We start from the raw sequence: 221942 nt of genomic DNA, 5'->3' as shown, positions 1-221942 counted from the left end.
GCCGACTGGCGATCCATTTGATTGGAGGCGTACAAATGATCCGAAAGATCAGCCAGATGGGATTGATCTCCAGATAGATGAATCATGGCAGCGATGGCAGCACCACGGACCGAAGTCTTTTCATGGGCTGTGTGTACTGAAATAGTAGAAATTGCTGATTCAACAGAAAGCTTTGAGAGACTTTGAATTAAGACTCTTTGATTCTGGCTAGCATCATCTAACAAATCGATCATATGTTGGTGAACTTCAGGATCTTGACAGTTCAAACGAGACAATGCCCAAGCAGCATTCTCAACCATATACACATCAGAGCTACTTAAAAAACTTGCAATTTTGGACGTCGCCTCTGCAACCCCTAATCGCGCAAGAACTTCTACAGCTTTTCGTTGTGCAAGACCTACAGGTACATCCGCAGAACACTTATCTAGAAAAGCCAATAAGGCTTGACTGGTTTTCGAGCCTGGAAAATTAATTAAATGAGAAACAGCCATATAATAATCACTCTCACTTTCCAGAATACCAACTTCTTTAGACAAGATATCAATTGCTCCCTGTTGATCCAAGCCAGCATGAATATTATCGAAAAGACCAGTCATCAGTAATGGTCAATATTTACACGATTCTACTTGAGGTACGTAATTCAATGGGGCCTGTTGGAATAAGAAAGTAATAGCAAGCTTGCCATCAGACGATACCGGAGGCAAAATTCTTCTGAACCACTAAAAAAAATATGGGACCTTTCCCCGGACGATTGATCCATGTTTCCACTGGTGTGATGGACGGCTGCAGGCCCTCAACTTCCCACACAGTTTGCGTTGACACCCGGTTCATGGCGCAATGGATGAAATCCTTTAGAAGTTGCAATACACCGATAATATCTGTTGGCTGGTGCGCAGCAGATCAGCCTTCGATACCAGCACCTAAACAGCAACCGTCTACATCCAAGGTTCGGAAACTAGTAGAGAAATTAACACCCCAAAAAGAACCCACTCCTGACAAGAAAGAAAAAGCAGATTCTGACAAGCCAGAGGCCAACAAACGTAAAAGTACCTCTAGCCGCCGTAGGAATCGACGGAAACAAGCCTGATCAAGAACTATGAAGCTCTCGAAGAGACTTCAAAAATCGCATCTTCGGATCGGCCAGCTTTAAGTGCCTCCCAGTTGATTGCTTGAAGAAAAGTGGTTTCATCAGGCGTTTCAACCAAATCAACACCCCAATATCCCTCCTGGAGTGGAGCTCCAGGAGATGCTTGGGAGTCTTTCCTTCCACCAAGTGCCAGGACAACGTGGTTCATGTCGTGCCCGAGTTGACGACGGTGCTCAGACCAAGTTTGCACTAAATCAACAGCCATATCCTGCGGCGATAAATCAGTTGATATAGAGAGCTTCCAATGAGGATGATTAAGAACTGCTGTTGAAGAGATATTTTTCGAAAGAGATTTAAGTTCTTGAGCAAGCAGTTCAAAATTTAATGCAGGCACGAGATCTGATTGAACCTGCAAGTTATGGGATAGAACAAACGTCGTCATCAAAAAAATACACCTTGAGCCAATCTACTGGAATTTCAGCTTGTCTGTGATGGAATGATCAGTGGTCTTCCATCTTGCTGACACAAAAAAAAGGGGGGGAGCAACTGCTCCCCCCTTTCCCTAAAATCTTGAACAGATCAAGACAGTGCGTTAATTGCGTAGTCAAGATAGCTCTTGAACTCATTAAGAGCCTGAGGGCTCATATCGCGAGGGGCACAAGCACGATCGCGAGTGTAAGTCAAAGCTTCGATGTACGCGTTGGTGGGAAGACCCAAGGTGCGATACACCTCACGTGCTCCTGCAATACCCCACTCATCGAGAGGACCTGTACCACCCACGATGAGGCAGTAGTTGATCAAGCGCAGGTAGTGACCGAGGTCGCGGTAGCACTTGTCGACCTTCACTTGGCTATCACCGGCTTCACCGGGTTGCCGCAGATAGGCGTACTTATTGAAGCAAGCATCACCTGCTTCGCGGGTGACATTGTCCAGACCGGCGGCCAGCTTTTCGGCAGCTTCCAGACGAGCAGCTGCACGCTGGATGTTGCCCTGAACAGCTTCAAGATCGTTCTGGGAAGGGAAGCGACCGGCTGCATCAGCTGCGGTCACAACAGTGGTGACGACGGATTTCATTTGAGATCCTTAGGTGAAAGGTGCTGAGAAGGTAAGGAAAGAAGACTTGATCGTCCGTAGATCAGCTGATTGCGCCAATCACACGATCGAAGTAAGAACCTGCTTCAGCCACCAGTGCAGAGCAGTCGCCCTGAGTGGTTTCCATCTTGCGGTACTTAGCACCACCGCTGGCAGGAGAGTTGGTCTGACCAATCAGAGCCGTAGCAGCGGATTTCATGATCGCGACCGCACGGGCAGCAGACTGGGTAGGAACACCTAAAGCGATATAGGTTTCCTTGAGGCCATTCAAGCAACGGTCATCCAGCACGGAAGCGTCACCAGCCAGCAGTGCATAGCTGATATAGCGAAGCACAATCTCACCATCGCGAAGGCAAGCAGCCATGCGACGGGTGGGATAGCAGTTGCCGCCAGCCTGGATCAGACCTGTGTTTTCGCAGATCATGCCGGTGACTGCATCAGAGACGATGCAGTAGGCGTTGGAAGTAATGGCATTCACAGCGTCCAAACGCTTGTTGCCATCTTGCACGTAGGAGCGGAGGCTAGCGAGATCGCTACCACCAACAGGTGCAGTTTTGGCGTCAGCGCTGACGACTGTGCGGGAGAATGCGTCGAGCATTGGGGGCCAGACAGTTTTGGGGATGCAGTGCTTCGGAAACCGCCGGGTGAACAGGCCTTAAAAGCCCGAAGACCCAAGGGTGGTGGAAGCGCTGACCCAGGCTAAACTCAGTTGTCAGCAGGGTTCGTCAAACAGCCCCCTTTACGCAAAAGTTTGTCACCTTGGGGCAATTACCCCGGTTGGCACCCTAGGAATTAGGCAGATACGAGGGGAATCCCTCCTTTATTGACGCAAACCTGAGCAAAGGTTCACAAAAGCCTCTGGCAGGCATCGACCAGGCTTAAGATCTTTTGTCTCAATCAGAAGCTCATGGACAACGCAGCGTCCGATTTACCAAGCCTCGAAGAGTTGCAAGAGTCCATCGATGAATTAGCTGCCTATAGGGAAAGACTATTTCAAGATGTAGTTGGTTTGGGCAAAAAACTGCGCTTATCGCAGAAAAAGATTGACGCCACTGTTTCAGCACATCCAGAGCTTCAAAGACTCGACGAAGTGATGTCACAGCTGGTTGCACAGAGAAATGCACAGCAGGTCAAGTCTTGAATTGCCAAAAAAATCTACCGGTTCGCCTGTATTAATTAATTTTCTTCAACGCGCAAACCAATGGTGCAGACACTTTCCCCGCCGATGACGATGGCGGATTTCTTCGAAGCCAGCCGCGGGACTTGGTTAAACAGGCGCGCTGTTCATCACCACGACTATCAAGATGACGAAGCTGCGGATTCCAATCTAGTCATTGAACCATTCAATGCAGATGATCCAGTCGTCACCAAAATCTGCAATTCTTTGAATATTAAAATCCAAGACAGTTCGGGTGGGGCACGATTTTGGTGGGAAAGCAATATCAAGAAAGGCGTCCGCAATGATGATTACGCTGCAGTAGTCATCGACGTCCCTGACCATGAAGACCCCCGAAAGGGATTTCTACTTCGAGATGTTGGATATGTTGAAAAACAATCTGTTTTAAGCACTTACAGCTTCGCAGACGACGGCGTCGTGACGATCACGACGCGATACGACACCAATATTGGCATTGAACGCTGTTGGTTTGTGACCGATCAGATCAGAATGAGAGTGAGTTCTGTTCAGTGCTTGGATGGTGTTGCAATGACCACATATTGCACCGAGTTTCGGTGCCCTACTGATGCCGAAATTTCAGATATCACCCAGCGTGCACAACAACTAGCCATGGCATCTTCAACAGGTAACAACTGATCACCATGTTTGATCCATTTCTTGAGGAATTGCTTTCAGGAATCGAAGCACGGGGCGCAGTACCTGTTGAGGTTCCTCATGGACTTGAGCACAATCAATCATCCAAACGCTCTAGCACCATCAAGAGCTGGCTTTGGGACGTGCCTGGCTTTCGACGATGGCGCGTTACCCGGTTGGATGCTGGTGACAGCTTGCAAGTACTGAATTCCGTTGCCTATCCCGAATACACCTACGACCATCCGTTAATGGGAGTTGATCTGCTCTGGTTCGGTGCCAAGCAGAAGTTGGTTGCTGTTCTTGATTTCCAACCGCTTGTTCAAGACAAGGACTACTTGAAGCGCTACTTCGATGGGCTGAAGTCACTCAACGCTCAATTTCCGGATCTCAATGGTGAAGAGACCATGCGTTCCTTTGATCCAAATCAATACTTTTCCTCATGGCTGTTGTTCTGCCGGGGCGGAGCAGAACAAGCGACATCATCGCTACCCCCAGCTTTCAGCGCTTTTCTAAAAACCTACTGGGAATTACACGACGAGGCCGTTAAAACCCCCTCTTCCATTAACCCCATCGAAGTAGAAAAACTTCAGAAAAATTATGATATTTACAGTGCAGAGAGAGATCCTGCACACGGCCTATTTACCAGCCATTTCGGAAGTGAATGGTCTGATCGTTTCCTGCACGAATTTCTCTTCCCCGCCAGCCAACCCAAATGACCCTCCCTCTCCGCACGACGAGTCTTGATCCTGTCCAGATCCCCGGATGGCGCTGGCAGCCTTTTCTCGACACCGCCGTTGCGGCGCTGAGCTCTCTGCATCCGAATCCTTATCCAATTGCGGAACGATTTCTGCAGAAAGAGGGCAGCACAGGATCCAAGGCCAAACCAGTGCCAGTCAGCACTGCAACCTGGGCCTGTTCGACAGAAAAGCTGCGCCAAGTGCGCTGTGCCTGCGTTGAGGCTGGTGCGGCTGCATCGGTACTCAACTTCGTGATCAACCCCAGCAATCGTTTTGATCTTCCTTTCTTCGGAGCCGATCTGGTAACACTGCCCAATGGGCACCTGCTCGCACTGGATTTGCAGCCTGTCGACAAGGCAGATCCCGATCACACGGGCCCGGTTTGGCAGCGGCTAATGCCGCTATTCGAGCGCTGGCGCGCCGAACTCCCCGATGGGGGGCCCATTCCTGAGGAAGCACAGCCCTATTTCTCACCTGCTTTTCTCTGGACCAGGATCCCGCTTGGGGAGGAAGGCGATGCGCTGATTGACCGCGTGATCCGTCCGGCTTTTGCGGACTACCTCCAGCTCTACCTAGCGTTGGTGGAGGAAGCGCAGCCCGTTGACCATCAGCGTGCTGCACACCTGCTCTCAGGCCAGAAGCGCTACACGGCCTACCGCGCCGAGAAAGATCCAGCCCGCGGCATGTTGACGCGCTTTTACGGCAGTGAATGGACGGAGTCGTACATCCACGGCGTGCTGTTTGACCTCGAAGAATCCACCGCCACTTCCTTGTCGCCGCAAGGGAGTTAAGCATTATGAACAGCTTTCGGGACGCTCCCGAGCTGTTGGCCAGAATCGCAGGCGACGGGATGGAGGCAATAGCCTTCAACCATCCCTTTCAAGTCTGAGATTCCCGCTCCAGACGTAGTTCACAGGAACAACAACCATGTTCGACGCCTTCACCAAGGTTGTCGCCCAGGCCGATGCCCGGGGACAATTCATCAGCACCAGCGAGATCGACGCCCTCGCTGCCATGGTTTCCGACAGCAACAAGCGTCTGGATGCCGTTAACCGCATCTCCGGCAACGCCTCCAGCATCGTTGCTTCGGCCGCTCGTCAGCTGTTTGCACAACAGCCTTCTCTGATTTCCCCTGGCGGTAACGCTTATACCTCTCGTCGTATGGCTGCTTGCCTGCGCGACATGGAGATCATCCTGCGTTACGTCACCTACTCCGCTTTCACAGGTGATTCTTCCGTTATGGAAGACCGCTGCCTGAATGGCCTGCGCGAGACCTACCTGGCCCTTGGCACTCCCGGTGCTTCGGTTGCAGCTGGAGTCAACCTGATGAAGGAAGCCGCTCTAGCACTCGTCAACGACAAAGCTGGCATCTCAGCTGGTGACTGCGCCTCCCTGAGCAGCGAAATCGGCACCTACTTCGACAAAGCCGCAGCTTCCGTCGCCTGATCGACGCGTTGATTCGACGTCTTACTCCTCCTAACCAATGAAAACCCCTCTCACCGAAGCTGTTGCAGCAGCTGATTCTCAGGGACGTTTCCTGAGCAACACCGAGGTTCAAGCTGCCTCCGGTCGTTTCAATCGCGCCAAGGCCAGCCTCGAAGCTGCCAAGGCTCTCACCAGTAAGGCTGATTCCCTGGTGAACGGCGCTGCCCAGGCCGTGTACGCCAAGTTCCCCTACACCACCCAGATGGCTGGGCCGAACTATTCAGCCACCCCCGAAGGCAAAGCCAAGTGCTCCCGTGACGTGGGTTACTACCTGCGAATGATCACCTACTGCCTGGTCGCTGGTGGTACCGGGCCCATGGACGACTACCTGATCGCCGGTTTAGACGAGATCAACCGCACTTTCGAGCTCTCCCCCTCCTGGTATGTGGAAGCTCTGAAGCACATCAAGGCCAACCACGGCCTCAGCGGCGACGCTGCAACAGAAGCCAACAGCTACATCGACTACGCCATTAACGCCCTGATCTGATCAGTTGACGTTGTGTTCCAAGCCCCCCTCGGGGGGCTTTTTTTATTGTTCTTTTTCGGCCCCATCAGAGCGCTGTGATCACCCCCAACATTCGGCGTTTTCTCAACCTGCTCTGTGGCGAATTCAGCAACCAGCAGCAAGCCTTCGACAACCCTCCCCTGTATGCCCACATCTTTTTGAGGTATCGCCCGCTCATACAGCTACGTCCAGGATCAATCCTGCTCGAGCAGACCTATGCCGTTGATCCAAAGCATCCCTACCGGTTGCGCATGATCCGCGCTGAAGAGCAGGCCTCCGGCGCCATCAAGCTTTGGAATCACATCTTTCGTGACCCGGAACGCTTCGCCGGAGCCACGTTTGATCCGCAACTACGCCTCGCCATTCAGGAGAGAGACCTGATCAGCCTGAATCAGTGCCACTACCAAGTGCTCGAACAGCCAGACGGCTACCACGGCGCAATTGAACCCGGATGCAAGTGCATCGTGCAACGGAATGGCGAAGACACTGTGCTGGTGAGCAGCTTTCACTTAGAGGGTGACTCACTTTCGACCCTCGATCGCGGCCATGACCCCGACACAAATGAGCGCTGCTGGGGCTCGGTGGCAGGCCCATTCCGGTTCAAGCGAACCCAAAGCTGGACGGCCGACATGGCAGCGGCCTGGGTGTGATGGAACCACTGAGTGAAACGCAGGTAATCAAGAACCTCCGCCAAACGAAGGATCCTTCGACGCAGTACTACGCCGCCTGGTGGCTGGGGAAGATGCGCAGCCAGCACCCTGATGCCATCCCTCTTCTGCTTAGAGCTCTTGAGGCACTGAATGCCGCGCCGATTGATCCAGAACAACGCGGTATCGCACTCAACGCGATCCGTGCTCTAGGTCTGCTCAGGGATACGAGAGCAGAAAAACCTCTTCTGGCGCTGCTGCACTCCAACGACTACACCGTGCGGGAGGAGGTGGTCCGCACGCTTGGTGCCATGGGCAGCTGTGGGGCTATTGAGGGCATTCGCGCTTTGCTGGCCAGTGGATTGCAAGGGGCAGGAGCTGAGCAACCTTCATCCCCCTTGCTCAACGAACCCTGTGAAGCGTTGCTGGAAGCCCTCGGTGACATTGGTGATGGCAGCAGCAGCAATCTCGCCGTGATTCAGCCGTTCACGGAACACCCGCGGCCATTGATCCGTTCAGCGGCCTGCCGAGCATTGCTGCAGCTGACCGGTCTTGATCAGTGGGGTACGGAACTGAAAAAGCTGCTGAACCATCCAGAACCCCTGGTGCGCCGTGGCGCGCTGCTCGACCTCGGAGCCACCGGCTGGCTCGCCGCCGTGCCCTCGATCCGCTCGGCTGCGGTGGAACCCAGCCTCAAGCTGGTTGCACTCCGAGAGGTGGCGGAACGCAACGACGACCCCAATGACGTTCTCGACGCAATGGACGGACTGCTCTGATGACCAGCACAGCATTGGACCAGGCGCTTCAGACTCTCGAGCGGGCCACCAGCACCCCAGAGCTAGTCAAAGCCACGCAAGCCCTTTGTGCACTGAACGACCTTGAGGCCGCCAAACCGCTCGTGAAGGTGCTGGGGTTCAACAATCCAGCGGTGGCAGCCGCAGCAACACAGGGGCTGATTCAACTGGGACGGGACATCGTTCCCATCCTTCTGGTGAGCCTGGATGACCGCAATTACGGCGCAAGGGCCTGGGTGATAAAGGTGATTGCCGCCTTGCGGGATCCACGAGGTCTTGACCTCCTGGAGCATGCCCTTCAGGCCGACATCGCTCCGAGCGTGCGGCGCTCCGCAACCCGTGGCCTGGCGGACTTGGAGCTAAGTGAAGACTCAGCGCACGATCAGCTTGAGCGCTGTTTCGAGGGACTACTCAAAGCCGTGCGAGACGACGAGTGGGTGGTGCGTTACGCAGCGGCCTACGGACTCGAGCAACGCTTGAACAGCGCAGCTTTGTCAGCGCACCTGGCCGAACAGGGCCGGGCTGCACTGCACCAGCTCGCATCGGATGCGGAAGGTGTAAGGGTGGTGCAGCTGCGGGCCCTGAAAGCCCTCCAACGCCTTAACGCCGGATGACCCAGAAACTGTTGTTCGTCTGCCTCGGCAACATCTGCCGCTCACCAGCGGCCGAAGGCGTCTTCCTGCACCTGCTTGAAGAGCGTGGCCTCAGTGATCAGTTCGTGGTGGATTCCGCCGGAACGGGCGGATGGCATGTGGGCAATCCGGCGGACCGACGCATGCAGACTGCCGCGAACCGTCGCGGCATTGAGCTGCCCAGCCGCGCACGACAGATCAGCCTCGACGATTTCTCGAGTTTCGATCTGGTGCTGACCATGGACACCGACAATCTCACGGCCGTCCAAGGACTGGCTCGCGAAGCCGGGCCAAGAGCAACGGCAAGCATCAAGCCCATGCTCAGCTATGCACGGAGATTCTCCGAAACGGAGGTACCGGATCCCTATTACGGGGGCGAGGCGGGCTTCGAGCATGTGCTCGATCTGCTCGAGGATGCCTGCGCCAACCTGCTCAACGAACTCAGCCCGCCGGCGTAGGCCAGACCTCTTCAGCCACCCGAGACCGGAACTGCCCCACCAGGGCATCGATCACAGCCTCAATGCTCATGCCATCGGTCACGAGCTCCACGGCATCGTCCGCCTGCACCAGAGGAGCCTCCTCACGGGTGCTGTCGAGGTGATCCCGTTCGGCAATCTGTGCTTCGAGCTCAGATCGCTCAGGCACCGGGAAGCCCCGCTGCTCCATATCCAGAGCCCGGCGCCGGGCCCGTTCGCCCACCGTGGCCGTGAGGAATACCTTCAGGTCAGCATCCGGGAAAACAGCGGTGCCGATGTCGCGGCCTTCTGCCACCAAGCCACCCTTGGCACCCATCGCTTTCTGTTGAGCGGTCAGCGCTTGCCTGACGCAACGGTGGGCGGCCACTGCCGAAACTGACGCTGTGATTTCCGGCGAGCGAATCGCGTCACTCACGTCCTGCCCATTGACCAACACCTGCTGGCTGCCACCGGGCAAGGTCTTCAGCTGGAGGTCGAGGTCGTTCAACAGCGGTTCAATTGACGCCGCATCCTGGGGCTCCACACCGTTCTGTTGCACCAACCAGGTCACCGAGCGGTACATCGCGCCGGTGTCGAGGTAGACCAGCCCCATCCGCTCAGCAAAAGCGCGAGTAACGGTGCTTTTGCCAGCACCGGCAGGGCCATCGATGGCAACAAGGGGCTGGCGGGTCATCAGGAAGACGTGATCAATCAAACGGGTCGTCCCGCAACGCACTGCCGCGGCCAACAGTGAGGTGGCCGTTTCAGAGCCACAGGGCTGAAGGGTGAAGGGGTCGACCCTCTCTACATACTCCACTTCAAGCCCTGCTTCACCGAGGATCTGACGCACCGAAGTCTCGGGATCGCTGGGATCGGCACGACGCAGTGCCTCCGGCAGAGCAGCGGCTCGAGCCCGATCAGCGGAGGACAGGTATTGGTTGCGGGAACTCAAGGCCAGACCATCAGGTTCACGAATGGTGGGAACGCCCTGCACCGCCACGCCCAAATCAAGTTCGGCTACGAGCCGGCGCAGGATCACCAGCTGCTGCCAGTCCTTTTCACCCAACCAAAGGCAAGACGGCTCCACCAACTGCAGCAGCCGGGCCACGACCGTGACCACACCATCAAAGTGACCGGGACGGGAAGCTCCACAAAGATGGGTCTGCAGGTCTGCAGGTGCTGAGCGCGACACCGCTGACTGACACCCACTTGGATAGATGGCATCGACACTCGGAGCCCAAAGGGCATGGGCGCCAGAGCATTCGGCTAAAAGCCGATCCGCTTCTAGCGTTCGCGGGTAGCGATCAAAGTCTTCAGCTGGACCGAATTGGAGTGGGTTAACAAACACACTCACCAGCACAGGACCCCGTGCCGCAGCGAGGCGGATCAGCTCACCATGACCCTGGTGCAACCCACCCATGGTGGGCACGAATTGCAGAGGTCCACAAAGGTTGGCCAGGAAGCGTTCCAGCTCGGCCTGGGTGGAGAGAACGACGCAGCTCAGCGCAGCACCTCAAGCATGACCTGGGCAATTCCAGAGGCAGTCAGTCCCAGATCAGAGGCGGCGCCATGGCCCAGGTCAATCACCCGGTGATCTATGAAAGGTCCGCGATCGTTAATGCGGATCACGGCTGTACGCCCGTTCCAGAGGTTGGTGACGCGCACTTTGGTTCCAAAGGGAAGAGAGCGGTGGGCCGCCGTCATCGTGCCGGGCTTGTAGATCTCACCGTTGGCGGTGAGGTTGCCATAAAAACCGGGGCCATACCAACTGGCCTCACCAGTGATGACCTTCACAACTTCTGGAACGACCTTCAGCTTCGGCTTGGGGAGTTCAGGGGAAGGAGGTGCAAGAACCGATCTGACCTCCGCCGGAGAAAGTATTGCCTGCAGCTCAGGGGCTTGGGGCTCGACCACCAGATCCAGAGGGTCAAGGGGCTCTGCACCGTTGACAGAGCGGAAATCGCTGGCCACAACAGGCAGGATGGCCGCACTGCCTGAGATCGCTCCGGAGAGCGTGGCCAAAGTCAGGAGGACTCGCATGCAGAGCGGCGTGGCCAAGGTCTTGGAACTGAGCTCGCAGTTCTCGGCCGTTGGCAGGCCTCACAAAAAATTATTTATCTGAACTTAAAAAAGGTGCTCTTGGAAAGAAACTGGGCGCCATCACCGCGATCGGCACAGCCTCTCAAGCCCGCCTCTTCCGCTAAACCGCGTGCCGACTGGCATATCAACACCGGAAAGCAAGTCCGCGGGCATAAGCCGAGAGAAAACAATCGATAAGCACGGCCAATCGGATACTGTGCCGACGGGTCAATCAGCACAGGCTCCGCGGCATTGCAGGATCAATGCATCGGATTCGTTCCATGGATTACAAGAGCGCTGGAGTTGACGTTGAGGCCGGGCGCGCGTTCGTGCAGCGCATCAAGGCGTCTGTGGAAGCCACCCACCGACCGGAGGTCATCGGCGGCCTTGGCGGTTTTGGCGGGCTGATGCGTCTTCCAGCCGGATTGCGTAAGCCCCTGCTGGTCTCAGGCACCGATGGCGTCGGAACCAAACTGGAGCTAGCCCAGGAGCATGGCAGCCATCACGGCGTGGGCATCGACCTGGTGGCGATGTGCGTCAACGACGTGATCACCTCAGGAGCCGCGCCGCTCTTCTTCCTGGATTACATGGCCACTGGGGCCTTAGCGCCATCGGCAATGGCCGAGGTCGTTGAAGGAATCGCGGATGGCTGCAGGCAGAGCGGCTGCGCCCTACTCGGCGGCGAAACGGCCGAGATGCCGGGGTTTTACCCGAAGGGGCGCTACGACCTCGCCGGCTTTTGTGTGGCCGTCGTCGAAGAAGACGAGCTCATTGACGGCCAGCCCATCCAGCCTGGCGACAGCGTGATCGGTGTGGCCAGCAGCGGCGTGCACAGCAACGGCTTCAGCCTGGTACGCAAGGTGCTGGAGAAGGCCAACGCAAATGCGAACACTCTTTATGGCGACGACCAGCGCCCTCTAATCGGCGATCTGCTGGCGCCAACAACCCTGTATGCCGAACTGGTGCAGCACCTGCTGCAGAGCGGATGCGAGCTCCACGGTATGGCCCACATCACCGGCGGAGGACTCCCGGAAAACCTCCCGCGCTGCCTGCCGGACGGCTGCTCTGCGCGCATCGATGCCTCCAGCTGGACAAGGCCACCCCTGTTCCGATGGCTGCAGGAGGCCGGAGACATTCCCGAAAGGGACCTTTGGCACACGTTCAACCTTGGAATCGGTTTCTGCCTGGTGGTGCCGGCGGGAAGCGAGGCCGCTGTGATCGAGCATTGCCGCGGCAAGAACCATCGGGCTTGGGTGATTGGCAAAGTGACCTCCAACACCCCAGGCAGCGCCGCTGTTCTGGAAGGTGTTCCCACCTGATTGCGTCAGTTTCAGTAGTGTTTGATGCAGTCGAGCACTGGCCCAGAAGGGATCGAATAAGCTGCTTATAAGCACATTGGAAACCTTTCCGATAGCGGCGTCAATACATCTTTTTTTCAATGCCTTTTGATAAGCCCCAGCGCATTACGCGCCGTCGATCGTCTGCAGGTCCTGTTCCTCCAAGGCGTCCTTTGCCTTCAGGCCAGGACAGGCAACAGGGCTACAGGCAGGGTCCACGACCAACTTTTCTCACGCTCCGGGATCACGGCAAGGTGTTCGTGGCCGACATGCCCCACCTTTCGGATGGGCAACTGGCTCACATCGGCAAGGAAGCCCAGGAGGTTTTGGAAAGCCTCGAACGGCGGATTCAAGACATGGAGCAGGAGCTCAGTCACGGTCCTCAGGAGCGCGACACCCTGATCAAAGCGTCCACCAAGCGCGACGTAACGCGCAGGTTCATCCGCGCCATTCAGGACGAGCAGGAGCATCGCCAGAACAACCCCGCTCTGAGGAGCGCTGCTGGCGAATCGCTTCCGCGAACCTTTCTTGAGGTCGCCCGGCATCGACTACCTGGGGCAACCTTTGATTCCTTGCTGCAGGAAGCCCTCGCCGCCTGTGCCCAGCAACAGGACACTCCCCCAGCCCCCACTCGCCTGGACCCCTCGCAGGACAAAGTCGTTCCGATTCGCAATGACGGCGACAGCCTCCCGGTGGTGGTGAGTCCAGCCCCTGAATCCGCCTCGGAGGCCTGAGCACAACACTCAGCGGCTCTGGAAGGGATTGGCTGGCATCCGTTCGCTGCAATGGAGCCGGGCCTCATCCAACCGCTGAAACTCCTGCGGTGACAATGACCACTGCAGTGCAGCGGCGACATCCCTGGCCTGCTCTGGAGTTCGCAGCCCCGGAATCGGCGTTGTGCCAAGAGCTCTGCACCAGTTCAAAGCGACTTGAACCATCGATGCCCCGCGATCGATCGCGATGGCCTGCATCGCACTGCGCAACTCAAGACTTGCCGGAAGGAGGCGCTGGAACAGGCGTTGTCTCAACCAGGTGACAGGACGCCTCTCCTCAGACCCGGGGGCACAACCCAGCACGCCGAAAGCCAGAGGGCTGTAGGCCAACACCTCCACGCCAAGCTCCCTGCTGACGGCAATCAACTCGCGCATTTGATCATCCGCAGGTGCCAAGAGCGAACACTGCACCTGAACGCTGCGCAGGGAAACGCCCCTCTCCAACAGACGGCGATGGATCAACACCAGGCGTTGGGGGCCCAGGTTGGACAGGCCCAACTCCTCAACCCGGCCAGACAGAACGAGCTCAGCCAAGCCATCAAGAAGGCCTGTCTCCTGCCAGGGTGCGTAGCGCGCTGTGCTCCAGTGCAACTGCACCCGCCGAAGCTGCCCCTTGAGCCGCGTTTGACTGGCCTCAAAGGCGGCATCAAAGCCCCGACGCCCCCATCGCCAGGGGAATGGGGCCAACTTCGTGGCCACCATCAACTGAGATCGGCGCAGGGCTGGCAACTCGGCCATGAAGTCGCCAAGCAACGCTTCACTGCGTCCATTCAGGCTCCCCGTTCCATAGGAATCCGCCGTGTCGATCAAGTTGAGCCCAGAGCTGAGGGCCTGACGAAACGTGGCACGAAGTCGAGCGTCGTCGCGCAGGGCGTCGTATCCCCAAACCGCCTTGTTGCCCCATGCCCAGGTGCCGAAACCGATGCTGCTCAACAGGGCGATGCTGCTGCGAGCCATGATCGCCACCAGCTCGTCCCGTTGCGTCATGACCGCATCCCCCGCACAGGAACCTGCGAGATCGACCGATCAACCCGTGGAGAGATCGACTGCCGATGCGGAGCGCATCCTCTGCAACCACTGCCGCAGAACCGCCAGCAATGGCATTCGCTGCCTGGGCATGTGCGTTGCCGACAGCGATTACTGATGATTCATCTCTGGATGGCGCCACTGCTGCTTGTCGTGCCGGCAACGGTCAATCCAGCCCAGGCTTTTAACCGTCTGGAGCACAGGCCTGAGCATTGCCGCCTCGTCGTCGGTGGGCGTTCTTTGGCCTGCGAGCGCCTGAAGATCAGCGCGAACGGAAGCCGTGGACTGCGGCTTCGATTCATCGGAGACGATCAAAAAACGGGGGGCAGCTACCAGTTGAGCTTCGTCAGTCTTGATGGAGATCAAAGCAGTCCGCTCGGCTGCGACAACTCAGACTGCCGCGTGGATTCACGCCGCTTGAGTGCAACCCTGCTCAGCACATCATGGGTTCGCTTTGATGCCAGAGGCCTCCCCAAAGGCCTCCCTGCAACCCGCATAGCCCAGGGGCGTCGCTGGATTGATGCGGACACCATGAGCTGCGAGAGTCACTCACGCAACGTTGCCGGAATGAGCGCGGAGGCTCAACTGTGATGAGGATTCAAAGGCGGCACCCAGATTCGAACTGGGGATAAAGGATTTGCAATCCTCTGCCTTACCACTTGGCCATGCCGCCGCCCGGGAACAGCCGTCCCCATCGGGGGATCGTATCAGCCATGCCCCTGGCTCTCTGCTGTTTCTCTGCAACGGCCACGGCGAAGACCTGATCACCCTCCGGATCATCCAGGCCGTGCATCGGCGCGCACCTCGACGCCCCCTGACCGTGCTTCCTCTGGTGGGTGCCGGACGTGTGTTTGATGCTGCAGTTCAGCAGGGATGGCTGACACGCCTGGGGCCAAAAGCAGCCCTGCCCAGTGGTGGCTTCAGCAACCAAAGCCTGAGAGGACTTCTGGCAGACATCAGGGCTGGGCTCCCCAGTCTGAGCTGGAGTCAATGGCAGTTGGTACGCCGCCTGGGACATGAGCGCCAATCCATCGTTGCTGTGGGTGATTTGCTGCCACTGCTGATGGCCTGGAGCAGTGGCGCCCCCTTCGGCTTCATCGGCACTCCGAAAAGCGACTACACCTGGCTCAGCGGTCCCGGACGGGCCAAAAGCGACTGCTACCACCGGCTCAAAGGCAGTGAGTGGGATCCCTGGGAATGGCGCCTGATGCGCTCGCGCCGCTGTCAACTGGTGGCCATGCGTGATCGGCTCACGGCCCGAGGTTTGCAACGCAAGGGCGTGGGCGCCCTTGCGCCGGGCAATCCGATGATGGATGGCCTTCAAGTCCAACCGCTGCCATCGGCCCTGGAACGCTGCCGCCGAGTGCTCCTACTCTGCGGAAGTCGCATGCCAGAGGCCCAGCGCAACCTGCAGCGGTTAGTTCGTGGTGCCATGGCGCTGCCCGGCCGTGTGCCGACGGCACTGCTCGTGGCCGTGGGCGCCCAACCCGATGCAGAGGCCCTGAGCCACAGCCTTGAACAACTGGGGTTTCGACGCAGCCTTCCACCTTCGGACCAACTGGGTGCCGAAGCTTGCTGGGTGAAAGAAGCCTGCCTGGTGCTGATCGGGCGAGGTTGCTTTGACCAATGGGCCGGCTGGGCAGAAGCCGGCATCGCCACCGCCGGAACGGCGACGGAACAACTGGTGGGCCTGGGCATTCCGGCCCTGTCCCTACCGGGACCAGGACCGCAATTCAAGCCGGGCTTCGCCCGCCGTCAGAGCCGCCTGCTGGGGGGAGCGGTTCGTCCCTGCTCTGATGAATCCGAACTCACTAGACGGCTCGAAGTTCTCCTGGCTAACCCGGCACTCCGCTCCCACCTGGGACGGATCGGGTCGCAGCGGATGGGGCCAGCAGGGGGAAGTGATCAGCTGGCACAACTGATCCTGGATCGCTTCAACGGATACTAAAGATCCCCGGTTGGTTGCGATGGCCGCGATTCAAGACCCCACTCTCGTCAAACTTTGTGCCCAGTTGGCGAGTCGACTGAGCATCAGCCTTGCTAGTGCCCGACGCCAGGTGGAACAGGCCGCGGCCCGAGAAGGCCATCGCGATGTGGAGGGACGGCGAGCAATGGCTGAATCCATGCTGGCCGCCCTCGACAAGGACAACGGTGACCACGCCCGTCAGCTGGACGCGTTGCTCGAGAACAGCGAAGGCGACGGCAACTTCATGCTGGAAGACTGAGCTCCAGCCTCAGTGCTCAAAGATCTGGTGAAAGCGCAGCCGATCCAGCTCGGCAACCACCGGAACGCATTGAAAGCAGCGTTGTGCTAGATCCCAGCGTCCTTCCCGCCGCAACATCTTCTCCAGGCGCTCGCGGGCTGGAAGCAAGTAGCGCACATCGTTGGCGGCATAGGCCAGCTGAGCATCCGTGAGTTCGTCCACCCGGCCCCAGTCACTGCTCTGGGCGCCCTTGTCCAGCTCAACGCCGACCAATTCCATCACCAGATCCTTGAGGCCATGGCGGGGGGTGTATGTGCGGCCGAGCCGACTGCCGACCTTGGTGCAGAACACGGGGTTCACTTCGATCCCCAAACCGGCGGCAAGCGCAGCCACATCGAAACGGGCGAAGTGAAACACCTTCTCCACCGTGGGCGCCTCAAGCAGGCGCTTGAGATTCGGTGCCTCGGTCTGGCCCAGGCCAATGCGGACGCAGGCCACACGGTCCTCGGCGTCGGCGATCTGAACCAGGCAAAGCCGATCACGCCCATGGATCAGCCCCATCGCTTCGGTGTCAACAGCAAGCCGCGGGGACTGCAGGTAGCGCTCCGTCCAAGCTGCATCGAGATCGCGATCAAAGACGGCGAATTCCGCTGGGGATGACGACTTCTCAGCCATGACTTCAGGAAGGGATAGGGCCAGTGTGGCCAACCACCTCCACAGCAAGTCTCAAGACTCTCCTCTTGAATCTCGAAATTAGATCGCTTTTGATTGGTGAAGTCGTCCCGCGCCTGTGTTCTCTCGCAGAAAGCCTTCGCGCACCTGTCTGGCAGACATCGAGCAGTACTTCCATCAGCCGCCTCCGCAATTCCTCGACCTGGAGCTGGCTGTCTGCTGGATCCTCGAGTGCTTGCTCAAAAACGACAATTACCCCTCCGGACTCCTACAGAAACTGATCCGGGAGGAGCCTCAACTGCGGCTATCTGAAACCGTGCTGCAACAGGCCCTGGAGTTCCTTGAGCAACAGGGCTCGATCAGCAGCTACACCCAACGCTGCCCGAGTCGCGGACGGCCACGGCGCATGCTGCACCTTGAATCCGATGCACGCGGCGAAGCCGAGCGACTGATGCAGCCCTGGCGCAGCTGGCTGAACTCCCACCGGTTCGCCTTGAACTAAGCGATTCAGCCAGCGCAAGGCTTAAAAAGGTTGAACACCACCGGGATGCCATGCCTGCAGGATTCCAATCCACCCTCCTGCTGACTGTTCTGCTGGCGATTGGTCTGGTCTTCTTTCTGCGTGCAGCCAGCAAGGACCGAACCACGGTGGTGGACGTGATGTCCCCCCAACCCCCCATCACCGTGCTTAACGGGCTCAGCACTTGGCTGGAAGACCGCGGCTGGAGCCGGGATGGCGGCGATGCTGAGCGCCAGGTGCTCCGCTTCAAGGGAAAAGTGGCCTCCAGCCAACCCCTTGCGGTGTTGCTGTCAGTGCTGGCGGCCATTGGCTCCGCCTGCTTCGGTCTGGTCCTGCGTCAGCTGGCACCCCAACTGCACTGGTGGCCTCTGCTGCTGATCGGCCTCGGTCCTCTGGCGGGAGCTGTTTACACGCGGCGGGCCGCTCGCACAGAAGCACTTGAACTGCAACTCCTTCCTGCTCCCGAGGGAGACGGCAGCACAATTCGTCTGCGGGCTCATCGGGACGAATTGATCGCCATCGAACTGGAACTGGCCGAGACCCTGCAACTCGCCAGTGAGGGATCCCTGCTCTCCTCCCCCATCTGAACCATGCGTCTGCCGGTCTGGATGCGACGGCGTCGCTTTGCCTCAGGGCTTGCCATCACAGGCCTGTCACTGGCAACCCTGGCGATGACCAAGGCTGCGGAACAGCACAACTGGCTTGGCACAGCCGAGCCCAGCAAAAAAACAGCACCGAAACAGCCAGACCCCTGCCCCTCGCCAGACACCCCAGATCCCCTGCTAGGCCCACGCACAAAGAAACCCGGGAGCTGGGTCGGGAGAAGCCCTGTGCAAAGCAACCTGCCAATCGTCGTCATGGCAGGACATGCCGACTCTCAGGGCACCGCCAGTCCAGGAACCCCTGGATATGCCGTGGATCAGCAGAAGCGACCGCCGATGCAACCGAGCATTCGCGATGAGCTGTTCTGGAACCGCAAAGTTCAGACCGCTGTAGTGAGCCAAGGCCAGGCCCGTGGCTTGAACATCCGTGCCTACACCCCGCCGTCAATCAGCATCGCGAACGATGACGACCCCAGCACCAACTGGTCGAAGGCCAAGGTCTTTTCGGAGCGTGGTGAATACGTTCTGGAGATCCATTTCGATGCCTACCGGCCCCATGGCTTCGGCTCCGGCCTGATTCCGGTACTCCCAAATGTGCGTGAACTGAATGTCGTCGATGAAAGCCTGGCCCAGGCATTTGGGCGCTACCCACGCTTGTTCCGCGGAGGCCTTGGCGGTCCGCGGCGCGGCATCGGAATACTTGAAATCGCCATGCTTGAGCCCCCTCTCGAGACGAAACTGAGGGATCCACGCTCAAGGAAGCACACGTTGAATTGCCTGGCCGAGCGCGTGGTGAACGCGCTCTTTCAAAGCATCAGTTAATTGATCGCTCCATGGGGGCGGCAGCGCTCATCCAGCGAGGCATCACCGAGCCAGTCCTGCGGCTTGGTGAACAGTTCGGTCAGCAGGGCCTCCCGTGATCCAGCCTCGGCGGTGTAGCCGTACTCCCAACGCACCAGCGGGGGCAGAGACATCAGAATCGACTCCGTGCGTCCATTGGTCTGCAGGCCGAAGATCGTGCCGCGGTCCCAGACCAGGTTGAACTCCACATAACGGCCTCGGCGATAGAGCTGAAAGTCCCTTTCGCGATCGCCATAGGCCATCGGGTGGCGCTTCTCCACGATGGGGGCGTAGGCGGGCAAGAAGGCTCTGCCATTGGCCTGCCCCAAGGAGAACAGCTGCTCCCAGCTCAACGGCCGAGCTCCCAAACGAGCTGACACCTGAGCCGCAGGCCCGGAGGGATCCTGACCCTTGTAGAGGGTGCCGTTGGCGTCTTGGTAGTCGTAAAAGATGCCGCCAACGCCGCGGGTTTCACCACGGTGCTTCAAATAGAAATATTCATCGCACCAAGGCTTAAACACCTTGTGCAGATCCGGATGAACCGAATCACAGGCCGCCTGATGGGTGCGATGGAAAAGACGGGCATCGTCAAGGAACGGGTAGTAGGGCGTGAGGTCGGCACCGCCGCCGAACCACCACACCGGGCCAGCCTCGAAATAGCGGTAATTGAGGTGAACCGTCGGGATGTAGGGGTTGCGCGGATGCAGAACCATCGAGGTCCCCGTGGCGAACCAGGGATGCCCCTTCGCCTCAGGACGCTGCTTGAGGATCGACGGGGGCAGTTCTTCGCCTTGAACCTCGGAGAAATTCACGCCGCCCTGTTCAAAGACGCGGCCCTCACGCATCACCCGGGAGCGCCCCCCACCCCCTTCGGACCTGACCCAACTCTCTTCAGCGAAGAGACCTTCACCGTCGAGGGCTTCTAGGCCCGCACAGATTTCGTCCTGCAGCCCCATAACCATCGCCCGAGCCCGCTCTCTGGAATCGCTGGGGGGCAACTCAAGGGGAGCTTTGCTGACACCCACGTCCTGGCGTCCAAGGACGCGGCGAATCAGGGAGCGGACCATGTGTCAGAGACTGAAGACATCGAAACCTAACCAGGCCACCCCAGGCCTGGACAAGCATCCGTCAGGGACTGTCACGGGCGGCGCCCCTAGGATCCAGCTTGCCTTGATGAAACGGATGACCCCGGTCGAGCAGGCCAACCAAGCCCTCCAGCAAGTCAAAGATGCCGGCAGTGGCAAAACGGCCCTGGAGCTCGGCTGGATCGAACAGATCCGCATCACCCCGCCGCGGGCTGTGTTTCGCCTCAGCCTTCCTGGCTTCGCCCAAAGCCAGCGTGACCGAATCGTGGCCGAAGCACGGGGCGCTCTGATGGCGCTCGATGGCATTGACGACGTTCAGATCGAGATCGGCCAACCGCCAAGCCAAGGGGGCATTGGCCAGGCCGGCCATGGTCAGCCGGCGGAACGCCAGTCGATCCCCGGCGTCCGCCAGGTGATTGCAGTGAGCAGCGGCAAGGGCGGCGTCGGCAAGAGCACCGTCGCGGTCAATCTGGCCTGCGCCCTCGCCCAGACCGGGCTGCGGGTCGGACTTCTGGACGCCGATATCTACGGGCCGAACGCACCCACCATGCTGGGCGTCGCTGACCAAACACCTGAGGTGCAGGGCAGCGGCGATCAGCAGCGGATTGTCCCGATCGAGACCTGCGGCATCGCCATGGTGTCGATGGGTCTACTGATCGACGATCACCAACCTGTGATCTGGCGCGGTCCGATGCTCAACGGCATCATTCGGCAGTTCCTGTATCAGGCCGAATGGGGTAAGCGGGACATTCTCATCGTTGATCTGCCACCGGGCACCGGTGATGCACAGCTCTCCCTGGCCCAGGCGGTGCCGATGGCGGGCGTTGTGATCGTGACCACACCACAACAGGTGTCGCTGCAGGATGCGCGAAGGGGTCTCGCCATGTTCCGGCAGATGGGCATTCCCGTTCTGGGCGTGGTGGAGAACATGAGCGCCTTCATTCCTCCGGACCGTCCCGACTGCCGCTACGCCCTCTTCGGCAGTGGCGGCGGCGCCCAACTGGCCGCCGACTATGACGTTCCCCTGCTGGCTCAGATCCCCATGGAAATGCCCGTGCAGGAAGGCGGTGACACGGGACGACCGATCGTGATCAACCGCAGCGACTCCGCCAGCGCCGCCGAGTTCAAAGGCCTTGCTGAAGCGGTACTCAAGGCAGTCACCCAGCCCGTCTGACGATGTTCAGCCGACGTGACCGCCACAGATCGCACCGGGAGTGGGTGCTCTGGGGTGTTCCGCTCGGGATGATCGCCATCGCCGGGGTGCTGATCGCCAGCACCCAACGCCAGGCGGACTATGCCGACTGGTACCACCACTGGATCACCGCAGCCTTCGGAGTGCTGCTGGCGCTGGGACTGGAACGGCTGCCGCTGCAGCGTCTCCGGCCTCTTTTGGTTCCCGTTTACGTCCTCACGGTGATCAGCCTGGTGGCGGTGCGCGTTATTGGAACCACAGCGCTGGGCGCCCAACGCTGGATCAGCATTGGCGGGGTTCATGTTCAGCCATCGGAATTCGCCAAGATTGCGGCGATCCTGCTCGTGGCAGCAGTCTTGTCGCGACACCCGGTGGAACGACCGGTTGATCTGATGCGCCCTCTCGGGGTGATTGCAGTGCCTTGGCTGCTGGTGTTCATCCAGCCTGATCTCGGCACATCGCTTGTGTTCGGAGCCCTGATGCTCACGATGCTCTATTGGTCTGGGATGCCGGTCGAGTGGGTGATTCTGTGGTTGTCACCGCTGGTGACGGCCCTGCTCTCAGGCCTTCTCCCCTGGGCCATGGCCCTCTGGATCCCGCTGATGGGAGTTCTCGCGTACCGCTCCCTGCCCTGGAAACGTTTGGCAGCTACAGCAACCCTGGCCATCCACGGCGCCATGGCTGCTGTGACGCCATGGCTCTGGATACATGGTTTGAAGGACTATCAACGGGACCGTTTGGTGCTGTTCCTCGACCCCAGTCAGGATCCATTGGGCGGGGGCTATCACCTACTCCAGAGCACCGTTGGCATCGGTTCAGGCGGCGTCTTGGGCACAGGTCTTCTTCAAGGACAACTGACCAAGCTTCGTTTCATCCCTGAACAGCACACCGATTTCATCTTCAGCGCCCTGGGCGAGGAAACCGGTTTTATTGGCTGCCTTCTGGTGGTTCTTGGATTTGCCGCCTTGATGGCACGGTTGCTCCAGATCGCGCGCAATGCCCGCACCGACTTCGAATCACTAGTGGTGATCGGGATCGGCACGATGCTGATGTTCCAGGTGGTGGTAAACATCTTCATGACCATCGGCCTGGGCCCCGTCACAGGAATTCCCCTGCCCTTCCTCAGTTATGGGCGCTCAGCCATGGTGGTGAACTTCATCGCGCTCGGCCTCTGCCTGTCGGTGGTCCGGCAAAGCCGTCGCTCCTTGGCGCACCTCCGTTGACCGGCCCCTCCTTCACAGACCTGCGACAACGGCTGGCACAGGACGTGCCCCAGGGCCGCTGCGATGAGATTGGTGTCCGGCGGCTTTGGTGGGCTGCTCTGGAAACCCTGCAACAGGACCTGCTTGAGCGCGGCCTGGAACGCGGCATCTGGCTGGCTGCCCCCCTGCCAGCTCTCTACGAACCGGAGTTACTGAAACATCTGCAGGGATGGGTGTGGGCTCCAGATCAACTGGATCAACTGAGTCCGCATCCAACAGCACTGCCGGGACGGTCCAGCAGCAATGAGCCCGGTTACTTGCGGGGATTCCAACGCTTGTCCCTAGGCCCCGACGACGGGGATGACCCACTGCTGCTGGTGATCACACCCGAGGTCCAGGTGGCCCTTGCCCTACATGGACCGGCCCAGAAGCGTCAGTTGCTGATGCGATGCGACCCAGCAACGCTCAGTGATGTGCTGGTGCAGCTGGGGGGCCGGCTGGAGCACCAGTCACCAACGCAGGCCGAGCAGCTGCGCAAAGCGCTCGAATCGATCGGCTCCCTGCAGAGCAATGCAGCCTGGTCAGAACAGTTCTGGCCCCGTCTCACGGAGCGGCTCACCGGCACAGCCCCTGGGCTGATGCTGCAACCCATCCAGGCTGATCGCCCACCGGAAGTGCCCAGCCATGGAGATCTGAATTTGCTGGAAGCGATCACCCATGAGGTGCGAACCCCGCTGGCCACGATCCGAACATTGATTCGCTCTCTGCTACGGCGGAAGGATCTGGCTGATGTCGTTGTGAATCGCTTGCGGCAGATCGATGTGGAATGCAGCGAGCAGATCGATCGATTTGGCCTGATCTTCCATGCCGCTGAACTGCAACGGGAGCCCAACGAGGCCAATCTGGCCCGCACGGATTTGCAGGCCATGCTGAGCGCCCTTGCACCCAGCTGGACGGAACAGCTGGACCGTCGCGGAATCGCCCTGGAGCTGGATCTCAGCGCTGACCTGCCAGCGATCCTCAGTGACTCCCGGCGACTGGAACCGATGCTGGGGGGGCTGATCGACCGCAGCACCAGGGGGCTCCCCTCCGGCAGTCAGCTCACGCTTCACCTCCAGGCAGCGGGTCCGCGGGTGAAGCTTCAGCTGCATGTGGAGCATCCCTACAGAAGCCAGGCCGCGGAGGCCGGCAAGTCTCCCCAGCGCGAGGACGTAGGCACCGTCCTGAGCTGGGATCCCAGCACAGGAAGCCTGCAGTTAAGCCAGGATGCGACTCGCCAGATGATGGCCAGCCTGGGAGGCCGCTATCAGCCCAGGCGCGACCGCGACATCACCGTTTTTTTTCCGGTGCATACGCCCAGAGAGTGATGGGTTTGTTGACGGGTGTGAAGCTTGCTGTCGGAGCTCAAACCAGGCCGCAATGACGGTGCTACTTTCCAGCCATAACGGCTCTTGTGGATTCTTTCAGCCATGGCAGCAACGGCGTTGAACGGTCAACTTCCCCAGCACATCGCCAGCACTGGCGGCCTTCTGAATTCAGCGGAGACTGAAGAAAAATACGCAATCACCTGGACCAGCAAAACAGAGCAGGCTTTTGAGCTACCTACTGGTGGCGCCGCTCTGATGAATTCAGGCGAGAACCTGATGTATTTCGCTCGCAAGGAACAGTGCCTCGCCCTCGGCACTCAGCTGCGCACGAAATTCAAGCCCAGGATCGAGGACTACAAGATTTACCGGATCTACCCCGGTGGTGACACCGAGTTCCTGCATCCCAAGGATGGTGTGTTCTCCGAAAAGGTGAACGAAGGTCGTCCCATGGTGGGCCACAACCCCCGTCGCATTGGCCAGAACGTGAACCCGGCCAACATCAAGTTCAGCGGCCGGAACACCTTCGACGCCTGATCTCTCAAAACCGACGCCCGGAGGTCATGATCTCCGGGTCCCGGCTGCGATGATCAGGTCATGTTCAGTCCCGATCGCGACGCCTTTCATCAGGCTGTTTGCAGTGGTGCCAACCTGATTCCTCTGGCTCAGAGTTGGCCTGCAGATCTTGAAACACCCCTCACCACCTGGATCAAGGTGGGTGATGGAAGGCCTCCAGGCGTGCTGCTGGAGTCTGTAGAGGGTGGTGAAACCTTGGGGCGTTGGAGCGTGATCGCATGCGATCCGCTTTGGACGGCGTCAGCGCGCAATGATCGTCTGACGCGCACCTGGCGAGATGGTCGTGAAGAGAGCTTCAACGGCAATCCGTTCGCATCCCTGCGCGACATCCTCGAGCCTTACTCCTGCGTCAACCTGCCGGGCCTCCCTCCGCTTGGGCAGCTCTATGGCGTTTGGGGTTACGAATTGATCCAGTGGATCGAACCCACCGTCGCCGTTCATCCCCGCGCTGCTGCAGATCCCCCGGATGGGATCTGGATGTTGATGGACGCGATCCTGATCTTTGATCAGGTGAAACGACAGATCACCGCTGTCGCCTTCGGCGACCTCTCCAACGGAGCGGATGAGGAACAGGCCTGGCAAACCGCTATCGGACGTATTGAGGCCCTGCGCCAGCGAATGGACGCACCTCTGCCCGCCGTCAAACCACTGACCTGGGACGCGAGAAGCAAAGAGCTTCCCGCGGTGCGCTCCAACCGCAGCCGCGATGAATTCGAAGCCGCCGTCGACACCGCCAAAGAACACATCGCAGCCGGCGATGTGTTCCAACTGGTAATCAGTCAGCGCTTAGAAACCGAGGTGCCCCAATCGCCCCTGGAGCTGTACCGCAGTTTGCGGATGGTGAATCCTTCCCCGTATATGGCGTTCTTCGACTTTGGGGACTGGCAACTGATTGGCTCCAGTCCGGAGGTGATGGTTCAAGCCGAACCCGCTGCTGATGGCATCCACGCCAGCCTTCGCCCCATCGCCGGAACACGGCCCCGCGGCGCCACGCCCGTGGAAGACCGCGAACTGGAAGCTGACCTGCTGGCCGACCCGAAGGAAAGAGCTGAGCACGTGATGCTTGTTGATCTGGGCCGCAACGACCTCGGCAGGGTCTGTCAGCCCGGAAGCGTGGCAGTGCAAGACCTGATGGTGATCGAGCGCTATTCCCACGTGATGCACATCGTCAGCCAAGTCGAAGGACGCCTGGGGCCAACGCACGACGTGTGGGATCTGCTGATGGCGGCGTTCCCCGCCGGCACCGTCAGCGGCGCGCCGAAAATCCGGGCGATGCAACTCATCCACGAGCTTGAGCCCGATGCCCGTGGCCCCTATTCCGGGGTGTACGGATCCGTTGATCTGGCCGGGGCCCTCAACACGGCGATCACGATCCGAACTATGCTGGTACAACCCCGTGATAGCGGGGGATGCCGAGTGAAAGTACAGGCCGGAGCCGGCGTTGTGGCCGATTCACAACCGACGGCGGAGTTTGAGGAGACCCTCAACAAAGCCAGGGGAATGCTGACCGCACTGGCGTGCCTGAATCCACCGGGATGACAGCGCACCCCCTTCTGCTGAAAGGCTTCGAGGTTGAACTGTTCACCGGTCGAAGCAAAGGAACCAACGTGGGCGTCGCCCCCGACGTTGCCAGGGACCTCCCTGGCTTCGTGACGGAACCGGACCGTCGCAACCTCGAATACGTCACCGACCCGATCCGGGATTACGCCCAACTGCCCGAGGCGCTACTGGCTCCTCGGCGGACGCTGCGGCGGTGGCTGCAGAAGCGGGAGCTAACGCTTCTCCCCGGCAGCACCATGAGCCTGGGTGACAGCAGCCGCTTCGAACGCTCCGACCCGGAGAACGCGTATCACGCGCTGATTGAACAGCTGTATGGCACCAAGGTCGTGACAGCCAGCATCCATATCAACCTCGGGATCACCGATCTCAACTGGTTGTTTGCAGCGGTCCGGCTCGTGCGCTGCGAAGCGGCTCTGCTGCTTGCCCTGAGTGCAAGTTCCCCCTTCTTGGATGGGCGGAGCACCAGCCACCACTCCCAGCGATGGCATCAATTCCCGCTCACGCCGGCTGCGGTTCCTCTCTTTAGAGATCACAAGCACTACATCGAGTGGGTGGAGGAGCAGCTGGCCACGGGTGCCATGCGCAACGAACGCCACCTGTGGACATCGGTTCGGCCCAATGGTCCGCGGCGCCCCTACGACCTCAACCGGTTGGAATTAAGGATCTGTGATCTGGTCACCAATCCCGATCAGCTGCTGGCGATCACCTGTCTGCTGGAGCTGCGGCTGCTGGCCCTCAAAAACAACATCGAAATCCTCGATCCACTCAGCAGCAGTTCGCTGAGCGCCAGTGAACTGGTCCAGCTCGCCGAAAGCAACGATGCCGCCGTGGCCCGATCCAGCCTGAATGCTGAACTCCGGCATTGGCAGGATGGCCGTGCCATCAACTGCAAAGACTGGCTGCTGGAGCTGATTGGTCAGCTGACTCCCCTCGCCGAATCGCTCCAGCTCAGGTCCTGCTTGAAGCCCTTGGATTCCCTGCTTGTCCATGGCAATCAGGCCATGCTCTGGGAAGCGGCCCATAGACAGGGCCAATCCATCGAGAACCTACTTCAGGAAGGTATTCAGCGGATGGAGGAGGAGGAACGGATCTCCACCGGGGAAGCCTGTTTGGGATGATCATGTCGAGTTCGTCGCAGCGTGGAGACTTCATGCCCGAGTCCACCACCCCTGTCTCCGAGCAAGAGACTGCACGCTTGAGCGGTGGCGGATCCGGTGCAGGACAGCTTCTTCAGAACCGCCTGGACCTGATTGAAGACCTCTGGAAGTCGGTGCTGCGCAGCGAGTGCCCACCGGAGCAGAGCGAACGACTGCTGAGGCTCAAACAACTCAGCGACCCCGTCTCTTTAGAAGGGCGAGATGGCGACAGCACGAGCGAGGCGATCGTCGAGCTGATCAAGGCCATGGACCTTTCGGAGGCCATCTCCGCGGCCCGTGCCTTTTCGCTGTATTTCCAGCTCATCAACATCCTTGAGCAACGGATCGAGGAAGACAGCTATCTGGACAGCTTGAGACCCAATTCCAGTGCTGACGAAGCCCAACGGGACGCCTTTGATCCCTTCGCCCCGCCCCTCGCCAACCAGACCGATCCAGCCACCTTTGGAGAGGTGTTCGAGCGGCTGCGGCGGATGAATGTCCCCCCCGCTCAGGTGGAACAACTGCTGCGGGAACTAGACATCCGGCTGGTCTTCACCGCGCACCCCACGGAGATCGTGCGGCACACGGTGCGGCACAAGCAGAGGCGAGTGGCCAACTTGCTCCAGCAGCTTCAATCAGACGCCCCTCTGGCGCATCAGCTGCGTGAGGAATGCCGCGACCAACTGGAGGAGGAAATCCGCCTGTGGTGGCGAACCGATGAACTCCACCAGTTCAAGCCCACCGTGATCGATGAGGTGGATTCAACCTTGCACTATTTCCAGCAGGTGTTGTTTGACGCGATGCCGCAACTGCGCAGAAGGCTGATCTCCTCCCTGCATCGCCACTACCCCGATGTGCAGGTCCCCCAAGCGTCGTTCTGCACCTTCGGCTCCTGGGTGGGCTCCGATCGGGACGGCAATCCTTCAGTCACACCAGAGATCACCTGGCGCACGGCCTGTTATCAGCGTCAGTTGATGCTGGAGCTGTACATCAGTTCTGTGCAGTCGCTCCGGCAGCAGCTGAGCATCTCCATGCAATGGAGTCAGGTGGCTCCATCACTGCTGGAGTCGCTGGAGATGGATCGGCTCCGATTCCCGGAGATCTACGAGCGCAGAGCAGCGCGATACCGACTAGAGCCCTACCGGCTAAAGCTCTGCTACGTGCTCGAAAAACTGGAGCGCACCCTCGCCCGCAACAACCAACTGTCGGAAGCGGGCTGGCAGATGCCCTGTGAGGCTCTGACGGATCCCCAGGTCGGGCTTAGCGGAGCTGAGGTTCTCCACTACACCTCGGTGGACCAGTTCCGTAGTGACCTGGAGTTGGTGCGCAACAGCCTCGTCAGCACCGAACTGAGCTGCGAACAGCTCGACACCCTGCTGCACCAGGTGCACATCTTTGGGTTCTCACTGGCCAGCCTGGACATCCGTCAGGAGAGCACCCGCCACAGCGATGCCATCGATGAACTGACCCGCAGCCTTGAACTGCCCCAGGCCTATGGGGACATGAATGAGACGGAGCGGATGGCATGGCTCCTGCAGGAACTGCAGACCCGTCGGCCCCTGATCCCGCCTGCCGCCAGCTGGTCGGCAGCAACAGCCGAGACGCTGGCGGTGTTCCGAATGCTGCAGCGCCTCCAGGAGGAGTTCGGTCCGCGGATCTGCAACTCCTACGTGATCTCCATGAGCCACACGGCATCGGATCTCTTGGAGGTCCTGCTGCTGGCCAAGGAGGCGGGTCTTGTAGACCCGCCCAAGAAACGGGCCTCCCTGTTGGTGGTGCCGCTGTTCGAAACCGTGGAGGATCTCCAACGAGCCCCTGAGGTAATGGAGGGACTGTTCAAGACGCCGCTTTACCGCGAACTCCTCCCCGTTGTGGGGCAGCAAAAGCAGCCGCTACAGGAGCTGATGCTGGGCTACTCCGACAGCAACAAGGATTCCGGCTTCCTCTCCAGCAACTGGGAGATTCATCAGGCTCAGATCGCCCTTCAGGAACTCGCTAGCCGCCAGGATGTGGCGCTTCGCCTCTTCCACGGCCGCGGTGGATCCGTCAGTCGTGGTGGTGGGCCGGCCTACCAGGCAATCCTGGCTCAACCCAGCGGAACACTGCAGGGCCGGATCAAAATCACCGAACAGGGTGAAGTGCTGGCCTCGAAGTACAGCCTGCCCGAGTTGGCGCTCTACAACCTGGAGACCGTCACCACGGCCGTGGTGCAGAACAGCCTGGTGACCAACCAGCTTGATGCGACACCCAGCTGGAACCAGCTGATGAGTCGCCTTGCCACCCGCTCACGGGAGCATTACCGGGCTCTGGTTCACGACAATCCCGATCTGGTGGCGTTTTTCCAGCAGGTCACACCGATCGAGGAAATCAGCAAGCTGCAGATCTCCAGTCGTCCAGCCCGACGCAAAACCGGCGCCAAGGACCTCTCCAGCCTGCGGGCCATTCCCTGGGTCTTCGGCTGGACCCAGAGTCGGTTCCTTTTGCCGAGCTGGTTTGGCTTCGGCACGGCGCTGTCGGAAGAAGTGGGTGGCGACTCCGAACAACTCGACCTGCTGCGGCGCCTCCATCAACGTTGGCCGTTCTTCCGGATGCTCATTTCCAAGGTCGAAATGACCCTCTCCAAAGTGGATCTCGACCTGGCTCATCACTACATGAACAGCCTGGGGCACCCCGAACAGCGGGAAGCCTTTGAAGCGATCTTCCAGGTAATCGCCAAGGAATACGAACTCACCCGCCAATTGGTTCTTGAAATCACGGGGCAAAACCGACTGCTGGGCGCTGACCAAGGGCTTCAGCTGTCTGTTGATTTGCGCAACCGCACCATTGTTCCCCTTGGCTTCCTGCAGGTTGCGCTGCTGAGGCGGCTGCGGGATCAGAACCGGCAACCGCCCATGAGTGAGACGGCAGGCGCCCCCGAGGACACCCGCACCTACAGCCGCAGTGAACTGCTGCGGGGGGCCTTGCTCACCCTCAACGGCATTGCAGCTGGCATGCGCAACACCGGCTGATCCACAGTGCTGTCGTTCCTTCAACAACCCTCGATTCCACCCTTGCCCGAGGGAACGCGACTCGAAACATCAACCCCTCCCACCTCCCAGCAGCTCAACACGTTGCTGATGTCCTGCGGGGAATCAACCCACCCTGAGGAACGCTGGGAGCTCGCCCTTCAGCGCAGCCTTTGGCAGATCAGCATCCTGGAGGAATCAACAGGGGAACTGATCGGATTTGTGCGGGCCACCAGTGATCTGGCCCTCAACGCCAATCTTTGGAACCTGGCCGCCAAACCAGGGCCGAACCAAGGGGCCCTTTTCGCCGTTCTGGTGCACCGAGCCCTGCAGATTCTGCGCCGGGATCTGCCGGGCTGCAGCCTTTCAATCTCGGCCCCTGCGGATGCGCTGGAAGCTCTCAAACAGCAAGGTTTCCTGATTGATCCCAATGGAATTCGCGCCATGGGCCTCAGCCTGAGCTGAGACATTGAGTTCAAATACGAGCATGGAGGGACTCGAACCCCCGACCCTCAGAACCGGAATCTGATGCTCTATCCAACTGAGCTACATGCCCACTGATCGGCATTAAGCCGCAGTGATATCGAGCGTCAACCGTCCCGATACAGGTACCTTACTCACTGGTCGCCCCAGCACCCATCCGGCTCCACAGGCTCCAACTGCAGGGCTTCCGGAACCACACCGTTCTGCAGCTGGAACTGAGGCAGCCACGCCTTTTGGTGATCGGGCCCAATGGCATTGGCAAGTCCAACCTGCTCGAAGCGGTTGAGCTGCTGGGCAGCCTGCGCTCCCATCGCTGCAGTAACGATCGCGATCTGATCCAGTGGGACGCTCCAGAGGCCCTGATCCGGGCCGACGTGGGGGGTGGGGATCGTCTGGAACTGAAACTGCGCCGCCATGGAGGCCGTCAGGCCAAAAGGAACGGCAAGCTGCTCGATCGGCAGCTGGACCTGATTGGTCCACTGCGCTGCATTGGCTTCAGCGCCCTGGATCTTGATCTGGTGCGGGGCGAACCCGCCTTACGCCGCCAGTGGCTGGACCGCGTCGTGCTGCAGCTCGAACCGGTGTATGCCGATCTGATGGCGCGGCTGAACCGGTTGCTGCGGCAGCGCAGCCAGCTCTGGCGCCAGAGGCAGGTCTCCAGTGGCGAACGCCATGCGCTACTCGATGCCTTTGATGTTCAGATGGCGCTGGTGAGCACCCGAATTCACCGGCGACGGCAACGGGCCCTGCATCGGTTGGAACCGATCGCCCAACGCTGGCAGGCCCACCTCAGCGGGGGCACAGAAGCCTTGGAACTGCACTACAAACCCGGCAGCAAGCTCGACGGGGAGGATGCCGAAGAACCCTGGAGACTCGCCATCGAGGAGCAACTGCGCCAGCAGCGGGGAGAGGAGGAACGGCTCGGCAGCTGCCGCGTGGGCCCGCACCGCGATGAGATAGCCCTGCTGCTGGGGGGCAGCCCGGCACGACAGTTTGGCTCCGCAGGCCAGCAGCGGTCGCTGGTGCTGGGCCTGAAGCTCGCCGAACTGGAGCTGGTGACCCAGCTCTGCGGGGAGCCTCCTTTGCTGCTTCTTGATGATGTGCTCGCCGAACTGGATCCAACCCGTCAGCAGCTTCTGCTTGAGGCCGTGGGGGAATCGCATCAATGCCTGGTGAGTGCCACCCACCTCGAGGGCTTTGGCGGCGGATGGCAGCAGCAGGCCCAAATTCTCGGAGCAAGAGACCTGAGACCCGACCTGAAGATCAGATAAGGTGGCGGACCCTTTTTTCTCTCATCACCTGATGGAGCAGACCCTCTCTGAACTGCATCCCAACCCGGGATGGGGGGCACCTGAGATTCATGCCACCGACATGGTCGGCAAACACTGCATTCTCGAGCTCTACGACTGCGACCCGAGCCGGCTCGACGACGAAGCATTCATCCGCACAACGATCACCTCAGCAGCCAAAGGTGCTGGTGCGACGCTGCTGAACCTGATCACCCATCAATTTCAACCCCAGGGCGTCACAGGCCTGGCCCTGCTGGCGGAATCCCACATTTCCATCCACACCTGGCCGGAATCCGGCTACGCCGCTGTTGATGTTTTCACCTGTGGTGACCACACCATGCCGGAACAGGCCTGCGCCATTCTCTGCAGTGAGCTTCAAGCGAAACGGCACGCGCTGAAAAGCTTTCTTCGTGAAACACCTGCGGCCATTGCCACCGGGGTGAGAGAACCTGTGGAAACGCCAAGCCAGCGCCCTAACTGAACCGGCCCAGGCGAGATCAGCGGCGGTTCAATTTGCCGCTGACCAGACCTTCAAGATCCAGGTTGACGGAGGTGAAACCAAGGCAGCGAAAGGCCTCCACTAGAGGTTCACTCTCCGCAAGCAAGAGCACAGCGCGGATCTGCTCACGGGGAACCTCAATCCGTGCTGCCAACCCGTGTGACCGCACACGAACGGTGCTGAAGCCCCTAGCGATCAACCAGGCTTCCGCCTGACCCACCCGCTTCAACCGCTCGGCGCTGATACTTTCGCCATAGGGGAAGCGGGAGGCCAGGCAGGGCTGCGCCGGTTTATCCCACCAGGGAAAACCAAGGCCCCGCGACAAGGCACGGATGGCTGCTTTGTCGATTAACAGTTCGGCCAGGGGGGAGCGAACCCCCGCTTGTCGGGCCGCATTAATGCCGGGCCGGTGATCACCGAGGTCATCAAGATTGACCCCATCAATCACCAAGGCATCTCCCGCAGCCGCAGCAATGGGTTGAAGGTGCTGGTGCAGTTCACGCTTGCAGGCAAAGCAGCGATCCACGGGGTTGTTGCTGTAGTCCGGGTCGTTCAACTCGGCCGTTGCACACTCCCGATGCGGGATGCCGATCCAGGAAGCTTGATCACGCGCTTCCCGCAACAGATGCGGTGCCAGGGCCGGAGAGACCCCCGTTACCGCAAGGGCGGCATCGCCCTTGGCTTCGTAGGCCATCGCGGCAACAAGGGTGCTGTCGACTCCACCGGAATAGGCCACACACAGGGCAGATTGCCCCGCCATCCACTGCCGCAGGTCCGCCAGCAGCTGCTGCTCTCGATCCGCCAAAGGCTCCTGCAACCGAAACATCAGCGGGGAAAACCAGTTGAGCTAGGTAGGCTCCAACGGTAAGAGCTGTCCCCATGCCTCGAAGCATCGGCATTGTCACCGCAGCGGACAGCCGCGAGCGCAGCCACGGACAGCTGCACATCTATGACGGCGAGGGCAAGGGCAAAAGCCAGGCAGCCCTTGGTGTAGTGCTGCGCACCATCGGCCTCGGCATCTGCGAGCAACGACAGACCCGAGTGCTGCTGTTGCGCTTTCTCAAAGGCCCAGGCCGGGCCTACGACGAGGATGCGGCCATCGAGGCCTTGCAGCAGGGTTTCCCCCATCTGATCGACCACCTGCGCACCGGACGGGCCGATCACTTCACTGCCGACGAAGCCACGCGATTCGACCGGGATGAAGCCCAGCGGGGCTGGGTGATTGCCAAGGGCGCAATCGCCAGTGCCCTCTACTCGGTGGTGGTTCTGGACGAGCTGAATCCTGTGCTCGATCTCGGCCTGCTGGACCTAGAGGACGTGGTGCGCACCCTCAGCAACCGGCCGGAGGGGATGGAGATCATCGTCACCGGTCGCGCCGCACCGGCCCCCTTGGTGCGTGAGGCCGACCTCCACTCCGAGATGCGGGCCCATCGCCGTCCGGGCATGAACGACAACCGGGTGGTGCCTCTCAATGTGAGTAGCGGTATTGAGATCTACACCGGTGAAGGCAAAGGCAAATCAACCAGTGCGCTGGGCAAAGCGCTGCAGGCCATCGGGCGGGGCATCAGCCAGGACAAGAGCCATCGGGTCTTGATCCTGCAGTGGCTCAAAGGCGGCAGCGGTTACACCGAAGATGCAGCCATCGCCGCCCTACGCGAGAGCTATCCCCATTTGGTGGACCACCTCCGCTCCGGCCGCGATGCCATCGTCTGGCGGGGCCAGCAGGAGCCGATTGATTACGTGGAAGCCGAGCGGGCCTGGGAGATCGCACGGGCAGCCATCTCAAGCGGCCTCTACAAAACCGTGATCCTCGATGAGTTGAACCCCACAGTCGACTTGGAGCTGCTGCCCGTCGAACCGATCCTGCAAACCCTGCTGCGCAAACCGGCGGAAACCGAGGTGATCATCACGGGGCGCTGCAAAAACCAACCCGCTTACTTCGATTTGGCAAGCATCCATTCCGAAATGGTGTGCCACAAGCACTACGCCGAACAAGGAGTGGATCTCAAGCGTGGCGTGGACTATTGAGTTATAGACAAGGTTTGCACGAAGTTTGTATACCGATAAGTCTCAACACAATCCAAAGACAGATCGCACGTGACAGGCGCGTGATGGCATTGCATAAAGCCGCGACCTATGGAGAACCTGGGTCACCACCTATCCGCGATAGTCACCACACCACAGTCACACCAATCAATCTGAGGAGAAGTTTGCATGCACGAACTCGCTCGGATTGAACCAAGCCATGCAAAGCACTTTTGCTACGCCGTTAATTATCAGCATTGAACAAAGTGCATTTAATTTATGCTCAAATCAACACAGGCATATGCAGTAGAATGCTAACCAATCATTGAATTTTTCTGTTGAATCTTATTGGCAAGTAGAATTGATTAGAGTGAATTTTTCTTTTGACAGTCCTTACGCAATCTCTGGCTCAAGCGCTGATCGATGAGCAAGGGCTGGATATCGTGATTCCTAATACTTATGCTGTAATTGGTAAAAATGCATTCAGCGGAAAAGGCATCAAAAGTGTTGTTATCCCCGAAAGTATAACAGTCATAGGTCGTAATGCATTTTATGCAAATCAGCTTGTAAGCGTGTCAATACCGAGTAGCGTAAAGCATATTGATGGGTCTGCTTTTTATGCAAACGTTCTTACATCTGTAGAGTTTGCTGAGGGCTTGATTAGTATTGGCACAAACGCTTTTTATTCAAATTCTCTGCGAGAAATCAACATTCCAAATTCAGTTGTCTTCATTGATATGTATGCTTTCTATGAAAACAATGTAAAGAATATAAGTCTTCCGGATAGCTTGACTTCATTGCCTAATCATGTATTCCCCAGTGTTGCTTGGAGCTATGTAACCGAAGCACAAACTATTAATGTTCCTCAGAATCCATTATTTAATCTTCAAGCGCTTCCATATAATGCTCAAATTATTCATAGAACATCCACATCATCTTCAACTTTTGTTGACCGAATCCCTCCCACTGTCGTCACGTCTCTTGATATAGCGCCAAAGGTGCTAACCAAGGAGTTAGCCCAGTCGTTAATAGATGAGCTGGGATTAAATGTAGTAATACCTGAGATTTATACTTCAATAGCTGATAAAGCATTTTCTGGCAAGGGCTTAGTAAGCGTTAGTATTCCCGAAAGCATTACAATGATAGGCGAGTCCGCCTTTGAAAGTAATGATTTGTACACCGTAGACATTCCAAATAGCGTAACATCAATTGGAAGATTTGCGTTCAGCAATAATAATCTTTTCAGTGTAAAAATTCCTCATGGCATCACATCAATTCCCCAATATGCTTTTTCTGGCAATCCATTGATTAGCGTAAATATATCCAATACCGTTACCTCTATTGGATATGGTCCATTTTATGATACTAATCTAATCACAATAGATATTCCTGACAGCGTGACATCAATTGGAGACGATGCGTTTAGGTATAATGATAACTTGCATTCCATTAGTATTCCAGCTCAGTCAACATTTGATCTCTCTTGGCTTACCTCTGGTGCTCAAATAAACAAAAGAACTGTTAGTCCTGTTAGTAGGCTTCATAACACTTCTGAAGGCAAGCATTTGTTTTCGTCTAATCAGAATGAAATAGATATATTGACGAGCAGCGGATGGAAGAACGAAGGTACTGTCTACTACGAGCCTGGGGTAGCAACAGCTGATATCTTTCGTTTTTATGTATCTTCAGAAAATCGACACTTTTATACGGCTCTTTCGAGCGAAAGAGATCTTATTATCAACAACCAGGGACTAGTTGATGCAGGCTGGCAATATGAGGGAAAAGCTTTTACCGCTTATAATGCAATTGAATACATTGACAATGCGGTTGCTGTTGTTCGATATCTCAATCAAGGAACTGGTAGCCATCTTTACTCAACCAGTACTTACGAACAAAGCCTTTTGGATCAGGATACAAATTGGCTAAATGAAGGTATTGCTTGGTATGGCAATCCAATGACGTGACATTATTTTGATCAATGCTGAGATGATTGCCAAAGATCACGCAAGATCCTAACTGTCATCTAATTTAAATCAATAAAGATGTGGAAAGCTCATTCTGTTCCGCTCTAATCTATAGGCAACAACTGCATCACTCTCCTCCCTCAATAGTTGCGGAAATAGAACTTCTGCGGCTCGCACATTTAGGAGAAGACCACGCCTTTGCCGTTCAGGGCCTTGGCCTTCTCAGCGATTTTCGGCGCGACCAAGCTCCTGACGAACTGCCAGAAGACAAGTCAGAGTTTGTACTGAGTTTGTATTCAGTGTCACGATTAGCCTGAAAAGGCTGTCGTGGCTTAGCTCTACTGCTTACGCCGAACAGGGCATCGACCTGAAGCGAGGGGTGGATTACTAACCCTGGGTTTAGTAGCGAGGGATTGCAGGATCCACCTGCTGAGACCAGGCATCAATTCCACCGGTCATATTCGTTGCCGCGATGCCGTGCTGAGCCAACAGCTCAACGGCCCTGGCAGAGCGCCCCCCGAGCTTGCAGTGCACCAAAAGGCGCCGTCCCTCGGCCATTGCACGAACTCGATCGATCGCCTCTCCACTCTCCAGCGAGGCCAACGGAACCAAGTGGCTTCCTTCAATCGAAGCCACCTCTGCTTCAGCAGGATTGCGCACATCAACCAGCGCAATCTCGTCTGGAGCGGAGTCGAGCAGGGCCTTCAGCTCCATGACAGTGATGGATTCCATCTCCGATAACGCCGGACGGCAGTACTGGCGGTAGTCAATCAGTCTCTCGACCTTCGGTCGGTCGGGATCAACGCGGAGGGTGAGTTCGCGAAATCGCATCGCCAGGGCATCAACCACCAACAGCCGACCGTCCAGGCACTCACCAATGCCTGTAATCAGTTTGATCGCTTCGGTGGCCTGAAGCAGACCGATCAGTCCCGGCATCACACCCATTACCCCAGCCTCCGAGCAGGACGGAACAGCGTCCGGCGAAGGTGGTTCCGGCAGCAGATCTCGGTAATTGGGGCTCGTCGTCGTGCGGTTGAACACGCTCACCTGGCCGTCGAAGCGCTGCACGGAGCCATAGACGAGGGGCTTGCCAAGCAACACACAGGCGTCGTTGATCAGATACCGGCTGGGGAAGTTATCGGTGCCGTCACAGACCAGGTCGTAGTGAGCGATGAGGTCCAGGGCATTGCCCACATCAAGCATGTGTTCATGCACCTCCACCTGGCAGTGAGGGTTGAGGTCGTGGATCCGTGCTGCGGCTGAGCGGGCCTTGGAGCCGCCAACCCCGCTGGAGCTGTGGATCACCTGGCGCTGGAGATTGGAGAGCTCCACCACATCTCCATCCACGATTCCAATGCGGCCCACGCCTGCCGCGGCCAGGTACAGCAGCAGGGGAGATCCCAGCCCTCCACTGCCAACACACAGCACAGAAGCAGATCTCAACCGGAGCTGACCGGCCGGACCAACCTCAGGAAGAATCAGATGGCGGGCGTAACGCCCCCGCTCATCAGCACTCAGCATCGGTTGGTCATGCATCGTTGTGAGTGTCCCAGAGCTGAATCGGGATTTCATCCACGCTGCGGTCACCATGCAGCCACCAGGCCCGCAGGCCAAGCGACGCAGAAAGAATCAGCATCACACTCTCCGCCTCCCCCCACTGCCGATCATGGGGCGAGGGCGAGGGCTCGGATGCCGGATGGGAGTGAGCTACGCCAAGACAATGTTGATAGCGATCCCGGGCCCATCTCTGGGCGGCCAACTGCTCCCTCGGATCCACCAGAAACCGTCTGCAACGGTCGTGAACGGGCCGATGGCCTGATGCCCCCCGTCCCCAGACGTTGCAACAGGGCCAGGTCGTGGTCACCCTCAAACACCCTGAATTCGTCCGTTGTCCCAGCAGCAAGGCACAGCCTTCTTCAGGATGGGGCGCCAATAAAATGCGGCGCAGATCCGTGTGGCATCGGTGATCAATTTGCAGCACGGATGGCATAGACCGCGTCGCACCGATACGCTCAGCTGAAATTGTGAAAGATTTAGTCGTTCTCATGAGTGACGCCACCACTGAAGTAAAGGATGCCGCCACAACCGTGACGACACCCGTCGACGCTCCTGCTCAGGAGGACACCACCTCCTTTGCTGAGCGCTACAGCGACGTTCTCGGCAAGGTGAACGACACGCTCGATCAGGTCGACTGGAGTCAGATGGGACGGATCGGCAAGATCGTCGGCATCTTTGCGGCCGTGATCATTGCTCAGATCCTGATCAAGGGCATCCTCGACACGATCAATCTGCTGCCGATCGTTCCAGGGCTGCTTGAACTGCTCGGCGTGGTTGTGGTGGGTCAGTGGAGCTGGAAGAACCTCACCACCAGCGACAAGCGCAATGCCCTGGTGCAGCGTGTTCAAACCCTACGCAAGGAGTACCTGGGCTGATGCTCAAACCCGCCGAGCCAGTTCTCTGAGACTGGCTCGGCATTGGCTCAGATAACTCCCCCCAAACAAATTGGCGTGGTTGAGCAGGTGGTAGAGGTTGTAGATCTCCACCCGACCGTCAGCTCCAGGAGCATCGGGCAGCACGTCCCGATAGGCCGACCTGAAGTTTTCGCTGAAGCCGCCAAAAAGCCGGGTCATGGCCAGATCTACTTCCCGATCAGCCCACCAGCTTGCGGGATCAAAAATGCTCCCTCGTCCATCGCTCAGGCTGGCGGCATTCCCACCCCAGAGATCGCCGTGCACCAAGGCCGGGTGTGGTTGATGCTCGTTCAGATGCTCGGCGAGGCGCAGCAACAACGGATTGAGGTCCGTTGAATCCTGCTGCAAAACAATCAAGGGCTTCCAGTTGCGGGCGCAGCCTGAGCTCCACGAAGGCCGATCCCCAGTCATCGCGCCACCCCCCAGGTTGAGGTCCAGCGCCAATGAAGCCGTCACGGTGCCAGCCGAAACGAGCTGGGCTGGAGGCCATCGACGCCTGATGCAGCAGTGCCAAACCCCGACCGAGGGCTGTTTGGTCGTTGCCACCGCAATCCAACCAGGGCAACAACAGCACCGCACCATGGGGCAGTGCCGCCAGGGCGATGGGCTGCGGCACAACCAGGAACGAGGCATCGGCTTGGACATGCAGGGCCTCAAGGGCCTCCGCCTCCACCTCAAACAGCTGCAGCGCGCTGGCGCCACCGCTTTTGGCGAACAACACCTGGCCATCACCGAGGCGAAGTTTCCAGGCCTGATGGATGCAGCCCCCACCCACGGGGGAGACATCCGTGATCACAGCCCCCGCCAACGGCCCTTCTTCCGCGGTGAGATCCCGGCGCAGTTCGCTGTTCATCCTCAGCAGGCCCCCTGTCTTGCCAGCATGACCCGATTCTTCAGGGCGTCGTGAGCGATTCCAGCGTGATCGTGGTGGGCGGCGGGATCGCTGGCTTAACGGCAGCGGCACTGCTGGCCCGCGACGGCGTCGACGTCACGCTGCTGGAAGCGCATCAACAACCGGGGGGATGTGCCGGAACGTTCCGGCGTGGTCCATGGGTGTTCGATGTTGGGGCGACCCAGGTGGCTGGGTTGGAGCCCGGAGGCAGTCATGCGCGACTGCTGAAGCATCTGAACATGCCTCTGCCCAGCGCAGAGCTTCTGGACCCAGGTTGTGTGGTCGACCTAGGCGATGGGTCCCCTCCCATTTCGCTCTGGCATGACCCCGAAGCCTGGGCCGCTGAACGTGAGCGTCAATTTCCAGGCAGCCACCGCTTCTGGAGCCTTTGCCATCAGTTGCATTCCAGCAACTGGCAGTTCGCCAGCGAAGACCCCGTGGTGACACCGCGTTCCCTCTGGGATCTCGGCACATTGCTGCAGGCCCTGCGGCCCTCAACGCTGGCATCGGGACTGTTCACAGGTCTGACCATTGCCGATCTGCTGCAGCTGTGTGGGTGCGGTGACGATCAACGGCTGCGGCGCTTTCTCGACCTCCAGCTGAAGCTCTACTCCCAGGAACCGGCCGATCGCACTGCGGCGCTATACGGCGCAACCGTCCTGCACATGGCCCAAGCACCGCTCGGGCTCTGGCATCTGGAGGGATCGATGCAGGTGTTGAGCAATCAGCTGGTGGCCGCCATTGAGCGCGACGGCGGGACGGTGCTGATGAAGCATCGGGTCACCAACCTGCAGCCCTGCTCATCCGGTTGGCAAGTGACGATCAGCACCGGCAAGGGCGCGGAACACCAACGCAGCAGCCGGGATGTGGTCTGCAGCATCCCCCCCCAATGCCTGCTGGAGCTGATCGAACCGGATCAGCTGCCCAACGGGTACCGAAAGCGACTGGACAACCTGCATGAACCGAGTGGTGCTCTCGTGCTCTACGGAGCGGTGCGGCGTGATGCACTCCCACATCCCTGCCCAGGCCATCTCCAGCGCGGCTGCGTATCCCCGGGGCCTCTGTTCGTCTCCATCAGCCGCGAAGGCGATGGGCGTGCGCCCCAGGGGCAGGCCACCTTGATTGCCAGCGTGTTCACCCCAACAGGTGATTGGTGCCGCTTGCCGGAGCCGGAGTACCAACAGCGCAAAACAGAGATGCTGAACCTGATCCAAGCCGAGCTGAACCGCTGGCTGTCGCTCGAAGACGACGCCTGGTTGCATGCTGAACTGGCAACACCAAGGGGCTTCGCCCGCTGGACGGGCCGTCCCAATGGCATCGTCGGAGGCCTTGGACAGCATCCACGCCGGTTCGGCCCCTTCGGCCTCGCAGGACGAACGCCCATGCCGGGTCTTTGGCTCTGCGGCGACAGCCTCCATCCGGGTGAGGGCACAGCAGGGGTGAGCCTGTCAGCCCTCAATGCCTGCCGGCAGCTCAGGGCCGAGCGGGGACAACCCCTCAGCTTTCGGAGCTGACCTCCCCCGATGGCCTCAAAAAATCCGGGCGCAGGGTCTGCGTTCGACGCAGTTCCAACTCAAGCTGAGACCAGTTTTGCTGGAGCACGGCATCTTCGAGCTGCTCCAGGCTCCAGCGGTAGGCCGCCAAGCCGCGCAACACTGCATCCCTATTCGTGGATGCCATCGCCACCCCCAGCTCGGGATTCCCTCCACCAACACGACTGGTGTCGGCAAAGCCACTGGACGCCAGCACCATGGCCAGCTGCCGGATCTCCGGATCCCGTTCATCGCCCACTGCCCGCAGCAGTGCAGCACTCACCAGCACCGGCATGTGAGAAATCAGCGCCACAGCCTGGTCGTGCTGGGACGCGGTGGCCGTCAGCCAACTGCCACCGACGCTGACGGCCAGATCACGAACCTGGGCCAGGGCAGCGGGGTCTGTTTTTTGATCCGGAGTCGCGATCCAAGGGCGACCGCGGAACAGATCCACCACCCCGGCATCAACGCCCGCCTGAGCTGTTCCCGCCATGGGGTGACTGGCCACAAAGCGTGGATGCCGTTGGCGCCAAGCCTCCAACACAGGCTGCTTGACCGAACCGACATCGGTGATCACCGCTGCTTCAGGGAGCGCGGCAATGAGCTCATCCGGCGGGTTCAGCAGCAAGGGAATGGGCAACGCCAGGATCACCAGGTCGCAATCCGAGAGGCAGCTGGGATCAGTCGACACCGCTCCCACCAGCCCTCGGGCCATGGCGCGATCCGCCGTGGCCTGGCGATGCACGAGGCCCTGCACCGTCCAGCCCCGCGCCTGAAGATCCAGACCAAGGGATCCCCCGATCAAGCCAAGGCCAACAATCCCCACACGTCCCGGTTGCACCGCCATCCCTCCCGCAGGGTCGTGAAGCCATGTTGATGGATGGATTGCAATGAACCAATCGCTAGGGGAACCCTGCTTAGGGTTTGATGATGTTGGAAGCCCAGGCCCACCACCAGATCAAAACCCTGCTCCGTCAGGAGGAATCGGACTGGCCCCACCACCTGACCCTGAGCCGGCTGGTGGCACGAAGCCTGAGGCGTCGCGACACGACACTCGTTCAGCTCCCCCCCAGCAGCAGCGAACGCTGGTGGCTCGGTCTGCTGGTGCCGCTGTGTCTCGCTCCCGAAGCGGGGGCACTTGTTCTGACGGCCCCCCAGCGCCGTCGTCTGCTCCAGCTGGAATTGCCCCGTCTCCGCAACCAGGGCCTAAGGCTCCCCTGCTGGCAGGGAGCGACCCCTCCGGAGGGTCCACAGCTCTGGCTGATGGATGTTGGCGAGCTGATTCAGGCCCATCGCGACGGGCACTTGGGCCGAAGGCAACTGCTGATCCCGGAGATGGATCAGTTGAGTCGGCGGATGCGCAACGCTCTCACCTTGGAGATCGAGCATCAGCACTGGGATGAGCTACGCCAGGCCTGTCCCCAGGCGGAATCCGGATTGCTGGAGCTGCATGACCGCATGAGCCGGCAGCTGTTCGCTGATGCCACGAGGCCAGATGGCGCCGTGCGACTCGAAGGCTCAGCCGGGCAGGCCCTGCGTGACCTACTCCAGCTGATACCAGCCAGCCCTGAACCGTGGCACAGCCTCCGCATCATCAACCCGGCTGAGTGGAGTCAATGGGCTGAACTGGATCACCGGCTGCTCCAGTGGCGCTGGAAGCTGGCCCCCCTTGAACCACTCCAACTGCTGCGAGGGGTGCTGCTGGATCACCCCTGCCTGATGTTCAGCAGCAATGGAGACAACGCCAGCCTTGATCTGGAATTTGAACAGGCCGGCATTGTTCCCGACGTGCGGGCGACACTGCGGGAACGGGAGCTGAATGAACCGCTCCCCGTTTATGCCCCGCGTCGCCAGCCACTGCCGAACACCCGGATCTACGCCCAACATCTCCTGGAGGAGAGCAGAAGGCTCATCCTTGGCCAGGCGGGGCTCACCCTTGTACTGATCAATGACAACCAGCTGCGTCGGCAGCTGACCAGCTCCCTGGCTGCGGAATTTGGACGCCGTGTGGTGCATGAGTCGACAGCACCCGAAAGCAATGGCGTGGTGACCTGCAACTGGGACTGGTGGCTGGAGCATCAGGAGCAGCTGCCAGCCCCAGCACAGCTGATTGTTGGCATGCTCCCCATCGCCAGCCTGGACAATCCGCTCACCTCGGCTCGGGTGGAGCGGTTGAAACAGCAGGGAGAGGACTGGTTCCGCACCCTGCTGCTGCCGGAGGCCCTGAGCCTTATCCCTGCCGCCATTGCGCCGCTGCGCCGCAGTGGTGGTCGCCTCGCCATTCTCGATGGCCGCCTCCGAGGGCGTAGCTGGGGTGATCAGGTGCTGAATCGACTGGAACCTTGGATTCCATTGCAGCGACTGCTGCCGGAGTGAACAACACCTAACCTCTCTTCAACGCTCAGAAGTGCATGGGAGAAGCACGCCGCCGGGCTGCCCAGGGCTTACCCCCTCGTCAGCCCAAGGCCAGCACCAAAGCTGTGAACACCTCCCCACGGGTGGTGTCCTGGCTCCCTCTGACCCGCAATCAGACGCAGCAGTTCATGGCGGTGACCACCCGCGGCGCCTGGATCGGAATCGGAGGGATGGTGGTGCTCTGGATCACGGTGCGCTTCATCGGCCCAGCGGCCGGTTGGTGGACGCTTGCGGATACCCCCTGAGCAACCGGCTCAAACCAACAAACAAAACCCAAAGAAAACCTTTAGGCTGGGTCTCAATGGAGACTCAGTTATGTTTCCGCGCCTCGCCGAGCACTACCGATCCTTGGTTGAAGACTTGGTGATGAGCCTGCAGGCCCTCGCCAGCAGCCTTCAAAGCGCCGGCTTCACAGCCACTTGTTATTCCTGTGGCGACGGCCGTGATGGTCATGGAGCTTCGCTTGTGGCTGACATCGGCGATGGCCACATGGTGCGCTTTCTTGTCTCCGACTTCGGCATCAGCTGGGTGGAATCTCGCAACGGCCGAGAACTGGTGAATCTGGAGGGAGCAGAAGCCATCCAGGAATTGCAGCGGATGGCCGATTTGGCCCAGGAAGGCCAGGTCCGCGCCATGCAGTCCCTGGCCCAGGCCGCCTGAAATCAGGCCGCCGCCTCTGAGGCCTTGGCCGGAGCCGACTTATCGGCAGCAGCCGTCTTCGCAGCGGCGGCAAGGGGGCGCATCGAATTCGCCTTCACCTCAGAACCTTCTGTCAGCTTCTGACGCACCAACGTTTCGATCGTGGCTGTTGCGTCCGGGTTCTCCTCCATCCAGGAGATGGTGTTGTCGCGACCCTGACCGATGTTGTCTCCCTCGTAGCTGTACCAGGCGCCCTTGCGGACAACAACACCCGTTTCTTCAGCCAGATCCAGCAGACAGCCCAGGGTGCTGATACCGCGGCCGAAGAGAATGTCGAATTCAGCAATGCGGAAGGGTGGCGCCACCTTGTTCTTCGCCACTTTCACCTTGGCCCTGATGCCGAACTCTTCGGTTCCCTTCTTGAGGGTCTGAATCCGACGGATGTCGAGGCGAACCGAGGCATAGAACTTGAGCGCGTTGCCTCCAGTGGTGGTCTCTGGATTGCCGTAGGTCACACCAATCTTGAGACGCAGCTGGTTGAGGAAAATGACGGTGCAACCCGACTTGCCGATGTTGCCGGTGATCTTCCGCATCGCCTGGCTCATCAGACGCGCCTGACTGCCAACCGCCAGGTCTCCCATCTCACCTTCGATCTCAGCGCGAGGGGTGAGGGCCGCCACCGAGTCGACAACGACCAGGTCCACCGCCGCTGATCGCACGAGTTGATCAACGATCTCCAGCGCCATCTCACCGGTGTCGGGCTGAGAGACCAGCAGGTTCTCGACGTCAACGCCCAGAGAAGCGGCATAAACGGGATCCAGGGCATGCTCTGCATCCACGAAGGCCGCCACACCACCACGCTTCTGCACTTCAGCAATCGCATGCAGGGTGAGCGTGGTTTTACCGGAACTTTCCGGGCCGTAGATCTCAACCACACGACCCTTCGGATAACCACCACCCAAGGCGAGGTCAAGGGTCAGCGCACCGGTGGAAATCGTCTCCACCCGCATGCGGGAGGCATCGCCCAACCGCATGATCGATCCCTTACCGAAGTTGCGCTCGATCTGACCCAAAACCAGATTCAGCGCCTTGTCCCTCTCGCCGGAGGAGCGGGGATCGGAAGCGCCGGATTTCATATCTGCAGGCATGAGAAGGACCTGAAACTAAGGAACGAGAGATCCAATGCCACAGAAGCGCCGAATCGTCTCAGGTAGTACAAGCGTACCGTAACGAATCAGGGCCATTGCGCCAGGGGGGCCCGCAGGCGATCTGGATGGAGCAAGGCAATCCCGGAGGGAAGACCGCTCTGATCCTGCGGGCGAAGATAGCCCCAAGTCACCAGAAAACAGGGCAGTTGTTCCAACCCTGGTGTTGAGCGCACCGCCTCCAGCGTCGCCCGGCGGTCTTCCACGAAGCCACACAGCCTTCGCTGCTGCTGAAGCTGGAGCAGAACCTGAGGCTTGGCGCCAGCCTCACGACCGTCCAAGCGCCAAGGATGCAGGCCAAGGCCGTTCAGCAGTTCTGCTGTGAAGGCCTGGGTTTTGGTGGTCAGAACAGACCAGTCCACCCCCTCAGCCTCCAACTGCTGCAGCCTCTCCACCAGACCGGGGAAAGGTCGATGCAGCGCCAACCAGGCGGAACGGTTCTGCCGAACAGCTTGATCTCTGGCGTCATCAAGGGCCGCCTGGAGCTGCTCCGGCCGCCATCCACGCCGTTGCAGTGCAGAGGCCTGCGCTTCCCCATAGGACTGCAGCCAAACCTGAAGGTTCAGCATCGGCAACTCTGCGGCCAGCAGAACCATCTCCCAACCGTGATGCACCAACGGCCGCAGCTGTCGGAAGGCGTCAGGCACCTGATCAGGCGTCAAGCCTTCTGGAGCAGCCTCAAGACGACGACAGGCATGCCAGGCACTCCACCAGTACTCCGCCATGCCATCAACGATGACCCCGTCGAAGTCGAAGACCAGGAGGGGGCGATCATTCATGGACAAAAACTGGGCCGCTAGGATTCGAACCTAGGAATGGCGGGACCAAAACCCGCTGCCTTACCACTTGGCGACGGCCCATCGATCCGTTTGAACCGCGACCTGCGGATCACCGGAGTAAACATAGTTACCCACAGCAGCCAACCCTTCGTCAATCCACCGGGCGAACTAACCGACGGCCGATCAGCGGGGGAAAACCCTCAGGCGTGACATTTCAGCCTCACCGAAGACATCACTGCGCAGTCGGTAACGGCGCACAAGGTCAGCCTGCATCCGTAGAACACGCTCACTGCGAGGCAGCAACTCCACCGGCCTGCCTTGCGGCATCACCACCTGTTCCACCGCAAGACGGCATTCCTCGAGAGCAGCCAATTCATCGTCCTGAGACGCCCGATCCGGCGGGGTAACCTCTGCGGCTGTTTCGGTGGCCTGACGGCGCAGAAGACGGGCCATGGCACGGGTCACCTGGGGCAGGGTGTCGGACTTGATAACCAGGATCGGGATCCCCAGATCCCTGACCTGACGGCGCAGTGATGGTTGACGACTGAGGCCCAGCCGAACGCTCAACACCACATCGGCCTCACTCAAGTCCTCCACAACCCGCGCCTTCCAACCGTGGGAACGGATGGCCTCCTCCACAACACGAGGTTGAACCCCGCAACAGAGAACCTGCAGATGCTCGGCGCTGGTCTCCAGCGGAGGTGGTTCCTCTGCCGCACTGGCCCCTCGGGCACTGGCTGCAGGCATGGGCACGGGAGCGGAAACCGGCTGATCCGCGAACGACCGTTGGGACGGAGGCCGCAGCAAACCGGAAGCCTGCGGCGGATCCACCAGCTGAACACCCCCCTCAGGCGTCAACTCGCGCTCCTGAACCCTTGGCTTCAGGCCCCGGAGCAATTGATCCACGGTGGCGGCAACGTCAGTGTGCACGGCCCAGCGCTGCCGGCTGTGCATTTCAACCGCCACCGGAAACGTCGGTTCGGCGGCACGCTCCAACACTGTTTTCTGACTGCGCCGCCGCCGGGCCTCCTCATCCCCAAGGGTGACCGCCTGAATCCCTCCCACCAGATCGCTGAGGGTGGGGTTCTTGATCAGGTTGGCCAAAGCATTGCCGTGGGCTGTGGCGACGAGAACCACGCCACGTTCAGCGATGGTGCGCGCGGCCTGCGCCTCCAGCTCCGTGCCGATCTCATCGATCACGATGACTTCGGGCATGTGGTTTTCCACGGCCTCAATCATGGTTTGGTGCTGCAGCTCAGGCCTGGCCACCTGCATGCGGCGGGCCCGACCAATCGCGGGGTGCGGGATGTCGCCATCACCGGCGATCTCATTGCTCGTGTCGATCACAACAACGCGCCGTTCCAGCTCATCGGCAAGCACCCGGGCGATCTCGCGCAACGCCGTTGTCTTGCCCACACCCGGGCGGCCCATCAACAACAGGGACTGCCCTCCATCCAGGAGGTCCCGCACCATGGCAACAGTGCCGAAAACGGCTCGGCCCACCCGGCAGGTCAAACCGACGACCTCACCCTGACGGTTGCGGATCGCGCTGATCCGGTGAAGCGTTCGTTCGATTCCCGCCCGGTTGTCGCCACCGAACTGACCGAGCCTGGCCACCACGGCCGTCAGATCCTCGCGGGACAAAGGCGTTGAACCCAGCGCCAGGGCACGGCTTGGATAACGCGCTTCTGGAACCCGACCGAGATCGAGCACCACCTCAAGCAACTGCTCTCGCGCTTCTTCCGGCCGCAACTGCTCCTGCACGGGATCCGGCAGGAGCTCGAGAAGGCGATCCAGATCGTCGGTGACCCGTTGCGTGCCCATGGGATCTGCGCGTTTCAGCCTTCTAGCAAGAGCGCTGCAGCCATGGCGCAACCAATGGACGCGCGAGGGAAAGGGCACGCTTCCAACCCTCGGGCCATTGCCACAGGGCAAGGCCACGGGTTTGCGCCTCATCCAGCACAGGCATCAGCAAGCGACGGGCCACACCACCAAAGGCGATGCCAGCCGGCCGCTCCGTCGGACGCAAGAACTCCAGCGTTGCGGCATTGGTACCACCGGCCAGCTGCAGGGGGCCCGGCGGGGCCAGACTCCGCATGGCTCGCCAGAGCTGAACTGCAGCCCGCGCGGTGCCAGCCCCCACATCGCCGCTCATCGGACGCCCATCCAGCTGCCAGAGGGGTCTGTAACCAGCTTGCCGCAGGCGGGAGTAGCGACGCCAAAGCAAATCAGCCAACTGATCAGCCTTCACGCCGTGGCCCTCCAAGCCAGAGCTCACAGCCAAGCGCCGCAAGGGAACCTTGTGCTGCTGAAGGCTTTGGATCAGGGTTGCGAAGCCCTCGTCATGCCCAGATGCGGTGTGAATCTCCACAGCATCGGGCTGAATCGATTGGAGCAGGAAGATCACCTGCTCGGGCGCCAAGCGGTGGTCGCGCTCCTCGATCAAGCCATGGGGGCAAGCCGGCAGGCACCGGCCGCAGCCATAGCAACGCTGCTGGTCGATGCCAGCACCGGGCGGAATCGCTGCCGCCGGACAAATCCTTTCGCAAGGCCGCGGGCAGTTTGCAGGGCAGCGGGCAGGATCGAACCAGGCCTTGCGGAAGTGAGCATCGGTGCCATCGCTAAGGCTCACCATCAGCCAGGGGCGACGCCCTGTTTGCGCCTCAGCCCAGTCCAGGCCGCGACGCGCTGCCAGGGCAACCGCTGGATCGGCAGCCACATCAACGCAATGAACACCAACAGCCGCAAAGACTGCGGTCAGGTCGGCAATGGCCGGCAGATCCTGGTTGCTTGCCCCACAGATCAGCTTGACCCAGCGGCCCTGAACGAGGGCGTCGTCAGGCGTCAGGCCTTCAAATATGTGGTCATCGGTTCCCACTTCAGACTGCGAGCACCACCCATCTCCACGATGATGCGTAAACGCGGTTCGCGCTTGCACAGATCGCAGAGAGAAAGAAGTTCGGAGCGCGAGAGCACCTGGCCTTCCAGCAGCCAGAGAGCCACAGGAGCATCACCTTCAAACAAGTCGCCGAGCTGGGGAGCCACCTCCTGCACTTCTCCCACAGCAGCACCACGACCAACACTTTGATGGCCGAGATGGGGCGGACGAATGCCGTGCTTCTGGGTGAGAAACACCTCCGGATCACCGAGACCACGGGCTGATGTCATGCGGGTGCTGTAACCGGCGCCGCGCAAACGTCTTAAAAGACGGGTTTCTGCACCGCCTTCGAGCGGAGCCTGCACCGCCAGACAGCCATTGGCTTCGAGATCACGGCGAAATGCCTGACCGGTGAGAAGCAGAGGCATGGCAGCTACAGGGATTGGAGGTGATTCTGGCAGCAGGCAGAGGGATCAGGGGAGAGGGAAGGTCGGTGTTGTAAGTTCGTTGTTTGTTCTGTGTTTCTGTGCCCGTCCGCTAGCCGGGCCTCCAGTCGGCAGAACAGATTCGACGATTGCGTCGAATCCCCAGGCCAGTACGGAAGCTTTCTTCGGAAATCTCCGTCGGGAAACTGCAAAAGCACTCGTGCTGATGCAAGTCCCAGCCTCGCTGAATCGTTCGCTAGCCCATTCGAATCCACTCCTTCGGGAGTTCCGCTTCGAACCACGTCTGCGTCCAATCGATCAGCACCTGACCCCATGCGGTACTCCGCCTGGTGGTTGTCCACGCTGGCGCTTCCTCCCCACCCATGTCCATCGGCATCCTCGGGAAGAAGCTGGGTATGTCCCAGTTCTTCGACGAGCAGGGCAGAGCTGTTCCGGTCACCTTGATCGAAGCCGGCCCCTGCCGCATCACCCAACTCAAAAACGACGACACTGACGGTTATTCCGCAGTGCAGATCGGCTTTGGCGAAACCCGCGAGAAGCTGATCAACAAGCCCGCCCAGGGTCACCTCAACAAATCCGGTGAGGGACTTCTGCGTCATCTGCGCGAATACCGCGTCGACAGCGTTGAAGGTCTCGAAATCGGTGGCGCCATCACCGTCGGCGATTTCGAAGCCGGCCAGAAGGTGGACGTCAGCGGTGACACCGTCGGCCGCGGCTTCGCTGGCTACCAGAAGCGCCACGGCTTCAGCCGGGGTCCAATGACCCACGGTTCGAAGAACCACCGCGAGCCCGGTTCGACCGGTGCCGGTACGACCCCTGGCCGGATCTATCCCGGAAAGCGGATGGCCGGTCGCTACGGCGGCAAGAAAATCACCACCCGCGGCCTGACCATCCTCAAGGTGGACAGCGAGCACAACCTGCTTGTGGTGAAGGGATCCGTGCCCGGCAAGCCTGGTGCGCTGCTCAACATCCGCCCGGCCTTGCGCGTGGGCGCCAAGCCCGCCAAAGGAGGTAAGTGATGGCAAGTTGTGTCGTTCGTGATTGGCAGGGCAAGGAAGCCGGCAAGGCAACCCTGGACCTGAAGGTGGCCAAAGAGACCACCGCCGTTGACCTGATGCATCGGGCAGTTCTGCGTCAGCAGGCCCATGCACGCCAAGGAACCGCCAGCACCCTCACCCGCTCAGAAGTGCGCGGTGGTGGTCGCAAGCCCTACAAGCAGAAAGGAACTGGTCGGGCCCGTCAGGGATCGATCCGGACTCCTCTGAAACCAGGCGGCGGCATCATCTTTGGACCCAAGCCCCGCACGTACAACCTTGCGATGAACCGCAAGGAGCGTCGTCTGGCCCTGCGCACTGCGCTGATGGCTCGCATTGAAGATGTGACCGTCGTGAAGGACTTCGGTGCTTCGCTGGAGGCCCCCAAGACCCGTGAGATCACAGATGCTCTGGGTCGCCTCGGTGTTGCTGCCGGCTCCAAGGTGCTCATCGTTCTGACGAACCCCTCCGATGTTGTGCGCCGTTCCGTGCGCAACCTGGAGAAAGTCAAGTTGATCTCCGCAGATCAGCTGAACGTCTTCGACCTGCTCCACGCCAATGCTCTGGTGCTGGGCGAGGAAGCTCTCGCAACCATCCAGGAGGTCTACGGCGATGACTGAACGTTTTCAAGGACGCCTGGCGGATGTGATCCGCCGTCCCCTGATCACCGAGAAGGCCACCCGCGCCCTCGAAATCAACCAGTACACCTTCGAGGTGGACCACCGCGCCGCAAAGCCCGACATCAAGGCCGCCATTGAGCAGCTCTTCGATGTCAAGGTCACCGGCATCAGCACCATGAATCCCCCGCGACGCTCCCGTCGCATGGGTCGCTTCGCCGGCAAACGCGCCCAAGTGAAGAAAGCCGTGGTGCGCCTGGCGGAGGGCAACTCGATCCAACTCTTCCCTGAGTCCTGAGGGGTCTGAATCGTCATGGCAATCCGTAATTTCCGCCCCTACACCCCCGGTACCCGCACCCGGGTGGTCACTGATTTCAGTGAGATCACCAGCCGCAAACCGGAGCGGACCCTGGTGGTGGCCAAACACCGCCGCAAGGGCCGCAACAACCGCGGTGTGATCACCTGCCGCCACCGCGGTGGTGGCCACAAGCGCCTTTATCGCGTGGTGGATTTCCGTCGCAACAAGCACGGTGTCCCCGCCAAAGTGGCCGCCATTCACTACGACCCGCACCGCAATGCGCGTCTGGCACTGCTCTTCTACGCCGATGGCGAGAAGCGCTACATCCTCGCTCCCGCAGGAGTTCAGGTGGGTCAGACCGTGGTCTCCGGCCCTGATGCCCCGATCGAGAACGGCAATGCCATGCCGTTGTCCTCGGTGCCCCTTGGTTCGGCGGTTCACTGCGTTGAGCTCTACGCCGGTCGTGGTGGCCAGATGGTCCGTACCGCCGGTGCCAGTGCCCAGGTGATGGCGAAAGAAGGCGACTACGTCGCTCTGAAGCTGCCCTCTACCGAGGTTCGCCTGGTTCGCCGCGAGTGCTACGCCACCCTCGGCGAGGTCGGCAACTCCGAGATGCGCAACACCAGCCTGGGTAAGGCCGGTCGTCGCCGCTGGCTCGGACGCCGTCCTCAGGTTCGAGGCAGTGTGATGAACCCCTGCGATCACCCCCACGGTGGTGGTGAGGGTCGTGCACCGATCGGCCGTTCCGGCCCGGTGACCCCCTGGGGCAAACCCGCCCTCGGTCTCAAGACCCGCAAGCGGAACAAACCCAGCAACCAATACGTGCTCCGGAAGCGTCGCAAGACCTCCAAGCGGAGCCGTGGCGGACGCGATTCCTGATGCAAACCATCACTTATCCGCTTGCTTAAACCGTTATGGGACGTTCACTCAAAAAAGGTCCGTTTATTGCCGACAGCCTGCTTCGCAAGGTTGAAAAGCAGAACGACAACGACGACAAGTCTGTGATCAAGACCTGGTCACGGGCCTCCACGATCCTGCCGATGATGATCGGCCACACGATCGCGGTTCACAACGGCCGCACCCATGTGCCGGTGTTCATCACCGAGCAGATGGTGGGCCACAAGCTGGGAGAGTTCGCTCCCACCCGCACCTTCAAGGGCCACATCAGAGACAAGAAAGGAGGCCGCTAATCCATGACATCGTCAACCCAAACGGCACCCACTGCCCAGGCTCACGGTCGCTTCATTCGAGGCTCCGTGTCGAAGGTGCGCCGTGTGCTCGACCAAATCCGTGGCCGCAGCTATCGCGACGCGCTGATCATGCTCGAGTTCATGCCCTACCGCTCCACCGGCCCGATCACCAAGGTGCTCCGGTCTGCGGTGGCCAACGCTGAGCACAACCTCGGTCTCGACCCCTCATCTCTGGTGATCTCGAGCGCGACCGCTGACATGGGCCCCTCCATGAAGCGCTATCGCCCCCGCGCCCAGGGCCGGGCTTACCAGATCAAGAAACAGACCTGCCACATCAGCATTGCTGTGGCGGCTCAGACCGATTCCTGACCCCCGAGGACTCTGACCCAATGGGACACAAAATCAACCCAACCGGTCTGCGCCTGGGGATCACCCAGGAACACCGGTCACGCTGGTACGCCTCCAGCAAGAACTATCCGGCCCTCCTCCAAGAGGATGACCGGATTCGCAAGTTCATCCACAAGAAGTACGGCTCAGCCGGCATCAGCGATGTGCTGATCGCCCGTAAGGCCGATCAACTTGAAGTTGAACTCAAGACCGCACGCCCTGGCGTGCTGGTCGGCCGTCAAGGCAGCGGCATCGAAGACCTTCGTTCTGGCATTCAGAAGACCATCGGCGACTCCAGTCGTCAGGTGCGGATCAATGTTGTCGAGGTCGAACGCGTCGACGGTGATGCCTTCCTCCTCGCCGAATACATCGCCCAGCAGCTTGAGAAGCGTGTGGCCTTCCGCCGCACCATCCGCATGGCTGTGCAGCGCGCTCAGCGTGCCGGTGTTCTGGGTCTGAAGATCCAGGTGTCCGGTCGCCTGAACGGTGCTGAGATCGCTCGGACGGAATGGACCCGTGAGGGTCGGGTGCCACTGCACACCCTGCGTGCCGACATCGACTACGCCACCAAGGTGGCCAGCACGACCTACGGCGTGCTCGGCATCAAGGTGTGGGTGTTCAAGGGCGAGGTGCTGAGCGAACAGGCTCAGCCCATGCCGGTGGGGGCCGCCCCCCGGCGCCGGGCCAGCCGTCGGCCCCAACAGTTCGAAGACCGCTCCAACGAGGGTTGAACAGGAGGCCTGAACCATGCTGAGTCCAAAACGCGTCAAATTCCGTAAGCAGCAGCGAGGCCGCATGCGCGGCGTCGCCACCCGGGGCAACACCATTGCCTTCGGACAGTTCGCGCTGCAGGCACAGGAATGTGGCTGGATCACCTCGCGCCAGATCGAGGCCAGCCGTCGTGCCATGACCCGCTACGTCAAGCGTGGCGGAAAAATCTGGATCCGGATCTTCCCCGACAAGCCGGTCACCATGCGCGCTGCCGAAACCCGGATGGGTTCCGGTAAGGGCAACCCAGAATTCTGGGTGGCGGTGATCAAGCCCGGCCGGATCCTGTTCGAGATGGGCGGTGATGAAATCACCCCCGAAATCGCCAAGGAAGCCATGCGCCTCGCGCAATACAAGCTTCCCGTGAAGACCAAGTTCATCCAGCTGGATGAGCAGGAGAAGTCAGCTGGCGCCAAGGCTCCGGCAGCTTCTGAAGCCGTCACCGTGGAGTCCTGACCATGGCCCGTCCCAACGCCGCCGATGTGCGCAGCCTGTCCGATTCGGACATCAACGAACAGATCGATGGCCTGCGCCGCGAACTGTTCCAGCTCCGTTTCGAGCAGGCCACGCGCCAGCTCGCCAACACGCACCGTTTCAAAGAGGTCCGCATCAAGCTGGCCCAGCTGCTGACGGTGCAGTCGGAGCGCCAGCGCTCCACCGCCTCCTGATCCCCCACTCCGTAACCATGGCAGTCAAGGAAAGGATCGGCACCGTCGTCAGCGACAAGATGGAAAAAACGGTGGTGGTCGCGGTGGAAAGCCGCTTCCCACACCCCATCTATCAAAAGACGGTCAGCCGTACCACCCGTTACAAGGCTCACGACGAAGACAACACCTGTCGCGTCGGTGACCGCGTTCGCATCACTGAAACCCGTCCGATGAGCCGCCAGAAGCGGTGGGCCATCGCCGAGGTTCTCAGCCACAGCCCCAAGGCTGCAGCTGAAGAAGCCAACAAGGCTGAAGCTCAGGAGGTGAAGCAGTGATCCAGCAGGAGTCCTATCTCACCGTTGCCGACAACAGCGGCGCCAAGCGCATCCAGTGCATTCGCGTCCTCGGCACCAACCGTCGCTACGCCCACGTTGGCGACGTGATCGTTGCCGCCGTCAAGGATGCCGCCCCCAACATGGGCGTCAAAAAGTCCGACGTGGTGAAGGCCGTTGTGGTGCGCACTAAAGCCACCATGCGTCGTGAAACCGGAAACTCAATCCGGTTCGACGACAACGCCGCCGTCATCATCAACGACGACAAAAACCCTAAAGGCACCCGCGTCTTCGGACCGGTGGCCCGTGAGCTGCGTGAGCGCAGCTTCACCAAAATCGTGTCCCTCGCTCCGGAGGTGATCTGACCATGGCGACTGCAACCACCAAGGCCAAGGCCACCGAGCGCATCAAGATGCGCATCCGCAAAGGCGACACCGTTCAGGTGATCGCCGGCAAGGACAAGGGCAAGACCGGTGCCGTTCTGCGCACCCTGCCCAATGAGAACCGTGTCGTCGTGGAGGGCGTGAACATGCGCACCCGCCACGAAAAGCCCACCCAGGAGGGCGAGACCGGCCGCATCGTGACGGAGGAAGCGTCCCTGCATGCCTCCAACGTGATGTTGTATTCCACCGACAAAAAGGTGGCCAGCCGCGTTGAAATCGTCGTCGAGAAGGACGGCACCAAGAAGCGCCGGCTCAAGAAAACCGGTGAAGTCCTCGACTGATCCCGACTTCTGACCACGCCCAGAAGCACCCCAACCCCTTATGTCACTCAAGAAGCGCTACCGGGAGACCATCCAGCCCAAGCTGCAGAAGGATCTCTCCCTCACCAACATCCATGAAGTCCCCAAGGTGGTGAAAGTCACCGTCAACCGGGGTCTCGGCGAAGCCGCCGCCAATGCCAAGTCCCTCGAGGCTTCGGTGAATGAGCTGGCGCAGATCACCGGCCAGAAGGTCGTTGTGACCCGTGCCAAAAAAGCCATCGCCGGCTTCAAGATTCGGCAGGGCATGCCGATCGGCTGTGCCGTCACCCTCCGTGGTGATCGGATGTATGCCTTCCTCGAGCGCCTGATCAACCTGGCGCTGCCCCGCATCCGCGACTTCCGCGGGGTCAGCCCCAAGAGTTTCGATGGCCGCGGCAACTACACCCTTGGGGTGCGCGAACAGATCATTTTCCCTGAGATCTCCTTCGACAAGATCGATGCGATCCGGGGCATGGACATCACCATCGTGACCACTGCCCGTTCGGACGAAGAGGGCCGGGCCCTCCTCCGCGAGATGGGAATGCCGTTCCAGAGCAACTGAGCCCTCCCCGTCGACACCTATGGCCAACCACGACCCCATTTCCGACATGCTCACCCGCATTCGCAATGCGAGTGAGAAACGTCACGAAACCACCAAGATCCCCGCTTCGCGGATGACCCGCAGCATCGCCAAGGTGCTGCAGCAGGAGGGCTTCATCTCCGAGATCAGCGAGCAGGGTGAAGGCGTTCGCACCGAACTGGTGCTCGCCCTCAAGTACAGCGGCAAGCACAGGCTGCCCACCATCCGCTCCATGCAGCGGGTCAGCAAGCCCGGTCTCCGCATCTACAAGAACACTCGCGGCCTGCCCAAAGTCCTCGGCGGACTAGGCGTGGCCATCATCTCCACCTCCAAGGGTGTGATGAGCGACCGCGACGCCCGTCGTGAGGGCGTCGGTGGCGAAGTGCTCTGTTACGTCTACTGATCCGGAGCTGAACCATGTCACGAATCGGCAAAAACCCTGTTCCCGTCCCTGAAAAGGTCACGGTTTCCCTCGACGGTCTCACTGTCAAGGTGAAAGGACCCAAAGGCGAACTGGAGCGCACCCTTCCTGAAGGCGTCAGCGTCAGCCAGGACAACAACACCATCGTGGTTTCTCCCACGAGCACCAAGCGCATCTCCCGTGAGCGCCACGGCCTGAGCCGCACCCTCGTCGCCAACATGATCGAGGGTGTCAGCAACGGCTACAGCAAGGCCCTGGAGATCGTTGGTGTGGGCTCACGTGCCCAGGTCAAAGGCAAAACTCTCGTGGTGAGTGCTGGCTACAGCCACCCCGTCGAGATGGAAGCCCCCGAGGGCATCACCTTCAAGGTGGAGAACAACACCAGGGTGATCGTTTCCGGCATCGACAAGGAGCTGGTGGGCAACGAAGCCGCCAAGGTCCGCGCCATCCGTCCCCCCGAGCCCTACAAGGGCAAGGGCATCAAGTACGAGGGCGAGCGCATCCTGCGCAAGGCAGGCAAGTCCGGCAAGAAATAAGCCTTGTCCTGACGTTCCTTCCCTTCACCCACTATGTCCCAAATTTCCCGCAAACAGCAGACGCAGAAACGCCACCGGCGTCTGCGTCGTCACATCACCGGAACTTCAGACCGTCCGCGGCTGGCCGTGTTCCGCTCCAACAACCACATCTACGCCCAGGTCATCGACGACGCGGCCCAGAGCACACTCTGCTCAGCCTCCACCGTTGACAAGGAGCTGCGCACCGGCCTCAAGGCTCCGGCTGGCAGCTGCGACGCCTCTGTCGCCGTTGGCGAACTGGTCGCCAAGCGCGCCATCGCCAAAGGCATCCAACAGGTGGTGTTCGACCGCGGCGGAAATCTGTACCACGGCCGGATTAAAGCCCTCGCCGATGCCGCCCGGGAAGCGGGCCTTCAGTTCTGATTCCTGCTCAACCCATGACAGATTCCTCCCCCCAATCCAATCCCAACTCCGTGCCGGGTGCGGCCGACGTTCCAGCTGCAGCCGAAGGGCAGCAGCAACAGGAACAGCGCCGCGGCCGTGGCGACCGTGACGGTCGTCGTGGCGACCGGCGTGGTGGCCGTCGCGGCCAGGAGCGCGACTCCGAATGGCAGGAGCGCGTGGTTCAAATCCGCCGCGTCTCCAAGACCGTCAAAGGCGGTAAGAAGATGAGCTTCCGGGCCATCGTGGTTGTCGGCAACGAGAAAGGCCAGGTCGGCGTTGGCGTCGGCAAGGCCGGTGATGTGATCGGTGCCGTCCGCAAGGGTGTTGCCGATGGCAAGAAGCACCTCGTCAAAGTGCCGTTGACCCGCCACAACTCCATCCCGACCCTCTCCAATGGTCGTGATGGTGCTGCCAGCGTGCTCATCCGCCCTGCAGCCCCTGGTACCGGTGTGATCGCTGGCGGTTCCATCCGCACAGTGCTCGAACTCGCCGGCATCAAGAACGTCCTGGCCAAGCGCCTGGGCAGCAAGACCCCCCTGAACAATGCACGGGCTGCCATGGTGGCCCTGTCGCTTCTCCGCACCCACAAGGAGACGGCGAAGGAACGGGGAATCTCCCTCGAACAGATCTATTCCTGATTCGCGATGACTCTCCGACTCGATTCCCTCAAATCCAACAAGGGCGCTCGTCGCCGCAAATTGCGCAAGGGCCGCGGCATCGCTGCCGGTCAGGGTGCCAGCTGCGGCTTCGGTATGCGCGGCCAGAAATCCCGCTCGGGTCGCCCCACGCGCCCCGGCTTTGAGGGTGGCCAAATGCCTCTGTACCGCCGGGTGCCGAAGCTGAAGCACTTCCCCCTGGTGAATCCCAAGTTCTTCACCGTGCTCAACGTTTCGGCGTTGAACGACCTGAAGGACGGCAGCACCGTCAACTTGGATTCCCTGGTCAAGGACGGCATCGTGACCAGCCCCAAGCATCCTCTGAAGATGCTCGGTAACGGTGAACTGAAAGCCAAAAAGCTGACAGTGCAAGCCGCGGCGTTCACCGCCTCCGCCCGCGCCAAGATCGAAGCCGCAGGAGGCACCTGCGAAATCCTCGACTAATCAAGGGCTCGTCCCCAAGTCAGCCCTAGGGTCTGAGCCGTCCGCTGGATTTCGATCCACGGGCGGCTTCTTGGCTTTTCGCCCAACTTCACTTTCTTCCGGACATGCTCGTCAGTCGGGGTCGCAACCCCAACGCCTCCGAAGTGATCGGCCAGCTGATCACCAACCCTGGGCTCCGCAGTCGCGTGCTCACCACACTCGGCCTGCTGTTGTTGGTGCGTCTTGGGATCTACATCCCAATGCCCGGAATCGATCGGGAAGCGTTCAAGCAATTCATCGATCAAGGCGGACAGCTGATCGGTTTTCTCGACATCTTCACCGGCGGCGGGATCTCCACCCTGGGCATCTTTGCCCTGGGGATCCTGCCCTTCATCAATGCCTCGATCATCCTCCAGCTGTTGACCGCGGCGCTGCCGCAGCTGGAAGACCTCCAGAAAAATGAAGGCGAGGCCGGCCGACGCAAGATCGCCCAGATCACCCGTTATGTGGCGCTGGGATGGGGGCTGGTCCAGAGCGTGGTCTTCGCGATGATCCTGCGCCAATACGCCGTGGAGGGGCTGAGCGAAGTGGCCTTTGTGGTGCAGACGGCACTGGCCCTGGTCACCGGCTCGATGGTGGTGATGTGGCTGAGTGAAGTGATCACGGAGCGGGGCATCGGCCAGGGGGCTTCCCTGGTGATTTTTCTGAACATCGTCGCCACCCTGCCGCGCACCCTCGGCGCCACGATCGAAGCCGCTCAAACCGGTGACCGGGACACCGTCCTGGGCATCATTGTTCTGGTGCTGGTGTTCCTGGCCACGATCGTTGGAATCATCTTCGTGCAGGAGGGGGCTCGCCGTATCCCCATCGTCAGTGCCAAGCGCCAAGTGGGTGGAGCAGGTGTTCTTCCCACGCGTCAGAGCTATCTGCCGCTCAAGCTGAATGCCGGCGGTGTGATGCCGATCATCTTCGCCTCAGCTCTGATTTTTCTGCCGGTCACCATCGCCAACCTCACCAAAAGTGAGTGGTTGATCCGTGCGGCCAGTGCCCTGAATCCTGGGGCAGCGAACCCCTGGCCGTACGCACTCACGTTTTTTGCGTTGATCCTGGGCTTCTCCTATTTCTACGCCTCTCTCACGGTGAATCCCGCTGACATCGCCACGAACCTGAAACGGGGTGGTGTGGCGATTCCAGGCGTTCGCCCCGGCAGCGCCACGGCCACCTACCTCTCAGGAGTCCAGAACCGCCTCACCTTGCTGGGTGGCCTGTTCCTCGGCGCCGTCGCCATCATTCCCGCGGCCGTCGAACGCGCCACGAATGTGCAGACCTTCCAGGGACTTGGCGCCACGTCACTGCTGATCCTTGTCGGTGTGGCCATCGACACGGCCAAGCAGGTGCAGACCTATGTGATCTCACAACGCTACGAAGGCCTCGTTCGCCAGTGAGCGCTGCTGGGCAGCGCTCCTTCCGTTCACGTCACCTCACGCTTACGCAACCATGAAAAATCGCTTGCTCTTTCTGGGCCCTCCCGGAGCCGGCAAAGGCACCCAGGCCGCTCGGCTGTGCGATGCCAACAGCATGAAGCATCTGTCCACAGGCGATCTGCTGCGCTCTGAAGTGGCAGCCGGCAGCGATCTGGGCAAAGAAGCTGAAGCGGTGATGAACCGCGGCGAACTGGTGAGCGACGCCCTCGTGCTGGCGATTGTGGAAAGCCAGATGAAGGCACTCACCACAGATGGCTGGCTGCTGGATGGGTTCCCCCGCACGGTGCCCCAGGCTGAAGCCCTAGAACCTCTGCTGGCCGAATTGCAGCAACCCATCCAAGCCGTGGTTCTGCTGGAGCTGGATGACGCCGTTTTGATTGAACGCCTGCTGGCCCGCGGTCGCGCTGACGACAACGAAGCGGTGATCCGCAATCGCCTGGAGGTTTACCGCGAGAAAACCGCACCCCTGATTCGCTTCTACAGCGATAAGGGACTCCTTGTTTCCGTCCCCGCCCAGGGCTCAGTCGAGGAGATCACCAAGCGGATCGAGTCAGTTCTTTGTTGACCGGCATGGTAGTGTTGCCGTTTGGAAATTTGGAGAGCCACGCCTCATGAAGGTGCGCAGCTCAGTGAAAAAAATGTGTGACAAGTGCCGGGTGATCCGTCGCCACGGCAAGGTCATGGTCATTTGCGCCAACCCCAAGCACAAACAGCGCCAGGGCTGATTCCCCGCTGTTCCAGAACATTCCTCGCCTCCAGGACTTCGGAGGCATCTGTCCTTTTCAACTAAACGAACGTGGCACGGATCGCCGGCGTTGACATTCCCCGCGACAAGCGGATCGAAGTGTCCCTCACCTACATCTACGGAGTTGGTCTCACCCGCTCACAGGCCATCCTGGCCAAAACCGGCGTGAACCCCGACATCCGGGTGAAAGATCTGGAGGACGGAGATCTTCAGAAGCTCCGTAACGCCATGGAGGAATACACCCTCGAAGGCGATCTGCGCCGTCAGGAGGGCATGGCCCTCAAGCGCCTACAAGACATCGGCTGCGTTCGTGGCCGTCGCCACCGCATGAGCCTCCCAGTTCGCGGCCAACGCACCCGCACCAACGCCCGCACCCGCCGCGGCGCACGGAAAACTGTGGCCGGCAAGAAGAAGTAAGTCCTCAACATCCTTATCCCTGACTGCATACGGCCATGGCTAAAACCGTCAAAAAATCCGGCCCCAAGAAGGCCAAGCGCAACGTCCCGAACGGCGTCGCTCACATCCAGAGCACCTTCAACAACACCATCGTGTCTATCACCGATACGGCCGGTGAGGTGATTTCATGGTCGTCTGCAGGTGCCAGTGGCTTCAAAGGTGCTCGCAAAGGCACACCCTTCGCGGCTCAAACCGCTGCAGAAGCAGCAGCACGTCGCGCCCTTGACCAAGGCATGCGTCAGATCGAAGTGTTGGTGAGGGGTCCTGGCTCAGGCCGTGAGACCGCCATCCGTGCTCTCCAGGTCGCTGGCCTCGAAATCACTCTGATTCGCGACGTCACCCCCCTGCCCCATAACGGTTGCCGCCGGCCCAAGCGCCGCCGCGTCTGAACCGAGCTGATTTACGTCCGGTTTCTCCCCTTACCCCGATTCAGACTGTGTTGCAGTACCAGATTGATCGCATTGAGCATCAGGTGGCCGAGGATCGCGCCCAGTCCGGCGTTTTCCTGATTGGCCCCCTCGAGCGTGGCCAGGCCACGACCCTGGGCAACGCGCTGCGCCGCGTGCTGATGGGTGGGCTGGAAGGCAGTGCCGTCACCGCCATCCGAATTGCCGGTGTCAATCACGAATACGCCACGGTTCCTGGGGTCCGTGAAGACGTTCTGGACATCCTGCTGAACTGCAAGGAGATCTCCGTCAACAGCCGTTCGGCCGAACTCCAGATTGGTCGTCTCGTGGTTGCTGGTCCCGCTGAAGTAAAGGCTGGAGATCTGCAGTTCTCCTCTCAGGTGCAGGTGGTGGACGCCGATCGTTCGATCGCCACCGTGGCCGACGGCCACAGCCTCGAGCTGGAGGTTCACGTTGAGCGCGGCGTCGGCTACCGCCCGGTGGATCGTCACAACGAAGAAACCAGTGCAATCGATCTGCTCCAGATCGATGCGGTGTTTATGCCCGTGACCCGGGTCAACTTCACCATCGACGAAACCGCCGTTGCCGAAGGCGGTTCGGCCCGGGAGCGCCTGCGGATGGAGATCGTCACCGACGGATCCATTACCCCCGACGACGCCCTGGCTCAATCAGCTAATCAATTGATTGAGCTATTCCAGCCTCTGGCCACGGTCACTCTCGTGGAGGAAGTTCCTGCTGAACCCGAGCCCTCGGCTGAAGCACAGATTCCTCTTGAGGAACTGAACCTTTCGGTTCGCGCATACAACTGCCTCAAGCGGGCCCAGGTCAACTCCGTGTCTGACCTGATGGGCTTCAGCTACGAGGATCTTCTGGAGATCAAGAACTTCGGTTCCAAATCCGCTGATGAAGTGATCGAAGCCCTAGAGCGCATCGGCATCTCCATCCCCCAGAGCCGCACTTCTGCATAACTGCAGAACGGCCTGAACGTCCTTTTTCGTCTTCGTCACCGACAGAACCATGCGTCATCAATGCCGAGTTCCTCAGCTGGGACGTCCAGCTGACCAGCGCAAGGCAATGCTGCGCGCCCTGACCACCCAGCTGATTCGCGAAGGTCGGGTCACCACCACCAAGGCACGGGCCAAGGCGCTTCGCGACGAAGCCGAGCGCATGATCACCCTGGCCAAGGACGGCAGCCTCGCCTCCCGTCGCCGGGCAATGGGTTACATCTACGACAAGCAGCTGGTGCATGCCTTGTTCGACAAGGCCCCCAACCGCTACAGCGATCGTAAGGGTGGCTACACCCGCATCACCCGCACCGTTCCCCGTCGTGGCGACAACGCCGAGATGGCCATCATCGAACTGGTCTGATCAGACCTCACGTCAGTCCTGACGTTTGAACACCGAACCCTCGTCTGCAGGTCCTGAGACAGCGTCCCTTCAGCGGATCGCGCTCAGCCTTCAGTACGAGGGTTCTTCGTTTTGTGGGTGGCAGCGCCAACGCAACGGTCGCAGTGTTCAGGCAGTGCTGGAGGACGCCATCGCCCAGCTCGATCCGCACCGACCGGTGCAGACCTTTGCCGCCGGTCGCACCGATGCCGGCGTTCATGCCGCCGGTCAGGTGGTGCACTTCGACTGCAGTGGGCCGATCCCAGCTCGCAAATGGGCCCCGGCCTTGAACGGACGCCTGCCGAGCACCATTCGTGTGCGCGAATCCGTCGCCCGTCCCATGGATTGGCATGCCTGTTACTCCGCCACCTATAGGCGGTACCGGTACACGATTCACAACGGCCGGCGCCCCAATTTGTTTCTCAGCCCCTGGAGCTGGCACCGCTACCAACACAGGCTGGATGCGTCCCGCATGCGGGACGCTTTGAGCACCATGCTTGGTCTGCACGACTTCAGCGCCTTCATGAAGGCAGGCAGCCGTCGCGCCCATGCCCGAACCACCGTGCAGGAGGTGCTCGTGGAGCGCCAAGGCGATCTTCTGCGGGTTGAGATTCAGGCCAGTGGTTTTCTGTACGGCATGGTTCGACTGCTGATGGCCCAGTTGGTGGCCGTTGGCGAACACCGTCTAAGTGTTGCCGCCTTTGAACAGCGCTGGAGGGAACGACGACGCCACGAAGTAAAGGAGGCGGCGCCGGCCACGGGCCTCTGCCTACTTCGGGCTGGCTACACCGAGCCTATCTTCACCAAAGCCGGCTGGTACGATGGCCAACCGTGGTTTTTTCTGGCCGAGAGCGATCCACCTCCGGATCCACCCTCAACGCCGGGATAAACGGGCCTCTACTTCGAAAGCTGCCCAACTCACAGGAGCTGGAGGGCCGAAGAGTAAGCTCGATCTTTAGCCCCGTCAGGTCCAGCTCTGGACCGACCCCCTTTGCCCAGTTCCGCTGCCTCAGGCGGGACATACACGAACCGGCATGCCGGCGCGATGAACAAGACCTCTCTCCCCCCGATTGATTCGATCGACCGCCAGTGGTACGTGGTGGATGCTGAGAATCAAACCCTCGGCCGTCTGGCCACTGAAGTGGCCGCTGTGCTGCGTGGCAAGAACAACCCCAGCTTCACCCCCCATCTGGACACCGGTGACTTTGTCGTCATCGTGAACGCCGAGAAGATCAAAGTCTCCGGCCGTAAGCCCCAACAGAAGCTGTACCGCCGTCACTCCGGTCGTCCTGGAGGCATGAAGGTGGAAACCTTCGAGGCTCTGCAGGAAAGGATCCCCGAGCGGATCGTGGAGAAGGCCATCAAAGGCATGCTTCCCCACAACGCCCTCGGCCGCCAGATGTTCCGCAAGCTCAAGGTCTACAAAGGCACCGAGCATCCCCACGCCGCTCAGAAGCCCCAGCCTCTTCAGCTCAACCCATCCGCATCCGCCCAATGAGCAACAATTCCGTCGTCTACTGGGGCACCGGTCGTCGCAAGACCTCTGTCGCCCGTGTTCGCCTAGTCCCCGGCAATGGAACGATCACCATCAACGGTCGTCCAGGTGACAACTATCTGAACTACAACCCCTCGTACATCGCAGCGGTGAAGGCTCCCCTGGAGACCCTCGGCCTCAGCAGTGAGTACGACATCCTCGTCAACGTTCACGGTGGTGGACTCACCGGTCAGTCCGGCGCCATCAAGCAAGGTGCTGCCCGCGCCCTGTGTGAATTGTCTGCCGACAACCGCAAGCCCCTGAAGACGGAAGGTCACCTCAGCCGCGACCCCCGTGCCAAGGAACGCCGCAAGTACGGCCTCAAGAAAGCCCGTAAGGCTCCTCAGTTCTCCAAGCGCTGATTTTTTCCGATGCCAAAGCCCGACATTCATCCCACCTGGTATCCCGACGCCAAGGTGATCTGCAACGGCGAAGTGGTCATGACCACCGGCGCCACCCAGCCGGAGATCCACGTCGACGTCTGGAGTGGCAACCACCCCTTCTTCACCGGCACCCAGAAGATCCTCGACACCGAGGGTCGAGTGGACCGCTTCATGAAGAAGTACGGCATGGGCACCAAGAAAAAAGGTGCCGACTCCGCCAAGGCCGAGTCCAAGGCCTGAGGGTGAGAACGGGGCATGGACGCCTCGACCTTGTTCATACGGCTGGAAACAGCCACAGCCAGCTTCCGCAACCTCGAGCGGCAGCTGGCTGATCCGGATGTGGCCGCTGATCCGAAGCGGCTTGAATCGATCGCACGAGAGCGATCAAGACTTGAGCCGCTCGTGCTCGATTTCGAGGAACTTCAGAGGCTCGAATCCGAGCGTGATTCCGCACGTCAGCTGCTGAAAGACAGTCGCGGTGACGCTGCGATGGAGGAACTGGCGCAGGATGAGTTGGCCAGCCTCCAGGAACAGCACGCAACGCTGACGGAGCGGCTCACCCTGGCTCTGCTGCCGCGGGATCCCCGAGATGAGCGCAGTGTGATGCTGGAAATTCGTGCCGGTGCAGGCGGCGACGAGGCCTGTCTCTGGGCCGGTGATCTGGCACGGATGTATGAGCGTTACAGCCAGAAAGTGGGCTGGGCTGTGCAATCCATGAGCTGCACCGAGGCCGACCTGGGCGGATTTCGCGAACTGATCCTGTCGGTGCGTGGCGAAAGCGTCTACAGCCAACTGAAATTTGAAGCGGGAGTACATCGGGTGCAACGGGTCCCGGCCACGGAATCCCAGGGTCGGGTCCACACCTCAACAGCCACGGTGGCCGTGATGCCGGAAGCCGATGCCGTGGAAGTACAGCTCGACCCGAAGGATCTCGACATCAGCACGGCGCGTTCAGGCGGTGCTGGAGGTCAGAACGTCAACAAGGTGGAAACAGCCGTGGACCTTCTCCACAAACCCACAGGCATCCGCGTGTTCTGCACCCAGGAACGCTCCCAGCTGCAGAACCGGGAAAGGGCCCTGGAGATCCTGCGCGCCAAATTGTTGGAGCGGGAGCAGGCGGCTGCTGCAGAACGCGAAAGCAGCGACCGACGCGCCCAGGTGGGCAGTGGTGACCGCTCCGAAAAAATCCGCACCTACAACTACAAAGACAACCGAACCACCGATCACCGGCTGGGCCGAAACTTCACCCTGGAACCTGTTCTGGAGGGCCAATTGGAGGACCTGATCGGTGCCTGCATCGCCGAAGAGCAACGTCAGAAACTCGAAGCTCTGAGCGATGAGGCCGAGGCCTGACGGTCAAGCACCTATTACGTACTTCGCCCATTCCTGGTGATGACCGGAATGGATCTGGCGCCGGGCCTCAAAACTGAGGCTGCTGGCCGGTCGCCGCGGGACATGGCGCAGAGGCATGGCGGCTTCCTTCGGAGTTCGATTGCCCTTGCGCACATTGCAGCTGAGGCAAGCCGTGGTCACGTTCTCCCAGGTGTCGCTACCTCCCCGACTGCGGGGCATCACATGGTCGATGGACAATTGATTGTCACGACTGCCGCAGTACTGGCAGGTGTGGTTGTCCCGCTGGAAGAGGTTGCGACGCGTCAGGGGCAGCTGACGAAATGGAACGCGGACGTACTGCCGCAGGCGGATGACCGTTGGCAGGTGGGTTCCTTGACGCAATTGCCGATAGGGGTCGTGTTCCAGACTCTCGGCCTTACCCTTCAGCATCATCACCACAGCCCGTCTCCAGGTCGTGATATTGAGCGGCTCGTAGGACGCATTGAGAACGAGAACCTGGCCCATGCCAGCTCACTCAATAATGATCATGCTATCGGCGATGTGAAGCTGTCTCGGTAGCGCCGAGCACCGCCTGTGATTCCGGAGCTGAATCCACGTCAGCGCGCCTGGGTGGAAGTTTCACCTGCAGCGATTCGGGGCAACGCCAGGGCTCTCTGCCAGCACCTCGGCCCTCGCACCCAACTGATGGCGGTGGTGAAGGCAGATGGCTACGGCCACGGCGCCGAGACAGTGGCACGGGCTGCCCTTCAGGGTGGAGCCACCAGCCTTGGCGTGGCCACGCTGCAGGAAGGTCTTGAACTGCGGCGGGCCGGCCTGGAGGCACCAGTGCTGTTGCTCAGCAACCTCAATAAACCGGACGACCTGCGCACCTGCCTGCACTGGGGGTTGATGCCCACCCTGAGCAGCCTCAGGGAGGCCCAGCTCTGCAACGCTCTGGCTGCCGACAGCGGTCGATGTTTCGACGTGCAATTGAAGATCGACACCGGCATGGCACGGCTGGGCTGCTCCCTCAGCGAGGGACATCAGACCGCGGCGGAGCTGGAGAGCCTGGAACATCTCAATCTGGAGGGCATCTACAGCCATCTGGCCTGTGCCGATGAGCCGAACGATGCCTTGACCAGCCTCCAGCAGGAGCGCTTCGTGAGCATGCTCGCGGCCCTGCCCCAAGCGGGTGCCGGCATCACCCGCCATCTGGCCAACTCGGCAGGAACCCTGCTCAACCGGGAGCTGCACCACGACCTCGTGCGCGTTGGGTTGGCCCTGTACGGCCATGCCCCCGCCAGTCATCTGAGCAACGTCATTCCCCTACAACCCGCCCTGGCGGTTCGTGCCCGGGTCAGCCTGATCCGCGAGGTGCCCGCCGGCACTGGAGTCAGTTACGGCCACCGCTTCATCACAGAGCGCCCCACTCGACTTGCGGTGGTGGGGATCGGCTATGCCGATGGTGTTCTGCGGTCCCTCAGCGGACGCATTCACGCCCTGCATCGCAATCGCCAGCTGCCTCAGGTGGGAGCCATCACCATGGACCAGCTCCTGCTGGATGCCACCGATGCAGCTGAGCTGGAGCAAGGCGACATCGTCACGCTGCTGGGCCAGGACGGTGATCTGGAAGTAAGCCCTCAAAGCTGGAGCAACCACTGCGGCTCGATTCCCTGGGAGATCCTCTGTGGTTTCAAACGACGTCTGCCCCGCGTTGAAGTCTGAACAACTGCCGAGCACTTGGTACTCTGGGTGCGCCGCTGGAGAGGTGGCTGAGTGGTTGAAAGCGGCTCCCTGCTAAGGAGTTACAGGAGGCAACTTCTGTCGAGGGTTCGAATCCCTCCCTCTCCGTTCCAAGTTCATTGACTCAATCCGCCGGCTCCTCGGAGCTGGTGAACAGGTTGAGTTGTCGTGCCAGCTCCGGCAAAAGGTATGCGTCCCTGGCGCGATCAGGCCCCGTGGTGAACACCACCAGCAGGCTGGGCGACTGTTGTTCGGACCCCTGGAACCAGGCGGCGTCATGACGGGCCTGACTCATCCAGCCGGCCTTACTCCACAGCAGAGCATCCTCAGGCAGGCCCTCGCCGAGAAAGCCATCTACCTGGTTTTCAGGATCAGCGCGACGCTGCTTTTGATCGAGCGAGCGCCGCAACAGACCCTGCAGCCGACGACAGGCCGGTGGCGACACCACCGCACCGGTCATCACCGCCTCCAGCATCCGGGCTGTCGCAACCGTAGACAAGCCATTGCGGTTGCCGTTGTCGGCTCCATAGAACATTTTCTCCCGGCCATAGGGACCATCACCCCAGGTCTTCTGGCAGCAATTCACCGCCTCCAGTTCTGGCCAGGCCAGGCTCTGCAACCAGCCATTGATCAAGCGACGCTGCCGCGTCCAAAGCTCCCAGCGTTCGCCATGGAGGGCAGGGCCGCTGGTGGTGCCTGTGAGCAGATCAACCACAAGCCCCGTGGCATCGTTGCTGGAGTCGGCGATCATGTCGCACATCGCGCGCCGCAATTCGTCGCTCTCAGGGATCAGGTCCCGTTGCAGCCACTGCTCAACGGCGACGGCATAAAACAGCTTCACCACGCTGGCCGGATAGAGGATCCGGTCTTGGTTCCAAGAAGCACCGCGGCCCTGACCCGCCTCCGGTGCAGCGTCGTCGTACTGCACCCAGGTGATCGCAAGGCTGTTGCGCAGCCCCGGGCGACCGTCGGCATCGAGCCCATCGAGGGCCGCCTCAAGCCGAGCCGCCATTGCGGGATCGGGACGGTAGAACGCCATAGCGATTCGATTGGGCCATGGCGACGTTAGGCACCCTGCTGGCCCCGGACCTGATTCAGATGGGCTCCTGTTGGCAGCTGTGCGCTGACGTGAATGGTTATTCGCGATCTGCCGGCGCGAATCTGACCACCCAGGCCTGTCATGGACGCCGCTTTCGCATTCTGGAGAGGCGGCGCAAGAGGATCGCTGTTCAGCTGCTGGAGGATGGCTACCGCTGCTGGCTCGAACTCGAGGCGGTTCTGGGGCGAGCTGAGCGATGCGCAGCCTGGCGACCGTCGCCGCTGAGCTCCTCGGAGATTGAACGACGACTGCCCGGCGTTCTCGCCTGGAGCGAAACTGCCCACAAACGTCGCAATGTCTACCTCTGGGGAGGCACCACAGAACCGGACATGGATTGTTCCGGTCTGATGCAGATGGCCTTCGCTAGCCAGGGCATTTGGATTCCGCGAGATGCCTACCAGCAGGAGCGATTCTGCCAACCTGTGGCCGCTCTCCCCGACGATCCCAGCCTGCTGCGCCCGGGAGATCTGCTGTTCTTTGGCACACGCCGGCGTTGCACCCATGTGGGGCTCCATCTCGGCGATGGCCGCTACCGCCATAGCTCAGGCAAGGACCATGGGCGCAATGGGATCGGCATCGACAGCCTTCACAGCAGCGATCAGCACCCGGTGGCGTGCCACTACAGGGCTGAATTCCGCGGCGCAGGCCGTGTGGTGCGTTGCCATGACGGATCGCATCTCTCCTGACGCAGTCAGCCGGATTAACCGGCCCCCTGCTTAAGTTGAGCGACTCGCAGCGCGATCGGCATGAGTGCACCCCTGAATCTCTCGGTGGTGGTGCCGCTGTACAACGAAGAGGAAAGCCTGCCCCACCTGGTTGAGCAGCTCCTCTCAGCACTGCGTCCAACCGATGAGACGTTTGAGCTGGTCCTGGTCGACGACGGATCCAGCGACCGCACCGCGAAAGTGCTGGCCCAGCTCAGCGCAGAAGTTCCCGAGGTGGTGGCTGTGCTGCTGCGGAAGAACTATGGCCAAACCGCAGCCATGGCGGCTGGGTTTGATGTGGCTGGCGCAGAGGTGATCGTCAGCCTCGATGGAGATCTTCAGAACGATCCGGCCGACATCCCCATGCTGCTGGCCAAACTGCGAGAGGGGTATGACCTCGTCAGTGGCTGGCGCCATCAGCGCCAGGACGCCGCTCTCCAGCGCAAACTTCCTTCCCGGATCGCCAACCGCTTGATCGGCCGGGTGACTGGGGTGCGGCTGCATGACTACGGCTGCTCCCTGAAGGCCTATCGACGCGAGGTGCTCTCAGACATGCGGCTCTATGGAGAGCTGCATCGCTTTCTTCCCGCCCTGGCCTTCATAGAGGGTGCACGGATCACCGAAGTAAAGGTGAACCACCGGGCGCGTCAGTTCGGCAGCAGCAAGTACGGGATCGATCGTACCTTCCGTGTGCTGATGGATCTGCTCACCGTCTGGTTCATGAAGCGTTTTCTGACCCGGCCGATGTACGTGTTCGGCTTCGGTGGACTGCTGGCCATCGCCGCCAGCCTGATCACCAGCACCTATCTCTTATTGATCAAGGTGATGGGAGGCGACATTGCAAATCGCCCACTGCTCACCCTGGCGGTGGTGCTTGGCCTAGCAGGCATTCAACTTTTCTGCTTCGGGCTTCTAGGCGAACTGCTGATCCGCACGTACCACGAAAGCCAGGACCGACCGATTTATCGCATCCGCGAAACGTTGCGCGGCGGCCGGGCCGGCTGACGAGTCTGAGCAGCGGCCGGCGCGCCGCGGAACGGTGCGATCGCAGCAGCAGCTGCTTCCACCACACGCGTATCGCTGTCCCGCAGCGCTTGACGCAGCAGGGGCAGAGCCGAACGGTGCCCCCATCGGGCGGCCAAACATACGGCGCGCAAACGCTCCTCGGGGCCAGCCTCCATATCGGCCTTGAGGCGGCGCTCCAGGGCAAGACGCTCCAGGGGACTGGTCGGCGCCGTCCAGGACTCCAGGGAAGCATCGACGGATTCCCCATCAGCGGCAGGCTGAATCACCAGTTCCAGCTGGGCACGATTGATCTCTGCGACACGGCTGGCATCCGTGCTGGAAAGCATCGGCTTCACCGGCTTCCTACGCAACCAGAGCACCACCGTGAGCAGCACGACAGCACCGGGGAGGAGAACGTTCTGCATGCGGATTGAACTTTTATGTCGCCGTTGGGGCCTAAAGCAGGCCGTCAGAACGGACCTACTTACAGTAGCTGCGAAGCTTTTGGCCTCGACATGACTGGAGATTTCGCTGCTGCCTGGCTGCCTGCGATTTTCGTGCCCATCACCGGAATCGTTTTCCCCGCAGTGTTCATCGTCCTTGTTGGTCGAGTGATCACAGCTGCGGAGTGACCGCGACTTGCGGACCGTTTCAACCCCTCAGCACTCGTAACCCATGACCGTCACTCCTGCTGCTGATCCCTGCGTCGGCAACCTTGCGACACCCGTCAACAGCGGCTATTTCATCAAAGGCCTGATCAACAATCTGCCCCTGTACCGCCCCGGGATTTCCCCGAACTTCCGCGGCCTGGAAACCGGTGCAGCCTTCGGTTATCTGCTCTACGGCCCCTTCACCATCTGTGGTCCTCTACGTGCCACTGAGTATCAGCAAACCGCTGGCCTGTTGGCTGCCATTGGCGCTGTGCACATCCTCAGCTTGCTGTTCCTGCTTTACAACCAGCCCGGCAAGCAACCCAACATCCCCCCTTCGGATGTGACGGTTGAGAACCCCCCCGCCGACCTGTTCACCCGCACCGGTTGGGCTGACTTCACCAGTGGGTTCTGGCTCGGTGGTTGCGGCGGTGCCGTTTTCGCCTGGTTCCTCTGCAACACCGTCCACGTACAGGAACTGTTCAAGATCGCTGCTGGTGTCTGGAGCGTTGGCTGAAGCCAGCTACCGAGACAGCCAACCGAATTCATTCATCCCCCGGCTACCTGGAATCAGGCAGCCGGGGGATTTTTCCTGGCAGGATTCATTCACATTTGAGACGCCCCGGTGCGGTCGATCTCCCAGCCGTTTCTTCGGCGGCCGGTTCTCACGGTCGTCTGCAGCCTGCTGATCCTCTTAGCGGGCTGCACGGCATTGTTCGGCCTGGGGCTGGAGGATCTTCCGCCCCTTGCTCCCACCCGCGTGAGTGTTAGCGCCAGCTTCCCGGCGGCTTCACCGGAGGTGGTGGAGCAGAGCGTGACCCGGGTGTTGGAACAACAGCTGAATGGCCTTGAAGGGGTCGAAAGCATCAGCTCAACCAGCAGGCAAGGCGGCGCCAGCATCTCGTTGCGCTTCAACGCGGGTGATCCCGAGCTGAATGCGATCAAGGTTCAGAACGAGGTGAACCTGGCCAGCCGCCGGCTGCCCCAGGCCGTAACGCGCCAGGGGCTCCGGGTGCGGCGCTCCTCGGAAGACCTATTGATGATCCTGGGGTTCAGCCACCCACCAGATCAATACGTCCACACCTTTCTCGCCGGCTGGCTGGACCAGACCCTGCGGGACGCGCTGCTCAGCACACCAGGAATAGGTGATGTGCGGATTTTCGGCAGCAGTGAACTCTCCTTTCGCCTGTGGTTGGATCCGCAACGCCTCGTACAGACCAACCTCACCCCTGGCGATGTCAGTCAGGCACTGGCTGAACAGAACGTTTTGGCTGCCGTTGGCAGCATCGGGGCTGCCCCAGTTCCAGCGGGGCAAGTGCTGAGCCTTCCGGTGGAAGCGGAAGGTCGTCTTCGCAGCCAATCGGATTTCGAGAATCTCGTCTTGCGCCGGCTCGACAACGGCGGGCTGCTGCGCCTGAAGGATGTGGGACGGGTTGCCCTCGGACAGCGCAACTACGGACGCGAGGCCATGAATCTGGCTGGCGAGCGTTCGGTGGCCGTGGGGATCTACCAGCGCGATGGGGCCAATGCCCTGGAGGTGAGCAGGGCGATCAAGCGCAAGCTGAAGCATTTGGAAGCGAGCTTTCCCCCGGGCATCGAGCACTCAATGATCGTGGATGTGGCCGACACGGTTCAGGCCAACCTCGATCGCACCTTCATCACCTTGCGCGATGCCGTGCTGCTGGTGCTGGTGGTGCTGGTGCTGTTTTTGGGCCGCTGGCGTCTTGCCCTGATCCCTGGCCTTGCCGTGCCGGTGGCGCTGGTGGGAAGCCTCAGCCTGGTGAAACTAAGCGGTTCTAATCTCAACAGCCTGATCCTGTTTGGGCTGGTGCTGGCCACCGGGATCGTTGTGGATGACGCCATCGTCGTAAGCGAGGACATCGCCGGACGCATCGAACGGGGCACACCCCCCGAACAGGCGGCCGAAGACGCCATGGCTGAGCTGGCGACGGCCGTTGTGGCCACCTCATTGGTGCTGGCAGCCGTGTTCCTGCCCGTTCTGCTCATTCCCGGATCGATCGGACGCCTCTATCAACCGATCGCCCTGGCCATCAGCGGAGCAATTCTGTTCTCCACCTTGAATGCGCTCAGCTTCACCCCTATGGCCTGCGCCAGGGTGTTGGGCCCAGGGGGCGGCCGTCTTCCTGGGGCCATCGGCAAGCTCAGCCGCTGGCTTCGGCAGGGCATGCAAACCCTGCAATCCCAATACGCGAAACAACTCGAGCACTGGCTTCAGCGCAAGCAACGCATCGCCCTCTTGCTGCTGAGCGGCCTTGTCATCACGGCCTCAGGATTGGCAGTGATGCCAACGGCGTTCATCCCCGATGACGACCAAGGCCAGATCCGCGGCTACTTCACCCTGCCCGACGGCGCCAGCCTTGAGCGCAGCGTGGCCGTTATGGACAACATACGTCGCGTCGTCAGCGAAGAGCCCCTGGTGCGTACCGGCAACTTTTATGCCGGCAGCTCCTTCGGACAGAGCGGGGAAGACCGTGGATCGTTTTACCTGCGCCTTCAGCCACTCAAGGACCGACCTGGCAAAGAGCAGAGCAGCAACGCCATCAAACGCCGTCTCCACCGAAAGATTCAGCAACGGGTTGGTGATGCCAGGGTCGTGCTGATAACACCGCCAACCGTGCGGGGATTCAGCAGTGAATCAGGACTTTCGCTGGAACTGCTGGACCGCAGCGGAGGACAACTCAGCCTGGAGCAATTCGGCAAAGTCGCCCAGAATTTCATCCAGACGGCCAAGGCAACGGACCGATTTGAACGGGTGAGCACCCGCTTTGATGCCAACTTCCCCCGCTGGCGGCTGGAGCTCGACCGCGACCAACTGGCTGCTCTCGACCTCGACTACGGCACAACGCTGCGGGAGATCGGCACCGCCTTCGGCGGCCGCTACATCGATGACACCTACGACGCCGGTGGAATCCGCTCCATTTTTCTGCAGCTGGAAGGCAGCGAGCGACGTCGGCCGGAAGATCTCACAGGGCTGATGGTCCGCAACCGCAGCCGTGAGCTTGTGTCAGTGGCAAGCGTGGCCAACCTGACCCTCGAAGAGGGCGTCAACAACATTCGCCACTTCGGACTCAACCGGGCCATCCGGATCACGGCCATCCCCGCGCCAAAGGTCAGCAGCGGTGAAGCCATCGATGCCCTCACCCAGGCCGGTGATCGCATTGGAGGCAGCAATATCGGCCTGGCCTTCACGGGCCTGGCGTTAGAGGAACAACGGGCTGGGCAGGTGACCTGGGTGCTGTTCGCCCTCGGCGTGACGGTGGTCTATCTGCTGTTGGCCGCTCTCTACGAGAGTTTCATTGACCCGTTGATCATCCTGCTCACGGTGCCGATGGCCCTTCTCGGAGCTCTGATCGGCTTGAAATTGCGCGGCCTTCCACTCGATGTTTACGGCCAGATGGGACTCCTGGTGCTGGTGAGCCTGGCTGCTAAGAACGGAATTCTGATCGTGGAATTCGCCAACCAGCGGATGGCGGCAGGCCTGGCCCTGCACGACGCCGTTGTGGATGCGGCCGTGAACCGGATGCGCCCGATCCTGCTGACAGCGGTCACATCCCTGGCAGGTTTCCTGCCCCTTCTGTTCGCCCAGGGCATGGGAGCCGCCAGCAGGGTCAGCATTGGCACCGTGGTGTTCAGCGGACTGCTGGTGGCCTCGTTGCTGTCCCTGTTTGCCGTCCCTGCCGTTTATCTGGTGCTGAAACGTGCTCGAAGGCCCACCGCGTAGGGTGCGCTCTCGATCCAATGGATCTGCTGCTGGAGGGAACGATGACCACTACCTCACGAGCGACGACGGCAACCAGTCCCCAGGCGCAGTTCTTCGATTACGCCTCAGCAGCCAATCCCCTGAAGCAGGGGCTGATCAGTACGATCCCCTACCGCAGCTTTTCGGCCAGTTTTTTTGATCAAGCCGGAACGGCACTGCAACCACTTGATTTGAGTGCCGCCTTGCACTGCGAAGGCCCGGCCACGGGTCCATCGCTCTGCGGCAACTTCATTCGACTAGATCAGGGATCCCTGCGCACCCATGCGGATGCGACCAGTCAGCTGTTCTTCGTGGCCCGAGGCCATGGGCAAACTGAAGCCTGTGGTCAGGTTTTTCACTGGAGCGAGGGAGATACGTTCGTGCTTCCGGCTGGCGGTGAAGCCATTCACAGCAGCGAAACGCACGCCGGCCTGTATTGGGTGCACGATGCTCCCCTGCTTCGTTATCTGGGCGTGAGCACCGTGAAACCGGTGTTCGAACCCTGCTTCTACAGCCATGAGGATGCTCGCGCGCAATTGGATGCCATCGCCAGCAACCCCCGAGGAGCCAACGCCAATCGCGTGAGTGTGCTGTTGGGAAACAACGCCTTCCCTCAGACGCGCACCGTCACCCATACCCTATGGGCCATGTTGGGAATCCTCCCTGCAGGCCAGGTGCAGCGTCCCCATCGACACCAGTCGATCGCCCTTGATTTTGCGGTGGCCTGCCAACCGGGTTGCTACACGATGATCGGCACCGAGCTGGACGAGAACGGGATGATCCGTAATGGGCACCGGGAAGACTGGGCAACCGGCGCAGCCTTCGTGACACCGCCCGGCTACTGGCACTCCCACCACAACGAATCCGGCGCCGACGCCTACGTGCTGCCCATTCAGGATGCCGGCCTGCACACCTATCTGCGCACTCTGGACATTGCCTTCAGCAACAGAGGCCGGGCTGACTTAAGCAACACCCCATAGCCAACCCAGCCTCAACGGGTGAGCAATTGGTGGTTCACCGAGCTGAGGGCACCGTGTTCTGAATAGCGACGTGAAATGCGCTCGAGGCGCGTTGCACTCGACAACCAAAGCGCTTCGATGCTGAAGGGCTGGTGTGAATCAATCTGCGCTGGCGCCAGAAAGGCTCCTCCATCCGGCAAAAAGATCCAGCGATCAAGGTCGCTTGCGGAAAAACAGATGTTGTCCCCTGGCGAAGGAAGGTCGCAACGCCAGTCGCCGATCAGCTGATCTGGCTCCAGGGGTGGACGTTCAAGCGCTGAACTTCCGGCAAGGAACTCACGGATCAGCACAATCCGATCCAATTCCCCCGCACCATCCCAAAGCAGAACCAGGCGGTGACGGCGTTGGTCATGCAGGAACCCGAACTCGGCATAGAGCTTGGTCCAGGTGGACCTGTACAGCGTCCCCCTCGAAAAACTGCCGGTGCCGAAGACCCCCATGTCGGGATCCAGCCGCATGAAGCTTTGAACGATCCGCTTTTCAGGCTCGCCGGCAGGCAGTTTGTGGGGAGAACTCGATCCCGCTCCCTCAGGCCAGAGCAGCAGGGTCAGATTCAGTGGCACGCCGGGGGGAGCCGGTTTGAGCGTGAGAAGGGAGGGCTGACGCTTAGTGCATTGAAGTGTCCTGTCCAGGCTGTCGAACCAGCCACGCCACTCACCAACGTTGCGCTGCAGCAGCTCCCATTCACCCACGTTCAGCCCGATCCCCATCTAGGCCTGAGGCTAAGCAGTGCCCAGAGCAAGACGAGAACAACATCGCGGTCCAACAGAACCACTCCGAAGAACACACAACAAAAATCCCCACCCGGCGAACCGGGTGGGGACGTTTGAAACGAGGAACGACTCGTCGCGGGTTAATTCAGGAATGAATCAACCGAATTTCCCTGAAGTCGAGGCAATCAGGAAGGCGGCGTACGTCAAGACATAGCCAACCGTGAAGTGAGCCAAACCGACGACACGGGCCTGAACGATGGACAGTGCCACAGGCTTGTCGCGGTAACCCATCATGTTGGCGATGGGGCTGCGCTGGTGAGCCCAGACGATGGTCTCGATCAGTTCCTGCCAGTAACCCCGCCAGGAGATCAGGAACATGAAGCCGGTGGCCCAAACCAGGTGTCCGAAGAGGAACATCCAAGCCCAGACGGCGAGGTTGTTGCTTCCGAACGGGTTGTAGCCGTTGATCAACTGGGAGGAGTTGAGCCACAGGTAGTCGCGGAACCAGCCCATCAAGTAGGTGCTGGATTCGTTGAACTGGGCCACGTTGCCGGACCAGATGGCCAGGTGCTTCCAGTGCCAGTAGAAGGTCAGCCAACCCACGGTGTTCAGAGCCCAGAAGACAGCCAGGTAGAAGGCGTCCCAGGCAGAGATGTCGCAGGTGCCGCCACGGCCGGGGCCGTCGCACGGGAAGGAGTAGCCGAAGTCCTTCTTGTCGGGCATCAGCTTGGAGCCACGGGCATCCAGGGCACCCTTCACAAGGATCAGGGTGGTTGTGTGCAGACCCAGAGCAATGGCGTGGTGAACAAGGAAGTCACCAGGGCCGATGGGCAGGAACACATCGGTGTTGCCATTGATCGCGTCCAGCCAGTAGTGCTCACCAGGGATGTTCTGGGAAGCAAGGCTGGCGGAGCTAGAGGCGTTGGAGAGCAGCACGTCCATTCCGTACATGGCCTTACCAGAGGCGGCCTGAACGAACTGGGCGAACACGGGCTCAACCAGGATCTGCTTCTCGGGGGTACCGAAGGCAACGACCACATCGTTGTGGACGTAGAGGCCGAGGGTGTGGAAACCGAGGAATAGGGAGACCCAGCTCAGGTGGCTGATGATCGCTTCCTTGTGCTCGAGCATCCGAGCCAGGACGTTGTCCTTGTTGGCTTCGGGGTCGTAGTCACGGATGAAGAAGATCGCACCGTGGGCGAAGGCACCACACATCAACGCGATGGCGATGTACTGGTGGTGTGTGTACAGGGCTGCCTGAGTCGTGTAGTCCTTCGCGATGAAGGCGTACGACGGCATCGAGTACATGTGCTGCGCTACGAGGCTGGTGACCACGCCAAGGGAGGCGAGAGCCAGACCAAGCTGGAAGTGCAGGCTGTTGTTGATGGTGTCGTAGAGACCCTTGTGGCCAGCACCGAGGTCACCGGGGGTGCCCTTCGGGGGGTTATGGGTTTCGAGGATCTCCTTGATGGAGTGACCGATACCGAAGTTGGTCCGGTACATGTGGCCGGCGATCACGAAAAGGCAACCGATGGCCAGGTGGTGGTGGGCGATGTCCGTCAGCCAGAGAGCTTCTGTCTGAGGGTGGAAACCGCCGAGGAAGGTGAGGATGGCGGTGCCGGCACCTTCGGAACTACCGAAGACCTGATTCAGAGAATCGGGGTTTTCGGCGTATACACCCCAGTTGCCGGTGAAGAAGGGTCCAAGACCGGCGGGGTGAGGCAGAACGTTGAGGAAGTTGTCCCAACCAACGTGCTGACCGCGGGCTTCGGGGATCGCAACGTGAACCAGGTGACCGGTCCAGGCGATGGAGCTGAAGCCGAAGAGGACAGCAAGGTGGTGGTTCAGACGCGATTCAGCGTTTTTGAACCAGGCCAGGGAAGGACGGAACTTGGGCTGCAGGTGCAACCAGCCGGCGAAGAGAGCCCAAGCCGACAGGATCATCATGAAGATGGAACCCTGATACAGCTCGGCATTTGTCTTCATGCCGATTGTGTAGAACCAGTGGTACAGGCCTGAGTAGGCGATGTTCACCGGGGAGGAAGCGCCCGCTTGGGTGAAGGCGTCAATGGCGCCTTGACCGAAGTGGGGATCCCAGATTGCGTGAGCGATGGGGCGCACGTGCAGGGGGTCGGCGACCCACTGCTCGAAGTTGCCCTGCCAGGCGATGTGGAACAGGTTTCCCGAAACCCACAGGCCGATGATCGCGAGGTGACCGAAATGGGTGGAGAAGAGCTTCTGATAGAGGCGCTCCTCCGTCATTCCGTCATGGCTCTCGAAGTCGTGAGCCGTGGCGATCCCGTACCAAATACGGCGGGTTGTCGGGTCCTGGGCCAGACCCTGGCTGAACGAAGGGAATTTCGTTGCCATTAGAGGGAGAGGTCAGGTGAGGTCAGCCGACCACAAGAATGTGGGCGTGGAAGAAGGCCCACGTGGTCGCAATTCCGCCCAAGAGGTAATGGGCAACACCCACGGCACGGCCTTGGATGATGGAAAGGGCACGGGGCTGGATGGCGGGAGCCACCTTCAGCTTGTTGTGAGCCCAGACGATGGACTCGATCAGTTCCTGCCAGTAGCCGCGGCCACTGAAGAGGAACATCAGGCTGAAGGCGAACACGAAGTGAGCGCCGAGGAACATGATTCCGTAGGCAGCCGTGTTCGAGCCATAGCTGTTGATCACCTGAACGGCCTGAGCCCACAGGAAGTCACGCAGCCAGCCATTGATGGTGATGGCGCTTTGGGCAAAGTTGCCATTGGTGATATGCGCAACGGAACCGTCGGCATTCACCGTTCCCCAGATGTCGCTCTGCATCTTCCAGGAGAAGTGGAAGATCACGATCGACAGGGAGTTGTACATCCAGAACAGGCCCAGGAACACGTGGTCCCAAGCGGAGACCTGGCAGGTGCCACCACGACCAGGACCATCGCAGGAGAAGCGGAAGCCCAGGTTGGCCTTGTCAGGGATGAGGCGGGAGCTACGGGCGTACAGGACACCCTTCAGCAGGATCAGCACCGTCACGTGAATCGTGAAGGCGTGGATGTGGTGAACCATGAAGTCGGCGGTGCCGAGCGGCATGGGAGCAGCGGCAACCTTGCCGCCGACGGCGACAACGGAACCGTTGAACACTTCACTCACACCCGCGAGGGCGTTGGGAGCTGTGCTGCCGGCAGCTGCGGCGTGCACGTTCTGAATCCACTGAGCAAAGATCGGCTGAATGGAGATCGCCGAATCGCTGAACATGTCCTGGGGGCGACCCAGGGCACGCATGGTGTCGTTATGGACGTACAGGCCGAAGCTGTGGGCTCCGAGCCAGATGCAGACCCAGTTGAGGTGACTGATGATGGCGTCGCGAGCCTTGAGCACCCGATCCAGCACGTTGTCGATGTGCTTTGCGGGGTCGTAATCGCGAACCATGGCGATGGCTGCGTGAGCGCCGGCACCAACGATCAGGAAGCCGCCGATCCAGATGTGATGGGTGAAGAGCCCGATCTGAGTGGGGTAATCGATCGCTTGGTACGGATACGGAGGCATCGCGTACATGTGCTGAGCAACGATGATGCTCACTGAACCGCCGATGGCGAGGTTGACCGCCAGCTGGGCATGCCAGGAATTGGTCATGAAGTCGTAAAGACCGTCGTGACCGTTGGTGGCAGGGAACAGCAGGGGATCGCCCTTCTGGCCTTCATGGATCTCCTTGATGGAGTGACCGATGCCCCAGTTGGTCCGGTACATGTGACCGGCAACAATGAACATCACTGCAATCGCCACATGGTGGTGGGCGATGTCGGTCATCCAGAGGCTTCCAGTCACAGGATTCAATCCACCTTTAAAGGTGAGGAAATCGCTGTAGGCAGCCCAGTTGCCGGAGAAGAAGGCACCGACACCAGCACTGAAGCCTGGATACAGCTGCGCCAGCAGGTCCTGATTGAAGAACTCGTGGGGCAGCGGAATGTCTGCAGCCGAAGCGATGGTCTTGCCATTGAGCACCAGCGGTTGGCCGGCATCGATGGCATCCATCAACTTGGTGACAGGAGCAGACACGTGGATGACGTGACCAGCCCAGGACAGTGAACCGAGACCCAGCAGACCTGCCAGGTGGTGGTTCAGCATCGACTCAACGTTCTGGAACCACTCCAGCTTCGGCGCAGCCTTGTGGTAGTGGAAAACACCGGCGTTGAGCATGAGGCCGGCCATCACCAGGGCACCGATGGCCAGAGCCATGAGTTGGGTTTCGCTGGTGATGCCCCAGGCCCGCCACATCTGGAAGAGGCCTGAGGTGATTTGGATGCCTTGGAAACCGGCACCCATGTCGCCGTTGAGGACTTCTTGGCCGAAGACGGCCCAGACCTGCTGGGCGCTTGGCTTCACATGGGTGGGGTCAGCAAGCCAACCGGAATAGTTGGAGAAGCGGGCGCCATGGAAGAAGGCACCGCTGAGCCAGATGAAGATGACGGCCAGGTGGCCGAAATGGGCGGAGAAGATCCGCCGAGAGACCTCTTGAAGGTCGCTCGTGTGAGCGTCGAAGTCGTGAGCGTTGGCGTGAAGGTTCCAAACCCAGGTGGTGGTTTTGGGACCTTTCGCGAGAGCTCGGTCGAAGTGTCCGGGCTTACCGAACAGCTCGAAGGTTGCTGGATTGTCAACCTTCTCGACCTGGCTTTTCGCGTCACTCCCACGCTCAGGTGGGCTGATGGTCATCGAGTCGTTCCTCGAGGGACGGGTTTCGAGGTGGTGGGCCACCCCTCCGACGGGCCGAAGCCAATCGGGGCCCCGAACACGGATTCGCAAGGAATCAGCGTTAGGGCGCCAGTACGGCAAAGGGGTCGAAACCCCTTGCCTGCACTGAAGCTGGGGCCCCAAAGAGGGGACCGCTGGCGGAAGCATAGGGGCGGAGATGGGGGTTAAAGGGCCCTGAGTTACAAAGGTTCAATCCCTTGGCGAGCCAGTCAGCGACAGGCGTCTGCAGAAGGCTGAGAATCAGCGAAACAACAAAGATCTCAAGCAGTAAGCAATACAATTTCACGCATATTTCCTTCCTAAATAACTAAAACTCTGACAGTGAAGGGCGGATTGTTCAGAATGATCGGATCTGTTCATGCCCGATGCGTCGCCCTGGCCTGAAGTCGATATGTGCTGTTCTGCTGGTTGCAGTGCTGCTTCTTGGTGCCGGCTTACCTGTTCATGCGCGCCCTGGATTCTTTAATCGCGATTCAGGATCCGCTGCCAAACCGCTGCCGAGTTCAGCCCCCAGCGGGAAGCTCCAGGAAGTGGCTCCTCCAGGGGCAGTGCAACAGCTGCGTCAGAACCTGCAACAGCACCGTCCCTCCCTGCGGCTGATCGATCCAAGCAACGACAGCATCGTTACCTCTGACGCCCTTGAGCTGCGTTTCGAAATCGACGACTGGCCCCTCAGCAGCGACCCCGAATTGGGCCTGGGCCCCCATGTGGTGCTCCAAATCGACAACCGCGCTCCCCTACGGCTGAGCGAAAGCGATGGAAGCCGCTTGAAGGTTCGCATCGATGACCTGGAAGCGGGCAGTCACCGCTTCAGCGCCTGGGCCGCTTACCCCTGGGGAGAAGCTGTTCAAATACCGGGAGCCTCAATCCAGGGACGCCTGCACCTCTGGCAAAAACTGCAGGGCACACAACCCGAACTCGATGCTCCCTGGCTGGTCCCTGTCTCACCAGCTGGAGAGCAGGGCCTGCAACCCCTTTTGGTGGATTGGCTGATCTGGAATGCTCCGCTGCAAAACCTGCGGGAGGGCGATGGACGTTGGCGGCTCCGCATCAGCATTGACGGAGACAGCTTTTTGGTTGATCACCAGGAAGCCCTTTGGCTCAAAGGATCGAACGGCGCAAGCAGCCACGACATTCAGATGGAACTGCTGAATGGGCTGGGTGAGCCGATCACACCGGTCTTCAACAATCAGCTGATCCATCTGAATGCTGCATCCGGTGCCAAGCCGGGCTGGATGCGCCCACGTCTCACCGAAAGCCAGCTCGCGCGCCTGAGCGGCTCCCCTGAGCCTGACGTTCTGGAGGTGGTCGAATCCTCGCCAGAGCCTCCTCAAAAGGCTGAGGAGAAACAACAAGAGAAGACAGAACAGCCCCGAGACCTTCCTCAGGCTGAGATCAAAGCCGAGGCCGTCGTCGAGGACGAGGTTCAAACCAAGCCCGAGGCCGCACCCCAACCCAAGGCACCCGAGGAAAGCGATGGGCAGGAGCCTGAGCCGCACCTTGCTGAACAGCTACCTGCTGAACAGCCATCCAAAACAGAAACGGCTCGGCCCACTCCTCCCACTCCCGCCCCGGAGAAGCCGGCGGAGCCTCAGCAGCCAGCCGAAGAGGAAACCAAGCTGATGCCGAGCAGCAGCCTGGGAGGATCTGCCCGTGAGTTGCTCAACAGTGATGGGCGCTTGCGCAAGCCCTGACCCGGATTCCCTGCCCTGAACCCCACATCTGCCGCTCCCGCTCTAGGCCTAGGACTGAGCCCCAGCGCCATGCCGCTGTTGGAGCGTTTGCTGCTGCGCGGCCACATCGAGCGGATCAAGCCAGACGATCAAAACATCAGCACCGCCCTTGATGAGCACTGGACGGCAGAGAACGTCGTGTTGTTCGTGGGCGCCGTGGGAGCGGTGACGCGCCTGATTGCAGCTCGGATTCAAGGCAAGGAGAAGGATCCAGCCGTTCTGGTGCTGGACCCCAAAGGGGAGTTCATCATCCCTCTGCTAGGAGGCCATTCCGCAGGCGCCGAACAACGTGCCCGAGAGATCGCGATGGATCTCGGCGGGCAGGCGGTGATCACGGGTGCCTGCGCCCATGAAGGACGTCTCCCCCTGGATGCCTTTGGTGAGAGCTGGGGCTGGAAACGCAGGGGATCGGTGGCCCATTGGCGCGATCTGATGGTGCGGCAATCCCAGGGATCCAGCATCAGCGTCCACCAGAGCAGTGGATCCAACGCCTGGCGAGGTCCTGAAGGCCATCGATTGCTGCACAACATCGATCCCAAGGGGGTGCCAGACGCCGCTGATCTTGTGATCGGAGCGCGCCGTCAGGGTTATTGCCAGTGGCATCCAGCAACGCTCTGGATCGGCATCGGCTGTGAACGCAACACCAGTGTTTCCCTGGTGGAGAAGGCCATTGCCGATGCCTTGGCAACAGCAGGACTGGCGGAAGAGGCTGTCGCCGGGATGGCCAGCGCAGCCCGGAAATCCGATGAACCGGCCCTGCAGCATCTGAGCCAGACCCGGGCATGGCCGTTCCGAACCTTTACGGAGCACGCTCTTGCATCCATCGACGTGCCAAATCCCTCCGAAGTGGTGCGCAAGGAAATGGGGACCGCGTCGGTGGCTGAGGCAGCAGCCTTGCTGGCTGCGGGCGAACAAGGTCTTCTGATCCAGCCCAAGCGAATCAACCGTCCGGAAACAGGGGAGCAGGGCGCCGTGACGGTGGCCATTGCCGAGGCGGCCCTCCCCTATGCGCCAGAGAGGGGGGAGCTGCACCTGGTGGGCAGTGGTCCAGGAGATCTGTCCTTGCTCAGCGGAGACGCCAAAGCGGCCCTCTCCCGTTGCTGCGCCTGGGTTGGCTACAGCCTCTACCTCGATCTTCTGGAGCCCCTGCGCCGGCCGGATCAGGTCCGATTCGATGGCCAGCTCACCCGGGAATGGGACCGCTGTGACGAAGCACTGCGCTTGGCCCAACAAGGGGCCAAAGTTGCTCTGATCTCCTCCGGCGACAGCGGGATCTACGGCATGGCGGGATTGGCCCTGGAGCTGCTGCTCCAGCAACCCGAGCGGGACCGGCCCAGGTTCGCGGTGCATCCCGGCATTTCAGCCTTCCAGTTGGCCGCCGCCCGGGCCGGAGCGCCACTGATGCATGACTTCTGCTGCGTGAGCCTCAGCGATCGCCTCACGCCGTGGGCCGTGATCGAAAAGCGGCTGGAGGCCGCTGCCGCTGGAGATTTTGTGCTCGCTCTCTACAACCCGCGGTCCAAGGGCCGGGACTGGCAGCTGGGACACGCCAAGGAGATCCTGTTGAAACACCGCCCCCCCACAACCCCAGTGACGCTGGCGCGGCAGCTGGGCCGCGCAGAGGAATCCCGTGAGCTCACGAGTCTTGAGCGCTTGGAGCCGGAATCCGTGGACATGCTCACGCTTGTTCTGATCGGGAACAGCAGCAGCCGTGTCGATGGTGACTGGATGGTGACGCCGCGGGGGTACCCCGGGGCAAGTCTTCAATGAAGACTGAGTTTTTTCGGGCTTAGCTCAGGTCTCCATCAAGACCTGGCAGTGCCATGCAAACCAAGAATCGGGATGACAGGATTCGAACCTGCGGCCCCTTCGTCCCGAACGAAGTGCGCTACCAAACTGCGCCACATCCCGGCGAGACAATCCTAAAAGATCACAGTGGAGCGAAATCCAGGCGGATCTCAGCAGCGACTAGGGTCATGGATTGAAGATGCTTCGCCGTGCTCAAGCCGGAGTGGTTGCGCGTTAAGGCTCCGCAGCGCGAGCGAATCGGCGCCGTGTCCGACCTGCTGCTGGACTTAAACCTGAACACGGTCTGCCAGGAGGCGAGCTGCCCCAACATCGGCGAATGCTTTGCAGGCGGTACCGCCACGTTTTTGATCATGGGGCCCGGCTGCACCCGCGCCTGCCCCTACTGCGACATCGACTTCGACAAGAGCGTGCGTGAGCTCGATCCCACCGAGCCGCAACGGCTTGGGGAAGCGGTGGCCCGTCTTGGCCTGAAGCACGTGGTGATCACCTCGGTGAACCGCGACGATCTCGGCGATGGAGGTGCGTCCCAGTTCGTTGCCTGCATCGAACAGGTGAAGCAACGCTCACCGCTCACCACGATCGAGCTGCTGATCCCTGACTTCTGCGGCAACTGGGATGCCCTGGCAACGGTGATGGCCGCCGCCCCCCACGTGCTGAACCACAACATTGAAACGGTGCCGCGGATGTACCGCCTGGCGCGGCCCCAGGGCATCTATGAACGCTCCCTCGAGCTGCTGCAACGGGTGAGGGAGCAATGGCCCAAGGCTTACAGCAAGTCGGGACTGATGGTGGGGCTCGGGGAAACCGATGAGGAGGTGATCGAGACGCTCCGGGATCTGCGCAAACACAAGGTCGACATCGTCACCATCGGTCAATACCTCTCACCTGGCCCAAAGCACCTGGCCGTCGACCGCTTTGTCACTCCGGCTCAATTCGAGACTTATAAAACAGTGGGCGAAGAGGAGCTGGGCTTCCTCCAGGTGGTCAGCACACCACTCACCCGCAGCAGCTACCACGCCGGCGAGGTGCAACGGCTCATGGCCAGCCATCCCCGCTGACGGGAATCCATTCCTGCACCTGCCAGTCCACCAGGCCGGCGATGATCATCGGGTCGTTCTGGACCCACGCCAGGGCATCGGCGTAGGACGACGCCTCAAACATCAGCAGCCCACCGCCTCCGGGCTGCCGATCACCGTCCACCAAATACCCGCTGCGTAGACGACGGCCTGCTGCAGCTTCATCTGAAACCCAACAACGGTGAGCCTCCAAGGTGGGTCGCCGCTGCTCAACAGAGAGGGCGGCGGCTACAGCCGTGAAGGTTTCAGTCTTGACGAACCAAGCCACGGGCGGGTGACGGCGCTAGGCCGCCACAGCTTGCTTGTCGGCCAATCCCATCGCCTCCCGCTCACTGGGGGGGACCAACACCTTGAAGCGACCCTTCGCCACAGACCAATCGGCCAGGAGAGCAGAAGCCTTCTCGCTTCCCGTGAGCGCCACATGCCGTTCAAGCAGAGCCTTCAGCATCGACTCCTGCTCATGGGTGGTGATGGTGCAGACCTCAACAATCTCCGGGTTCACCCGAGGAGCGACACGCCCCTCCTCATCCAGCAGGAAGGTCACACCACCAGTCATACCAGCGCCGACATTGCGGCCGGTGCTGCCGAGAACGACGACTACACCACCGGTCATGTACTCACAGCAGTGGTCACCAGCTCCCTCCACAACCGTGCGGGCACCGCTGTTGCGAACACCGAAGCGCTCGCCAGCCCGACCGTGGGCAAACAACTCACCGCCGGTAGCCCCATAGAGGCAGGTGTTGCCGAGGATCACCTGGTCACCTGGAGAGGCACAACCATCTGATGGCACCAGGGTGATGCAACCACTGTTCATTCCCTTGCCCACGTAGTCGTTGGCCTCGCCTTCCAGACGAACCTGCATGCCCTGCACCAGGAAGGCCCCGAAGCTCTGGCCTGCCGCACCCCGGAAGGTGAGATCGAGCTGTCCCTTGAAACCGCGGTTGCCATGGCGCTGGGCGATTTCACCGGCCAGACGGGCACAGACACTGCGATCGGTGTTGATGATCTCGATGCTGCGGCTGATTAAAGCGTGGTTGTCCAGGGCAGCCATTAACTCAGCGTCAGCCAGGAGCTGATCCTCAAGGATCGGTCCGTTGCCGTGGGCCTGGTCGCTGTGGAGCAGCCAGGAGCGATCTTCGGCGCCGCTGATCGGAGCCAGCAGGCTGGAGAGATCCACACCCTTGGTCTTGGCCAGATCAACCGTGCGGGCCTGGAGCAGATCGGTGCGACCGATCAGCTCCTCAAGTCGGGTAACGCCGAGCAGGCTCATCAGCTGACGCACTTCCTCAGCGACGTACCAGAAGAAATTGACGACGTGCTCAGGAATGCCGGTGAAACGCTTGCGCAGGTTCTCCTTCTGCGTAGCCACGCCCACAGGGCAGTTGTTGGTGTGACAGACGCGAGCCATGACGCAGCCCTCGGCGATCATCGCGATCGAGCCGAAGCCGTATTCCTCCGCCCCCAACAGGGCAGCGATCACCACATCCCAGCCTGTTTTCAGGCCTCCATCGGCGCGCAGCAGAACCCGATCGCGCAGACCGTTCTCCACCAGGGAACGATGCACCTCGGTGAGGCCCAATTCCCAGGGGCTGCCGGCGTGCTTGATCGAACTTAGGGGAGATGCACCCGTGCCACCGTCGTGACCGGAGATCTGGATCACATCGGCGTTGGCCTTGGCCACACCCGCAGCGATGGTGCCAATCCCGATCTCGGCCACCAGCTTCACGCTCACGGGAGCAGCGGGATGCACCTGATGCAGGTCATGGATCAACTGCGCCAAGTCTTCAATTGAATAAATGTCGTGGTGTGGCGGCGGTGAAATCAAGGCCACACCTGGCTTGCTGTTGCGCAACCAGGCGATGTACTTGTCGACCTTGGGCCCTGGCAGCTGACCGCCTTCTCCGGGCTTGGCGCCCTGGGCCACCTTGATCTCGAGCTGCTTACCACTGCGCAGGTATTCCGCTGTCACACCGAAACGTCCTGAAGCCACCTGCTTGATTGCCGAGCAGGCGGTATCCCCATTGCACAAACCACCAATGCTGGGGAATGAGGCGGAACGGCCCTCGCCATCCACATCCTCGAGGATCTGGAAGCGGGCAGGGTCTTCACCGCCTTCACCGCTGTTGCTCTTGCCGCCGATGCGATTCATCGCCACGGCCAACACTTCATGGGCTTCGCGAGACAATGCGCCCAGACTCATCCCGCCCGTGCAGAAGCGGGTACAGATGCTTTCGACGCTCTCCACCTGATCCAGGGGGACTGGGGTGGGAGCTAACTTGAACTCAAGCAAGTCCCGCAGGGCCATCACCGGTCGGTTCTCCAACAAGGCCTGGTAGGTGGAGAAATGGTCGTAACCAGGGCCCTGAGCCACCGCCTTGTGCAGCGCCTTCGAGAGCTCGGGATTGTTGCGGTGGTACTCAGCACCACTGCGGTACTGAACAAAGCCCATGAATTCGAGCTTGCTGCGGTTGAGCTCAGGGAAAGCTTTGGCATGCATCGAGAGCGTTTCGTTCGCCAGCTCGGCCAGCGTCATGCCGGCAACACGGCTGGTCGTTCCAGTGAAGGCGGTCTCCACCACATCCGCTCCCAGGCCGATCGCTTCAAAGATCTGAGCGCCGTGATAGCTGGCCAGCAATGAAATTCCGATCTTGGAGAGGATCTTGCGCAGGCCGTTCTCCAGCGACTCACGAACGTTGGCCTGGGCTTGATTGGCATCCAGGGCTGGCAACTTGCCCTGTTCGATCCGCTTCTTGGTCTTGGGGTGATCCAGCCAGTGGCGGGTGGTCTCCCAGGTGAGCCAGGGGCAGACGGCACTGGCGCCGTAGCCAATCAGGCAGGCCAAGTGATGGGTACTCCAGCACTGAGCCGTGTCCACCACCAGAGAGCACTGCAGCCGAAGCTTCTGGCGCAGCAGATGGTGATGAACAGCACCCACGGCCAGCAAGGCCGGCATCGCCACCGTTGTGGGGGTCAGCGGGGCAGCCGCCCCTGTGCCATCGACCCGGTCGGACAGCACCAGAACTTGGGCTCCGTCACGCACCGCCTGTTCCGCAACGCTGCACAGCGACGCGATGGCCAGTTGCAGGCCTCCCGCACACGACTCCACAGCCACCTGGGTGGACACCGTCTTGACGGGCAAGCCCTGCTCACTGATGGCCGCCAGTTCCGCCTCGTTCAAAACGGGCGTCTCCAGATGAATGACGGAGGCAGCTTCTGGATGGGGCTTCAGGGCGGGCCGGCGCTCACCCAGGTGCATCTCCAGACTCATCACCAATTTTTCCCGCAGGGGGTCGATCGGAGGGTTGGTGACCTGGGCGAAGCGCTGCTTGAAATAGTCGTAAAGCAGGTGGGGCTTGTCGGAAAGCACCGCCAGGGGGATGTCATCGCCCATGCAGTAGGTCGGCTCCTTGCCGAGGGCAGCCATGTCCTCGATGATCAGATCGAAGTCTTCGGCGGTGAACCCCATCGCGGTCTGCAACCGCAGAAGATCGAGTTCACCCACCTGCCGGTCCTGGGTCCAGGGCTGGGGGGCCACGCCGCGGCGATGCTTCTGCAGCCAATCGGCATAGGGGAAGCGCTGCGCCGCGTCTTCCTTCACCGACCAGTTGTCGAGCAACTCGCCGCGTTCAAGATCGACGGCCACCATCTGACCAGGGCCAAGACGACCTTTTTGAACAATCGTCTTGCCGCTGAGATCCACCACGCCGGTCTCCGATCCCATGATCACGAAGCCGTCAGCGGTGGTGCACCAACGCGCCGGACGCAGCCCGTTGCGATCGAGCGTTGCACCCACTCGCTTGCCGTCGGCGAACACCAACAGGGCCGGGCCGTCCCAGGGTTCCTGGATGCCCGCGTTGAATTCGTACATCGCCGTCACATCAGGACGGCTGTCGAGATCGGGCTGATTGCGAAACGCTTCGGGCACCAGTGTGATCAGGCTGTCGGTGATCGACCGCCCACTCCGCACCATCAATTCCAAAGTGGCATCCAGGTTGGCGGAATCACTGAAGGCAGGGTTTACCACCGGAATCAGGTCATCAGCCGCCTCACCCCAGACGTTCTCGAGGCTGGCTTCTGAAGCCTTGGCCCAGTTGAGGTTGCCCAGCAGCGTGTTGATTTCGCCGTTGTGACCGAGAAGCCTCATCGGCTGCGCCAGGGGCCAGCGCGGCAGGGTGTTGGTGCTGAAACGGCGGTGATACACCGCAAAGCTCACCTCAAATCGAGGGTCCTGCAGGTCGGCGTAGAACTGCGCCAGCACCTCGGATCGCACCATTCCCTTGTAGACAACCGTCCGGCTGCTCAGGGAGGCGACATAAACGTCCTGGGCGACCTCAACACCCAGAGCAGCCCGTACACGGGCACCGATGCGGCGCCGCAACCGCAGCAGCTGTCCATCAAACGTTGCGTCGTCGGCATCACCATTCAGCACCCACTGCTCGATCACGGGGGCTGTGGCACGAGCCAAAGGCCCGAGAACCGCAGGGTCGACGGGCACCGTTCGCCACCCCAGAGGCTGCATGCCAAGGGCTTTGGCCTCTTCATCACACAGGCTCCGCACCTCCGCACGACGGCTGGCATCGGTCGGCATGAACATCATGCCGAGGCCCCGTGCTGCAGCCGCCTCGGGCCAGACGGCTTTCAGATACGACCAGGGGATCTCACACAACACCCCCGCGCCGTCTCCGGAGTCGCCATCTCCCCCGCAACCGCCACGGTGCTCCATGCATCCCAAGCCACGCAGGGCCTGCTCCAGCACCCAGTGGCTGGCCTCCCCCTGGAGGTGGGCCAGGAAACCAACGCCACACGCATCCTTCTCGCCCGCAACAACCTCGGGTGCAGGGCTGTCGCAGTAAGGCCAGACAGCGGAACGGATGGCGTCAGACATAGGGAACTCAACCGGACGATCGCATGGGCCTGCAGCTTCGAGCTCTGCAGAATCCATCTCGAGGGACGATCCTAGGCAGGCGCCTCTCCGCCAAGGCATTTCATGCTGGCCTTTGCCCCACTTCCCGCGCCACCGCCTGAGCTTCGCCCTGTGCCGAACCAGAGCGGTGAGGAGGTGCTAATCGGGAGAGAGCGCAGCAAAGCGGTTTGGCTCTGGAGGGGCAGCGACGCAGAACCGGAAGAACTTTGGCTGCCCTTGGAGGTTCTGGAATCCCGTCTGGGTTTCCGGCGGGTATCCCGTCTTGATGGCGAAGCACTGGAATGGTTTGGCCGAACGGTCTTATTGACCGCATTAGCGACCCGTTCACTCGGTGATGAAGTCGGCCTCGAAGTGAGCGACTGGCTAGCCGCAACTGGCGTCAGCGCCCTAGCGAGGGGAAACACCTTGGAGCTTCGGCTGCCCTTACCAACGGTGAAAAACCTGCGCCGCGGCAAGGGTTCAACAGCCGATCGGTTGGTGTTGGACCTGAACGGCCCCGCTCTGGTGCAGCGCTTGAACGGCGACATGTTGCTGGAGCTCAAGTTGTCGCGGACCCAGCAAGGTCAACTCAAGGCATGGGGGCTCTCGCCTCAGCAGCATCGCCACGGCGGTCTTGTGCTGAAGGGACAAGCCACCAAGCTGAGGAGCCTGAGCCTGGTGTCCCCTTGGCGAGTGGTGCTGGATGGTGTGCAGAGCGGTGGTCGCCGCCCAGTCCAGAGCGCACGTCTTCCCCTCCGCAATCCTGCTGTGGCCGAATGGCTGAGGCGGGGCTTCGTCTTGGAGCAACGCACCATCAAGGTGGGTGTGAAACCCATTCATGTGTTCCGTGCCGGAGGGCAGTTGAGCCGTCTCGGCATCACCCTTCAGCCCCTGGTCAAAGCCGAGCAGCAACAGGGTCTGCGTTTTCTGCCTCAGCTCTCCCAACCCGCAGGGGCACTGGTCGCAGTGAACGGAGGCTTTTTCAACCGGATCAACCAACTCCCCTTGGGGGCTGTGCGGCATCAGGGGGTCTGGCTGTCCGGTCCGATCCTGAACCGCGGCGTGATCGCTTGGGGATCTTCAGGGGATCTGCAGTTCGGCCGGCTGCGTCTGAATCAGACGCTGCAAGTGAACAACGGTCGCCGTTGGAGCCTCATGGCACTCAACAGCGGCTACGTCCAGAAGGGGCTGAGCCTCTACACACCTGCATGGGGGCCCCGCTACCGGGCCCTCAGCGGCGAGGAGGAAGCACTGTTGATTCGCGGCGGCCGCGTCGAAGCAACGGTCGACAAAAGCAGCCTGCAACGCGGCATCGCCATCCCCAAAGACGCTGAATTGGTGGTGGCCCGGGGACGCACGCCGCTGCCAGCACGGCCTGGTGATCGGATCCAGGTGACATCCAGATCACTCTCCTCCCTCGCGCAACAACCCAATGTTCTGGGCGGCGGTCCACTGCTGATGCAGAACGGCCACGTGGTGCTGAACGGACGCCAGGAGGGATTCAGCCCTGGCTTCATGAGCTTGGCGGCACCAAGAACGGTGGTAGCTCAGGGGCCGAGCGGTCAGTGGCTGATGACCTTGCGTGGCGCCGCCGGCAGTGATCCCACCCTTGTGGAAACAGCCCTGGCAGCCCAGCAACTGGGGCTGCGCGATGCCTTGAACATGGATGGCGGCAGCTCCACCACCCTCGTGGTGGCCGGACGCACCGTGATGAATGGCCGAAGCAGTACCCCGAGAGTCCACAACGGCCTGGGGCTCATCCCCCTCTGAGACCTGCAACAGTGGGGGCCCCGAGGAACTGAGCATGGCTGCCAATCTGCGGCTGACCGCTGCCGCTGCTGCCGAGCTAGGGCGACAGGCGGCCGTCGCGGGAACTCCGGGGCAGATGCATCTCGATCTCACGCCCGGGGAGTGCGCACAACATGTGCTGCGCATCCGGGCAGGACATCTGGCCGGCGTTGCGATCGCAAGGGCCGATGGGGTGACCGTGCACGCCCCTGCAGAACAGCTCAAATTGCTTGAAGGCCTTTGCCTGGACTACCGCGGCGACCTCAGTGGTGGTGGTTTTCTGATCCGCAACAGCGATGGGGTTGAACCCTGTGCCTGCGGCAGTGCCTTCAGCCGCCTTTGAGGGGGGACCGTCACCCGGTATCGTGGTCGATTGTCGAATCAGGTCGGGAGTCCGACCGCTCACCGACCATCGATGCCAACCATCCAACAGCTGATCCGCACTGAGCGCTCACGCCTCAAGGCCAAGACCAAGTCCCCGGCTTTGAAGTCCTGCCCTGAGCGTCGCGGTGTTTGCACCCGCGTTTACACCTCAACTCCCAAAAAGCCCAATTCGGCGCTGCGCAAGGTGGCTCGTGTGCGCCTGACCTCGGGCTTTGAGGTCACGGCCTACATCGGCGGCGTCGGTCACAACCTGCAGGAGCACTCGGTGGTGTTGATCCGTGGCGGTCGTGTCAAAGATCTCCCTGGCGTCCGCTACCACATCATCCGCGGAACCCTGGATACCGCTGGCGTGAAAGACCGGCGTCAGTCCCGCTCCAAGTACGGCGCCAAGGCTCCGAAGGAGTGATCACCGGTTTCTCCCCTATCCCCATCAAGTTCTGATCCCTAATGTCACGCCGCAACGCCGCTGAGAAGCGCCCGATTCTTCCCGACCCGCAGTTCAACAGCCGCCTCGCCACGATGATGGTGGTGCGCCTGATGCAGCACGGCAAGAAATCGACAGCGCAACGGATCCTGTCCGACGCGTTCGGCCTGATCAACGAGCGCACCGGTGGAGATCCGCTCGAACTGTTCGAAACAGCTGTCAAGAACGCCACCCCCCTGGTCGAAGTGCGTGCCCGCCGAGTTGGCGGTGCCACTTACCAGGTGCCCATGGAAGTGCGCCAGGAGCGCGGCACCGCCATGGCCCTGCGCTGGCTCGTGAGCTTCTCCCGCGCCCGCAACGGCCGGAGCATGGCACAGAAGTTGGCTGGCGAACTGATGGATGCCGCCAACGAGGCTGGCAACGCTGTTCGCAAGCGCGAAGAAACCCACAAGATGGCCGAAGCCAACAAGGCTTTCGCCCACTACCGCTACTGAGCCTCGCAGGCCAGCCATCAACACAGATGTTCATGGCTGGCCTGTAGAGTCTCTCCGCCTTTTCACGCCCCACCCCCGGAGAATTTCCTGTGGCCCGCGACTTCCCCCTGGAACGCGTCAGAAATATTGGTATCGCTGCTCACATCGATGCCGGCAAAACCACCACGACAGAACGGATCCTGTTCTATTCCGGTGTGGTTCACAAAATCGGCGAGGTGCATGACGGCGCCGCCGTGACCGACTGGATGGCCCAGGAACGGGAACGTGGCATCACCATCACCGCAGCTGCCATTTCGACGGCCTGGCAGGACCATCGGATCAACATCATCGATACGCCTGGCCACGTGGACTTCACCATTGAGGTGGAGCGCTCCATGCGTGTGCTGGATGGTGTGATCGCCGTCTTCTGCGCCGTTGGAGGCGTTCAGCCCCAATCGGAAACCGTCTGGCGTCAGGCCGATCGCTATTCCGTTCCTCGGATGGTGTTCGTGAACAAGATGGACCGCACCGGTGCGGACTTCCTCAAGGTTCACGGCCAAATCAAGGATCGCCTAAAAGCCAATGCTGTACCGATCCAGCTTCCAATCGGGGCTGAAGGCGAGCTGAGCGGCATCATCGACCTCGTTGCCAACAAGGCATACATCTATAAGAACGATCTCGGCACCGACATTGAAGAAGCCGAGGTGCCGGCGGACATGGCCGACGAGGTCGCGGAATGGCGGAACACCTTGATGGAAACCATCGCCGAAACCGATGAGGCGCTGATCGAGCAGTTCCTCGAAACCGGCGAACTCAGCGTCGACGAGCTCAAGAAAGGCATCCGTGAGGGCGTGCTCAAGCACGGCCTGGTGCCAATGCTTTGTGGCTCCGCCTTTAAGAACAAAGGTGTGCAGCTGGTGCTCGACGCCGTGATCGACTACTTGCCTGCTCCCGTCGACGTTCCCCCCATCCAGGGTGTGCTTCCCGACGGCAGCGAAGCGGTGCGTCCGTCCGACGACAGCGCCCCCTTCAGTGCCCTCGCCTTCAAGGTGATGGCCGATCCCTACGGCAAGCTCACCTTCGTGCGGATGTACTCCGGCATCCTCGAGAAGGGCAGCTACGTGCTCAACTCCACCAAAGGTGAGAAGGAGCGCATCTCCCGCCTGGTGGTGCTCAAGGCTGACGACCGAGAGGAAGTTGATGCGCTGCGTGCCGGCGACCTCGGCGCAGTGCTCGGACTAAAGAACACCACCACGGGTGACACCCTCTGCACCCAGGACGATCCGATCGTTCTCGAGACTCTGTTCATCCCCGAACCGGTGATCTCCGTGGCTGTTGAGCCGAAGACCAAGGGCGACATGGAGAAACTCTCCAAGGCCCTGGTTGCTCTGGCTGAAGAGGATCCCACCTTCCGCGTCAACACCGACTCTGAAACCGGCCAGACCGTGATCGCCGGCATGGGCGAACTCCACCTGGAAATCCTGGTGGACCGCATGCTGCGTGAGTTCAAGGTGGAAGCCAACATTGGCGCACCTCAGGTGTCCTACCGCGAAACCATCCGTGGTTCTGCAGGTGGCGAAGGCAAGTTCTCCCGTCAGACCGGTGGTAAGGGCCAATACGGCCACGTTGTGATCGAGATGGAACCGGGTGAGCCCGGCTCCGGCTTCGAATTCGTCAACAAGATCGTGGGCGGTGTCGTTCCGAAGGAATACATCAAGCCCGCCGAGCAGGGCATGAAGGAGACCTGCGAATCTGGTGTGATCGCCGGATACCCCCTCATCGATGTGAAATGCACCTTGGTGCATGGCTCATATCACGACGTCGACTCTTCGGAGATGGCGTTCAAGATCGCCGGATCCATGGCCTTCAAGGACGGCGTCAAGAAGTGCAATCCTGTGCTGCTTGAGCCGATGATGAAGGTCGAGGTCGAAGCTCCCGAGGATTTCCTTGGTTCGATCATCGGCGACCTGTCCTCCCGTCGAGGTCAGGTTGAGGGCCAGTCCGTCGAAGACGGCACGTCCAAAATCTCGGCCAAGGTGCCCCTTGCCGAGATGTTCGGTTACGCCACCGAGCTCCGCTCCATGACCCAGGGCCGGGGCATTTTCTCAATGGAATTCGACAATTACGCCGAAGTTCCTCGCAATGTGGCCGAGGCCATCATTTCCAAGAATCAGGGCAATTCCTGATCTCTAAACTCCTCCAAATCCAACCCTCGATTCTTTAAACACCCATGGCACGCGAGAAGTTCGAAAGGAACAAGCCCCACGTCAACATCGGCACCATCGGCCACGTTGACCACGGCAAGACCACCCTCACCGCAGCGATCACCAACGTGCTCGCCAAGAAGGGGCAGGCTGAAGTTCAGAACTACGCCGACATCGACGGCGCCCCTGAAGAGCGTGAGCGCGGCATCACCATCAACACCGCTCACGTTGAATACGAGACTGAGACTCGTCACTACGCCCACGTGGACTGCCCTGGCCACGCGGACTATGTGAAGAACATGATTACCGGTGCCGCCCAGATGGACGGCGCCATCCTGGTGTGTGCCGCCACCGACGGCCCGATGGCCCAGACCAAGGAGCACATCCTGCTGGCCAAGCAGGTGGGCGTTCCCGCTCTGGTGGTTGCACTGAACAAGTGCGACATGGTCGATGACGAAGAGATCATCGAACTGGTGGAGATGGAGATCCGCGAACTGCTCTCCAGCTACGACTTCCCCGGCGACGACATCCCCGTGGTTCAGGTCTCCGGCCTGAAGGCCATCGAAGGCGAGGCTGAGTGGGAAGCCAAGATCGAAGAACTGATGGCCGCTGTGGACTCCAGCATTCCTGAGCCTGAGCGGGAAGTGGACAAGCCCTTCCTGATGGCTGTGGAAGACGTCTTCTCCATCACCGGTCGCGGCACCGTGGCCACCGGCCGTATCGAGCGCGGCATCGTCAAGGTCGGCGAAGAGATCGAAATCGTCGGCATCAAGGACACCCGCAAGACCACTGTCACCGGTGTGGAAATGTTCCGCAAGCTGCTCGATGAGGGCATGGCTGGCGACAACGTTGGTCTGCTGCTGCGCGGCATCCAGAAGGAAGACATCGAGCGCGGCATGGTGCTCGTGAAGCCCGGTTCCATCACCCCTCACACCAAGTTCGAGGGTCAGGTGTACGTGCTCAAGAAGGAAGAAGGCGGCCGCCACACTCCCTTCTTCGCTGGCTACCGCCCGCAGTTCTACATCCGTACAACGGACGTGACCGGCCAAATCACTGCCTTCACCGCGGAAGACGGTTCCAACGTGGAAATGGTGATGCCTGGTGACAACATCCAGATGACCGGTGAGCTGATCTGCCCCGTCGCCATCGAGCAAGGCATGCGCTTCGCTATCCGCGAAGGCGGCCGCACCATCGGTGCTGGCGTGGTCTCCAAGATCATCGAGTGATTAGCGCAAGCTGAACCACATGGCAGGAGATGGAGGGACTCAGCCCCCCATCTCCTACATTTCTGAGAACCTCGACAACTGAAGTCCTGCTTCGACCTCGAAGCTTTTTCGTCCCATTCCTATGTCCACTGCCATCGCTCAGCAGAAGATCCGCATCCGCCTGAAGGCGTTCGATCGCCGCATGCTCGATCTCTCTTGCGAGAAAATCATTGAAACGGCCGATAACACTGCTGCAACTGCGATCGGTCCGATCCCCCTGCCCACCAAACGCAAGATCTACTGCGTTCTGCGCTCTCCCCACGTGGACAAAGACTCCCGCGAGCACTTCGAGACCCGCACCCACCGTCGGATCATCGACATCTACAGCCCGTCAGCCAAAACCATCGACGCGCTGGTGAAGCTTGATCTCCCCAGTGGTGTGGACATCGAAGTGAAGCTCTGATCCGTTCGATCAGAACTTCATTTTCCTAGGATTCAGTTGCGTACAACACGGCGTTCGTGTCCGATTTTTCTGTGAGGGAGCTTCCTCTGTTCCCCCTGCCGGACGTCGTGTTGTTCCCGCAGCAGCTCCTGCCCCTGCACATTTTTGAATCGCGTTATCGGATGCTTCTCCAGACGGTTCTGGAGACCGACAAACGATTCGGCATAGTTCGCATCAACCCCGAGAACGGCGAAATGGCCGAAATCGGTTGCTGCGCTGAGGTGCTTCAGCATCAAACAACGGAAGATGGTCGCAGCTACATCGTTTCGTTGGGCCAACAGCGGTTCCGGCTGCTCAACATCACGCGAGAAACGCCCTACCGAACAGGGATGGTGAGCTGGCTGGAGGATGAGCCCGTGGCCGACACCGACCAGCTCAACAGCCTGCGGGACAAGGTCAGCGAAGCCTTGAATGACGTCGTTCAGCTGACCAGCAAACTGCAGAACCGAGAGGTGGAACTGCCTGACGATCTGCCTGATCTACCGCGGGAACTGTCCTTCTGGATCAGCGCCCATCTGGATCAGGCCGCTTCGGAGCAACAGTGTCTTCTGGAACTAACCGACACCCACGAACGGTTGAGTCAGCAATTTGAAATGTTGGACCACACCCGACGCCAACTGGCGGCCCGCACTGTGTTAATGGATCTGAAGTGATGTTGGGATCTCTGTTAATTGTGGCCGGCGCCGTTGGAGCCACCGGAGTTGCGCTGTGGCTTCGCCGCGACCGGCGCTACGAATCGTCGGAGAGTGTCGCCTCCGCCTACGACGCCTGGACGGAAGACCGTTTGTTGGAGCAGCTCTGGGGAGAGCATGTCCATCTCGGTCATTACGGGACCCCGCCGGGCTCCTGCGACTTCCGCGAAGCCAAGGAAGCCTTCGTCCACGAGCTGGTGCGATGGAGCGGTCTGGACCAACTCCCCGCCGGCAGCCGGGTGCTGGATGTGGGTTGCGGCATCGGTGGCAGTGCCCGAATCCTGGCGCGGGATTACGGATTGGATGTTCTCGGCATCAGCATCAGTCCTGCCCAGGTGGAACGAGCCACACAACTCACCCCATCAGGCCTGAGCTGCCGCTTCCAGGTGATGGACGCCTTGGATCTTCACCTGCCCGATCAGAGGTTTGATGCGGTCTGGAGTGTGGAGGCTGGCCCCCACATGCCGGACAAGCAGCGTTACGCCGATGAACTGCTGCGGGTGATGCGCCCTGGTGGTCTGCTTGCTGTGGCCGACTGGAACCGCCGAGACCCATCTGACGGCGGCATGACGCGAACCGAACGCTGGGTGATGCGTCAGCTGCTCAACCAATGGGCCCACCCTGAATTCGCCAGCATCAAGGGGTTCCGCCAGAACCTCGACAACAGCGTTCACCAGCGTGGCGAGATCTTCACCGGTGACTGGACCCAGGCCACGCTTCCCTCATGGATTGACTCCATCGTCGAGGGCGTCCGCCGTCCTTTGGCGGTGCTCAGCCTGGGACCGAAAGCGGTCCTGCAAGGCCTGAGAGAAACGCCGACGTTGCTGCTGATGCACTGGGCCTTCGCCACCGGTCTGATGCAATTCGGCGTCTTCCGGATCAGAAAAGACTGATCCTCAACAGCCGCTCAAATCCCTACTGGGGTAGGCACCGAAATGGGCGAGATGTTCACATAGAGGCTGCAAATGGGCGATCAGATCCGCCAGAGCCGTTGACGGAGCCGGCGGAAGATCCACATCCACAAAAAAGACGTATTCCCCCAGCTCCCGTTTGGACGGTCGCGATTCAATCCGACTCATGTTCAGGCCCCTCTCAGCCAAACAAACCAGAGCTTCCAGCAAGGCCCCCGGCGCATTGCGATGCAGCGAGAACGCCAGACTGGCCACATCGCCATGCTCACTGCGCTGACCACGACGCAACAGCAGAAAACGGGTGCGATTGCCCGCAACATCGTTCACCGGGAACGCCAGCTGATCCAACCCGTGTTCCCGGGCAGCGGTCTGGGAGGCGATCGCAGCACGAAAGGGACTGCCCGCCACCATGCGAGCTGCTTCAGCCGTGGATGAGGTAGGCAGTTGCAAGGCATCGGGTAGATGCTGGGCCAACCAGCCACTGCACTGGGCAAGGGCCTGCGGGTGGGAGAGCACTTCGGTGACTCTGCTGAGCGGCCCACTCCCCAGCAGAGCGTGCTGAATCGGCAGCACCAAAGCCCTGCGTATACAAAGCTCGGGATGGGACCAGAGCGCATCGAGGGTTGCTGTCACCCCCCCCTCAACCGAGTTCTCAATCGGGACAACGGCTGCATCACACTGTCCTCCGGCCAGCTGTTCCACAACCGATCGGAGCCCAACGCAGGGAACGAGCTGGACATCCTCGAGAGCAGCCTGTTCGATCAGCACCCGGGCGGCCTGCTCGCCATAGGTCCCCACTGGGCCAAGGAATGCGAGACGTGTAGGCATCGAAGCCGCACTGGATGGACTCGATAAGATCATGCCGCGTCAGGTGAAGTCCATGCCCCTGGCCTTCGAAGCCAGTCAAAAGCTTGATCTGCCTGTCAGAACCGGAGCAGAGCGGCTGCCCTCCTACCTGCTGGAGGAGGAGCGCGTCCTCGGAGCCCTGCTGGACGCCAAACAGCTCACCCACTTGCAGCCAGGGCGTTACAGGTATGTGGTGACCAGCCTGCAGGTCTTCCAGCTCCACGTGAAACCCGTGGTGTCCCTCCAGATCCACATGGAAGGCGACACACTGGTGATGCAGGCCCTCGACTGCGAACTGGAGGGTCTAGGGATCGTTGATGACTTCGCCCTGAACCTGGAAGCACGGCTGACGTCCACACCCGACGGACTTCAGGGACATGCCCATCTGTCGGTGAGCGTTAGCCAGCCATCGCTGCTCAAGCTGATCCCCAAACGGGTGTTGGAATCAACGGGCGAATCAATCTTGAGTGGCATCCTCATTGGCATCAAAGCCCGGGTTGGCCAGCAGCTGATCGACGACTACCGCAGCTGGTGCCTGGAAACCGACGGGCAAGGCTCAACCGAGCAGACGCCTCAAGAACGTGTGCCGATGCAGGGGCGTGGGGCCTGAGGCCATCAAGCTCTGACGATGTTGCGCCGTGCCGTAGCCCGCATGGCGCTCGAGGCCGTAACCAGGAAAGCGAGCCGACAAGCGCCGGATGAGAGCATCCCTGGCCTCCTTGGCCAGAACACTGGCCGCAGCAATGGCCGCTGATCGGCTGTCCCCTGCGATCACCGTGCGCTGCGGGCCGTGCCACAGCCGAAGGGGAAGATTGCCATCCACCAGCACGAGCCCAGGGCGCTGCGGCAATCGCTGCAGCGCCCGCAACATGGCGCATTCCGTGGCAACGCGGATGCCGCAGGCATCAATTTCGCGCGCTGACGCCTGGCCCAAACCGGATGCCACACACAGCGACCGAATCACCGGAACCAGAGCAGCCCGACGCTTGGCTGACAGTTTTTTGCTATCGGTCAGCCCTGCCTTCAACAGGTCTTCGGCTGCTGAGCCTTCGAGCACCACAGCGGCCGCAAACACAGGACCGAACAAACAACCGCGACCGACTTCATCCACACCAGCCACATCCCTCCCGAGGGGGAGGGAATCCTGCGCGGTCATCCGGCTCAGACCGTGGCGACAGCCGAGGAGCGGCGACGGCGACGGCGAGGCTCATCAGGCTCAGCTGTTTCCACCACGGCCACAGGCTCGGGCTCAGCCGGTTCGCTGATGGGGGCCGGTTCTGGTTCGGTGATCGTCAGGTTGGTCACCGCCTCCAATGGGGTGATCTCCACCATCAGGGGAGCCGACTCATCCGGGGCGGAGGAGGTGACGACAACAGACGTCTCAGCGGCAGGAGTCGCAGTGGGCTGACTCGCCCCATTGCGTGATCCTGAACGACCACCCCGTCCGCCACGGCGACGGCGTCGTCCGGAACTGGCCACCAATTGCTGACGCGCCGCCTCCAGCACCTCCTGCTCGTCCTCGCCAGGACGCACGACCCGGACCACAACGTTGTCGGATGCAGGGGGCTCCTCCAGCAACAGGGCAGGGTTCAATCCCAGCCAACCAAACAGCTGCTGTTGCTCGTCGGTCATCGGGACGGCAACCAATTCAGGGTCCTGACGACGGGCGGTCGCGGGCTCCTGAGCCTCTTGGGTCGAGACCTCAGGGGCAGTGGTATCGGACGTCTCGACAGGAAGGACGACATCCTGACTGCCGCGCCCTCGACCACCGCGCCGCCGCCGGCCATTGCCACCGTTCTCTCCAGGTGCAACAACTTCGGCGCGGGCAGAGGCCGCCGAGCGAACCAATCCCGTGGCCATGGCCAGAGGTTGAAGCAGGTCTTTGCCGGGGAGAACGGCCACATGGCCCAGACCACCACAGCTGGGACAAGCCCGACCGAACAATTCATAGATGTTCTGCCCTTGACGCTTGCGGGTGAGTTCCACCAGGCCCAGTTCGCTGAGCTGTGCGATCTGCGGGCGGGCTGAGTCGTCACGGACGGCTGTCGTGAAATGCTCCAGCAGCTGGAGCTGGTCACGACGGGAATCCATATCGATGAAGTCGATGATGATCACCCCACCGATGTTGCGAAGCTTGAGCTGTCGAGCGATTTCGATCGCCGCCTCACAGTTGGTCCACAGAACGGTTTCGCGCGCATTGGCCGATCGTGTGAACGAGCCCGAGTTCACATCGATCACCGTGAGCGCTTCAGTGGGCTCGATGATCACGTAACCACCGGACGGCAGATCAACCCTCGGCTTCAGCGCATCGCGGATGGCAGCATTGACCTTGTAGTGCTCCAGCAACTCGCTGGATTCACTGTGCGCTTCCACCAGCACATTGCCGGCTTCGGCACCAAGGAAACTGCTCACACGGCCCACAGCGGCGGCATCGTCCACCACAACCCGTGCCAGATCCGGGCCCATGTGGTCCCGCAGAATCCGATGGATGAAGTCTTCGTCGCGGTTGAGCAGCACCGGCGGTGCAGCCGTTTCAGCAGCTTGCTGAATCGCCTCCCACTGGCGCAGCAAGGATTCCAGATCCTCAATCAACAGCTCTTCACTGATGCCGTCGGCTTCCGTACGGATCAGCAGGCCAGCTCCAGGCGGCTTGATCAGAACACCAAGCGCACGCAGTCGGTTCCGTTCTGCATCAGAACTGATGCGCCGGGAGATGTTGACCCCCTGGCCATGGGGCTGAAGCACCAGGTAGCGACCTGGCAGAGCCAAATTTCCCGTCAACCGTGGGCCTTTGGTGCCGGTCGGTTCTTTCATCACCTGAACCAAAACCTTTTGACGAGGCTCCAGAAGTTCAGTGATCCCAGCCGAACCTTTCTTCAGACGCAGCGGCCCAAGATCGGTGACATGAATGAACCCGTTTTTCTCACTCTCACCAATATTGACGAAGGCGGCATCAATGCCTGGCAGAACATTTTCTACCGTTCCTAAATAGACATCTCCGATCTGATAGCGACCCTGCGCGACGATGAGTTCATCAACACGTTCATCGGTCAGCACTGCTGCGATGCGCAGCTGCTCCGCGATGACAATTTGCTGGGGCATAAGAGGACTGGTTGTGCCCGATTGAGGGCCAAATCCGTTGAGGAACCTGCCGGTTCTCCCTCACGGGTTGATAGAAAGATCTGAGCTGGTCAGCAAGACCAAAAGGTTGCGGAGCAAAAACTCCTATGAATCAGGCTTGGGGGTTCCAAAAAAGACCGCCGTGCAAGCCGTGATGTGGACCTCGATATCCGTGTTGGATCAGACAAGACCGAAACAAGGTTGGTCCCGACGGACGAAACACCTGTTCTGTAACCAAATTAGCACTGCGCACTTAGGAGCAGGGCCTCTCGCGCCAAGCGTTGCACCTGCAAGGGCTGACCAACGGACTCGGCAAGCCAGTGCTGAATCTGAGCAGGCCGCAAGCTTCGGCCCATCTCATCCACCGCCGCTTCCAAACGAAGCCGAATGGATCCGTTGGCGTTCTGATCCGTCACCTGCAGCGCCTTCAACGCGGGGCGGCAATCCCGCTCCCGGGGGCGGCCCTTCTTATCGGTGTCGTGCCACACCAAGGTTGTGGCCTGCAGGAGCTGATCCACCGCTGCATTCCAATCCAATGGCATCGGGGCCTGCTCCTGCGGCACGAGATCAAAACACCAAATGGCCCCCGTCAGTTCTTGCGAGAGGCTTTTGCCACTGACGGGAACCTCGGCTGCCGCCAGCAGCTGAATGCCCTCCGGCAGCAACGACTGCAGCGTCTTGCAGAAGTGGTTGGGATCCAGGGCCTCGGTGAATTCAAGATCCATCCACTCGCTCTGGGCCTCAGCGCCGAGGGGGAGTGCCAAAGCGATCTGAATCCGCGGCAGTGGATGAAACCCACCGGTGAAGCTGATCGGAAGCGCACTGCGACGCAGGGCCCGCTCGAGCATGCGCATCAGATCAAGATGGCTGAGCAGCGCCATCGATCCCGTTTTGGCGAATTGCACCCGGATCCGGCACACCCGTTCACTGGGCGGCGCCTGGGTTGGCATCTGGGTTGGTACCTCGGGAGCGGGAACAACCACGTTGTGTCCTAGATCCGGACCACAGACCCCACAACTGCTGCAGCCATCAAAGGAGCAGTCGGGCACAACCGCCGCTGCCAGAGCCCGTTGCAGATCGTCAGCCAGCCAGGCTTTGTCGATGCCGGTGTCGATGTGATCCCAGGGGAGCGGCTGAGCACAGAACGCTTCCAGATCCTCCCGATCCAGCGCAGCCACAGCACTCCAGCCCCCCACCTCCATCTCCCGGTAACGCCCCTCCAGGCCGGCATCCGCGATGGCTCCGGTCCAGGCGGCGTAGGTGCGATCCAGCGACTCGAACCAGGCATCCATGCCGGCACCGGCCCGCCAGGCGGCCTCGATCACCGGGGCAAGGCGCCGATCGCTGCGGCCCACAAAATCCTCCATAGCCGACAGCCGCACATCGGTGAAATTCACCTTCACGCCGCGCAAATGCCTGAAGGCCTCCTTGAGCAGAGCCTGGCGGCGCTCAAACTCGGCCGTTGAGACGCTGTGCCACTGAAAAGGGGTGTGGGGCTTGGGGGTGAAATTGCTGATCGTGATGTTCAGGTTGAGCCGACCAAGGTCACGGCAGCGCTGCTGGAGCATCACGCAGGTCTCGGCAATGCCGAGAACATCGGCGTCCGTCTCACCAGGGAGGCCGATCATGAAGTACAGCTTCACCTTGCGGTAGCCGTTCTGCATGGCCGTGCGGATGCCATGCAGCAAGTCGTCATCGTTGAGGCCCTTGTTGACGATGTCGCGGAGGCGCTGCGTTCCAGCCTCCGGGGCGAAGGTGAGACCCGCTTTCCGCGTGCCGCCAAGGATGTGGGCAATGTCTTCATCGAAGCGATCCACCCGCTGACTGGGCAGCTGAAGCGTGACGTTCTGATCGGCAAGGCGGTTGCGCAACTCAACTCCCACCGCCGGCAGCGCCAGATAGTCGCTGCAGCTCAAGGAGAGCAGCGAGAAATCGCTGTAGCCGGTTTGTTTCATGCCGGTCTCCACCGCCTCGATCACGGCCTCGGGTTCCACATCCCGAGCCGGACGGGTCAACATTCCCGGCTGGCAGAAGCGACAACCCCGGGTGCAACCGCGGCGAATCTCGACCGTGAGACGGTCATGCACCGTTTCCACATGGGGCACAAGACCCATGGCGTAGTGGGGCATTGGCGTCGCCACACGGCGAAGAACCCGCGCTGGAAGATCAGGGTGAAGCGGCTCCAGGGTGACCCCATCGGCACCGGTTCCATAGAGCGCAGGCACGTAAACGCCGGGAACCTGGGCTAGATCCTGCAGCAATTGCGATCGCGTCAATCCATCCGCTTTGGCTTGCGCCACCACCAGACCGATTTCGGGCAACAACTCCTCACCGTCACCCAGAGCGATGAAGTCGAAGAACGGGGCATAGGGCTCTGGATTGCTTGTGGCGGTGGGCCCACCAGCGAAAATCAGAGGAGGTGCTGCAGGATCACTAAGGGGCAAGTCGCCCCGATCAGTAGCGCGGATGGGCACCTGCGCGAGGTCCAGCATCTCAAGGATGTTGGTGGCACCCAGTTCGTAACTGAGGCTAAAACCCAGGATGTCGAAGGCCGGCAAGGGCCGACGGCTTTCCACGGCAAACAACGCCTGGGAGCGTTCCCGCAAGCGGCCTGCCAGATCAGCCGCCGGAAGATAGGCGCGATCACACAACTGCCCGGGGACGGCATTGAGGATCGAATAAAGAATGATGTGGCCCAGGTTGCTGGAGCCAACCTCATAGATCTCGGGGTAAGTGAGCGCCCAGCGAACCGACGCTGTCTGCCAGTCCCGTGCTTCAACCCCTAACTCGTGCCCCATGTAGCGGGCCGGTTTGTTGATGCCGCTGTCCACCAGGGCATGAAAATCAACCGGGTTATCCAGGGATGAGACGACCACGTCGGATGTCCTGACTCCTGAGGTCATCGTATGGAGCTGCCGACACGGCAGGATGCCCCGCAGAAATAGCTCCCGATTCCGTGGTTCAGGTCAACGGCAATTACCTCAAGCTCAAGGCGGGCTACCTGTTCCCTGAGATCGGTCGACGCGTCAAAGCGTTCAGCAGCGCCAATCCCGACGCAGCGCTAATCCGTCTGGGCATCGGTGATGTCACGGAGCCCTTGCCGCTGGCCTGCCGTGAAGCCATGAAAACCGCCATCGATGCGATGGGCACCGCCGAAGGCTTCCACGGCTATGGCCCGGAACAGGGCTACGGCTGGCTGCGGGAGGCCATCGCCAAAAATGACTTCCAAACCCGAGGCTGCGATATCAGTGCCGAGGAAATTTTTGTTTCCGACGGCTCCAAGTGCGACAGCAGCAACATCCTCGACATCCTCGGCGAGGGCAACAAGGTGGCCGTCACAGACCCCGTCTATCCGGTGTACGTGGACAGCAACGTGATGGCTGGCCGCACCGGGGAAGCTGGAGAGATCGGTCGCTATGCAGGCCTGACCTACCTACCAATCAGCGCGGACAACGGCTTTGCAGCGCAGATTCCCAGTGAACCGGTCGACCTGATCTACCTCTGCTTCCCCAACAACCCCACCGGTGCCGTCGCCACCCGGGAACAACTCCAGGCCTGGGTGGACTACGCCCGCGCCAATGACGCCCTGATCCTCTTCGATGCTGCCTATGAGGCCTTCATCCAGGATCCGGAACTCCCCCACTCCATCTTCGAGATCGAAGGAGCCCGGGACTGCGCTATCGAATTCCGTTCCTTCTCCAAAAACGCCGGCTTCACCGGCACCCGCTGTGCCTTCACCGTGGTGCCCAAGGGGCTGAAAGGCAAAGCGGCCAACGGCGAAGCGGTGGAACTCTGGGGGCTGTGGAACCGACGTCAGAGCACCAAGTTCAACGGTGTGAGTTACATCATTCAGCGCGGCGCTGAGGCTGTTTACTCCGAAGCCGGCCAGGCCGAAGTGAAGGCTCTAGTGAGCTTCTACATGGAGAACGCCGCGATCATTCGCCGCGAACTCAGTGCGGCAGGCCTCACCGTCTATGGCGGCGAACACGCCCCCTACGTTTGGATCAAAACCCCTGAGGGCATGGACTCCTGGGGATTCTTCGACCATCTGCTGAACAAGGCCAATGTGGTGGGCACGCCGGGCAGCGGTTTCGGCGCCGCTGGTGAGGGGTATTTCCGCTTGTCGGCCTTCAACAGCCGCGCCAATGTGGATGAAGCCATGGCTCGCATCAAGGCGCTGTGAGCCGCTCCATCTCCCTATTCCCTTTAAATTTAAAAGTATTCGGATCAATGGTCATGGCGGTGGATTCTCCTAGCCAAAAACCAGGTGGTGCAGCTGTTCTGGACAAAGCGCCAGAGCGCGTTCGCAAGCGCTCGCCTCGCTACAAGGTGCTGCTGCACAACGATCCGGTGAACTCCATGGAATACGTGGTGGCCACCCTGCAGCAGGTTGTGCCTCAACTCAGCGAGCAGGACTGCATGGCTGTGATGCTGGAAGCCCATAACACCGGCGTGGGCTTGGTGATCGTGTGCGACATCGAGCCGGCTGAGTTTTACTGTGAAATGTTGAAATCCAAAGGATTGACCAGCTCTATCGAGCCTGAGGAGTGAGGCCCTACTGGCGAGGCACTCTTCTGTATCCGGCGTCCTTAGTGGCGTTATTTCTGAGCTTGCAAGGACTTCTTGGCCTCGTAGGTATTCCCTCAGCTCAGCAGGCTTCCTTAGCGGCGGGCCCCAGCGTTGCAGCAATGCTGATTTCACTGCATTGGCGGTTGGGACGGACCTGGGGCGTTGATCGCCCTTGGCAGCAACTTGGAGTGATTCGACCAGTCGTCAAAGCCCTGCACGCATTCCTGCGTGGTCTCACAACATCCGCAGCCCTTCTTTTCGGAGTGGTTGCTGTCCTTCTGCTCAGCGGAAACGGCCTATGGCAGGGCCAAATCACCACAGGTGATCTTGCCAATGCCATTGCCCTGATGCTTCTGGTGGGTTTTGCTGAGGAGCTGCTCTTTCGTGGTTGGCTCTGGGGTGAATTAGAGCTTTTGACAAGCCGACAGCGGGCGATCGGGATTCAGGCGGCTGTATTCGCCCTGGTGCATCCCTGGTACCACCTGCCTCCCGTCGAAGCCATTGCACTGCTCATGGGCCTGGTGTTGCTGGGTCTTGCCCTAGCCCTGCAACGCAGAGCCGATAACGGAGTGCTTTGGGGATCAATTGGCCTGCACGGCGGGCTTGTTGGTGGGTGGTTCGCCCTTCAAGCCGGGCTGATCACCCTGCCTGGAACGAGCCCAACTTGGCTTCTTGGGGCAGGTGGCGCAAATCCCAACCCGATTAGTGGTCTATTGGGTTGGGCCGGACTGGGGGGATTCATCCTGATGAGACGCCGGTGGTGGCGATGAGTCAACGGGTCGCCGTTGCCAAGGCCTTGCGGCCCTCCACCGGAGCACGAAGAGCCTCCTGAAGCGAAGCCACTCCGTAGTCCCTTGCGAGGAGTGACATCACCGTGCGACCGAAATCCGCAGGATTGCGATCAAAGGCCTCAAGACACACTCGGCCAAAGGTGCTCCCCATCGGCTCGGGGTTCCAGAGAAGTTTTCGCGCCGTCCAAGGCATCATGCTCATCGGGTTGTAACCCGGCTTGATCAGACCCTGATCGAATCCGTACTGCTCAAGGTGGGTGTGGGGCTGCAAACCGATAAAAAAGATCGCTGGCTCGACCAAATCAGCGCCAAAAATGGCCTCCAGCTCTCGGTGATAAGCCACGGTCTGGCGGATCGTTTCCGGTCGCTCATCGATCACGTTGAAGGAGTAGTTAACCGACACGTGATCCCGGAAGCCCGCATCCGCCAGCATCCTGCAACTCTCCAGAACAGTGCGAAGGTTGTAGCCCATGCGCATCTTGCGGACTAGCTCCTGCGAGCCGGATGTAATTCCGATCTCGAAATAGCTCATACCCGTCTCCACCATGAGCTGAGCCAATTCGGGATCAAGATTGTCGGCGCGGATGTAGGCGGCCCAACGAATGCCGGTCAGCCCTTCAGCCTTGATCGCCCGCAGCAGTTCCTTGGCGTCTTCGATGTAGCGCCGGGCGGGAATGAACTGGGCATCGGTGAACCAGAAACCACGCACCCCGCGGTCGTACAGCTGGCGCATCTCTTTGACCACCTCATCCACGGGGTTGAGGCGCACCTGCTTGCCTTCCACCACCGTGTATACGCAATAGCAACAGTTGTGGGGACAGCCGCGTTTGGTCTGAACACCCACGTAGAAATCGCCGCCTTCGAGGTACCAATCGAGCTGGGGCCAGATCGAAGCGATGTAGTCGTAATTGCAGGCGGTTTTGGGCCGACTTTCCGGCTGCTCATGTATGAGGCCTGAGCGGGGCGCTTCACCAACAACAAAACAGCGCTCACCCTCGAGGGACTGGCCCTGGATCAACTTCTCGAGCAGCGGCTCACCCTCACCGATGGAGACAACCGTTCCTTTGGGGAGCGACTTGCCGAGTTGCTCGTAAAACACACTTACAGCTCCACCGCCAAGAACCGCTCTAGCTGCCGGCTGGTGGTGGCGCGCACGTTTCAAGCCTTGACGCACCAAACGCTGGTTCCTGCGCAGCTCGCCGTAATGACTGCTCATTAACTGAAGCCCACCCAGGGCTCCATGCAGACGCTTCAGAGGGTTACGGGCGTAGAAAACCTCGAACGAATTCTGAAGAGGGTTGCCCCCCCGCCCATCGACCGGCGCATAAATCTGGATGTCTCTCCACGAGAACACCAGCAGCGTCGGCTGGAACTGGTCAACAGTGGCGTCCAGCACGCGATGGACATCCAGCACGGGCAGAGCCGCGAGATCCAGGATGCGCTGAGGCATCTCCGGGAAACATTTGTGCAGATGGTCGGCGAGGTAGATCGGCCCGATCGGAAAGATCGGATTGCAGGGCAGCCGCACCAGCAACACCCGTTCTTGTTGTGGTGCCACTTCAGCTGCCATAGGGCTTTCCGGACGCTAACAAGCGCTGCAGCCAAAGGGGCCGATGGCCTCTTCGCAACAACTTCATCAAGCCGGCGACACACAGCGCAAACTTCCTTTACAATCCCGATCAGGCAGGGCTCTCCTGCCCTTCCTTAAACCGTTCCTTCGGGAACATTTCTTTCCGTTCTCATGACCACCACCCTCCAGCAGCGCTCCGGCGCTTCCAGCTGGCAGGCCTTCTGTGAGTGGGTCACCTCCACCAACAACCGTCTCTATGTCGGTTGGTTCGGTGTGCTGATGATCCCCACACTGCTGGCTGCCACCATCTGCTTCGTCATCGCTTTCGTCGCCGCTCCCCCGGTCGACATCGATGGCATCCGCGAGCCCGTCGCTGGCTCCCTGATCTACGGCAACAACATCATCTCTGGTGCTGTTGTTCCTTCCAGCAACGCCATCGGCCTGCACTTCTACCCCATCTGGGAAGCTGCTTCCCTCGATGAGTGGCTGTACAACGGCGGCCCCTTCCAGCTGGTTGTTTTCCACTTCCTCATCGGCATCTACGCCTACATGGGTCGTGAGTGGGAACTTTCCTACCGCCTGGGCATGCGCCCCTGGATCTGCGTTGCCTACAGCGCACCTGTCGCTGCAGCTTCTGCTGTCTTCCTGGTTTACCCCTTCGGTCAGGGTTCCTTCTCTGACGCAATGCCCCTGGGCATCTCTGGCACCTTCAACTACATGTTGGTGTTCCAGGCCGAGCACAACATCCTGATGCACCCCTTCCACATGCTGGGCGTCGCAGGTGTTTTCGGCGGCAGCCTGTTCTCCGCCATGCACGGCTCCCTGGTGACCTCCTCCCTGGTGCGTGAAACCACCGAGAGCGAGTCCCAGAACTACGGCTACAAGTTCGGCCAAGAGGAAGAGACCTACAACATCGTGGCTGCCCACGGTTACTTCGGTCGCCTGATCTTCCAATACGCCTCCTTCAACAACAGCCGTAGCCTTCACTTCTTCCTGGCTGCTTGGCCTGTTGTCGGCATCTGGTTCACCGCCCTCGGCGTGTCAACCATGGCCTTCAACCTGAACGGCTTCAACTTCAACCAGTCCATCCTTGATGGTCAGGGCCGCGTCCTGAACACCTGGGCTGATGTGCTGAACCGTGCCGGCCTCGGCATGGAAGTGATGCACGAGCGCAACGCTCACAACTTCCCCCTCGACCTGGCTGCTGCTGAGTCCACTCCTGTGGCTCTGCAGGCTCCTGCCATCGGTTGATCTGGAATCAACAAACGATTCAGATCAACTGAATCGGAAAGCCCCCTCCTCGGAGGGGGCTTTTTGTTGTGCTTTCAGAATTGAGCTCCAATCAACCATCAATAGCGAGGAGCCATCTGAGGTTCTCTCTGCACAACTCAGTGCGATGTGGAGGCTGCCAACCCCTCAGCAACGCTTTACGTCGATTCAGCAGTGTGGAAGCGAGGCAACCTCGACATGGCAAGAACCAACCGCTTTTGCTGGTCGGCCTTGACTGAGCAGTCCTATGGATAGGCCGGGCCTCTTAGCAAATGAAACGGATGAGACGATGCGCTGTACGGCCATGAGAAAAACGCAAACCCTGATCCAGCACCTCGGCTTAATGCCCCATCCAGAGGGGGGCTGGTACCGCGAGTTGCATCGGAGTCCAGACCAAGTTCAACGACAGGACGGTGCCGAGCGATCTGCCATGACGGCCATTCTGTTTTTGCTGCCCGCCGGTGCCGTCAGTTGCTGGCATCGGGTGATCGGTGGAGACGAAGTCTGGACGCACATTGATGGGGCAACGCTGGAGCTCTTTCAATGCCAGGGCAATGGCACAGGGCTGAAACATGATGCTTTGCATGCGTCCAACCCCATCCAGGTGGTTCCCGCCCACACTTGGCAGGCGGCGCGGAGTCTTGGTGAGTACTCGTTGATGAGCTGTTGTGTCGGGCCGGGATTTGAGTTCTCTGATTTCGAGATGGCCCGGCAGCATCCCGCGACAGAACGTCCGAAGTTGCCCCATCCGGAGTTGATCTGAACCGATGGCTTCGTAGCCTCACCACATCGATCAATGGCCATGGGCAGCAGCTTCGGCGACCTCTTCCGGATCAGCACCTTCGGTGAATCCCACGGGGGAGGGGTGGGTGTAATTGTTGAGGGCTGTCCACCACGGCTCAACCTCAGCGTCGAGTCGATTCAGGCCGAACTGGATCGACGCAAGCCAGGCCAAAGCCACATCACCACACCGCGCAAGGAAGCGGACCAGGTGGAAATTCTCAGTGGCCTGCTCGACGGCAAAACCACGCTTGGCACCCCGATTGCCATGGTCGTGCGGAACAAGGACCAACGGCCCGGGGATTACAAGGACATGGCCGTCGCCTTTCGGCCCTCCCATGCCGATGCCACCTACCAGGCGAAGTATGGAATCCAGGCCCGCAGCGGTGGTGGACGTGCATCAGCACGGGAAACCATCGGCCGTGTCGCTGCAGGTGCGATCGCCAAACAATTGCTGAAACAAGCAGCAGGAACTGAAATCCTCGCCTGGGTGAAGCGGATCCACACCATCGAAGCCTCAGGCATCGACCCCTTGCAGGTTCAGCTCGGTGATGTGGAGGCCAACATCGTTCGGTGTCCCGAGCTAGCGATCGCCGAGCGGATGATTGAGCGCATCGAAGCAATTGGCCGCGAGGGGGATTCCTGCGGCGGGGTGATCGAATGCGTGGTGCGCCATCCCGTCATTGGGTTGGGCATGCCGGTGTTCGACAAACTCGAAGCCGACCTCGCCAAAGCTGTGATGTCATTGCCGGCCACCAAGGGATTTGAAATTGGGTCTGGTTTCGATGGAACGCTGTTGAAAGGCAGCGAGCACAACGACGCCTTTGTGCCGAGCGACGATGGACGGCTGAAGACCGCCACCAACAACTCCGGGGGCATCCAGGGAGGGATCAGCAATGGTGAGCCGATTGTGATCCGAGTGGCCTTCAAGCCAACGGCCACAATCCGCAAAGAGCAGCAGACCATCGATTCCGATGGCAAGGCCACCACACTCGCTGGAAAAGGACGGCACGACCCTTGCGTTCTGCCGCGGGCAGTACCGATGGTGGAAGCGATGGTGGCACTCGTTCTGGCTGATCACCTGCTGAGGCAGCAGGGGCAATGCAGCCTTTGGTGAGCACCACCCTTCAATCAGTTCAAACGGAACCCACCGCTGAGCTGGAGCTCACCGCCGCTGTGGCCGATTTCGTCTTTGCCGCGCTGCGGGTCCGGGTGCGGCGGGCGGGCTTTTTGCTGGCCTGAGCCTTGGCTGAGGCTGGTTTCTTGGCAGCCAACGTTTTCTTCACCGTCCGGCGTGCACGACCGGTGGTCCCACGGCTGCGATGACTCAACACCAGGGCCCACTCCTCATCACTAAGGGTGGATGGCTTGCTGCCATGGGCGTAGGAGAGCTTGGCCGCCTTTTCAATGTCCTTGATCAGATTCGTCCAAGACGTGGCAAAACGCTTGTCAGACTGCGATTTCGCTCCGCTCTCCACCAGGGTCTCCACGACTCCAGCAGCCGAAACCTTCTTGCGCCGACGATTGAAAATCTCCTTCTGAAGCTGAGCGATCAGGGCATCGGCCTTGTCGCTGAGCTTGATCGTGAGCTGCGACATGACGCAGTTGGATAGCTATCTCATCTGTAGCATTTTGGACGCATGTCGACCAGTCGTTGGCATCAACGCTGGCTTGTCGATTGGTGCAACCAATCGACAAGCGCCTGGAAGGCAGGCGGCGATCCCACCACCCTGCGGCCCAGGGCCACGGCACCATGCCCAGCCTCCAGCCATACGGGGAGATCGCTCACATCAAGACCACCAGCGGCAATCACGAAGGGCAGGGGGCCAAGGGGCGCCTGCAAGCAGCTCCAGTAGCCAGGCCCCAGATTGGCGGCGGGAAACAACTTGACGACACGACAGCCGAACCGTATGGCCTGGTGAACCTCCGTGGGGCTGAAAACCCCAGGCACCAGCAAGACGCCAAGCCCTCTGGCCTGCTCCACAAGCTCCGGGCACCAGCAAGGTGCCATCGCATAGCTGAGATCCAGCAGCGATAGATCGTTGAGCGCCTTGGAGACCGTCACCGAAGCCGCCCCCAGATTCAGACCAGGGCAATGGTCTTGCACCCGTTGCATGAACCCCATCCAGCCTGGCTGGTCAACCCAGGCCACTTCGAGATTTCGAAGCCCTGCGGCATGAAGCTGCTGCACCTGCGCCAACAAACCAGAGCCAGAGCCTGAAGCCGCGAGGTCCTCGAGCTCAGGCCGTATCACCAACAAAAGAGGCTGATGCTGCAGGGATGCCACCAAGAGCTCCTGCCGCACCAGCCAAAGGTTGGAAGACAAATGGAAATCAGACGTATTCGGCGACCCGGACGTCACGTTTGATCAGCAGCTCCTGAAGCTCTTCAGCATCAACAGTCTCCTGCTCAACGAGCATCTCGGCCAATTCATCCAGAACGGCTCGGTTGTCGACCAGAACCTTGGTGGCGCGCTTGTAGGCCACATCCACCAGCTCAGAGACCTCTTTATCGATCATGGCGGCGGTTTCCTCAGAGAAGTCACGCTCCGCCGCGATGTCGCGGCCAAGGAACATGCCACCCTGCGCGCGCCCCAGGGCAACGGGACCCAGCTCATCACTCATGCCGAAGCGGGTGATCATCTGACGCGCCGTTGAAGCAACCTGCTGGAGGTCGTTGGAGGCTCCAGTGGTGACCTCATCTTCGCCGTAGACAATCTCTTCAGCCACCCGACCGCCAAGGGCAACGGCCATCTGGTTCTGAAGGTAGGCCCGGGAGTAAAGGCCTGATTCCATCCGCTCCTCACTGGGGGTGAAGAAGGTCAGACCACCGGCATTACCGCGGGGGATGATAGAGATCTTCTGAACCGGGTCATAGTCCGGCATCAGAGCGCCTACAAGGGCATGACCAGCCTCGTGATAAGCAACTAGGCGAGCGCGACGCTCGCTCATCACACGGTCCTTCTTCTCCGGACCCGCCATCACGCGTTCAATGGCATCACTGATCTCGTCGTTGCTCACTTCTGTGAGCTCGCGACGGGCCGCAAGGATGGCGGCTTCGTTGAGAAGGTTGGCTAGATCGGCACCGGTGTAACCAGGTGTCCGGCGGGCAACCTTGTCGAGATCGACATCCTTGGCGAGGGTCTTGCCGCGAGCGTGAACGCCGAGGATTTGTAGGCGTCCGGAATAGTCAGGCCTATCAACTGTGACCTGACGATCAAAACGTCCGGGGCGCATCAGAGCGGCATCGAGCACGTCCGGGCGGTTGGTGGCCGCCACGATGATGATCCCTGTGTTGCCCTCGAAACCATCCATCTCCGTCAGGAGCTGGTTCAGCGTTTGCTCACGCTCGTCGTTACCACCGCCGAGACCTGCACCCCGCTGACGACCCACGGCATCGATCTCGTCGATGAAGACGATGCAAGGGGCGTTTTTCTTGGCTTGCTCAAAGAGGTCTCGAACGCGGCTGGCACCAACGCCAACAAACATCTCAACGAACTCAGAACCGGAGATCGAGAAGAAGGGAACACCTGCTTCACCAGCCACAGCCTTGGCGAGCAGAGTCTTACCGGTGCCAGGAGGCCCCACAAGCAGAACACCCTTGGGGATCTTGGCGCCGACGGCCGTGAATCGATCGGGGTTCTTGAGGAAGTCGACCACCTCGGTCAGCTCAAGCTTCGCCCCTTCGATGCCGGCTACATCGGTGAAGGTCACCTGGGTGGAGGGCTCCATCTGAACCCGCGCTTTGCTCTTGCCGAACTGCATGGCTGGGTTACCACCACCACCACCCTGGGCGCGCCGGAAGAGGAAGAAAAGACCACCAAGCAGAAGCAGAGGGAAGATCAGACTTCCAGCAGCCTGCTGCCAGCCAGGGGTCTGACGGGAAGGCTGCACGGCGATATCAACACTGTGTTCGGTCAGCAAACCGAGCAGCTCACGATCGGGAGCCAGGTTGACCTGGGCACGACGGCCGTCGTTTTCAACAACCTGAGCGGTGCCTTGATCCGGAGAAATCAGCACACGGCTGATTTGGTCATCCTTCACCGCCTCAACGAACTCGCTGTAGCGGATGGTGTTCACTTGGGGCTGGCTGCCACCGCCGCCACCAAAGAACGCAGGTGCAATCACAACGATCGCCAGAACCAAAAGGGCCCCGAGACCGATATTTCGCCAACGCTTGTTCACAGGTCGCCTCGTAGGTGAAGGAATGTTAAACGGGTTCTCAGTCTTCAGGCGGCGCGGAGCACCTCAACCACGCTCTTGAAGGCGAACCACTCGGGAATCTCCTCACCACCGCGCAGCATCTTGCGGAACTGGGTGCCGCTCAGCTTCTTCACGTGAAGACCACGGGCTTCAGCATGCTCGGCCGTCACATAGCCCTCTTCCTGGGTGTAGACGAGGTTCAGGGAAGGAACGGTTTCCATCGTGAGCTCGGGGGCGCACTCCTTCGCGAAGTTCTGAGCGTCGTAAGGACCGTAGAAATCGTCACCGGTGAGAGACGATTTGCATCCGGCCATATCCCGGCCAATGATGAAGTGGGTGCATCCGTAGTTGCGGCGGATGATCATGTGCTGCAGTGCTTCACGGGGACCTGCCATGTGCATGGCATAAGGCAGGTAGGCCCAACGAATGCTGTCGTTGTTCACTTCGGCCGCCAGACGTTCATAGGTCTGGAAGCGAACGGCACCAGGGATGTCGTCCTGCTGAGTGGGACCACAGGTGGGATGAACGAGCACCACAGCGTTGTCACTGACGTTCTGTGCATGGAGGGCACGGGTGAACAGTTCGTAGTGAGCGCGGTGAATGGGGTTACGGCACTGGAACGCCACCACGTCCTCTCCTTCGGGCAGGCCTGCACGCACCTCAGCAGGGGTCTTGCAGGGGAACACCCGCTCGGGCAGAGCAAGGCCCTGGAGGCTTCCACCCAGATAAAAGCGCTTGCGCTCCATCGTGATCATCCGAACCGCAGGGTGCTCGATGGAAGTGGTGCCGTAGCAGCCCTTAGCTTCAGCCACTTTGTTGGGTTCCCACTTGTCCTCCACCTCGAGGACGGCCAGCTCCTGGCCCTTGTAGGTGAGAAGCAGCTTGTCGCCCAACACCACGTCATCGCGGTCGGTGTCCATGACGATCGGCAAACCGAACAGCTGGCCCGCAGCCAGACGATGCCCACTGACCACGGCGTCGTAATCCTCCTGGTGCATGAAGCCACGCAGGGGAGAGAAGCCACCAACACACAGCAGCTCCACATCACAGGCGTTGCGATCGGAACACTCGATCGTTTTGGTCGCCGTGGCTTTCACAGCGGCACGATGCGCCTCAGCCACCATCAGATCGACCAGCGTTCCGCCGTAGGGAGCAATCACGCCGGATCGCTGGGGAGGAGCTGAAGCACTGGCGGTCATGGCTGCATAGAAAGATCGGGCGATTCTCCCAGATCGCCGGAGGATTGCAATGGGCCACAAAAAAGGGGGCCTAAGCCCCCTTGCAACCTGTTGCGATGACCTAGATCAGGCCTCTTCAAGACGGCCGTAGAGATCACCAGTGATCTTGATGTCAACCACTTCACGACCACCCATGTCGGAGTCGGAGGGCTGAATTGCACTGAACACACCAGCGAATTCTCCGGTTTCAGGATCAACCTTGGTGATGGAGAGGCTCATGGTTCCCACACCATCGATGTAGCGCTTGTTGTTGTCCTTCTCGAGCTGCTCGTCATCTCCACCAAGTGCGACAAGACCCTGGGCGTACTGCACACCGGTAGTCAGAGCCCGACCTTTGGGATCGATGAAGTTGCTCGTGCGGTAGCTGGGGGTGCGATAGGTGCCCTCAAAATCGGTGCTGGTGGTCAGAGCCGAGCCCTCAGCAGTGGCATTGAGAGACTTGCTGGAGAATGTGAAGGGGAACTCTTCACCACCGGGCACCAGAACGGTGATCGGCTGGAAGTCGATGCCACCTTTCTCCTGGAATTGCAGGCCGGATTCCGTCACCTTCAGATCGCCGAAGACTGAATCGAGGCTGGAGGTGTATCGGGTGAGGATCTTTCCCTCAACAAACTCGGCCTGCTGACGAATGTTCTTGGGCTCCTCCTTGGCATAGACCTGCACGGGGTGCATGCAGATCTCACGCAGCTCGTAGCTGCCACCAGCCGTCAGAGGAATCGAGCCCCGGGCCGAATCCCCAATCGTGGGGCAATCGTTGGCTTTGCCGGTGTTGTGAATGTCGTCGTAGGTGACGTTGGATCCACCACGCTGAACTGCATCACTGTCGCCACTGCAGGCCGTGGTGAAGAACGCGAGGCAGAGCGCCAGCACGGCGGCCAGCAGAGGACGAATGCGCATGGAAAGAGCCGATCGGCTGAACGCTAATGGGGACGGAATGCCGTCAGATCTGGATCTTACAGGGCGAAAAATTACGTCAGGGCTAGCCTTTTGCAGCTCTCAACAACTTGTCGAAAGCGCGTGACATCCAACGATCCCGATTCGACCCAGGCACGGATGGCTCCGGCACTGGCCGCCCTGGGCGAGCTGGCAGAGGAGTTGAGGGGAAATCCCGAAGCACTGCTCACCCTGCTGCGTGAGCTTGAGGCCCTGCATCGCGACGTTCAGGACGGTCCGTTTCGTCAAAGCCTTCCTGAAAACCGCCAGAAATTGTTCACACTTCTGCAGGGGATGGAGAAGAACGGAGGCTGGCCCTACATCCCTCGTCTTCAACTACGCACCTTCATCGACCTGCTCGGTCAGGACTCCATCGACGCCGCGGCCTGATCCCGAGCCTCAACCAAAGCATCAAGCAATTGATGGGCCAGAGAAAGCTTTGCTGTAACAGGCAGCTCTCGTCTCCAGCCATCTCCAAGCAACCAGCCTCCATTGGGTTGATCCCCGAAACCCTGACCGTCACGGTCCACGGGATTCACCATCATCAAATCGCAGCCCTTCGCCAGCCGCTTGCTTTCAGCACGCTCCAGCAAATAGGCATCGCTACCTGTGAGCGCTGAGAAGCCGAGAATCAACTGTCCGGGACTGCGTTGGCAGGTCAGGTTCGACAGCAGATCAGGCACTTCGACCCAGCCGGAGACAAGAGCCTGCTGAAGGTCCTGCTTGGCCAGTTTGCTTGGAGGAGCGGCATCGCGCCGCAGGTCAGCGACGGCAGCAGCCATGACGAGCACATCGGATCCGGGCTGAGCCAACTGCAGAGCTGAACCGAGTTCGGCGGCACTCTCCACCGCAGTGCACTGCAGGCCTTCAAGCCAGGCGTCGGGGAGATCCAATGGACCATGCACCAGATGAACGGTGGCACCCCGGAAGCGTGCCGCCTGCGCCAGCAACACACCCATGCGGCCGCTGCTGCGGTTGCTCAGGAAACGGACCGGATCAATCGACTCTTGGGTCGGTCCAGCCGAAACAAGAACAGACATCCCGGAGCAATCAAGGGTCATGTCAGGAGTGCCCGAACCGCGGCTGAACACAGACGCAGCCGCCAACTCAATCAACAGCGGATCAGCCATGCGCCCATCGCCGACGCGATCACAGGCCAACAGACCGGACGCCGGCACGAGGGGAATCACCCCAGGGAAGGATTGAATCTGCTGCCAGTTGCGTTGCACCGCAGGGTGGCGCCACATGGCTGTGTTCATCGCCGGAGCCGCGATGACCGGAGCTTCTATGGCCAGCAGAACGCTGGCGAGCAGACCGTCGGCTGAGCCCTGGCTCCAGCGGGCGAGGCTGCTGGCACTCAGGGGCGCAACGATGGCCAACTCCGCCCACTCCGCCAACTCGATGTGTAACGGCCTGGATGAGGCGGAGTCCCACTGGTCGGCCTCGAGGTAGCAGCGATGGCGACTGAGGCAGGCGAGCGCCACGGGACTCACCAAGGCAGCACCACTGGTGGTCAAAAGACAGCGCACCTCAGCGCCGGCTTTGATCAGCGCGCTGACGAGCAAGGGCGTCTTAACAGCAGCAATGCTGCCGCTGACGGCCACCAGCACACGCCGCCCGCACAGTGGCGACGCCTGCTCAGTCTTCATCAAAAGGTTCTTGGTCCACCAAATGGTGGTACGGAAGGATCAGTTCGGGCCGGTGGATGGCCAGCGCCCGAAGCAGGTGCCAATCCGAAAGGCTGTCGAAAGGTGATGGGTAATCGTCCTCTTCAAGCCGGCGGGCGAGTTCGGCCGTCGAGGCCTCGTCAAAAGCTTCGAGCCGTTCCTGCGTAAGCATCGAGCCGTCCTTAGACGCCATTCATGGCAGTTTGACGCAGGCCGTGCCGGCTAGCGTTGGCAGACCGGGGAATTAGCTCAGTTGGTAGAGCGCTGCGATCGCACCGCAGAGGTCAGGGGTTCGAATCCCCTATTCTCCACTGCGCTTTTGCAGCGTCGCCTGCCACAGATCGGCCTGTTTGCCCTTGTGGTGTTCAGCACCGTGGCACGACCTTCAGCCCTGCTCACCTTCACACTCCTGGCTGCAGCCGGTGCTATTAGTCGCGCCCCATCACGCCACACCCGACCCCCCATGAGGTAAAAGGGTTGTTGAACTCCCCCGTAGCCGATGTCGCAATCGAAGCGCGAGCAGGTCGTGAGCCACCTGCGCTACATCCGCCAAGAGCTGCGCGAGATGCACCAAGGAGTAATGGAAGACGGCCTTCTTCCCGAAGCTGGCGAAGTTCGGGGTGTGATGGCACAAATGGAAGCTCTGCTGGAGCTTCTCGAAGGCAAATCGTCCAGAAAGGCGAAGGCTGAGTCCAAATAACTTTCAGCGCAAGCCGTTGTCAAAGCCCTCAGCTCTGGCTTTGCTGCGCCAATCCCCATCACCTGGCCCGGGCTTGCCCCGGGTTTTTTTATTGGAATCTCCTATCCGTAGTGTCTGATGCCTGCAGATTGCCTAGGGGTGGTGTAAACAGGTGCTGGCAGGGCATGGCCGGGTGATGGGGATCACTGGTTTCGACCCTGCCTCTTCCCCTGAAACCAGCGCCGTGCGACGGCTTCAATCCACCCGGCTGCAAAACAACGTTGGAGCAGCACTTCAAAGGCTGGATCGATGGGCGCGCAATCCTTGGCGGCGCTTCTCCTTGCTGGCCCTTGCCGGACTCATTGGCTTTTTAATCGGTAGCGCCATCACATCAGTCGCAGGAGTTCTCGGGCAGATGGACCCCATCGCTGCGCTTGTGGTGGTTCTTGGCACTGAACTCACGATTCGGCGCCGACGCAGCTCCGAACCATCACTGAAGCTGCCCCAACAGCTCCTGGATCTTGGTCGTATTGGCTTTCTCTACGGCCTCTTTCTCGAAGGGTTCAAGCTGATCTGAAGCAGAACCGTTCAAAACAGCCAACCAAAATTGCGATTCATACCCTTCGGAAAGAATCCGATGGGATGCAAATGGCAAGCAACCATTACTTCCTGGAGCTTGAACCGCCAGCGGAGCGGTGACGTCATGCGCCGCATGTGGTCATCGTCGGGGGCGGCTTTGCAGGGGTGCACGCCTGCAAGGCCCTGGCCATGGCCGATGTGCACATCACCCTGATTGACAAGCGCAACTTCAACCTGTTCCAGCGCCTGCTTTATCAGGTGGCCACTGGATTGGTCTCAAGAAGTGATGTGGCCACGACTCTGCGCGAACTGGTGGGCAAGCAAGACAACGTGCAGTTGCTGCTGGGGGAGGTCACCAACGTGAACCGCGAAGGCAAAGAGATCGTTTTCTACGGCAAGGCCTACAGCTATGACCATCTGATCCTGACCACAGGATCAGGCAGCACTTATTTCGGCCACGAAGACTGGCGGGCCTTTGCGCCCCCGATGAAAATCCTCGAGCACGCCGAGGAAATAGGCCGTCGTCTGCTGATGGCGATGGAGCAGGCAGAGCAGAAACCGAACCCCCTAGGCACGCCAGTGCCGTCGCCGACCTGCATGGCTTCAAATTTCCGGACGCCTGGGCCTGCTGCTAAGGGCCATCGTTCACCTGGCTTGATCCCCAACCGAGAGAACCGGATCACCTTGAGCATCAAATGGCTGTACGCCCTGGCGACCCGGCAACGGGCCTCGATTCTGCTTAGCGGCATGCCGAGCAAGCATCTGGCCCTGGATGCTGAGGATGCCCACGTCCCTATGGCCAGCGGCAAAGGTCCCTCCATCGCAGAACCCGATGCCGCCCTCAAAGCAGCGATGGATTACTACGCCCATCAACTCAGTGGTCCCCCCAAACTCAGGAGCTGCTCGACACCAAGGGGGCCTCAGTTGCGGACTCGGAAGCTGCCATCAAATAGAGCAAGGCCATCCGGGTCGGCACGCCATTCCTGACCTGCTCTTCCACAAGGCTGAGGCGCGGGTCATCCAGAAGCGACCCACTCAATTCGACGCCGCGATTGACCGGGCCGGGATGCAGTACTGGAACGTTCTCTCCGCAGAGCTGCATCCGCTCATGGGTCAGCCCGAAGTCCCGGTGATAGCGCTCCAAGCTGGTGAGCAACTGCTGGCCCATCCGTTCCTTCTGAAGCCGCAAGGTCATCACAGCATCGGCGCCCGGCAGCGCATGCTCCAGGCGCCGCACCACGCTGACCTTGCCCCGTTGCGGCACCGGATCCTTCAGCAGACCCGGGGGCGGCGCATCCACAAAGGAAGCAAACTCCTCTGGAACGAGGCTGGGAGGACCGCACAACACCACATCCGCGCCACAGGCCGTCAAAGCCCAGAGATTGGAACGGGCCACCCGCGAGTGAAGGATGTCTCCAACAATCACAATCCGGCGTCCTTGCAGCGCTTCCGGCATGGGGTACTGGGGCGAGAAATGCCGGGCAAGAGTGAGCAGATCCAGCAGTCCCTGACTGGGATGACTGTGAAGTCCATCGCCCCCATTGAGCACCACGGTGCGCTCACCCATCTGCTGCAGATCCAGCGCCAGCTGCTGCGGCACACCGGTGGAACGGTGGCGCACCACCAGAACGTCGGCGCCCATGGCCACATAGGTGCGCGCCGTGTCGAGAACGCTTTCCCCTTTGCTGAGTGAGCTGCTGGAGGGTGAAAAGCTCATCACGTCTGCCGACAGACGCTTGGCCGCCAACTCAAAACTGCTGCGGGTTCGGGTGCTGGGCTCGAAGAACAGCGTTGCCACAAGACGGCCCTGCAAGGCGGGCAGTTTGCGGGCACCAGTGATCGGCAGCAAACGAAACCGCTGGGCGAGCTCAAGCACGGCAGCAAAATCTTCCCGCGCAAACGATGCGAGATCAAGCACGTGTCGATGCGGCCAGCCACTCATGACGGCGACTCCAGCGATGGCGACCAGCACTGTGACTGAGGCGGTATGCGATCACCCCGATCACGCCTGCTGACACTGCGACTGCTCCGCAGGTACCAGCGCCATGGTGTTGCAGCGCCCTGGGAGATGCCGATCCGGGTGGTTGTCACAAGATCCTGGCTGGCAAATGTGTTTGACCTTGGGGCCATCCACACGTCATGTTCGCCCGTCACCGGACGGCTGTCATCACGGCGATCAAGCCCGAAACGACGTGCTAGCAGACCGGGCCCTGCCGCAATCCGCTCCGGTTCATCGGGAAGTGCCACGGCACGGAGCAACACGCCGTTGGCCCAATCGGCCCGATCGGTGACCACATTCACGCAGTGGTGGATGCCGTAGCTGACATACACATAAAAACGCCCTGGCTCACCGAACAGGGTTTCGTTTTGCGGTGAACGGCGGCGGTAACCGTGACAAGCGGGATCGTCCTGGGAATAGGCCTCAGTTTCAACGATCACGCCCCAGAGCAGGCTGCCTTTGTCTTGGCGTTTCACCAACCTGCAGCCCACCAGATCGGGCCCCACGATCTGAGCCGGACGGGCAAAAAAATTGAGCGGAAGCGAAACGAAATCGATGACAGGCTGCCGGCTGGCGGCCACGCTTGTTTCAGCTTGAACGTTGCAGGCTGTGGACAGCAACCTCCAGGCACGGCGTGATGGTGTGTTTCTGGTGCTGGCGGGTTTGTTCCTTGGAACCCTCGGCATGCTCAACATTTTGGGCCTGACGCGCTTCCTGCAACTGGGCAGCATCGGCGGCTGGCCGATCGTGGTGGCCATTGGCGCACTGCCTTACCCGATCACGTTCCTCTGCACTGATCTGATCAGCGAACTCTGGGGAGAACAGAAAGCCAATCAAGTGGTGTGGGTCGGGCTGCTGCTCAACGGCTGGGTGCTGCTGATCCTCTGGCTGGGGGGCGTTCTGCCGGGCATGAGCGGCAGCGATGACAGCACCTTTCGCACCATTCAGCAGCTCAGTTTCGGTTCGGTTGGCGCCTCAATGGTGGCCTACCTCACGGCGCAGTTCGTGGACGTGCGGCTGTTCCATTTCTGGAAACAGCTCACCAAAGGCAAAGCGCTCTGGCTGCGCAACAACGGCTCCACCCTGGTGAGCCAGTTGGTGGACACCAGTGCAGTGGTGCTGATCAGCCATTACGGCGCCCATGTGCTTCCCATGCAGCCGGAACGGTCCGTGCTGCCCCAGCTGATCAGCTTCATTGGCAGCGGGTACCTGTTCAAAGTGCTGGCAGCGTTGACCGACACGCTTCCCTTCATATGGCTCACGGGATGGCTGAGGGAGTGGCTGGACATTCCTGAAGAAGAAGGCGAACTCACAACAGAAGCAACGTCATCGATGCATGAAGGGCGCATCCACTCCAAACTGAGATGAGTTCAGGCCAGGTGATGAACGCAGCCACCTCCAGCTTCAACCTCGGCACTGTGCTTCTCGCCAGCATCGTGCTGTTCCCCTTGGCCTGTCTGTTCTTCGGAACCCGCGGCGGCTACTACAACACCGATCAGTACGACGGCAACGGCACCGCCCACTGACCGGCCGGAGTTGAGCGATCATCAAGTCACTGGTCCAGCCTGAATGACCGCTGCAACTCCCGGTCCTGTCGACAGCACGGACGCCATTCGCCTCGCCCTGCGCAGTTGGCCTGAAGTGGAGAGCTACCTCCAAGGCTGCAAGGGGGTGATCATTCCCCTGGGATCCACCGAGCAGCACGGCCCCACAGGCGCCATCGGCACCGACGCCCTTACCGCAGAGGCGGTGGCCCTTGAGGTGGGTCGTCGCACAGGCGTTTTGGTCACCCCAGCTCAAGCCTTCGGCATGGCGGAACACCACCTTGGTTTCGCGGGAACGATGAGCCTGCAGCCGGCAACGCTTCTGGCCGTTCTGCACGACCTGGTGTTGTCCCTGGGCCGGCATGGCTTCGAACGGGTATTCGTGATCAATGGCCACGGCGGCAACATTGCAACGGCCAAAGCCGCCTTTGCCCAGGCCCACGGCACCGCCACCACCCGCAATCTCCCCGTTGCCCCGCAGCTGCGTTGTCGGCTGGCCAACTGGTTCATGGCCGGCCCCGTGATGCGCCAGGCGCGCGATCTGTACGGCAACAAAGAAGGCCATCACGCCACGCCCAGCGAAATCGCTGTCACCCTCGCGGTGGAGCCGAGCCTGCAGAGCAAGCAGCGACCGCTGCCCGACCCTGCGCCGGCAGGCCCCATTCATGGACCGGACGACTTCCGGCGCCGTCACCCCGATGGACGCATGGGGTCCCATCCCTCCTTGGCCACCGCCCAGCATGGTGACGCCTTGCTGGAGACAGCCGCCACCGCGTTGAGCGAGGATCTGCGCACGTTCCTCGGCGAGTCATGAGCCAGATTTCCAGCGACGACGTCCGCAAGGTGGCCCAGCTCGCCCGCCTTGATCTTCCCGAGGACAAGATTGCGACCTACACCGATCAGCTTGAGTCAATCCTCGAGTACGTGAGTCAGCTCCAGCAGGTGGACACCGAAGACGTTCCGGAAACCACCCGAGCCGTGGAGGTGACCAACGTCACCCGGGCCGATGGCGTGCAGCCGACCCCCGTTCGGGAAGACATCCTCAACCAGGCACCCCAGAGAGAGGGTGACTTCTTCCGGGTTCCGAAAATCTTGGCCGACTGAACCCAGATCAGCGGGACATCGAGCGTTTAGGCTCGGTTTTGATCGCGATGCGATCAACAAAACTGAGCCAGTGGCGACGCAGCCCCCGTCCTGGCATGAAACGGGCTGCACGCCTCATCTTTCCGCTGCGGCGCTTGTGGCTGCGCACTCCCACAAGGATGTCGTAGAGGAAGTTATAGCCATCCCGGCGGGTCTCAAAAATGCCCAGCCTTTGGGGAGATCCCTTGGAGTCGAGCAGAGGCTTGGTGGCCTCATAGGCCGGTTTGTATTCAAACCAGGGAATGGATGGCCAGAGGTGATGAACCAGGTGATAGTTCTGCCCCATGATCAGCCAGTTCATCAGCCTGCCTGGATAGATCCGGGCATTCGTCCAGCGGTTGCGGGAGGTGAAGGGCCGATGCGGGAGGTAGTCGAAGAACAACCCCAGAGTCACGCCCACCATCAGGGCAGGGGCAAACCAGCAGTTGAAGATGAAAGGCAGGAAGTCAAAGCGTGCCGCCGCCAGCACAATCACCACAAAAATGCTGCGCTCCAGCCCCCACTGCATCAACTCCCAGCGGCGCCAGAGGCGACGCTGAAAGAAAAACCACTCGTGATAGAAAAATCTCGGGGCGATCAGCCAGAGCGGTCCGAACGTGCTGACGATGTGGTCCGGGTCGTTCTTCGGGTCATTCACGTGGACGTGATGCTCAAGATGCACCCGCGTGAACACGGGAAAGCTGAACCCGAGCAACATCGCCGAGCCATGGCCCATGGCCTGATTGATCCATCGATTGGGATGGGCTGCGTTGTGGCAGGCGTCATGAATAACCGTCCCTTCCAGATGCAGCGCCAGAAAGCCCGTGCACAGCAGCACCGGCAGGGGTAAGGCCGCCACAAACCAGCCCCAGATGGTCAGAGCCGCCAGGGCATAACCGCCAAGGAAGAGCCCGACGGTGGGGTTCCAGAAGGCCGGCGGGTCAACGAATTCGCGCGGAACCGAGCGATAGCCCACTCCAACCGGACGAGGCTGCTGTTGTTGAGCAGTGCTCTGATGCATCCGGAGGTCAGGCAACAAGTCTGTATCGATCCCAAACCACGGTAGGGAAAGGAATGCCCACCGGGGGACTTGAACCCCCACGACCAAAGCCACTGGTACCTAAAACCAGCGCGTCTACCAATTCCGCCAGGTGGGCAACGCCCTGACTCTAGAGATCGCCCCAGAATGGGAGCAGACCGCCACACCACGGATGCTTGCGACCCTCAGCGGCGATCTCTGCCTCCTGCTCGGCCTGGCACTCCTGCTGCTTCCCCTTCTGGCCGTTGAACTCAGTCGTCCCCGCGATGGTGTTTGGGGCGCGGTGGTCTTGCTGCTGGGTCTCGTTCTGGTCACCAGCACAGACCGTCTGCGGGGAGCGCCGATGCTGGCAGTTCTCTGCGCCGGCCTGTTGATCGCACGCTTGGGATCCGAGGTCGGACAGGCCCGCTGGAACAGCCTCAGCGAAACCGAGCAGCAGCGGTTCACCTCGCTCGATCATTGGCGTACCAGCCTTCAACAACTTTTGATCACCACTGGCCGAGTGGGCGAAGGCATCAGCGGCATCGCCAAACAACTCAAACCGGCCGGGAAATCAGGGGTTACGGGCAAAAAATGGGTGCGTCCCGAGCCCCCTGAAACCTCTGACGCAAGCGACACAGAACCAGCCGAAGCAGCCGAGGTCACATCTCCAGAGGGCGAAGACTGATAATCCCGAGGACAGAGCAGGGACCCCGTGAGCAAGGAGACGCGCGACGCCGCCGCTGAGGAACGTCCCTCCTACAAACACACGCTCAATCTGCTGCAGACGGGATTCGGCATGCGCGCCAATGCCGTCCAACGCGAACCTGAACTGCAGGGCTTCTGGAAAGACCACGGCATCGACGGCGAGCTGGGCCTGAACAACAGCGGCCCAACCTTCACCCTCCATGACGGCCCGCCCTACGCCAACGGTGCTCTGCACATGGGGCATGCCCTCAACAAGGTGCTGAAGGACATCATCAACAAATATCAGGTGTTAAGAGGGCGGCGGGTGCACTACGTACCTGGCTGGGACTGCCACGGCCTGCCGATTGAGCTCAAGGTGCTGCAGTCGATGGATCAGGAGCAGCGCAAGGCGCTGACACCGATCAAGCTGCGCAAAAAAGCTGCCGCCTACGCCCGCAAACAGGTGGATGGCCAGATGAAGGGCTTCCAGCGCTGGGGCATCTGGGCGGACTGGGAGCAGCCGTATCTGACTTTGCAAAAGGGGTACGAATCGGCTCAGATTCGGGTGTTTGGCGAGATGGTGCTCAAGGGGCACATCTACCGGGGTCTGAAACCGGTGCACTGGAGCCCGAGTTCACGCACCGCTTTGGCCGAAGCCGAACTGGAGTACCCCGACGGCCACACCAGTCCCAGCGTCTACGCCGCCTTCCCAGCCGTGGAGCTTCCAGCGGCGCTGCGGGATGCATTCAAGGCAGAGGGTCTGGACCTGCCCACGGAGATGGACGCCCTTGGGAAGGCCCTGCAGGTGGCGATCTGGACCACCACCCCCTGGACGCTGCCAGCCAACCTGGCGGTGTCGGTGAATGAAAGGCTCGATTACGCCCTGGCCGACGACGGCGCAGGCAGACTTCTGCTGGTGGCTGCCGATCTGATCGAGACGCTGAGCGGCACCCTGGCGCGCCCACTGAGCCGGCGCGTCACCGTAAAAGGCGCTCTGCTCGCTGGGCTGACCTACCGCCACCCACTGCTGGATCGCTCCAGTCCGGTGGTGATCGGGGGCGATTACATCACCACCGAATCGGGCACAGGCCTCGTGCACACCGCGCCTGGTCACGGCGTCGACGACTTCCACACCGGCCAGAAGAACGGCCTGCCGGTGCTCTGCCCTGTGGACGAAGCCGGCAACCTCACGGAAGAGGCCGGGCCGTTCGCGGGCCTGAATGTGCTCAAGGATGCCAACCCCAAGATTATTGAGGCGCTGGAGTCCGCCGGGGCTCTGCTCAAGCAGGAGGCCTATGGCCACCGCTACCCCTACGATTGGCGCACCAAGAAACCCACCATCTTCCGGGCCACGGAACAGTGGTTTGCCTCCGTGGAAGGGTTCCGTCAACAGGCCCTTGATGCGATCGCCGCAGTGGAGTGGACCCCTGCTACCGGTCGCAACCGGATCGAATCGATGGTCAAGGAGCGGGGCGACTGGTGCATCTCCCGTCAGCGCACCTGGGGGGTGCCAATCCCCGTGTTTTATCACCGCAGCAACGGCGAGGTGCTGCTGAACGCCGACACCCTGGAGCACATCCAGGCGTTGATCGCCGAGCACGGTGCCGACATCTGGTGGGAGAAAGACGAAGCGGATCTGCTTCCGCCCGCGTACGCCGAGCAGGCCGACCAGTGGCGCAAGGGCACAGACACCATGGACGTGTGGTTCGACTCCGGCTCAAGCTGGGCTGCCGTCGCTAGCCAGCGGGACAACCTGAGCTATCCCGCCGACCTGTACCTGGAAGGGTCCGACCAGCACCGCGGCTGGTTCCAGAGCTCACTGCTCACCTCTGTTGCCGTGAATGGACACGCTCCTTACAAGCGGGTGCTCACCCATGGCTTCGCCTTGGATGAGAAGGGCCGCAAGATGAGCAAATCCCTCGGCAATGTGGTCGACCCGATGGTGATCATCGAGGGGGGGAAGAACCAGAAACAGGAACCGCCCTACGGCGCCGATGTGCTGCGGCTCTGGGTGAGCTCGGTGGATTACTCCGCCGATGTGCCGATCGGAGCCGGGATTCTGCGCCAGCTGGCCGATGTGTATCGCAAGGTGCGCAACACCAGCCGCTATCTGCTTGGCAACCTGCACGACTTCAATCCGGCAACCGACGCGATCCCGATTGCGGAACTGCCGTTGCTGGACCGCTGGATGCTGCAGCGCACGGCCGAGGTGATGGACGACATCACAGAAGCCTTCGAAAGCTTCGAGTTCTTCCGCTTCTTCCAGCTGCTGCAGAACTTCTGCGTCACCGATCTGTCGAACTTCTACCTCGACATCGCCAAGGACAGGCTCTACGTGAGCGCCCCCGCCGACCAGCGCCGGCGCAGCTGCCAGACCGTGATGGCTCTGATCATCGAACGCCTCGCCGGACTGATCGCGCCTGTCTTGTGCCACATGGCCGAAGACATCTGGCAGAACCTGCCTTACACCGTGAAGGAGACCTCGGTCTTCCACCGCAGCTGGCCGAAGGTCCCAACCGAATGGCGTGATGCTGCTCTCAGCGCTCCGGTTCAGGAGCTGCGGGAGCTCCGTGCCGCAGTCAACAAAGTGCTTGAAGATTGCCGCGGCCGTCAAGAACTTGGCGCATCGCTTGAGGCAGCCGTGCGGATTGATGCCCGCCGTCCGGAACTCCAGGCCGCTCTCTCCTGGCTGAGTGAGACGGGGGATCCCGATGTGGACGGTCTGCGGGACTGGCTGCTGGTCTCACAACTGCAGATTGGCGGCGAGCCCTGGGCCGAAGTGCTGGCCAGCCAGGACGACGAGCTCGCATCGATCGAGGTGAGCCGAGCGCGGGGAACCAAATGCGAGCGCTGCTGGCACTACGAGGGGGATGTGGGTCAGCACCCAGAGCATCCCCACATCTGCGGACGCTGTGTTGGCGTTCTGGAACGCCGGACTCACCAGTTGGCCTGAGCCAGGAGATCGTTCGGCGGCATCGGTCCAGCCAGGACAACCTCCTGGTCGGGCGACAAGGGCCCCTGCAGCAGCTCAGCCTGATCCAGGCTTGTTCCCTCAGGGAGAACAGAAGCATCAGGGTCAAAGGCGGTTGGATGGGTGGTGCTGCTGCTGAACCCACGGAAGATCAGCAACTCAAACGGCTCATCCCCAACCTGACCCCGCAGGCGGACAACCCGCTGGTGCTGAACACGCGTTCGCTCCTCCAGGGCCTGAACCAGCGCCTGGTCAGTCATCAGAAATCCCCCGCCACGCGGCCGTAACGGGGCAAACGCACCAGCAGCCACTGCAACAGACCAGCCAGGTAAGCCACCAGGGCGACATACCCCACAAAGGCAGCAACGGCCTCGGTCCACAAACCACCGAACAGAAAATTGAACACCGTGGCCGCAAGACCATGGATGCCCTGAGGAGCTTCCAGCCAGGTGAGGCATACCGGGGACTCCAGCTGATGCATGCAGCCCAAACCCGTCACGCTCATACCCAAGCTGAGGAAAGCAAACCCACTGAATGCCCAACGCCACACCTTCACGGCAAGGGGCAGCGGACGCCAGGACGGCTGGTCGGCCAGCTCGTCATTGATGTCGACCCAGAACCACAGGCTGATCACCATCAACACCGGTGCGATTACCGCCATGGCGTAGCCCAAGGGCCGCTGATCCGTCAGCAGCAACAGGCTGATCGCCATCAGGCTGGCCACCTTCCAGTAGATCCCCAGCAGCCGCAGCATCAACAGCTCGCGACGCCAGGCTGACCAGATCAACATGACCAAAGGCACACCAACGGCGAAGGTGGCGGCCAAGCGATAGGTCAGCCACACCAGAGCGCGGTACGTGAGCTCGTTCACTGGGGACTGTCACAGTGTCGCCATTATCAACGTCCTGAGCTGTGCTCCAGGGTTGATAGGGTCCGCTTCATGGCACCATTCGCACCGTTCAGCTGGTTTCGCTCCGTGGGCGCTGAAGCCAGTTGCCGGACGGGATTGTCTGGCAAAGCGTCCCTGGACGAAGCCGTAAGGGATGTGGTCGAGCAACTGGGCCGATCCAAGGGCGAAGCCGATCTCGCCCTCGTCTTCACCTCCACGGGTTACGCCACCGACCTGCCGCGGCTGCTACCGATGCTGCGCGCCCAGATCAGCGCGAAGCATTGGATCGGATGCACCGGTGGCGGCGTGGTGGGCACCCGCGGCGACGGCACCGCCTCGGAACTGGAGCAGACACCTGCTTTGAGTGTGACGCTGCTCTCCCTGCCGGGGGCATCGATCGCCACCCAACACCTGAGCACAGAGGAGCTGCCTGATCTGGATGGAGCCGCCCAGAAATGGCAAGACTGGGTTGGCATTACCCCCGAGGCTGCCCGCAGCCAGATCCTGCTGATCGACCCCACCAGCAGTGGAATCAATGACCTGATCAGCGGGCTGGACTACGCCTATCCGAGTGCCGAAAAGATTGGCGGCATCGCAGCCCCCCATAACAGCCCGCACGGATCGCTGTTGCTGGATGACCACGTCGTCACCGGCGCAGTGGTGTGTTCCATCGGTGGGAGCTGGCGACTCGAAACCGTTGTGGCTCAGGGCTGCCGCCCCATCGGCCCGGTCTTCTCAGTCGAGCAGGTGCAGCGCAACGTGTTGCTGGAACTGAGTGATGGCAGCACCAAGGCCAGCCCCATCAATTGCCTGCAACGGGTTTTGGCCGACCTCAGCGAACGGGAGCGCGAACTGGTGCGTCACTCGTTGTTCCTCGGTGTGGAACGCAGCAGCCTGCGGCTGAACGCCAACCGAGGAGCCTCAGAAGCGAGTGCCTTCCTGATCCGCAACCTGATCGGAGTCGATCCCAACAATGGCGCCGTGGCCGTTGCTGAGCGGGTGCGCGCCGGCCAAAACGTGCAATTTCACCTGCGCGAAGCCACTGCCTCCCAGGACGAAGCCGTTGCCCTGCTCAAAGCAGCGACAGCTGATTCAGGCGACGCGGTCCATTTCGGACTGCTCATGGCCTGCCTGGGACGGGGCCAGGGGCTGTTTGGTCGTGCCGATGGCGACATCAGCCTGGCGCGTCAACTGATGCCAGACCTGCCTGTGGCGGGAGCGTTCTGCAACGGTGAGATCGGACCCGTCGGAGGGACAACACATCTTCATGGCTATACCGCCTGCTGGGGCTTGCTGCGCCAGGACCCCGACAGCTCCGCTGGCAGTGGCTCTGACAATCTCGATTGAACCGGATCGCACCGCTTCAGAACCTTGCGTCAGCACGTCAATCCACTCAGCAGCTTCTTCCAGTTGCCGCTGGAACTACCACCACCCGAGCTGCTGTTTCGCGTTCCTGATCAGCCGATCCACCTTGATATCGGCTGCGCCCGTGGACGGTGCCTGCTCGGCCTGGCCGAGCGTGATCCCCACTGGAATCATCTCGGCGTTGAAATCCGCCGACCGCTAGTGACGTCTGCCGATCAAGACGCGCTCGCCTCGGAGCACGGCAATGTTCGGATCCTTTTCTGCAACGCCAACATCAGCCTGGAAGGCTGGATGAAGGCCCTAAAGCAGGACCGATTGCAACGGGTATCGATCCAATTCCCCGATCCCTGGTTCAAACGAAGGCACCACAAGCGCCGGGTCTTGCAACCTGCTCTGCTCCTGGCAATCGCAACGGCCCTCCAACCAGGCCGTGAGCTGTTTCTGCAGAGCGATGTTCTTGACGTGATTGAGCCGATGGTTGCTCTCACCGAACTCAGCGCCTGTTTTGACCGCCCCGCCGAGGACCAACGTCCATGGCGAGCCAGCAACCCGCTTTCGGTTCCCACGGAACGGGAGCGCTACGTGCTTGAGCAAAACCTCCCCATCTACCGGGTGCTCTATCGCCGGAACCAGAATCCACTTCCTTCCGTGTCAGATCTGGAACAGCGCTGGCAGGAGATCGATAATCCGGCGGAAGCACTCACCACCTGAAGCCCCACGATGGCCTCTGCGGATGCAACCCAGACGGCGAACGGCGGGGCCCTGTTGGTGCGCTGGCAAGGGTTGATCACTCCGGATCAGGCGGTGTTTAAACGCCTTGAAAGGCTGGCGGGACTTCTGCTGCTGGCGTTGTTCACGGGTCTTCCTTTCTTCACACGCACAGGCCTTGCCCTGGTGATTGCAGCCTGCGACGTTCTGTGGCTGCTCTGGTGCCTCTGCAGTCCTCCACCACAGCGCATAGGAACCATCTCGCGCTGGCTGATGCTTTTTCTGGCCATCGCGATTGTGGCCACGGGGTGTTCTCCAGTTCCAATCGCCGCCAGCAAAGGCCTGTTCAAACTGCTCAGCTACCTGGGCGTTTATGCCTTGCTCTGCAAGCTGCTGCTGAGCAACAGCCGATCGTGGGACCGACTGATCGCCGGACTGCTGAGTGGCGGCTTGTTCAGCAGTGTTCTGGCTTTGCGACAGCTATATGCCTCCACCGAGGAACTGGCGGGCTGGGCCGATCCGAATTCCATCAGCGCCGGCACCATTCGGATCTATGGCCCCCTGGGAAACCCCAACCTCCTGGCGGGTTACCTATTGCCGCTGATTCCCTTCGCAGCGATCGCACTGGTGCGCTGGCGTGGTGTGGGAGCCCAGCTGTTTGCCGGGACCACACTGGTGTTGACAGCAATAGCCACGCTGTTCACTTACAGCCGCGGCGGCTGGCTGGGGATGGTTGCTGCCGGTGCCGTGCTGCTGTTGTTGCTCCTGCTGCGCTGGACACGCCACTGGCCTCCGCTCTGGAGACGTCTGGTACCTCTGACGGTGCTGCTGGTTGGAGCCACTTGCATTGTGGTGGCGGCCACCCAGATCGATCCGATCCGCACGCGCATCACCAGCCTGCTGGCGGGACGGGGGGATAGTTCCAACAATTTCCGTATCAACGTCTGGATGGCGGCCATCCAGATGGTGCAAGACCGTCCCTGGTTGGGCATCGGCCCCGGCAATACGGCGTTCAACAGCATCTATCCCCTGTATCAGCAACCGAAGTTCAACGCCCTCAGTGCCTACTCCGTTCCCTTGGAAATCCTGGTGGAAACCGGCATTCCCGGGCTGCTGGCCTGCCTGGGATTGCTGGCCAGCAGCCTGAGGCAGGGCCTCAACCAGCTCAATGCCGATGCTCCAAGCGCCTTGGCATCCATCGCCAGCCTCGCTGCCATCGCTGGCCTGCTGATGCAGGGCAGCACCGACACGATCTTCTTTCGCCCCGAAGTGCAGCTGATCGGCTGGTTTGCTCTGGCCAACCTGGTGAGTAGACCCAGAGAATCATGAGACTGCTCGCTGGATTCGATGCCGGACAGACGCACACCCGCTGCCGTCTCAGCATGGTTCAAAACGGCTTGCACCAGCCTGTTGGGGAAGGCGAGGGCCCCGGAGTCAGCCACCTGGATGCCCCCCAGGGTGAACGTCGTTTCCTCGAGGCGATCAGCACCAGTGCGCAGCAGGCCCTCAACAATCACCCCGATGGCGTGATCCAGGCGGCTGTTGTGGGAGCCAGCGGCATCGAACACGGAACAGCGTTGCAACAGCGTGCTGAACGTTTGGTGGGGCAAGCGCTGGCCATCGGTGATGACACAGGGTTGAGCAAGGTTCTGGTCACTGGAGACGAACGCACCGCCTTGCGAGGTGCGATCCCTGAAGGCGCAGGAATCCTGGCGATCAGCGGCACCGGGATGATCGTGCTGGGCCGAGACGAGAACGGCCATGAACACCGCTGTGGCGGCTGGGGATGGCTGCTCGATGGAGCCGGCTCGGCCTTTGATCTCGGCCACCAGGGATTGCAACTGACCCTGCGCATGGCCGATGGACGCCTGCCGGACCATCCTCTGCGCCTGCAGATCTGGAATCAGATGGGCTGCGACAGCCACGCCGCGGTGAAAGCCCGGGTGGTGCAGCAGGACTTCGGCACGGCGGACGTCGCGGCCTTGGCTCCACTGGTGGTGGAAGCAGCAGCCAAGGACTGCCCGGGTGCGGAGGAGATCGTTAAGGGATCGGCAACAGCCCTCTCTAGCTGTATCAGCACCGTGGCCCAGCAGCTTTCCCTGCGCTCCCCCCTGGTGGTCTGCCATGGGGGAGCCGTCACCCATCTCCAGGCGTTCCGCACGGCCGTGCAACAGGCCATCCATCAGTCGATTCCCGAAGCCCGATGGGGCAAGGCCAAGGGCGATGCCTGTGATGGCGCACTCCTGATGGCCGAGGCCTTAAGCCTCAGGCCGCGTTGAGATGGTCCTCGGCAACGGCGGCCAGATGCCCCGTCCAATGCTCCACAGCGTCCGACTGCTCGGCTTCCACCATCACCCGCAACACGGGCTCCGTGCCACTGGCCCGCACCAAAATGCGACCGGTCTCGCCCATCGACTGCTCCGCTGAAGCAATGGCGTCGGTCAGAGCGTTGCAGGCGCTCCAGTTCTTACGGCGCAAACGGTCCATCACCCGCACATTGACCAATTTCTGCGGATAGGCCTGGAAACTGCTGTCCAACCAATCGCTGAGGCTGATGCCCTGGGCATGGCACAAGGTGGCCAACTGAACGGCGGTCAGAACACCATCGCCACACAGCCCATGGGAGGCGGAAAGGATGTGGCCGGATTGTTCTCCACCGAGGCCCGCGCCACTGGCAACCATGGCGGCATGAACGTGCTGATCTCCCACCGGCGTGCGATCGAGGGTGCCGCCCCGCTGCTGCCAGGCACGCTCGAAGCCAAGGTTCGACATCACAGTGGCCACCAACCGCTGATCGGGGAGCGCCTGATGCTCCTGCAGTACGGATCCCCAGAGGAACAGCACGTGGTCGCCGTCGATGATGCGGCCCCGGCCGTCCACCGCCAGCATCCGATCGGCATCACCGTCAAAGGCAAAACCCATCGCCGCGCCGCGCTCGATCACAGCCCGTTGCAGCGGTTCCAGATGAGTTGACCCGCAAGCCACGTTGATGCGGGAGCCATCGGGTTCCCCATGGAGAACCGTGAGATCAGCCCCCAGGGCACGGAAGGCATCGGCACCACACGCCGTCGCGGATCCCCAGCAGAGGTCCAAAACGACGGGAACGCCATCCAGTCGCCGTTCAGCCACCGATTGCTGCAACAACTCTCTGTAGCCATCCAGGAGATCGGTGCTGGATCGCGCCACACCGCAGCGGAATGTTGCTTGCTCAGCCATGGGCGTCTGCCCCTGCAGACCGGCTTCCACCTGGGCTTGACGGGAAGCGCTGAGTTTGGCGCCATCGGCACCAAACACTTTGATGCCGTTGTCTGGAGGGGGGTTATGGCTGGCGGAGACCATCAACCCGCCGGCGGCCCCCAGCTGGCGAATCAATAACGGAACCGCCGGCGTCGGACAGAGCCCAAGGGTCCACACATCTCGACCAGCGGCCGTCAAGCCGGCCGTAAGGGCAGCAACTACCATGCTGCCGCTGGTCCGGGAGTCCATCCCGATCAGAACAGGACCTTCAACCTGCAGAACCCGACCGACCCAGTAGCCCACCTGAAGACACAGGGCGGGGGTGAGAACCGTGCCGGCGAGCCCACGGATCCCATCGGTTCCAAACCCTGGCGCAGCGTCACCGAGAGCGGGGCCAATCGGGGAGCACGCCTTTTGAACCATGGGTCTCAATCGTGGACAGCACCATAGGAAGCACCTCTGAGACTGATTCCCAAGGACGTGACAGGTGCAGCTCTGCCCTCCACGACCCGCAGGCGATCAAAGGCTCACCAACTGTCTTCGAAGCATCAGAATGAATCGAGCTCCAGGTTGGGTGTGCAGGCAGGCCCGCGAATCGGAACGCTGCTGCTGCTTTCGGTTGCTGGTTTCAGTGGGTTGACTGCATGGGGCGGGCAGCTGCTACTGAACAAGCAGCATCAGCGCCTCACGCCTGAGGTCTCGCAGGCAAGGCTCTGGCAGCACTACCGCTGGGCCATCGATCCGCAGACCCGTCGAGAGGCCGCCCTGTTGATGGTGGCCAGGGATGGGTCACCGCAACTGCTCCATGGCCAAGGCTGGGGGCGCGATCCAATGGCGGCCGTGGTGCTCGAACGTGCAGCCCTCACCGCCGCCGCCCAGGGCAAGCCATCAGACGCGGCTGAGACCTGGCAGCTCCTGTTGGATCGCTTTCCCGAAGCACCCGGCTCCGCTTGGGCTCGATTGGCGCTTGGCAACAAAAAGCCCGTTCTTCACCAGCAGCTGCTCCAACAGCAACCGGCGCACCCCGCAGCACTGACCTTGGCGGCTCGGGATGGCTCCAAAGCGCTGGCAAGCCATCAAGGCGCCCTGCACCTGGCCCGTTGGAATTCGCGCCGAGCCGGCGCCCTTGGGCTGATGCGTGACGCCTGCCAGGCCACGGGAGCGCAGGCACCTCAACCCGACCAACGCGAAATCTTGGCGCAAGCACTGGCAAAACAAGGTCATGCCGACACCGCACTGACCTGTCTTAAGGAGCTTGAGGCCTCCCCAGAGACCCAGCTAGCCATCGGTCATTCCCTGCTGCTGCATGGCAACCCTGGTGCAGGTACAGCCCGGCTGCTAACCCTGGCGCAGAGCCACCCAAACCACCCCGCCAGCCTTGAAGCAGCAAGGATCTTGAGCGAACCGCTCGATGCCCAGCCTGGAGTGCTGGATGCCCTTCCGGCTGCCCTTGAGGAGCGCTCAGCCGCTGTCGCCGCAGCTCGCGTGCGACTCGCCGGCGGCGATGGGGCGGATGCCGCCCTGAGCCGCTGGCCCAACAACCCCGACATCTGGCAACTCCAATGGGACCTCGCCCGCGAGGCATTTCTGGCTGGAGATTGGGATCGTGCCCGCACCCTGCTGGAACGCCCCGATGAGGATGGCCCCCTCCCACCACCATTGGAGACGCGGCGGCTGTTCTGGTTGGGGCTTAGCCACAAGCAACTCGGCGAGACGACGAAGGCAGAACGCACCTGGCGCCGCCTGATCGGGGTCTTCCCCGGGGGCTACTACCGATGGCGCGCCATGGAGCAGCTGGATATGGCCGAACCCCTGGCGTTGCGATCCCCAGACCCGCAGCAGGAGCCACCAGCCTGGCAACCGCTCAACAGCCATCACCGCCTGGTAAATGAGCTTTGGCGCCTAGGCCAGGTGCACGCCGCCTGGGAGGCCTGGCAGGCCCAGGCCGATCCTGCCGTCCCGACGCCACCCGAGGAACGTCTCGCCGAAGGCAGGCTGCGCCTTGCCGTCGGGGACACCTGGATGGGACTGGACCAGCTCTGGTGGCTCAGCCTCCGCTGGCGTGAGCCGAGCTGCCATCAACGGACTCTTCTGCATCGCAGCCAATTCCCTCGCCTCTTCGAAGCTGAGATACAGACAGCGGCAGAGCAAGCAGGCATTCAAGCCAATCTGCTGCGAGCGATAGCCAAACAGGAATCACGCTTTGCTCCTGGTGTCGTCTCCCCTGCTGGGGCCGTAGGGGTGATGCAATTGCTGCCCTCTACGGCCACAGAGATGGCTGACGCACCAACCAGTACGGCAATGCTGAAGGATCCCGCCGACAACTTCGAACTGGGCGCGCGCTACCTCAACCACCTGCTGGAGCAATGGGAGAACGACCCCTTTCGCAGCATTGCCAGTTACAACGCCGGGCCTGGTGCTGTGGCCTCTTGGGCGCAACCCACGGATCAAGTCGACGATGAGCTCTGGGTGGAACGCATTCCCTACCCGGAAACACGCTTCTACACCAAGAAAGTGCTGGACAATCTGCTCGGCTACCTAGGCGGCAAACAATCGTTCTGCAAAGAGAGTGGCGGTGGGGTGGGGCAGAAGCGTGCCGGCGACGATGCCAGCGATCACGACCAAACTCATCAAAAGCAGGCAAATCCCGGCGGCGGGCAGAACACCGATGCGGATGAGATCGAGCCTGGCCAACAGCACGGCTGAGGCCAAGATCAAAACGTCGGTGAGCACATTGAGCTTCAGCAGGTAGATGCCACCGGTGATCACCACCAGCAGCGTGACCACCAACGTCATCACCCGGCTCGATGCCATCAGCAACGACACCTGGCGCAACAGCAGATCGGGCATGGTGCAGAAGACGACAACCACCTGGGTCTGAAGCAGCACGAAACCCCAGAACCAGGCCGCACTCACGCCATAGGGAGACGTGAAGGAGGGCTGAACAATCTGCCAATGGTTGCCGAGCACAACCGCAACGAGAAACAGCACCGTCAGCAACGGCGCACGAACCGGAAGGCTCAGCAGTCGCAGAATTGGCATGGAATCAAGGTAGCGGCGGCCTCTCGAAGGAGCTGCCAGAGTGATCGCTGCGGTTGACGTGCGATGACAGGCACCCCGGAGTCTTCGCCCCTGGGCATAGCGCAGCGATGGGTGCTGGTGCTGATTGCGGTGGCTCTGGCCACCGGCCTGGTTGTCCTCCGCGGTGGCATTCAGAGCGAAAGCCCGATGGAGCAGCTGGCGAGACGATCCCTCGACCCACAAACAGCGTTAACCAACGGCCGCCCAACGCTGATCGAGTTCTACGCCGATTGGTGCCAGGTCTGCAGAGAGATGGCCCCTTCGATGCTGGATTTGGAGAAGCAATCGCGAGATCGACTCGATGTTGTTCTGGTCAACGTCGACAACCCCCGTTGGCAAGATCTTGTTGATCGCTACGACGTCAACGGCATTCCCCAGTTGAACCTGTTCAACGCTGAGGGGGAAGCCAAGGGGCGATCCCTCGGTTTTCGCAGCGCTGAGGAGCTCCAGCTGCTCACCACAGCACTGCTTGAAAATCAGCCGTTGCCGGCCTTACCTGGCGTCGGCAACATCAGCCAGCTGCTGACGCCCCCCTCTGCGAACAAGGCGATGGCAGGGGCCTCGAGCCCAGCCAACGCGGGGCCCCGCAGCCATGGTTGACACGCCTCGCCATGATCACCACAACTCGTCACTCTGACGCTCCCATGGACCGCTTTCGGGTCGATCTGATCGCAGCTACGCCGAACCCGCAGCAATGCGTGTACGCCGCCATGCATCAGGACTACAGCGAAGGATTCGTGGCCGAAGATCGTGCCAACTGGCCAGATGAGCAGCGGGCTGGAGAGATCTGTGTAAAACGCCTGCTGTCTGGAGAACGCGGCCACTACGGCCCGATGGAGCATGCGCAGATCGTGCTGAACGTGGGCTGGTTCCCGCACTCGGTGATGCAGCAGGCCCGCACCCACCGGGTTGGAGTGAGCTTCGATGTGCAATCGATGCGTTACACCGGTGAACGCATCTGCCGTGCAGCGGATGGAGCCCTGGACCTGGAAGAGGTGTTCTATCTGCGGCCCATCGGTATGTACAGCGATCGACAGGGCAAGAAATACGCCTACACCGAAGCATTACGCCAACAGGATCTTGATCTCTGCCGGAGCGCCGCAGAGCGCTACAGGGATCTGCTCAGGGCCGGCTTCGCCGAGGAGCACGCCCGCGGCATCCTTCCCTTCGACTACCGCCAGCATTTTGTGGTGAGCTTCAGCCTGCGAGCGTTCCTGCACTTCATGGATCTGCGGGCCAAGCTCGATGCCCAGCTCGAGATCCGCCAGCTCTGTGATCTGATGTGGCCCCACATGGTGGAGTGGGCCCCTGAATTTGCAGCCTGGTACTCAAAGAGCAGGCTGCACCGGGCGCGTTTGGCCCCCTAATCAGGAGAGAACTAGACCTTGGCCAGCGTCACCCGTTCCGGTTGGTGCTGGTACTTGCCTTGTCGATCGCTGTAGGTCGTCGAGCAGGGATCACCCTCAAAAAACAGCAGCTGACAGATGCCCTCATCGGCATAGATGCGGCAGTCAGCACCGGAACTGTTACTGAATTCAAGGGTGAGGTGACCCTCCCAGCTCGCTTCTGCCGGGGTGGTGTTCACGATGATTCCAAGACGGGCATAGGTGCTCTTGCCCAAGCAGATCACGGTGATGTTGGGGGGAACGCGCAACTTCTCCAAGGCCACACCGAGGCCATAGGAATGGGCCGGGAGAATGAAATAACGCCCGTCTTCATCCTCATGAAGGGGAGTGGGTTCGAGGTTGGCAGGGTTGAACCGCTTGGGGTTCATCACCGTGCCTGGAACATGCCGGAAGATCAGAAATTCCTGGGGAGAGAGGCGTAAGTCGTAGCCGTAGGAGGAGCAACCAAAACTCAGCACTGGCCGCAGCTTCTGCTCCGGCTCCAGGTGACGGACCAGACCGCTCTGGAATGGCTCGATCATTCCCTGCCCGGCCTGTTCGGTGATCCAGCGATCGCACTTGAGCATCAGAAACCTCGGCGCAACTCCGTGACTTGATCTGCCATCTCCACCACACCGGCGGGGATGGCAGGTCCAGTGATGATCACATCCATCGAAGCGGGCCGCTGCTCAAGGGCTGCAATCACGTCCGCTTCATCCAGGTATCCGAAGGCCACTGCCAGGCCGATTTCATCCAACACCAACTGGTCAAGATCTCCCTGGATCAGATGCTGGCGGCAAATGGACCAAACCTCAGCCACCGCCTCCGCGCCACCTGGATGCCCCGGCGAGGAGAGGCAGAGGGGAACTTGCGGCCGCAGCCAGACAAGGCCTCCGCAAAGCTGCACCCGGCCGGCCGGTCCTTGCTGCACACCCCCTTTGAGGAACTGACTGATCAGAACACGACTGCCCAAGCCGGCAGCTCGCATGGACTGGCTGAGCACACTGGCGAAACTACCTCGATAAGGCGCCGTATGCACTTGCAGCTGCCCTTCGGGAGCCACCAGATGTATGGGTGGCGAGTTAGAGACGTCAGGCAAGGGCCTCAGGCCCGCCCGCTGTAAGGCCTGCTGATCCCGATCCAGGGAATTCTGGAAGGATTGGGGGTCGGCGAGGCTTGTGGTCATCACGGAAGCATCTGTCCGGGCGACCCCGGCAAGACCTTGAATGTAGCGGCGAGATCACATTCCACAAGGGGATTGACACCACCCATGGTGTTTGGACAGGGCGAGAACCAACCGCCTGCGAGGCTTGACGAACTGCACACCACCGATGAGTCAATCCCCTGAACAACGCACTGATGGCCGTCGCCCGCAGCAGTTGCGACCGTTCTCGGTGAACTGGAATCCCATGGGGTTTGCCTTGAGCTCTCTTGTGGTTCACACCGGCCGAACCGCTGTTCTCTGCAGCGTTTGCTTGGAGGACAAGGTTCCCCGCTGGCGCAAGGGAGAAGGGTTCGGATGGCTCAGCGCCGAATACCGGTTGCTGCCAGGATCCACCCCACAGCGGCAATCACGGGAGCTGATGAAACTCTCGGGTCGCACCCAGGAAATTCAGCGGCTGATTGGCCGAAGCCTGCGCGCCGTGATCGACATGGAGCGCCTAGGGGAGCGCACCTTGCTGATCGACTGCGACGTGATCCAAGCGGACGCCGGCACCCGGACGGCCTCGATCACCGGGGCTTGGCTCGCCCTGGACCAGGCCTGCCGATCACTGGTGGACCAAGGAGTCCTGGAGCAATCGCCCCTGATCGATCAGGTGGCGGCGGTATCCGTGGGCTTGGTTGATGGCCAGGCCTTGCTGGATCTGGACTACAGCGAAGACAGCCGTGCCGAGGTGGACCTGAACGTTGTGCAGTCCGGCGATGGCCGTCTGCTAGAAATCCAGGGGACTGCGGAGGGTGCGCCCTTCAGTCGCAGCCAACTCAATGAGCTGCTGGATCTAGCAGAGCCGGGATTGACATCCCTGATGCAGGCGCAACGCCAGGCCTTCAACGAGCACAGCAGCGTTACGTAATAACCGCTACATGGCCGCCACCGCCGGCTCCGTAACTTCGCTTCAACAGGGGGTTGTCATGACCAGTAGCCGAGGTTTCAGCCGATACGCCCCGCAGATGGTGGCTCCAGCTCCCAGCGCAGAGCCCGCCAACCGTTCTCTGTTGGAGATCATCCGGGATCTCGATGGCGCCAGCAGTGAACTGGTGGATCGCAACAAGACCATCTTCTTCCCCGGAGATCCCGCAGAACGGGTGTATCTGATCCGCCGGGGAGCCGTTCGTCTATCCCGCGTCTACGAATCAGGAGAAGAGATCACCGTTGCCCTGCTCCGCGAGAACAGCCTCTTCGGGGTGCTGTCGCTGCTGACAGGTCAACGGTCCGACCGCTTCTATCACGCTGTGGCCTTCACCCGGGTCGAAATGGTGACGGCACCGGCGACCTCCGTAAAGGCCGCCATCGAAGCAGACACCAGCGTTGGCCTGCGATTGCTTCAGGGTCTCTCCAGCCGGATTCTGCAGACCGAGACGATGATTGAAACCCTCACCCATCGGGACATGTCATCCCGGCTGGTGAGCTTCCTGCTGGTGCTTTGCAGGGATTTCGGAGTAGCGGATGAGCTGGGCATCACCATCGACCTGCGCCTGTCCCATCAGGCCATCGCTGAAGCAATTGGCTCAACACGCGTCACAATTACGCGTCTGCTGGGAGACTTGCGTCAGTCCGGTCTGGTTCAGATTGACCGCAAGAAAATCACGGTTCTGGATCCGATCGCGCTGGCCAAGCGCTTCAGCTAGGCCTGCCATCGCACGACTTGTGCAGCCATGAGCGGCTGGGCACTGATCCTGGTTCTGTTGGTGCTCGGGGGTGTGCTGTCGACCCTGGGCGACCGCTTGGGCAGCCGTGTCGGCAAAGCGCGACTGAGTTTGTTCAGCATGCGCCCACGGCGCACCGCCGTTTTGATCACGGTGTTGACCGGCAGCCTGATCAGCGCACTCTCACTTGGCCTGATGCTTCTGGTGAGCCGGCAGTTGCGGGTGGGCCTGTTTGAACTGGATGCCCTGCAGGAGAAACTCCAGGACAGCCGTCAACAGCTGGAGGCAGCCGAGCGGGAACGGGACAAGACCCAAACGGAAACCAAACGGATCGTCATTGAGCTCGAGCAATCGCAGCAACGGGCCAACACCCTGCGCCTCGAACTGGCTCCTCTTCAGAAGGAGCTGGCCCAACTCGAAGCCGAACGTGAACGCCTCAGCCAGGACATCGCCTCACGCGATGCAGACATCCAGCGCACGGAAGCAGAACTCAACAGCGTTCGCAGCCGCATCCGTGCCGGTGAGCAGGAACTCAAAGAACTGGAACGCAATCTGGTCGCCTTGAGGCGTGGATCGGTGGTGATCAGCAGCGGACAGACCTTGGCAAGAGCAACTGTTCGACTCGATGCCCTGGACCAGGCCAAACAGGCTGTCGACAGGCTGTTGCAGGAGGCCAATCTCAACGCCTACCGGAAAGTGCGACCTGGCGAAGCACCCGAACGCCAGTTGATCCGCGTTCCGCGCAGCGATGTGGAACGCCTGCAAAGCATCATCCGCAAACCGGAGACCTGGGTGATCTCGCTGCGCTCAGCCACCAATGTGCTGCGGGGTGAAACAGCGGTTTATGCCTTCCCCGAGGTGCGTCCGAACCGTCCGGTGACCCAACGCGGAGATGTGCTGGCCACCACCGCACTGCAACCGGGTGAACGCACCCCAGAGGGCATTCGCACACGGTTGAACCTTCTCCTGGCCTCGGCCTATGCCGAAGTGCAGCGGCGGGGATCCCTGACCGAGGGCCTTCAGTTCGATGGATCAGCCCTCTCCCAACTGGCCCAGACCCTGATGGAAGGACCCAGCCAAAGCGTGGTCTTGGAAGTGATTTCCGCGGGGGTCAGCGACAGTGCCGATCCTGTCGTCGTCACCATTCAGGCCTCCCCATGAAACGGGTGGCCGTTCTCGATCCAGGCCGCTGCAAATGTGGTCTTGTGCTGGCCGATCTTCAGCTCGGTCTGGTGCGCGAAGGGCATGTACTAGCCCCGGAGGCCGTCGAACCCTGGCTGGAGCAGTGGAATCAAGACCAAGCTCTCGACCGCATCCTGATCGGCGATGGCACGGGAAGCCGAGCCTGGATCCAGCGACTGGAACGGCTGGGCCATCTCACCGTGGTTCCGGAGCAGGGAACAACCCTGAGGGCAAGACAGCGTTATTGGGCGCTGTGGCCGGCTCGAGGTTGGCGACGGATGCTGCCGGCAGGACTGCGCATTCCACCGGTGGATCTGGATGCTGTTGCAGCTTTGGTGATGCTTGAGGAGCACCTGCAATGTCGCCTGAAATGGCCGGAGCCTGCTCCCACGTTCTCGCTCAGAACCTGGCCCGGACCATGAAGGTGTAATCACCCCCCGGTTCCAGCCTGTAATCAGAACGCACCAGAAACCGTCGCAGGGCATCCTCAATCAGGGCACGTCCCAGGGACGGCTCCACCACAAGTTCGCCGCGATCAAAGGCCCAGGAAAACTGCCACTCAAACCCTCCAGCAGAAACTTCACCCTCCACGCACTTGGCTTGAAAACACTGTCGGAGCACCCGTAAATGGGCCGTTGTCGCCGGAAGTGCCGGCATCAGTCGACCGGCTCCAGGTCATAGCGGAAGCCGTTGATCCAGGTTCCAGCGCGCTCAAAGCTCTGGCGCTGAAGACGTTGAATCCCATCCAAAACAGCATCAAGAACAGCGCCGACACATGGTTGCTCCGCCTTGCTGAACGAACCAAGAACATGGGACACCGTTCGGGCGCGGCGTTCGGCAGGGTTCTCAGCCGGCGCACCAATGCCGATTCGCAGCCTCGGGAACGCCTGGGTCCCGAGATGCTGAATGGTGCTGCGCAAACCGTTGTGCCCGCCGGCACTGCCCTGGGCCCGCAACCGCAAACGACCCAGCGGAAGATCCATGTCGTCCACCAGCACCAGCAATTGGTGAGGCTCCAGGCCGAACCAATCGAGGGCCGCACGAATGGCACGACCGCTGTCATTCATGTAGGTCTGAGGCATCAGCAAGCGCAACCGCTGCTCACCAACCCCTGTATCGGCTGCGAGACCGTGCAACTTGGCTTGATGACGAAAACTAAACCCAGAGCGCTCACCCAAAAGCTCTAAGGCCATGAAGCCGATGTTGTGACGGGTGCCGGCATATTTCGCTCCCGGATTTCCCAGACCCACCACCAGCTTGAGATCAGTGGTCATACCGCTGGATCAACTCAGTCGCTGGGGGGAAGTTCTTCGACCGGCTTTGAAGCCTCACCGGAAACTTCAGGTTCAGCCATGGCTTTATTGATCTCGCGTTCGAATTCCTTGGACGCGGATTGGAAGCCCTTCAGGGTTTTACCAAGTGTCCGACCAAGCTCGGGTAGGCGTTTCGGGCCGAAGACCAACAAAGCAACTGCGCCGATAACCGCCACTTCGGGGAGACCGACGCCGAAGATGTTCATGGGTGCAGATCAGCCGAGGCCGTTCCAGTTCACGTTGATGCCCTCGAGGATGAGGGACTTGTTGTACAGCTGAAGAATCACCAGCAGAAATACCAGGAACAGCACCATGAAGATGCCCATCACGGGAGTGGTGCCCCAACCGGGAACCACCTTGCCGTACTCGGAGTTCAGTGGGCGGAGAAGGTCTCCCAGACGGGTGCGTTGTGCCATGGCGACGCTGGGTCTCGGGTGGTTTGAAGTCTCGATACTGTAGGGGCCGACTCCGGTTCGGGGTTGATCCTGTCGAGAGATGTGATGGAAACGTCGTCCCCAGCCCTGTCCGTCGCCATTGGCGTGCTCGCCGTTTTGTTCGGACTCACCGGATTTGGCGTGTATCAAGCCTTTGGCCCTCCATCAAAAGCACTCGACGACCCGTTCGACGATCACGAGGACTGATCCACCACCAGGGAGACGAGTTCTCCCGGTGCGATCACCAAGGCAGTAGCAGCAATTGAGTCAGCTTCCCTGCGGACAGTCCAACCCGCTCCGGGGGTCCAGCGACAGCGCGCAGATCCTGCATTGAGCAGCTTCAGCAGGCAACCATCGGCATGGCGCTCCAACACCACCGGCGTCAGTTGCAACGGCAGCGATGGGAACCACTGACGCAGCTCCGCAGGAAACGCCGCACACCACCCTGGCTCGCGGAAGGCGATGGCCGCCTGAGACACACCGGCATCACTCCACGAGCCCGAAAACGGCATGAGGGCCAAACGCTGGCGATGCCATCCCTGATCAGCGCTCGGATCAGGCCAGGTCGGACCACGCAGCAGCGAAGTGCCGAGTCGGTCTGAAGACCAATCCACACCCTGGGGGCCATCCAGCAACACAGCCATCCCGCCTCCGGGAGCTGCCGACTGCGAGGCGAACCAGGAGATCACAGGAACTTCCCAACGGGCTTGTTCCCGAGCCGTCATCGGTTCAGCGGGCCGTTCGATCACCCCTCCACTGGTGTCAGCAGCGATGCGGACGGCGGGGGTCGCCAGCGGTAGCTCCAGACGCAGCAGCTCATGGGTCTGGCGCCAGTCGATACTGCAAATCAGCTCCAGCCAGGGCGTGTCGGCCTTTAGCCGCAGGTCCAGACGCATGCAACTGGCACCGAGCTGGCGCCGCAGCACCAGATGCGCCACCAGGGGGCCCTGGTCGAGCCACTCCAGGGAATCCGTACAGAGCACGCCCAGGGGCTGAGATCGGTAGTCCGCCGCAAGATCCCAGGCATCCCAGAATTCGCCCCGGTCCCGATAACGCTCCAACTGCAGGGGAGACGACAACTGGTCCTGTCCATCGCGATCCCGCAAAGTCAGCAGTCCGGCCGCGGAGACATCGAGCTCGATCAGACCATTGCCCACACGCCAAGCTTCCGCCCCCAGCGACGTGATGACCACAGCCTGACGGGGCTCAGCCGCGCAGGACGTCAAGCCTGGTTCACGCCGGAGCGGCACCGAACAAATCCCGTGCTGACGCGGTAGCTGCACCCAGGTACCACCAGCGGCAGCGCCTTGCTGCGGCAGTGAAACGGCGTCCGCTGACCACGATCCCGCAGGAAGGCGAACCAGAGGCGACCAGGAGGCCAAGGGCTGCAGACCCCACCAACTCCATGCTGCCGCTGTGTCCTTCGGAAGCGGCAGCCTTGCCAGCCGCCGGTCGCGTTCCTCGCGGGCCTGGCGCCGGGCCGAGCGCCAGACCGGTTCGGCCTGGTCAAATACCTCCGGGATCGAGGTTCCCGGAAGGATGTCATGAAACTGCTGAAACAAAAGCGGGCGCCAGTCGCTGCTGCCGCTGTCGCGACCTGCGATCGCCAACAGGGCTGAGACTGCATCAGCCTCCCGCAAAAGCCGCTCCAGCGTTCGGTTGTGGCGCTTCTGATCCGGACGGCTTGTGGCGCAGCCACGGTGCAACTCCAGGAAGAGCTCATCACGCCACACCGGCCAGGCCTGATCATCTTGCTCCAGCTCGGTCAAGAACTCCCGCACCGTGCCGGCTCGGGTGGGCAAAGCGGCCGCTTGCCCTTCCCAGAGCTCGATCTGCTCCAGCAATTCCTCAGTGGGACCACCACCGTGATCACCAACACCTGGAATCCAGAGCGCCGCCTCCAGCCCCGTGGCCTGATGCCAGGCCCGCTGCTCGTCCAGCATCTCGACAGGATCGGCGCGACGCCCGATCGGCGGCAGCATCAGGCTGCGCAGCTCGGAGCATCCCCGTCCCCGCCAGCGGAACAAACGGTGGGGGAAAGCGTTTTCAGCGTTCCAGGCCAGCTTGTGGGTGCAAAACCAGCGCACACCGGTGGCTGACGCCACGGCAGGCAGGCCAGCAGCGAAGCCAAAGCTGTCCGGCAACCAGGCCAACTCATGGGTCCACTCCGGGAAACGGCGGCGGCTGTCGTCCTGACCGAGAGCGAACTGATTCCACAACGACGCCGTGCTGACCAGCACACAGTCGGTCTCCACCCAGGGGCCATTGATCGGTTCCCAGCGGCCGGACCGGCTGGCCACCTGGATCTCCGCAAAAAGAGCTGGCCGATGTTGCTCCATCCAGGCGTAAAGCGCCGGCGTGGAATGGGCAAAGCGCAGCTCGGGCCAGCGACGCATCAGAGCCAACGCTGATCGGAAGGTGCGTTCAGCGGCCTGCCAGGTGTCAGCGACCGGCCAAAGCCAAGCCAGATCGAGATGGGCATGACCCAGCCAATGCAACGCCCCTCGTGGAGTGTCTGCCTGGTGCAGGTGCTTTGCAACAGCAGCCTGCGCCGCAACACCGCTGGGATCCAGATCCGCCCAATGCGGCGGCAGATCGCCATCTGCCGCCAGATGCAGCTCGAGGGCCGCAGGCAACAGCGTGCCCTCGGGGTCGGAGCCTGCGGTCTGCGGCTCCAGGTCGAGATGGCTGCTGATCAGAGCTCCATCGTCATGCAAGGGGCTGCAGAGTTCCAGCACAAGACCCAGTGCAGCTCCCTGGCGACATCGCTGGGGCAAAGGCCAGCGACAGGCGGTATCGAAGAGATCTCCTTCATGCACCAACACACCATCCACCCAGAGACGCATCTGCTCGGCCCACCAGCTCAGCACCAGCCGGGCACGGCAGGAATCACTGTCACTCCAGCCATCAGGCCAGCTCAACCGCTGCTCAAGACGCAGCCATTGGCGTCCCCTGGGCCAGATCAGCAGACCACGCTTGGCCCAGTCCGGCCGGTGCGTTGATCCCCAGCTTTCATCGAGAAAAAACCCAGCCTGGGCGGCGCCTGAGCGGCTCCAACCAGCACGCAGATCACACCGCGAGCGACTGCGAAACGTTTCAATCCACTCCGATCGACCGACTTGATCAGGGTTCATTCCCCTGCTGACGCTGTCATGCCCCATAGGATGATGCCCTTGTCACAGACGCCGGTCGGTCTCCATGCTCGCCCTCAAGATCTCCGTTTACTCGGTCGTCTTCTTCTTCCTCGGGATCTTTGTGTTCGGGTTCCTTGCGAGCGATCCAAGCCGCACCCCTAGCCGCAAAGACCTGGAAGATTGATGCCATCTCCTGATCAAACCGCGCCACACACTGGTCTGACCAGAGCGTGATTTCAGAAATGAGCTGGCAAGCTCATTGTCCGCAGCAGCATTGCCTTGGCGGCGCACCGCCTCCTTTTTGCATTGACCGGAACCCTGATCACAGGGTCGTTATCCGTGTTGCCCGCAGCGGCAGGTTCGGCTGCATCAACGCCTGATTCAGCGGCTCCAGCACCGGCGAGCCTGAACGTTCGAGCGGACCGCCAATACTCCGACACCAAGTCGAAAGCCAACGTCGCCGAAGGCAACGTTTCAGTTCAGCTCGGAAACGCCGAACTGCACGCCGATCGGATCGAATTTGATGCGGCCTACCGCACGCTCTACGCGCGCGGCGCTGTCCGCTTCAGGCGCGGCAGTCAATATTTTCAAGCGTCAAGCTTCCGCTACAACCTCGTTCAACAGGAAGGACTGCTCAATGATGTTTACGGGGTCATCGACCTCGAGGAGCCCCTCACCAATCCATTAAATAGTTCTCGAGCAACATCAGCCCGACGCGAGTCATCCGCGCCAGCCAGCCTTGAAGACATGCCGACCGTGGCCTGTCCGCCACTGCTTCCTCCGGTTCCCGACTGGCATCCACAACCTTGGGCAGTAACGGCCTGGGGCGGGCAGATGATGGATGCCCCCTTCGGAGACACCTTCCTGTTCAACGGACGCATGCGTCCGGAAGCCGTACTGGGCGTCGGCGTGCAGAAACGGATCATGCGCGCTGGTCCAATCGCCGTTGAACTTGAGGCTGACCTGTTCAGCCACATCGCCAAGCAGCAACAGGGCGGCGCATTCAACCAGAGCACGCCCTACGCCGACCTGCCCCCCCAGAACTTCAGCGAGGCGGTAATCGGGATTGGAGCGCGCGTCTGGGTGCAGCCTTGGCTGAGCTTCAGCGTTGTTGAAGGCGTCAGTTACAACACCGATGTCAGCCTCTACGAGAAAACATTTCGCGAGAATTACACCCAGCTGCTGAACTACCTCGCCTTCGAGGTTGAAGCAGCGGTGTCCTCCGACCTGTCACTCGTTGGTCGAATTCACCACCGCTCTGGAGCTTTCGGCACCTATTCAGGAGTCTCCGAAGGAAGCAATGGTTACTTGCTCGGCCTGCGATACCGCTGGGGACAGGACATACCGAAGCCAGAGAGCGATGTGATGCCTCCCCTGCCTGAATGTAAAGATCCTGATCGCGGCCAGCGCGTCAAGCCCTCCTCCCTCTCCGAGCGTCTCGACTCGATTGCCCTCGGCGATGGAGGTGATCCTCAGCTACACGTCTCCAGTAATGAGACCACCCAGCAGCAACCGATCCCCCCAGCCCAGCAGCAGGCCATGCGGAACGAGGCGATCGTCCAGATCGATCAGCGGATTTCCAACGTCACCTACCAGGGCAGCTTCAGCATCGAACGACGCACCGGCCTGCCCGGCCAACGTCCGAATTCCGTTGAAACCCGCTTCGGCGCAGTCAAACCTCCTCAACTGAAACGCCAGGAGAAAAAACAATTGCTCAATGGAACGATCAGTCGCTGGAGAGTTCAGGCCTCGAAGATTCTGATTACGCCGAATGGCTGGGAAGCCGAACGTATGGGCTTCAGCAATGACCCCTTCACACCGGCGCAAACCAGGATTGATGCAGAGGGTGTGGTCGCCAAAGAACAAACCAATGGCGACGTGCTGATTTCGGCGCGGCGCAACCGCCTGATCATCGAAGAACAATTGCCCATCCCGGTGACCAGGCGGCAACTCATCCAGAAGGAGGAGGAAGTGGAGAACCGCTGGGTCTTTGGCATTGACAACAAGGATCGCGACGGCTTCTTCGTTGGTCGCAATCTCAAACCAATTGAACTGAGCCGTGATTACACCCTGAGCCTGGAACCCCAGTTCCTGGTCCAACGCGCCATCGACGGCCAAACCTCCTCTGTCAGTGAGCTGGTCGGCCTTGAAGCTGAACTCAAAGGCCAGATCTGGGGCTGGGATACCACTTTGGAGGCCGACATCAGCACCTTTAACCCTCAGGATTTCGCCGACGGCAGCCGCTACTGGGGCAGCATCGAAAACAACTTTGAGCTGCCCTGGATTGGAGACGTCACCGCCCGCTTGTTTGGCGCCTATCGATATCGCACCTGGAACGGCTCATTAGGCGAAACCGACGTCTACAGCGCATTGGGCGGTTTCATCGAGCAGAGGCAGGCGCTCAGATGGGGCAAGTTGAGCAATTCCTACATTTGGCGTGTCGGTGTGGGCAACTACCAGGCAGAGAGCTTCAGTGACAACAACCGCGCCGAGAGCCTACGCGCGAACTTCTACGGCTCCATCAACAGCGTCTATCCAATCTGGCGCGGGCAAGCAGCACCTTTGACCTCTGAGGACGCTTACCGCTACTCACCGACAGCCATCGTTCCGGGCCTCCGCTTCAACACCAATGTGAACACCCTTCTGACAGCGTACGGCGATGGCACCCGTCAAACCCTGATCAACTTTTCGGCAGGTCCGACGCTGACTCTGGGAACCTTCAGCAAACCATTCCTGGATTACACAAAGCTCTCTATCGGTGCTGGGATCACCTTCACCCAGGGGGCCAGCCCCTTTGCGTTCGACCAAGCCATCGACTTGGGCACGCTTGGCATCGGCATCACCCAACAGATCGCCGGCCCCTTGGTCCTGAATGCCGGTATCGGCCTCAATGTGGATCCAGCTTCCGAGTACTACGGCGACGTGATCGACTCGAACATCGAACTTCGCTGGCAAAAGCGCAGTTATGACCTCGGCTTCTACTTCAATCCCTACGAAGGCATCGGCGGTTTCCGGTTCAGGCTCCACGACTTTGACTTCAAAGGCACAGGCGTGCCGTTTGTGCCCTACACCCCAACGAACTGGATGGAAACGACCAACGCGGATCGCCCCTTCTGATCAATCACCACCCCCAATAATCAGATCGCTGCCGAACAGGGAAGCTCCCGCATAGCGCATGCCGGAGGTCCGTACGTTCGGTGCATAGGCATTGATCACCTGAGCCTCCCGCAGATCGGCATTGCGCAGATCCACACCAGACAACTCAGCATTGGTGAGGTTGGCTCCCCGCAGGTCAGCACCCTCCAGCAACGCTCCCGTCAGGTCAGCACCTTCCAGATTCGCCTCCCGCAGATCGGCACCACGCAGATCAGTGCCTCGAAAATCAGCGCCGATCAGATGGGCCTGACGGAAATCCGCCTGGCGGAGGTCACAGCCAGGACAGCTGCGGTCCAACGGATCATGGGGCTCGACCTGAAGCGGAACGGCACCAACCGGAGCCACACCGGCAACAACCAACAGGGGCACCAACGGAAACAACAACCGCAAAAGCAAATGAGCCATTGAGATTCAAGCTCCAAGCGCGACTCCTATCTCTTTCATAGACACAGGAGTCGCGCTTGGCTGTTACCTGGCGGCGAACTGGTTGATATAGGGCAGTGTTTGCATCAATTCCGCAACCTGGGGGCCATGGTCCAGGAGCTGGGACGTTGCATCCCAACGACCGCTGCGCAGCATGTCCATGGGGCCGGGATCGATCGACACAGGCCAACTGGAGTCGACTGAGGTCAGTTCCAAGCCGGCAAGATCGAGGCTCCAGGAGCGTCCCGGATCGCCATCCACCTGGGCCTGAATCGCCTTGATCTGCTCCGGAGTCGCCGTTGCACAGGGAATGCCAAGGGCGAGGCAGTTGCCGTAGAAGATCTCGGCAAAACTCACCCCAACCACCGCGCGAATTCCCCAGCGCATCAACGCCTGAGGGGCATGCTCACGGCTGGAACCGCAGCCGAAATTACCGTTCACCACCAGGATCGATGCCCCCTGATAACGGGCCTGATCAAAGGGATGCTCACCGGAGAGTTCAAGACGATCGTCGGCAAACACCTGGTCACCCAGCGCCTCGAAACTGACGCATTTAAGGAACCGTGCCGGAATGATTCGATCGGTGTCGATGTCTTCACCCGGGACGGCGATGGCCGTTCCACTCACCTTTTGAATCGGACCAGTCGGGAAGAGAGCAATCACGATGCGGACGTAGAAATCAAAGTACGGACATCGGTCACACGACCGTTAACGGCAGCTGCCGCCACCATGGCAGGACTCATCAACAACGTCCGGCCACTGGCCGATCCCTGCCGACCCTTGAAATTGCGGTTGCTGGAGCTAGCACTGATCTGACGCCCCTCCAGCCGATCCGAATTCATCGCCAGACACATCGAGCAGCCGGGCTCCCGCCACTCAAAACCTGCGGCACGGAACACCGCATCCAGCCCTTCTGCTTCAGCAGCTTTCGCAACCTGCTCCGAACCGGGAACCACAAACGCCTTGATACCTTCAGCCACCTGGCGCCCACGGGCCACATCGGCAGCAGCACGCAGATCGCTGAGACGACCATTGGTGCAACTGCCGATGAAACAGACATCCACAGGGACCCCGGCGATAGCTGTTCCCGGCTGGAGATCCATGTAGCGGTAGGCCTCCTCAGCAATCGGACGCTCGCCTGGATCCAGCTGATCAAGGCTGGGCACCGTTTCATTGATCCCCAGTCCCTGGCCCGGGGTAATGCCCCAGGTCACCGTGGGTGGAATCGCAGCGGCATCAAACACCACCTCATCGTCGACCGTTGCGTTGGCATCAGTGGCCAGGGAGCTCCACCAGGCGACAGCACGATTCCAGGCCTCACCCTCGGGGGCATGGGCGCGACCTTGCAGATAGTCAAAGGTGACCTGATCGGGATTGACGTAACCGCAACGGGCTCCCCCCTCGATCGCCATGTTGCAGAGGGTCATCCGCTCTTCCATCGACAACGCCTCGATGGCAGAGCCGGCGAACTCATAGGCATAGCCAACGCCGCCCTTCACACCCAGGTGGCGAATCACATGCAGGATCAGATCCTTCGCTGACACGCCCTCGGAGAGACGGCCATTCACCTGAATCCGGCGCACCTTGAGCTTGTTCATGGCCAGGCTCTGGCTGGCCAACACATCGCGCACCTGACTGGTGCCGATCCCGAAGGCAATCGCCCCGAAGGCGCCGTGCGTGGAGGTGTGGGAATCACCGCAGGCCACCGTCATGCCCGGCTGGGTCAGGCCCAGCTCCGGGGCAATCACATGAACGATGCCCTGACGTCCGCTGCCGATGTTGTTGAGAGGGATGCCGTGCTCCTGGCAGTTCCGCTCCAACGTGCTGAGCATCTCCTCTGCCAACGGATCAGCGAACGGCCGTTGCTGAGAAGTGGTCGGAACGATGTGGTCCACCGTGGCCACCGTGCGCTCAGGACAGCGAACCGTCAGCCCCTTGTCGTTCAACGCTGAGAAGGCCTGAGGACTGGTGACCTCATGGATCAGATGCAGACCGACAAACAGTTGGGTGGATCCGCCGGGGAGCTCCGCCACCCGATGCAGGTCCCACACCTTGTCGTAGAGGGTGCCGGAACTCAACAGTTCAGCCGCAAGAACCGTCGACCCTAAACCTGAGCGAGCAAGCGAAGACGCAGACGGTCCAAGCCGCGGATCACGCTCATCCTCTGAATGGCCTCCCGTCCCCGCCGCTCACCGAAATGCTGCACCCAGGCCTCACAGCCATCGGGACCAGCCAAGGCCAGGTGCACCAGGCCCACCGGCTTCTCAGCACTGCCACCGCCAGGGCCGGCGATGCCGCTTACAGCAATCGCCCAATCGGAATTGAGTTTCTCCCGGGCTGCCCGAGCCATCGCCTCCACCACAGGCTGTGAAACAGCACCATTGGCAGTGAGCAGATCCGTAGACACCCCAAGCGCAGCCTGTTTCACCGCATTGCTATAGGCGACGACGCCACCCTGAAAGACCGACGAAGAGCCTGGAACAGCCGTCAGGGCTGCCGCCAATCCACCACCGGTGCAGGACTCCGCCACCGCCAGCGTCTGGTGCCGTTGCTTGAGCAGGTCGATCACCACCGACGCCAGACTGTCCGCATCGACGCCGTAGCAGTGATTGCCCGTGCGACGACGCAGCTCAACCTCCAGCGGCACCAACAGCTGAGCAGCGTTATCGGCACTGGACGCACAGGCTGTGAGCCGCAATTTCACATCGCCGAGGGAGGCATAGGGAGCCACCGTTGGGTTGGTCGACTCCAACAAATCGGCAACGCGCTCAGCCAGATCGGATTCGCCAATACCACTGAAGCGGAGCTGACGGCTCACGAATACACCGGAAGCCCCACCATTGGCTTGAAGCCACGGGGCGGCCGTTTCCATCCACATCGCCCGCATTTCCGCAGGCACCCCCGGGAAGGTGAGAATCGTGAAATCAGGCCGGGGAGACCAGATCATTCCCGGTGCCGACCCCTTTGGATTGGGGAGAACCTCCGAGCCACGGGGCAAATAAGCCTGGCTGCGGTTGCTGGAAGCAACCGGCCGGCCACCTGCCGATAACTTCTGCTGGATCTCCAGCCAGAGTTCGGGCCGCTCCTCCAAGGGAGTGTCGAAAGCAGCGGCCAGGGCCTCGGTGGTGATGTCATCGGGGGTTGGGCCCAAACCTCCTGTCGTCACCAGAACCCTGCAACGCTGCGATGCCTCGAGTACAGCGGAGATCAAACGCTCTTTGTTGTCGCCAACAACGGTTTGGCGGTAATGCGGCAGCCCCAGCCCCGCCAACTGTTCGGCAATCCATCGGGCATTGCCGTTGAGGATGTCCCCTAACAACAGCTCTGTGCCCACGCACAAGATTTCGACACACGATTCAGCCACGCGGTTCGCCAAGGGCCGCAGGATCAACCGGGGTGGAGCAAGGGTTGGTGTTCAACAGAGCCCGCTCATGCTGCAGTTGGCGACGGCTGATCACCACCGTGGCCACAAGGATGGCCGTTGCCAAGGCCAGCCAGAGGAAACGCATCTCAGCATTGGCCACCACTAGGGCCAGGGCAGCAAGCCACTGGGTGAAAACGTAGATCAACAGCACCGTGCGCCGATGACTGAACCCTGCGCGCAACAGGCGGTGATGGAGGTGACGCCGGTCGGGATAGAAGGGAGAACGGCCTTCCCTCAGACGGCCCATGATCACGGCCGACATATCGGCCAGAGGCAGCGAGAGAATCAGCAACGGCAGCAGCAGACTCACCGTCGTGAGCCCCTTGGCGGGTCCCACGATGCTCACGGCAGCGAGAGTGAAGCCAAGAAAGTAGGAGCCCCCATCCCCCATGAAGATGCGGGCGGGGTTGAAGTTGTGCCTAAGGAAACCGAGGCAGCAGCCCGCCAACGCTGCGGCAAGGAATCCAGCGGCAACCTGATGCAACGAAAAGCTGACAGAAATCAGCCCAACAGCGGCAATGCCAGCCACTCCCGCAGCGAGACCGTCGAGGCCATCTAGCCAGTTGATGGCGTTAGTGATCCCAACCAGCCAAACAACAGTGGCCAGCAAGCTGAGGCTGTCCGGCAGAGCAATCGGACCGGCTGAAGCGGTGAACCAGGGAAGATCGATCGCCCCAATCCGAACGCCCTGGCTCCACACCGCACAAGCCACGGCGACTTGCCCAGCCAGCCGCGGCCAGGGAGAGAGAGCGAAGAGGTCATCGGCCAGGCCAATCAGAAAAAAGCAGAGCGAACCGGCCAGGGTGCTCCAGATCAGCTGATCCCTGGCCGGGGCCAGAAGGCCAAAGCCCCCCACGGACCACACCGCCGACAAAGCCAGGGCAAAACCAAACACCATGGCGATGCCCCCCAACCTCACCATGGGGGTGATGTGCTGCTTGCGCTCATCCGGTTGATCGGTCCACCCGAAGCGCAAACCCAGCCGGCGCACTTGAGGCACCAGCACCGTAGTGGTCACCGCGGCCAGAAAAAAGCTGACCGAGGCGACCGCAATAGGGCTGGCCAAGAGGTTCACGCAGGCTCCAAAAAAGAGACGATCCCCGGTCAGAAGGAGTCACCCCAATTCTAGAGAGCCTGCAACCGTTCAACCAGCCACCGCCACGGCCCATTCGAGAGCTAATGCCAAGCCTCAAGCCAGAACAGGCTGCTTGCTGTCGGCGTAGAGGGGGAAGCGCTCACAGAGGGCAGCCACCCGATCGAGGCAACGCTGGCGAATCGCATCATCCTCAGGATTGAGAAGACGATCGGCAATCACATCAGCGACCTCCCGGAAGGCCTGTGCGTCAAAACCACGAGTGGTGAGCGCAGCGGTTCCCAGCCGCAGGCCACTGGTGACGAAAGGCGATTCAGGGTCGAAGGGAACTGTGTTTTTGTTGGCCGTGATGTGCACATCACTCACCAACAGATCAGCCACTTTTCCAGTCATCCCGATGCCACGCAGATCTAGCAGCACCACGTGGTTGTCGGTGCCGCCGCTGACGACATCGATGCCGCGGGCGATCAGCTGTTCAGCGAGGGCTGCTGCGTTGGCAACCACCTGCTGGCTGTAGGCCTTGAACGAAGGCTGCAGCGCTTCCCCGAAGGCCACAGCCTTGGCAGCGATCACGTGCTCCAGAGGGCCGCCCTGGCTGCCAGGAAACACGGCTTTGTCGAACTTTTTGGCGAACTCAGCATCGCGGCAGAGGATCAGGCCGCCGCGGGGGCCGCGCAGGGTCTTGTGGGTGGTGGTAGTTACCACATCGCAATGGGGCACAGGGCTGGGATGCACTCCAGCGGCAACGAGGCCGGCGATGTGGGCCATATCGGCGAGCAGATAGGCACCCACTTCATCAGCGATGGCGCGGAAGGCGGCGAAGTCGATGGTGCGTGGATACGCGGAATAGCCGCAAACAATCAGCTTCGGCTTGTGCTCCAAAGCCAGCTGGCGGATCGCCTCCACATCGAGGCGTTGGGTCTCCTTGTCAACGCCGTACTGAACAACGTTGAACCACTTGCCGCTGACGTTGACCGGGGAACCATGGGTGAGGTGACCGCCATGGGACAGGTCCAGTCCCATGATCGTGTCGCCGGGCTGCAGCAGGGCCAGGAAGACGGCGAAGTTCGCCTGGGCCCCACTGTGGGGTTGGACATTGGCCCAGGCGGCACCAAACAACTGCTTGGCCCGCTCGATGGCCAGCTCTTCAATGGCATCAACATGCTCACAACCGCCGTAATACCGCTTGCTGGGCAGCCCCTCGGCGTACTTGTTAGTGAGCACGGAACCCTGGGCCTGCATCACCGCACGGGAGGCAAAGTTCTCCGATGCGATCAATTCCAGGTGGGTTTCCTGACGCTGCCGTTCTTGATTGATGAACGCGGCGATATCCGGATCCGACTGAGCCAGATCAGCGTCGATGGCGCGTCCAGAAACCTGGCCCATGAAATGTCAGTAAAGCTTTGGTCAATCGTAAGAAACCGCAGCGATCAGCCCGACCGATCAACCAAAAAAAACTGCCCACGTAGGGCAGTTGAAACGCGCCTGGAGAGATTCGAACTCCCGACCCTCTGATCCGTAGTCAGATGCTCTAATCCGCTGAGCTACAAGCGCTTGCGCCAAACCATCAGAGCCCATCGAGGGTCCGCTCGTCAACTGGGTGCGGGCCGCGTCAGGATTCAGGTGTTTCTGAGCCCAAGCAATGCCGATCCGCTGGTATGGCCCCGCTAACACTGAGGATCCGACTTACCGGCATTTCGAGCGCATCGTGAACCTGTGTCTGCACGGCGGAGTGTTCGCCGCGGTGAACAGCGGAGGCTGGTTTCTGCAGGAGATGCGCCACCCCTTCCCCGAAGGCAGCCTGACCTGGGTCACCAGCCTCTGGGCAACCCTGTGGCTGGGCCAATTGACCTGGGTGATTCTTCAGCGCCCCAAGCCGGAGGAATAAAGCCAGCATGGACGCAATCTCCACCTCGATCCTTCCGGACTGATGTCCCTCTCCGCCAGTGACCTGCAGGAACTTCAGAGTGCTTTGGCTGAACGCCTCTACGTTCAGATCAGCGGCTGGCATCTCTACCTCGGTGATGCCAACGTGGCTTCAGCGCTGGCGATCGAGTGCAGTGCCCGCGTCAATCAAGGTGCTGAGGTAGCGGCCCGGCAGGCCCTCGACGCCGTCAAGGTGCCCCTGGCAGGAGGCGCCAGTCAGCTCCCGCTCTCCAAGCTGATTCCCCCTGCCCAGCTGAGGGATCTTGAAGAGATCCTCGAGCCGTACTGCGGATAAGGTTGCATTCCATCCGCAGCGGTGGTGTGCTGATTATTGAAGTCACCAACTCCAGAGATTTGGTGCGCCAACGCATCGGCCGCCTAGGTGAACGGCTGATCGGTCGTGTCGTGGATGCGGAGGCCCAGGTTGAAAAGGCCCTGATCCAGGAACTGGAAACCGCCTTTAAAGAGTTTGGGATCGAGGCACGGATCGTGTCTGTTCAGGGCCCGCAACTCGTGGGTCGCGAGCATCTGGAACTTCCCATTCAGGTGCGTGAAGAGCTCGATGTTCGTCTCAGCGAGCCCTGAATCGGCCCACCACCAACTGCGTGACCTCACGCACCTCCTGCACCTGAAGTCGTGCACCTACGAAAGCGAATAGCGCCAAACCCAGCAGGCCAGGAGCAGAAACCTGCAGCAGTAGGCCCAGAAACCCTGCGGGCCAAAGCACGACGGTCACCAGGATCGCCGCGCCCCCCGCTGCCAGAACTCCGGCGATGGCGAGCCGCAGCAGGTCCATGCCCCAGCGCCGCAGCGGCAGTCCTGGAATGCATTTCCGCAGACCTACCAAAAGGGCAAGGCAGGTAAGCAGGTTGATGGTAACCGTGGCGAGCACCAACCCTGGCGCACCGAAATTGAACGGCGACTGATTCCCCCAAGGGGTCGGACCACCCACCAGCATCCAGTCAAAAAATACGTTCAGACCGATCCCCGCCAGCGAGAGCCGAAAAGGCGTTGTTCCATCTCCAAGGGCATAAAAGACGCGCACCAGCACATCCCGGCCGAGGTAGGCCGGCATGCCCAGGCCATAGGCCATTAGCAAGCCCGTCACCAGCTGTGCGGCTGATGCATCGAAGGCACCGCGCTCGTACACCAAGGCGACGATGGGGCCACCCAAAGCAATGAAGAGTCCCCCCAGAGGGATCATCGATGCCGCAGACAGCATCAACCCCTGGCGGATCCGATCGATCAGCTGCGGACGATCCTCCGGAGCCGTGAGCCTGGCAAAAGTGGGCAACAAAGGCACCAACAGCGCATTCGAGATCAGGCCCAGGGGGGTTTGCACCAGCAAATTGGCGTACCCCAGACCCGCCGCTGCACCGACGATGCCCGAGGCGAAAAACAGATCAGTGAAAACATTGATCTGAAGCATTCCGGACGACAACGTCGCCGGCCCCATCACACGCCACACCTCCCGCACTCCCGGGTGCCGCCAGTCCCAGACCAGTTGGAAACGGGCCAACCCCTGCCGGATCAACGCCGGCAGCTGGATCAGCCACTGCAGCAAGGCCCCCACCAACGTGGCCAAGGCCAGCACCACACCACCTGTCATGGCGGCGGACGGCAAGGCGATCTCAGCGCCGAGCTGCCACCAGAGCAGTCCCACCCCCACGATCAAGGCCCCGCTGGACATCAGCGGAGAAATCGCAGGAATCCAGAATTCGTCGGCGGCGTTGAGGGACCCGAAGCCGAGCCCGATCAGCCCAACCAGCAGCGCCATCGGCGCCATCACCTGCAGCTGGACCCGTGCGATGGCGTGAAGCTCGGGGGCAAGGCCAGGGCCCACAAGGGTGATCAGGGGATCCGCCGCTAGCACCAAAACGATGGTGACCAGGAGCAACAGAGCACTGACGCTGGTGCTGAGCGCCGCAAGGATGTGCGCTCCTTCACCCCGGGGGCGCCGGCTCAGCACGCTCACCATCGCGCTGTGGAAGGGGCCATTGATCCCTCCCAGCAGGATCAGCAGAAATCCAGGCAGCACGTAGGCGTAGTTGTAGGCGTCATAGGCCGCGCCCACCCCGAAGGCCGCTGCAATCACCAGCTGCCGAATCAGGCCACCCACCTTGCTCAGCAGGGTACCGAGGGTTACCACCAGTGCGATCCCCTTCAGTGAACGCGCCATTCGGCCCCCAGCATTGGGCGCATTGTGGAGGCACCACACGAGACCATGGGCCAATCTCGGCTGCTGCCATGACTGGCCTTCCCTCTCTGGGCGATGCCCTGCTGCGCTTTGAACCCCTAACGGAGGGCGTGCTGCTGAAGCGCTACAAACGCTTCCTGGCCGATGTGGAGCTGAGCAGCGGCGAGACCGTCACCGCCCACTGCGCCAACACCGGCCCGATGACCGGAGTCTTGATCCCTGGCCAACGGGTGCGTCTGCGCTACACACCCTCCCCCAAACGCAAGCTGGCCTGGACCTGGGAGCAAGCCGAAGTACCTGGCTCCGATGGCCAACCTTGCTGGGTGGGTATCAACACGGCCCTGCCCAACCGACTGATTCGCGCCACGGTCGAAGCGGGGTGCCTGGAGGCCCAGCTCGGCGCCATTGAGGGGATCCGCGCTGAGGTGGCCTATGGCACCAACAAGCGCAGCCGGATCGACCTCCTGCTGACTCCAGCCGCTCAGAACCCAGATCAACGACCGATCTACCTGGAAGTGAAGAACACCACCTGGACCGACGGCAGCACAGCCCTGTTCCCCGACACGGTGACTGAACGAGGGCAAAAGCATCTGATTGAGCTGATGGGGGTCCTTCCAGACGCGCGTGCGGTGCTGGTGCCCTGCCTCAGCCGGCCGGATGTGAAAGCCTTTTCTCCCGGTGACAGCGCTGATCCGCGGTATGGAGAGCTGTTTCGCCAGGCCACCCACAGCGGTGTGGAAGTTCTGCCGTGCTGCTTCAGCTTCAGCGCCGACGCGGTCCACTGGCAGGGGACACGTCTAGTCAACCTAGATTGATTTTGGTAGCAGATCGAACATGGAAAGACTTTCTTGAGGTGCAGCGTGGGGTGGTTCGCCTAGTTACAACTGGGCGTGTCACGCAGCTCTGCACCCTCGTTCATGACAACTGCATTCCACGCGCCACCGCAAAGGCGGCGCAAAACCCTTCAGGAGGCCAGCCTCCTGGAAGGCCCGATGCTACTTCTGAAGAGCATCCGGGGCTTCAGCTCCAACCGTGCCATGACCTGGCTCGCCTGTGCGCCCCTGGCGCTCATGGGCCTGGGAATTTTCACGCTGTCCGCCAAAGCCGAAGAGCTGCCTGAGCTCTCCGCAGCTTTTCTGGCCAACAACCTCTGGCTTCTGGTCGCCACTATCCTGGTGATCTTCATGAACGCCGGCTTCGCAATGGTCGAAGCAGGCATGTGCCGGCAAAAGAATGCCGTCAATATCCTCGCCAAGAACCTGTTCGTGTTCGCCCTCGCGGTGACCGCCTACTGGTTCGTGGGCTACTCCCTGATGTACGGCGACTCCGTCATTGACGGCTGGCTGTATTTCGGGGGCCTCTTCTTCGACCCAACCGTCACCGCCGAGACCATCAGCGAGGCTGGTCTGGTTCCCACCGTTGATTTCCTGTTCCAGGCGGCATTCGCCGGAACCGCAGCCACGATCGTTTCCGGTCTTGTGGCTGAGCGGATCAAGTTCGGCGAATTCGTGATTTTCGCCCTGGTCCTCACCGCCTTTATTTATCCAGTTGCTGGCAGCTGGGAATGGAACGGTGGGTGGCTCAACAGTGTTGGCAGCGTCGAATTCATCGACTTTGCTGGTTCCTCAATCGTGCACTCAGTCGGAGCTTGGGCCGGCCTGGTCGGCGCCATGCTTCTCGGACCCCGCATCGGCAAGTACGTCGATGGCAAGGTTCAGGCCATCCCTGGCCACAACATGTCTATCGCCACCCTTGGCGCTCTGATCCTCTGGATCGGCTGGTACGGCTTCAACCCCGGTTCCCAGCTGGCCATGGACCAATGGGTTCCCTACGTGGCGGTCACGACAACCCTTGGTGCAGCTGGTGGTGCCATCGGCGCCACGGTGATCTCCACGATCACCTCCAAGAAGCCTGACCTCACCATGATCATCAACGGCATCTTGGCCGGCCTGGTGAGCGTGACTGCTGGTTGCGGCAACCTAACCCTGACGGGTTCCTGGGTAGCTGGCCTGGTGGGAGGCATTATCGTCGTCTTCTCCGTTGCCGCTCTCGATGCCGCAGGTATTGACGACCCCGTCGGCGCCTTCTCCGTGCACGGTGTGTGCGGAGTGTGGGGCACGATCGTGATCGGTCTCTGGGGCTACGACGTCCAGGGCGATGGCTCCGGCCTCGGCCTTCTGGTAGGCGGCGGCGTTGAGCAGCTCGGCATCCAGGCTCTGGGTGCTGCTGCCTACGCCATCTGGACCGTGGTCACCTGCTTTATCGCCTGGCAGATCATCGGCACCCTCTTCGGCGGCATCCGCGTCACCGAACAGGAAGAGTCCGAAGGTCTGGACATCGGCGAACATGGCATGGAGGCCTACGCCGGATTTTCCACCACCAACAACTGATTCAGCTTCGGATTAGTTGTTGATCTCAAGCCCGGCCGACTGGCCGGGCTTTTTTAATGCCTGAAGCAGCGCTTCAGGCCACATAGAGTTGCCCCACTCCAGCGCCCTCCATGGACACCCACGCCTTCAAGCGCTCCCTCCACCATTCCGAGCGTTACAACCGGCGAGGCTTCGGGCGCGCCGAGGAAGTGGCGGAAAGCCTTGAGCAGGCCTACCAGAGCGGCCTGATCGGCACGATCCGGGACAACGGCTACCGACTGGACCACGGCCGGCTCAACGTCCGGTTGGCGGAAGCCTTCGGGTTCTGCTGGGGTGTTGAACGGGCTGTGGCGATGGCCTACGAGACCCGCAAGCACTACCCCAGCGAGCGTCTCTGGATCACGAACGAGATCATCCACAACCCTTCCGTGAATGATCACCTCAGGGAAATGGATGTGCAATTCATCCCCGTCGAACAGGGAGTGAAGGACTTCTCAGGTGTCACCTCCGGCGATGTGGTGATCCTGCCGGCCTTTGGTGCCACCGTTCAGGAAATGCAGCTGCTGAATGAACGGGGCTGCCACATCGTTGACACGACCTGTCCCTGGGTCTCCAAGGTTTGGAACACCGTGGAGAAACATAAGAAGCACACCTTCACCTCGATCATTCACGGCAAGGTGAAGCACGAGGAAACACTGGCCACCAGCTCATTTGCCGGCACCTATCTGGTGGTGCTCGATCTGGAGGAAGCCCAGTACGTCGCGGACTACATCCTCGGCAATGGGGACCGAGATGACTTCATTCAAAGGTTTGCAAAAGCCTGCTCTCCAGGGTTCGATCCAGATCGGGACCTCGAACGTCTGGGCGTGGCCAACCAGACCACGATGCTGAAGAGCGAAACGGAAGAGATCGGACGCCTGTTCGAACGCACGATGTTGAGCAAATACGGTCCAACCCAGCTCAACGACCACTTCCTGGCCTTCAACACCATCTGCGACGCCACCCAGGAGCGTCAGGACGCCATGTTCTCCCTGGTGGATGAACCCCTGGACCTGATGGTGGTGATCGGTGGTTTCAACTCCTCCAACACCACCCACCTGCAGGAGATTGCCGTCAGCCGTGGTATTCGCTCGTTCCACATCGACACGCCCGAGCGCATCGACGTCGGCACCAATTCGATCGAGCACAAACCACTGGCAGCCGAGCTCTGTTGTGAGGGCGATTTCCTGCCTGAGGGCCCCGTGCGGGTGGGAATCACCTCCGGTGCCTCAACCCCAGATCGGGCGGTGGAAGAGGTGATCGAAAAACTGATGCAATTGAGCGAAAACTGAAGCGCAGAGAGCTTTACATTGGTTCATCTTTAATCGCCCTCCGCCGGCAGCTCCTCATCCGTGACGGTCTTGTCGCCCACTGAAACCGACAATCAGCTGCACGGTGCCGACCCGCAGGTGCGCTGCTACAGAAGCCACTTCGAGGATTCGATGCAGATGCTGGCGCCCCAAGCGATGGTGGCTGGTTACCTGGATGACCATCAGAGCTGGTTTGAACGTTGCGCCAGCCCGATGCAGGTCGAGGCCATCGATCGGCAGTCCTACAGCCTGACCCTGGGCCGGTTCGGCAACTTCGGCTTCGAGGTAGAGCCCACGATCGCTCTGCGGCTACTGCCACAGCAGGAAGGGATCTACCGAATCGAAACCGTTCGAACCGTGCCGCAGTCGCTCGCCCTGCGCCATCACTACGACGTCGACTTCCGCGCGGGGATGCGCCTAATCCCCGAACAGGAGCACACCTCCGTCAAATGGGACCTGGATCTCAAGGTCTGGATCCGTCTGCCCAAGGTGATCACCATGCTCCCGGATCAGTTGGTCCAGAGCAGTGGGGATCATTTACTCAAGCAGATTGTCCGTCAGATTTCACGACGGCTCACCTGGAAGGTCCAGGAAGATTTCCACGCCGCCCATGGCCTGAGCTGCCCACCCCGTCAGCGGGCAGCCTTCTGAAGGATCTTCAGCGGTTGGTCCAGATCTTGTTGACGATCTCCATGCCGCTGACGGCCTGCCAGAGGAACAACGTGAGCATTCCCATGTTCAGGCCCACATGAGCCTTGCGCGCAATCACATTGCCCCGCTGCATCAGGGGTGAGAGCGAGGCGGCAACGGCGATCATCCCGGTCATGGCCAGACCCACCAGCAAGTGCGGACCGACAAACAACTTGCCATTGTTCAGATAGGTGACCGCCATGCCACCCAGTGTCCCGAGGGTCATCACGGCCAGCAGGATGCTGCCCCAGAGGTAATGGCGCTGGGCGAACTTTTTCGGCACCAGTTCTTTGCGCTGTTCTGGGGTACCGGTGCGCGTTTTCTTAACCTTGATCCCAAGGTAAAGAGCCCAACCACCGACGGCGAGCAGGCCCCACTCCGCTAGGGGGTGAGCGAAATTGAAGCTGAAGGGGAGGGTGGCGAGCATTGAAGGGGACTCTTCAGTGACGCGAGGCTAGGGGGCCGGCGGCCCCCACCAGCGTCAATGCAGGAAATGGCGGCGCCCCGTGAGCTGCATCGCCAGGCCGAGCTCATCGCAGGCTTTGATCGAATCGGCATCGCGCATGCTCCCTCCGGGATGAATCACGGCGGTGATGCCGTGGCTGGCAGCCAGACGCACCGTGTCGTCAAACGGGAAGAAACCATCACTGGCCAGAACAGCCCCCTGGGCTTTCTCACCCGCAGCCTCCAGGGCAATCCGCGCTGAGCCCACTCGATTCATCTGACCAGCACCCACGCCGAGGCTCTGGCCATCTTTGGCCACAACGATGGCGTTAGAGCGAACGTGACGCACCAATCGCCAGGCAAATTTCAGGTCCTGCTTTTCTCGCGGTGTGGGCGGCCGCTGGCTGGCCACGGTCCAGTCGGCCGGCTTGATCGCCTGGTCATCGAGGTCCTGAACCAGGAGACCACCCAGGATGCTGCGCGCGTGATCGGGGCCGGCCAGGTCAATGGCCTGCGGAGCCAGTTCCAACAGGCGCAGATTGGCCTTGGCCGCCAGCACCTCCCGCGCCTCGGGCGTGAAGCCCGGTGCCACGACGCATTCCAGAAACAGGCTGGTGAGCTCACGGGCCGCCGTGGCTTCCACCACACCATTGATAGCGATGATGCCGCCGAAGGCACTCACCCGATCGGCATCCAGGGCCCGCGTCAGTGCAGCAGGAATCGAAGCTCCGATGGCCACACCGCAGGGGTTGGTGTGCTTGACGACCACGGCGGCAGGCTGCAACGCCGGTGCGGAACCGTCGGCTCCGAAGCCGAACTCCCGCACCGTGGCGAGGGCCGCCTCGAGATCCAACAGGTTGTTGGTGCTCAGCTCCTTGCCCTGCAGCTGAATGGCCCCACCCCAGCCCTGTTTGGGATGGCTGAACCAACGCGCTTTCTGGTGGGGATTTTCGCCGTACCGGAGGGTCTGTCGCAGCGGCACCGCCTCCAGCCAGGGGCTATCTTCTGCGGCGATTTGGTCGGTCATCCAGTGGCTGATCGCCGTGTCGTACGACGCAGTGTGCTGAAACGCTTCCAGGGCCAGTTGTCGCCGCAGCTCAGAAGGCACGCTCCCGCCCGACTCCACCATGGCGGTCAACAGACGGTCGTATTGGTCAGGACTGGTGAGAACAGCCACATCAGCATGGTTTTTGGCGGCCGCCCGAACCATGGCAGGGCCACCGATGTCGATGTTCTCGATCGCCTGATCCCAGGTGACGTCAGGTCGAGCAATCGTCTCGCGGAAGGGATAGAGGTTGACCACCACCACATCGATGGGGGCGATGTTCTGCTGCTCAAGATCAGCCTGGTGGGACGCGTCACCCCGCTTGGCCAAAATCCCGCCATGAACCCTTGGATGGAGCGTTTTCACACGACCGCCAAGAATTTCTGGAGCCCCGGTGTGCTCCGACACACGGGTTACCGGAAGGCCGGCCTGCTCGAGCACCTTGGCCGTGCCCCCACTGGAGAGGAGCTGATAACCATGGGTCCGATGTAGGGCCTCCGCCAGGGGCACCAGCCCGGACTTATCGGAAACACTCAGCAGAGCGACAGGAGCCATCGAAGGGTCGTGACTGGGTCGTGAGCCAACCTACGCAGCAGTGATGTTCATGCCCCATGGATGGCCGGCTGGTGCTGCTCCACGGCTGGGGAGCCAACGGAGAGGATCTCAAGCCCCTGGGCGATCGCCTAGCGCGAGAGTTCTCCAAGACCCTTGATGTGGTTTGCCTGGAGGCTCCTGAGCTTCATCCCGACCAACCGGGAGGGCGTCAGTGGTATGGCCTGTTCCCAGCCCAGTGGGATGCCGTGCCCGCGGCCGTTGAGAGCCTCAAGGCTCAACTTCAGAGCCTGCACAGCTCAGGCCTCGGACTCGAACGAACGGTGGTGTTCGGCTTTTCCCAGGGGGGAGCCATGGCTCTGGAGGGCGGCTGCGCCCTGCCCATCGCAGGGCTGATCAGCTGCAGCGGCTATCCACACCCCAACTGGGCTCCGCCCCAGCAACACCCCCCTGTGTTGCTGATGCATGGTTCAGACGATCCCGTGGTGCCGTTCCAGGCCATGCAATCGATCGCTGCACAGTTGCAGCCCGATCGATGTCAGACACTTCTGTTCAAAAACGGCCACACCATCCCTGATGAGACGGTGCAGCCGATCCTGACGTTTATCGAGAGTGTTCTGGAGAACGCCTAATCAAACGAAGGCGTATTCGTACTCCTCCATTTCCTCCCAATCATCAGCGCCAAGCTCGAGCCCCTCGAACAGCTTGTCTTCACCGATCGAATCAACAATCGTGCGCAATGAGGGGAAGAGGAAATGGTTCTCTTCGGCGTATTGAGCGCTGAACAGTCCTTTCTCACCCCAGAAGAAGCGGTCGGTGGTGTGCTCATTGCGGCGCACATTCAGCAACGCCGGAGGCACCAGTCCGCCCTCAGCGATGTAACGACGAGCGGCCGTTACCGGCTTGTACTCACCGGTTTCGAGGCGATGGGTTGGCACATGGGCCAGGACCCGCTGACCTGCCAGGCGACGACGGCTAATGCGCTTGCGCTTCTTGGACATGGAAGGGCTCCGGTACGAAAGGAAGAACGGGGTGGATCGTCAGAACAAACAGGTGCCGTCGGCGCGAAAACGCCAGACGCAAGGGAAGCGTCAGGGCAATTGCAGACACACCACAATCACCGGCAGGACACCAACACCCAAGCGGAAATCAGCGGAGGACACTGCAACCTCTGCTGTAGCTTTGGTTGCGGAGCAATTGCAACCTTTGTGAGTGCTGGCGGGCGTCTGTTCATGATGAACAGCGCCTCGGTCGATAAGAGGATCTTAAGACTTTTCCCAGATTTTTCAAGTCCCCTTGGCGCAGGCTTGCCCAAACACCTGAATTGATCGTCCGGAACTGATGCAGCTCACCGATCGATTCTTCGATTTCACCGATCAACAGCTGGCTGATCTAACCGCCAAAGAAGGCATCCAGCATCTGGGGCTGTACGTCAGTGCGCCACCAAATCAGCAAGGCCCGCCCTTGCTGCTGATCCGGCAATGGTCGGCCAATGAACGGTCGCTCCCCCCTGCCGAAGCAGACCCGAACCTGCGCCTGCCGCACGAGAGTCGGCGCTGGTACCCACTCCAGGATGCCGGTCTGATCCTGGGAGCCCTGCGCGTGGACTTGGATCCGCAGCGGAGCTGGACGCAGACCCTGGACCAACGGATGCGGCGCAGTGCCGCCGCCATCAGCCACGCCCTGGGGCGTGACATGGAATGCCTGCAACTTCGCCAGGAACTCAGCCAACAAAACGACCAGCTGCGCACGCTCGTGCATCAGCTGCGCAATCCACTGGCTGCCCTGCGCACCTACGCCCAGCTGCTGCTGCGGCGGCTCGAAGCCGACAGCTCCCACCGTCCACTCGTGGAGGGAATGCTCTCGGAACAACGCCAACTCGGCCAGTACATCGATGTGCTCGATGGCCTCGGGCAACAACGTCTCCCCCAACAGGAACCCGTTGGCCCCACCCTGTTGCCCCCCGGGCCTGCCGAAGGTGAGGCCACCATGCAAACCCTGCTGATGCCTCTGCTGGAGCGGGCGGAAGCGACGGCAAGCCTGCAGGGCCGCCCCTGGCGGGGTCCGCACGTGTGGCCCCAGTGGATTGATCAACCGTCCCAAGACGGAACGATCGCGGAGATCGTCGCCAACCTCCTTGAGAATGCCTTCCGCTACAGCCCAGCGGGCTGCAGCGTGGGGCTGTGCCTGTTACCCGATGGGCTCTGCGTCTGGGACAACGGGCCACCGATTCCCATGGGGGAGCGCGACCTGATTTTCGAGCGGGGAGCACGGGGGTCCACCGGACAGGACCGGGCGGGAACCGGCCTTGGGCTCGCCCTTGCACGCTCCCTGGCGGAGCAGCAGGGCCGCAAGCTCATGCTCTGCGTGGAGCCTTCCACGATCGCCCCGGATCTGCCCGCTCAGGGCAATGCATTCGTCCTCAGCTGGCCGGCAGGAGCATGGCCTGACCCAACAACGTGATCATCTCGGTGAGCACAAGAACTGCTCCATAGCTGTCACCGGTGTGCCCCCCCAGGCGTCGCCCGAGGCTCTGGGCTACAACCAGAGCCACCACGCCCCCCAGGAGAAGGGGCATGGCCCCCACCCAACCGGCCAAGAGAACCACCACCAGAAGTGCGGGCACTGCATCCCTGAGCGGCCTGCCGTGCTCGCGATGAAACGCTGCGGTTCCATCAGCTCGGAGATAGTCGAAACGTGCCATGGCCCAGAGCGGTGCCACCCGGGCCCAGAACGCAGCCAGGCAAAGCCCGAGCGGGGCCTGCCCCCCCAGGTGGATCAATGCAGCAACCTGCAGCAGCAGCACCATCACGAGAGCCAGTACGCCACTGGCGCCCACCCGGCTGTCCTCCATCGCCTCGAGCCGCCGCTCCGCTGGCGCCCCAAGGCCATCCGCCGTATCGATCAGGCCGTCGTGGTGCAACCCACCACTGAGCTGTATGCCGAGAGCCACCACGCAAAGGGCACAGGCCGCCGGAGGCCAGGAGAGCCTGGACAGAACGATCCAGAGCAGGGCTTGCAGCGCACCGATCAGCAGCCCCATCCAGGGGGCGAAGCGGGCAATGCGATGAAACGAGGGCTGCGGCCAGGGCCATGCGGGCAGCACCGTGTAGAAGATCCAGGCTCCCGCCAGATCGGAAAGCCAGGGCGGAACAATCCTGGGAATAACGCGACGGATGCAATCGGCTCTCACCGTAGGGTCAATGCAGAGGCGGATCAGTCGTGTTCGGCTTCGAAATCAACGCGCATTGCGCCAACACATCAGCACGGTGCGGCACCTTTAAGACCCCGCATGGGCCGGTGCACACACCACGCTTCATGCCGGTGGGAACCCTGGCCACCGTCAAGGGCATCAGCACGGAGCAACTGGGACGCACGGGAGCACAGATGGTGCTCTCGAACACCTACCACCTGCACTTGCAACCGGGCGAGGAGATCGTGGCAGCGGCCGGTGGCCTGCACCGGTTCATGGGCTGGAACGGCCCGATGCTCACCGACTCCGGCGGCTTTCAGGTGTTCAGCTTGGGAGACCTGAACAAAATCGATGACCGTGGGGTGGTGTTCCGAAACCCCCGCGATGGACGCACCATCGACATGACCCCGGAACATGCCACCCAAATTCAGATGGCCCTCGGGGCGGATGTGGCCATGGCCTTCGACCAGTGCCCGCCCTATCCGGCGACCGAGAACGATGTCATAGATGCCTGTCGCCGCACCCATGCCTGGCTCGAGCGCTGCGTCACAGCCCAGACCCGCGAGGATCAGGCGCTGTTCGGCATCGTTCAGGGCGGCTGTTTCCCCCATCTGCGACGGGAGAGTGCCATGGCCGTCGCTTCCTTTGATCTGCCGGGCATTGCCGTCGGTGGCGTCAGCGTTGGTGAGCCCGCTGAGGAGATGCATCGCATCGTGCGGGATGTCACGCCCCTGCTTCCCTCACACAAACCGCGCTACTTGATGGGTATCGGCACTCTGCGCGAGATGGCCATAGCCGTGGCCAACGGGATCGACCTATTCGACTGCGTCTTGCCCACCCGACTCGGCCGTCATGGCACCGCCCTGGTGGGCGGTGAACGTTGGAACCTGCGCAACGCCCGGTTCCGCCACGACCACACCCCCCTGGATCCGAGCTGCTCCTGTGTGGCCTGCACCGGTCACACCCGGGCCTACCTGCATCACCTGATTCGCAGCGAGGAGCTTCTGGGCCTCACCTTGTTGAGCATTCACAACATCACCCATCTGGTTCGTTTCACCTCGGCCATGGCACAAGCCATTCGCGACGGCTGTTTTTCAGAGGATTTCGCTCCCTGGGAGCCAGACTCGCCAGCCCATCACACGTGGTAGCGTCCAGCCCAACGCCTTTTTGATGCAAGGGATGGCCGCCTTCACCCTCGACCTGCTGGCACAGCTGCCCGAGGCCTATCAGGCCTTCTCTCCGCTGATCGACATTCTTCCGTTGATCCCGGTCTTCTTCCTGCTGCTGGCCTTCGTTTGGCAAGCCTCTGTGGGCTTCCGCTGAAGCCTCAGCCCAACCGGACCACCTTCAGAACAAACGCTGGCAGCGACAGCATGCGTCGCCAGCGTGAAGGTTCCTGTATGAGCCGATATAGCCACTCAAGTTGCATCCGGCACATCCAGCCGGGAGCGCGTTTTTTGGAGCCGGCCCAGACGTCAAAACTTCCGCCAACACCCATCCACAGTCCAGGCTGGCCAGCCGCCACGCGCTCCGCCCAGGTTTCTTGGCGTGGCACCCCCAGAGCCACCAGAATGAGATCCGGCTTCAACGCCTTGAGCTGAGCCTCAACACCCGGCCAGGCCTCGGGAGCTTGATAACCGTCCACCGCGAGCGCCATGTTGAGGCCGCTGAGCCGTTGCGGCAACTCCGCACGCAGCGTTGCCATCACCTCAGGTGATGCGCCCACCAACGCCACACGCCAGTGATGGGCTGCGGCGTACTCCAGCAAGGTCCAGGCCAGTTCGATGCCCGCTGCTTTGACAACCCGGATCTGCTGACGGCCCAGGGCCCAGACCACTCCCGCACCATCGGGGATCACCAGATCAGCCGTTGCGATCGCCTGCCCCAAGGCTGCATCGGCCCGAGCCAACATCGTCATCTCAGCGTTGAGGGTGACGATGCGTCCGCCGCCCCGGGCATGCAGACCGAGAGCAGCAGCACAGACATCACGGCAGGCATGCACAGGGACGCCGAGCACCTGGCAGCGGCGACGGTCATCGGGGGCGGTGCTGACAGAGTCCATTGCCGTGGGGCTGCGTTGGAGAATTTAGGAGTGGTAATGGATGAGGGCATGGTTGTGACGACGACGGAAACCCTTCCGCAGAACCACGCCACAACCCTTCAGCGTCTGGATCAATCCATCCAACGGGTGGTTCTCGATCGGCAGGACCCGATCAGCGGCCTGCTCCCTGCCAGCACCGCTCACACCATCCATGGCAACTATGGCGATGCCTGGGTGCGGGACTGCGTCTATTCGGTGCAGTGCGTTTGGGGACTGGCCCTGGCCCACCGCCGTCAGCTGGGGCAAAACAGCCTGCGCGCCTGGGAGCTGGAGCAGCGGGTGATGGCCCTCATGCGCGGCCTGATGCGCTCGATGATGCGGCAGGCCGAGAAGGTGGAGCGCTTCAAGCAGAGCCTCAACCCCCTCGACGCCCTTCACGCCAAATACGACAGCTGCACCGGCGAGCCGGTGGTGGATGACGACGCCTGGGGACATCTCCAACTCGATGCCACCTCCCTATTTCTGCTGCAGCTGGCGCAGTTGACCAAGGGCGGCTGCGCGGTGGTGCAAAGCCGTGATGAAGTGGATTTCCTCCAAAACCTGGTGCATTACATCGCCAGGGCCTACCGCACCCCCGACTACGGGATCTGGGAACGGGGCGACAAGGGCAACCATGGTTTGCCGGAGCGCAATGCCAGCTCCATCGGCATGGCCAAAGCCGCCCTGGAGGCCCTGGATGGGGTTGACCTCTACGGCCCCCATGGCGACGGCAGCTGCATCCTGCTGATTCCCCAGGGGGCCATCGCACGGCTCCGGCGCGCCTTGCAAGGGCTCCTGCCGCGGGAATCCGCCAGCAAGGAAGCCGACAGTGCCTGCCTCTCAGTGATTGGTTATCCCGCCTGGGCCGTGGAGGATGCCGCCCTGGTGGAGCGCACCGGCCGGCGGATTCGACGGGAACTCGGCGGGGCCTACGGCTACAAACGCTTCCTCCGGGATGGTCACCAGACGGCGGTGGAAGACGTCAACCGCCTGCACTACGAACCGGAGGAGCTCGCCGCCTTTGAAGGGATCGAGTCGGAGTGGCCGTTGTTTCTGGCCTTCGAACTGGTTACCGCATGCTGCGAAACACGCTGGGAGGAGGCCCGGCGCCTGCACAGCCAGCTCAAGACCCTGGCCGTTGAACAGGACGGCGAACGTCTCTACCCCGAGCTCTATCAGGTCCCGGCCAGTGCCGTCGACCAGGAACGGCTCAATCCAGGCAGCCAAGAGCGTGTGGCCAATACCAACCTGCCTCTGATCTGGACTCAGAGCCTGGTGTGGCTCGGGGAAATGCTGCTGGACGATCTGATCCGCCCCGAGGACATTGACCCCTGTGGACGCAGGGAGCCGAAGCTGCTGGGCGCAGAGACTGTTCTGGTGGCGATGGCTGCGGAGACGGATTACGTGCGCCAGGCACTGCTGGCTGCAGAGGTGCCGATCGACCCAACCTCAGTGATTTCCGTGAAGTCGTCCGACGAGCTGAAGCAACGGTTGAAAGCCGCCGGCACCAATCCGAGACTTGAGCTCACTGGGCGCCCCGGGCACCGGGTGGAAACCGAAGACACGGCTCGGGTCTACCGCCAGGACGGCGCCATCAGTGTGTTCACCCCGTCCGTGCTGGAAGACGTCAGCAGCTATTTGGCCGATGACCCGGAGGAGCTGGTGGAGACCGTTGTGGACGAGCTGCATCTGCTGCAACGGCACTGGCGCGGCATGGGACGTCCCCTTCTGGTGATCCCCATTCGCGACGCAGCCCTCCAGCGGCACCGCGACGTCATGCTCAAACTGGCCCGGCAACTCAGCAGCGGCGTCATTGAAACCATCCCCGTCCGCTTGGGCTGCCTCAGTGAACTGGTGGATCAGGCGCAGGAGGTGCAGCTGCCGCCGCTCCAACAGAAACCGGTTCCATGCTCAGAGCCGGCCAAACCGCTTCTGCGCGACGCCACCGATCTACGGGATCTGACCGCCGCAGAAGAGCAGGAGCTGGATGACACACCGATCGAACAACTGAGCCAGCGCCTCTGGAACAGTTCGCTGCTGCATGAACAGGCGGAAGTGCTCGAGTTGCTGCAACGGCGTCTTGGCCCCCAGGGGATTCAACGCAGCCCTGAGGGCCATCCGGTGGCCCTGCGCACCCTGCTTGAGGAGGTCTATCAACGGGGCTTGCGTTGTGAAGACTGGAATTTGGTGCGGCGCTGTGCTGGCGCCATGGGGATGGTGCATCCCCAACTCGAAGATGCCCTCACCGATCTTCTCGTTCGCCAGAAACAGGTGGTAGTGGGGCGCAACTACACCGGCGACTCCCGGCTGCGTCAGCCGATGGACAGTGCCGCCATCGCCGAGCGGATTGAAACCACCAGCGGAATCGACGGCCGTGAACGCATGCTCGAACAGGAACTCCTGCTTGCCCTCGACAGCGTGGCGCGGCGGGAGCCAGTGCTGCTGAAGGGGAGCCTCACCCTGCAGCTGGGGCAGCTGATGCTGCTGCTGACATCAGAGCTGGCCGTGGAGAAAACGCTCAGTCAAGACGAAGCCTTTGAAGCCCTCTGCTGCGAAGCACCCCACGCGATACGCAAGCGCTTGCGCGTCGTGCTCGCCGATGTGGACCATGCCAGAGCAGCCCTGCAACGCGGCGAACAGCTGCACGTGAGCGGCCGAGTGCAGTGGTCAGTGCCTGACCCGTTGGAGGAAACACCGGGGGGTGGGGACTGGCTTCAACACCGCATCCGCCTGGGATCCTTCCAGAAAGTTCCCCGCGATTTCTATGCCGGGATCTGGTCGCTGCTGCAGCACTGCCGCGGCCTGGTGATTGGCGACAAGCTGGAACGACGCAATCGCCTCAACAGCAGCCTCATTCTCGAAAAAACACCAGGGGAGCGCAATTTCGCCGCCCAGGTCGACCATTTGCTCAGTCGGATCAAGGCACCTGAATACCGACAACTCTGCAGCGAATGCCTGCTTTCGCTGATGGCTTTTGTCGAAGCCAATCCAGAGGTGCGCTTCGAGGATGACCTGGCCCTCGACGTGGTGATCGGTCATGCCGTCAGGGTCGGCTGGCAACAGAGCCATCCCTCTCTTCGTCCAGAGAACTACCCGCAATACAAGGCCCAGGCCTGGGGGCAGTTTTATCGGTCCTCACCCGGTGACTGCCGACGCTGGCAGGTCACGGCGTTGCGGGAACTGGCCGAACAGCAGGGGCTGGTGTAATCCCAATGAAAGCCCTCAGATCGGTGCGCACAGGGGCGCTCCCGTATCCGGGTGTTCAACGGCCTGCTCGATCAGATCTGCCAGCTTGAGAGCTCGCGAAGCCTGAAGACCATCCACCGCAGGGGTCTCCCGACCGCGAACGCACTGCAGAAAGTGCTCGAGCTCGGCATAGAGCGGTTCGATCGAGGTCGTGCTCACCTCCTCGATGAAGCCGTCATTCCGATACAGCAGCTCGCCGTGATCGGCTGAATACCACTCGTGGGCCCGGCGATGAATATGCAGGGTGTGGTTGAGGAAGTCTGTCTCCACCAGGCTCGAACGGCAATGGGCACTGAGGCTGCGGATTTTGCGGTGGCTCATCTTGCTGGCCGTGAGGCTGGCCACAACACCGTTCTCAAAACCCAGTGTGGCGTTGACGTAATCGATCGGGCCTTCGGCACTGCGACCACCGGCTGCGGCAAGCCGAACCACCGGTGCCTTCGCCAGCTCCAGCACGAGGTCGATGTCATGGATCATCAGGTCCAGCACAACGGAGACGTCATTAGCCCGATCGGAGTGGGGGCTATGGCGACGCGCTTCAAGAACCACCACCTCCTCGTTGGCCACCACCTTGGTGAGCTCGCGGAAGGCAGGGTTGAAACGCTCGATGTGGCCCACCTGCAGCAGACACCCCCCCGCTGAAGCGGCCTCGATTAGTGCGGTGGCCTCGTCCTGACTGGCCGCAATCGGCTTTTCGATCAGAACATGCACCCCCGCACGCAGGCAGGCCAGCCCGACGGGATGGTGTAGCAGCGTAGGAACCGCGATGCAGACGGCCTCCACCTCCGAGAGCATGGCGTTGTAGTCGGCAAACCAACGGCAGCCGAATTGCTCGGTGGCGAGCTTGCCGCGCTCAGCATCCGGATCCGCGACTCCCACCAGATCAGCATCCCGCAAAAGACTGAGCACCCGCGCGTGGTGCCAGCCCATGTTGCCGATGCCGATCACCCCGACCTTGACTGGGACCATGGGGTCGGGAGACATCAGCGCAGGCGGTCGATTGGGGGAAGACTATCGGCCTTCAGTCGGAATCTTCCTCTGAGTTGGGGAGAACAAGCCGGACCCGCTCAATCCGCGGCCCTGCCATGGCTGTGATCTCGAACTGCAGGCCATTGAAATGAAGCCCTTCCCCCGCGGACGGAATGTGCTGGAGCCGCTCCAGCAGGAAGCCGGCCAGGGTGTGATGGTCATCGGCCTCGGGCAGATCGAGATCGAGCTGTCGATTGAGCTCGAAAATCTCCAGATCTCCGGCCACCAGCCAGGCACCGGGGCAGTCCTTCTCTTCGAGCAGATCCGGTTCATCGGTCTCGGCGGGATCCTCATCACCAACGATTTCTCCGGTGAGGTCAGCTGCGGTCACCAGACCCTCGGTGCCGCCGTGCTCATCCACCACCAGCAGGAGCGGCTGACCGCTGCGGATCATCGGCAGCAGTTCCGCCAGCGTGCAGGTCTCCAGCACGGGCACCGCAGGCTGGAGATACGGCTCGAGCAACGAATCGGCCTGGAGCTCACCCCGTGCGATCGGTTCAGCCATCTGACGCAGATCCAGCACGCCGCGCACGTCATCCAACGACTGGCCGATCACCGGAAAGCGGGCATGACGGGTGTGGTGCACGGCCTCCATCATTTCCGCAAAACGGACCGTGGACGGCAGAGTGACCATCCCAGAGCGCGGCACCATCACCTCCCGCACCTGGGTGTCCCGCAGGGCGAAGACACCTTCCAGGATGTTCTTCTCATCTGGGAACAAACCCGTGACCCGTCCAGATTCCACAAGGGTTTCCAGCTCACCAGCTGAAAGGGCTGGCACCAGTACATCCCATTGGGGAGCCAGGCCAAGCAGGCGCATCAACAGGCCCGCCAGCGCCTCAAGCAGGTTGAGCAGTGGAGCCAGGCAGCGCATCACCACCTCCAACAGCGGCACCAGGCGAAGCGCCGAGGATTCCGGACGGTTCAACACCCAGGCCTTGGGCAGCAAACCAGCCACCAGCGTGGCCAGAAGCACGATGCTGAGGAACAAGGCTGTGTCGCGCCAAGCGACACCCACAGACCCATCCGACCAGAGTCGCCCCCCCAGACCACGGCCAGCCCAGCCAAGAGCCACCAGAGCAAGGGTTGCACCCAATTGAGACACCAGCAAAGCGCGCCGCAGGCGTCGCTGAAGGCGCTGGATGGAACGGGCCCCGGCCTGCTCTTCCTCGACGAGCACTTCAACGCGACTGGGGCGTAGCCGCAGCAGGGCCACCTCTGCAGCCGCGAAGAAGGCCGGCAGAACCAGCAGAACAGCCAGCAGAAGAAGCCGCATCAACAGGGGGGTATGGGGGTCGCGAGGATCGAACTCGCCTTAGGCGAATTATGAGTTCGCTGCATTCACCAGATTGCTAGACCCCCATGTGGGGAGTGTTACCACATGGGGGTCACGCTGGGGAAGTGATCTTCCTTGAGTTCGTCCGGCATGGATTCGGTGGCCGCCAGGCTGCCGTTGAACCCACTCGAGATATCCAGGGTTCGCATCAGCAGCGGCGGACTCTGCTCCTCCAGCAGGGCTCCCGTTGTGTTCTGAAGTGCAGACCCATCCCAGATCAGCGTCTGGTCGGGGAAGCCGAATCCCATGAACCGCTTGCCCTCGATGCCGCCAATAGCGATCCCCTGAAAATCGGTCAACTGATGCAGGGGGTCTGCGCCCCGGGCCATGGGCGAGGTTCAGTTGTAGAAGCGACGGTTGACCAGCTCACTGGTGGTGCAGACCAACGGACCCTCCAACACCGATGGGCCGGCGAGCAGGAGCAGCACCGGGTGAAACAGCTCTAAGCGCAAACTAAGGACATCTGCGAAGCGTGGCCAGCCCCATGTCTGAATCGTCGAGTGTCCCGACTGAGCGGGAGCAACTGCTGAACCGTCTGGCCACCCTGGCCTACCGACGCGGAGCCTTCACCCTGGCCTCAGGCCGAAAGAGCGAGCACTACGTGAACTGCAAACCCGTGAGCCTGAGCGGTTCCGGCCTGGCGCTGATCAGCCGGGCGATGCTCACCCACGTGGAGGCCGATGCGCTGGCCGTAGCTGGTCTCACCCTCGGAGCAGACCCACTGGTGAGCGGTGTTGCCATGGCCGCCGCCGATCAGGGTCGGGAGCTTGATGCGCTGATCGTGCGCAAGGAAGCCAAAGGCCACGGCACCGGTGCCTGGCTGGAGGGTCCGTTCCCCGCCCCCGGGGCAAGAATCACCGTGCTGGAAGACGTTGTCACTACAGGAGGCTCCTCCCTCAAGGCGGTCCGGCAGCTGCGCGACGCCGGCTACAAGGTGGATCGGGTCGTCACCATCGTCGACAGGGAAGAAGGGGGTGACGCTGCGATGACGGCTGAAAATCTTGAACTGATCAGCCTGTACAAGCTGTCCGAAATCGCCGCCTTCACGCCGGCATGAGCAAGTTGTTTTGGGACGCCCAGGTCCCCTGGCTGCGCTTGAACGGCAGCGGAGCACGCCAGTTTCTTCAGGGGCAGACCAGTGCTGACCTCAACGCACTCCAATCCGGCGATTTTCTTCAGACCTGCTGGCTGACCGCAACGGGACGATTGCGGGCCGTGCTGGAACTTCGTTTCGATGCAGAGGGGGCCGATGTGATCGTTTTGGCAGGAGAGGCCTCTGCCATTCATGCTGGATTTGATCAGGTGATCTTTCCAGCCGATCGGGTTCGCCTCCAACCCCTGGGCCAGTTGCGCCGACTGCAGTGGCTCGAGCCCATGGCTGCAACCGTGTGGTGCGATCCGGATGCGGCCCTGCCGGAGCCCTGGGCATCAGGAGAAGCAGCCACCGCGACGGCTCTGGAGCAATGGCGGCTTCAAAGCGGATTCCCCCCTGGACCCGGTGAACTCAATGGCGAGACCAACCCCCTGGAGCTTGGGCTTGTCGCTCAGGTCAGCACAAAGAAAGGCTGCTACCTCGGCCAGGAGACCATGGCCAAACTCATCGGCCAGGCAGGGGTGAAGCAACAGCTGCGCTGTTGGAGCTGCCCCAGTCCGCTGGCGGCCGCCACCAAGCTCACGCTGGATGGCGAGCGAGCCGGGGTGATCACCAGTGCTCTCGAACGCGATGGTACGTGGCTTGGGCTGGCCCTGGTGCGCCGCCAATGCCTGGCCAGTCCAACGCTGGAAGGTCCCAACGGAGAACAGCTCCAGATCCGTCAACCTGAGGCGTTTCAGGATCCCGACGCCTGATCCTGTTCAAGCAACCAGTCGGCTACGGCCCAGGTGGCCAGGCAGTCATCGCGGTTGTAATCGAAGATCCAGCGCAGCCCGTGCCTGGTGCCGCGTCGATCGGGCCCCTCCCCCTGCCACTGCCGCCACCACAGCAGGGCCCTGGCCCCGTCCACACCGGACTGACTCCATTGGAACCCCTGCCAAACAGCCACGGCCTTGAGGCCATAACTGGCCAGGGGCAAGCGCCAGTGATGTCTGACCCGGGCATGCACATCCACCAACCGCTGACGAAGCTGCAGCACCTCGGCCTCTGCAGCATCCTGCCGCTCAGCCATACGCCTTAAGGCCAGGCTTTCTGTCTCCCCGTAGTGCAGGATCGGCCAACCCCGATAGCGATTCAGCAACCGTTGCAAACGGAGCCAGCAACGGGCTTCACCATGCTCCGCCAGGGCCAGGATCGGGTGATACGCCACGGATGCCAGATCCCATTTTCCGCTTTTGGTTCTGGGCAACACCAGAAAACCGTGAAGGAAGTCGTGACGGACGTCGGGATCGGATTCGATGTCGTAAAGCAGCACACCAGGACAGTCCTGCAGTTCCGGCAGTGCCGCTGAGGCATCCAAACGCTCCACCCGTCCATCCTGCTGCGCCCGCGCCTGAGCAACCAGGGATGCGGCCACCTCACCATGCTGATCCCCAAAACGCTGCAGCTGCTCGGCGAGCTGCAACGGATCAGCCGCGGCCAGATCGGACAAGCCGCGAATCCCAAGCTCCTGCAACATCTCGCGCCGCTTGGCCCCGATGCCGCTGACCTCGCTCAGATGCCCTTCCTCCGCCGCCACGGCATTGCAGGCGACACGCCAACTGCAAAGTGAGCACTTGCGCCGGTCAGCGGCCAGCGGAGGAGGAACCGGGCGCTCGAGGTCAGAGCGCAGTTTGCGCAGCCCCTCCGACAGCTGTCGGCGCAGACCACTGGAGAGTTGCAGCCGCTCCTGTTCCAGGCGCCGGCCACCACCGCCAAGCACCAGCATCGACGGAACGTCCCCCTGCTGATGCTGCTCAAGCAAGAGGGCCATCAGCGCCAGCGGCAGCTGATGTTCCCGGGTGGTGCGGCGGCCCTGACGGGCGAGGACCGGTTGATAGGCGAAGTCACCCCAGCAGCTCTGGCCCTTGACCCGCCGCAACAGTGGAGGGTGTGCCTCCAACGGCTCACCGGATGGGCCAAACCCCTTCAGGCGCAAACCCACCACGGCCTCGGCACCAACAGCACAGGCGGCGATGCCATGGCCAGGCTTACGGGGAAGCAAGGCCACAAAACAGCGCTGCTGGTCGTCTAGCAAGAGATTGCGATGGGCCGTCCAACGCCGCTCGGCAGGATTCCCGTGGCGATCGAGCCAGGCCTTGCGACGGCAACGCAGCCAACTGCGCAGCAACCGGTCGGTGAGAGCGTTGTCGGCAGGCGGGGTGTCACCCATCCGCCGACCTTACGGCTGCCAGCTGCTAGATCCACTGAAGTGCAGGCTGTGCCATGGCATCGGCTCCCCTCCCTTTTAGTCCAGCTCCGATCAAGTTCGGCACCGATGGCTGGCGCGGGATCACCGGCGTCGACATCACAGTTGAGCGGTTGTTGCCCGTTGCCGCTGCCGCGGCTCAGGAGCTCGCCCATCGCGCCCCCGAAGGTCTCAACAGCCGAACGGTGGTGATCGGTTACGACCGGCGCTTTTTGGCTCCAGAACTGGCGGAAGCCATCGCGGCCGCTGTGCGGGGTTGTGAACTGGAACCCCTGCTTACCGACACCGCTGTGCCCACGCCGGCCTGCAGCTGGGCCGTAGTGGAGCGCAAAGCCCTGGGAGCGTTGGTGATCACCGCCAGTCACAACCCACCGGAATGGCTGGGGCTGAAGATCAAAGGGCCCTTCGGTGGATCGGTCGAGGGAGACTTCACAGCCGCAGTCGAACGACGTCTGGCCGCCGGCGGCATCACGGCACCGATCAAGGCGGAAGTCCCCCGGTTTGATGGGCGCGACGAGCATCTGGAAGGGCTGCGCCGCAAGTTGGACCTCAGTGCCCTGGTTGATGGCCTCAAGGCCATCAACCTCAAGGTGATCGTCGATCCGATGCATGGATCAGCCGCCGGCTGTGTGACGGAGCTGCTCGGCCCTGAAGCCGCTGGCGTCGTGGAGGAAATCCGCAGCGAACGTGATCCATTGTTTGGCGGTCATCCGCCGGAACCCCTGGCGCGCTACCTCGGGGCGTTAATCGCGGCCGTGAAAGCCTCAACGGCCGCCGGAACTCCTGCGGTGGGATTGGTGTTCGACGGCGATGGTGACCGCATCGCGGCCGTGGATGAAAACGGCCGGTTCTGCAGCACCCAGCTGCTGATGCCCCTGTTGATCGATCACCTGGCCCGAGCCCGCCAGCTGCCGGGTGCCGTGGTTAAGACCGTGAGCGGCTCGGATCTGATGCGACTGGTGGCGGAGGCCCAAGGACGCAAGGTTCTGGAGCTCGCGGTGGGCTTCAAGTACATCGCCGCAGAGATGCTGGCCGGGGATGTGCTGATTGGCGGCGAAGAATCCGGCGGTGTGGGCTTCGGCATGCACCTGCCCGAGCGGGACGCCCTGTTCGCGGCGATGCTGGTGCTGGAAGCCCTGGTGGAAGGAAAGCAACCCCTGGGCGCGCGTCTTGATGCACTCCAGCAACAACACGGAGGCAGCAGTCACTACGACCGACTCGACCTGCGCCTGGCCGACATGGAGGCACGCCGACGGCTCGAGACGCTGCTGGACCAGAGCACGCCCTCAACCGTTGCCGGCGCAGAAGTACTGGAGGTGATCAGCACCGACGGGATCAAAATGAGGATGGGACCGAACCACTGGCTGATGCTGCGCTTCTCCGGCACGGAACCGCTGCTGCGGCTCTACTGCGAAGGGCCGGATGCCGAGCGGGTGAACGAGGTGCTCACCTGGGCCCGACAGTTTGCGGAGGCCACATGAAGACCCTTGTGATCGCGAGCGGCAACGCTGGCAAGATTCGTGAATTCCAGGGTCTGCTACGGGCCCTGCCCGTCAGCGTGCAACCCCAGCCAGAAGGCTTAGAGGTGGAGGAGACGGGCACCACCTTTGCCGCCAATGCCCGGCTCAAGGCTCAAGCGGTTGCCGCCGCCATAGGGGAATGGGCCTTGGCCGACGATTCAGGCCTGAGTGTGGATGCCCTCAATGGTGCGCCGGGGGTTCACTCCGCCCGCTACGCGCCCACCGACCCGGAACGCATTGCCCGGCTGCTGAAGGCCCTGAACGGCTCAGATCAACGCCAGGCCTATTTCTGTGCCGCACTGTGCATTGCCGCTGCGGACGGCACGATCCTGCTGGAGGTGGAAGGCCGCTGCGACGGCTTGATCACGGCCTCACCCCGGGGAGATCAGGGTTTCGGCTACGACCCGATCTTTGAAGTCGCTGGAACCGGCCGCACCTTCGCCGAAATGCCTTTGGCGGAGAAAAAGCAGCACGGCCACCGCGGCAAGGCCTTCAGCCTTCTGGAACCCAAGTTGCGCCAGTTGCTCGAAGCAAGCTGAAGAAGAACCACGGATACAAAGGTCCTCGGGGCATGGTCTGTACGGTGAAGCCTGCCGCTGACGAGGTCCATGGCCATCGCCATGACCACGGGTTACAGCGCGCAGACCGAGGGCGCTCTTCTGTGCATCGAAGCCGCCTCGGACTGGGCCCTGACTTGTGTGAATCAACTGGCTGTCGCTGACAGCCATGTTCTGATCGATTACGGAGCTGCCGACGGTGGAACCGCCGTTGGGCTCTGGAACCAGGTGCTGGATCGCCTGCATGCCAACCAACCCAAGGCCCACCTGACGTTGATCGGCAACGACCTACCGAGCAACGACAACATTGCTTTGGCCGACAACCTGGCCCTGCAGATCCCCCGGGATCCGAAGCCAACGGTGCTGGTGAGTGCCCGCAGCTTCTACGAGCCCTCCGTGGCTCCGAACTCGGTGAGCTTCGGTTTTTCCGCCACGGCCATGCACTGGCTGAGCGCCTCCCCCGGCCCCCTGAACAACCACACCCATGTGCTGGCCTCCGGTGATGCCGACGCACTTCAGCGCTTCACCGCCCAGGCGATGAAGGACTGGCACCACATCCTCGAGCTGCGCAGCCGCGAACTGAAGGTGGGCGGCCGCCTGCTGACGGTGAACCTCTCCCGTGATGAAGCAGGGCTTTATCTCGGCCACAACGGCAACGAAACCCGCAACGTGCACGACCAGCTACACCAGATCTGGCGGAGCATGGCCGAGGAAGGCCTGATCAGCCAGGAGCAGTATCAACAAGGCACGGTTCTGAACTTCTACAAGTCCCCCGAGGAGTTCATGGCTCCGCTGAAGGACGAGAGCAGCGCCGCGTACCGCAATGGCCTGCGGCTGGTGGACGAGCGCACCGTTTACGTGAAGTGCCCTTACCGTCGCCGCTGGAAGGAGAGCGGTGACACGGCTACTTTCGCCGCCGGATTGATGGCGACGATCCGCAGCTGGAGCCGCCACAGCTTTGCCAGTGCTGCCGGCAACACCGCAGCAGACACGGTGTTCAAGCGGCTGCAGCAACGCATCGCCGAAGCTCCCAGCGAATGGAGCCTCGACTACGTCGAACACCACCAGATGATGGAGAAGGTGGCCTGATGAGCAGCGGCAAGAAAACCGCGCCGACCGTGTCGGTGCTGGCGGAACACGTCTCCGACCACCTCTCGGTGTTCGTGGTGGCGGAAGACACCGATGCCAAGCGTCCCGCCAACGGAGGCCTGCGTGTGCTCAATTACCCGAGCGATGAGGCCTGCATCGCAGACGGCCAACGGCTGGCGGGGTTGATGACCCACAAGCACGATCTTTACGGCACCGGTTTCGCCGGCGGCAAGATCGTTGCCCGGGCCGCTGAACCCGATGCCGTCAAGGATGAGCTGATCAGCGTCACCGCCGAGCTGCTGGAGTCACTTGACGGCGCCATGATCACCGGCTGCGATCTCAACACCAGTCTGGAGGACATGGAGCGTCTGACGGCGCTCACCCCCCATGTGCTGGCGGCGGTCGGCAGCCCTGTGGACGCCAGTGCCGCCACCGCCCACGGCACCCTCGGTGCTGTGGAGGCCGTTCTGGACAAGGACCTCAACGACGCCCGCCCTGGCCGGGCCCTCGTGCACGGCTGCGGTGCCGTTGGTGGCACCGTTGCCCGCCATCTCGTCGAGCACGGTTGGACCGTGTTCACCGTGGATCTGGACCGCGAGAAAGCCAGTTTTCCCGGCGCGACGCCGCTGCCTAAGAGCTGCGCCTGGTGGGAACTGAACCTCGACCTGCTGCTGCCCTGCTCGATCTCAGGGTTGATCAACGCCGAAATGGCGACGGCGCTGAAAACCCCAGCCGTGGTGCCTGCCGCCAATGCCCCCTTCCAGCAACCCCAATTGGCGGATGAGCTGCGTCGCCGCGGTGTGCAAGTGCTACCGGACCCCCTGGTGAATGCAGGAGCTGTGATCGCCGATTCAATCGAGCGGTTCTCCCCCGACGCCTGGAAAGACGCTGGTGCCAAGGACGTCTATGCGTTCGTTCGCGATGAGGTGCGCCGACGGGCCAGCGAGTATCTGAATCAGCGCGAACAAGGCTTGTCAGTCGGTGCAGCCCTTGAGGAGGTGGCCGCAACACCCTCCACCGACCCCATCGGCCTCAGCTTTGGAGAAAGCGAATGAGCACACCCGCGTCCCTGCCCAGCCGGGCAGCCGTCGTGATCGTTGGCGGCGGCATGGCCGGCCTCAGCTGCGCTGCATCCCTGGCCCGCCGCGGCGTGCGCGATGTGGTGCTGCTGGAAGCCCAGACCCTGGCCCACGCCAAGGCCAGTAGCTATGGCGAAACCCGGATGTTCCGGGAGATGTATTCCGACCCGGTGCTCTGCCGTCTTGCCCAGGAGGCCAACCGCCTCTGGCGCGAGGAAGAAAACCACGCCAGTCAGCAATTGCGGGAGACCCACGGCCTGCTCTTCTACGGCGAAAGCTGGGATGAAGAGACGATCGAGGGGTCGATCCCTGGGGCCCGACGGGTCATGGACGATCAGGGCATCCCCTATGAGGCCCTCAACGCCGAACAGATCGCGGCCCGTTTCCCGCTGAAGCCGAAGCCGGGCTTCACCGGACTGTTCGAGCCCACCGCCGGTGCCGTGCGTAGCGACAGGGTCGTGGCCCACTGGATCAACACCGCCCGCAATGCCGGCCATCAGCTGATCGAGCACTGCCCAGTGGCGGGCCTCGATGCCGATGGCGGTGGCGTCACCCTGGAGAGCGGCGAACACATCGCCGCCGGACAGCTGGTAGTGGCCTGCGGGATCTGGAGCCAGCTGTTGCTGGCCCCTCTTGGCCTTTCACCCAAACTGGAGGTGTGGCCGATGCTATGGGCCCACTACACGGTCGACCCGGCGCTGGCCGATCGCTACCCCCAGTGGTTCTGCTTCCAGCAGGAACGCGGCGATGACGGTGGTCTCTACTACGGATTCCCCGTCCTCAGCCAAACGGCGGATGGCCGCCCACGGATCAAGGCGGGCATCGACTGGGCTCCGCAGGAGCTGCGCGTCGCCGAACCCAACGCCATGGTTACCGAGCCACCCGCTCGCCTGGTGGAGCTGCTTGACACCTTCCTGTTCAACGAACTGGAGGGTGTGCAGGAGCGTGTGGAGACCGTGATCAGCCCCTACTCCATGGCCAGCGACGTGAACTTCGTGCTGGACCGGCTCACCCCGAAGCTGAGCCTGTTCGCAGGAGGCTCCGGCCAGGCCTTCAAGTTCGCCCCCCTGATCGGTGATTCCCTGGCACGCCTCGCCAGTAGCGAACAACCAGCGGTGGATCTCTCCTGCTGGAGCCACCAACGCGCCGCCGTCCGCGCCTGACCCCTCACCCCTCATCCGATGTCTGACACCCCCGCGAACCAGCATTCCTGGTGGCGACAGCCCCCCCCTCTGGGTGGGGGCTGCTCCCCTGCTGATCTTTCTGCTGGTGTCTGCCATCGACCTGGCGCTGGCCAAGCAATTCACCGACAACGGCAAAGCCGTGATAAGTGATGCCCTCGGCGGGGTCTGGCAGTGGATGGTGGTGCTGCTGTTTCTGATCGCGCTGATCCTGGCCATCAGCCCAGTCGGCAAACTCAGGCTTGGAGGCGCGGATAGCAAGCCCAGTCTCAAATTCTTCGATTGGTGCGCAGTGCTGATCTGCACCCTGCTGGCGGGGGGTGGTGTGTTCTGGTCGGCAGCCGAACCGCTGTTTCACTACCTCACCCCTTCCCCTTTATTCCAAGCAGCAGGGGTTGAGGGGAAAACGGCTGCGGCCGTGGATCCAGCCCTGGCCGTGAGTTTTCTGCACTGGGGATTCCTCGCCTGGGCCCTGGTCGCCACCACTACCACCATCACCTTCTCGATTCTTGAGCGGCGTGGTGAACCTCTTCGCCCCCGCGCCCTTTTGGTCACTGTGCTGCCAAGGGGGTGGGTGGACGGACCCATCGGCGATCTCGCAGATGGGCTTTCAGTGGTCGCAGCCATCGCCGGCACCGTTGGGCCGCTTGGGTTTCTCTCCCTTCAGCTCAGCGATGCTGCCGGCAAACTGCCATGGCTCACCAACAGTGCTGGTCTGCAATCGCTCGTAGTGGTCCTACTCACTGCCGTGTTCGCCACATCAACCGTCAGCGGCATTCAGAAAGGCATCAAATGGCTGTCGGAGCTCAACGTGTGGCTCACCATCGCCCTGGCGGCTGGGCTGCTGCTTCTGGGCCCTGGACTTTGGTTGATCCAACACTTCTTCAGCGCACTGCTGAGCAATGTGGTTCATCTCCCCCAGATGGCCCTCCTTCCTCGCAATGCCCAAACCGGCGAATGGCTCAACTGGTGGACGATCTTCTACTGGGGCTGGTTCCTGGGCTACGCACCCCTGATGGGCCTATTCACCGCCGGGGTGAGCCGTGGACGCAGTATCCGGGAATTAGTGCTTGCGGTCGCCATTCTCTGCCCACTGGTCACCAATCTCTGGTTCACGCTTGTGGGTGGAACGGGGATGTATCTAGACCTGAACGGTAAGGACATCACCAGTGCACTTGAGAGCGACGGCATCAATGCCGCCGCATCCACCTTGCTGACAATCCTCAGCCAGCTTCCGCTGTCGGGACTTCTGATTCCAATTGGTCTTTTGCTGGTGGTGCTGTTCATGTGCACCAGCGCCGACTCGATGAGCTACGCCGCAGCCATGGTGGTGAGCGGCCGGGATGAACCCCCAGCACCACTCCGCCTCTTCTGGGCTCTCATGATCGGCAGCCTCACGCTGGTGCTGCTCCGGGTCGGCTCCAGCCTGACCGACCCCACATCCATCAACGCCCTTCAGGCCTTCATTGTGATTGCTGCGGTTCCTGTCACGCCCTTGGTGCTGGCAACCCTTTGGTCAGCGCCAAGGCTGGCCTGGAAGGAATGGCGGCGCACCACGGTCACTCCACAGTGATCCCGATGCCAGTCAACGCAGGCAGTAGTTCAGTTTGAGAGTGAGGTTCTGACTGGGCTTGGGAGCCTCCCCAGGCCTGAAGCTTGCCTCCCCCATGCGCGCAACCATCGGCATGGGTCGATGGGTCGAACCCCGCTGGTCAATCAGCAACAACTCCACCTTGCGCAGGCCGAGAGCCCTTGCAGTGGCCTTAGCGCGACGTCGCCACATCTCAAGAGCTTGTTTCGACAACTGATCAGCCAATGATGCACGGCTGTCGCTGGACGCCAAGGACGTCATTCCCTGCAGCCGCACTCCCGACAAGCGACCGGCGGCCTGGACCAGCGGGTCGTAATCGTCACGGCTCACCTCCCCTGTGATGGTGGTGCTTGCCCGCTCCAGTCGTGATCCCGCCGCGCCTCCCCAACGGCGTAGCTGCGGGGTGCAGGAATGCTGAGCTGACCCAGGGCGAGCGGCTGAATGCCCTGACGCCCCTCTGCCAACCGGGCGTTAAGGGCGCCCAGCGCAGTGTCCTTACTGAGATCTTCAGCGTCGAGCCCGAGCGAGAAGCGAAAGCGATCGCTACGGCTTGTTCCACGCTCATTCACCTGGATCTGAAGCAGGGTGCCATCGCGAACGCGCTCCTCAGCCCACAGGGGGATGGCGCCACAACACTGAGCCCGAAGAGGCCGGCCACGGCGACCTTGGCAGCGCCCAAGAGTCGAGAAGTCATGCCGAGCCTTCTGTTGGGATCTCCATGCTGGCGGGCTTGGAGCGGCAAACCCTGCTCAACCGTGACCGGACCTCTGTGTCAAGCCGTGACTGAACCCGCCGCCCAGCTCCCGTGCAGGCCATGGGGTACGGCCAACGGCAGCTCAAGCACCGCCACCTCCGACAGATCACGGGCGTTGAGGATCACCAGATCGGATGCGGCCCGGGCCCCGTTCCACACCAGATCGAGCACCCAGCCGTCGTCCTCTGCCTCAGCACCGGGACGACGCACCATCAACGGCTCACTCACAAAGCCCCTGGGCGCCGCACTCCAAGTGTGGGTCGCCCCGGAATCCAGATCAAGTTTCTGGATGGCCTGCAAAGGATCGTTGCCCCTCTCCCTCTCCGCCACCGCCATCCAGGCAAAGCGGGCGCTGAGGCCCTGACGAGCGGGGTTGACCATGGCGAACTCACAGGTGCGCTCGCTGATCCGCTGGGTCTGCACCGATTCCCGACTGAGGTCGAGGCGGCAACGATGCAGGATTCCCTCCGGCACCATGTCGAAATTCACCTCAGCGAAATCCTCATCAGGTCCGATGGACGGGAAATCGTCGTAGACGATGCTCTCAACCACAACGTGATCGCCATCCTCAAAGGCATTGAGGTGATGGAAGACGAAACCGTCGGGAGCTTCGAGGATGCGGGGCTTCTGACCAGCGAAGCGGCCGGAATCGCGGGGAATCAGCCAGAAACGCCCCTTGCCGCCGGGTTGAGATGCCAGGCACTGGGCCGCACCCTTTTCACCGGTCACAAACGGCAAGGGATTGAAGGCAATGGCGTTCTGGAGGAACACCGCCCAGTTGGGGGTGATGGCGAAGTCGTGGAGGAAGGCGAAGCCGGAGAAGCTGTCGGAACGGTCGTGCAGCAAGGCGCCGGCATTCGGGCCATCGGTGGCGAACTCCATCAGACGGATGGTGCTGCGTGGCCCGGTCTTAATGCCGAAAGTGACCATGCAAGGCCGTCCGTTGTGGCCGGGGTCGAAGCGGGGGTGAGCACTGAAGGCCTCGCCCTTTTTCAACACACCATCGAGCCGTGACAGGCCGCGGGTCTCCAGGCTGCGGGGATCGAGCGAATGGGGTTCCGCCGCCTCCCAGAGGGCCAACAGCTGATCACCCAGACGCACCACGTTGGTGTTGGCGATGTTCTTCAAGCGCAGGTCAAAGGCGTTGGCTAGCCGACCACCCGGCTTCTGACTGCCGAACACGCCTCGGTAGAGCACCTGGCCGGCCTTCTCCTCCGCCAGCCAACCCTCAGTACGCACAAAACGGTTGCTGAAGCAGACGCTGCCGTTCTCAAACCGCATCGCCGCAATCATGCCGTCGCCATCGAAGGGGTGATGCACGCGATGCCCGTCCCGCTCAAGACGCCCGGGGCCATTGCGATAGAACGTGCCCTGAAGTTCGGCAGGAACCGCGCCACGTACTGGCGTCAGCGCCACGTCGGTGAGTTCCTGCTCAACGTTCACAAAGGCGCTGGCCCAGTCGCTGCGGTCGTAGCTGCGGGCGGGGGCGACGGTCACGGGCGAACGATCAACGTTCGCCCATCTTCTCGTAACTGACTGTGAAGCGCGGAGCCGAGCTCAGCTGGCTCCGGCCTGCTCCAGCACCCCTTTACTGCTGGGGATGGCGCCGGCCCGGCGTGGATCCACCTCCGTGGCCATGCGCAAGGCTCGGGCAAAGGCCTTGAAGCAGGCTTCAACGATGTGGTGGGAGTTGGCCCCATCCAGCTGACGGATATGGAGGGTTAGCCCGCTGTTGTTAACCACCGCCACGAAGAACTCCTTCACCAGCTCGGTGTCGTACGTGCCGATCTTCTGGCTGGTGATCGCCAGGCTGTAGCTCAGGTGGGGGCGACCGGAGCAGTCCAAGGCCACCTGCACCAGGGCCTCATCCAACGGGGCCACGAAGTGACCGAAGCGATGGATGCCGCGCCGGTCCCCCAGGGCCTGGGCCAGGGCCTGCCCCACGGCAATCCCCACGTCCTCGTTGGTGTGGTGATCATCGATGTGGGTGTCTCCCACCGCATTGATCTCCAAGTCGATCAAGCCGTGGCTGCTGATCTGATGAAGCATGTGGTCGAGAAACGGAACACCGGTACTGGCCTGACACTGGCCGGAGCCGTCTAGATCCAGACGCACCTTCACATCGGTTTCACCTGTGACCCGATGGATCGTTCCCTGACGTGCCATCACCCGAGCTTCAGTGACCTCATCGTGCCTCACATTCCGGTGACGCAATAGCCCGCATCCACGTAGATGGTCTGACCGGAGATGCCGCTGGCCAGATCGCTGAGCAGGAAGGCAGCGGTACCGCCCACTTCCATCTGGGTGACGGTGCGGCGCAGGGGAGCCTTCTCCTCCACGTTGTGGATCATGTCGAGAATGCCCCCGATGGCGGAGCTGGCCAGGGTGCGGATCGGGCCGGCGCTAATGGCGTTGACGCGCACCTGCTTTTCGGGGCCCAGCTCTGCCGCCAAATAGCGAACGGACGCCTCCAAAGCAGCCTTGGCGACGCCCATCACGTTGTAGTTGGGGATCGCCCGCTCAGCACCGAGGTACGAGAGCGTGATCACACCGGCCTTCTCGCTGAACAGCGGCTTGGCATGGGCGCAGAGGGGGGCCAGGGAATAAGCGCTGATGTCGAGGGAACGGGCAAAACCTTCAGCGGTGGTGGCGCTGTAGTCACCGATCAGCTCTTCCTTGCCGGCAAAGGCCAGGCAGTGCACCAGACCGTCGAGAACGCCCCACTTCTCCTTGATCTCGCCGAAGACCTCAGCCATCTGGTCGGCATCCTGCACATTTAAAGGCAGGAACAGGCTGGGCTCCAGGGGAGCGGTGAGTTCGCGCACCTTGGCCTCAAAGCGGCCCTTGTCGTCAGGCAGGTAAGTGATGCCGAGTTCAGCACCGGCCGCCTTCAGCTGCTGAGCGATGCCCCAGGCGATCGAACGGTTGTTGGCGATGCCGGTGACGAGAATCTTCTTGCCGGTGAGATCAAGCAGCATCGGGACAGACCGGAACAGGTTGAATTCGCGCGATTCTCCCCCATCCCCCGCCAAGATCACCGCTCCTTCGTTGACAAAGGCCGGTGCCCAGCGCTGCATCACCCCCGATCAACGGCGACCTGCCGCGGCAATTCGCGTCCCGCGATGCCCTCAACACCCTGTTGGCGCAAGAGTTCCCAGGGGCGGAAGGGGAGCTCAGCCCGATCCGCGGTGGGCGTGAAGCAGCCAAAGACAAACTGCGGCGCATTGACGTAAGGCACTACGCCAAAAGTCGCAATCACCTCAAGGGCGCGGTCACTGGGCTATCGCCCTACATCCGCCACGGCGTGCTGACCCTCGCGGAGGTGCGCGATTCGGTCTTTGCACGAATCCGCAACCGCGATGAGGGAGGAAAGCTGATCAACGAACTCGGGTGGCGGGACTTCTGGCAACGGATGTGGCTTGACCTAGGTGACGCCATCAACAACGACCAAGAACCTTTCAAAACGGGGCATGACGCCGGGGCTTATGCCCGGGAGCTGCCGGCCGATGTGCGCGCAGGGAGCACGGGGCTGGCCTGCATGGATGGCTTCCGCGATCAACTGGTAACGACCGGCTGGCTTCACAACCACGCCCGCATGTGGATGGCCGCCTGGCTCGTGCACTGGCGACGGGTGCACTGGAAGGCCGGAGCCGACTGGTTTCTTGAGCATCTGCTGGATGGCGATCCGGCCAGCAACCATCTGAGCTGGCAGTGGGTGGCCAGCACCTTCAGCCACAAGCCCTACTTCTTCAACCGCGGCAACCTGGAGCGCTACAGCGACGGGCTTTACTGCGACAGCTGCCCCAGCGTGAACAGCTGCCCATTCGAAGGCAGCTACGACCAACTGGAGAACCAGCTGTTCGCCCCAATGCCAGCGATTCGGGACAGGGGCAACAACCGCAACCAGCAGCGCAACCGCAAACGCCGGAGCAGCGGAGGCGCCAGTGCCACCCTGGCCCGTCCCAAGCGATAAGCAGGAGATTCCTCGATGAAATTTCAACGTCCCATCCTCTGGATTCACGACGAGGCCCTTGGCGCCAACAACCCAGCGCTGCAGGCCTGGCCAGAGGCACCAGCGGTGTTCGTGTTCGACACCCGCTGGATCCAAGAGGCTCGAATCAGCCGCAAACGGCTTGGCTTCCTCTACGAAAACGTCCTCGACCTTCCCCTCACCCTGCGCAAGGGGGATGTGGCCGCTGAAGTTCTGGCCTTTGCCCGTCGCCATCAGGCCGATGGTGTGGTGAGCAGCAGCGCGGTGGATCCACGCCTGGAACGAATCGGCGAGGCCATCGACGCAGAACTGCCGCTTGAGCTGATGGATCCCGAACCCTTCGTGGCGCTGCCGCGGCCACCTCGGCTGGGGCGGTTCAGCCGCTATTGGCGCGACGCCGAAACGGTGGTGTGGGAGGGCTACTCACCAGCCCGTTGATCCCTCAGCAGCTGCCGGGCCCGCTTCAATTCCTCCACGGGATTGGTGAGCAGGTCTTCCTCCTCGAGCGAGGGCAGCTGCACGGGAACCACCTGATTGTCGTTCCGGGGCGGCTCGATCCACTGCCAGCGGTCTTCCGGAGCGCGCGCCTGGCACAGAGCTTTCAGCTCGCTCTTCAACAGGCCACGCACATCGCGCCGGGCCACGGCGTCAAAAAACTCCTCACGGGTCGCCAGCCCAGAACTGAACGGTGTGGATCCATTGCCGTTGAACAGGCGGGCTGGATCCGGCAGCCATCGGGGACGACACACCCCCGGGAAGCTGGTGTCTGTCTCCAGGTAAATGTGGAGCCCGTAGCCATCGGGCTGATTGACCACAGCCACCCCGTCATGGGGGGAATGGCGCTCTAAAGAGAACAAGCGCCAGCTGGGCGGTTCCTTTGGAGTAGAGCAGGCCGCCAGCAGCAGGACTACTCCCCAAAGCAGTCGCAGGCTCGGCATCCATCACCACCGGAGGTGGCCATCCTGAAGCAGATTCGCCGCATCTGCCTGCGCCTTATGGCCCTGACACCATCCACGATGCTGGCGCTGGGCACAGGCCTGCCTGATTTTGATCTTCCCCTGGTCACCGGCGATCGGCTGATCAGCAGTTCTCTCGACCAACGGCCTGTACTGCTGATGGTGCTTTGTGCCCATTGCCCATTTGTGAAACATGTGGAGCCCGAGATCACTCGGCTGGACCACGACTTCAGCAATGCGGTGCAACGGGTGGGCGTCAGCAGCAACAGCCTGATCACCCACCCCCAGGATGGGCCAGAACAACTGGCGGAACAGGCCAGGCACCACAGCTGGAGCTTCCCTTACCTGCTGGATGAGCAGCAAACCCTGGCCCGAGCTCTCAGGGCCGCCTGCACGCCGGAGTTCTACCTGTTTTCACCGGATAGCGAAGGCCTGCAGGGCCTGCGCTATCGCGGCCAATTGGACGGCAGCCGACCCGGCAACGACCAACCCCTCGATGGTCGTGACCTTCGGGCCGCCCTCGAGGCCGTGCTGACGGGATCTTTGGTGAATCCAGACCAGACCGCCGCGGTGGGCTGCAATGTGAAGTGGAACCCCGGACACGAGCCTGAGTGGTTCGACTGAGCCACTTAAGCTTTGCTTCATGAACGTACCTCCCTTCAGCCTCAGCCAGCAGATCGACGATCTCGGTGTGGATCTCGAAGAGGCGGTGCTCGAGGTGTTGCGCAGCGGTCAGTACATCGGTGGACCGCAAACCAAACGCTTCGAGGAAGCCTTTGCCGCCAGCGTTGGCTGCGAGCACGCCGTGGGCTGCAACAGCGGCACCGACGCTCTGATCCTGGCCCTGCGCGGCCTGGGCATTGGCGCCGGCGATGAGGTGATCACCTGCTCGTTCAGTTTTTTCGCCACGGCTGAGGCCATCAGCGCCGTCGGCGCCACGCCTGTGTTCGTGGATGTCGACCCCGGCACCTACCTGATCGATTTCGATCAGATCGAAGCCGCGATCACTCCCGCCACCAGGGCCCTGATGCCGGTGCACCTGTTCGGGCGTGCGGTGAACATGACGCGGCTGATGGCCATTGCCGAACGCCATCAGCTCAAGGTGATCGAAGACTGCGCCCAGGCAACGGGAGCCCGTTGGAATAGCCAGGCCGTGGGCAGCTTCGGCGATGTGGGCTGCTTCAGCTTCTTCCCCACCAAGAACCTCGGCGCGGCGGGAGATGGCGGTGCCGTCACCACCAGCGATGCCCAACTGGCCCAGGCCATGCGTGAGCTGGCCGTGCACGGCATGCCCGAGCGCTACCTGCACACCAGCCTTGGCTACAACAGCCGACTGGATGCGATCCAGGCGGCGGTACTGAACGTGAAGCTGCCAAGGCTGGAGGCGTGGATCGGCAAACGAACAGCCATCGCCAAGCGTTACCTAGATGCCCTTTGCGATCTCAACGGCCTCACCCTGCCGACAGCCGACGACGGCCACAGCTGGAACCAATTCGTAGTGCGCATCGGCAGTTGCCCCACCGGCCAGCAGCTCTGCAACGTCAGCTGCAACCCCTCCAACACCAGTGCACGCCACGGCATCCCCGAGAGCTGCTGCCGCGACTGGGTCAAGCAGAACCTGCAGGAGCGTGGGGTGAGCACGATCATCTATTACCCCATTCCAATCCACCGGCAGCCGGCCTACGCCCATCTGGGCTTGCAACAGGGCTCCTTACCGGTGACGGAACAGCTCTGCAGCCAGGTGCTGAGCCTGCCGATCTTCCCTGAGTTAAGTGGCCAGCAGCAAGAGGCTGTGATCGACACGGTGCGCCAGCTGCTGGCGCCCAATGTGCCGACCCAGTTCCGACCTGCCGACGAAGGCGATCAGGACCGGAGGGTGGCGTAGAGCGCTTTAAACCGAGCCTGCTGCTTCTTGTGATCCACCAGAGGTTCGGGATAGTCGCGCCGTTCCAGGGCTCCGATCTCACCGCTTAGCAGATCCTTTGTGTTCACATGGCGGAGCTCCGGAACCCACTGGCGGATGTAGTCGCCGGCTGAATCGAATTTGGAGGCCTGAGTAGCAGGGTTAAAGATGCGCAGGGGCTTGGGATCCATGCCACTGCTGGCGCTCCACTGCCAACCACCGTTGTTGGCGGCCAGGTCACCGTCCACCTCAAGTTCCATGAAGGCGCGCTCGCCCCAGCGCCAGTCGCAGATCAGGTCTTTGACCAGATAGGAGGCCACAATCATGCGGCAGCGGTTGTGCATCCAGCCGGTCTGGTTGAGCTGGCGCATGGCGGCATCGATGATCGGCATGCCGGTCTGCCCCTCCTTCCAGAAGTCGAACCAATCCTCGTTGTTCTCCCAGGGGAAGCGGTGCCACTTCTCGCGGTAGGGGCCATCGGCCAGTTCCGGGAAATGAAACAGAGCCTGCTGGTAAAACTCTCGCCAGCCCAGCTCCTGCTCCCACACTGCAATGGCCTGCAAGTGCTCCTCGCTGCGGGCTTGCTCACGGGAGTCCTGGGCGGCACACCAGGCCTGGCGCGGGCTGAGCGTGCCGACGCTCAGGGCAGCGCTGAGGTAAGAGGTGCCTGCGGTACCGGGGAAATTGCGGTCAGGCTCATAGGCGAGCAGCGGCCCATCACAGAAGCTGTTGAGTTGGGCCAGCGCCGCCGCTTCTCCAGGGCGACAGGGACAGATCTCGGCGCCCTTGAAACCATGGCTCTCCCGCAGAGCCTCCAAGGACTCAAGGGCCGGCAGCTGAGCAGGATCAAGATCCACCAGCCCGGTGGGGGCCGCAACGGTGCTGGGTTGCTTAGCTAGCACCTGGCCGCGCCAGTTGCGCAGGAACGGGCCATAGACGCGGTATGGGTCACCACCTCCGGTCTTGAGCAGCTCCGGAGCGATCAGCAGCTGATCCCAATCCACCACCACCTTGCGGCCATCGGCCTGCAGTTTTTTGGCCACCTGGCGGTCCCGCTCACGGGCATAGGGCTCCACATCGCGGCTCCACACCACAGCTTCGGCACCGATCTGCTGCGCCAGCTGCGGCAATACCGCCACCGGGTCACCTTTGACGACCAGCAATCGGCTACCGGCCTCCCGCCAGCGCTGCTGCAGTTCCACCAGGCTCTCGATCAGAAACCAAAGCCGGGCCGGCGCCATCGGCGGCAGATGCTCCGTCGGGTTGATCAGCTGCGGGTCGAGCACGTACACCCCCGTCACCGCCGGACTGATGTCCGTAGCAGCCACCAAACCAAGGTTGTCCGCCAGGCGCAGGTCGCGGCGGTGCCAAAACAGAACGCGAGAGCTAGTCATCAGAGGCCGAGAAGCTGCTTGGCACGGAACCAAGCGGTCACGCTTTTTCCATCGAGCCATTCATCGCCCGATGCCAACGCTGCATCCAGCTGAGCTGGGCTCATCAGCACCACCTCCAGATCTTCGTCGTCATCGCCGGCTGGCGGGTTCTCCAAGGGCGTGAGCTTCCGGGCCAGGAAGCAGTGGATCACCTCATCGGAATAGCCTGGGCAGGGGAGCATCGGCCCGAGCACATCCCACTGCGCAGCGCTGTAGCCGGCTTCTTCCCCCAGCTCCCGCTGCATCGATTCCAATGGATTTTCGCCATCTTCAAGAGTGCCGGCAGGAAATTCGAGCAGGCGGGCCTGCACCGCAAAGCGGTACTGCCGCAGCAGCACAACCTGACCGTCGTCGGTGATCGGCACCGCCAGAGAGGCGCCTGGGTGACGGATCATCCCGAAGGTGGCCTCGACACCCATCGGCAACTTGATCCGGTTGCGCTCGAAACGAAGCTTGCTAGCGTCGACCACCTCGACGGTGTCCAGCAGTTCGAACGGTTCCGGTGACGGCAGGGGCGCCATGGGTCACGAGCATTGCTGTGGCCCAGCATGGCGGGTGAGCCCAGCCCCCCGTGCCGCCTGCCTTGAACCGATCAGGTCCACCACCGCTGGCCCGCCTGCAGCAGATCCAGCTGCTCAAAGCCCTGGCCCGGGAAGCGGGATGGCGACACCTGGCCTGGCTGAGCGGGCTGAGCAGCCTCAGCAGCCTGCTCGACATCGCCGGCCTGGGTCTCGCGGTGACGCTGCTGCTGGGCAGCGGCTCACCGGGGCTGATTCAGGGCCTGCCCGTGGCCGGGAGTCTGGGGATCCTTGTGGGCCTGATCCTGCTGCGCGGTCTGATCCAGGCCCAGGTGGCCATTCAGCGGGAGCGGTTGCGCTCGGGCTTCACCGATCGGCTGCGGCAGCAGCTGCTACACCAGGTGTTCGAGGCCTCCTCGGCTCAGCTGGAGCGGCTGGGGCGCGGCGAACTGCTCGCCCTGCTGATGGCCGACATCAACCGCACGGCACTGAGCTTGGACCAGGCGGTGCGGATGGGGCAGTCGCTGCTGGCCATGGGCATCTACCTCGCCAGCGTGGTGCTGGTCGGCCGGGCCACGGCCTGGCCGCTGTTGCTCGCCTTGCTGGCCACCACGGCAGCGGCCCTGCTGCAGCGCTCCGGCAGCTGGGGCCTGGGCCGTATCCAAAGTCGACTCAATGCAGCCCTGCAGCGCACCGTCGGGGACGGGCTGCATGGCCTTAAGGCCCTGCGCGCCGCAACGGCGGAGGGCTGGCTGCTGCAGCGCTTCGCCAAGGAAACGGCGGAGGGGCGTTGGTTGCTGCGGGAACGGGTGCGCCGCCGGGCCAGCTACAACGCCTGGCGCGACACCCTGGTGGTGGCCGTCGCCGGTCTGTGGATGCTGCGTCAAGGGGAGGCCCTCACCGCCGAAACGCTCACCACCACCCTGGTGTTGGCTTACCGCGCCAGTGCTTCTCTGAGCACGGTGGTACAGGCCCGCCGCCTCTGCCTGGGCAACCTGCCGGGCTATGAGGCGCTGCGCCAGCGGCGCGGCCAGCTGGTCCCCCGCCAAGGAGAAACCAGCGACCGCACGATTGCTGATGCCAGCCTGATCAGGCTTTCCTCGGCGCGCTGGATGCAGCTGCACTGGAGCAGCAGCGCTAACACCTCCACCGGCCTGAGGTCGCTTGACCTGAACGCCAACGGATTGGTGGCGATCACCGGCCCCTCCGGCAGCGGCAAAACCACCCTGATCGATCGCGTCTGTGGACTGCTCAACGAGGAAGACAGTCACTGGCAGCTGAACTGCGCCGACGACACCTGGCGACTGAGCGGGCTGGCCGGGTCGCGACAGATGCATCAGCTGATCGCCTATGCCCCCCAGAACGCGGTGCTGTTTGAAGCGAGCCTGCGCGACAACCTGCTGCTGGGGTCGAATCTCCATCAAGACGACATCGAGACCTGGCTGCAACGGCTGGGGCTGGCCCACCTGGTTCAGCGCCAGGGCGGGCTGGATGCACCGCTCGCACTAGCGCAGGATCCCTTCTCCGGCGGAGAGATTCATCGGCTGGGGCTGCTGCGGGCCTGGCTGCGCGACAAGCCACTCGAAGTGCTCGATGAACCGACGGCTTTCCTGGATGCCAAGGCCGCTGAGCAGGTTCGTTCGGTGATTCTCGAACGCGCCCAGCAACGGCTGATGCTGATCAGCAGTCACGACCCGGAGCTCCTGGCCCAGGCCGATCAGGTGATCACGGTGGAGCCGAGCCCTGCATCGCTTCAAGCAACGGCGCAAGCACAAACGTCCTGAGATGCAAGCGGGGGTGGGGCAGCACCAGCCGCGGGTGATCCAGCCGTAGCTCCCCCCAAAACAGCAGATCCAAATCGAGGCTGCGCGGCCCCCAGCGCTGTTCTCGCGATCGGTCGCGGCCGAACTGCTGTTCCAACCCCTGCAGCGCATCCAGCAGCTGCAAGGCGGCGGCCTCGCTCGGCAGGACCTTCAGCCCCTCCACCAGCACCACAGCATTGAGGTAATCAGGCTGATCCACCGGACCGACGGGCGTGGTCTCCACGAGCTGCGACCAGCAAAAGCGGAGCTGTTGAACGGACCAACGATTGAACAGCTCCTCCAACAAAGGCCTCACCGCTAACAACGTCTCGCGCGGCGATCCCGCCGCACTGGGCTGGTTCGCCCCCAGCGCCACCGCAACAAAAGGGTCATCGATGGGGGGCATCAGCGAGACTGGCGCGCACGAACGGGCTGAACGCGTCCATGGTGGCAACCGGAGTAGCGGTGAAGGACGATCAGGCCACCCGTGCCTTTCCGCTGGCAGCGATCACGGGGCATGGGACGTTGAAGTTGGCCCTTCTGCTGGCAGCCGTGGACCCTGGGTTGGGCGGGGTGGTGATCGCGGGGGGACGCGGCACCGGCAAATCAGTTTTGGCTCGGGGCCTGCATGCCCTGCTGCCCCCCATCGACATCCTCGATGCCGATGGGGGTGTGGGGCGCAACCTCGATCCCCAAAACCCGGATGAATGGGACGACGCCACCCGTGAGCGGATCACAGGCGAAGCACCCTCCACGGTCATTCCTGCCCCCTTCGTACAGATCCCCCTTGGCATCACCGAAGACCGGTTGGTGGGCGCTGTGGATGTCGCAGCCTCCCTGTCCAGTGGCAGTGCGGTGTTCCAGCCCGGGCTGCTGGCCGATGCCCACCGCGGCGTGCTCTACGTCGACGAGCTCAATCTTCTTGACGACGGCATCGTCAACTTGATGCTGGCGGCCGTCGGCAGCGGCGAAAACCGTGTGGAGCGGGAAGGTCTCAGCCTCAGCCACCCCTGCCGGCCCCTGCTGATCGCCACCTACAACCCAGAGGAGGGGAACGTCCGCGATCACCTGCTGGATCGCTTCGCGATTGCGCTCTCCGCCAACCAGCTGGTGAGCACCGAGCAGCGGGTGGAGATCACCAACGCAGTGATCAGCCATGGCCAGTGCAGCCGCAGCTTTGCCGAAAAGTGGAGCGAAGAAACCGATGCCCTGGCCACCCAGCTGCTGCTAGCCCGCCAGTGGCTGCCGGATGTGCAGATCAGCGGCGAACAAATCGAGTACCTCGTCACCGAAGCCATCCGAGGTGGCGTCGAAGGCCATCGTTCCGAGCTCTACGCCGTGCGAGTGGCCAAGGCCCATGCCGCCCTCAGCGGCCGCGATCAGGTGGAAGCTGATGACCTTCAAGTGGCCGTGGCCTTGGTGATCGCACCGCGGGCATCGCAGATGCCACCACCGGACCAACAGATGGAGCCGCCGCCGCCGCAGGACCAGGAGCCGCCGCCGCCGCCCCAGGACCAAGGCGACCAGCAACAGGAGAATCCGCCGCCGCCACCGGAAGGATCCGACGAGGAGGAGAACGAGCCTCCAGAAGACAACAGCGACGACGACAACACCGACGACGATGAGGGCGACGGTGAGGAAGATCAGGCGCCACCAGCGGTGCCCGAGGAGTTCATGCTCGATCCCGAAGCGATCGAGGTGGACACTGATCTGCTGCTGTTCAATGCTGCCAAAGCGAAAAGCGGCAACAGCGGCAGCCGTTCTGTGGTGCTGAGTGACAGCCGCGGGCGCTATGTGAAACCGATGCTGCCCCGCGGACCGGTGCGCCGCATCGCCGTCGACGCCACCCTGAGAGCAGCGGCGCCATACCAAAAAATTCGCCGCGAAAGGGAGCCGGGCCGCTCGGTGATTGTGGAGGAGGGCGATCTGCGGGCCAAGCTGCTGCAACGTAAGGCCGGTGCCCTGGTGGTGTTCCTTGTGGATGCCAGCGGCTCGATGGCCCTGAACCGGATGCAAAGCGCCAAGGGCGCCGTGATCCGTCTGCTCACCGAGGCCTACGAAAACCGCGACGAAGTGGCCCTGATCCCCTTCCGTGGGGATCAAGCCGAAGTGCTGCTCCCTCCCACCCGCTCGATTACGGCGGCCCGCCGCCGCCTGGAATCGATGCCCTGCGGCGGCGGTTCACCCCTGGCCCATGGCCTCACGCAAGCGGCCCGCGTTGGTGCCAATGCGCTGGCCACAGGAGATCTCGGCCAGGTTGTGGTGGTGGCCATCACCGACGGACGTGGCAACGTGCCCTTGAGCACCTCTCTCGGCCAACCCGAACTGGAAGGGGAAGAGAAGCCCGACCTCAAGCAAGAGGTGCTGGACGTCGCCGCCCGCTACCGCATGCTCGGGATCAAGCTGCTGGTGATCGACACCGAGCGCAAGTTCATCGGCAGCGGCATGGGCAAGGACCTCGCGGAAGCCGCCGGTGGCAAATATGTGCAGCTGCCCAAGGCCAGCGATCAAGCGATTGCAGCGGTTGCGATGGACGCCATCAGCACCATCTAATCAGCAGGATATCGGGTCGAAATCACACCAATATCGAAGCAATATCATGCCTATTGAGCGGTTTGCACTGGATAGATTTCGCCGAACAATTCACCCAAGCCGATGGTGAGATTGCGCACGCCCTTCATGAACTCAGGATCACCTGTGAGCTGGGCCACATCACTTCCTACAGCATCGATCTTGGCGGTGAGCTCCGCGGCATTGGCGACCGTCTGCTGAAGCTCACGCAGCGTTTGGGGATTGTCGAGTGAAGCCACGATGTTGTTCAGGTGAGCCGTGGCCAACTCCAGATTGCGGATCACGGGAGCAGCCTTGACCAGCTCATCCTGGAGCCGCACCGTCAGCAGCTCAAACGACTTCGTGGTGGCCTCAATCTGTTCAAGGGAGGCCGCCACATTGGGGATCACCCGCTCGTCCTGAACCAGTGCCAGCAGTTCCTGCATGGTTGCAGTCACAGTGAAAAGGCTGGGGACCTCTTGCCCCACAACAGTTCCACCGCTACAAAGTTGTCGCGTTGGCTGACAGCCAGGCGATTGAGGGAGGGGTGCATCCGGTGGAAGCGGGGTTCCGCTGCTGACCAATGCCACCCGGGCGCTCCCCCCCAACAAGGAAGCCGAGCCCACCGTCGCGGTGACGGGCAGCGGCAGACGCAGATCAGCTTTGTTGATTTCGAGCTCGGCCACCACCGACTCAGATGTGACCAAAATCGAGCGCACTGAACCCACCAGGATGCCCCGATAGGTGACAGGAGAACGCTCCGCCAGACCCGCTGCATCGTTGAAACGGGCAGTCAGAGTCCAATGGCTTAATCCCAAATGAACACCTCGAAGCCATAGGGCGGCAGAGGAGCATCCGATGATGCCGCCGATCACCGTGAATCCGACGATGGCATCACGAACGCTGCGTCGCATGGTGATCAGTGCTCCGCAGGCTGCATCGGTCCGCGCAGGCTACCCGTCCTGAACTGGACGACATAGGGGTTGTCTGTTCTGCGAAACGCATCAACCGACCCTTCCCACTGAAACTGTCCGTCGTAAAGCATCACCACCCGTTCCGCTGAGCGTTCGATCGTGCTGCGCACGTGGCTCACCACCACCGAACAGCCCTGGGCCACGGTGGTGGTTTTGACAATCAAATCTTCGATCCGCGTGCAAGCCACGGGATCAAGCCCTGCAGTGGGCTCGTCGTACAACAAAAGAGGCATGGACTGATCCCCCCTCTGAGGATCATCAATCAGGGCACGGGCAAAGCTCACCCGCTTCTGCATGCCGCCACTCAACTCCCCCGCGTAGAGGTGGGCCACGTCATAGAGGCCGACCTCCTCCAGGCAGGCATGCACACGGTCACGAATCTCTTGCCGCGACAGGTGCGTACGTTCGCGCAAGAGAAACCCGACGTTCTCTTCCACGGTGAGCGATGCCAGGAGCGCGGGGTTCTGGAACACCAGCCGCACGTCCGGCGGATCGGTCTGGTCCAACCGCAGGTAGGTCTGGGGTTTGTTGAACAAGCGAAGCTCACCACTGGTGGGCAACTGCAAACCTGCCAGAAGCCGCAGCACCGTGGACTTCCCAGCCCCCGATGGGCCGACCACGGCCAACCGTTCACCGGGATGCACCGTCAAGCAGACCCGATCAAGTACAGGCTGGGGACCCCACTGCATCGTGAGGTCCCGCATCTCCACAACAGGTTGAGACTGCGGCACGATCTGGGCCGAAAGGCAAAGTCATCCTGCCGCCTTTCCACAAGCTCCGTACAGTTCGGTGGACTTACGGACCAAGCCGTTCCTTGGCGCTGAAGCCCCCAACAAGCAGACGCCAAGTCCGGATGATGCGGGATCGTCGGCGACGGGATCTCATGACCCGCTCCCAACGAGCCATGCGCTGGCTGCAGCCTGGCCTAGTGGTCAAGCGCTGGCTGCTCACCTCCGGCCTGGGCCTTTTGACAGCGCTGCTGGGGGCCGCCGTCTGGGCCGATCTGAAGCCGATCTACTGGATCCTTGAAACCCTCAGCTGGCTGCTGAGCACCATCACCACCGTGTTGCCGCGAGAGATCACCGGCCCGCTGGTGCTGCTGATCGGTAGCGGCCTTTTGCTTTGGGGGCAGAGCCGCAGCTTCGGCTCGATTCAACAGGCTCTCGCCCCCGACAAGGACACCGTACTGGTGGATGCACTGCGAGCAAAAAGCCGCTTGAACCGTGGGCCCAACATCGTGGCCATCGGCGGCGGAACAGGCCTATCGACCCTGCTGAGCGGCCTCAAGCGATACAGCAGTCACATCACCGCCATCGTCACCGTCGCTGATGACGGCGGCAGCAGCGGAGTGCTCCGGCGTGAACTGGGAGTGCTGCCCCCGGGTGACATCCGCAACTGCCTGGCCGCCCTGTCAACCGAAGAGCCATTGCTCACCCGCCTGTTCCAATACCGCTTTGCGGCCGGGAGCGGCCTGGAGGGGCACAGCTTCGGCAATTTGTTTCTATCTGCTCTCTCAGCGATTACCGGCAATTTGGAAACCGCGATTACCGCATCCAGCCGTGTGTTGGCGGTGCAAGGTCAGGTGGTACCGGCCACCAACGTGGATGTGCAGCTCTGGGCCGAACTTGAAAACGGCCAACGGATTGAAGGTGAAAGCAACATAGGCCACGCCCCTAGCCCCATCGTGCGTCTGGGCTGCAGTCCTGAACGTCCACCTGCATTGCCGCGGGCGCTTGAAGCGATCGCCAATGCCGACCTGATCGTGCTCGGGCCGGGCAGCCTTTACACGTCGCTGCTCCCCAATCTTCTGGTGCCAGAGCTAGTAAGCGCCATCAAACGCAGCAAGGCTCCCAGGCTCTACATCTGCAACCTGATGACGCAACCCGGCGAGACCGACTGCCTGGATGTCCGTGGCCACATCCGCGCAATCGAAGCCCAGCTTGCCAGCCTGGGCATTGAGCCCAGACTGTTCAATGCCGTCCTGGCCCAGGACGACCTACCCGATTCTGACCTGGTGCGGTACTACCAAAGCCGCGGGGCTGATCCCGTGCGTTGCGATGCGGAAGGGCTCCGCGCGGACGGCTACGACGTCACTCAAGCACCACTGCAGGGGGTGCGGCCAACAGCAACGCTGCGCCACGATTCCCGCAGCCTTGCCCTTGCAGTGATGCGCTTCTACCGAACCCATCGCCGCGAACGCGATCAATAGGCGTCCTGCATCTCATAGAAATCGGGCTGAATGTAGTCCTTGCGCAACGGCCATCCCTTCCAGTCCTCAGGCATCAACAACCGTTTGGGATGCGGGTGCCCCTCGAATTGGATGCCGTACATGTCGAAGGTTTCACGCTCCTGCCAATCGGCGCCACGGAACAGGCCATATATCGACGGCAGCGAGGGGGTGCCTTCACGATCGAGGAAGACCTTGATTCTCACTTCCCGCAGCTTGGCTGAGGAATTGGCCGCCATGGCCTCAACCTGTTCCGCCATCGCCAACAGGTGATAAAAGCAAACCAGCTGCTCACCGGGGCCTTCGTCGTAGCCCCCTTGGCACTGGAGATAATCGAAACCGTTGCTCTTGAGAGCCGCAGCGATCATCGGAAGAACTGCAGCGTCAACGCCGATCTGCTCAACGCCGAGATGATCAGGCTCGAGGCTGTTGTGATCAAAGCCTTGGTTGTTCAGCCATTGGCTCACCGGACCAGGCTCGGAAGCAACAACAGCACCCGCTTCATCCGAGGCGGCTGTCTTCTTGGGAGGGGTTTCGCTCATGGCTCGACAGGTTCAGCAGCAGGGGTGAGCACGGCGGCATCGGTGGCCAAAGTCTGACCGGCCGGCGCTGCAGCCAGGGCAGCTTTCTGAGATTCAGCCCGAAGATAAGAACCTGTCACCACAGGCTCCACACGCTTCATCTGATGGGACACCGTCATGTACCGATGGGTCTGCTGATGCTTGCGCCGCTCCGCCAGCGACTCATCCCCAACTTTCTTACGCAGCTTGATCACTGCATCAAAGATCGCTTCGGGGCGGGGCGGACAGCCCGGCAGGTAGAGATCCACCGGAATCAGCTTGTCGACGCCGCGCACTGCGGTAGTGGAATCAGCGCTGAACATGCCGCCAGTAATAGTGCAGGCACCCATGGCAATCACGTACTTGGGCTCTGGCATCTGCTCATAGAGCCGCACCAGGGCAGGGGCCATTTTCATGGTCACCGTGCCGGCCACGATCAACAGATCGGCCTGACGCGGGGAACTGCGCGGCACCAAACCGAAGCGGTCGAAATCGAAGCGAGAGCCCAAAAGCGCGGCAAATTCAATGAAACAGCAGGCCGTTCCATAGAGCAGAGGCCAGAGACTGCTCAAACGGGCCCAGTTGTGCAGGTCATCCAGGCTGGTGAGGATGACGTTCTCGCTGAGGTCGTTGGTGACCGTTGGGGCCCCAATCGGACCGCAGCTGGCTTCGCGCAGATCGCGAACAGCGGAAATGGAGGGGGAAGTGTTTTCCGGCATGACTAGCTCCACTCAAGGGCGCCTTTGCGCCAGGCGTAGGCCAAGGCCACCAAAAGGATGGCTATAAAAATCAGGGCTTCAATGAAAGCCAACAGGCCAAGGCGGTTGAACGCCACAGCCCAGGGGTAAAGAAACACGGTCTCGACGTCAAAGATGACGAAGACCAGCGCGAACATGTAGTAACGGATGTTGAACTGAATCCAGGCCCCGCCGATGGGCTCCATGCCGGATTCATATGTGAGCTGTCGCTCACCAGCACGGCTTTTAGGCGCCACCAACTTATTGGTGATCAACGCCAAAGTCGGTACGGCGGCCGCGATCAGCAGAAACCCCAGGAAGGCGTCATAGCCGGGCAGGGCAAACATGGAGGTCCCCGTAGTCCGGTGCAGTCTGGCATTCACCGCCAGAAGTTGTCGTCGATAGAGTCTTCAGGCCCAGCAACACAACGGTGAGCGACGAACAACAGTCCGTCCAGCCGGTCGAAGCCACCGAAGCGGTGGACCCAGCGGTTGAAACCGCTCCGGAGAGCGACCCACGAACCCACCGTTTCGAATGTCGCAGCTGCGGCTACGTCTATGACCCCGAAGAAGGGGTCAAGAAGGTTGGAATCGACCCAGGCACAGCTTTCGAAGACCTCGATGCGCTGTCATTCCGCTGCCCCGTATGCCGGAGCAAAGTGGCCGCCTTCCGCGATATCGGCCCGCGCGCCAAAGCCAGCGGTTTTGACGAGAACCTCGACTTCGGCCTTGGGGTGAACCGGATGACGCCGGGGCAGAAGAATGTTCTGATCTTCGGCAGCCTTGCCCTCGGCTTCGCCTTTTTCCTGTCCCTTTATTCCCTGCGCTGAGGCCCACCGATGAAACGTCTGTTGAACTCTGCAACCCAGCTTCTGCTGGTGCTGGTGCTGGGGATCAGCCTCAGCGGCTGCGTTACCACCCACGTCCCTACGGCCAGCACCAGCCCCTGGCAGGCCATAGATCTCGACACCCAGGCCAATCCACTGGATGTGGCTTTCACCGACAGCCGCCATGGCTATCTGGTGGGCAGCAACCGGATGATCAGGGAAACCAACGATGGGGGAGCCCATTGGAATGAGCGCAGTCTCGACCTGCCTGACGAGGAAAACTTCCGCCTGATCAGCATCGACTTCAACGGTGATGAAGGCTGGATCGCCGGACAACCCGGGCTGCTCATGCACAGCGACGACGGGGGCCAGAACTGGACACGCCTGTTCCTCGACACCAAATTGCCCGGCGAGCCCTACTTGATCACGGCTCTGGGAAGCCATTCCGCAGAACTCGCCACCAATGTTGGTGCGGTCTACGAGACCCACAACGACGGCAGCAGCTGGGAAGCGAAGGTGACGGATGCCGCGGGTGCCGTCCGCGATCTACGGCGCAGCAAAGATGGCAGCTACGTGAGCGTGAGTGGCCTCGGCAACTTCTATGCCACCTGGGAGCCGGGTGATTCGATCTGGCAGGTGCACCAGCGCGTCAGCAGCCAGCGGTTGCAGAGCATCGGCTTCCAACCCGACGGCAACCTCTGGATGGTTGCTCGCGGTGCACAGATCCGACTCAACGATGAGCCTGGAAATTTTGACAGCTGGAGCAAAGCCATCATCCCCATCACCAACGGCTACGGCTACATGGATCTGGCCTGGGACGACGATGGCGCCATCTGGGCCGGCGGCGGCAACGGCACCCTGCTGGTGAGCCGGGACGGTGGCGACAGCTGGGAGAACGATCCCGTCGGAGACCGTCAACCCAGCAATTTCACCCGCATGGTTTTCGACGGCGAGCACGCCTTTGTGCTCGGAGAGCGGGGCAACTTGCTGCGCTGGGTCGGCAACGCTGTGTAACTGAGCCACTGCCTCAGCCTCGGCTCACCGGAGCCACCTCCTAAGATCATCATCCTGAACCGCCTAACGCCATGGCCGCCGGCTCAACAGGAGAACGTCCGTTCTTCGAAATCATCACGAGCATCCGTTACTGGGTGATCCACGCCGTGACATTGCCTTCCATCTTCTTGGCAGGCTTCCTGTTTGTGTCCACCGGCCTGGCTTACGACGCCTTCGGAACACCTCGTCCCGATGCCTATTTTCAGGCTTCAGAAAGCAAGGCTCCCGTGGTGAGCCAGCGTTACGAAGGCAAATCTGAACTCGACATCCGACTGAAATAAGCGATGACACAAGCTCCTCCCGTTGCCACCACGCCACGCAATTACCCGATCTTCACGGTGCGCTGGCTTGCATTGCACACCCTTGGCATCCCGACGGTGTTTTTCCTTGGCGCCCTCGCCGCGATGCAGTTCATCCGACGCTGATCTGATCCATGGAACGCAACCCCAACCCCAACAACCTCCCGGTTGAGCTGAACCGCACCAGTCTCTACCTGGGTCTTCTGTTTGTCTTCGTGACAGGCGTGCTCATGTCCAGCTACTTCTTCAACTGAGGATTACCCGATGAGCGGCAAAAAATCCCCATTTCCCGACGGTCGTATCCCGGATCGCCTTCCTGACGGACGCCCTGCTGTTCCCTGGAAGTCGCGCTGGACTGAGGGAGTTCTTCCCCTCTGGCTGGTGGCTACGGCTGGCGGAATGGCTGTTCTGTTTGTTGTGGGTCTTTTCTTCTACGGCTCCTACACCGGTGTTGGTTCCGCCTGATCGATCGGTCACCAAACGATCACCAACCGGCCCGAAAGGTCGGTTTTTTTGTGCCTTCTTAAATCCATCCGCATCTCACACACACCAAACGATGTGGTTCAAACCGCGAAATAGTCGCGGTACCAGCGGGCGAACGCATCCACTCCTGTTTCGATGGACGTGGAGGGCTTGAACCCCACCCAATGCTCCAAGGCATTGGTGTCGGCTGCAGTCGCCACCACATCACCGGGCTGCATCGGCTGAAAATCCTTGATCGCCTCCCGGCCAAAGGCCTGTTCCATCACCGCAATGAAGCGCAAAAGCTCCGTCGGCTGACTGTTGCCGATATTGAACACCCGATGCGGCGCTGCCGCCGTCGCAGGGTCCGGATGCAATGGATCAAAAGCAGCATTGGCAGTGGCCGGCTTGTCGCAGCAACGCAGCACCCCTTCAACGATGTCGTCGATATAGGTGAAATCCCGCTGCATCTTGCCGTGGTTGAACACCTTGATCGGTTCACCCGCCAGGATGGCTCGAGCGAAAAGCATCGGGGCCATGTCGGGGCGACCCCAGGGGCCATACACCGTGAAAAACCGCAGACCCGTCGCCGGCAAGCCATAGAGATGGCTGTAGGTGTGTGCCATCAGCTCATTGGCTTTCTTGCTGGCGGCATAAAGGCTCACCGGGTGGTTGACCGGCTGCTGCTCATGGAAGGGCAAATTTCGATTCCCGCCGTACACCGAACTGCTCGAGGCGTAGACGAGGTTCTTGGTGCCGTGGTGACGGCAGCCTTCCAGCAAATAGCCAAAGCCCACCAGGTTGCTTTGGATGTAGGCCGCCGGATTCTCCAGGGAGTAACGAACACCGGCCTGAGCGGCGAGGTTCACAACCACCTCCGGCTTCTCAGCAGCAAACAACGCCATCAGGGCATCACCGTCCTCCAGAGCCATTTCCGCGAAGCGCCAGGCATCTTCTGAGGCGATCGCCTCGATCTGCCGCAACCTTGCCTGCTTCAGGCTGGGGTCGTAGTAATCATTCAGGCTGTCGAGGCCAACAACACGGTCTCCGCGCTGCAACAGTCGTGTTGAGAGGGCTGCACCGATGAATCCCGCCGCACCGGTGACCAGAACAGTTCGCGCCATCAACCCTCTCCGTCTCCGACACGCCACAGGGTCAGACCTGCCGCTCTGACCTGTTCGGGATTTATCACAGCCCTCGCATCAAAGAGCCATGCAGGCTTGCGCATCAGTGCGGCCAGAGCCATCCAATTGAGCACCTTGTAGTGATGCCATTCGGTGAGCACCAGCACGGCATCGGCCCCGGTTACAGCGTCCTCAACGCTGCCGGCCTCAGCCCAACTACCGGTTCCACTGAGCGCATCCGGCTGGGGTGCTGCCTCCTGTTGCAGGTCGCGGGCGATCTGTTGAGCCGTCACCTTGGGATCGTGAATGGCCAGCTGAGCACCTTCCTCGAGTAGATCACGACAGATGCGAATGGCCGGAGATTCGCGGGTGTCGTTGGTGTCGGCTTTAAAGGCAAAGCCAAGGATGGCGAGCCGCTTTCCTGTGACGGTGCCAAACAGCTTCTGCACCACCAACCGGGCAATTCGGTGCTGTTGCCAGGTATTCAGAGCCACCACACTCTCCCAGTAATCCGCCACCTCCGGCAGTCCGAAATGCCGGCAGAGATACACCAGGTTGAGGATGTCCTTCTGGAAACAGCTGCCACCGAAGCCGGGCCCTGCGTTGAGGAACTTCAGACCAATCCGACTGTCGGTGCCAATGGCCCGAGCCACCTCGCGCACATCCGCCCCACTGGCTTCACAAAACGCCGCAATGGAGTTGATCGAGCTGATCCGTTGCGCCAAAAAGGCATTGGCCGTGAGCTTGGAGAGCTCACTGCTCCAGAGATTGGTGCGCAGGATCTGTTGCTGGGGCACCCAATTGGCATAGATCTCAGCCAGGGCTTCAACAGCTGCCGGATCATCACCACCAATCAACACCCGATCGGGAGTCTCCAGATCACGGATGGCCGTTCCTTCTGCTAAGAACTCAGGATTGGAGAGCACCGAGAACGTGGGCTGATCCTCTCCCTCACTAGCGGCTTCCAGGATGGTTTGGATCGCAGCAGCCGTACGCACGGGCAAGGTGCTCTTCTCCACAACAATCGTGTGGCCCTTGGCGGCCTTCGCCACGGTGCGGGCACAAGCTTCCACCCAACGGAGATCGCTGGCCTGACCAGCCCCCAAGCCTTTGGTCTTGGTAGGGGTGTTCACTGAGATGAACACCATGTCGGCAGCGGCGATCGAGGCCTCCACATCGGTGGAGAAATGAAGGTTGCGTCCCCGCGCGCGCTCCACAACAGAGTCGAGACCTGGTTCATAAACCGGCAACTTGCCGAGGTCGGCATCATTCCAAGCATCAATACGGGCCTGGTTGATATCCACCACCTGCACTCGAACCTGCGGACAGCGATCGGCAATCACCGCCATTGTCGGGCCGCCCACATACCCAGCACCTATGCAGCAGATCCGTTGGATGGTCAAGTTCCGCGGCCTTCGCCAAGTTCCAGGAGATTACGGAACGAGTCGATGGTGGGAGACAGACCCTGCTCCAGTGACACAGTCGGCTGCCAATTCAACTGCTGGCGGGCGAGATCGATCGCCGGCTGCCGCTGCTGAGGGTCATCCTCTGGGAGAGGTTTTTCCACAAATGGCAAAGCTGGGTTGACCTTCTTACGCACCAAATCGGCCAACTGTCGAATCGTGAATTCATCGGGGTTGCCGAGATTGATCGGGCCCATGTGAGAGCCGTTCATCAAGCGGATCAAGCCGTCAACAAGATCACTGACGTAGCAGAACGAACGGGTCTGGCTGCCATTGCCGTAGAGCGTCAGTGGCTTACCGCGCAGCGCTTGGACAATGAAGTTGCTCACAACCCGGCCGTCATCAGGCAGCATGCGTGGGCCATAGGTGTTGAAGATGCGCGCCACCCGCACCTCAACGCCATTCATGCGCTGGTAGTCGAAACAGAGCGTCTCTGCGATGCGCTTACCCTCGTCGTAGCAACTGCGCACACCAATCGGATTGACGGAGCCCCAGTAACTCTCAGGCTGGGGGTGCACCTCAGGATCCCCGTAAACCTCGCTGGTGCTGGCGAGCAGCAACCGTGCCCGCACCCTCCGCGCCAGTCCCAGCATGTTGTAGGTGCCTAGAAAGCTGGTTTTGGCCGTCTTGACCGGATTGAACTGGTAGTGAATCGGTGAGGCAGGACAAGCAAGATGCCAGATCCTGTCCACCTCAAGCTTGATCGGTTCCGTGACGTCGTGGCGGATGAGTTCGAAACGGGGATGGCCAATCCAACGTGCAATGTTGGCCTTGCGTCCTGTGAAGTAGTTGTCCAGGCAGATCACTTCATCGCCCGCCTCCATGAGGCGATCAATCAGGTGGGAGCCAAGGAAGCCGGCACCGCCAGTGACGAGGTGGATCTGCATCCTCAGGGGGTCAGCAGTCTCTCCACGATCGCGGACACAGGCGCGAGTGCAACGGTGGATTCCTCAGCCTGCTGGTTCAACGCCTTCAGGCGAACCTCCCCGCGCTCAGCCTCGTCCTCACCGATCACCAAGGCCCAAGGCGCACCACTGCGATCGGCCCGCTTGAACTGCTTGCCGAAAGCGGAGCCCGACGCATCCAACTCCACCCGCAGCCCTGAAGCCCGTAGGTCCCGGGCCAATGCAAGAGCAGACCGCTCAGCGGCATCACCACGGTTCACGAGGTACACATCAGGGGCTGCGGCCGCCGTCAACCTCGCAGCTACACCCTGAGCATCCGCCTGGGCTGCTGCTTCCAGCACCAGCAACAACCGTTCCATGCCAAGAGCCCAACCAATGGCGGGGGTTGGGGAGCCTCCCAGCTGGCCGATCAAGCCGTCATAACGACCACCACCGCAGACGGTCGCCTGAGCACCGAGTTGGTCACTTGTAATCTCAAAGGCCGTGTGGCTGTAGTAGTCCAAACCCCGCACCAGCCGCGGATTGAGCCGGAAAGGAATGCCCAGTGCGGTCAGCCCGCGCTGCACGTCTGCAAAACGCTCACGACTGGCCTCACAAAGGGCATCCGCCAGCGTTGGCGCCTCCTCCAACAGCGCCTGGGTGGCTTTGTTTTTGGAATCGAGGATGCGCAGGGGATTGGTGCTCAACCGCGTCTGAGAATCGGGATCGAGGGCCTCAGACCGCTGCTCCAGCCAAGCCACCAGGGCGTTGCGGTAGGCCTGACGATCTTCAGCGGTGCCGAGGCTGTTCAGCTCCAACTGCAAGCCACCGACACCCAGGCTGGCGAGCAGATCCCAGGCCAGAGCAATCACCTCAACATCGCTCCGAGCCCGCTCTGCCCCGAGCCACTCCACCCCGATCTGATGGAACTGCCGCTGCCGGCCCGCCTGAGGGCGCTCGTAGCGAAACATCGGACCCGCGTACCAAAGCTTCTGGGCGCCCTGACTGAGCAAACCGTGCTGAAGGGCAGCACGCACTACTGATGCGGTGCCCTCCGGCCGCAAGGTGCAGGAGCGATCGCCGCGATCCTGAAAGCTGTACATCTCCTTGCCCACTACATCAGTGGCTTCACCGATGCCACGGCAGAACAGGTCCGTCGTCTCCAGAAGCGGCGTCCGAATCTCACCAAACCCAGAAAGATGGAAATGCTCCCGCGCCATGGCCTCCACCGCTTGCCAGCGCTGAAGCGCCTCCGGCAGCAGATCCACCATGCCCCTGAGGCTCTGGAGCTGACTCACGTACGGGATTCAGGTACAGCGACTCAGTCTGCCGGGTGGCCTCAGTTGCTTCAAAATCAGATCGTGTTGTGAACTCTGCGAACGATGGGCAGCCGCGTTTTGGTCACAGGCGGCGCCGGTTTCATCGGCAGCCACACCTGCCTCGTTCTGCTCGAGGCCGGTTACGACCTGCTGATCCTGGACAACTTTTCCAACAGCTCTCCAGAAGCCCTAACAAGGGTGGCCGCTGTCGCCAATGTTGCTCTGAAGAGCCAACGACTGCAGATCGAGCGAGGGGACATCCGCGATCCCATCACCCTCGATGAGCTCTTTTCAGCGGCTGCCGCCAGCGGTCGTCCCTTTGATGCCGTCATCCATTTCGCCGGGCTCAAAGCGGTTGGCGAATCCGTTGAAAAGCCGCTTCTTTACTGGGATGTCAACGTCTCGGGCTCACGAACTCTGCTCGCGGCCATGGATGCCCATGCCTGCCGCACCCTTGTCTTCAGCAGCAGCGCCACCGTCTACGGCTACCCCGAAACCGTTCCGATCCCTGAATCGGCACCCATCCACCCCATCAACCCCTACGGCTTTTCCAAAGCCGCTGTTGAGCAGATGCTCGCGGATCTCAACAGCAGCGCTCCCAACACTTGGCGCATCGCATCCCTCCGCTACTTCAACCCCGTGGGCGCCCATCCCAGCGGTCGCATCGGAGAAGATCCCCTGGGCATCCCCAACAACCTCTTTCCTTTCGTGACCCAAGTCGCTGTCCGCCGCCGTGATCAGCTCCGGGTGTTCGGCAGCGACTGGCCAACCCATGACGGCACGGGCGTACGCGATTACATCCACGTGATGGATCTGGCAGAAGGCCACAAGGCCGCCCTCACCACCCTGCTCAATCAGGGGCCACAGCACCTCACCTGCAACCTCGGCAGCGGGGACGGAGCCAGTGTTCTTGACGTGGTCAACGCCTTTTCCGCCGCCAGCGGACAAGACATTCCCTACGCCCTCGTCGACCGACGGCCTGGCGATGCCGCCGTCACCGTCGCAGATCCCTCACGCGCCGCTGACATTCTCCAATGGCGAACGAAGCGCACGCTCACCGACATCTGTCGCGATGGTTGGGCCTGGCAGCAGGCCAATCCAATGGGCTACCGACAATCCGCATGACGACCGGCGGGACACTGCTTCTAGCCGGCGGCGGCCACAGCCATGCGCTTCTGCTCAAACGATGGGCCATGCAGCCGGAACGACGCCCACCGCAGAGCATCACCCTGGTCAACCGCTGCAGCACAGCCCTGTATTCAGGCATGGTGCCGGGATTGATCGCCGGGCTGTATCAACGCGACGAGCTCGCCCTCGACCTGCGACAGCTCTGTGACCGAGCCGGGGTGGCTTTCGTGGAAGCAGAAATCACCGGATTGAATCCTGAGCAAAACCTTCTGCACCTTCGCGACCGCCCTGCACTCCACTTCAATTGGCTCAGCCTGGATGTGGGAGCGGTGAGCCGACCGAGCGCCGCAGGGGTCCCAATCAAACCGTTGGAAGCCTCGCTTTCCTTTCTCGAAAGCGAAGACCCAAGCGATCCCAATCCACTGCGGGTGATCGGAGCGGGAGCTGCCGGCCTGGAGGTGGTCCTGGCCCTGCGCCGTCGCTGGCCAAAACGCGAGCTCAAGCTGCAACAGCGCAGGGGACAACTGGATCTAGCCGTCCAACGCGTGCTGCAAAAGGCCAATATCGAAGTCACCGACGACGATAACCACCACAACGGACCCAGCCTGCTCTGCACGGGAAGCCAGGGGCCCGCCTGGCTGGCGACGACTGGTCTGCCCTTAGCTCCCGATGGCCGGGTCCGCACCGATCGCCACCTGAGGGTCGAAGGCCATCCATGCCTGTTCGCCAGCGGCGACTGTGCCGTGATCAGCGCATCACCCCGGCCGGCGTCTGGGGTGTGGGCGGTGCGCGCCGGACGCCCCTTGGCCATCAATCTGGAAGCGGCCTGCAAGGGGCAACCCCTGCGGCCCTGGCATCCCCAGCGCAAGGCTCTGCAGCTCATCGGCAGTCATGAAGATGCCGCCTGGGCGCGTTGGGGCGGCTGGCGACTGGGGCCATCCCGACTGCTTTGGCACCTGAAGCAACGCATTGATCGGGCCTTCATGAATGGATTTCTACAGCCAGCAGCGATGGCCGATTCAGCACCGATGGCCTGCCGGGGCTGCGCTGCCAAGTTGCCGGCCCAATCCCTGGCAGCATCACTGGAGCGGGTGGGGCTTGGCGGACAGCCCGAAGACGCCGCCCATCTCGCTGGGCAGCCAGGACTCCTGCAGAGCGTAGATGGCTTTCCAGCCCTGGTGAGTGACCCCTGGCTCAATGGCCGTCTGACGGCCCTGCACGCCTGCTCTGATCTCTGGGCCTGCGGTGCCCCGGTCTCCAGCGCCATGGCAACGATTACGCTGCCGATGGTTTCAGCCGACGAACAGCAGGAGCTGCTGGTGCAGACCCTGGCAGGCATCCGCTCGGTTCTGGATGAACAGTGCGCCGAGCTGATAGGTGGACACACGATGGAATCCCGCAGCACCTCACCGCTGCCGGCCAGCCTCGGGGTGCAGATCACCCTCACGGTGAATGGCAACAGCCCCCAATCACCCTGGCTGAAAACGGGACTGCGCCCAGGAGACGCCCTGCTGATCAGTCGCCCCCTGGGCACTGGAGTGCTGTTTGCAGGGGCCATGAGTGGCGCCACCAAGGCAGCTGATCTGGATACTGCGCTGCAGACCATGGCCTGCAGCCAGCACACGCTGCTTGAACAGATCGAGCCGATCCGCGGGGGCATTCACGCCTGCACCGACATCACCGGTTTCGGCCTGCTTGGGCATCTGGGCGAAATGCTCCAGAACAGTCCAGGACTGACCGTCGAACTGGAGGGTTCTGCCATCCCTGCGTACCCCGGTGCACTTGAGCTCTTCGAACGCGGCATCTCCAGCACGCTGGCCCCCTCCAACCGTGCTGCCTGGCGATGGCTCGAAGGCCCGGTTCAGCTCAGAGACCACGAGTCCCCGGCCTTGCTCGAACTGCTGGTGGACCCACAGACCTGTGGCCCCTTGCTGCTGGCCTGCACCAGCAAAGCCGCCACTCAACTCACTCGGAACGGCCCATGGCTTCAGATCGGCAACACAACAGCCGCGCATGACTGAGGTCGTTCGCCCGTTGTTCGCATTGGTAACTAGCCTGCGCAACCTAATGATTGCAAGGGTTTGAGCTTGCGCTCCATGGCCGATGGAGTTCCACTATTGGCCAGCCAGAGCTCCGAAGGCAATGGCGGCGCGGCCAAACGTTTCTCCAGATCGTCGGTATCACCCCAGGGCACGGGATCCGATGGGATCCGACCCATGACAACTTCCATTCGATCGCTGAGATTGAGCAAACGGGCCCACGGGCCATAAGACTCCACGAAGCCACCAGTGCGCTGGCTGATCAGACGGAACTGATCCTGTTCACGCACTCCCCCCAGAGCAGGATCCAGTTCAAAAAAACCCGGCCCCCACCAACTGGCCAACATCACGCCAAGAACCCCAACGGCACAGCGGCGGCCAAGGCGATTGAGGTTCAGAGCACCGAACTGAACCGCAAGAACAGGAAGCACAGCCGGCACCAGCACCACGAAATAACGGCTGAAGGCCATCGGCTTCACGAACGACACCACCACCACTCCAACCACCATCAACAGGGAAGGGATCAAGCTGCTTCGATCAAGGACACCAGTCTCAGGCCAAGAACGCCGGTGCAGCCCTCCCCAACGACTTAACACCACCACAAGCAGCAGCAGAATCAATCCCAACTTGGGCAGCGGCCAAAGCCCAAACCCCCAGGCCAGGGTCTCCTCCAACAGGGCGTAATCCAGGGGACCAATCCAGCTGGCTGCCCTGACGCTGAACAAATAGTCAGCGGCATAAACAATCCAGGCCAGGCAATGCCGCCATAAGAGCCGCCGCAGCAAACCGGGTCGGGCCCGTCAGGCCATCCCAGACAGCGGCGGCAAGCACCACAAACAGACCATAAAAATAGGTAATTCCTGCCTAGGCAGAAACCAGCGCGTACAGCGAGGGACGTTCTGACCGCCGCCACCACCACGCCAGAGCCACCAAAAGCAGTAGCAAGGCATAACTCTTGCCTTCAATGGCGAAACGGACCGGACAAGGACTACAAAACGCAAGCAGACCAGCCACCGTCAAAACCTGCATGTTGTGACCACCAATGGCGCGTGTCTGGCGCACCATCACAACTCCGCCCAAACAATAGGCACACCTCGACAACAGCCTCCTTGTGACCGGAGTTTGACCAATCAGCTTCCCGAAAATTCACAGAAGAAAGCAATAAAAAGGTGGATGAGTTTCCTCACGCGGCATCTCAACAAGAGCTTCCAGACTGGGCTGAAAAATCTTACCAACGCTGTAGAGCTCATCACTCCACAAGGACGTGGCATCAATCAGAAAAGGGTTTGAAGTGCAAAGGCACTGCCAATCAAAGGGAGGAGAAATAGCCAACTGTTGTTAATCACGACTTGTCCTGAGCCTCATGGCGGAGCCTGTTCAACTCCTGTCCCAAAGCAGGACCAGAACTCCAGCCAGAGTCCAGGAGCTGACGAGCGGTCTTCGGCGATTTGATCTTCCGCCAGCGCCCCCACCAGCGCAAAAGGGGTTTCCATTGAACCGGCATCAGGCAGATCAGCAGAGCCACGCTTTCAGCCTTCGCACCACGTGCCTCCAAGGCCTCTGACCAAACCGACGGGAGCGACGACACACGCGGGGCATCCGC

The 221942-nt window shown here is 61.3% G+C and carries 240 protein-coding genes, 9 tRNA genes and 3 pseudogenes (2 of these 252 running past the window's edge); 154 read left to right on the top strand and 98 right to left on the bottom strand.

The genetic code is table 11. From position 1 onward, the window contains the following. The 4 genes from Syncc8109_RS02015 to cpeB all read right to left on the bottom strand — a co-directional run. Positions 1-596 carry the start of a HEAT repeat domain-containing protein gene (locus Syncc8109_RS02015; protein ID WP_006850799.1) on the bottom strand. It extends 730 nt beyond the left edge of the window, so only the first 596 of its 1326 coding nucleotides appear in the window; it begins with the start codon at positions 594-596; the stop codon falls past the left edge of the window. A gap of 498 nt (positions 597-1094) precedes the next feature. Further along, positions 1095-1529 carry a DUF2656 family protein gene (locus tag Syncc8109_RS11475; protein WP_071823033.1) on the bottom strand — a complete coding sequence of 145 codons (435 nt, stop codon included), beginning with the start codon at positions 1527-1529 and terminating at the stop codon, positions 1095-1097. 137 nt (positions 1530-1666) lie between these two features. Then, a complete protein-coding gene (gene cpeA / locus Syncc8109_RS02005; protein ID WP_006851808.1) occupies positions 1667-2161 on the bottom strand; it encodes a class 1 C-phycoerythrin subunit alpha in 495 nt (164 codons plus the stop codon). Positions 2162-2222: 61 nt separating this feature from the next. Next, entirely contained in the window at positions 2223-2777 is a 555-nt protein-coding gene (gene cpeB / locus Syncc8109_RS02000) for a class 1 C-phycoerythrin subunit beta (protein WP_006850931.1), read from the bottom strand. 309 nt (positions 2778-3086) lie between these two features. On the opposite strand from cpeB, the gene Syncc8109_RS01995 reads away from it, so the two are divergent. The 10 genes from Syncc8109_RS01995 to Syncc8109_RS01950 all read left to right on the top strand — a co-directional run bounded on the left by Syncc8109_RS01995 (position 3087) and on the right by Syncc8109_RS01950 (position 9247). Then, positions 3087-3320, top strand: a complete 234-nt coding sequence (locus tag Syncc8109_RS01995) for a hypothetical protein (RefSeq protein ID WP_006850416.1) — start codon at positions 3087-3089, stop codon at positions 3318-3320. A 60-nt stretch (positions 3321-3380) separates the two neighbouring features. Beyond that, positions 3381-3992 (top strand): phycobiliprotein lyase, encoded by a 612-nt coding sequence (locus Syncc8109_RS01990; RefSeq protein WP_006849863.1) that lies wholly within the window; start codon positions 3381-3383, stop codon positions 3990-3992. A gap of 5 nt (positions 3993-3997) precedes the next feature. Further along, positions 3998-4705, top strand: a complete 708-nt coding sequence (locus Syncc8109_RS01985) for a 15,16-dihydrobiliverdin:ferredoxin oxidoreductase (protein ID WP_006851571.1) — start codon at positions 3998-4000, stop codon at positions 4703-4705. Then, the gene (locus Syncc8109_RS01980) at positions 4702-5517 is read left to right on the top strand and encodes a phycoerythrobilin:ferredoxin oxidoreductase (RefSeq protein WP_006850341.1); all 816 of its coding nucleotides are present in this window, start codon (positions 4702-4704) and stop codon (positions 5515-5517) included. Before Syncc8109_RS01985 ends, Syncc8109_RS01980 begins: the two co-directional genes overlap by 4 nt. 136 nt (positions 5518-5653) lie before the next feature. Next, positions 5654-6172, top strand: coding sequence for a phycocyanin subunit beta (locus Syncc8109_RS01975; protein ID WP_006850328.1), 519 nt, complete (start codon positions 5654-5656; stop codon positions 6170-6172). Between the two features lie 37 nt (positions 6173-6209). After that, positions 6210-6698: a phycocyanin subunit alpha gene (gene cpcA / locus Syncc8109_RS01970; RefSeq protein WP_006849642.1), complete on the top strand. Its 489-nt coding sequence runs from the start codon at positions 6210-6212 to the stop codon at positions 6696-6698. A 74-nt stretch (positions 6699-6772) separates the two neighbouring features. Then, complete coding sequence (locus tag Syncc8109_RS01965; RefSeq protein WP_006851825.1) at positions 6773-7366, top strand: chromophore lyase CpcT/CpeT; 594 nt, start codon at positions 6773-6775, stop codon at positions 7364-7366. Next, positions 7366-8139: a HEAT repeat domain-containing protein gene (locus Syncc8109_RS01960; RefSeq protein ID WP_006850646.1), complete on the top strand. Its 774-nt coding sequence runs from the start codon at positions 7366-7368 to the stop codon at positions 8137-8139. Before Syncc8109_RS01965 ends, Syncc8109_RS01960 begins: the two co-directional genes overlap by 1 nt. After that, complete coding sequence (locus Syncc8109_RS01955) at positions 8139-8771, top strand: HEAT repeat domain-containing protein (RefSeq protein WP_006852086.1); 633 nt, start codon at positions 8139-8141, stop codon at positions 8769-8771. The genes Syncc8109_RS01960 and Syncc8109_RS01955 overlap by 1 nt, the downstream gene beginning before the upstream one ends. Next, the gene (locus tag Syncc8109_RS01950) at positions 8768-9247 is read left to right on the top strand and encodes a low molecular weight protein-tyrosine-phosphatase (protein ID WP_006850607.1); all 480 of its coding nucleotides are present in this window, start codon (positions 8768-8770) and stop codon (positions 9245-9247) included. The genes Syncc8109_RS01955 and Syncc8109_RS01950 overlap by 4 nt, the downstream gene beginning before the upstream one ends. Here Syncc8109_RS01950 and Syncc8109_RS01945 read toward each other — a convergent pair. Together Syncc8109_RS01945 and Syncc8109_RS01940 are read right to left on the bottom strand one after the other, a co-directional pair. Then, positions 9231-10682 (bottom strand): bifunctional pantoate--beta-alanine ligase/(d)CMP kinase, encoded by a 1452-nt coding sequence (locus tag Syncc8109_RS01945; protein WP_232202482.1) that lies wholly within the window; start codon positions 10680-10682, stop codon positions 9231-9233. The two genes, Syncc8109_RS01950 and Syncc8109_RS01945, sit on opposite strands and share 17 nt — an antisense overlap. Before the next feature lie 62 nt (positions 10683-10744). Further along, a complete protein-coding gene (locus tag Syncc8109_RS01940) occupies positions 10745-11284 on the bottom strand; it encodes a septal ring lytic transglycosylase RlpA family protein (protein ID WP_025362074.1) in 540 nt (179 codons plus the stop codon). A 320-nt stretch (positions 11285-11604) separates the two neighbouring features. Here Syncc8109_RS01940 and purM point away from each other — a divergent pair, with 320 nt between their 5' ends. Further along, positions 11605-12642: a phosphoribosylformylglycinamidine cyclo-ligase gene (gene purM / locus Syncc8109_RS01935; RefSeq protein ID WP_025362073.1), complete on the top strand. Its 1038-nt coding sequence runs from the start codon at positions 11605-11607 to the stop codon at positions 12640-12642. Positions 12643-12761: 119 nt separating this feature from the next. Next, on the top strand, positions 12762-13394 hold the full coding sequence (locus Syncc8109_RS01930; protein ID WP_006849732.1) for a hypothetical protein: 633 nt from the start codon (positions 12762-12764) through the stop codon (positions 13392-13394). A 9-nt stretch (positions 13395-13403) separates the two neighbouring features. Here the strand turns inward: Syncc8109_RS01930 and Syncc8109_RS01925 are convergent, their stop codons facing one another. After that, positions 13404-14420 carry an aldo/keto reductase gene (locus Syncc8109_RS01925; RefSeq protein WP_006850487.1) on the bottom strand — a complete coding sequence of 339 codons (1017 nt, stop codon included), beginning with the start codon at positions 14418-14420 and terminating at the stop codon, positions 13404-13406. Here Syncc8109_RS01925 and Syncc8109_RS12480 point away from each other — a divergent pair. After that, on the top strand, positions 14419-14577 hold the full coding sequence (locus Syncc8109_RS12480; protein ID WP_006852127.1) for a hypothetical protein: 159 nt from the start codon (positions 14419-14421) through the stop codon (positions 14575-14577). The two genes, Syncc8109_RS01925 and Syncc8109_RS12480, sit on opposite strands and share 2 nt — an antisense overlap. Further along, positions 14577-15050, top strand: coding sequence for a hypothetical protein (locus Syncc8109_RS01920; protein ID WP_232202438.1), 474 nt, complete (start codon positions 14577-14579; stop codon positions 15048-15050). The genes Syncc8109_RS12480 and Syncc8109_RS01920 overlap by 1 nt, the downstream gene beginning before the upstream one ends. 11 nt (positions 15051-15061) lie before the next feature. Here the strand turns inward: Syncc8109_RS01920 and Syncc8109_RS01915 are convergent. Both Syncc8109_RS01915 and Syncc8109_RS12105 read right to left on the bottom strand, forming a co-directional pair. Beyond that, positions 15062-15132 (bottom strand) — tRNA-Cys (locus Syncc8109_RS01915). After that, positions 15112-15252: a hypothetical protein gene (locus Syncc8109_RS12105; RefSeq protein WP_006851188.1), complete on the bottom strand. Its 141-nt coding sequence runs from the start codon at positions 15250-15252 to the stop codon at positions 15112-15114. Before Syncc8109_RS12105 ends, Syncc8109_RS01915 begins: the two co-directional genes overlap by 21 nt. On the opposite strand from Syncc8109_RS12105, the gene Syncc8109_RS01910 reads away from it, so the two are divergent. Then, positions 15247-16407, top strand: a complete 1161-nt coding sequence (locus Syncc8109_RS01910) for a lipid-A-disaccharide synthase-related protein (protein ID WP_369792015.1) — start codon at positions 15247-15249, stop codon at positions 16405-16407. The two genes, Syncc8109_RS12105 and Syncc8109_RS01910, sit on opposite strands and share 6 nt — an antisense overlap. Before the next feature lie 19 nt (positions 16408-16426). After that, entirely contained in the window at positions 16427-16684 is a 258-nt protein-coding gene (locus tag Syncc8109_RS01905) for a hypothetical protein (RefSeq protein ID WP_006850096.1), read from the top strand. Positions 16685-16693: 9 nt separating this feature from the next. Here the strand turns inward: Syncc8109_RS01905 and Syncc8109_RS01900 are convergent, their stop codons facing one another. Next, positions 16694-17338: a ribonuclease D gene (locus Syncc8109_RS01900; RefSeq protein WP_025362069.1), complete on the bottom strand. Its 645-nt coding sequence runs from the start codon at positions 17336-17338 to the stop codon at positions 16694-16696. Positions 17339-17453: 115 nt separating this feature from the next. On the opposite strand from Syncc8109_RS01900, the gene Syncc8109_RS01895 reads away from it, so the two are divergent. The 3 genes from Syncc8109_RS01895 to Syncc8109_RS01885 are packed head-to-tail and all read left to right on the top strand — an operon-like array spanning position 17454 to position 19279. Then, positions 17454-17837: a helix-turn-helix transcriptional regulator gene (locus Syncc8109_RS01895; RefSeq protein WP_006851228.1), complete on the top strand. Its 384-nt coding sequence runs from the start codon at positions 17454-17456 to the stop codon at positions 17835-17837. Positions 17838-17887: 50 nt separating this feature from the next. Further along, complete coding sequence (locus Syncc8109_RS01890; protein ID WP_006850822.1) at positions 17888-18442, top strand: cofactor assembly of complex C subunit B; 555 nt, start codon at positions 17888-17890, stop codon at positions 18440-18442. Positions 18443-18445: 3 nt separating this feature from the next. Further along, complete coding sequence (locus Syncc8109_RS01885) at positions 18446-19279, top strand: hypothetical protein (RefSeq protein WP_006851987.1); 834 nt, start codon at positions 18446-18448, stop codon at positions 19277-19279. Here the strand turns inward: Syncc8109_RS01885 and hemF are convergent. Continuing rightward, on the bottom strand, positions 19276-20364 hold the full coding sequence (hemF, locus tag Syncc8109_RS01880) for an oxygen-dependent coproporphyrinogen oxidase (RefSeq protein ID WP_006850252.1): 1089 nt from the start codon (positions 20362-20364) through the stop codon (positions 19276-19278). The genes Syncc8109_RS01885 and hemF overlap by 4 nt on opposite strands. A 115-nt stretch (positions 20365-20479) precedes the next feature. Here hemF and Syncc8109_RS01875 point away from each other — a divergent pair, with 115 nt between their 5' ends. From Syncc8109_RS01875 to Syncc8109_RS01840, 8 genes are all read left to right on the top strand, one after another. Then, positions 20480-21556: an Mrp/NBP35 family ATP-binding protein gene (locus Syncc8109_RS01875; RefSeq protein WP_025362068.1), complete on the top strand. Its 1077-nt coding sequence runs from the start codon at positions 20480-20482 to the stop codon at positions 21554-21556. A 2-nt stretch (positions 21557-21558) separates the two neighbouring features. After that, the gene (rodA, locus tag Syncc8109_RS01870) at positions 21559-22797 is read left to right on the top strand and encodes a rod shape-determining protein RodA (RefSeq protein WP_025362067.1); all 1239 of its coding nucleotides are present in this window, start codon (positions 21559-21561) and stop codon (positions 22795-22797) included. Next, the gene (locus tag Syncc8109_RS01865; RefSeq protein WP_006850665.1) at positions 22794-24143 is read left to right on the top strand and encodes a sensor histidine kinase KdpD; all 1350 of its coding nucleotides are present in this window, start codon (positions 22794-22796) and stop codon (positions 24141-24143) included. The genes rodA and Syncc8109_RS01865 overlap by 4 nt, the downstream gene beginning before the upstream one ends. 102 nt (positions 24144-24245) lie before the next feature. After that, the gene (locus Syncc8109_RS01860; protein ID WP_011363412.1) at positions 24246-24677 is read left to right on the top strand and encodes a photosystem I reaction center subunit II PsaD; all 432 of its coding nucleotides are present in this window, start codon (positions 24246-24248) and stop codon (positions 24675-24677) included. 60 nt (positions 24678-24737) lie between these two features. Further along, entirely contained in the window at positions 24738-26255 is a 1518-nt protein-coding gene (locus tag Syncc8109_RS01855; protein ID WP_006850691.1) for an anthranilate synthase component I, read from the top strand. After that, positions 26252-27394, top strand: a complete 1143-nt coding sequence (gshA, locus tag Syncc8109_RS01850) for a glutamate--cysteine ligase (RefSeq protein WP_006850968.1) — start codon at positions 26252-26254, stop codon at positions 27392-27394. Before Syncc8109_RS01855 ends, gshA begins: the two co-directional genes overlap by 4 nt. Beyond that, positions 27391-30420, top strand: coding sequence for a phosphoenolpyruvate carboxylase (ppc, locus tag Syncc8109_RS01845; RefSeq protein ID WP_006851548.1), 3030 nt, complete (start codon positions 27391-27393; stop codon positions 30418-30420). The genes gshA and ppc overlap by 4 nt, the downstream gene beginning before the upstream one ends. 6 nt (positions 30421-30426) lie before the next feature. Then, the gene (locus tag Syncc8109_RS01840; RefSeq protein WP_006850370.1) at positions 30427-30882 is read left to right on the top strand and encodes a hypothetical protein; all 456 of its coding nucleotides are present in this window, start codon (positions 30427-30429) and stop codon (positions 30880-30882) included. 17 nt (positions 30883-30899) lie between these two features. On the opposite strand, the gene Syncc8109_RS01835 is transcribed toward Syncc8109_RS01840, so the two are convergent. Then, positions 30900-30973 (bottom strand) — tRNA-Arg (locus tag Syncc8109_RS01835). A gap of 103 nt (positions 30974-31076) precedes the next feature. Here Syncc8109_RS01835 and recF point away from each other — a divergent pair. Together recF and speD are read left to right on the top strand one after the other, a co-directional pair. Next, on the top strand, positions 31077-32171 hold the full coding sequence (gene recF, locus Syncc8109_RS01830) for a DNA replication/repair protein RecF (protein WP_025362066.1): 1095 nt from the start codon (positions 31077-31079) through the stop codon (positions 32169-32171). A gap of 31 nt (positions 32172-32202) precedes the next feature. Beyond that, positions 32203-32670, top strand: coding sequence for an adenosylmethionine decarboxylase (gene speD, locus Syncc8109_RS01825; protein ID WP_025362065.1), 468 nt, complete (start codon positions 32203-32205; stop codon positions 32668-32670). A 16-nt stretch (positions 32671-32686) separates the two neighbouring features. On the opposite strand, the gene larE is transcribed toward speD, so the two are convergent. Further along, positions 32687-33514: an ATP-dependent sacrificial sulfur transferase LarE gene (gene larE, locus Syncc8109_RS01820; RefSeq protein ID WP_006851138.1), complete on the bottom strand. Its 828-nt coding sequence runs from the start codon at positions 33512-33514 to the stop codon at positions 32687-32689. A 53-nt stretch (positions 33515-33567) separates the two neighbouring features. Between larE and Syncc8109_RS01815 the strand changes: the two genes are divergently transcribed. Together Syncc8109_RS01815 and Syncc8109_RS11465 are read left to right on the top strand one after the other, a co-directional pair. After that, positions 33568-34716 carry a cob(I)yrinic acid a,c-diamide adenosyltransferase gene (locus Syncc8109_RS01815; RefSeq protein WP_006850078.1) on the top strand — a complete coding sequence of 383 codons (1149 nt, stop codon included), beginning with the start codon at positions 33568-33570 and terminating at the stop codon, positions 34714-34716. A gap of 380 nt (positions 34717-35096) precedes the next feature. Then, positions 35097-36677 carry a leucine-rich repeat domain-containing protein gene (locus Syncc8109_RS11465; protein WP_071823029.1) on the top strand — a complete coding sequence of 527 codons (1581 nt, stop codon included), beginning with the start codon at positions 35097-35099 and terminating at the stop codon, positions 36675-36677. A gap of 399 nt (positions 36678-37076) precedes the next feature. Here Syncc8109_RS11465 and moeB read toward each other — a convergent pair whose 3' ends face one another. Further along, on the bottom strand, positions 37077-38213 hold the full coding sequence (moeB, locus tag Syncc8109_RS01810) for a molybdopterin-synthase adenylyltransferase MoeB (protein ID WP_006851262.1): 1137 nt from the start codon (positions 38211-38213) through the stop codon (positions 37077-37079). 115 nt (positions 38214-38328) lie between these two features. Further along, positions 38329-38667, bottom strand: a pseudogene (locus Syncc8109_RS11460) (M67 family metallopeptidase); the annotation flags it as partial. 55 nt (positions 38668-38722) lie between these two features. Between Syncc8109_RS11460 and Syncc8109_RS01800 the strand changes: the two are divergent. After that, positions 38723-39109, top strand: a complete 387-nt coding sequence (locus Syncc8109_RS01800; RefSeq protein ID WP_006850129.1) for a CAAD domain-containing protein — start codon at positions 38723-38725, stop codon at positions 39107-39109. Between the two features lie 3 nt (positions 39110-39112). Here Syncc8109_RS01800 and Syncc8109_RS01795 read toward each other — a convergent pair. Continuing rightward, positions 39113-40001 (bottom strand): annotated as a pseudogene (locus Syncc8109_RS01795) (fructosamine kinase family protein). 50 nt (positions 40002-40051) lie between these two features. Here Syncc8109_RS01795 and crtD point away from each other — a divergent pair. Further along, complete coding sequence (gene crtD, locus Syncc8109_RS01790) at positions 40052-41554, top strand: C-3',4' desaturase CrtD (protein ID WP_006850536.1); 1503 nt, start codon at positions 40052-40054, stop codon at positions 41552-41554. Here the strand turns inward: crtD and Syncc8109_RS01785 are convergent. Then, positions 41538-42419, bottom strand: coding sequence for a prephenate/arogenate dehydrogenase (locus Syncc8109_RS01785; RefSeq protein ID WP_006849946.1), 882 nt, complete (start codon positions 42417-42419; stop codon positions 41538-41540). The two genes, crtD and Syncc8109_RS01785, sit on opposite strands and share 17 nt — an antisense overlap. Before the next feature lie 83 nt (positions 42420-42502). On the opposite strand from Syncc8109_RS01785, the gene Syncc8109_RS01780 reads away from it, so the two are divergent. From Syncc8109_RS01780 to Syncc8109_RS01770, 3 genes are all read left to right on the top strand, one after another. Next, complete coding sequence (locus Syncc8109_RS01780) at positions 42503-43948, top strand: helicase (protein WP_025362064.1); 1446 nt, start codon at positions 42503-42505, stop codon at positions 43946-43948. A gap of 35 nt (positions 43949-43983) precedes the next feature. Next, positions 43984-44232, top strand: a complete 249-nt coding sequence (locus Syncc8109_RS01775; protein WP_006850853.1) for a DUF2839 domain-containing protein — start codon at positions 43984-43986, stop codon at positions 44230-44232. A gap of 70 nt (positions 44233-44302) precedes the next feature. Further along, on the top strand, positions 44303-44647 hold the full coding sequence (locus Syncc8109_RS01770; protein WP_025362063.1) for a DUF1815 family protein: 345 nt from the start codon (positions 44303-44305) through the stop codon (positions 44645-44647). Positions 44648-44649: 2 nt separating this feature from the next. On the opposite strand, the gene recA is transcribed toward Syncc8109_RS01770, so the two are convergent. The 6 genes from recA to Syncc8109_RS01740 form a co-directional block, all read right to left on the bottom strand. Next, on the bottom strand, positions 44650-45774 hold the full coding sequence (gene recA / locus Syncc8109_RS01765; protein ID WP_025362062.1) for a recombinase RecA: 1125 nt from the start codon (positions 45772-45774) through the stop codon (positions 44650-44652). An 86-nt stretch (positions 45775-45860) separates the two neighbouring features. Beyond that, positions 45861-46610, bottom strand: coding sequence for an HAD family hydrolase (locus Syncc8109_RS01760; protein WP_006850422.1), 750 nt, complete (start codon positions 46608-46610; stop codon positions 45861-45863). A gap of 9 nt (positions 46611-46619) precedes the next feature. Next, positions 46620-46691 (bottom strand) — tRNA-Gln (locus tag Syncc8109_RS01755). Between the two features lie 102 nt (positions 46692-46793). Beyond that, the gene (locus Syncc8109_RS01750; RefSeq protein WP_006851859.1) at positions 46794-48434 is read right to left on the bottom strand and encodes an AAA family ATPase; all 1641 of its coding nucleotides are present in this window, start codon (positions 48432-48434) and stop codon (positions 46794-46796) included. Between the two features lie 22 nt (positions 48435-48456). Further along, positions 48457-49488 (bottom strand): LdpA C-terminal domain-containing domain, encoded by a 1032-nt coding sequence (locus Syncc8109_RS01745; protein WP_006850133.1) that lies wholly within the window; start codon positions 49486-49488, stop codon positions 48457-48459. Then, positions 49455-49916 (bottom strand): NAD(P)H-quinone oxidoreductase subunit N, encoded by a 462-nt coding sequence (locus tag Syncc8109_RS01740; RefSeq protein WP_006850745.1) that lies wholly within the window; start codon positions 49914-49916, stop codon positions 49455-49457. Before Syncc8109_RS01740 ends, Syncc8109_RS01745 begins: the two co-directional genes overlap by 34 nt. 380 nt (positions 49917-50296) lie before the next feature. On the opposite strand from Syncc8109_RS01740, the gene rplC reads away from it, so the two are divergent. The 30 genes from rplC to prfA all read left to right on the top strand — a co-directional run bounded on the left by rplC (position 50297) and on the right by prfA (position 66736). Next, positions 50297-50953, top strand: coding sequence for a 50S ribosomal protein L3 (gene rplC, locus Syncc8109_RS01735; RefSeq protein WP_025362061.1), 657 nt, complete (start codon positions 50297-50299; stop codon positions 50951-50953). Next, a complete protein-coding gene (gene rplD, locus Syncc8109_RS01730; protein WP_006851544.1) occupies positions 50953-51588 on the top strand; it encodes a 50S ribosomal protein L4 in 636 nt (211 codons plus the stop codon). Before rplC ends, rplD begins: the two co-directional genes overlap by 1 nt. Continuing rightward, entirely contained in the window at positions 51581-51883 is a 303-nt protein-coding gene (locus Syncc8109_RS01725; RefSeq protein ID WP_006850625.1) for a 50S ribosomal protein L23, read from the top strand. The genes rplD and Syncc8109_RS01725 overlap by 8 nt, the downstream gene beginning before the upstream one ends. Before the next feature lie 15 nt (positions 51884-51898). Then, a complete protein-coding gene (rplB, locus tag Syncc8109_RS01720) occupies positions 51899-52762 on the top strand; it encodes a 50S ribosomal protein L2 (RefSeq protein WP_006851794.1) in 864 nt (287 codons plus the stop codon). Positions 52763-52797: 35 nt separating this feature from the next. Then, entirely contained in the window at positions 52798-53073 is a 276-nt protein-coding gene (gene rpsS / locus Syncc8109_RS01715) for a 30S ribosomal protein S19 (protein WP_006849645.1), read from the top strand. A 3-nt stretch (positions 53074-53076) separates the two neighbouring features. Next, positions 53077-53442 carry a 50S ribosomal protein L22 gene (rplV, locus tag Syncc8109_RS01710; RefSeq protein WP_006850331.1) on the top strand — a complete coding sequence of 122 codons (366 nt, stop codon included), beginning with the start codon at positions 53077-53079 and terminating at the stop codon, positions 53440-53442. A 20-nt stretch (positions 53443-53462) separates the two neighbouring features. After that, entirely contained in the window at positions 53463-54191 is a 729-nt protein-coding gene (rpsC, locus tag Syncc8109_RS01705) for a 30S ribosomal protein S3 (protein ID WP_006850876.1), read from the top strand. Positions 54192-54207: 16 nt separating this feature from the next. Continuing rightward, positions 54208-54684, top strand: coding sequence for a 50S ribosomal protein L16 (gene rplP, locus Syncc8109_RS01700; protein ID WP_006851743.1), 477 nt, complete (start codon positions 54208-54210; stop codon positions 54682-54684). 2 nt (positions 54685-54686) lie between these two features. Further along, on the top strand, positions 54687-54896 hold the full coding sequence (gene rpmC / locus Syncc8109_RS01695) for a 50S ribosomal protein L29 (protein ID WP_006850073.1): 210 nt from the start codon (positions 54687-54689) through the stop codon (positions 54894-54896). A gap of 17 nt (positions 54897-54913) precedes the next feature. Beyond that, on the top strand, positions 54914-55210 hold the full coding sequence (gene rpsQ / locus Syncc8109_RS01690; RefSeq protein WP_006850241.1) for a 30S ribosomal protein S17: 297 nt from the start codon (positions 54914-54916) through the stop codon (positions 55208-55210). Continuing rightward, on the top strand, positions 55207-55572 hold the full coding sequence (gene rplN, locus Syncc8109_RS01685) for a 50S ribosomal protein L14 (protein WP_006851211.1): 366 nt from the start codon (positions 55207-55209) through the stop codon (positions 55570-55572). The genes rpsQ and rplN overlap by 4 nt, the downstream gene beginning before the upstream one ends. A 2-nt stretch (positions 55573-55574) precedes the next feature. Continuing rightward, entirely contained in the window at positions 55575-55931 is a 357-nt protein-coding gene (gene rplX / locus Syncc8109_RS01680) for a 50S ribosomal protein L24 (RefSeq protein WP_006852039.1), read from the top strand. Positions 55932-55971: 40 nt separating this feature from the next. Then, positions 55972-56511, top strand: a complete 540-nt coding sequence (rplE, locus tag Syncc8109_RS01675; protein WP_006851706.1) for a 50S ribosomal protein L5 — start codon at positions 55972-55974, stop codon at positions 56509-56511. 19 nt (positions 56512-56530) lie between these two features. Continuing rightward, the gene (rpsH, locus tag Syncc8109_RS01670; protein WP_006850769.1) at positions 56531-56932 is read left to right on the top strand and encodes a 30S ribosomal protein S8; all 402 of its coding nucleotides are present in this window, start codon (positions 56531-56533) and stop codon (positions 56930-56932) included. 14 nt (positions 56933-56946) lie between these two features. After that, entirely contained in the window at positions 56947-57486 is a 540-nt protein-coding gene (gene rplF / locus Syncc8109_RS01665) for a 50S ribosomal protein L6 (RefSeq protein WP_006851622.1), read from the top strand. A 33-nt stretch (positions 57487-57519) separates the two neighbouring features. Next, on the top strand, positions 57520-57888 hold the full coding sequence (gene rplR, locus Syncc8109_RS01660) for a 50S ribosomal protein L18 (protein ID WP_006849625.1): 369 nt from the start codon (positions 57520-57522) through the stop codon (positions 57886-57888). A gap of 14 nt (positions 57889-57902) precedes the next feature. Beyond that, positions 57903-58547: a 30S ribosomal protein S5 gene (rpsE, locus tag Syncc8109_RS01655; RefSeq protein ID WP_006851213.1), complete on the top strand. Its 645-nt coding sequence runs from the start codon at positions 57903-57905 to the stop codon at positions 58545-58547. A 6-nt stretch (positions 58548-58553) separates the two neighbouring features. Next, entirely contained in the window at positions 58554-59009 is a 456-nt protein-coding gene (gene rplO / locus Syncc8109_RS01650; RefSeq protein ID WP_006850777.1) for a 50S ribosomal protein L15, read from the top strand. Between the two features lie 104 nt (positions 59010-59113). After that, a complete protein-coding gene (gene secY, locus Syncc8109_RS01645; RefSeq protein WP_006850514.1) occupies positions 59114-60433 on the top strand; it encodes a preprotein translocase subunit SecY in 1320 nt (439 codons plus the stop codon). Positions 60434-60485: 52 nt separating this feature from the next. Then, on the top strand, positions 60486-61037 hold the full coding sequence (locus Syncc8109_RS01640) for an adenylate kinase (protein ID WP_006849802.1): 552 nt from the start codon (positions 60486-60488) through the stop codon (positions 61035-61037). A 46-nt stretch (positions 61038-61083) separates the two neighbouring features. After that, positions 61084-61197 (top strand): 50S ribosomal protein L36, encoded by a 114-nt coding sequence (gene rpmJ / locus Syncc8109_RS11455; protein WP_006850859.1) that lies wholly within the window; start codon positions 61084-61086, stop codon positions 61195-61197. A 71-nt stretch (positions 61198-61268) separates the two neighbouring features. Further along, positions 61269-61634 (top strand): 30S ribosomal protein S13, encoded by a 366-nt coding sequence (gene rpsM, locus Syncc8109_RS01635; RefSeq protein ID WP_006850466.1) that lies wholly within the window; start codon positions 61269-61271, stop codon positions 61632-61634. Positions 61635-61669: 35 nt separating this feature from the next. Then, complete coding sequence (rpsK, locus tag Syncc8109_RS01630; RefSeq protein ID WP_006850182.1) at positions 61670-62062, top strand: 30S ribosomal protein S11; 393 nt, start codon at positions 61670-61672, stop codon at positions 62060-62062. Between the two features lie 47 nt (positions 62063-62109). Beyond that, positions 62110-63048 carry a DNA-directed RNA polymerase subunit alpha gene (locus tag Syncc8109_RS01625; RefSeq protein WP_006850066.1) on the top strand — a complete coding sequence of 313 codons (939 nt, stop codon included), beginning with the start codon at positions 62110-62112 and terminating at the stop codon, positions 63046-63048. A gap of 49 nt (positions 63049-63097) precedes the next feature. Further along, entirely contained in the window at positions 63098-63448 is a 351-nt protein-coding gene (gene rplQ, locus Syncc8109_RS01620) for a 50S ribosomal protein L17 (protein WP_006851925.1), read from the top strand. 25 nt (positions 63449-63473) lie between these two features. Continuing rightward, positions 63474-64355 carry a tRNA pseudouridine(38-40) synthase TruA gene (gene truA / locus Syncc8109_RS01615; RefSeq protein ID WP_006851233.1) on the top strand — a complete coding sequence of 294 codons (882 nt, stop codon included), beginning with the start codon at positions 63474-63476 and terminating at the stop codon, positions 64353-64355. Between the two features lie 156 nt (positions 64356-64511). After that, positions 64512-64964, top strand: coding sequence for a 50S ribosomal protein L13 (gene rplM / locus Syncc8109_RS01610; RefSeq protein WP_006850497.1), 453 nt, complete (start codon positions 64512-64514; stop codon positions 64962-64964). Further along, entirely contained in the window at positions 64961-65362 is a 402-nt protein-coding gene (gene rpsI / locus Syncc8109_RS01605; RefSeq protein WP_006849745.1) for a 30S ribosomal protein S9, read from the top strand. The genes rplM and rpsI overlap by 4 nt, the downstream gene beginning before the upstream one ends. 9 nt (positions 65363-65371) lie before the next feature. Continuing rightward, on the top strand, positions 65372-65623 hold the full coding sequence (gene rpmE, locus Syncc8109_RS01600; protein ID WP_006851595.1) for a 50S ribosomal protein L31: 252 nt from the start codon (positions 65372-65374) through the stop codon (positions 65621-65623). A 15-nt stretch (positions 65624-65638) separates the two neighbouring features. After that, positions 65639-66736 (top strand): peptide chain release factor 1, encoded by a 1098-nt coding sequence (gene prfA / locus Syncc8109_RS01595; RefSeq protein ID WP_006850792.1) that lies wholly within the window; start codon positions 65639-65641, stop codon positions 66734-66736. A gap of 3 nt (positions 66737-66739) precedes the next feature. On the opposite strand, the gene Syncc8109_RS01590 is transcribed toward prfA, so the two are convergent. After that, positions 66740-67240 carry an HNH endonuclease gene (locus Syncc8109_RS01590; protein ID WP_006850085.1) on the bottom strand — a complete coding sequence of 167 codons (501 nt, stop codon included), beginning with the start codon at positions 67238-67240 and terminating at the stop codon, positions 66740-66742. Between the two features lie 69 nt (positions 67241-67309). Between Syncc8109_RS01590 and alr the strand changes: the two genes are divergently transcribed. Beyond that, the gene (gene alr, locus Syncc8109_RS01585) at positions 67310-68440 is read left to right on the top strand and encodes an alanine racemase (RefSeq protein ID WP_006851862.1); all 1131 of its coding nucleotides are present in this window, start codon (positions 67310-67312) and stop codon (positions 68438-68440) included. A 37-nt stretch (positions 68441-68477) separates the two neighbouring features. After that, positions 68478-68566 (top strand) — tRNA-Ser (locus Syncc8109_RS01580). A 16-nt stretch (positions 68567-68582) separates the two neighbouring features. Here Syncc8109_RS01580 and Syncc8109_RS01575 read toward each other — a convergent pair. Continuing rightward, on the bottom strand, positions 68583-69497 hold the full coding sequence (locus Syncc8109_RS01575) for a serine hydrolase (RefSeq protein WP_025362059.1): 915 nt from the start codon (positions 69495-69497) through the stop codon (positions 68583-68585). 17 nt (positions 69498-69514) lie between these two features. Here Syncc8109_RS01575 and Syncc8109_RS01570 point away from each other — a divergent pair, with 17 nt between their 5' ends. Together Syncc8109_RS01570 and Syncc8109_RS01565 are read left to right on the top strand one after the other, a co-directional pair. After that, entirely contained in the window at positions 69515-70243 is a 729-nt protein-coding gene (locus Syncc8109_RS01570; RefSeq protein WP_006850970.1) for a C40 family peptidase, read from the top strand. 60 nt (positions 70244-70303) lie between these two features. After that, complete coding sequence (locus Syncc8109_RS01565; RefSeq protein ID WP_006849831.1) at positions 70304-71266, top strand: glycosyltransferase family 2 protein; 963 nt, start codon at positions 70304-70306, stop codon at positions 71264-71266. On the opposite strand, the gene Syncc8109_RS01560 is transcribed toward Syncc8109_RS01565, so the two are convergent. Then, a complete protein-coding gene (locus Syncc8109_RS01560; RefSeq protein ID WP_006850329.1) occupies positions 71224-71691 on the bottom strand; it encodes a HEAT repeat domain-containing protein in 468 nt (155 codons plus the stop codon). The two genes, Syncc8109_RS01565 and Syncc8109_RS01560, sit on opposite strands and share 43 nt — an antisense overlap. Positions 71692-71781: 90 nt before the next feature. On the opposite strand from Syncc8109_RS01560, the gene Syncc8109_RS01555 reads away from it, so the two are divergent. The 4 genes from Syncc8109_RS01555 (at position 71782) to Syncc8109_RS01540 (ending at position 76656) form a co-directional block, all read left to right on the top strand. Beyond that, on the top strand, positions 71782-71898 hold the full coding sequence (locus tag Syncc8109_RS01555; protein ID WP_006851672.1) for a photosystem I reaction center subunit VIII: 117 nt from the start codon (positions 71782-71784) through the stop codon (positions 71896-71898). Between the two features lie 43 nt (positions 71899-71941). After that, positions 71942-72433 carry a photosystem I reaction center protein subunit XI gene (locus tag Syncc8109_RS01550; protein WP_006851946.1) on the top strand — a complete coding sequence of 164 codons (492 nt, stop codon included), beginning with the start codon at positions 71942-71944 and terminating at the stop codon, positions 72431-72433. Positions 72434-72541: 108 nt separating this feature from the next. Further along, a complete protein-coding gene (locus Syncc8109_RS01545; protein WP_006851201.1) occupies positions 72542-75658 on the top strand; it encodes an efflux RND transporter permease subunit in 3117 nt (1038 codons plus the stop codon). 17 nt (positions 75659-75675) lie between these two features. Next, the gene (locus tag Syncc8109_RS01540) at positions 75676-76656 is read left to right on the top strand and encodes a hypothetical protein (RefSeq protein WP_006850784.1); all 981 of its coding nucleotides are present in this window, start codon (positions 75676-75678) and stop codon (positions 76654-76656) included. 11 nt (positions 76657-76667) lie between these two features. Here the strand turns inward: Syncc8109_RS01540 and Syncc8109_RS01535 are convergent, their stop codons facing one another. The 3 genes from Syncc8109_RS01535 to psaA form a co-directional block, all read right to left on the bottom strand. Next, positions 76668-77405 carry a DUF3598 family protein gene (locus Syncc8109_RS01535; protein WP_006850106.1) on the bottom strand — a complete coding sequence of 246 codons (738 nt, stop codon included), beginning with the start codon at positions 77403-77405 and terminating at the stop codon, positions 76668-76670. 159 nt (positions 77406-77564) lie between these two features. Next, entirely contained in the window at positions 77565-79778 is a 2214-nt protein-coding gene (psaB, locus tag Syncc8109_RS01530) for a photosystem I core protein PsaB (RefSeq protein ID WP_006851613.1), read from the bottom strand. Positions 79779-79800: 22 nt separating this feature from the next. Then, the gene (gene psaA / locus Syncc8109_RS01525; protein ID WP_006850922.1) at positions 79801-82104 is read right to left on the bottom strand and encodes a photosystem I core protein PsaA; all 2304 of its coding nucleotides are present in this window, start codon (positions 82102-82104) and stop codon (positions 79801-79803) included. Positions 82105-82508: 404 nt separating this feature from the next. Between psaA and Syncc8109_RS01520 the strand changes: the two genes are divergently transcribed. Further along, positions 82509-83837 carry a hypothetical protein gene (locus Syncc8109_RS01520; RefSeq protein WP_006851565.1) on the top strand — a complete coding sequence of 443 codons (1329 nt, stop codon included), beginning with the start codon at positions 82509-82511 and terminating at the stop codon, positions 83835-83837. Between the two features lie 69 nt (positions 83838-83906). After that, a complete protein-coding gene (cobJ, locus tag Syncc8109_RS01515; RefSeq protein WP_006851205.1) occupies positions 83907-85646 on the top strand; it encodes a precorrin-3B C(17)-methyltransferase in 1740 nt (579 codons plus the stop codon). A 67-nt stretch (positions 85647-85713) separates the two neighbouring features. Here cobJ and Syncc8109_RS01510 read toward each other — a convergent pair. Then, positions 85714-85787: transfer RNA gene (locus Syncc8109_RS01510), tRNA-Pro, on the bottom strand. An 86-nt stretch (positions 85788-85873) separates the two neighbouring features. Between Syncc8109_RS01510 and lipA the strand changes: the two genes are divergently transcribed. Beyond that, the gene (gene lipA / locus Syncc8109_RS01505; protein WP_006850349.1) at positions 85874-86743 is read left to right on the top strand and encodes a lipoyl synthase; all 870 of its coding nucleotides are present in this window, start codon (positions 85874-85876) and stop codon (positions 86741-86743) included. On the opposite strand, the gene Syncc8109_RS01500 is transcribed toward lipA, so the two are convergent. Together Syncc8109_RS01500 and gltB are read right to left on the bottom strand one after the other, a co-directional pair. Beyond that, complete coding sequence (locus Syncc8109_RS01500) at positions 86721-87029, bottom strand: YciI family protein (RefSeq protein ID WP_006850486.1); 309 nt, start codon at positions 87027-87029, stop codon at positions 86721-86723. The genes lipA and Syncc8109_RS01500 overlap by 23 nt on opposite strands. 15 nt (positions 87030-87044) lie before the next feature. Then, the gene (gene gltB, locus Syncc8109_RS01495) at positions 87045-91646 is read right to left on the bottom strand and encodes a glutamate synthase large subunit (RefSeq protein ID WP_006849707.1); all 4602 of its coding nucleotides are present in this window, start codon (positions 91644-91646) and stop codon (positions 87045-87047) included. A gap of 102 nt (positions 91647-91748) precedes the next feature. Between gltB and Syncc8109_RS01490 the strand changes: the two genes are divergently transcribed. The 9 genes from Syncc8109_RS01490 (at position 91749) to Syncc8109_RS01450 (ending at position 100229) form a co-directional block, all read left to right on the top strand. Next, the gene (locus Syncc8109_RS01490) at positions 91749-93434 is read left to right on the top strand and encodes a phosphodiester glycosidase family protein (protein ID WP_006851786.1); all 1686 of its coding nucleotides are present in this window, start codon (positions 91749-91751) and stop codon (positions 93432-93434) included. Positions 93435-93468: 34 nt separating this feature from the next. Further along, on the top strand, positions 93469-93795 hold the full coding sequence (locus Syncc8109_RS01485; RefSeq protein WP_006851053.1) for an iron-sulfur cluster assembly accessory protein: 327 nt from the start codon (positions 93469-93471) through the stop codon (positions 93793-93795). Between the two features lie 72 nt (positions 93796-93867). Further along, positions 93868-94242, top strand: a complete 375-nt coding sequence (gene rpsL / locus Syncc8109_RS01480) for a 30S ribosomal protein S12 (RefSeq protein ID WP_006850614.1) — start codon at positions 93868-93870, stop codon at positions 94240-94242. A 41-nt stretch (positions 94243-94283) separates the two neighbouring features. Then, entirely contained in the window at positions 94284-94754 is a 471-nt protein-coding gene (gene rpsG, locus Syncc8109_RS01475; protein ID WP_006849937.1) for a 30S ribosomal protein S7, read from the top strand. Positions 94755-94843: 89 nt separating this feature from the next. Continuing rightward, entirely contained in the window at positions 94844-96919 is a 2076-nt protein-coding gene (fusA, locus tag Syncc8109_RS01470; protein WP_006852140.1) for an elongation factor G, read from the top strand. Positions 96920-96963: 44 nt separating this feature from the next. Further along, positions 96964-98163 carry an elongation factor Tu gene (tuf, locus tag Syncc8109_RS01465; RefSeq protein ID WP_006851621.1) on the top strand — a complete coding sequence of 400 codons (1200 nt, stop codon included), beginning with the start codon at positions 96964-96966 and terminating at the stop codon, positions 98161-98163. Between the two features lie 121 nt (positions 98164-98284). Further along, on the top strand, positions 98285-98605 hold the full coding sequence (rpsJ, locus tag Syncc8109_RS01460; RefSeq protein WP_006850694.1) for a 30S ribosomal protein S10: 321 nt from the start codon (positions 98285-98287) through the stop codon (positions 98603-98605). A gap of 56 nt (positions 98606-98661) precedes the next feature. Next, positions 98662-99297 carry an LON peptidase substrate-binding domain-containing protein gene (locus Syncc8109_RS01455; RefSeq protein WP_006850470.1) on the top strand — a complete coding sequence of 212 codons (636 nt, stop codon included), beginning with the start codon at positions 98662-98664 and terminating at the stop codon, positions 99295-99297. Then, positions 99297-100229 carry a methyltransferase domain-containing protein gene (locus Syncc8109_RS01450; RefSeq protein ID WP_006850515.1) on the top strand — a complete coding sequence of 311 codons (933 nt, stop codon included), beginning with the start codon at positions 99297-99299 and terminating at the stop codon, positions 100227-100229. Before Syncc8109_RS01455 ends, Syncc8109_RS01450 begins: the two co-directional genes overlap by 1 nt. 3 nt (positions 100230-100232) lie before the next feature. On the opposite strand, the gene pheA is transcribed toward Syncc8109_RS01450, so the two are convergent. Continuing rightward, positions 100233-101075, bottom strand: a complete 843-nt coding sequence (pheA, locus tag Syncc8109_RS01445) for a prephenate dehydratase (RefSeq protein ID WP_025362057.1) — start codon at positions 101073-101075, stop codon at positions 100233-100235. A 31-nt stretch (positions 101076-101106) separates the two neighbouring features. Here pheA and Syncc8109_RS01440 point away from each other — a divergent pair, with 31 nt between their 5' ends. Next, positions 101107-101703, top strand: coding sequence for a DUF1997 domain-containing protein (locus Syncc8109_RS01440; RefSeq protein ID WP_006849915.1), 597 nt, complete (start codon positions 101107-101109; stop codon positions 101701-101703). On the opposite strand, the gene Syncc8109_RS01435 is transcribed toward Syncc8109_RS01440, so the two are convergent. The 3 genes from Syncc8109_RS01435 to Syncc8109_RS01425 all read right to left on the bottom strand — a co-directional run bounded on the left by Syncc8109_RS01435 (position 101650) and on the right by Syncc8109_RS01425 (position 107116). After that, on the bottom strand, positions 101650-102249 hold the full coding sequence (locus Syncc8109_RS01435; RefSeq protein ID WP_025362056.1) for a ribonuclease HII: 600 nt from the start codon (positions 102247-102249) through the stop codon (positions 101650-101652). The two genes, Syncc8109_RS01440 and Syncc8109_RS01435, sit on opposite strands and share 54 nt — an antisense overlap. A 5-nt stretch (positions 102250-102254) precedes the next feature. Next, positions 102255-104195: an Rne/Rng family ribonuclease gene (locus Syncc8109_RS01430; RefSeq protein WP_006849784.1), complete on the bottom strand. Its 1941-nt coding sequence runs from the start codon at positions 104193-104195 to the stop codon at positions 102255-102257. A gap of 257 nt (positions 104196-104452) precedes the next feature. Further along, positions 104453-107116, bottom strand: coding sequence for a TIGR03960 family B12-binding radical SAM protein (locus Syncc8109_RS01425; protein ID WP_045172682.1), 2664 nt, complete (start codon positions 107114-107116; stop codon positions 104453-104455). Between the two features lie 53 nt (positions 107117-107169). Here Syncc8109_RS01425 and Syncc8109_RS01420 point away from each other — a divergent pair, with 53 nt between their 5' ends. From Syncc8109_RS01420 to Syncc8109_RS01410, 3 genes are all read left to right on the top strand, one after another. Continuing rightward, a complete protein-coding gene (locus Syncc8109_RS01420) occupies positions 107170-108396 on the top strand; it encodes an LL-diaminopimelate aminotransferase (protein WP_006852124.1) in 1227 nt (408 codons plus the stop codon). A 47-nt stretch (positions 108397-108443) separates the two neighbouring features. Next, a complete protein-coding gene (gene clpS, locus Syncc8109_RS01415; RefSeq protein WP_045172681.1) occupies positions 108444-108764 on the top strand; it encodes an ATP-dependent Clp protease adapter ClpS in 321 nt (106 codons plus the stop codon). Positions 108765-108925: 161 nt separating this feature from the next. Further along, positions 108926-109552, top strand: a complete 627-nt coding sequence (locus Syncc8109_RS01410) for a CPBP family intramembrane glutamic endopeptidase (protein ID WP_232202437.1) — start codon at positions 108926-108928, stop codon at positions 109550-109552. A gap of 1 nt (position 109553) precedes the next feature. Here Syncc8109_RS01410 and Syncc8109_RS01405 read toward each other — a convergent pair whose 3' ends face one another. Next, positions 109554-111143 carry a photosystem II high light acclimation radical SAM protein gene (locus Syncc8109_RS01405; protein WP_006851960.1) on the bottom strand — a complete coding sequence of 530 codons (1590 nt, stop codon included), beginning with the start codon at positions 111141-111143 and terminating at the stop codon, positions 109554-109556. 171 nt (positions 111144-111314) lie between these two features. Here Syncc8109_RS01405 and psbA point away from each other — a divergent pair, with 171 nt between their 5' ends. The 3 genes from psbA (at position 111315) to aroC (ending at position 114309) form a co-directional block, all read left to right on the top strand. Further along, the gene (gene psbA, locus Syncc8109_RS01400) at positions 111315-112394 is read left to right on the top strand and encodes a photosystem II q(b) protein (protein WP_006850357.1); all 1080 of its coding nucleotides are present in this window, start codon (positions 111315-111317) and stop codon (positions 112392-112394) included. A gap of 322 nt (positions 112395-112716) precedes the next feature. Further along, positions 112717-113175 (top strand): cupin domain-containing protein, encoded by a 459-nt coding sequence (locus tag Syncc8109_RS01395; protein WP_006850052.1) that lies wholly within the window; start codon positions 112717-112719, stop codon positions 113173-113175. Between the two features lie 39 nt (positions 113176-113214). Next, entirely contained in the window at positions 113215-114309 is a 1095-nt protein-coding gene (gene aroC / locus Syncc8109_RS01390) for a chorismate synthase (protein ID WP_025362053.1), read from the top strand. A 19-nt stretch (positions 114310-114328) separates the two neighbouring features. Here aroC and Syncc8109_RS01385 read toward each other — a convergent pair whose 3' ends face one another. The 5 genes from Syncc8109_RS01385 to Syncc8109_RS01365 all read right to left on the bottom strand — a co-directional run bounded on the left by Syncc8109_RS01385 (position 114329) and on the right by Syncc8109_RS01365 (position 119529). Beyond that, the gene (locus tag Syncc8109_RS01385) at positions 114329-114790 is read right to left on the bottom strand and encodes a hypothetical protein (protein WP_006850217.1); all 462 of its coding nucleotides are present in this window, start codon (positions 114788-114790) and stop codon (positions 114329-114331) included. Between the two features lie 62 nt (positions 114791-114852). Beyond that, positions 114853-115518, bottom strand: coding sequence for a bifunctional 4-hydroxy-2-oxoglutarate aldolase/2-dehydro-3-deoxy-phosphogluconate aldolase (locus tag Syncc8109_RS01380; RefSeq protein ID WP_006849835.1), 666 nt, complete (start codon positions 115516-115518; stop codon positions 114853-114855). Positions 115519-115525: 7 nt separating this feature from the next. After that, positions 115526-117376, bottom strand: coding sequence for an ATP-dependent zinc metalloprotease FtsH (ftsH, locus tag Syncc8109_RS01375; RefSeq protein ID WP_006851961.1), 1851 nt, complete (start codon positions 117374-117376; stop codon positions 115526-115528). A 44-nt stretch (positions 117377-117420) separates the two neighbouring features. Continuing rightward, positions 117421-118593, bottom strand: coding sequence for a sulfate adenylyltransferase (gene sat / locus Syncc8109_RS01370; protein WP_006851240.1), 1173 nt, complete (start codon positions 118591-118593; stop codon positions 117421-117423). A 105-nt stretch (positions 118594-118698) separates the two neighbouring features. After that, positions 118699-119529, bottom strand: a complete 831-nt coding sequence (locus Syncc8109_RS01365; RefSeq protein ID WP_006850980.1) for a photosystem II manganese-stabilizing polypeptide — start codon at positions 119527-119529, stop codon at positions 118699-118701. A 120-nt stretch (positions 119530-119649) separates the two neighbouring features. Between Syncc8109_RS01365 and Syncc8109_RS01360 the strand changes: the two genes are divergently transcribed. Next, complete coding sequence (locus Syncc8109_RS01360) at positions 119650-119955, top strand: hypothetical protein (RefSeq protein WP_006850908.1); 306 nt, start codon at positions 119650-119652, stop codon at positions 119953-119955. Here the strand turns inward: Syncc8109_RS01360 and coaBC are convergent. Both coaBC and Syncc8109_RS01350 read right to left on the bottom strand, forming a co-directional pair. After that, positions 119928-121214, bottom strand: a complete 1287-nt coding sequence (coaBC, locus tag Syncc8109_RS01355) for a bifunctional phosphopantothenoylcysteine decarboxylase/phosphopantothenate--cysteine ligase CoaBC (RefSeq protein ID WP_025362052.1) — start codon at positions 121212-121214, stop codon at positions 119928-119930. The genes Syncc8109_RS01360 and coaBC overlap by 28 nt on opposite strands. Further along, on the bottom strand, positions 121204-121425 hold the full coding sequence (locus Syncc8109_RS01350) for a DUF2555 domain-containing protein (protein WP_006851943.1): 222 nt from the start codon (positions 121423-121425) through the stop codon (positions 121204-121206). Before Syncc8109_RS01350 ends, coaBC begins: the two co-directional genes overlap by 11 nt. Positions 121426-121470: 45 nt before the next feature. Here Syncc8109_RS01350 and Syncc8109_RS01345 point away from each other — a divergent pair. From Syncc8109_RS01345 to Syncc8109_RS01330, 5 genes are all read left to right on the top strand, one after another. Next, positions 121471-121543: transfer RNA gene (locus Syncc8109_RS01345), tRNA-Ala, on the top strand. A gap of 8 nt (positions 121544-121551) precedes the next feature. After that, positions 121552-121704: a hypothetical protein gene (locus tag Syncc8109_RS12475; protein WP_198015264.1), complete on the top strand. Its 153-nt coding sequence runs from the start codon at positions 121552-121554 to the stop codon at positions 121702-121704. A 27-nt stretch (positions 121705-121731) separates the two neighbouring features. Continuing rightward, complete coding sequence (locus Syncc8109_RS01340) at positions 121732-121932, top strand: hypothetical protein (RefSeq protein WP_006850779.1); 201 nt, start codon at positions 121732-121734, stop codon at positions 121930-121932. Positions 121933-122083: 151 nt separating this feature from the next. Further along, on the top strand, positions 122084-122488 hold the full coding sequence (locus Syncc8109_RS01335; protein ID WP_006851363.1) for a DUF565 domain-containing protein: 405 nt from the start codon (positions 122084-122086) through the stop codon (positions 122486-122488). A gap of 137 nt (positions 122489-122625) precedes the next feature. Beyond that, positions 122626-123477: an FAD-dependent oxidoreductase gene (locus Syncc8109_RS01330; protein WP_052327997.1), complete on the top strand. Its 852-nt coding sequence runs from the start codon at positions 122626-122628 to the stop codon at positions 123475-123477. On the opposite strand, the gene Syncc8109_RS01325 is transcribed toward Syncc8109_RS01330, so the two are convergent. Both Syncc8109_RS01325 and Syncc8109_RS01320 read right to left on the bottom strand, forming a co-directional pair. After that, a complete protein-coding gene (locus Syncc8109_RS01325) occupies positions 123383-124432 on the bottom strand; it encodes an aspartate carbamoyltransferase catalytic subunit (RefSeq protein ID WP_025362049.1) in 1050 nt (349 codons plus the stop codon). The genes Syncc8109_RS01330 and Syncc8109_RS01325 overlap by 95 nt on opposite strands. Continuing rightward, positions 124429-125070 carry a DNA-3-methyladenine glycosylase gene (locus Syncc8109_RS01320; RefSeq protein WP_006849664.1) on the bottom strand — a complete coding sequence of 214 codons (642 nt, stop codon included), beginning with the start codon at positions 125068-125070 and terminating at the stop codon, positions 124429-124431. The genes Syncc8109_RS01325 and Syncc8109_RS01320 overlap by 4 nt, the downstream gene beginning before the upstream one ends. 28 nt (positions 125071-125098) lie before the next feature. On the opposite strand from Syncc8109_RS01320, the gene Syncc8109_RS01315 reads away from it, so the two are divergent. The 4 genes from Syncc8109_RS01315 to gatC are packed head-to-tail and all read left to right on the top strand — an operon-like array spanning position 125099 to position 127137. Continuing rightward, positions 125099-125857, top strand: coding sequence for a queuosine precursor transporter (locus tag Syncc8109_RS01315; RefSeq protein WP_006850456.1), 759 nt, complete (start codon positions 125099-125101; stop codon positions 125855-125857). 14 nt (positions 125858-125871) lie between these two features. Next, the gene (locus tag Syncc8109_RS12470) at positions 125872-126015 is read left to right on the top strand and encodes a hypothetical protein (RefSeq protein WP_198015263.1); all 144 of its coding nucleotides are present in this window, start codon (positions 125872-125874) and stop codon (positions 126013-126015) included. A gap of 43 nt (positions 126016-126058) precedes the next feature. Continuing rightward, the gene (locus Syncc8109_RS01310; protein WP_006851654.1) at positions 126059-126847 is read left to right on the top strand and encodes a creatininase family protein; all 789 of its coding nucleotides are present in this window, start codon (positions 126059-126061) and stop codon (positions 126845-126847) included. Beyond that, positions 126844-127137: an Asp-tRNA(Asn)/Glu-tRNA(Gln) amidotransferase subunit GatC gene (gene gatC / locus Syncc8109_RS01305; RefSeq protein WP_006850343.1), complete on the top strand. Its 294-nt coding sequence runs from the start codon at positions 126844-126846 to the stop codon at positions 127135-127137. The genes Syncc8109_RS01310 and gatC overlap by 4 nt, the downstream gene beginning before the upstream one ends. A 7-nt stretch (positions 127138-127144) precedes the next feature. Here gatC and crtR read toward each other — a convergent pair whose 3' ends face one another. Both crtR and Syncc8109_RS01295 read right to left on the bottom strand, forming a co-directional pair. Then, positions 127145-128176: a beta-carotene hydroxylase gene (crtR, locus tag Syncc8109_RS01300; RefSeq protein WP_025362047.1), complete on the bottom strand. Its 1032-nt coding sequence runs from the start codon at positions 128174-128176 to the stop codon at positions 127145-127147. Positions 128177-128230: 54 nt separating this feature from the next. Next, positions 128231-128312 (bottom strand) — tRNA-Leu (locus tag Syncc8109_RS01295). A gap of 54 nt (positions 128313-128366) precedes the next feature. On the opposite strand from Syncc8109_RS01295, the gene Syncc8109_RS01290 reads away from it, so the two are divergent. Both Syncc8109_RS01290 and ileS read left to right on the top strand, forming a co-directional pair. Next, positions 128367-128861 (top strand): Ycf66 family protein, encoded by a 495-nt coding sequence (locus Syncc8109_RS01290; RefSeq protein ID WP_025362046.1) that lies wholly within the window; start codon positions 128367-128369, stop codon positions 128859-128861. Between the two features lie 27 nt (positions 128862-128888). Beyond that, the gene (ileS, locus tag Syncc8109_RS01285) at positions 128889-131813 is read left to right on the top strand and encodes an isoleucine--tRNA ligase (RefSeq protein WP_006849909.1); all 2925 of its coding nucleotides are present in this window, start codon (positions 128889-128891) and stop codon (positions 131811-131813) included. Here the strand turns inward: ileS and Syncc8109_RS01280 are convergent. Beyond that, positions 131798-132091 carry a hypothetical protein gene (locus Syncc8109_RS01280; protein WP_045172678.1) on the bottom strand — a complete coding sequence of 98 codons (294 nt, stop codon included), beginning with the start codon at positions 132089-132091 and terminating at the stop codon, positions 131798-131800. The genes ileS and Syncc8109_RS01280 overlap by 16 nt on opposite strands. Next, positions 132091-132702 carry a DUF3177 family protein gene (locus Syncc8109_RS01275; RefSeq protein ID WP_006850679.1) on the bottom strand — a complete coding sequence of 204 codons (612 nt, stop codon included), beginning with the start codon at positions 132700-132702 and terminating at the stop codon, positions 132091-132093. The genes Syncc8109_RS01280 and Syncc8109_RS01275 overlap by 1 nt, the downstream gene beginning before the upstream one ends. 69 nt (positions 132703-132771) lie before the next feature. Between Syncc8109_RS01275 and Syncc8109_RS01270 the strand changes: the two genes are divergently transcribed. The 4 genes from Syncc8109_RS01270 to Syncc8109_RS01255 are packed head-to-tail and all read left to right on the top strand — an operon-like array spanning position 132772 to position 137072. Beyond that, positions 132772-134067, top strand: a complete 1296-nt coding sequence (locus tag Syncc8109_RS01270; protein ID WP_025362044.1) for an FIST N-terminal domain-containing protein — start codon at positions 132772-132774, stop codon at positions 134065-134067. A 24-nt stretch (positions 134068-134091) separates the two neighbouring features. Then, positions 134092-134796, top strand: coding sequence for a tRNA (guanosine(46)-N7)-methyltransferase TrmB (gene trmB / locus Syncc8109_RS01265; protein ID WP_006850208.1), 705 nt, complete (start codon positions 134092-134094; stop codon positions 134794-134796). A 9-nt stretch (positions 134797-134805) separates the two neighbouring features. Further along, on the top strand, positions 134806-136122 hold the full coding sequence (locus Syncc8109_RS01260; protein WP_006850838.1) for an IctB family putative bicarbonate transporter: 1317 nt from the start codon (positions 134806-134808) through the stop codon (positions 136120-136122). Continuing rightward, positions 136119-137072, top strand: coding sequence for a BadF/BadG/BcrA/BcrD ATPase family protein (locus Syncc8109_RS01255; RefSeq protein WP_006850957.1), 954 nt, complete (start codon positions 136119-136121; stop codon positions 137070-137072). Before Syncc8109_RS01260 ends, Syncc8109_RS01255 begins: the two co-directional genes overlap by 4 nt. Here Syncc8109_RS01255 and glmM read toward each other — a convergent pair. Further along, a complete protein-coding gene (glmM, locus tag Syncc8109_RS01250) occupies positions 137059-138453 on the bottom strand; it encodes a phosphoglucosamine mutase (protein WP_006851791.1) in 1395 nt (464 codons plus the stop codon). The genes Syncc8109_RS01255 and glmM overlap by 14 nt on opposite strands. Positions 138454-138801: 348 nt before the next feature. On the opposite strand from glmM, the pseudogene Syncc8109_RS13140 reads away from it, so the two are divergent. Beyond that, positions 138802-140436, top strand: a pseudogene (locus tag Syncc8109_RS13140) (transglycosylase SLT domain-containing protein); the annotation flags it as partial. Positions 140437-140568: 132 nt separating this feature from the next. On the opposite strand, the gene Syncc8109_RS12765 reads toward Syncc8109_RS13140, so the two are convergent. Next, positions 140569-141072 carry a hypothetical protein gene (locus tag Syncc8109_RS12765; RefSeq protein WP_025362043.1) on the bottom strand — a complete coding sequence of 168 codons (504 nt, stop codon included), beginning with the start codon at positions 141070-141072 and terminating at the stop codon, positions 140569-140571. A 63-nt stretch (positions 141073-141135) separates the two neighbouring features. Here Syncc8109_RS12765 and Syncc8109_RS01235 point away from each other — a divergent pair, with 63 nt between their 5' ends. After that, positions 141136-141711 carry a thioredoxin domain-containing protein gene (locus Syncc8109_RS01235; RefSeq protein ID WP_006851041.1) on the top strand — a complete coding sequence of 192 codons (576 nt, stop codon included), beginning with the start codon at positions 141136-141138 and terminating at the stop codon, positions 141709-141711. A gap of 44 nt (positions 141712-141755) precedes the next feature. Then, the gene (thyX, locus tag Syncc8109_RS01230; RefSeq protein ID WP_025362042.1) at positions 141756-142478 is read left to right on the top strand and encodes an FAD-dependent thymidylate synthase; all 723 of its coding nucleotides are present in this window, start codon (positions 141756-141758) and stop codon (positions 142476-142478) included. Positions 142479-142489: 11 nt separating this feature from the next. Here thyX and dcd read toward each other — a convergent pair whose 3' ends face one another. Beyond that, entirely contained in the window at positions 142490-143083 is a 594-nt protein-coding gene (dcd, locus tag Syncc8109_RS01225) for a dCTP deaminase (RefSeq protein WP_006849961.1), read from the bottom strand. Next, a complete protein-coding gene (locus Syncc8109_RS01220; RefSeq protein ID WP_006852129.1) occupies positions 143083-143682 on the bottom strand; it encodes a cob(I)yrinic acid a,c-diamide adenosyltransferase in 600 nt (199 codons plus the stop codon). The genes dcd and Syncc8109_RS01220 overlap by 1 nt, the downstream gene beginning before the upstream one ends. 145 nt (positions 143683-143827) lie before the next feature. Here Syncc8109_RS01220 and rph point away from each other — a divergent pair, with 145 nt between their 5' ends. The 4 genes from rph to Syncc8109_RS01200 are packed head-to-tail and all read left to right on the top strand — an operon-like array spanning position 143828 to position 146968. Further along, positions 143828-144571 carry a ribonuclease PH gene (gene rph / locus Syncc8109_RS01215; protein ID WP_006851255.1) on the top strand — a complete coding sequence of 248 codons (744 nt, stop codon included), beginning with the start codon at positions 143828-143830 and terminating at the stop codon, positions 144569-144571. Positions 144572-144629: 58 nt separating this feature from the next. Next, complete coding sequence (ntcA, locus tag Syncc8109_RS01210; RefSeq protein WP_006850810.1) at positions 144630-145346, top strand: global nitrogen regulator NtcA; 717 nt, start codon at positions 144630-144632, stop codon at positions 145344-145346. A gap of 27 nt (positions 145347-145373) precedes the next feature. Continuing rightward, complete coding sequence (locus Syncc8109_RS01205; protein ID WP_006849899.1) at positions 145374-146525, top strand: DUF3084 domain-containing protein; 1152 nt, start codon at positions 145374-145376, stop codon at positions 146523-146525. Beyond that, entirely contained in the window at positions 146522-146968 is a 447-nt protein-coding gene (locus Syncc8109_RS01200) for a hypothetical protein (protein WP_006849722.1), read from the top strand. The genes Syncc8109_RS01205 and Syncc8109_RS01200 overlap by 4 nt, the downstream gene beginning before the upstream one ends. Here the strand turns inward: Syncc8109_RS01200 and Syncc8109_RS01195 are convergent. From Syncc8109_RS01195 to psbH, 4 genes are read right to left on the bottom strand one after another with little or no spacing between them, the layout of a single operon-like run. Continuing rightward, entirely contained in the window at positions 146946-147203 is a 258-nt protein-coding gene (locus Syncc8109_RS01195) for a DUF3146 family protein (RefSeq protein WP_011363294.1), read from the bottom strand. The two genes, Syncc8109_RS01200 and Syncc8109_RS01195, sit on opposite strands and share 23 nt — an antisense overlap. Continuing rightward, positions 147203-147820, bottom strand: coding sequence for an aminoacyl-tRNA hydrolase (pth, locus tag Syncc8109_RS01190; protein ID WP_006851750.1), 618 nt, complete (start codon positions 147818-147820; stop codon positions 147203-147205). The genes Syncc8109_RS01195 and pth overlap by 1 nt, the downstream gene beginning before the upstream one ends. A 14-nt stretch (positions 147821-147834) precedes the next feature. Next, positions 147835-148065 carry a TatA/E family twin arginine-targeting protein translocase gene (locus tag Syncc8109_RS01185; protein WP_006851123.1) on the bottom strand — a complete coding sequence of 77 codons (231 nt, stop codon included), beginning with the start codon at positions 148063-148065 and terminating at the stop codon, positions 147835-147837. A gap of 9 nt (positions 148066-148074) precedes the next feature. Next, positions 148075-148275, bottom strand: a complete 201-nt coding sequence (gene psbH, locus Syncc8109_RS01180; RefSeq protein WP_006849996.1) for a photosystem II reaction center phosphoprotein PsbH — start codon at positions 148273-148275, stop codon at positions 148075-148077. A gap of 84 nt (positions 148276-148359) precedes the next feature. On the opposite strand from psbH, the gene psbN reads away from it, so the two are divergent. Next, positions 148360-148500 carry a photosystem II reaction center protein PsbN gene (gene psbN / locus Syncc8109_RS01175; RefSeq protein ID WP_011363291.1) on the top strand — a complete coding sequence of 47 codons (141 nt, stop codon included), beginning with the start codon at positions 148360-148362 and terminating at the stop codon, positions 148498-148500. On the opposite strand, the gene Syncc8109_RS01170 is transcribed toward psbN, so the two are convergent. After that, positions 148488-151427 carry a glycoside hydrolase family 38 C-terminal domain-containing protein gene (locus Syncc8109_RS01170; RefSeq protein ID WP_006851694.1) on the bottom strand — a complete coding sequence of 980 codons (2940 nt, stop codon included), beginning with the start codon at positions 151425-151427 and terminating at the stop codon, positions 148488-148490. The genes psbN and Syncc8109_RS01170 overlap by 13 nt on opposite strands. Positions 151428-151491: 64 nt before the next feature. On the opposite strand from Syncc8109_RS01170, the gene Syncc8109_RS01165 reads away from it, so the two are divergent. Then, a complete protein-coding gene (locus Syncc8109_RS01165; RefSeq protein WP_006042333.1) occupies positions 151492-151611 on the top strand; it encodes a photosystem II reaction center protein I in 120 nt (39 codons plus the stop codon). Positions 151612-151766: 155 nt separating this feature from the next. Then, a complete protein-coding gene (locus tag Syncc8109_RS01160) occupies positions 151767-154544 on the top strand; it encodes a DUF3769 domain-containing protein (protein ID WP_045172675.1) in 2778 nt (925 codons plus the stop codon). Here the strand turns inward: Syncc8109_RS01160 and Syncc8109_RS01155 are convergent, their stop codons facing one another. The 7 genes from Syncc8109_RS01155 to Syncc8109_RS01125 form a co-directional block, all read right to left on the bottom strand. After that, positions 154545-154988, bottom strand: coding sequence for a pentapeptide repeat-containing protein (locus Syncc8109_RS01155; RefSeq protein WP_006851530.1), 444 nt, complete (start codon positions 154986-154988; stop codon positions 154545-154547). Positions 154989-155051: 63 nt separating this feature from the next. Continuing rightward, entirely contained in the window at positions 155052-155666 is a 615-nt protein-coding gene (locus Syncc8109_RS01150) for a 3-isopropylmalate dehydratase small subunit 2 (RefSeq protein ID WP_025362041.1), read from the bottom strand. Beyond that, positions 155666-157084, bottom strand: coding sequence for a 3-isopropylmalate dehydratase large subunit (gene leuC, locus Syncc8109_RS01145; protein ID WP_006850532.1), 1419 nt, complete (start codon positions 157082-157084; stop codon positions 155666-155668). Before leuC ends, Syncc8109_RS01150 begins: the two co-directional genes overlap by 1 nt. A gap of 26 nt (positions 157085-157110) precedes the next feature. After that, on the bottom strand, positions 157111-158370 hold the full coding sequence (locus Syncc8109_RS01140) for a competence/damage-inducible protein A (RefSeq protein WP_025362040.1): 1260 nt from the start codon (positions 158368-158370) through the stop codon (positions 157111-157113). Further along, the gene (locus tag Syncc8109_RS01135; protein WP_006851921.1) at positions 158363-159505 is read right to left on the bottom strand and encodes an MraY family glycosyltransferase; all 1143 of its coding nucleotides are present in this window, start codon (positions 159503-159505) and stop codon (positions 158363-158365) included. Before Syncc8109_RS01135 ends, Syncc8109_RS01140 begins: the two co-directional genes overlap by 8 nt. A 114-nt stretch (positions 159506-159619) precedes the next feature. Then, positions 159620-160909: a serine hydroxymethyltransferase gene (gene glyA / locus Syncc8109_RS01130; protein ID WP_006850091.1), complete on the bottom strand. Its 1290-nt coding sequence runs from the start codon at positions 160907-160909 to the stop codon at positions 159620-159622. Positions 160910-161003: 94 nt separating this feature from the next. Then, positions 161004-161077 (bottom strand) — tRNA-Arg (locus Syncc8109_RS01125). 88 nt (positions 161078-161165) lie between these two features. Here Syncc8109_RS01125 and Syncc8109_RS01120 point away from each other — a divergent pair. Genes Syncc8109_RS01120 through Syncc8109_RS01110 form a run of 3 tightly spaced genes read left to right on the top strand, consistent with a single transcriptional unit; the run spans position 161166 to position 162034 of the window. Continuing rightward, positions 161166-161411: a hypothetical protein gene (locus tag Syncc8109_RS01120; protein ID WP_006850461.1), complete on the top strand. Its 246-nt coding sequence runs from the start codon at positions 161166-161168 to the stop codon at positions 161409-161411. Between the two features lie 42 nt (positions 161412-161453). Beyond that, positions 161454-161744: a DUF3181 family protein gene (locus Syncc8109_RS01115; protein ID WP_006851560.1), complete on the top strand. Its 291-nt coding sequence runs from the start codon at positions 161454-161456 to the stop codon at positions 161742-161744. 26 nt (positions 161745-161770) lie between these two features. Then, positions 161771-162034, top strand: coding sequence for a hypothetical protein (locus tag Syncc8109_RS01110; protein WP_025362039.1), 264 nt, complete (start codon positions 161771-161773; stop codon positions 162032-162034). Here the strand turns inward: Syncc8109_RS01110 and murJ are convergent. Next, positions 162021-163628, bottom strand: a complete 1608-nt coding sequence (gene murJ, locus Syncc8109_RS01105; protein ID WP_006851364.1) for a murein biosynthesis integral membrane protein MurJ — start codon at positions 163626-163628, stop codon at positions 162021-162023. The two genes, Syncc8109_RS01110 and murJ, sit on opposite strands and share 14 nt — an antisense overlap. Positions 163629-163696: 68 nt before the next feature. Here murJ and sfsA point away from each other — a divergent pair, with 68 nt between their 5' ends. The 4 genes from sfsA (at position 163697) to Syncc8109_RS01085 (ending at position 168015) form a co-directional block, all read left to right on the top strand. Further along, positions 163697-164461, top strand: a complete 765-nt coding sequence (sfsA, locus tag Syncc8109_RS01100) for a DNA/RNA nuclease SfsA (protein ID WP_006850667.1) — start codon at positions 163697-163699, stop codon at positions 164459-164461. A 102-nt stretch (positions 164462-164563) separates the two neighbouring features. After that, positions 164564-166036 carry an ammonium transporter gene (locus Syncc8109_RS01095; protein WP_006849939.1) on the top strand — a complete coding sequence of 491 codons (1473 nt, stop codon included), beginning with the start codon at positions 164564-164566 and terminating at the stop codon, positions 166034-166036. A gap of 110 nt (positions 166037-166146) precedes the next feature. After that, positions 166147-167346, top strand: coding sequence for a 4-hydroxy-3-methylbut-2-enyl diphosphate reductase (locus Syncc8109_RS01090; RefSeq protein ID WP_006851190.1), 1200 nt, complete (start codon positions 166147-166149; stop codon positions 167344-167346). Between the two features lie 60 nt (positions 167347-167406). Next, positions 167407-168015 carry a DUF1997 domain-containing protein gene (locus Syncc8109_RS01085; protein WP_006850368.1) on the top strand — a complete coding sequence of 203 codons (609 nt, stop codon included), beginning with the start codon at positions 167407-167409 and terminating at the stop codon, positions 168013-168015. A 7-nt stretch (positions 168016-168022) separates the two neighbouring features. Here Syncc8109_RS01085 and Syncc8109_RS01080 read toward each other — a convergent pair whose 3' ends face one another. Together Syncc8109_RS01080 and purH are read right to left on the bottom strand one after the other, a co-directional pair. Beyond that, positions 168023-168481 (bottom strand): DUF4079 domain-containing protein, encoded by a 459-nt coding sequence (locus Syncc8109_RS01080; RefSeq protein WP_006851599.1) that lies wholly within the window; start codon positions 168479-168481, stop codon positions 168023-168025. 54 nt (positions 168482-168535) lie between these two features. Further along, a complete protein-coding gene (gene purH / locus Syncc8109_RS01075; RefSeq protein WP_006850974.1) occupies positions 168536-170098 on the bottom strand; it encodes a bifunctional phosphoribosylaminoimidazolecarboxamide formyltransferase/IMP cyclohydrolase in 1563 nt (520 codons plus the stop codon). A gap of 56 nt (positions 170099-170154) precedes the next feature. On the opposite strand from purH, the gene Syncc8109_RS01070 reads away from it, so the two are divergent. After that, entirely contained in the window at positions 170155-170727 is a 573-nt protein-coding gene (locus Syncc8109_RS01070; RefSeq protein WP_006850412.1) for an alpha/beta hydrolase, read from the top strand. On the opposite strand, the gene Syncc8109_RS01065 is transcribed toward Syncc8109_RS01070, so the two are convergent. Beyond that, positions 170728-171096, bottom strand: a complete 369-nt coding sequence (locus Syncc8109_RS01065; protein ID WP_006850462.1) for a DUF3155 domain-containing protein — start codon at positions 171094-171096, stop codon at positions 170728-170730. Positions 171097-171436: 340 nt separating this feature from the next. Between Syncc8109_RS01065 and Syncc8109_RS01060 the strand changes: the two genes are divergently transcribed. Continuing rightward, positions 171437-172558, top strand: a complete 1122-nt coding sequence (locus Syncc8109_RS01060) for a sensor histidine kinase KdpD (protein ID WP_006849987.1) — start codon at positions 171437-171439, stop codon at positions 172556-172558. Here the strand turns inward: Syncc8109_RS01060 and cobS are convergent. Continuing rightward, positions 172518-173288, bottom strand: coding sequence for an adenosylcobinamide-GDP ribazoletransferase (cobS, locus tag Syncc8109_RS01055; protein ID WP_006851827.1), 771 nt, complete (start codon positions 173286-173288; stop codon positions 172518-172520). The two genes, Syncc8109_RS01060 and cobS, sit on opposite strands and share 41 nt — an antisense overlap. Before the next feature lie 29 nt (positions 173289-173317). Here cobS and tgt point away from each other — a divergent pair, with 29 nt between their 5' ends. Further along, positions 173318-174436 (top strand): tRNA guanosine(34) transglycosylase Tgt, encoded by a 1119-nt coding sequence (gene tgt, locus Syncc8109_RS01050; RefSeq protein ID WP_006850752.1) that lies wholly within the window; start codon positions 173318-173320, stop codon positions 174434-174436. 31 nt (positions 174437-174467) lie between these two features. Then, positions 174468-174611 (top strand): photosystem II reaction center protein K, encoded by a 144-nt coding sequence (locus Syncc8109_RS01045; RefSeq protein WP_025362038.1) that lies wholly within the window; start codon positions 174468-174470, stop codon positions 174609-174611. A gap of 4 nt (positions 174612-174615) precedes the next feature. Here the strand turns inward: Syncc8109_RS01045 and Syncc8109_RS01040 are convergent, their stop codons facing one another. Continuing rightward, positions 174616-175350: a WecB/TagA/CpsF family glycosyltransferase gene (locus Syncc8109_RS01040; RefSeq protein ID WP_006850131.1), complete on the bottom strand. Its 735-nt coding sequence runs from the start codon at positions 175348-175350 to the stop codon at positions 174616-174618. A 48-nt stretch (positions 175351-175398) separates the two neighbouring features. On the opposite strand from Syncc8109_RS01040, the gene Syncc8109_RS01035 reads away from it, so the two are divergent. Next, a complete protein-coding gene (locus Syncc8109_RS01035) occupies positions 175399-178575 on the top strand; it encodes a glycoside hydrolase family 15 protein (protein WP_025362037.1) in 3177 nt (1058 codons plus the stop codon). A gap of 15 nt (positions 178576-178590) precedes the next feature. Here Syncc8109_RS01035 and Syncc8109_RS01030 read toward each other — a convergent pair whose 3' ends face one another. The 4 genes from Syncc8109_RS01030 to Syncc8109_RS01020 form a co-directional block, all read right to left on the bottom strand. Further along, on the bottom strand, positions 178591-179598 hold the full coding sequence (locus Syncc8109_RS01030) for a Gfo/Idh/MocA family protein (RefSeq protein ID WP_025362036.1): 1008 nt from the start codon (positions 179596-179598) through the stop codon (positions 178591-178593). A 37-nt stretch (positions 179599-179635) separates the two neighbouring features. Continuing rightward, on the bottom strand, positions 179636-180919 hold the full coding sequence (locus tag Syncc8109_RS01025) for a hemolysin family protein (RefSeq protein ID WP_025362035.1): 1284 nt from the start codon (positions 180917-180919) through the stop codon (positions 179636-179638). Positions 180920-180932: 13 nt separating this feature from the next. Next, positions 180933-181005: transfer RNA gene (locus tag Syncc8109_RS12100), tRNA-Ile, on the bottom strand. 12 nt (positions 181006-181017) lie between these two features. Next, entirely contained in the window at positions 181018-181308 is a 291-nt protein-coding gene (locus tag Syncc8109_RS01020; RefSeq protein WP_006849810.1) for a hypothetical protein, read from the bottom strand. A gap of 155 nt (positions 181309-181463) precedes the next feature. Between Syncc8109_RS01020 and pyrE the strand changes: the two genes are divergently transcribed. Both pyrE and Syncc8109_RS01010 read left to right on the top strand, forming a co-directional pair. Then, the gene (gene pyrE / locus Syncc8109_RS01015) at positions 181464-182036 is read left to right on the top strand and encodes an orotate phosphoribosyltransferase (RefSeq protein ID WP_025362034.1); all 573 of its coding nucleotides are present in this window, start codon (positions 181464-181466) and stop codon (positions 182034-182036) included. Further along, a complete protein-coding gene (locus tag Syncc8109_RS01010; RefSeq protein ID WP_006850985.1) occupies positions 182033-182827 on the top strand; it encodes a glycine cleavage system protein T in 795 nt (264 codons plus the stop codon). Before pyrE ends, Syncc8109_RS01010 begins: the two co-directional genes overlap by 4 nt. Here the strand turns inward: Syncc8109_RS01010 and Syncc8109_RS01005 are convergent. Beyond that, positions 182809-184284: a TM0106 family RecB-like putative nuclease gene (locus tag Syncc8109_RS01005; RefSeq protein ID WP_006849851.1), complete on the bottom strand. Its 1476-nt coding sequence runs from the start codon at positions 184282-184284 to the stop codon at positions 182809-182811. The two genes, Syncc8109_RS01010 and Syncc8109_RS01005, sit on opposite strands and share 19 nt — an antisense overlap. A gap of 53 nt (positions 184285-184337) precedes the next feature. Here Syncc8109_RS01005 and Syncc8109_RS01000 point away from each other — a divergent pair, with 53 nt between their 5' ends. The 6 genes from Syncc8109_RS01000 to Syncc8109_RS00975 all read left to right on the top strand — a co-directional run bounded on the left by Syncc8109_RS01000 (position 184338) and on the right by Syncc8109_RS00975 (position 191319). Beyond that, the gene (locus Syncc8109_RS01000) at positions 184338-185801 is read left to right on the top strand and encodes a phosphoglucomutase/phosphomannomutase family protein (protein WP_025362033.1); all 1464 of its coding nucleotides are present in this window, start codon (positions 184338-184340) and stop codon (positions 185799-185801) included. Next, positions 185798-186379 (top strand): RdgB/HAM1 family non-canonical purine NTP pyrophosphatase, encoded by a 582-nt coding sequence (gene rdgB / locus Syncc8109_RS00995; RefSeq protein ID WP_006850592.1) that lies wholly within the window; start codon positions 185798-185800, stop codon positions 186377-186379. Before Syncc8109_RS01000 ends, rdgB begins: the two co-directional genes overlap by 4 nt. A gap of 69 nt (positions 186380-186448) precedes the next feature. Continuing rightward, positions 186449-187486 carry an SAM dependent carboxyl methyltransferase gene (locus Syncc8109_RS00990; RefSeq protein WP_006850003.1) on the top strand — a complete coding sequence of 346 codons (1038 nt, stop codon included), beginning with the start codon at positions 186449-186451 and terminating at the stop codon, positions 187484-187486. After that, complete coding sequence (locus Syncc8109_RS00985; protein ID WP_006852030.1) at positions 187486-188541, top strand: Glu/Leu/Phe/Val dehydrogenase dimerization domain-containing protein; 1056 nt, start codon at positions 187486-187488, stop codon at positions 188539-188541. The genes Syncc8109_RS00990 and Syncc8109_RS00985 overlap by 1 nt, the downstream gene beginning before the upstream one ends. Next, positions 188538-189728 carry an FAD-dependent oxidoreductase gene (locus tag Syncc8109_RS00980; RefSeq protein WP_025362032.1) on the top strand — a complete coding sequence of 397 codons (1191 nt, stop codon included), beginning with the start codon at positions 188538-188540 and terminating at the stop codon, positions 189726-189728. Before Syncc8109_RS00985 ends, Syncc8109_RS00980 begins: the two co-directional genes overlap by 4 nt. Before the next feature lie 73 nt (positions 189729-189801). Beyond that, positions 189802-191319 (top strand): BCCT family transporter, encoded by a 1518-nt coding sequence (locus Syncc8109_RS00975; RefSeq protein ID WP_006850315.1) that lies wholly within the window; start codon positions 189802-189804, stop codon positions 191317-191319. Between the two features lie 12 nt (positions 191320-191331). Here Syncc8109_RS00975 and Syncc8109_RS12760 read toward each other — a convergent pair whose 3' ends face one another. From Syncc8109_RS12760 to fabI, 5 genes are all read right to left on the bottom strand, one after another. Then, complete coding sequence (locus Syncc8109_RS12760) at positions 191332-191667, bottom strand: SIMPL domain-containing protein (RefSeq protein ID WP_006849607.1); 336 nt, start codon at positions 191665-191667, stop codon at positions 191332-191334. After that, positions 191664-191906 (bottom strand): hypothetical protein, encoded by a 243-nt coding sequence (locus tag Syncc8109_RS12755; protein WP_232202436.1) that lies wholly within the window; start codon positions 191904-191906, stop codon positions 191664-191666. Before Syncc8109_RS12755 ends, Syncc8109_RS12760 begins: the two co-directional genes overlap by 4 nt. A gap of 203 nt (positions 191907-192109) precedes the next feature. After that, entirely contained in the window at positions 192110-193588 is a 1479-nt protein-coding gene (locus Syncc8109_RS00965; RefSeq protein WP_006851024.1) for a carotenoid oxygenase family protein, read from the bottom strand. A gap of 60 nt (positions 193589-193648) precedes the next feature. Then, positions 193649-194257 carry an imidazoleglycerol-phosphate dehydratase HisB gene (hisB, locus tag Syncc8109_RS00960; RefSeq protein WP_025362031.1) on the bottom strand — a complete coding sequence of 203 codons (609 nt, stop codon included), beginning with the start codon at positions 194255-194257 and terminating at the stop codon, positions 193649-193651. A gap of 29 nt (positions 194258-194286) precedes the next feature. Continuing rightward, positions 194287-195069, bottom strand: coding sequence for an enoyl-ACP reductase FabI (fabI, locus tag Syncc8109_RS00955; protein WP_025362030.1), 783 nt, complete (start codon positions 195067-195069; stop codon positions 194287-194289). Between the two features lie 83 nt (positions 195070-195152). On the opposite strand from fabI, the gene Syncc8109_RS00950 reads away from it, so the two are divergent. Further along, on the top strand, positions 195153-196064 hold the full coding sequence (locus Syncc8109_RS00950) for an FAD-binding domain-containing protein (protein ID WP_006851392.1): 912 nt from the start codon (positions 195153-195155) through the stop codon (positions 196062-196064). Positions 196065-196079: 15 nt separating this feature from the next. Next, complete coding sequence (locus Syncc8109_RS00945; protein ID WP_006851885.1) at positions 196080-196520, top strand: hypothetical protein; 441 nt, start codon at positions 196080-196082, stop codon at positions 196518-196520. On the opposite strand, the gene Syncc8109_RS00940 is transcribed toward Syncc8109_RS00945, so the two are convergent. Continuing rightward, positions 196502-197020, bottom strand: a complete 519-nt coding sequence (locus tag Syncc8109_RS00940; protein ID WP_025362029.1) for a hypothetical protein — start codon at positions 197018-197020, stop codon at positions 196502-196504. The two genes, Syncc8109_RS00945 and Syncc8109_RS00940, sit on opposite strands and share 19 nt — an antisense overlap. A 57-nt stretch (positions 197021-197077) precedes the next feature. On the opposite strand from Syncc8109_RS00940, the gene Syncc8109_RS00935 reads away from it, so the two are divergent. Both Syncc8109_RS00935 and Syncc8109_RS00930 read left to right on the top strand, forming a co-directional pair. Continuing rightward, on the top strand, positions 197078-197662 hold the full coding sequence (locus Syncc8109_RS00935) for a thioredoxin family protein (protein WP_045172853.1): 585 nt from the start codon (positions 197078-197080) through the stop codon (positions 197660-197662). Positions 197663-197681: 19 nt separating this feature from the next. Next, positions 197682-198923: a DegT/DnrJ/EryC1/StrS aminotransferase family protein gene (locus Syncc8109_RS00930; protein WP_006849705.1), complete on the top strand. Its 1242-nt coding sequence runs from the start codon at positions 197682-197684 to the stop codon at positions 198921-198923. On the opposite strand, the gene Syncc8109_RS00925 is transcribed toward Syncc8109_RS00930, so the two are convergent. Both Syncc8109_RS00925 and Syncc8109_RS00920 read right to left on the bottom strand, forming a co-directional pair. Beyond that, on the bottom strand, positions 198902-200335 hold the full coding sequence (locus tag Syncc8109_RS00925; RefSeq protein WP_006851735.1) for an FAD-binding domain-containing protein: 1434 nt from the start codon (positions 200333-200335) through the stop codon (positions 198902-198904). The genes Syncc8109_RS00930 and Syncc8109_RS00925 overlap by 22 nt on opposite strands. Beyond that, the gene (locus Syncc8109_RS00920) at positions 200335-200895 is read right to left on the bottom strand and encodes an NUDIX hydrolase (protein ID WP_006850946.1); all 561 of its coding nucleotides are present in this window, start codon (positions 200893-200895) and stop codon (positions 200335-200337) included. The genes Syncc8109_RS00925 and Syncc8109_RS00920 overlap by 1 nt, the downstream gene beginning before the upstream one ends. A gap of 62 nt (positions 200896-200957) precedes the next feature. On the opposite strand from Syncc8109_RS00920, the gene Syncc8109_RS00915 reads away from it, so the two are divergent. Further along, on the top strand, positions 200958-202676 hold the full coding sequence (locus Syncc8109_RS00915) for an ATP-binding cassette domain-containing protein (RefSeq protein ID WP_025362026.1): 1719 nt from the start codon (positions 200958-200960) through the stop codon (positions 202674-202676). On the opposite strand, the gene folK is transcribed toward Syncc8109_RS00915, so the two are convergent. Continuing rightward, positions 202618-203100: a 2-amino-4-hydroxy-6-hydroxymethyldihydropteridine diphosphokinase gene (gene folK, locus Syncc8109_RS00910; RefSeq protein ID WP_025362025.1), complete on the bottom strand. Its 483-nt coding sequence runs from the start codon at positions 203098-203100 to the stop codon at positions 202618-202620. The genes Syncc8109_RS00915 and folK overlap by 59 nt on opposite strands. 38 nt (positions 203101-203138) lie before the next feature. On the opposite strand from folK, the gene Syncc8109_RS00905 reads away from it, so the two are divergent. Then, positions 203139-205247, top strand: a complete 2109-nt coding sequence (locus Syncc8109_RS00905) for a magnesium chelatase subunit D family protein (RefSeq protein ID WP_025362024.1) — start codon at positions 203139-203141, stop codon at positions 205245-205247. A 50-nt stretch (positions 205248-205297) separates the two neighbouring features. Here the strand turns inward: Syncc8109_RS00905 and Syncc8109_RS00900 are convergent, their stop codons facing one another. Continuing rightward, the gene (locus tag Syncc8109_RS00900; RefSeq protein ID WP_006849988.1) at positions 205298-206158 is read right to left on the bottom strand and encodes an MlaD family protein; all 861 of its coding nucleotides are present in this window, start codon (positions 206156-206158) and stop codon (positions 205298-205300) included. A 5-nt stretch (positions 206159-206163) separates the two neighbouring features. Further along, entirely contained in the window at positions 206164-206922 is a 759-nt protein-coding gene (locus Syncc8109_RS00895) for an ABC transporter ATP-binding protein (protein ID WP_025362023.1), read from the bottom strand. 149 nt (positions 206923-207071) lie between these two features. Here Syncc8109_RS00895 and yvcK point away from each other — a divergent pair, with 149 nt between their 5' ends. Beyond that, positions 207072-208427, top strand: coding sequence for a gluconeogenesis factor YvcK family protein (gene yvcK, locus Syncc8109_RS00890; RefSeq protein WP_006851450.1), 1356 nt, complete (start codon positions 207072-207074; stop codon positions 208425-208427). On the opposite strand, the gene Syncc8109_RS00885 is transcribed toward yvcK, so the two are convergent. The 3 genes from Syncc8109_RS00885 to Syncc8109_RS00875 are packed head-to-tail and all read right to left on the bottom strand — an operon-like array spanning position 208421 to position 210089. After that, a complete protein-coding gene (locus Syncc8109_RS00885) occupies positions 208421-208987 on the bottom strand; it encodes an NAD(P)H-quinone oxidoreductase subunit J (RefSeq protein ID WP_006851463.1) in 567 nt (188 codons plus the stop codon). The genes yvcK and Syncc8109_RS00885 overlap by 7 nt on opposite strands. Then, a complete protein-coding gene (locus Syncc8109_RS00880; RefSeq protein WP_006852008.1) occupies positions 208984-209724 on the bottom strand; it encodes an NADH dehydrogenase subunit K in 741 nt (246 codons plus the stop codon). Before Syncc8109_RS00880 ends, Syncc8109_RS00885 begins: the two co-directional genes overlap by 4 nt. A gap of 2 nt (positions 209725-209726) precedes the next feature. Continuing rightward, positions 209727-210089 (bottom strand): NAD(P)H-quinone oxidoreductase subunit 3, encoded by a 363-nt coding sequence (locus tag Syncc8109_RS00875; RefSeq protein ID WP_006849620.1) that lies wholly within the window; start codon positions 210087-210089, stop codon positions 209727-209729. Between the two features lie 83 nt (positions 210090-210172). Between Syncc8109_RS00875 and Syncc8109_RS00870 the strand changes: the two genes are divergently transcribed. The 6 genes from Syncc8109_RS00870 to Syncc8109_RS00845 all read left to right on the top strand — a co-directional run bounded on the left by Syncc8109_RS00870 (position 210173) and on the right by Syncc8109_RS00845 (position 212385). Then, the gene (locus tag Syncc8109_RS00870) at positions 210173-210571 is read left to right on the top strand and encodes a rubredoxin (RefSeq protein WP_006850520.1); all 399 of its coding nucleotides are present in this window, start codon (positions 210173-210175) and stop codon (positions 210569-210571) included. Positions 210572-210580: 9 nt separating this feature from the next. Beyond that, the gene (locus tag Syncc8109_RS00865) at positions 210581-211582 is read left to right on the top strand and encodes a photosynthesis system II assembly factor Ycf48 (RefSeq protein WP_006851751.1); all 1002 of its coding nucleotides are present in this window, start codon (positions 210581-210583) and stop codon (positions 211580-211582) included. A 71-nt stretch (positions 211583-211653) separates the two neighbouring features. Next, the gene (gene psbE / locus Syncc8109_RS00860) at positions 211654-211902 is read left to right on the top strand and encodes a cytochrome b559 subunit alpha (protein WP_006850675.1); all 249 of its coding nucleotides are present in this window, start codon (positions 211654-211656) and stop codon (positions 211900-211902) included. Positions 211903-211905: 3 nt separating this feature from the next. After that, positions 211906-212046 carry a cytochrome b559 subunit beta gene (gene psbF / locus Syncc8109_RS00855; RefSeq protein WP_006851435.1) on the top strand — a complete coding sequence of 47 codons (141 nt, stop codon included), beginning with the start codon at positions 211906-211908 and terminating at the stop codon, positions 212044-212046. Positions 212047-212054: 8 nt separating this feature from the next. Continuing rightward, a complete protein-coding gene (locus tag Syncc8109_RS00850) occupies positions 212055-212174 on the top strand; it encodes a photosystem II reaction center protein L (protein ID WP_006852026.1) in 120 nt (39 codons plus the stop codon). A gap of 10 nt (positions 212175-212184) precedes the next feature. Next, positions 212185-212385: a photosystem II reaction center protein J gene (locus tag Syncc8109_RS00845; RefSeq protein WP_006852014.1), complete on the top strand. Its 201-nt coding sequence runs from the start codon at positions 212185-212187 to the stop codon at positions 212383-212385. Positions 212386-212483: 98 nt separating this feature from the next. On the opposite strand, the gene Syncc8109_RS00840 is transcribed toward Syncc8109_RS00845, so the two are convergent. Genes Syncc8109_RS00840 through hisS form a run of 4 tightly spaced genes read right to left on the bottom strand, consistent with a single transcriptional unit; the run spans position 212484 to position 217151 of the window. Next, the gene (locus tag Syncc8109_RS00840; protein ID WP_006851847.1) at positions 212484-213506 is read right to left on the bottom strand and encodes an NAD-dependent epimerase; all 1023 of its coding nucleotides are present in this window, start codon (positions 213504-213506) and stop codon (positions 212484-212486) included. Further along, entirely contained in the window at positions 213506-214909 is a 1404-nt protein-coding gene (locus Syncc8109_RS00835) for a nucleotide sugar dehydrogenase (RefSeq protein WP_006851626.1), read from the bottom strand. Before Syncc8109_RS00835 ends, Syncc8109_RS00840 begins: the two co-directional genes overlap by 1 nt. Next, complete coding sequence (locus Syncc8109_RS00830; protein WP_006850180.1) at positions 214906-215856, bottom strand: UDP-glucuronic acid decarboxylase family protein; 951 nt, start codon at positions 215854-215856, stop codon at positions 214906-214908. The genes Syncc8109_RS00835 and Syncc8109_RS00830 overlap by 4 nt, the downstream gene beginning before the upstream one ends. Before the next feature lie 2 nt (positions 215857-215858). Continuing rightward, positions 215859-217151: a histidine--tRNA ligase gene (gene hisS / locus Syncc8109_RS00825; RefSeq protein WP_006850492.1), complete on the bottom strand. Its 1293-nt coding sequence runs from the start codon at positions 217149-217151 to the stop codon at positions 215859-215861. 84 nt (positions 217152-217235) lie between these two features. On the opposite strand from hisS, the gene galE reads away from it, so the two are divergent. Then, positions 217236-218297 (top strand): UDP-glucose 4-epimerase GalE, encoded by a 1062-nt coding sequence (galE, locus tag Syncc8109_RS00820; protein WP_006851096.1) that lies wholly within the window; start codon positions 217236-217238, stop codon positions 218295-218297. After that, positions 218294-220321, top strand: a complete 2028-nt coding sequence (selD, locus tag Syncc8109_RS00815; RefSeq protein ID WP_006851824.1) for a selenide, water dikinase SelD — start codon at positions 218294-218296, stop codon at positions 220319-220321. Before galE ends, selD begins: the two co-directional genes overlap by 4 nt. 29 nt (positions 220322-220350) lie before the next feature. Here the strand turns inward: selD and Syncc8109_RS12750 are convergent, their stop codons facing one another. The 3 genes from Syncc8109_RS12750 to Syncc8109_RS00805 form a co-directional block, all read right to left on the bottom strand. Continuing rightward, the gene (locus Syncc8109_RS12750; RefSeq protein ID WP_006850584.1) at positions 220351-221124 is read right to left on the bottom strand and encodes a hypothetical protein; all 774 of its coding nucleotides are present in this window, start codon (positions 221122-221124) and stop codon (positions 220351-220353) included. Positions 221125-221203: 79 nt separating this feature from the next. Then, positions 221204-221404 carry a hypothetical protein gene (locus Syncc8109_RS12745; protein ID WP_232202435.1) on the bottom strand — a complete coding sequence of 67 codons (201 nt, stop codon included), beginning with the start codon at positions 221402-221404 and terminating at the stop codon, positions 221204-221206. 277 nt (positions 221405-221681) lie between these two features. Then, a protein-coding gene (locus tag Syncc8109_RS00805; RefSeq protein WP_232202434.1) for a CCA tRNA nucleotidyltransferase crosses the window boundary here: on the bottom strand, positions 221682-221942 show its 3' end. The gene runs 909 nt beyond the window's last position; only the last 261 of its 1170 coding nucleotides appear in the window; its start codon lies beyond the right edge, outside the window; it ends in the stop codon at positions 221682-221684.

The sequence above is a fragment of the Synechococcus sp. WH 8109 genome, from assembly GCF_000161795.2.
Classification (GTDB): Bacteria; Cyanobacteriota; Cyanobacteriia; order PCC-6307; family Cyanobiaceae; genus Parasynechococcus.
This window is presented reverse-complemented; position numbering and strand designations above follow the sequence as displayed.

Coding starts and splice junctions, on each gene's coding strand:
- rpsK (WP_006850182.1), top strand. CDS start 61,670: ATGGCTAAAACCGTCAAAAAATCCGGCCCCAAGAAGGCCAAGCGCAAC.
- Syncc8109_RS00935 (WP_045172853.1), top strand. CDS start 197,078: ATGGCCCTGACACCATCCACGATGCTGGCGCTGGGCACAGGCCTGCCT.
- Syncc8109_RS01875 (WP_025362068.1), top strand. CDS start 20,480: ATGACCCCGGTCGAGCAGGCCAACCAAGCCCTCCAGCAAGTCAAAGAT.
- glmM (WP_006851791.1), bottom strand. CDS start 138,453: ATGGTTCAAAAGGCGTGCTCCCCGATTGGCCCCGCTCTCGGTGACGCT.
- Syncc8109_RS00905 (WP_025362024.1), top strand. CDS start 203,139: ATGGTGGCAACCGGAGTAGCGGTGAAGGACGATCAGGCCACCCGTGCC.
- rplM (WP_006850497.1), top strand. CDS start 64,512: ATGAACAAGACCTCTCTCCCCCCGATTGATTCGATCGACCGCCAGTGG.
- Syncc8109_RS01385 (WP_006850217.1), bottom strand. CDS start 114,790: ATGTCGCAGCTCACGATCAAGCTCAGCGACAAGGCCGATGCCCTGATC.
- Syncc8109_RS01750 (WP_006851859.1), bottom strand. CDS start 48,434: ATGGGCACGCAACGGGTCACCGACGATCTGGATCGCCTTCTCGAGCTC.
- sfsA (WP_006850667.1), top strand. CDS start 163,697: ATGACTGGCCTTCCCTCTCTGGGCGATGCCCTGCTGCGCTTTGAACCC.
- Syncc8109_RS01280 (WP_045172678.1), bottom strand. CDS start 132,091: ATGACTGACCAGGCGCTGGTTCAGGCCCTGGAGGAGCGAACGCGTGTT.
- cpeB (WP_006850931.1), bottom strand. CDS start 2,777: ATGCTCGACGCATTCTCCCGCACAGTCGTCAGCGCTGACGCCAAAACT.
- rodA (WP_025362067.1), top strand. CDS start 21,559: ATGTTCAGCCGACGTGACCGCCACAGATCGCACCGGGAGTGGGTGCTC.
- rplB (WP_006851794.1), top strand. CDS start 51,899: ATGGCAATCCGTAATTTCCGCCCCTACACCCCCGGTACCCGCACCCGG.
- rpsH (WP_006850769.1), top strand. CDS start 56,531: ATGGCCAACCACGACCCCATTTCCGACATGCTCACCCGCATTCGCAAT.
- dcd (WP_006849961.1), bottom strand. CDS start 143,083: ATGCTCAAGTGCGATCGCTGGATCACCGAACAGGCCGGGCAGGGAATG.
- Syncc8109_RS12745 (WP_232202435.1), bottom strand. CDS start 221,404: ATGGTGCGCCAGACACGCGCCATTGGTGGTCACAACATGCAGGTTTTG.
- gltB (WP_006849707.1), bottom strand. CDS start 91,646: ATGTCTGACGCCATCCGTTCCGCTGTCTGGCCTTACTGCGACAGCCCT.
- Syncc8109_RS01570 (WP_006850970.1), top strand. CDS start 69,515: ATGGCGACGTTAGGCACCCTGCTGGCCCCGGACCTGATTCAGATGGGC.
- rplC (WP_025362061.1), top strand. CDS start 50,297: ATGTCCATCGGCATCCTCGGGAAGAAGCTGGGTATGTCCCAGTTCTTC.
- Syncc8109_RS01920 (WP_232202438.1), top strand. CDS start 14,577: ATGATTCATCTCTGGATGGCGCCACTGCTGCTTGTCGTGCCGGCAACG.
- Syncc8109_RS01060 (WP_006849987.1), top strand. CDS start 171,437: ATGCAGCTCACCGATCGATTCTTCGATTTCACCGATCAACAGCTGGCT.
- glyA (WP_006850091.1), bottom strand. CDS start 160,909: ATGGGCCAGGTTTCTGGACGCGCCATCGACGCTGATCTGGCTCAGTCG.
- Syncc8109_RS00940 (WP_025362029.1), bottom strand. CDS start 197,020: ATGCCGAGCCTGCGACTGCTTTGGGGAGTAGTCCTGCTGCTGGCGGCC.
- psbF (WP_006851435.1), top strand. CDS start 211,906: ATGACACAAGCTCCTCCCGTTGCCACCACGCCACGCAATTACCCGATC.
- Syncc8109_RS01950 (WP_006850607.1), top strand. CDS start 8,768: ATGACCCAGAAACTGTTGTTCGTCTGCCTCGGCAACATCTGCCGCTCA.
- ppc (WP_006851548.1), top strand. CDS start 27,391: ATGATCATGTCGAGTTCGTCGCAGCGTGGAGACTTCATGCCCGAGTCC.
- Syncc8109_RS01005 (WP_006849851.1), bottom strand. CDS start 184,284: ATGGGTGACACCCCGCCTGCCGACAACGCTCTCACCGACCGGTTGCTG.
- rpsL (WP_006850614.1), top strand. CDS start 93,868: ATGCCAACCATCCAACAGCTGATCCGCACTGAGCGCTCACGCCTCAAG.
- rplF (WP_006851622.1), top strand. CDS start 56,947: ATGTCACGAATCGGCAAAAACCCTGTTCCCGTCCCTGAAAAGGTCACG.
- Syncc8109_RS01490 (WP_006851786.1), top strand. CDS start 91,749: ATGCTGGCCTTTGCCCCACTTCCCGCGCCACCGCCTGAGCTTCGCCCT.
- selD (WP_006851824.1), top strand. CDS start 218,294: ATGACGACCGGCGGGACACTGCTTCTAGCCGGCGGCGGCCACAGCCAT.
- Syncc8109_RS01025 (WP_025362035.1), bottom strand. CDS start 180,919: ATGCGGCTTCTTCTGCTGGCTGTTCTGCTGGTTCTGCCGGCCTTCTTC.
- Syncc8109_RS01940 (WP_025362074.1), bottom strand. CDS start 11,284: ATGCGAGTCCTCCTGACTTTGGCCACGCTCTCCGGAGCGATCTCAGGC.
- Syncc8109_RS01520 (WP_006851565.1), top strand. CDS start 82,509: ATGCGTCGCCCTGGCCTGAAGTCGATATGTGCTGTTCTGCTGGTTGCA.
- rplE (WP_006851706.1), top strand. CDS start 55,972: ATGTCACTCAAGAAGCGCTACCGGGAGACCATCCAGCCCAAGCTGCAG.
- sat (WP_006851240.1), bottom strand. CDS start 118,593: ATGACCGCCAGTGCTTCAGCTCCTCCCCAGCGATCCGGCGTGATTGCT.
- Syncc8109_RS01090 (WP_006851190.1), top strand. CDS start 166,147: ATGGACACCCACGCCTTCAAGCGCTCCCTCCACCATTCCGAGCGTTAC.
- Syncc8109_RS01975 (WP_006850328.1), top strand. CDS start 5,654: ATGTTCGACGCCTTCACCAAGGTTGTCGCCCAGGCCGATGCCCGGGGA.
- Syncc8109_RS01340 (WP_006850779.1), top strand. CDS start 121,732: ATGTCGCAATCGAAGCGCGAGCAGGTCGTGAGCCACCTGCGCTACATC.
- pyrE (WP_025362034.1), top strand. CDS start 181,464: ATGTCTGAATCGTCGAGTGTCCCGACTGAGCGGGAGCAACTGCTGAAC.
- Syncc8109_RS01760 (WP_006850422.1), bottom strand. CDS start 46,610: ATGAATGATCGCCCCCTCCTGGTCTTCGACTTCGACGGGGTCATCGTT.
- Syncc8109_RS01955 (WP_006852086.1), top strand. CDS start 8,139: ATGACCAGCACAGCATTGGACCAGGCGCTTCAGACTCTCGAGCGGGCC.
- Syncc8109_RS00990 (WP_006850003.1), top strand. CDS start 186,449: ATGGCCATCGCCATGACCACGGGTTACAGCGCGCAGACCGAGGGCGCT.
- Syncc8109_RS01565 (WP_006849831.1), top strand. CDS start 70,304: ATGAGTGCACCCCTGAATCTCTCGGTGGTGGTGCCGCTGTACAACGAA.
- Syncc8109_RS01205 (WP_006849899.1), top strand. CDS start 145,374: ATGAGCGGCTGGGCACTGATCCTGGTTCTGTTGGTGCTCGGGGGTGTG.
- rplO (WP_006850777.1), top strand. CDS start 58,554: ATGACTCTCCGACTCGATTCCCTCAAATCCAACAAGGGCGCTCGTCGC.
- Syncc8109_RS01165 (WP_006042333.1), top strand. CDS start 151,492: ATGCTCGCCCTCAAGATCTCCGTTTACTCGGTCGTCTTCTTCTTCCTC.
- Syncc8109_RS01450 (WP_006850515.1), top strand. CDS start 99,297: ATGTTGGGATCTCTGTTAATTGTGGCCGGCGCCGTTGGAGCCACCGGA.
- rplP (WP_006851743.1), top strand. CDS start 54,208: ATGCTGAGTCCAAAACGCGTCAAATTCCGTAAGCAGCAGCGAGGCCGC.
- Syncc8109_RS01035 (WP_025362037.1), top strand. CDS start 175,399: ATGGTTGTGACGACGACGGAAACCCTTCCGCAGAACCACGCCACAACC.
- Syncc8109_RS00840 (WP_006851847.1), bottom strand. CDS start 213,506: ATGGCGCGAACTGTTCTGGTCACCGGTGCGGCGGGATTCATCGGTGCA.
- Syncc8109_RS01425 (WP_045172682.1), bottom strand. CDS start 107,116: ATGACCTCAGGAGTCAGGACATCCGACGTGGTCGTCTCATCCCTGGAT.
- Syncc8109_RS01030 (WP_025362036.1), bottom strand. CDS start 179,598: ATGTCTCCCGACCCCATGGTCCCAGTCAAGGTCGGGGTGATCGGCATC.
- psbN (WP_011363291.1), top strand. CDS start 148,360: ATGGAAACGTCGTCCCCAGCCCTGTCCGTCGCCATTGGCGTGCTCGCC.
- Syncc8109_RS01070 (WP_006850412.1), top strand. CDS start 170,155: ATGGATGGCCGGCTGGTGCTGCTCCACGGCTGGGGAGCCAACGGAGAG.
- Syncc8109_RS01200 (WP_006849722.1), top strand. CDS start 146,522: ATGAAACGGGTGGCCGTTCTCGATCCAGGCCGCTGCAAATGTGGTCTT.
- Syncc8109_RS11475 (WP_071823033.1), bottom strand. CDS start 1,529: ATGACGACGTTTGTTCTATCCCATAACTTGCAGGTTCAATCAGATCTC.
- Syncc8109_RS01080 (WP_006851599.1), bottom strand. CDS start 168,481: ATGCTCGCCACCCTCCCCTTCAGCTTCAATTTCGCTCACCCCCTAGCG.
- prfA (WP_006850792.1), top strand. CDS start 65,639: ATGGACGCCTCGACCTTGTTCATACGGCTGGAAACAGCCACAGCCAGC.
- recA (WP_025362062.1), bottom strand. CDS start 45,774: ATGCCTGCAGATATGAAATCCGGCGCTTCCGATCCCCGCTCCTCCGGC.
- rpsJ (WP_006850694.1), top strand. CDS start 98,285: ATGTCCACTGCCATCGCTCAGCAGAAGATCCGCATCCGCCTGAAGGCG.
- speD (WP_025362065.1), top strand. CDS start 32,203: ATGGAGCAGACCCTCTCTGAACTGCATCCCAACCCGGGATGGGGGGCA.
- psbH (WP_006849996.1), bottom strand. CDS start 148,275: ATGGCACAACGCACCCGTCTGGGAGACCTTCTCCGCCCACTGAACTCC.
- Syncc8109_RS01120 (WP_006850461.1), top strand. CDS start 161,166: ATGCCGATCCGCTGGTATGGCCCCGCTAACACTGAGGATCCGACTTAC.
- Syncc8109_RS12480 (WP_006852127.1), top strand. CDS start 14,419: ATGACCGCATCCCCCGCACAGGAACCTGCGAGATCGACCGATCAACCC.
- Syncc8109_RS01930 (WP_006849732.1), top strand. CDS start 12,762: ATGCCTTTTGATAAGCCCCAGCGCATTACGCGCCGTCGATCGTCTGCA.
- Syncc8109_RS01925 (WP_006850487.1), bottom strand. CDS start 14,420: ATGACGCAACGGGACGAGCTGGTGGCGATCATGGCTCGCAGCAGCATC.
- fabI (WP_025362030.1), bottom strand. CDS start 195,069: ATGCTGCTTGATCTCACCGGCAAGAAGATTCTCGTCACCGGCATCGCC.
- pheA (WP_025362057.1), bottom strand. CDS start 101,075: ATGCCTACACGTCTCGCATTCCTTGGCCCAGTGGGGACCTATGGCGAG.
- secY (WP_006850514.1), top strand. CDS start 59,114: ATGCTCGTCAGTCGGGGTCGCAACCCCAACGCCTCCGAAGTGATCGGC.
- hisB (WP_025362031.1), bottom strand. CDS start 194,257: ATGGCACGTCAGGGAACGATCCATCGGGTCACAGGTGAAACCGATGTG.
- Syncc8109_RS00980 (WP_025362032.1), top strand. CDS start 188,538: ATGAGCACACCCGCGTCCCTGCCCAGCCGGGCAGCCGTCGTGATCGTT.
- rdgB (WP_006850592.1), top strand. CDS start 185,798: ATGAAGACCCTTGTGATCGCGAGCGGCAACGCTGGCAAGATTCGTGAA.
- Syncc8109_RS01395 (WP_006850052.1), top strand. CDS start 112,717: ATGAGAAAAACGCAAACCCTGATCCAGCACCTCGGCTTAATGCCCCAT.
- Syncc8109_RS01430 (WP_006849784.1), bottom strand. CDS start 104,195: ATGCCCCAGCAAATTGTCATCGCGGAGCAGCTGCGCATCGCAGCAGTG.
- aroC (WP_025362053.1), top strand. CDS start 113,215: ATGGGCAGCAGCTTCGGCGACCTCTTCCGGATCAGCACCTTCGGTGAA.
- yvcK (WP_006851450.1), top strand. CDS start 207,072: ATGATGCGGGATCGTCGGCGACGGGATCTCATGACCCGCTCCCAACGA.
- Syncc8109_RS01725 (WP_006850625.1), top strand. CDS start 51,581: ATGACTGAACGTTTTCAAGGACGCCTGGCGGATGTGATCCGCCGTCCC.
- Syncc8109_RS01775 (WP_006850853.1), top strand. CDS start 43,984: ATGGGAGAAGCACGCCGCCGGGCTGCCCAGGGCTTACCCCCTCGTCAG.
- gatC (WP_006850343.1), top strand. CDS start 126,844: ATGAGCCAGATTTCCAGCGACGACGTCCGCAAGGTGGCCCAGCTCGCC.
- Syncc8109_RS01170 (WP_006851694.1), bottom strand. CDS start 151,427: ATGAACCCTGATCAAGTCGGTCGATCGGAGTGGATTGAAACGTTTCGC.
- rpsE (WP_006851213.1), top strand. CDS start 57,903: ATGACAGATTCCTCCCCCCAATCCAATCCCAACTCCGTGCCGGGTGCG.
- pth (WP_006851750.1), bottom strand. CDS start 147,820: ATGACCACTGATCTCAAGCTGGTGGTGGGTCTGGGAAATCCGGGAGCG.
- psaA (WP_006850922.1), bottom strand. CDS start 82,104: ATGACCATCAGCCCACCTGAGCGTGGGAGTGACGCGAAAAGCCAGGTC.
- Syncc8109_RS12470 (WP_198015263.1), top strand. CDS start 125,872: ATGAACGCAGCCACCTCCAGCTTCAACCTCGGCACTGTGCTTCTCGCC.
- Syncc8109_RS00830 (WP_006850180.1), bottom strand. CDS start 215,856: ATGCAGATCCACCTCGTCACTGGCGGTGCCGGCTTCCTTGGCTCCCAC.
- Syncc8109_RS00865 (WP_006851751.1), top strand. CDS start 210,581: ATGAAACGTCTGTTGAACTCTGCAACCCAGCTTCTGCTGGTGCTGGTG.
- Syncc8109_RS00920 (WP_006850946.1), bottom strand. CDS start 200,895: ATGGCGCCCCTGCCGTCACCGGAACCGTTCGAACTGCTGGACACCGTC.
- larE (WP_006851138.1), bottom strand. CDS start 33,514: ATGTTTCGGTTGCAGGAGCCTTTGGCGGATCGAGAGCAGCAGCTGCTG.
- Syncc8109_RS12765 (WP_025362043.1), bottom strand. CDS start 141,072: ATGCCAATTCTGCGACTGCTGAGCCTTCCGGTTCGTGCGCCGTTGCTG.
- coaBC (WP_025362052.1), bottom strand. CDS start 121,214: ATGAAGACTGAGCAGGCGTCGCCACTGTGCGGGCGGCGTGTGCTGGTG.
- folK (WP_025362025.1), bottom strand. CDS start 203,100: ATGCCCCCCATCGATGACCCTTTTGTTGCGGTGGCGCTGGGGGCGAAC.
- Syncc8109_RS01435 (WP_025362056.1), bottom strand. CDS start 102,249: ATGACCGCGCAGGATTCCCTCCCCCTCGGGAGGGATGTGGCTGGTGTG.
- Syncc8109_RS01990 (WP_006849863.1), top strand. CDS start 3,381: ATGGTGCAGACACTTTCCCCGCCGATGACGATGGCGGATTTCTTCGAA.
- Syncc8109_RS01045 (WP_025362038.1), top strand. CDS start 174,468: ATGGCCGCCTTCACCCTCGACCTGCTGGCACAGCTGCCCGAGGCCTAT.
- Syncc8109_RS01010 (WP_006850985.1), top strand. CDS start 182,033: ATGAGCAAGTTGTTTTGGGACGCCCAGGTCCCCTGGCTGCGCTTGAAC.
- Syncc8109_RS01960 (WP_006850646.1), top strand. CDS start 7,366: ATGGAACCACTGAGTGAAACGCAGGTAATCAAGAACCTCCGCCAAACG.
- Syncc8109_RS00900 (WP_006849988.1), bottom strand. CDS start 206,158: ATGCGACGCAGCGTTCGTGATGCCATCGTCGGATTCACGGTGATCGGC.
- clpS (WP_045172681.1), top strand. CDS start 108,444: ATGGTCATGGCGGTGGATTCTCCTAGCCAAAAACCAGGTGGTGCAGCT.
- Syncc8109_RS01155 (WP_006851530.1), bottom strand. CDS start 154,988: ATGGCTCATTTGCTTTTGCGGTTGTTGTTTCCGTTGGTGCCCCTGTTG.
- rplV (WP_006850331.1), top strand. CDS start 53,077: ATGACATCGTCAACCCAAACGGCACCCACTGCCCAGGCTCACGGTCGC.
- Syncc8109_RS01365 (WP_006850980.1), bottom strand. CDS start 119,529: ATGCGCATTCGTCCTCTGCTGGCCGCCGTGCTGGCGCTCTGCCTCGCG.
- Syncc8109_RS01905 (WP_006850096.1), top strand. CDS start 16,427: ATGGCCGCGATTCAAGACCCCACTCTCGTCAAACTTTGTGCCCAGTTG.
- Syncc8109_RS01405 (WP_006851960.1), bottom strand. CDS start 111,143: ATGGCAGCTGAAGTGGCACCACAACAAGAACGGGTGTTGCTGGTGCGG.
- galE (WP_006851096.1), top strand. CDS start 217,236: ATGGGCAGCCGCGTTTTGGTCACAGGCGGCGCCGGTTTCATCGGCAGC.
- moeB (WP_006851262.1), bottom strand. CDS start 38,213: ATGCATGACCAACCGATGCTGAGTGCTGATGAGCGGGGGCGTTACGCC.
- Syncc8109_RS01980 (WP_006850341.1), top strand. CDS start 4,702: ATGACCCTCCCTCTCCGCACGACGAGTCTTGATCCTGTCCAGATCCCC.
- Syncc8109_RS12105 (WP_006851188.1), bottom strand. CDS start 15,252: ATGCACGGCCTGGATGATCCGGAGGGTGATCAGGTCTTCGCCGTGGCC.
- rpmE (WP_006851595.1), top strand. CDS start 65,372: ATGCCAAAGCCCGACATTCATCCCACCTGGTATCCCGACGCCAAGGTG.
- purM (WP_025362073.1), top strand. CDS start 11,605: ATGGATTACAAGAGCGCTGGAGTTGACGTTGAGGCCGGGCGCGCGTTC.
- rplX (WP_006852039.1), top strand. CDS start 55,575: ATGGCGACTGCAACCACCAAGGCCAAGGCCACCGAGCGCATCAAGATG.
- murJ (WP_006851364.1), bottom strand. CDS start 163,628: ATGGCGCGTTCACTGAAGGGGATCGCACTGGTGGTAACCCTCGGTACC.
- Syncc8109_RS01115 (WP_006851560.1), top strand. CDS start 161,454: ATGTCCCTCTCCGCCAGTGACCTGCAGGAACTTCAGAGTGCTTTGGCT.
- rpsI (WP_006849745.1), top strand. CDS start 64,961: ATGAGCAACAATTCCGTCGTCTACTGGGGCACCGGTCGTCGCAAGACC.
- gshA (WP_006850968.1), top strand. CDS start 26,252: ATGACAGCGCACCCCCTTCTGCTGAAAGGCTTCGAGGTTGAACTGTTC.
- Syncc8109_RS01535 (WP_006850106.1), bottom strand. CDS start 77,405: ATGGGGATCGGGCTGAACGTGGGTGAATGGGAGCTGCTGCAGCGCAAC.
- Syncc8109_RS01440 (WP_006849915.1), top strand. CDS start 101,107: ATGCCGCGTCAGGTGAAGTCCATGCCCCTGGCCTTCGAAGCCAGTCAA.
- Syncc8109_RS00945 (WP_006851885.1), top strand. CDS start 196,080: ATGAAATTTCAACGTCCCATCCTCTGGATTCACGACGAGGCCCTTGGC.
- rpsC (WP_006850876.1), top strand. CDS start 53,463: ATGGGACACAAAATCAACCCAACCGGTCTGCGCCTGGGGATCACCCAG.
- Syncc8109_RS01260 (WP_006850838.1), top strand. CDS start 134,806: ATGGCCTCTGCGGATGCAACCCAGACGGCGAACGGCGGGGCCCTGTTG.
- rplD (WP_006851544.1), top strand. CDS start 50,953: ATGGCAAGTTGTGTCGTTCGTGATTGGCAGGGCAAGGAAGCCGGCAAG.
- psbA (WP_006850357.1), top strand. CDS start 111,315: ATGACCACCACCCTCCAGCAGCGCTCCGGCGCTTCCAGCTGGCAGGCC.
- tuf (WP_006851621.1), top strand. CDS start 96,964: ATGGCACGCGAGAAGTTCGAAAGGAACAAGCCCCACGTCAACATCGGC.
- rpmJ (WP_006850859.1), top strand. CDS start 61,084: ATGAAGGTGCGCAGCTCAGTGAAAAAAATGTGTGACAAGTGCCGGGTG.
- Syncc8109_RS01890 (WP_006850822.1), top strand. CDS start 17,888: ATGCCTGCAGGATTCCAATCCACCCTCCTGCTGACTGTTCTGCTGGCG.
- hemF (WP_006850252.1), bottom strand. CDS start 20,364: ATGGTCCGCTCCCTGATTCGCCGCGTCCTTGGACGCCAGGACGTGGGT.
- Syncc8109_RS01220 (WP_006852129.1), bottom strand. CDS start 143,682: ATGACCACAAGCCTCGCCGACCCCCAATCCTTCCAGAATTCCCTGGAT.
- Syncc8109_RS01590 (WP_006850085.1), bottom strand. CDS start 67,240: ATGGGCCAGGTTCTCGTTCTCAATGCGTCCTACGAGCCGCTCAATATC.
- Syncc8109_RS00895 (WP_025362023.1), bottom strand. CDS start 206,922: ATGCGGGACCTCACGATGCAGTGGGGTCCCCAGCCTGTACTTGATCGG.
- Syncc8109_RS01800 (WP_006850129.1), top strand. CDS start 38,723: ATGAGTGACGCCACCACTGAAGTAAAGGATGCCGCCACAACCGTGACG.
- rpsS (WP_006849645.1), top strand. CDS start 52,798: ATGGGACGTTCACTCAAAAAAGGTCCGTTTATTGCCGACAGCCTGCTT.
- Syncc8109_RS01900 (WP_025362069.1), bottom strand. CDS start 17,338: ATGGCTGAGAAGTCGTCATCCCCAGCGGAATTCGCCGTCTTTGATCGC.
- Syncc8109_RS01985 (WP_006851571.1), top strand. CDS start 3,998: ATGTTTGATCCATTTCTTGAGGAATTGCTTTCAGGAATCGAAGCACGG.
- cpcA (WP_006849642.1), top strand. CDS start 6,210: ATGAAAACCCCTCTCACCGAAGCTGTTGCAGCAGCTGATTCTCAGGGA.
- Syncc8109_RS00930 (WP_006849705.1), top strand. CDS start 197,682: ATGAACGTACCTCCCTTCAGCCTCAGCCAGCAGATCGACGATCTCGGT.
- Syncc8109_RS01095 (WP_006849939.1), top strand. CDS start 164,564: ATGACAACTGCATTCCACGCGCCACCGCAAAGGCGGCGCAAAACCCTT.
- Syncc8109_RS01770 (WP_025362063.1), top strand. CDS start 44,303: ATGTTTCCGCGCCTCGCCGAGCACTACCGATCCTTGGTTGAAGACTTG.
- Syncc8109_RS01310 (WP_006851654.1), top strand. CDS start 126,059: ATGACCGCTGCAACTCCCGGTCCTGTCGACAGCACGGACGCCATTCGC.
- Syncc8109_RS01325 (WP_025362049.1), bottom strand. CDS start 124,432: ATGAGTGGCTGGCCGCATCGACACGTGCTTGATCTCGCATCGTTTGCG.
- Syncc8109_RS01290 (WP_025362046.1), top strand. CDS start 128,367: ATGCTTGCGACCCTCAGCGGCGATCTCTGCCTCCTGCTCGGCCTGGCA.
- Syncc8109_RS01000 (WP_025362033.1), top strand. CDS start 184,338: ATGGCATCGGCTCCCCTCCCTTTTAGTCCAGCTCCGATCAAGTTCGGC.
- Syncc8109_RS00985 (WP_006852030.1), top strand. CDS start 187,486: ATGAGCAGCGGCAAGAAAACCGCGCCGACCGTGTCGGTGCTGGCGGAA.
- rph (WP_006851255.1), top strand. CDS start 143,828: ATGAGTCAATCCCCTGAACAACGCACTGATGGCCGTCGCCCGCAGCAG.
- Syncc8109_RS01235 (WP_006851041.1), top strand. CDS start 141,136: ATGACAGGCACCCCGGAGTCTTCGCCCCTGGGCATAGCGCAGCGATGG.
- Syncc8109_RS01020 (WP_006849810.1), bottom strand. CDS start 181,308: ATGGCCCGGGGCGCAGACCCCCTGCATCAGTTGACCGATTTTCAGGGG.
- rpsQ (WP_006850241.1), top strand. CDS start 54,914: ATGGCAGTCAAGGAAAGGATCGGCACCGTCGTCAGCGACAAGATGGAA.
- Syncc8109_RS01860 (WP_011363412.1), top strand. CDS start 24,246: ATGGCAGCAACGGCGTTGAACGGTCAACTTCCCCAGCACATCGCCAGC.
- Syncc8109_RS01485 (WP_006851053.1), top strand. CDS start 93,469: ATGGCTGCCAATCTGCGGCTGACCGCTGCCGCTGCTGCCGAGCTAGGG.
- Syncc8109_RS01270 (WP_025362044.1), top strand. CDS start 132,772: ATGGCACCATTCGCACCGTTCAGCTGGTTTCGCTCCGTGGGCGCTGAA.
- Syncc8109_RS00880 (WP_006852008.1), bottom strand. CDS start 209,724: ATGCCGGAAAACACTTCCCCCTCCATTTCCGCTGTTCGCGATCTGCGC.
- psbE (WP_006850675.1), top strand. CDS start 211,654: ATGGCCGCCGGCTCAACAGGAGAACGTCCGTTCTTCGAAATCATCACG.
- Syncc8109_RS00845 (WP_006852014.1), top strand. CDS start 212,185: ATGAGCGGCAAAAAATCCCCATTTCCCGACGGTCGTATCCCGGATCGC.
- psaB (WP_006851613.1), bottom strand. CDS start 79,778: ATGGCAACGAAATTCCCTTCGTTCAGCCAGGGTCTGGCCCAGGACCCG.
- cobJ (WP_006851205.1), top strand. CDS start 83,907: ATGCCGCTGTTGGAGCGTTTGCTGCTGCGCGGCCACATCGAGCGGATC.
- Syncc8109_RS01640 (WP_006849802.1), top strand. CDS start 60,486: ATGAAAAATCGCTTGCTCTTTCTGGGCCCTCCCGGAGCCGGCAAAGGC.
- Syncc8109_RS01575 (WP_025362059.1), bottom strand. CDS start 69,497: ATGGCGTTCTACCGTCCCGATCCCGCAATGGCGGCTCGGCTTGAGGCG.
- rplR (WP_006849625.1), top strand. CDS start 57,520: ATGTCCCAAATTTCCCGCAAACAGCAGACGCAGAAACGCCACCGGCGT.
- rpmC (WP_006850073.1), top strand. CDS start 54,687: ATGGCCCGTCCCAACGCCGCCGATGTGCGCAGCCTGTCCGATTCGGAC.
- Syncc8109_RS00850 (WP_006852026.1), top strand. CDS start 212,055: ATGGAACGCAACCCCAACCCCAACAACCTCCCGGTTGAGCTGAACCGC.
- Syncc8109_RS00925 (WP_006851735.1), bottom strand. CDS start 200,335: ATGACTAGCTCTCGCGTTCTGTTTTGGCACCGCCGCGACCTGCGCCTG.
- Syncc8109_RS01785 (WP_006849946.1), bottom strand. CDS start 42,419: ATGGCGGTGCAACCGGGACGTGTGGGGATTGTTGGCCTTGGCTTGATC.
- Syncc8109_RS01040 (WP_006850131.1), bottom strand. CDS start 175,350: ATGGACTCTGTCAGCACCGCCCCCGATGACCGTCGCCGCTGCCAGGTG.
- Syncc8109_RS00885 (WP_006851463.1), bottom strand. CDS start 208,987: ATGAGCGAAACCCCTCCCAAGAAGACAGCCGCCTCGGATGAAGCGGGT.
- rplQ (WP_006851925.1), top strand. CDS start 63,098: ATGCGTCATCAATGCCGAGTTCCTCAGCTGGGACGTCCAGCTGACCAG.
- Syncc8109_RS01560 (WP_006850329.1), bottom strand. CDS start 71,691: ATGCAGAACGTTCTCCTCCCCGGTGCTGTCGTGCTGCTCACGGTGGTG.
- Syncc8109_RS01065 (WP_006850462.1), bottom strand. CDS start 171,096: ATGTCCAAGAAGCGCAAGCGCATTAGCCGTCGTCGCCTGGCAGGTCAG.
- cpeA (WP_006851808.1), bottom strand. CDS start 2,161: ATGAAATCCGTCGTCACCACTGTTGTGACCGCAGCTGATGCAGCCGGT.
- Syncc8109_RS01815 (WP_006850078.1), top strand. CDS start 33,568: ATGCCTCGAAGCATCGGCATTGTCACCGCAGCGGACAGCCGCGAGCGC.
- Syncc8109_RS01555 (WP_006851672.1), top strand. CDS start 71,782: ATGACTGGAGATTTCGCTGCTGCCTGGCTGCCTGCGATTTTCGTGCCC.
- Syncc8109_RS01995 (WP_006850416.1), top strand. CDS start 3,087: ATGGACAACGCAGCGTCCGATTTACCAAGCCTCGAAGAGTTGCAAGAG.
- Syncc8109_RS01185 (WP_006851123.1), bottom strand. CDS start 148,065: ATGAACATCTTCGGCGTCGGTCTCCCCGAAGTGGCGGTTATCGGCGCA.
- Syncc8109_RS01540 (WP_006850784.1), top strand. CDS start 75,676: ATGGATCTGCTGCTGGAGGGAACGATGACCACTACCTCACGAGCGACG.
- crtR (WP_025362047.1), bottom strand. CDS start 128,176: ATGCATCAGAGCACTGCTCAACAACAGCAGCCTCGTCCGGTTGGAGTG.
- Syncc8109_RS01740 (WP_006850745.1), bottom strand. CDS start 49,916: ATGCCTCTGCTTCTCACCGGTCAGGCATTTCGCCGTGATCTCGAAGCC.
- Syncc8109_RS00875 (WP_006849620.1), bottom strand. CDS start 210,089: ATGTTTGCCCTGCCCGGCTATGACGCCTTCCTGGGGTTTCTGCTGATC.
- ntcA (WP_006850810.1), top strand. CDS start 144,630: ATGACCAGTAGCCGAGGTTTCAGCCGATACGCCCCGCAGATGGTGGCT.
- thyX (WP_025362042.1), top strand. CDS start 141,756: ATGGACCGCTTTCGGGTCGATCTGATCGCAGCTACGCCGAACCCGCAG.
- Syncc8109_RS01350 (WP_006851943.1), bottom strand. CDS start 121,425: ATGGCGTCTAAGGACGGCTCGATGCTTACGCAGGAACGGCTCGAAGCT.
- Syncc8109_RS01855 (WP_006850691.1), top strand. CDS start 24,738: ATGTTCAGTCCCGATCGCGACGCCTTTCATCAGGCTGTTTGCAGTGGT.
- Syncc8109_RS01195 (WP_011363294.1), bottom strand. CDS start 147,203: ATGCCGGCACTTCCGGCGACAACGGCCCATTTACGGGTGCTCCGACAG.
- Syncc8109_RS01885 (WP_006851987.1), top strand. CDS start 18,446: ATGCGTCTGCCGGTCTGGATGCGACGGCGTCGCTTTGCCTCAGGGCTT.
- rpsG (WP_006849937.1), top strand. CDS start 94,284: ATGTCACGCCGCAACGCCGCTGAGAAGCGCCCGATTCTTCCCGACCCG.
- Syncc8109_RS01780 (WP_025362064.1), top strand. CDS start 42,503: ATGTTGGAAGCCCAGGCCCACCACCAGATCAAAACCCTGCTCCGTCAG.
- Syncc8109_RS01255 (WP_006850957.1), top strand. CDS start 136,119: ATGAGACTGCTCGCTGGATTCGATGCCGGACAGACGCACACCCGCTGC.
- purH (WP_006850974.1), bottom strand. CDS start 170,098: ATGGCTCCTGTCGCTCTGCTGAGTGTTTCCGATAAGTCCGGGCTGGTG.
- Syncc8109_RS01550 (WP_006851946.1), top strand. CDS start 71,942: ATGACCGTCACTCCTGCTGCTGATCCCTGCGTCGGCAACCTTGCGACA.